Annotated in this window: 191 protein-coding genes, 6 tRNA genes and 6 pseudogenes (1 of these 203 cut by a window edge); 104 read left to right on the top strand and 99 right to left on the bottom strand. The window is 69.3% G+C overall.

Annotated elements, in window-relative coordinates; genetic code table 11:
* The 3 genes in view from ACZ3H8_RS24415 to ACZ3H8_RS24405 are tightly spaced (at most 51 nt apart) and all read left to right on the top strand, a layout consistent with a single transcriptional unit that may run on beyond the window.
* Nucleotides 1–350, top strand: the 3' portion of a protein-coding gene (locus ACZ3H8_RS24415) for an ABC transporter permease (protein WP_467405462.1). It extends 415 nt beyond the left edge of the window; only the last 350 of its 765 coding nucleotides appear in the window; its start codon lies beyond the left edge, outside the window; its stop codon occupies nt 348–350.
* A gap of 26 nt (nt 351–376) precedes the next feature.
* Nucleotides 377–1,336, top strand: a complete 960-nt coding sequence (locus ACZ3H8_RS24410; RefSeq protein WP_467405459.1) for an ABC transporter ATP-binding protein — start codon at nt 377–379, stop codon at nt 1,334–1,336.
* A gap of 51 nt (nt 1,337–1,387) precedes the next feature.
* Entirely contained in the window at nt 1,388–2,068 is a 681-nt protein-coding gene (locus ACZ3H8_RS24405; protein WP_467405157.1) for a DUF1707 SHOCT-like domain-containing protein, read from the top strand.
* 126 nt (nt 2,069–2,194) lie between these two features.
* Here ACZ3H8_RS24405 and ACZ3H8_RS24400 read toward each other — a convergent pair whose 3' ends face one another.
* Entirely contained in the window at nt 2,195–3,439 is a 1,245-nt protein-coding gene (locus ACZ3H8_RS24400) for an SGNH/GDSL hydrolase family protein (protein ID WP_467405155.1), read from the bottom strand.
* 100 nt (nt 3,440–3,539) lie between these two features.
* Between ACZ3H8_RS24400 and ACZ3H8_RS24395 the strand changes: the two genes are divergently transcribed.
* Nucleotides 3,540–4,964, top strand: coding sequence for a DUF445 domain-containing protein (locus tag ACZ3H8_RS24395; protein ID WP_467405154.1), 1,425 nt, complete (start codon nt 3,540–3,542; stop codon nt 4,962–4,964).
* 77 nt (nt 4,965–5,041) lie between these two features.
* Here ACZ3H8_RS24395 and ACZ3H8_RS24390 read toward each other — a convergent pair whose 3' ends face one another.
* Complete coding sequence (locus ACZ3H8_RS24390; protein WP_467405151.1) at nt 5,042–6,010, bottom strand: CHRD domain-containing protein; 969 nt, start codon at nt 6,008–6,010, stop codon at nt 5,042–5,044.
* A 172-nt stretch (nt 6,011–6,182) separates the two neighbouring features.
* Here ACZ3H8_RS24390 and ACZ3H8_RS24385 point away from each other — a divergent pair, with 172 nt between their 5' ends.
* Entirely contained in the window at nt 6,183–6,677 is a 495-nt protein-coding gene (locus tag ACZ3H8_RS24385) for a COG4315 family predicted lipoprotein (RefSeq protein ID WP_467405150.1), read from the top strand.
* A gap of 196 nt (nt 6,678–6,873) precedes the next feature.
* On the opposite strand, the gene ACZ3H8_RS24380 is transcribed toward ACZ3H8_RS24385, so the two are convergent.
* The 5 genes from ACZ3H8_RS24380 to ACZ3H8_RS24360 all read right to left on the bottom strand — a co-directional run bounded on the left by ACZ3H8_RS24380 (nt 6,874) and on the right by ACZ3H8_RS24360 (nt 12,292).
* On the bottom strand, nt 6,874–9,195 hold the full coding sequence (locus ACZ3H8_RS24380; RefSeq protein WP_467405147.1) for an ATP-binding protein: 2,322 nt from the start codon (nt 9,193–9,195) through the stop codon (nt 6,874–6,876).
* A gap of 306 nt (nt 9,196–9,501) precedes the next feature.
* Nucleotides 9,502–10,571, bottom strand: a protein-coding gene (locus ACZ3H8_RS24375) for an IS630 family transposase (RefSeq protein ID WP_467405145.1) whose coding sequence is annotated in 2 segments (ribosomal slippage) — nt 9,502–10,085 and nt 10,085–10,571 — 1,071 coding nt in all. Because the reading frame shifts where the segments join, the coding sequence is not laid out codon by codon here.
* A gap of 56 nt (nt 10,572–10,627) precedes the next feature.
* Nucleotides 10,628–11,077, bottom strand: coding sequence for a DUF6879 family protein (locus tag ACZ3H8_RS24370; protein WP_467405142.1), 450 nt, complete (start codon nt 11,075–11,077; stop codon nt 10,628–10,630).
* The gene (locus ACZ3H8_RS24365; protein WP_467405140.1) at nt 11,070–11,339 is read right to left on the bottom strand and encodes a hypothetical protein; all 270 of its coding nucleotides are present in this window, start codon (nt 11,337–11,339) and stop codon (nt 11,070–11,072) included. Before ACZ3H8_RS24365 ends, ACZ3H8_RS24370 begins: the two co-directional genes overlap by 8 nt.
* Before the next feature lie 440 nt (nt 11,340–11,779).
* The gene (locus tag ACZ3H8_RS24360; protein ID WP_467405138.1) at nt 11,780–12,292 is read right to left on the bottom strand and encodes a hypothetical protein; all 513 of its coding nucleotides are present in this window, start codon (nt 12,290–12,292) and stop codon (nt 11,780–11,782) included.
* A gap of 35 nt (nt 12,293–12,327) precedes the next feature.
* Between ACZ3H8_RS24360 and ACZ3H8_RS24355 the strand changes: the two are divergent.
* Together ACZ3H8_RS24355 and ACZ3H8_RS24350 are read left to right on the top strand one after the other, a co-directional pair.
* Nucleotides 12,328–12,531 (top strand): annotated as a pseudogene (locus ACZ3H8_RS24355) (transcriptional regulator); the annotation flags it as partial.
* 195 nt (nt 12,532–12,726) lie between these two features.
* A pseudogene (locus tag ACZ3H8_RS24350) lies at nt 12,727–13,237 on the top strand (DUF6879 family protein); the annotation flags it as partial.
* Nucleotides 13,238–13,323: 86 nt separating this feature from the next.
* On the opposite strand, the gene ACZ3H8_RS24345 reads toward ACZ3H8_RS24350, so the two are convergent.
* A complete protein-coding gene (locus ACZ3H8_RS24345) occupies nt 13,324–13,533 on the bottom strand; it encodes a DUF397 domain-containing protein (RefSeq protein WP_467405136.1) in 210 nt (69 codons plus the stop codon).
* Complete coding sequence (locus ACZ3H8_RS24340) at nt 13,533–14,378, bottom strand: helix-turn-helix domain-containing protein (RefSeq protein WP_467405135.1); 846 nt, start codon at nt 14,376–14,378, stop codon at nt 13,533–13,535. The genes ACZ3H8_RS24345 and ACZ3H8_RS24340 overlap by 1 nt, the downstream gene beginning before the upstream one ends.
* 216 nt (nt 14,379–14,594) lie before the next feature.
* Here ACZ3H8_RS24340 and ACZ3H8_RS24335 point away from each other — a divergent pair, with 216 nt between their 5' ends.
* Entirely contained in the window at nt 14,595–15,233 is a 639-nt protein-coding gene (locus tag ACZ3H8_RS24335) for an ATP-binding protein (protein WP_467405132.1), read from the top strand.
* Nucleotides 15,234–15,252: 19 nt separating this feature from the next.
* Here the strand turns inward: ACZ3H8_RS24335 and ACZ3H8_RS24330 are convergent, their stop codons facing one another.
* Nucleotides 15,253–16,059: a hypothetical protein gene (locus ACZ3H8_RS24330; RefSeq protein WP_467405130.1), complete on the bottom strand. Its 807-nt coding sequence runs from the start codon at nt 16,057–16,059 to the stop codon at nt 15,253–15,255.
* Between the two features lie 232 nt (nt 16,060–16,291).
* On the opposite strand from ACZ3H8_RS24330, the gene ACZ3H8_RS24325 reads away from it, so the two are divergent.
* The 4 genes from ACZ3H8_RS24325 (at nt 16,292) to ACZ3H8_RS24310 (ending at nt 21,074) form a co-directional block, all read left to right on the top strand.
* Nucleotides 16,292–16,975 carry an HNH endonuclease gene (locus ACZ3H8_RS24325; protein WP_467405128.1) on the top strand — a complete coding sequence of 228 codons (684 nt, stop codon included), beginning with the start codon at nt 16,292–16,294 and terminating at the stop codon, nt 16,973–16,975.
* 91 nt (nt 16,976–17,066) lie between these two features.
* The gene (locus ACZ3H8_RS24320; protein WP_467405126.1) at nt 17,067–18,497 is read left to right on the top strand and encodes a ParB N-terminal domain-containing protein; all 1,431 of its coding nucleotides are present in this window, start codon (nt 17,067–17,069) and stop codon (nt 18,495–18,497) included.
* 140 nt (nt 18,498–18,637) lie between these two features.
* Entirely contained in the window at nt 18,638–20,320 is a 1,683-nt protein-coding gene (locus tag ACZ3H8_RS24315) for a DEAD/DEAH box helicase (protein ID WP_467405457.1), read from the top strand.
* Nucleotides 20,301–21,074: a protein NO VEIN domain-containing protein gene (locus ACZ3H8_RS24310; RefSeq protein WP_467405125.1), complete on the top strand. Its 774-nt coding sequence runs from the start codon at nt 20,301–20,303 to the stop codon at nt 21,072–21,074. Before ACZ3H8_RS24315 ends, ACZ3H8_RS24310 begins: the two co-directional genes overlap by 20 nt.
* On the opposite strand, the gene ACZ3H8_RS24305 is transcribed toward ACZ3H8_RS24310, so the two are convergent.
* Nucleotides 20,963–22,045: a DNA cytosine methyltransferase gene (locus tag ACZ3H8_RS24305; RefSeq protein ID WP_467405123.1), complete on the bottom strand. Its 1,083-nt coding sequence runs from the start codon at nt 22,043–22,045 to the stop codon at nt 20,963–20,965. The genes ACZ3H8_RS24310 and ACZ3H8_RS24305 overlap by 112 nt on opposite strands.
* A gap of 138 nt (nt 22,046–22,183) precedes the next feature.
* On the opposite strand from ACZ3H8_RS24305, the gene ACZ3H8_RS24300 reads away from it, so the two are divergent.
* Together ACZ3H8_RS24300 and ACZ3H8_RS24295 are read left to right on the top strand one after the other, a co-directional pair.
* The gene (locus ACZ3H8_RS24300) at nt 22,184–22,891 is read left to right on the top strand and encodes an HNH endonuclease (protein WP_467405121.1); all 708 of its coding nucleotides are present in this window, start codon (nt 22,184–22,186) and stop codon (nt 22,889–22,891) included.
* 94 nt (nt 22,892–22,985) lie between these two features.
* Nucleotides 22,986–24,308 (top strand): DNA cytosine methyltransferase, encoded by a 1,323-nt coding sequence (locus ACZ3H8_RS24295; protein WP_467405120.1) that lies wholly within the window; start codon nt 22,986–22,988, stop codon nt 24,306–24,308.
* Here ACZ3H8_RS24295 and ACZ3H8_RS24290 read toward each other — a convergent pair.
* The 3 genes from ACZ3H8_RS24290 to ACZ3H8_RS24280 form a co-directional block, all read right to left on the bottom strand.
* Entirely contained in the window at nt 24,243–24,695 is a 453-nt protein-coding gene (locus ACZ3H8_RS24290; RefSeq protein WP_467405118.1) for a very short patch repair endonuclease, read from the bottom strand. The two genes, ACZ3H8_RS24295 and ACZ3H8_RS24290, sit on opposite strands and share 66 nt — an antisense overlap.
* Before the next feature lie 4 nt (nt 24,696–24,699).
* The gene (locus ACZ3H8_RS24285; RefSeq protein WP_467405116.1) at nt 24,700–25,650 is read right to left on the bottom strand and encodes a NaeI family type II restriction endonuclease; all 951 of its coding nucleotides are present in this window, start codon (nt 25,648–25,650) and stop codon (nt 24,700–24,702) included.
* Nucleotides 25,651–25,832: 182 nt separating this feature from the next.
* A complete protein-coding gene (locus tag ACZ3H8_RS24280; RefSeq protein ID WP_467405113.1) occupies nt 25,833–26,846 on the bottom strand; it encodes an SEC-C metal-binding domain-containing protein in 1,014 nt (337 codons plus the stop codon).
* 90 nt (nt 26,847–26,936) lie between these two features.
* Between ACZ3H8_RS24280 and ACZ3H8_RS24275 the strand changes: the two genes are divergently transcribed.
* From ACZ3H8_RS24275 to ACZ3H8_RS24260, 4 genes are all read left to right on the top strand, one after another.
* The gene (locus tag ACZ3H8_RS24275) at nt 26,937–27,740 is read left to right on the top strand and encodes a class E sortase (protein WP_467405111.1); all 804 of its coding nucleotides are present in this window, start codon (nt 26,937–26,939) and stop codon (nt 27,738–27,740) included.
* A gap of 51 nt (nt 27,741–27,791) precedes the next feature.
* Complete coding sequence (locus tag ACZ3H8_RS24270) at nt 27,792–28,106, top strand: DUF6412 domain-containing protein (protein ID WP_467405108.1); 315 nt, start codon at nt 27,792–27,794, stop codon at nt 28,104–28,106.
* A gap of 89 nt (nt 28,107–28,195) precedes the next feature.
* A complete protein-coding gene (locus ACZ3H8_RS24265) occupies nt 28,196–28,930 on the top strand; it encodes a YidC/Oxa1 family membrane protein insertase (RefSeq protein ID WP_467405107.1) in 735 nt (244 codons plus the stop codon).
* A 126-nt stretch (nt 28,931–29,056) separates the two neighbouring features.
* Entirely contained in the window at nt 29,057–29,917 is an 861-nt protein-coding gene (locus ACZ3H8_RS24260; RefSeq protein WP_467405104.1) for a fumarylacetoacetate hydrolase family protein, read from the top strand.
* Between the two features lie 155 nt (nt 29,918–30,072).
* Here ACZ3H8_RS24260 and ACZ3H8_RS24255 read toward each other — a convergent pair whose 3' ends face one another.
* Nucleotides 30,073–30,579: a heme-degrading domain-containing protein gene (locus ACZ3H8_RS24255; protein ID WP_467405102.1), complete on the bottom strand. Its 507-nt coding sequence runs from the start codon at nt 30,577–30,579 to the stop codon at nt 30,073–30,075.
* Nucleotides 30,576–31,700 (bottom strand): Gfo/Idh/MocA family protein, encoded by a 1,125-nt coding sequence (locus ACZ3H8_RS24250; RefSeq protein WP_467405100.1) that lies wholly within the window; start codon nt 31,698–31,700, stop codon nt 30,576–30,578. The genes ACZ3H8_RS24255 and ACZ3H8_RS24250 overlap by 4 nt, the downstream gene beginning before the upstream one ends.
* Before the next feature lie 55 nt (nt 31,701–31,755).
* Here ACZ3H8_RS24250 and ACZ3H8_RS24245 point away from each other — a divergent pair, with 55 nt between their 5' ends.
* From ACZ3H8_RS24245 to ACZ3H8_RS24220, 6 genes are all read left to right on the top strand, one after another.
* Nucleotides 31,756–32,865, top strand: coding sequence for an ROK family transcriptional regulator (locus ACZ3H8_RS24245; protein WP_467405097.1), 1,110 nt, complete (start codon nt 31,756–31,758; stop codon nt 32,863–32,865).
* Nucleotides 32,866–32,994: 129 nt separating this feature from the next.
* Nucleotides 32,995–34,035, top strand: coding sequence for a hypothetical protein (locus tag ACZ3H8_RS24240; RefSeq protein ID WP_467405096.1), 1,041 nt, complete (start codon nt 32,995–32,997; stop codon nt 34,033–34,035).
* Between the two features lie 302 nt (nt 34,036–34,337).
* Nucleotides 34,338–35,117, top strand: a complete 780-nt coding sequence (locus tag ACZ3H8_RS24235; RefSeq protein WP_467405093.1) for an HAD-IIA family hydrolase — start codon at nt 34,338–34,340, stop codon at nt 35,115–35,117.
* Nucleotides 35,118–35,210: 93 nt separating this feature from the next.
* Complete coding sequence (locus tag ACZ3H8_RS24230; protein ID WP_467405092.1) at nt 35,211–36,092, top strand: hypothetical protein; 882 nt, start codon at nt 35,211–35,213, stop codon at nt 36,090–36,092.
* 1 nt (nt 36,093) lies between these two features.
* Nucleotides 36,094–36,762, top strand: a complete 669-nt coding sequence (locus ACZ3H8_RS24225) for a class F sortase (protein ID WP_467405090.1) — start codon at nt 36,094–36,096, stop codon at nt 36,760–36,762.
* A 416-nt stretch (nt 36,763–37,178) separates the two neighbouring features.
* Complete coding sequence (locus ACZ3H8_RS24220; protein ID WP_467405088.1) at nt 37,179–38,186, top strand: glycoside hydrolase family 6 protein; 1,008 nt, start codon at nt 37,179–37,181, stop codon at nt 38,184–38,186.
* Nucleotides 38,187–38,312: 126 nt separating this feature from the next.
* Here ACZ3H8_RS24220 and glxA read toward each other — a convergent pair whose 3' ends face one another.
* The 3 genes from glxA to ACZ3H8_RS24205 form a co-directional block, all read right to left on the bottom strand.
* Nucleotides 38,313–40,253, bottom strand: coding sequence for a radical copper oxidase GlxA (gene glxA / locus ACZ3H8_RS24215; protein WP_467405086.1), 1,941 nt, complete (start codon nt 40,251–40,253; stop codon nt 38,313–38,315).
* A complete protein-coding gene (locus ACZ3H8_RS24210; RefSeq protein WP_467405083.1) occupies nt 40,250–42,190 on the bottom strand; it encodes a glycosyltransferase family 2 protein in 1,941 nt (646 codons plus the stop codon). The genes glxA and ACZ3H8_RS24210 overlap by 4 nt, the downstream gene beginning before the upstream one ends.
* Before the next feature lie 393 nt (nt 42,191–42,583).
* Nucleotides 42,584–42,657 (bottom strand) — tRNA-Lys (locus ACZ3H8_RS24205).
* A 150-nt stretch (nt 42,658–42,807) separates the two neighbouring features.
* Here ACZ3H8_RS24205 and ACZ3H8_RS24200 point away from each other — a divergent pair.
* The 5 genes from ACZ3H8_RS24200 (at nt 42,808) to ACZ3H8_RS24180 (ending at nt 48,450) form a co-directional block, all read left to right on the top strand.
* Nucleotides 42,808–44,319, top strand: a complete 1,512-nt coding sequence (locus tag ACZ3H8_RS24200) for a peptidoglycan-binding protein (protein WP_467405081.1) — start codon at nt 42,808–42,810, stop codon at nt 44,317–44,319.
* A gap of 105 nt (nt 44,320–44,424) precedes the next feature.
* Complete coding sequence (locus tag ACZ3H8_RS24195; RefSeq protein WP_467405078.1) at nt 44,425–45,600, top strand: SPFH domain-containing protein; 1,176 nt, start codon at nt 44,425–44,427, stop codon at nt 45,598–45,600.
* A gap of 132 nt (nt 45,601–45,732) precedes the next feature.
* Nucleotides 45,733–46,320, top strand: a complete 588-nt coding sequence (locus ACZ3H8_RS24190; protein ID WP_467405077.1) for a lytic polysaccharide monooxygenase auxiliary activity family 9 protein — start codon at nt 45,733–45,735, stop codon at nt 46,318–46,320.
* A gap of 220 nt (nt 46,321–46,540) precedes the next feature.
* Nucleotides 46,541–47,818 (top strand): sensor histidine kinase, encoded by a 1,278-nt coding sequence (locus ACZ3H8_RS24185; protein ID WP_467405074.1) that lies wholly within the window; start codon nt 46,541–46,543, stop codon nt 47,816–47,818.
* On the top strand, nt 47,776–48,450 hold the full coding sequence (locus ACZ3H8_RS24180; RefSeq protein ID WP_467405073.1) for a response regulator: 675 nt from the start codon (nt 47,776–47,778) through the stop codon (nt 48,448–48,450). Before ACZ3H8_RS24185 ends, ACZ3H8_RS24180 begins: the two co-directional genes overlap by 43 nt.
* 91 nt (nt 48,451–48,541) lie before the next feature.
* Here the strand turns inward: ACZ3H8_RS24180 and ACZ3H8_RS24175 are convergent.
* From ACZ3H8_RS24175 to ehuB, 6 genes are all read right to left on the bottom strand, one after another.
* Nucleotides 48,542–48,615 (bottom strand) — tRNA-Lys (locus tag ACZ3H8_RS24175).
* Between the two features lie 61 nt (nt 48,616–48,676).
* Nucleotides 48,677–49,435 carry an IclR family transcriptional regulator gene (locus tag ACZ3H8_RS24170; RefSeq protein WP_467405071.1) on the bottom strand — a complete coding sequence of 253 codons (759 nt, stop codon included), beginning with the start codon at nt 49,433–49,435 and terminating at the stop codon, nt 48,677–48,679.
* 167 nt (nt 49,436–49,602) lie between these two features.
* On the bottom strand, nt 49,603–50,343 hold the full coding sequence (ehuA, locus tag ACZ3H8_RS24165; RefSeq protein WP_467405454.1) for an ectoine/hydroxyectoine ABC transporter ATP-binding protein EhuA: 741 nt from the start codon (nt 50,341–50,343) through the stop codon (nt 49,603–49,605).
* Between the two features lie 25 nt (nt 50,344–50,368).
* Nucleotides 50,369–51,019, bottom strand: a complete 651-nt coding sequence (ehuD, locus tag ACZ3H8_RS24160; RefSeq protein ID WP_467405069.1) for an ectoine/hydroxyectoine ABC transporter permease subunit EhuD — start codon at nt 51,017–51,019, stop codon at nt 50,369–50,371.
* On the bottom strand, nt 51,016–51,690 hold the full coding sequence (gene ehuC, locus ACZ3H8_RS24155; protein WP_398989911.1) for an ectoine/hydroxyectoine ABC transporter permease subunit EhuC: 675 nt from the start codon (nt 51,688–51,690) through the stop codon (nt 51,016–51,018). The genes ehuD and ehuC overlap by 4 nt, the downstream gene beginning before the upstream one ends.
* Nucleotides 51,687–52,568: an ectoine/hydroxyectoine ABC transporter substrate-binding protein EhuB gene (gene ehuB / locus ACZ3H8_RS24150; RefSeq protein ID WP_467405067.1), complete on the bottom strand. Its 882-nt coding sequence runs from the start codon at nt 52,566–52,568 to the stop codon at nt 51,687–51,689. Before ehuB ends, ehuC begins: the two co-directional genes overlap by 4 nt.
* 42 nt (nt 52,569–52,610) lie before the next feature.
* Here ehuB and ACZ3H8_RS24145 point away from each other — a divergent pair, with 42 nt between their 5' ends.
* Nucleotides 52,611–53,111, top strand: coding sequence for a DUF3830 family protein (locus ACZ3H8_RS24145; RefSeq protein WP_467405065.1), 501 nt, complete (start codon nt 52,611–52,613; stop codon nt 53,109–53,111).
* A 67-nt stretch (nt 53,112–53,178) separates the two neighbouring features.
* Here ACZ3H8_RS24145 and ACZ3H8_RS24140 read toward each other — a convergent pair whose 3' ends face one another.
* Both ACZ3H8_RS24140 and ACZ3H8_RS24135 read right to left on the bottom strand, forming a co-directional pair.
* Nucleotides 53,179–54,585, bottom strand: a complete 1,407-nt coding sequence (locus tag ACZ3H8_RS24140; RefSeq protein ID WP_467405451.1) for an amidase — start codon at nt 54,583–54,585, stop codon at nt 53,179–53,181.
* On the bottom strand, nt 54,578–55,531 hold the full coding sequence (locus tag ACZ3H8_RS24135) for a D-2-hydroxyacid dehydrogenase (RefSeq protein WP_467405063.1): 954 nt from the start codon (nt 55,529–55,531) through the stop codon (nt 54,578–54,580). The genes ACZ3H8_RS24140 and ACZ3H8_RS24135 overlap by 8 nt, the downstream gene beginning before the upstream one ends.
* Before the next feature lie 96 nt (nt 55,532–55,627).
* On the opposite strand from ACZ3H8_RS24135, the gene ACZ3H8_RS24130 reads away from it, so the two are divergent.
* The 4 genes from ACZ3H8_RS24130 (at nt 55,628) to ACZ3H8_RS24115 (ending at nt 60,309) form a co-directional block, all read left to right on the top strand.
* Nucleotides 55,628–56,425: a maleate cis-trans isomerase family protein gene (locus tag ACZ3H8_RS24130; RefSeq protein WP_467405060.1), complete on the top strand. Its 798-nt coding sequence runs from the start codon at nt 55,628–55,630 to the stop codon at nt 56,423–56,425.
* Entirely contained in the window at nt 56,422–57,147 is a 726-nt protein-coding gene (locus tag ACZ3H8_RS24125) for a maleate cis-trans isomerase family protein (RefSeq protein ID WP_467405058.1), read from the top strand. The genes ACZ3H8_RS24130 and ACZ3H8_RS24125 overlap by 4 nt, the downstream gene beginning before the upstream one ends.
* Before the next feature lie 71 nt (nt 57,148–57,218).
* Nucleotides 57,219–58,322 carry an LLM class flavin-dependent oxidoreductase gene (locus tag ACZ3H8_RS24120; RefSeq protein WP_467405056.1) on the top strand — a complete coding sequence of 368 codons (1,104 nt, stop codon included), beginning with the start codon at nt 57,219–57,221 and terminating at the stop codon, nt 58,320–58,322.
* A 271-nt stretch (nt 58,323–58,593) separates the two neighbouring features.
* Nucleotides 58,594–60,309, top strand: coding sequence for a glycosyl hydrolase family 18 protein (locus tag ACZ3H8_RS24115; protein ID WP_467405053.1), 1,716 nt, complete (start codon nt 58,594–58,596; stop codon nt 60,307–60,309).
* Nucleotides 60,310–60,430: 121 nt separating this feature from the next.
* Here the strand turns inward: ACZ3H8_RS24115 and ACZ3H8_RS24110 are convergent, their stop codons facing one another.
* The gene (locus tag ACZ3H8_RS24110; protein WP_467405050.1) at nt 60,431–62,248 is read right to left on the bottom strand and encodes a putative bifunctional diguanylate cyclase/phosphodiesterase; all 1,818 of its coding nucleotides are present in this window, start codon (nt 62,246–62,248) and stop codon (nt 60,431–60,433) included.
* Between the two features lie 385 nt (nt 62,249–62,633).
* Between ACZ3H8_RS24110 and ACZ3H8_RS24105 the strand changes: the two genes are divergently transcribed.
* Complete coding sequence (locus ACZ3H8_RS24105; RefSeq protein WP_467405449.1) at nt 62,634–63,890, top strand: M6 family metalloprotease domain-containing protein; 1,257 nt, start codon at nt 62,634–62,636, stop codon at nt 63,888–63,890.
* A 115-nt stretch (nt 63,891–64,005) separates the two neighbouring features.
* Here ACZ3H8_RS24105 and ACZ3H8_RS24100 read toward each other — a convergent pair.
* The 7 genes from ACZ3H8_RS24100 to ACZ3H8_RS24070 form a co-directional block, all read right to left on the bottom strand.
* Nucleotides 64,006–64,079: transfer RNA gene (locus ACZ3H8_RS24100), tRNA-Lys, on the bottom strand.
* A complete protein-coding gene (locus tag ACZ3H8_RS24095; RefSeq protein ID WP_467405048.1) occupies nt 64,070–64,729 on the bottom strand; it encodes a bifunctional DNA primase/polymerase in 660 nt (219 codons plus the stop codon). Before ACZ3H8_RS24095 ends, ACZ3H8_RS24100 begins: the two co-directional genes overlap by 10 nt.
* 128 nt (nt 64,730–64,857) lie before the next feature.
* Complete coding sequence (locus tag ACZ3H8_RS24090; RefSeq protein WP_398989921.1) at nt 64,858–65,196, bottom strand: hypothetical protein; 339 nt, start codon at nt 65,194–65,196, stop codon at nt 64,858–64,860.
* A 113-nt stretch (nt 65,197–65,309) separates the two neighbouring features.
* Nucleotides 65,310–66,647 carry an AAA family ATPase gene (locus ACZ3H8_RS24085; protein ID WP_467405045.1) on the bottom strand — a complete coding sequence of 446 codons (1,338 nt, stop codon included), beginning with the start codon at nt 66,645–66,647 and terminating at the stop codon, nt 65,310–65,312.
* Nucleotides 66,644–68,257, bottom strand: coding sequence for a hypothetical protein (locus ACZ3H8_RS24080; RefSeq protein WP_467405043.1), 1,614 nt, complete (start codon nt 68,255–68,257; stop codon nt 66,644–66,646). The genes ACZ3H8_RS24085 and ACZ3H8_RS24080 overlap by 4 nt, the downstream gene beginning before the upstream one ends.
* Complete coding sequence (locus ACZ3H8_RS24075) at nt 68,248–69,381, bottom strand: hypothetical protein (protein ID WP_398989924.1); 1,134 nt, start codon at nt 69,379–69,381, stop codon at nt 68,248–68,250. Before ACZ3H8_RS24075 ends, ACZ3H8_RS24080 begins: the two co-directional genes overlap by 10 nt.
* Nucleotides 69,311–70,189: a phosphatase PAP2 family protein gene (locus ACZ3H8_RS24070; RefSeq protein WP_467405041.1), complete on the bottom strand. Its 879-nt coding sequence runs from the start codon at nt 70,187–70,189 to the stop codon at nt 69,311–69,313. Before ACZ3H8_RS24070 ends, ACZ3H8_RS24075 begins: the two co-directional genes overlap by 71 nt.
* A gap of 186 nt (nt 70,190–70,375) precedes the next feature.
* On the opposite strand from ACZ3H8_RS24070, the gene ACZ3H8_RS24065 reads away from it, so the two are divergent.
* Nucleotides 70,376–70,972, top strand: coding sequence for a histidine phosphatase family protein (locus tag ACZ3H8_RS24065; RefSeq protein ID WP_467405039.1), 597 nt, complete (start codon nt 70,376–70,378; stop codon nt 70,970–70,972).
* A gap of 25 nt (nt 70,973–70,997) precedes the next feature.
* On the opposite strand, the gene ACZ3H8_RS24060 is transcribed toward ACZ3H8_RS24065, so the two are convergent.
* Nucleotides 70,998–72,380: a tetratricopeptide repeat protein gene (locus tag ACZ3H8_RS24060; protein WP_467405038.1), complete on the bottom strand. Its 1,383-nt coding sequence runs from the start codon at nt 72,378–72,380 to the stop codon at nt 70,998–71,000.
* Between the two features lie 240 nt (nt 72,381–72,620).
* Here ACZ3H8_RS24060 and ACZ3H8_RS24055 point away from each other — a divergent pair, with 240 nt between their 5' ends.
* On the top strand, nt 72,621–73,085 hold the full coding sequence (locus ACZ3H8_RS24055) for a hypothetical protein (protein ID WP_467405446.1): 465 nt from the start codon (nt 72,621–72,623) through the stop codon (nt 73,083–73,085).
* 47 nt (nt 73,086–73,132) lie between these two features.
* Nucleotides 73,133–74,008 (top strand): spermidine synthase, encoded by an 876-nt coding sequence (locus tag ACZ3H8_RS24050; protein WP_467405035.1) that lies wholly within the window; start codon nt 73,133–73,135, stop codon nt 74,006–74,008.
* 42 nt (nt 74,009–74,050) lie between these two features.
* Here the strand turns inward: ACZ3H8_RS24050 and ACZ3H8_RS24045 are convergent, their stop codons facing one another.
* On the bottom strand, nt 74,051–74,593 hold the full coding sequence (locus tag ACZ3H8_RS24045; protein WP_467405033.1) for a hypothetical protein: 543 nt from the start codon (nt 74,591–74,593) through the stop codon (nt 74,051–74,053).
* 69 nt (nt 74,594–74,662) lie between these two features.
* Between ACZ3H8_RS24045 and ACZ3H8_RS24040 the strand changes: the two genes are divergently transcribed.
* The 3 genes from ACZ3H8_RS24040 (at nt 74,663) to ACZ3H8_RS24030 (ending at nt 78,474) form a co-directional block, all read left to right on the top strand.
* On the top strand, nt 74,663–75,361 hold the full coding sequence (locus ACZ3H8_RS24040; RefSeq protein ID WP_398989931.1) for a response regulator transcription factor: 699 nt from the start codon (nt 74,663–74,665) through the stop codon (nt 75,359–75,361).
* A 13-nt stretch (nt 75,362–75,374) separates the two neighbouring features.
* On the top strand, nt 75,375–76,775 hold the full coding sequence (locus ACZ3H8_RS24035; RefSeq protein WP_467405030.1) for a sensor histidine kinase: 1,401 nt from the start codon (nt 75,375–75,377) through the stop codon (nt 76,773–76,775).
* 208 nt (nt 76,776–76,983) lie between these two features.
* Nucleotides 76,984–78,474 (top strand): cellulose binding domain-containing protein, encoded by a 1,491-nt coding sequence (locus ACZ3H8_RS24030; RefSeq protein WP_467405029.1) that lies wholly within the window; start codon nt 76,984–76,986, stop codon nt 78,472–78,474.
* 77 nt (nt 78,475–78,551) lie between these two features.
* Here ACZ3H8_RS24030 and ACZ3H8_RS24025 read toward each other — a convergent pair.
* Nucleotides 78,552–78,713: pseudogene (locus ACZ3H8_RS24025) on the bottom strand (S41 family peptidase); the annotation flags it as partial.
* Between the two features lie 180 nt (nt 78,714–78,893).
* Between ACZ3H8_RS24025 and ACZ3H8_RS24020 the strand changes: the two are divergent.
* Nucleotides 78,894–79,346: an HAD family hydrolase gene (locus ACZ3H8_RS24020; protein ID WP_467405027.1), complete on the top strand. Its 453-nt coding sequence runs from the start codon at nt 78,894–78,896 to the stop codon at nt 79,344–79,346.
* Here ACZ3H8_RS24020 and ACZ3H8_RS24015 read toward each other — a convergent pair.
* The 4 genes from ACZ3H8_RS24015 to ACZ3H8_RS24000 all read right to left on the bottom strand — a co-directional run bounded on the left by ACZ3H8_RS24015 (nt 79,336) and on the right by ACZ3H8_RS24000 (nt 84,071).
* Nucleotides 79,336–80,757, bottom strand: a complete 1,422-nt coding sequence (locus ACZ3H8_RS24015; protein WP_467405025.1) for a GH1 family beta-glucosidase — start codon at nt 80,755–80,757, stop codon at nt 79,336–79,338. The two genes, ACZ3H8_RS24020 and ACZ3H8_RS24015, sit on opposite strands and share 11 nt — an antisense overlap.
* Nucleotides 80,758–80,830: 73 nt before the next feature.
* On the bottom strand, nt 80,831–81,739 hold the full coding sequence (locus ACZ3H8_RS24010; RefSeq protein ID WP_467405023.1) for a carbohydrate ABC transporter permease: 909 nt from the start codon (nt 81,737–81,739) through the stop codon (nt 80,831–80,833).
* An 11-nt stretch (nt 81,740–81,750) separates the two neighbouring features.
* The gene (locus ACZ3H8_RS24005) at nt 81,751–82,752 is read right to left on the bottom strand and encodes a carbohydrate ABC transporter permease (RefSeq protein WP_467405020.1); all 1,002 of its coding nucleotides are present in this window, start codon (nt 82,750–82,752) and stop codon (nt 81,751–81,753) included.
* 5 nt (nt 82,753–82,757) lie between these two features.
* Nucleotides 82,758–84,071, bottom strand: a complete 1,314-nt coding sequence (locus ACZ3H8_RS24000) for an ABC transporter substrate-binding protein (protein ID WP_467405019.1) — start codon at nt 84,069–84,071, stop codon at nt 82,758–82,760.
* 224 nt (nt 84,072–84,295) lie between these two features.
* Between ACZ3H8_RS24000 and ACZ3H8_RS23995 the strand changes: the two genes are divergently transcribed.
* On the top strand, nt 84,296–85,345 hold the full coding sequence (locus ACZ3H8_RS23995; RefSeq protein ID WP_467405016.1) for a LacI family DNA-binding transcriptional regulator: 1,050 nt from the start codon (nt 84,296–84,298) through the stop codon (nt 85,343–85,345).
* A gap of 85 nt (nt 85,346–85,430) precedes the next feature.
* Here ACZ3H8_RS23995 and ACZ3H8_RS23990 read toward each other — a convergent pair.
* From ACZ3H8_RS23990 to ACZ3H8_RS23975, 4 genes are all read right to left on the bottom strand, one after another.
* Nucleotides 85,431–85,503: transfer RNA gene (locus ACZ3H8_RS23990), tRNA-His, on the bottom strand.
* 92 nt (nt 85,504–85,595) lie between these two features.
* Nucleotides 85,596–86,198 carry an oligoribonuclease gene (gene orn / locus ACZ3H8_RS23985; RefSeq protein WP_389185216.1) on the bottom strand — a complete coding sequence of 201 codons (603 nt, stop codon included), beginning with the start codon at nt 86,196–86,198 and terminating at the stop codon, nt 85,596–85,598.
* A gap of 45 nt (nt 86,199–86,243) precedes the next feature.
* Nucleotides 86,244–87,461: a GlxA family transcriptional regulator gene (locus tag ACZ3H8_RS23980; RefSeq protein WP_467405012.1), complete on the bottom strand. Its 1,218-nt coding sequence runs from the start codon at nt 87,459–87,461 to the stop codon at nt 86,244–86,246.
* 386 nt (nt 87,462–87,847) lie between these two features.
* Nucleotides 87,848–88,216 carry a hypothetical protein gene (locus tag ACZ3H8_RS23975; protein ID WP_467405010.1) on the bottom strand — a complete coding sequence of 123 codons (369 nt, stop codon included), beginning with the start codon at nt 88,214–88,216 and terminating at the stop codon, nt 87,848–87,850.
* Between the two features lie 445 nt (nt 88,217–88,661).
* On the opposite strand from ACZ3H8_RS23975, the gene ACZ3H8_RS23970 reads away from it, so the two are divergent.
* Both ACZ3H8_RS23970 and ACZ3H8_RS23965 read left to right on the top strand, forming a co-directional pair.
* Nucleotides 88,662–89,183, top strand: a complete 522-nt coding sequence (locus ACZ3H8_RS23970; RefSeq protein WP_215088845.1) for a universal stress protein — start codon at nt 88,662–88,664, stop codon at nt 89,181–89,183.
* 262 nt (nt 89,184–89,445) lie between these two features.
* Nucleotides 89,446–90,021, top strand: a complete 576-nt coding sequence (locus ACZ3H8_RS23965; RefSeq protein ID WP_398989945.1) for an acetate uptake transporter — start codon at nt 89,446–89,448, stop codon at nt 90,019–90,021.
* 148 nt (nt 90,022–90,169) lie between these two features.
* Here ACZ3H8_RS23965 and glmS read toward each other — a convergent pair whose 3' ends face one another.
* The 3 genes from glmS to ACZ3H8_RS23950 form a co-directional block, all read right to left on the bottom strand.
* Nucleotides 90,170–91,987, bottom strand: a complete 1,818-nt coding sequence (glmS, locus tag ACZ3H8_RS23960) for a glutamine--fructose-6-phosphate transaminase (isomerizing) (RefSeq protein ID WP_307663339.1) — start codon at nt 91,985–91,987, stop codon at nt 90,170–90,172.
* Between the two features lie 84 nt (nt 91,988–92,071).
* On the bottom strand, nt 92,072–92,350 hold the full coding sequence (locus ACZ3H8_RS23955) for a hypothetical protein (protein WP_356220337.1): 279 nt from the start codon (nt 92,348–92,350) through the stop codon (nt 92,072–92,074).
* Nucleotides 92,351–92,416: 66 nt separating this feature from the next.
* The gene (locus ACZ3H8_RS23950; RefSeq protein WP_467405006.1) at nt 92,417–93,298 is read right to left on the bottom strand and encodes a DUF4429 domain-containing protein; all 882 of its coding nucleotides are present in this window, start codon (nt 93,296–93,298) and stop codon (nt 92,417–92,419) included.
* A 153-nt stretch (nt 93,299–93,451) separates the two neighbouring features.
* Here ACZ3H8_RS23950 and ACZ3H8_RS23945 point away from each other — a divergent pair, with 153 nt between their 5' ends.
* Nucleotides 93,452–95,083, top strand: a complete 1,632-nt coding sequence (locus ACZ3H8_RS23945; protein WP_467405003.1) for a beta-N-acetylhexosaminidase — start codon at nt 93,452–93,454, stop codon at nt 95,081–95,083.
* A gap of 484 nt (nt 95,084–95,567) precedes the next feature.
* On the opposite strand, the gene ACZ3H8_RS23940 is transcribed toward ACZ3H8_RS23945, so the two are convergent.
* From ACZ3H8_RS23940 to ACZ3H8_RS23915, 6 genes are all read right to left on the bottom strand, one after another.
* Complete coding sequence (locus ACZ3H8_RS23940) at nt 95,568–96,464, bottom strand: siderophore-interacting protein (protein ID WP_467405001.1); 897 nt, start codon at nt 96,462–96,464, stop codon at nt 95,568–95,570.
* A gap of 2 nt (nt 96,465–96,466) precedes the next feature.
* Nucleotides 96,467–97,492 (bottom strand): ABC transporter substrate-binding protein, encoded by a 1,026-nt coding sequence (locus tag ACZ3H8_RS23935; protein ID WP_467404999.1) that lies wholly within the window; start codon nt 97,490–97,492, stop codon nt 96,467–96,469.
* Nucleotides 97,493–97,614: 122 nt separating this feature from the next.
* Nucleotides 97,615–98,775 carry an acyl-CoA dehydrogenase family protein gene (locus tag ACZ3H8_RS23930; protein ID WP_467404996.1) on the bottom strand — a complete coding sequence of 387 codons (1,161 nt, stop codon included), beginning with the start codon at nt 98,773–98,775 and terminating at the stop codon, nt 97,615–97,617.
* Nucleotides 98,776–98,777: 2 nt separating this feature from the next.
* Nucleotides 98,778–99,719 (bottom strand): hydroxymethylglutaryl-CoA lyase, encoded by a 942-nt coding sequence (locus tag ACZ3H8_RS23925; RefSeq protein ID WP_467404995.1) that lies wholly within the window; start codon nt 99,717–99,719, stop codon nt 98,778–98,780.
* Nucleotides 99,716–101,662, bottom strand: a complete 1,947-nt coding sequence (locus tag ACZ3H8_RS23920) for an acetyl/propionyl/methylcrotonyl-CoA carboxylase subunit alpha (RefSeq protein ID WP_467404992.1) — start codon at nt 101,660–101,662, stop codon at nt 99,716–99,718. The genes ACZ3H8_RS23925 and ACZ3H8_RS23920 overlap by 4 nt, the downstream gene beginning before the upstream one ends.
* A gap of 14 nt (nt 101,663–101,676) precedes the next feature.
* Complete coding sequence (locus tag ACZ3H8_RS23915; protein ID WP_467404991.1) at nt 101,677–103,293, bottom strand: carboxyl transferase domain-containing protein; 1,617 nt, start codon at nt 103,291–103,293, stop codon at nt 101,677–101,679.
* A 108-nt stretch (nt 103,294–103,401) separates the two neighbouring features.
* Between ACZ3H8_RS23915 and ACZ3H8_RS23910 the strand changes: the two genes are divergently transcribed.
* Both ACZ3H8_RS23910 and ACZ3H8_RS23905 read left to right on the top strand, forming a co-directional pair.
* Nucleotides 103,402–103,995 carry an SACE_7040 family transcriptional regulator gene (locus ACZ3H8_RS23910; protein WP_467404989.1) on the top strand — a complete coding sequence of 198 codons (594 nt, stop codon included), beginning with the start codon at nt 103,402–103,404 and terminating at the stop codon, nt 103,993–103,995.
* Between the two features lie 90 nt (nt 103,996–104,085).
* Nucleotides 104,086–104,874, top strand: a complete 789-nt coding sequence (locus tag ACZ3H8_RS23905; RefSeq protein WP_467404987.1) for a phosphatase — start codon at nt 104,086–104,088, stop codon at nt 104,872–104,874.
* Nucleotides 104,875–104,925: 51 nt separating this feature from the next.
* On the opposite strand, the gene tesB is transcribed toward ACZ3H8_RS23905, so the two are convergent.
* From tesB to ACZ3H8_RS23890, 3 genes are all read right to left on the bottom strand, one after another.
* Nucleotides 104,926–105,801: an acyl-CoA thioesterase II gene (tesB, locus tag ACZ3H8_RS23900; protein ID WP_467404985.1), complete on the bottom strand. Its 876-nt coding sequence runs from the start codon at nt 105,799–105,801 to the stop codon at nt 104,926–104,928.
* 9 nt (nt 105,802–105,810) lie between these two features.
* The gene (locus tag ACZ3H8_RS23895) at nt 105,811–106,968 is read right to left on the bottom strand and encodes an acyl-CoA dehydrogenase family protein (RefSeq protein ID WP_467404984.1); all 1,158 of its coding nucleotides are present in this window, start codon (nt 106,966–106,968) and stop codon (nt 105,811–105,813) included.
* 162 nt (nt 106,969–107,130) lie between these two features.
* On the bottom strand, nt 107,131–108,600 hold the full coding sequence (locus tag ACZ3H8_RS23890) for a PucR family transcriptional regulator (RefSeq protein WP_467404981.1): 1,470 nt from the start codon (nt 108,598–108,600) through the stop codon (nt 107,131–107,133).
* A gap of 122 nt (nt 108,601–108,722) precedes the next feature.
* Here ACZ3H8_RS23890 and ACZ3H8_RS23885 point away from each other — a divergent pair, with 122 nt between their 5' ends.
* Genes ACZ3H8_RS23885 through ACZ3H8_RS23875 form a run of 3 tightly spaced genes read left to right on the top strand, consistent with a single transcriptional unit; the run spans nt 108,723 to nt 112,890 of the window.
* Complete coding sequence (locus ACZ3H8_RS23885) at nt 108,723–110,195, top strand: sodium:solute symporter family protein (protein ID WP_467404980.1); 1,473 nt, start codon at nt 108,723–108,725, stop codon at nt 110,193–110,195.
* Nucleotides 110,196–110,248: 53 nt separating this feature from the next.
* Nucleotides 110,249–111,211: an agmatinase gene (gene speB, locus ACZ3H8_RS23880; RefSeq protein ID WP_307663358.1), complete on the top strand. Its 963-nt coding sequence runs from the start codon at nt 110,249–110,251 to the stop codon at nt 111,209–111,211.
* A complete protein-coding gene (locus ACZ3H8_RS23875) occupies nt 111,208–112,890 on the top strand; it encodes a thiamine pyrophosphate-binding protein (RefSeq protein WP_467404978.1) in 1,683 nt (560 codons plus the stop codon). The genes speB and ACZ3H8_RS23875 overlap by 4 nt, the downstream gene beginning before the upstream one ends.
* Before the next feature lie 614 nt (nt 112,891–113,504).
* On the opposite strand, the gene ACZ3H8_RS23870 is transcribed toward ACZ3H8_RS23875, so the two are convergent.
* Both ACZ3H8_RS23870 and ACZ3H8_RS23865 read right to left on the bottom strand, forming a co-directional pair.
* Nucleotides 113,505–114,002, bottom strand: coding sequence for a hypothetical protein (locus ACZ3H8_RS23870; protein ID WP_467404975.1), 498 nt, complete (start codon nt 114,000–114,002; stop codon nt 113,505–113,507).
* A 167-nt stretch (nt 114,003–114,169) separates the two neighbouring features.
* Nucleotides 114,170–114,577, bottom strand: a complete 408-nt coding sequence (locus ACZ3H8_RS23865; protein ID WP_467404974.1) for a RidA family protein — start codon at nt 114,575–114,577, stop codon at nt 114,170–114,172.
* A 142-nt stretch (nt 114,578–114,719) separates the two neighbouring features.
* Here ACZ3H8_RS23865 and ACZ3H8_RS23860 point away from each other — a divergent pair, with 142 nt between their 5' ends.
* The 8 genes and pseudogenes from ACZ3H8_RS23860 to ACZ3H8_RS23825 all read left to right on the top strand — a co-directional run bounded on the left by ACZ3H8_RS23860 (nt 114,720) and on the right by ACZ3H8_RS23825 (nt 124,620).
* Nucleotides 114,720–115,100, top strand: a complete 381-nt coding sequence (locus ACZ3H8_RS23860) for a winged helix-turn-helix transcriptional regulator (protein ID WP_467404972.1) — start codon at nt 114,720–114,722, stop codon at nt 115,098–115,100.
* Nucleotides 115,101–115,296: 196 nt separating this feature from the next.
* The gene (locus ACZ3H8_RS23855; RefSeq protein ID WP_467404969.1) at nt 115,297–115,554 is read left to right on the top strand and encodes a hypothetical protein; all 258 of its coding nucleotides are present in this window, start codon (nt 115,297–115,299) and stop codon (nt 115,552–115,554) included.
* Nucleotides 115,555–115,612: 58 nt separating this feature from the next.
* Nucleotides 115,613–115,801: pseudogene (locus tag ACZ3H8_RS23850) on the top strand (esterase-like activity of phytase family protein); the annotation flags it as partial.
* 92 nt (nt 115,802–115,893) lie between these two features.
* The gene (locus ACZ3H8_RS23845) at nt 115,894–116,874 is read left to right on the top strand and encodes a serine hydrolase (protein WP_467404968.1); all 981 of its coding nucleotides are present in this window, start codon (nt 115,894–115,896) and stop codon (nt 116,872–116,874) included.
* Nucleotides 116,875–116,960: 86 nt separating this feature from the next.
* Nucleotides 116,961–120,710 (top strand): ABC transporter ATP-binding protein, encoded by a 3,750-nt coding sequence (locus tag ACZ3H8_RS23840; protein ID WP_467404965.1) that lies wholly within the window; start codon nt 116,961–116,963, stop codon nt 120,708–120,710.
* A gap of 213 nt (nt 120,711–120,923) precedes the next feature.
* On the top strand, nt 120,924–122,534 hold the full coding sequence (locus tag ACZ3H8_RS23835) for a hypothetical protein (protein ID WP_467404962.1): 1,611 nt from the start codon (nt 120,924–120,926) through the stop codon (nt 122,532–122,534).
* 172 nt (nt 122,535–122,706) lie between these two features.
* The gene (locus tag ACZ3H8_RS23830) at nt 122,707–123,078 is read left to right on the top strand and encodes a hypothetical protein (RefSeq protein ID WP_467404961.1); all 372 of its coding nucleotides are present in this window, start codon (nt 122,707–122,709) and stop codon (nt 123,076–123,078) included.
* A gap of 108 nt (nt 123,079–123,186) precedes the next feature.
* Nucleotides 123,187–124,620: a S28 family serine protease gene (locus ACZ3H8_RS23825; protein WP_467404958.1), complete on the top strand. Its 1,434-nt coding sequence runs from the start codon at nt 123,187–123,189 to the stop codon at nt 124,618–124,620.
* Nucleotides 124,621–124,666: 46 nt separating this feature from the next.
* On the opposite strand, the gene ACZ3H8_RS23820 is transcribed toward ACZ3H8_RS23825, so the two are convergent.
* The 3 genes from ACZ3H8_RS23820 to ACZ3H8_RS23810 all read right to left on the bottom strand — a co-directional run bounded on the left by ACZ3H8_RS23820 (nt 124,667) and on the right by ACZ3H8_RS23810 (nt 128,496).
* A complete protein-coding gene (locus ACZ3H8_RS23820; RefSeq protein ID WP_467404957.1) occupies nt 124,667–125,368 on the bottom strand; it encodes a hypothetical protein in 702 nt (233 codons plus the stop codon).
* Between the two features lie 135 nt (nt 125,369–125,503).
* Nucleotides 125,504–127,321, bottom strand: coding sequence for a glycoside hydrolase family 3 protein (locus ACZ3H8_RS23815; protein WP_467404956.1), 1,818 nt, complete (start codon nt 127,319–127,321; stop codon nt 125,504–125,506).
* A gap of 275 nt (nt 127,322–127,596) precedes the next feature.
* On the bottom strand, nt 127,597–128,496 hold the full coding sequence (locus ACZ3H8_RS23810) for a LysR family transcriptional regulator (protein WP_467404953.1): 900 nt from the start codon (nt 128,494–128,496) through the stop codon (nt 127,597–127,599).
* A 101-nt stretch (nt 128,497–128,597) separates the two neighbouring features.
* Here ACZ3H8_RS23810 and ACZ3H8_RS23805 point away from each other — a divergent pair, with 101 nt between their 5' ends.
* Nucleotides 128,598–129,554, top strand: a complete 957-nt coding sequence (locus tag ACZ3H8_RS23805) for an EamA family transporter (protein WP_467404952.1) — start codon at nt 128,598–128,600, stop codon at nt 129,552–129,554.
* On the opposite strand, the pseudogene ACZ3H8_RS23800 reads toward ACZ3H8_RS23805, so the two are convergent.
* Together ACZ3H8_RS23800 and ACZ3H8_RS23795 are read right to left on the bottom strand one after the other, a co-directional pair.
* A pseudogene (locus ACZ3H8_RS23800) lies at nt 129,442–130,218 on the bottom strand (sugar phosphate isomerase/epimerase family protein); the annotation flags it as partial. The gene ACZ3H8_RS23805 and the pseudogene ACZ3H8_RS23800 overlap by 113 nt on opposite strands.
* Nucleotides 130,215–131,150 (bottom strand): bifunctional helix-turn-helix transcriptional regulator/GNAT family N-acetyltransferase, encoded by a 936-nt coding sequence (locus ACZ3H8_RS23795; protein WP_467404949.1) that lies wholly within the window; start codon nt 131,148–131,150, stop codon nt 130,215–130,217. The gene ACZ3H8_RS23795 and the pseudogene ACZ3H8_RS23800, both read right to left, overlap by 4 nt.
* Nucleotides 131,151–131,477: 327 nt before the next feature.
* Here ACZ3H8_RS23795 and ACZ3H8_RS23790 point away from each other — a divergent pair, with 327 nt between their 5' ends.
* Nucleotides 131,478–133,520 (top strand): TerD family protein, encoded by a 2,043-nt coding sequence (locus tag ACZ3H8_RS23790; RefSeq protein WP_467405444.1) that lies wholly within the window; start codon nt 131,478–131,480, stop codon nt 133,518–133,520.
* Between the two features lie 336 nt (nt 133,521–133,856).
* Here the strand turns inward: ACZ3H8_RS23790 and ACZ3H8_RS23785 are convergent, their stop codons facing one another.
* The gene (locus ACZ3H8_RS23785; protein ID WP_467404947.1) at nt 133,857–134,921 is read right to left on the bottom strand and encodes a LacI family DNA-binding transcriptional regulator; all 1,065 of its coding nucleotides are present in this window, start codon (nt 134,919–134,921) and stop codon (nt 133,857–133,859) included.
* Between the two features lie 156 nt (nt 134,922–135,077).
* Here ACZ3H8_RS23785 and ACZ3H8_RS23780 point away from each other — a divergent pair, with 156 nt between their 5' ends.
* The 5 genes from ACZ3H8_RS23780 (at nt 135,078) to ACZ3H8_RS23760 (ending at nt 142,250) form a co-directional block, all read left to right on the top strand.
* Complete coding sequence (locus ACZ3H8_RS23780) at nt 135,078–136,229, top strand: Gfo/Idh/MocA family protein (RefSeq protein ID WP_467404945.1); 1,152 nt, start codon at nt 135,078–135,080, stop codon at nt 136,227–136,229.
* Nucleotides 136,226–137,368 (top strand): dihydrodipicolinate synthase family protein, encoded by a 1,143-nt coding sequence (locus ACZ3H8_RS23775; protein WP_467404943.1) that lies wholly within the window; start codon nt 136,226–136,228, stop codon nt 137,366–137,368. The genes ACZ3H8_RS23780 and ACZ3H8_RS23775 overlap by 4 nt, the downstream gene beginning before the upstream one ends.
* 38 nt (nt 137,369–137,406) lie before the next feature.
* Complete coding sequence (locus tag ACZ3H8_RS23770; protein ID WP_467405442.1) at nt 137,407–138,204, top strand: sugar phosphate isomerase/epimerase family protein; 798 nt, start codon at nt 137,407–137,409, stop codon at nt 138,202–138,204.
* 319 nt (nt 138,205–138,523) lie between these two features.
* On the top strand, nt 138,524–140,731 hold the full coding sequence (recD2, locus tag ACZ3H8_RS23765; RefSeq protein WP_467404941.1) for an SF1B family DNA helicase RecD2: 2,208 nt from the start codon (nt 138,524–138,526) through the stop codon (nt 140,729–140,731).
* Between the two features lie 229 nt (nt 140,732–140,960).
* Nucleotides 140,961–142,250: a citrate synthase gene (locus ACZ3H8_RS23760; protein WP_467404938.1), complete on the top strand. Its 1,290-nt coding sequence runs from the start codon at nt 140,961–140,963 to the stop codon at nt 142,248–142,250.
* A gap of 405 nt (nt 142,251–142,655) precedes the next feature.
* On the opposite strand, the gene ACZ3H8_RS23755 is transcribed toward ACZ3H8_RS23760, so the two are convergent.
* From ACZ3H8_RS23755 to ACZ3H8_RS23745, 3 genes are all read right to left on the bottom strand, one after another.
* Nucleotides 142,656–144,869 (bottom strand): heavy metal translocating P-type ATPase, encoded by a 2,214-nt coding sequence (locus ACZ3H8_RS23755; protein ID WP_467405441.1) that lies wholly within the window; start codon nt 144,867–144,869, stop codon nt 142,656–142,658.
* A 214-nt stretch (nt 144,870–145,083) separates the two neighbouring features.
* A complete protein-coding gene (locus ACZ3H8_RS23750) occupies nt 145,084–145,395 on the bottom strand; it encodes a heavy-metal-associated domain-containing protein (protein ID WP_467404936.1) in 312 nt (103 codons plus the stop codon).
* 119 nt (nt 145,396–145,514) lie between these two features.
* Nucleotides 145,515–146,366 (bottom strand): TetR family transcriptional regulator, encoded by an 852-nt coding sequence (locus ACZ3H8_RS23745; RefSeq protein ID WP_467404935.1) that lies wholly within the window; start codon nt 146,364–146,366, stop codon nt 145,515–145,517.
* A gap of 164 nt (nt 146,367–146,530) precedes the next feature.
* On the opposite strand from ACZ3H8_RS23745, the gene ACZ3H8_RS23740 reads away from it, so the two are divergent.
* Nucleotides 146,531–148,885: an MMPL family transporter gene (locus ACZ3H8_RS23740; RefSeq protein WP_467404932.1), complete on the top strand. Its 2,355-nt coding sequence runs from the start codon at nt 146,531–146,533 to the stop codon at nt 148,883–148,885.
* A gap of 44 nt (nt 148,886–148,929) precedes the next feature.
* Here the strand turns inward: ACZ3H8_RS23740 and ACZ3H8_RS23735 are convergent, their stop codons facing one another.
* Together ACZ3H8_RS23735 and ACZ3H8_RS23730 are read right to left on the bottom strand one after the other, a co-directional pair.
* Nucleotides 148,930–149,127 (bottom strand): helix-turn-helix transcriptional regulator, encoded by a 198-nt coding sequence (locus ACZ3H8_RS23735; protein WP_467404930.1) that lies wholly within the window; start codon nt 149,125–149,127, stop codon nt 148,930–148,932.
* 214 nt (nt 149,128–149,341) lie between these two features.
* Nucleotides 149,342–150,253 carry a sugar phosphate isomerase/epimerase family protein gene (locus ACZ3H8_RS23730; RefSeq protein ID WP_467404927.1) on the bottom strand — a complete coding sequence of 304 codons (912 nt, stop codon included), beginning with the start codon at nt 150,251–150,253 and terminating at the stop codon, nt 149,342–149,344.
* A gap of 129 nt (nt 150,254–150,382) precedes the next feature.
* On the opposite strand from ACZ3H8_RS23730, the gene iolC reads away from it, so the two are divergent.
* The 6 genes from iolC to ACZ3H8_RS23700 all read left to right on the top strand — a co-directional run bounded on the left by iolC (nt 150,383) and on the right by ACZ3H8_RS23700 (nt 158,029).
* Entirely contained in the window at nt 150,383–151,516 is a 1,134-nt protein-coding gene (gene iolC / locus ACZ3H8_RS23725; protein ID WP_467404925.1) for a 5-dehydro-2-deoxygluconokinase, read from the top strand.
* The gene (locus tag ACZ3H8_RS23720) at nt 151,513–152,397 is read left to right on the top strand and encodes a Cgl0159 family (beta/alpha)8-fold protein (RefSeq protein WP_307663403.1); all 885 of its coding nucleotides are present in this window, start codon (nt 151,513–151,515) and stop codon (nt 152,395–152,397) included. The genes iolC and ACZ3H8_RS23720 overlap by 4 nt, the downstream gene beginning before the upstream one ends.
* Nucleotides 152,398–152,413: 16 nt before the next feature.
* Nucleotides 152,414–153,304: a 5-deoxy-glucuronate isomerase gene (gene iolB / locus ACZ3H8_RS23715; protein ID WP_467404922.1), complete on the top strand. Its 891-nt coding sequence runs from the start codon at nt 152,414–152,416 to the stop codon at nt 153,302–153,304.
* Nucleotides 153,301–155,235, top strand: a complete 1,935-nt coding sequence (gene iolD, locus ACZ3H8_RS23710; protein ID WP_467404921.1) for a 3D-(3,5/4)-trihydroxycyclohexane-1,2-dione acylhydrolase (decyclizing) — start codon at nt 153,301–153,303, stop codon at nt 155,233–155,235. Before iolB ends, iolD begins: the two co-directional genes overlap by 4 nt.
* Nucleotides 155,236–155,261: 26 nt before the next feature.
* Entirely contained in the window at nt 155,262–156,761 is a 1,500-nt protein-coding gene (mmsA, locus tag ACZ3H8_RS23705; RefSeq protein ID WP_467404918.1) for a CoA-acylating methylmalonate-semialdehyde dehydrogenase, read from the top strand.
* A 494-nt stretch (nt 156,762–157,255) separates the two neighbouring features.
* Nucleotides 157,256–158,029 carry a DUF2637 domain-containing protein gene (locus ACZ3H8_RS23700; RefSeq protein WP_307663407.1) on the top strand — a complete coding sequence of 258 codons (774 nt, stop codon included), beginning with the start codon at nt 157,256–157,258 and terminating at the stop codon, nt 158,027–158,029.
* A 142-nt stretch (nt 158,030–158,171) separates the two neighbouring features.
* Here the strand turns inward: ACZ3H8_RS23700 and ACZ3H8_RS23695 are convergent, their stop codons facing one another.
* Nucleotides 158,172–159,359, bottom strand: a complete 1,188-nt coding sequence (locus ACZ3H8_RS23695; protein WP_467404916.1) for a S8 family peptidase — start codon at nt 159,357–159,359, stop codon at nt 158,172–158,174.
* A 192-nt stretch (nt 159,360–159,551) separates the two neighbouring features.
* A complete protein-coding gene (locus tag ACZ3H8_RS23690) occupies nt 159,552–159,968 on the bottom strand; it encodes a GNAT family N-acetyltransferase (protein ID WP_467404913.1) in 417 nt (138 codons plus the stop codon).
* Between the two features lie 145 nt (nt 159,969–160,113).
* On the opposite strand from ACZ3H8_RS23690, the gene ACZ3H8_RS23685 reads away from it, so the two are divergent.
* Together ACZ3H8_RS23685 and ACZ3H8_RS23680 are read left to right on the top strand one after the other, a co-directional pair.
* Nucleotides 160,114–162,879: an alpha/beta fold hydrolase gene (locus ACZ3H8_RS23685; protein ID WP_467404911.1), complete on the top strand. Its 2,766-nt coding sequence runs from the start codon at nt 160,114–160,116 to the stop codon at nt 162,877–162,879.
* On the top strand, nt 162,876–163,733 hold the full coding sequence (locus tag ACZ3H8_RS23680) for an ABC transporter permease (protein ID WP_307663411.1): 858 nt from the start codon (nt 162,876–162,878) through the stop codon (nt 163,731–163,733). The genes ACZ3H8_RS23685 and ACZ3H8_RS23680 overlap by 4 nt, the downstream gene beginning before the upstream one ends.
* Nucleotides 163,734–163,764: 31 nt before the next feature.
* Here the strand turns inward: ACZ3H8_RS23680 and ACZ3H8_RS23675 are convergent, their stop codons facing one another.
* On the bottom strand, nt 163,765–164,367 hold the full coding sequence (locus ACZ3H8_RS23675) for a DNA-binding response regulator (protein WP_467404908.1): 603 nt from the start codon (nt 164,365–164,367) through the stop codon (nt 163,765–163,767).
* A gap of 378 nt (nt 164,368–164,745) precedes the next feature.
* On the opposite strand from ACZ3H8_RS23675, the gene ACZ3H8_RS23670 reads away from it, so the two are divergent.
* Nucleotides 164,746–166,365 carry a vWA domain-containing protein gene (locus tag ACZ3H8_RS23670; protein ID WP_467404906.1) on the top strand — a complete coding sequence of 540 codons (1,620 nt, stop codon included), beginning with the start codon at nt 164,746–164,748 and terminating at the stop codon, nt 166,363–166,365.
* 67 nt (nt 166,366–166,432) lie between these two features.
* Complete coding sequence (locus ACZ3H8_RS23665) at nt 166,433–166,906, top strand: anthrone oxygenase family protein (protein ID WP_467404903.1); 474 nt, start codon at nt 166,433–166,435, stop codon at nt 166,904–166,906.
* A gap of 165 nt (nt 166,907–167,071) precedes the next feature.
* On the opposite strand, the gene ACZ3H8_RS23660 is transcribed toward ACZ3H8_RS23665, so the two are convergent.
* The 7 genes and pseudogenes from ACZ3H8_RS23660 to ACZ3H8_RS23630 form a co-directional block, all read right to left on the bottom strand.
* Nucleotides 167,072–168,196 (bottom strand): S1 family peptidase, encoded by a 1,125-nt coding sequence (locus ACZ3H8_RS23660; RefSeq protein WP_467405439.1) that lies wholly within the window; start codon nt 168,194–168,196, stop codon nt 167,072–167,074.
* Between the two features lie 189 nt (nt 168,197–168,385).
* Nucleotides 168,386–169,289, bottom strand: a pseudogene (locus tag ACZ3H8_RS23655) (hypothetical protein); the annotation flags it as partial.
* 407 nt (nt 169,290–169,696) lie between these two features.
* Nucleotides 169,697–170,770 (bottom strand): polyprenyl synthetase family protein, encoded by a 1,074-nt coding sequence (locus ACZ3H8_RS23650; RefSeq protein ID WP_467404901.1) that lies wholly within the window; start codon nt 170,768–170,770, stop codon nt 169,697–169,699.
* 8 nt (nt 170,771–170,778) lie between these two features.
* A complete protein-coding gene (locus ACZ3H8_RS23645; RefSeq protein ID WP_467404898.1) occupies nt 170,779–171,843 on the bottom strand; it encodes a tetratricopeptide repeat protein in 1,065 nt (354 codons plus the stop codon).
* A 799-nt stretch (nt 171,844–172,642) separates the two neighbouring features.
* Entirely contained in the window at nt 172,643–173,095 is a 453-nt protein-coding gene (locus ACZ3H8_RS23640; protein ID WP_467404896.1) for a hypothetical protein, read from the bottom strand.
* 273 nt (nt 173,096–173,368) lie between these two features.
* Nucleotides 173,369–173,758: a TraR/DksA family transcriptional regulator gene (locus ACZ3H8_RS23635; protein WP_467404893.1), complete on the bottom strand. Its 390-nt coding sequence runs from the start codon at nt 173,756–173,758 to the stop codon at nt 173,369–173,371.
* A gap of 721 nt (nt 173,759–174,479) precedes the next feature.
* On the bottom strand, nt 174,480–175,412 hold the full coding sequence (locus ACZ3H8_RS23630) for a hypothetical protein (RefSeq protein ID WP_467404890.1): 933 nt from the start codon (nt 175,410–175,412) through the stop codon (nt 174,480–174,482).
* A gap of 191 nt (nt 175,413–175,603) precedes the next feature.
* Here ACZ3H8_RS23630 and ACZ3H8_RS23625 point away from each other — a divergent pair, with 191 nt between their 5' ends.
* Entirely contained in the window at nt 175,604–175,981 is a 378-nt protein-coding gene (locus ACZ3H8_RS23625) for a VOC family protein (RefSeq protein WP_467404889.1), read from the top strand.
* 1,111 nt (nt 175,982–177,092) lie between these two features.
* Nucleotides 177,093–180,302, top strand: a complete 3,210-nt coding sequence (locus ACZ3H8_RS23620; protein WP_467404887.1) for an NACHT domain-containing protein — start codon at nt 177,093–177,095, stop codon at nt 180,300–180,302.
* A gap of 253 nt (nt 180,303–180,555) precedes the next feature.
* Here the strand turns inward: ACZ3H8_RS23620 and ACZ3H8_RS23615 are convergent, their stop codons facing one another.
* Together ACZ3H8_RS23615 and ACZ3H8_RS23610 are read right to left on the bottom strand one after the other, a co-directional pair.
* Complete coding sequence (locus ACZ3H8_RS23615; RefSeq protein ID WP_467404886.1) at nt 180,556–181,689, bottom strand: XRE family transcriptional regulator; 1,134 nt, start codon at nt 181,687–181,689, stop codon at nt 180,556–180,558.
* Nucleotides 181,690–181,977: 288 nt separating this feature from the next.
* Complete coding sequence (locus ACZ3H8_RS23610) at nt 181,978–182,331, bottom strand: winged helix-turn-helix domain-containing protein (RefSeq protein WP_389561269.1); 354 nt, start codon at nt 182,329–182,331, stop codon at nt 181,978–181,980.
* 160 nt (nt 182,332–182,491) lie between these two features.
* Here ACZ3H8_RS23610 and ACZ3H8_RS23605 point away from each other — a divergent pair, with 160 nt between their 5' ends.
* The 13 genes from ACZ3H8_RS23605 (at nt 182,492) to ACZ3H8_RS23545 (ending at nt 192,998) form a co-directional block, all read left to right on the top strand.
* Nucleotides 182,492–182,752 carry a hypothetical protein gene (locus tag ACZ3H8_RS23605; RefSeq protein WP_389561268.1) on the top strand — a complete coding sequence of 87 codons (261 nt, stop codon included), beginning with the start codon at nt 182,492–182,494 and terminating at the stop codon, nt 182,750–182,752.
* Nucleotides 182,752–183,285: a WhiB family transcriptional regulator gene (locus ACZ3H8_RS23600; protein WP_467404884.1), complete on the top strand. Its 534-nt coding sequence runs from the start codon at nt 182,752–182,754 to the stop codon at nt 183,283–183,285. The genes ACZ3H8_RS23605 and ACZ3H8_RS23600 overlap by 1 nt, the downstream gene beginning before the upstream one ends.
* Nucleotides 183,282–184,313: a DUF2637 domain-containing protein gene (locus tag ACZ3H8_RS23595; RefSeq protein ID WP_467404883.1), complete on the top strand. Its 1,032-nt coding sequence runs from the start codon at nt 183,282–183,284 to the stop codon at nt 184,311–184,313. The genes ACZ3H8_RS23600 and ACZ3H8_RS23595 overlap by 4 nt, the downstream gene beginning before the upstream one ends.
* 244 nt (nt 184,314–184,557) lie before the next feature.
* Nucleotides 184,558–186,678, top strand: a complete 2,121-nt coding sequence (locus tag ACZ3H8_RS23590; protein ID WP_467405438.1) for a cell division protein FtsK — start codon at nt 184,558–184,560, stop codon at nt 186,676–186,678.
* 140 nt (nt 186,679–186,818) lie between these two features.
* Nucleotides 186,819–187,091, top strand: a complete 273-nt coding sequence (locus tag ACZ3H8_RS23585) for a hypothetical protein (RefSeq protein ID WP_467404880.1) — start codon at nt 186,819–186,821, stop codon at nt 187,089–187,091.
* Nucleotides 187,092–187,096: 5 nt separating this feature from the next.
* Nucleotides 187,097–187,285, top strand: coding sequence for a hypothetical protein (locus ACZ3H8_RS23580; protein ID WP_467404879.1), 189 nt, complete (start codon nt 187,097–187,099; stop codon nt 187,283–187,285).
* 11 nt (nt 187,286–187,296) lie between these two features.
* Nucleotides 187,297–187,917: a hypothetical protein gene (locus ACZ3H8_RS23575; RefSeq protein ID WP_467404877.1), complete on the top strand. Its 621-nt coding sequence runs from the start codon at nt 187,297–187,299 to the stop codon at nt 187,915–187,917.
* Between the two features lie 4 nt (nt 187,918–187,921).
* Nucleotides 187,922–188,059, top strand: a complete 138-nt coding sequence (locus ACZ3H8_RS23570) for a hypothetical protein (protein WP_467404876.1) — start codon at nt 187,922–187,924, stop codon at nt 188,057–188,059.
* Nucleotides 188,060–188,079: 20 nt separating this feature from the next.
* Nucleotides 188,080–188,637 (top strand): hypothetical protein, encoded by a 558-nt coding sequence (locus ACZ3H8_RS23565; RefSeq protein ID WP_467404873.1) that lies wholly within the window; start codon nt 188,080–188,082, stop codon nt 188,635–188,637.
* 88 nt (nt 188,638–188,725) lie between these two features.
* Nucleotides 188,726–189,571: a bifunctional DNA primase/polymerase gene (locus ACZ3H8_RS23560; RefSeq protein ID WP_467404872.1), complete on the top strand. Its 846-nt coding sequence runs from the start codon at nt 188,726–188,728 to the stop codon at nt 189,569–189,571.
* Complete coding sequence (locus ACZ3H8_RS23555; RefSeq protein WP_467404869.1) at nt 189,568–191,235, top strand: ATP-binding protein; 1,668 nt, start codon at nt 189,568–189,570, stop codon at nt 191,233–191,235. The genes ACZ3H8_RS23560 and ACZ3H8_RS23555 overlap by 4 nt, the downstream gene beginning before the upstream one ends.
* A gap of 171 nt (nt 191,236–191,406) precedes the next feature.
* Nucleotides 191,407–191,610: a helix-turn-helix transcriptional regulator gene (locus ACZ3H8_RS23550; protein ID WP_467404868.1), complete on the top strand. Its 204-nt coding sequence runs from the start codon at nt 191,407–191,409 to the stop codon at nt 191,608–191,610.
* Nucleotides 191,610–192,998 (top strand): tyrosine-type recombinase/integrase, encoded by a 1,389-nt coding sequence (locus tag ACZ3H8_RS23545; RefSeq protein WP_467404865.1) that lies wholly within the window; start codon nt 191,610–191,612, stop codon nt 192,996–192,998. Before ACZ3H8_RS23550 ends, ACZ3H8_RS23545 begins: the two co-directional genes overlap by 1 nt.
* A 201-nt stretch (nt 192,999–193,199) precedes the next feature.
* On the opposite strand, the gene ACZ3H8_RS23540 is transcribed toward ACZ3H8_RS23545, so the two are convergent.
* A tRNA-Arg gene (locus ACZ3H8_RS23540) sits at nt 193,200–193,272 on the bottom strand.
* Between the two features lie 317 nt (nt 193,273–193,589).
* Between ACZ3H8_RS23540 and ACZ3H8_RS23535 the strand changes: the two genes are divergently transcribed.
* From ACZ3H8_RS23535 to ACZ3H8_RS23515, 5 genes are all read left to right on the top strand, one after another.
* A complete protein-coding gene (locus ACZ3H8_RS23535) occupies nt 193,590–195,191 on the top strand; it encodes a dynamin family protein (RefSeq protein WP_467404862.1) in 1,602 nt (533 codons plus the stop codon).
* A gap of 5 nt (nt 195,192–195,196) precedes the next feature.
* Nucleotides 195,197–197,014: a YfjP family GTPase gene (locus ACZ3H8_RS23530; RefSeq protein WP_467404860.1), complete on the top strand. Its 1,818-nt coding sequence runs from the start codon at nt 195,197–195,199 to the stop codon at nt 197,012–197,014.
* 119 nt (nt 197,015–197,133) lie between these two features.
* Nucleotides 197,134–197,559, top strand: coding sequence for a single-stranded DNA-binding protein (locus ACZ3H8_RS23525; RefSeq protein ID WP_467404858.1), 426 nt, complete (start codon nt 197,134–197,136; stop codon nt 197,557–197,559).
* A gap of 346 nt (nt 197,560–197,905) precedes the next feature.
* The gene (locus ACZ3H8_RS23520) at nt 197,906–199,252 is read left to right on the top strand and encodes a Cys-Gln thioester bond-forming surface protein (RefSeq protein ID WP_467404857.1); all 1,347 of its coding nucleotides are present in this window, start codon (nt 197,906–197,908) and stop codon (nt 199,250–199,252) included.
* A 364-nt stretch (nt 199,253–199,616) separates the two neighbouring features.
* The gene (locus ACZ3H8_RS23515) at nt 199,617–200,078 is read left to right on the top strand and encodes a hypothetical protein (RefSeq protein ID WP_467404855.1); all 462 of its coding nucleotides are present in this window, start codon (nt 199,617–199,619) and stop codon (nt 200,076–200,078) included.
* A gap of 120 nt (nt 200,079–200,198) precedes the next feature.
* Here the strand turns inward: ACZ3H8_RS23515 and ACZ3H8_RS23510 are convergent.
* A tRNA-Ser gene (locus tag ACZ3H8_RS23510) sits at nt 200,199–200,291 on the bottom strand.
* Between the two features lie 76 nt (nt 200,292–200,367).
* Here ACZ3H8_RS23510 and ACZ3H8_RS23505 point away from each other — a divergent pair.
* The 5 genes from ACZ3H8_RS23505 (at nt 200,368) to ACZ3H8_RS23485 (ending at nt 204,689) form a co-directional block, all read left to right on the top strand.
* On the top strand, nt 200,368–200,748 hold the full coding sequence (locus ACZ3H8_RS23505) for a hypothetical protein (protein WP_467404852.1): 381 nt from the start codon (nt 200,368–200,370) through the stop codon (nt 200,746–200,748).
* A gap of 369 nt (nt 200,749–201,117) precedes the next feature.
* Nucleotides 201,118–201,618: a DUF6083 domain-containing protein gene (locus ACZ3H8_RS23500; RefSeq protein ID WP_467405436.1), complete on the top strand. Its 501-nt coding sequence runs from the start codon at nt 201,118–201,120 to the stop codon at nt 201,616–201,618.
* Nucleotides 201,619–201,867: 249 nt separating this feature from the next.
* Complete coding sequence (gene ettA / locus ACZ3H8_RS23495; RefSeq protein WP_467404851.1) at nt 201,868–203,532, top strand: energy-dependent translational throttle protein EttA; 1,665 nt, start codon at nt 201,868–201,870, stop codon at nt 203,530–203,532.
* Between the two features lie 9 nt (nt 203,533–203,541).
* On the top strand, nt 203,542–204,027 hold the full coding sequence (locus ACZ3H8_RS23490; RefSeq protein ID WP_467404849.1) for an acyl-CoA thioesterase: 486 nt from the start codon (nt 203,542–203,544) through the stop codon (nt 204,025–204,027).
* On the top strand, nt 204,024–204,689 hold the full coding sequence (locus tag ACZ3H8_RS23485) for a DUF8010 domain-containing protein (RefSeq protein ID WP_467404847.1): 666 nt from the start codon (nt 204,024–204,026) through the stop codon (nt 204,687–204,689). Before ACZ3H8_RS23490 ends, ACZ3H8_RS23485 begins: the two co-directional genes overlap by 4 nt.
* Before the next feature lie 51 nt (nt 204,690–204,740).
* Here ACZ3H8_RS23485 and ACZ3H8_RS23480 read toward each other — a convergent pair whose 3' ends face one another.
* The gene (locus ACZ3H8_RS23480) at nt 204,741–205,145 is read right to left on the bottom strand and encodes a globin (protein WP_467404845.1); all 405 of its coding nucleotides are present in this window, start codon (nt 205,143–205,145) and stop codon (nt 204,741–204,743) included.
* A 99-nt stretch (nt 205,146–205,244) separates the two neighbouring features.
* Here ACZ3H8_RS23480 and ACZ3H8_RS23475 point away from each other — a divergent pair, with 99 nt between their 5' ends.
* On the top strand, nt 205,245–206,231 hold the full coding sequence (locus ACZ3H8_RS23475) for a methyltransferase domain-containing protein (RefSeq protein ID WP_467404844.1): 987 nt from the start codon (nt 205,245–205,247) through the stop codon (nt 206,229–206,231).
* A gap of 51 nt (nt 206,232–206,282) precedes the next feature.
* Here ACZ3H8_RS23475 and ACZ3H8_RS23470 read toward each other — a convergent pair whose 3' ends face one another.
* The 13 genes from ACZ3H8_RS23470 to ACZ3H8_RS23410 all read right to left on the bottom strand — a co-directional run bounded on the left by ACZ3H8_RS23470 (nt 206,283) and on the right by ACZ3H8_RS23410 (nt 224,097).
* Entirely contained in the window at nt 206,283–207,521 is a 1,239-nt protein-coding gene (locus ACZ3H8_RS23470) for an FHA domain-containing protein (protein WP_467404841.1), read from the bottom strand.
* Nucleotides 207,522–207,595: 74 nt separating this feature from the next.
* Nucleotides 207,596–208,954 (bottom strand): vWA domain-containing protein, encoded by a 1,359-nt coding sequence (locus ACZ3H8_RS23465; protein ID WP_467404840.1) that lies wholly within the window; start codon nt 208,952–208,954, stop codon nt 207,596–207,598.
* Nucleotides 208,955–209,065: 111 nt separating this feature from the next.
* Nucleotides 209,066–210,448: a PP2C family serine/threonine-protein phosphatase gene (locus tag ACZ3H8_RS23460; RefSeq protein WP_467404838.1), complete on the bottom strand. Its 1,383-nt coding sequence runs from the start codon at nt 210,446–210,448 to the stop codon at nt 209,066–209,068.
* Between the two features lie 3 nt (nt 210,449–210,451).
* Entirely contained in the window at nt 210,452–213,103 is a 2,652-nt protein-coding gene (locus tag ACZ3H8_RS23455) for a serine/threonine-protein kinase (protein ID WP_467405434.1), read from the bottom strand.
* A gap of 50 nt (nt 213,104–213,153) precedes the next feature.
* On the bottom strand, nt 213,154–214,494 hold the full coding sequence (locus tag ACZ3H8_RS23450) for a hypothetical protein (protein WP_467404836.1): 1,341 nt from the start codon (nt 214,492–214,494) through the stop codon (nt 213,154–213,156).
* An 87-nt stretch (nt 214,495–214,581) separates the two neighbouring features.
* Nucleotides 214,582–215,592 carry a glutamate ABC transporter substrate-binding protein gene (locus ACZ3H8_RS23445; RefSeq protein ID WP_467404833.1) on the bottom strand — a complete coding sequence of 337 codons (1,011 nt, stop codon included), beginning with the start codon at nt 215,590–215,592 and terminating at the stop codon, nt 214,582–214,584.
* 11 nt (nt 215,593–215,603) lie between these two features.
* The gene (locus ACZ3H8_RS23440; RefSeq protein WP_467404832.1) at nt 215,604–216,995 is read right to left on the bottom strand and encodes a hypothetical protein; all 1,392 of its coding nucleotides are present in this window, start codon (nt 216,993–216,995) and stop codon (nt 215,604–215,606) included.
* 362 nt (nt 216,996–217,357) lie between these two features.
* A complete protein-coding gene (locus ACZ3H8_RS23435) occupies nt 217,358–218,368 on the bottom strand; it encodes an N-acetylglucosamine kinase (RefSeq protein ID WP_467404829.1) in 1,011 nt (336 codons plus the stop codon).
* Nucleotides 218,365–219,630, bottom strand: a complete 1,266-nt coding sequence (locus tag ACZ3H8_RS23430) for a 6-phospho-beta-glucosidase (protein WP_467404828.1) — start codon at nt 219,628–219,630, stop codon at nt 218,365–218,367. Before ACZ3H8_RS23430 ends, ACZ3H8_RS23435 begins: the two co-directional genes overlap by 4 nt.
* Before the next feature lie 7 nt (nt 219,631–219,637).
* Nucleotides 219,638–220,546: a carbohydrate ABC transporter permease gene (locus ACZ3H8_RS23425; RefSeq protein ID WP_467404826.1), complete on the bottom strand. Its 909-nt coding sequence runs from the start codon at nt 220,544–220,546 to the stop codon at nt 219,638–219,640.
* A gap of 5 nt (nt 220,547–220,551) precedes the next feature.
* Nucleotides 220,552–221,493, bottom strand: a complete 942-nt coding sequence (locus ACZ3H8_RS23420) for a carbohydrate ABC transporter permease (protein WP_467404824.1) — start codon at nt 221,491–221,493, stop codon at nt 220,552–220,554.
* Nucleotides 221,494–221,497: 4 nt separating this feature from the next.
* On the bottom strand, nt 221,498–222,835 hold the full coding sequence (locus ACZ3H8_RS23415; RefSeq protein WP_467404821.1) for an ABC transporter substrate-binding protein: 1,338 nt from the start codon (nt 222,833–222,835) through the stop codon (nt 221,498–221,500).
* 101 nt (nt 222,836–222,936) lie between these two features.
* On the bottom strand, nt 222,937–224,097 hold the full coding sequence (locus ACZ3H8_RS23410) for an ROK family transcriptional regulator (protein WP_467404818.1): 1,161 nt from the start codon (nt 224,095–224,097) through the stop codon (nt 222,937–222,939).
* A 364-nt stretch (nt 224,098–224,461) separates the two neighbouring features.
* On the opposite strand from ACZ3H8_RS23410, the gene ACZ3H8_RS23405 reads away from it, so the two are divergent.
* Nucleotides 224,462–226,621, top strand: coding sequence for a LamG-like jellyroll fold domain-containing protein (locus ACZ3H8_RS23405; RefSeq protein ID WP_467404815.1), 2,160 nt, complete (start codon nt 224,462–224,464; stop codon nt 226,619–226,621).
* Nucleotides 226,622–226,654 lie beyond the last annotated feature (33 nt).

Below are 226,654 nucleotides of genomic sequence, written 5' to 3'. Positions count from 1 at the left end.
TGCTCAGCGGGGCGGCGATCTTCTCGGCGCTGTACGTGGCGGGGGCGGCGTTCCAGTTCTGGGCGCAGGACGCCTCCGAGGTGCAGAACTCCTTCACGTACGGCGGGAACACGCTGCTCCAGTACCCGCCGACGCTCTTCGCGAAGGACCTGGTGCGCGGGGTGACCTTCGTGGTGCCGCTGGCCTTCGTCAACTGGCTGCCCGCGCTGTATGTGCTGGGACGGCCCTACCCGCTGGACCTGCCGCCGTGGCTCGCCTTCCTGCCGCCCGTGGTCGCCGCGGTCTGCTGCTGGCTGGCCGCCCTCGCCTGGCGCGTCGGCCTTCGTTCGTACCGGAGCACAGGGAGCTGAGGGTGGATCTCGCCGAGGGGGACTTCATGGACTTCATCGAACTCGACGGCGTCGAGAAGGTCTTCGACGTACGACGGAAAACCGGCCGGCTGCGCCGCGAGAAGCAGCAGGTGCGGGCCGTCGACGGGATCAGCTTCCGGGTGCCGCGCGGCGAGATGGTCGGCTACATCGGCCCGAACGGCGCCGGGAAGTCCACCACCATCAAGATGCTGACGGGCATTCTGACCCCGAGCGGCGGGCGGCTGCGGGTCGCGGGCATCGACCCGTCCCGGGAGCGTACGAGGCTGGCGCAGCGGATCGGCGTGGTCTTCGGGCAGCGTACGACCCTGTGGTGGGATCTGCCGCTGAAGGACTCGTACCGCCTGGTGCACCGGATGTACCGGATCCCCGACAAGCGGTTTCGCGAGAATCTCGATCGCTGTGTCGAACTCCTGGACCTGGCCGAGCTGTTGGACGTGCCGGTGCGCCAGCTCTCGCTCGGGCAGCGGATGCGCGGCGACATCGCGGCGGCGCTGCTGCACGACCCCGAGGTGCTGTATCTGGACGAGCCGACCATCGGCCTCGATGTGATCTCCAAGGCGAGGGTCCGGGACTTCCTGCGGGACCTGAACGCCGAGCGGGCCACGACGGTGCTGCTCACGACGCACGATCTGACCGACATCGAGCAGCTGTGCAAGCGCGTGATGGTGATCGACCACGGGCGGCTGATGTACGACGGGGCGCTCGCCGGGCTCCATGAGGTGGGGGAGAGCGAGCGGACGCTGGTGGTGGACCTGGAGCGCGAGCTGCCGCCGATCGTCCTCGACTCCGCTCGTACGGTGAAGGTCGAGGGCCCCCGCCAGTGGCTGGCCTTCCCGGCCTCCCAGTCGGCGGCGCCGCTGGTGGCCGCGCTGGCCGACACATATCCGCTGGTGGACCTGTCGGTGCGGGAGCCGGACATCGAGGCGGTGATCGCGAAAATGTACGCGGAGAGGTCGGGGCTTTAGCGCAGAGACCGGGGCTGTAAGCGTGGCGCGGGCTTGACTAGGCTGCTGACCATGACGAGCGAACTCCCTGAAATGCGCGCTTCGGACTCCGAGCGCGAAAGGGTGGCCGAGCGGCTGCGCGATGCGGTGGCGGAGGGGCGGCTCGACATGGAGGAGTTCGAGCAGCGTCTCGACGCGGCCTACAGGGCGCGTACGCACGGCGACTTGGAGCCACTGGTCAGCGATCTTCCCGCGGCGGGCACGGTGTTGGCGTCACCGGCGGTCGCCGCCGGATCGGGCAGCTGGGCCGCGCGCGTCGGCGGCCCGGCCACCTCGAAGGGGGCCTTCGCGTTCTGGGGCGGCTTCGTACGCAAGGGCACCTGGACGGTGGCCCGTAGGTTCACCAGCTTCACGATGATGGGCGGCGGCGAACTCGACCTGCGGGAAGCCCGTTTCGAGGACCGGGTGACCGTGATCCGCTGCATCGCGATCATGGGCGGGGTCAATATCGTCGTGCCGCCCGACCTGAACGTCGAGGTCAACGGCATCGGCTTCATGGGCGGCTTCGGCGAACAGGGCGAGGGCAGACCGGACCCGGCGGCGCCGCGCCTGATCGTCTCCGGCTTCGCGCTGATGGGCGGCGTGGGCGTGGAACGCAAGCGCACCCGGGCGGAGAAGCAGCGGCTCAAGGCGGAGCGCGAAGAGGAGAAGCGGGGGCGGCTGGAGAAGGGCGACCGCAAGGAGCTCGACTGAGCGGGGAGTGTGCCGTCGTCCGGGGTGAGTGCCTGCGGGGGTGTGCCGGGCCGCTCCGGGAGTGCCTGCAAGGGTGAGCCCGGGCCCGCTCCGGGAGTGCCGGCTGGGGGCGGCGCGAGCCCGCCGTCACAGCCGCGCCGGGTCCACCGCCTTGGCCATCCGCGCGTAACCGGCGTCGCTCGGGTGGAGATGGTCGCCCGAGTCGTAGCGCGGGCGCAGCCGGTTCGGTGCGTACGGATCGCGCAGTGTCCGGTCGAAATCGACGACCGCGTCGAAGATCCCACCCGCGCGGACGATCGCGTTGACCTGGTCGCGTACGGACTCGACGGCGGGCGTGCAGCGGCGGTGTCCGCCGCAGGGCAGCAGCGTCGCGCCGATGACGCGCAGGCCGCGTTCGTGTGCCCGGTGGGCGAGTTCGGCGAACCCGGTCGTGATCGTGTCGGCGGTGGGGGTACGCGGGGAGTGCAGCAGGTCGTTGATGCCGATTGCGACGATCACGGTCCTGGCCCCGGACCGGGCGAGTACATCGCGGTCGAAGCGGGCGAGGGTGCTGGGGCCGCGGCCTTCGGCGAGCAGGCGGTTGCCGCTGATGCCCTGGTTGAGGACGCCGTAGTGGCTCGCGCCCCGGCGGGCCAGCCGGTCGGCGAGGACGTCCGGCCAGCGGCGGTTGGCGTCGGCGGTGGAGGTGACCCCGTCGGTGATCGAGTCGCCGACGACGACCACCGCGCCGCGTGCGTCCCGGGTCAGCACGTCGACGGCGGTGAGGTGATGCCAGGCGCGGGTCCTGCCGGTGTACGCGTCCCCGCTGACGTCCTGCGTACGGTCGCCGTCCGCGACGTACGACGTCTGGCGCGCGCGTGGGTGGATGGTGACGGGCCCGTCGGCGGCATGCACCGTGACCAGCAGATCACTGTCGTGCGGGATCTCCAGCACGACGGGGTCGCTGACCCACTGGCCGCCGGCCGCGATTGTGACGGCTTCGGCGCCCTGGAACGTCACGCGGCGCAGGGTGGCGGGCACGGCGGCGGGGCCGCGGCCCGCGCGGACGGCGAGCGAGACGTGGGCTATCTCGAGCGGGCGGCGGCCGAGGAGGTTGGAGAGGGTGAGCCGGGCGGCGACGCCGCCGATGCTGGTGTGGACGACATTGCGTATGGAGCGGCCGGTGGTGGTGCGAGCCGTGCCGGTTGTGGTGGCTGCGGCCTCGACGGGGGCGGCGGACCAGGTGCCGACCCAGACGGCGGGCGCGGCGGCGGGCGTACGGACGGCTGTCCGGCCCTGTGCGGCCCCGACTCCGAGGTATATCGCGCCGCAAATGAGGACCACGACGGCGGTGAGGGCAGCGAGGGTCGCGTACCCACGGCGTTTGTGCATGAGCACATCATGCGACATGTCGTGGGAACTCGATGTGCGCCCCGGGAGTACCTGAGGTAGGGACTATTGCGTACGGGACGCGCGCGGATGGGTGGAGCGGATGGAACGTACAGGACCGGAACGTACAGAACGGGAATGGACAGGGCCGGAAGGGGCGGGATCGGAACGGCCGGCGCAGGCAGAGGGCGGCCGCGCCGACGCGAACCCGTCTGCCCAGGACCGGTCTGCCGGCGACGCGGTGCGCGCACGTACGCCCCTCCCCTCCTTCGCGTTCACCGAGGCGGACGCCGACAAGATGCGCGGCGTCCGCAGGATGAAGGCGACGGCGACCGGCGCGCTGCTGTTCGTCGCGCTGATCTTCGTCCTCGCCACCTGGGGCAAGAACGCCGGACTGGGCGGCTGGACCGGCTATGTCGCGGCCGCCGCGGAGGCGGGCATGGTCGGCGCACTGGCCGACTGGTTCGCGGTCACGGCGCTGTTCCGCTACCCCCTGGGCCTGCCCATCCCGCACACCGCGATCATCCCGAACAAGAAGGACCAGCTCGGCGCGACGCTCGGCTCCTTCGTCGGTGAGAACTTCCTCTCCGGCGATGTCGTCCGCGCCAGGCTGCACGCCCTCGGCATCGGCGGCCGCCTCGGCGCCTGGCTTGCCGAGCCCGCCCACGCCGACCGGGTCACCGCCGAGCTGTCCACGGCACTGCGCGGCGCGCTGACGGTGCTGCGCGACTCCGATGTCCAGGCCGTCGTCGGCGAGGCGATCACGCGCCGCGCGGACAGCGCGGAGATCGCCCCCGGAATAGGCAAAACCCTGGACAAGGTCGTCGCCGACGGCGCCCACCACCGCGCGGTCGACCTGATCTGCGCCCGCGCGGCCGACTGGCTGGTGCTCCACGGGGACTCGGTGATGGTCGCGGTCGAGGGCGGGGCGCCGGGCTGGACCCCGCGGTTCGTGGACAAGAAGGTCGGCGAGCGCGTCTACAAGGAGCTGCTGCGCTTCGTCACCGAGATGCGCGACATGCCGGCCCACCCGGCGCGCGGCGCGATCGACCGCTTCCTGACGGACTTCGCGGCGGACCTCCAGTCGGACACGGACACCCGGGCGCGGGTGGAGCGTATGAAGTCGGATCTGTTGTCCCGTTCGGAGGTGCAGGACGTGATCGCCTCGGCCTGGTCCTCCGTACGCACCATGATCATCTCGGCGGCCGAGGACGACCGGAGCGAACTGCGGCTGCGCGCCCGCGCCTCGCTGCTGTCGCTGGGCTCGCGGCTGGCGACGGACAGCCGGCTGCAGGCGAAGGTGGAGGGGTGGCTGGAGGACGCGGCGGTGTACGTGGTGACCACGTACCGCGCCGAGATCACCTCGCTGATCTCGGAGACGGTCGCGAGCTGGGACGCGGAGCACACCTCGCGCAAGATCGAGGCGCACATTGGCCGGGATCTGCAGTTCATCCGTATCAACGGCACGGTGGTCGGCGCGCTGGCCGGCCTGCTGATCTACACGGTGGCACACGCGCTGGGCGCGTGACCGGTCCCTGCGGTACGGTCACGCGCCCAGCCACCTGGGGGAGGTGTCGTTGAATACGTACGGCGAGCCGTACGCGTTCAGCGGAAGAGCTGCCCGCGGACGGCCCCGTCGGGGAACTCGGCGGTGTGGATGTTGGAGTAGTAGTTCTGCGGGTTGGCGCGGACGCGCTTGACCACGTCGGGGTTCTGCCCCGCCAGCTTCCCGGAGACGGCGAAGATCCCGTCCGGCACGGGCCGGTTGAAGAAATCGAAGACGACATCGCCGTTCTTGCCGAACGCGCCCTTGTGGAGGTGGCCCTTGGAGGGGCTCTTGATGTTGACCCAGGCGAAGGAGTAGTCGACGTTCGTACCCTTCGGGTGCAGGAACGTCACGGCGTGCCCGTCCGGGTCGCCCACCTTGGAGGTGTCGTTCTTCGGGACCTCCTGGTCGCCGTTGGACAGCGCCCGCAGCTTCCCGCCCTTGATGATGTCGAGCGGGTTGATGTTCTTGTGGAGCGGCTTGAGCTGCCCTCGTACGGCTCCGCCCGGGAACTCCGCGCTGTGCAGGTTCACATAGAAGCCGGACGGGTTGGTACGGATGCTCTTGGCCAGCTTGGCGTCGGTGATGGCCACCTGACCGGCCGCCGAGTGAACGGTGTCGGGCATCGCGGTCCCGAAGAGCGGGACCTTGACGCCGCCGTTCTTCCCGGCGACGCCCTCGTGGATGTGCCCGAGGCTGGGCACGAAGCCCTTCCACTGGAGGGCGAAGGTGACACGGTCGCCCTTCACCTTGACGAGTGCGACGGCCTTGCCGTCGGGATCGTTGACGGCGGGCCCGCCGGGGACGGCGACCTCGTTGGCGCCCGAGAGCTGGGCGGCGAAGGTGACGGCGTGCCCGCTGGAGGCCTTGGTGAAGGTGGTGGCGGCGTTGCCGCCCGCGGCTGATCCCTGTCCGCTGCTGTGCCCGTCCCCATGACCGCTGTGACTGCCGTGGGCGAGGGCCGGAGTAACACCCGCAACACCAAGCACAATTGCGGCGGCGGTAACAGCAACATAACGCTTCTGCATTGTTTTGATCCTCCCGTTGAGGCCGGCTCCGTACTGGGCCGGTCGCGATGAAGTACGCGGCCCGCAGTCGACTCGTTCAATAGAAAATTTCTTGAATTCACTTGAACCCCGGTTCAGTTGCCGCCGTACCACTCGATGTACCCATCACCCACACCACACCGGGGGAACAATCATGCGCAGCACCCGTAGGACACCTCTGCTCGCCGCACCGCTGGCGCTGCTGACTCTGGCCGCCTGCGGAGGCTCGACCGAGGACTCCAAGGACGGCGGCAAGGACGCCGCGGGGAAGCCGGGGGCGAAGCCCGCGGCGACTGTGTCCGTCAGGGCGGCGGACTCGCCCCTCGGCAAGATCCTCGTCGACGATTCGGGCCGTACGCTGTACGGATTCACCAAGGACAAGCCCGGCGCCAGTAAGTGCGACGCCGACTGCATCGCGGTCTGGCCGGCCCTCACCTCCGCGAAGGACGTGAAGGCGGGCACGGGGACCGACGCCGCCCTGCTGAAGGAGACGAAGCTCGGCGAGGGCGCGGAACAGGCGGTGTACGGGGACTGGCCGCTGTACTACTACGTGGGCGACGCGACGGCGGGGGACGTCAACGGGCAGGGGCTGGACGGGGAGTGGTTCGTGATCGCGGCGGACGGCAAGCTCATCAAGAAGACGGCGTGACTTCCGTGCGCATTGCGGAATTCATCAGTCCTTCATAAAAGCGGGACCTGATCCATCGGATTCAATTCCGTATTTGCTCCTCCTGCTCCCGCTCCTGATCCTGCTCCACGAAACCTGCGGCGGCCGTAACCACTCCACGGCCGCCGCAGTCATGCCCATTTCCGTTACTCGCAGCCGACGTCAGTCGCCCGGGTGCTCAGCTCGCCCGCGCCAGTTGGCGTTCGACGCGGTCGCGCGTGGCCGCCGCCCGCGGGTCGTCGTAGTCGGCAAGGAGCCTCAGCGCCTCCGTCCAGTGCCGAAGGGCCGCCTCCGGCTCCTCGCTGAGCATGGCCGTGCCCAGGCCGTCCAGAGCCACGGCTTCGTGCCAGGCGTCGCCGAGTTCGTGATGGGCGGCGGCGGCCTGACGGTGAAAGTCCGCCGCCTCTGTGTGTCGGTCGAGCCGTCGGTATGTCTCGCCCACCCCGTGCCAGGCCAGCGCCTCCCGGCTTCGGTCTCCGAGGCGTCGGTGAAGGGCGGCGGACCGCTGGTAGGAGGTCAACGCGTCGGCGAACTGGCCACCTGCCTGCTGGGCGTTGCCCAAGGTGATGAGCCAGTAGCCCTCCAGCCGGTGGTTGCGCAGGCTGAGGGCGATGTCCAGCGCGTCGTGAGCCGATCCCATCGCCTTCTCCGCTGCTCCCCGCTCGCACTCGAGGTCGCTCTTGAGGCGCAGGATGTTGCCCTCGCCCCGCTGGTCGTTCAGCGAGCGGTGTGCCGTCAGGGCCTGACGGATGACGGCTGCGGCCTCCGGCAGGCGTCCGGCGCGGTAGTGGGTGGTGGCGAGGTTGGACAGTGTTGTGGCCTCCATATGAGCGGAGTTCTGCTCCTGAAAGATGGCCATGGCCCGCTCGAAGTGGAGCGCGGCGTTATCCAGTTGCCTCCTGCGGAGGTGGACCAGTCCGATCAGGTTGAGCGACTCCGCCTCACCGAGCCGGTCACCCAGCTCGGGCCAGATCCTCGAAGCACCGCGGTGACATTCAAGACTCTCGGTGAGGCGATTGATGCGGGTGTAACCCATGCCGAGGTCGGTGAGCAGCAGGGCCTCCGCGCCCCGGTCACCCATCCGGCGTGCCGCTGCCAGGCCGATGCGGCCCACGGCCGGCCAGTCGGCGACCGGAGCGGAGGGGGGCTGCGTGTTCCACAGGACGGCGGACAACTGCCATGCGAGTCGGTCGTGTCCGGCGTTGGCGATCCGGGCAGCTTGCAGCATGTTGGTGTGCTCACGCTCGGACCAGTCCACGGCGGCGTCATAGTCGGGGAAGAGCAGCGGTTGCACACCTTCCACCGGCAGGGTGAGCGCAAGGTGGGCTTCGGCTGGGTTGATCCAGGTCTGGGCAGCATCGGCGGTGTGCAAGTACCAGTCCAGCACGCGGTGCAGCGCAGCTTCCCGTTCCTTGAGAGGCTCCTCGTGCTGCGCCTGGTCGGTGGCGTAGGCGCGAAGAAGGTCGTGGAACTGGTAGCGGTCCGGTGCGATCTGCTCCACCAGGTGGGCGCCGACGAGGGAGTCCAGCAGTTGCCGGGTCCGGCCGGCGGTCAGCCCGGCAAGGGCGGCGGCGGCATGAAGGCCGAACTCGGGGCCGGGATGGAGGCCGAGCAGACGGAACAAACGGGCGGCCTGGTCGGGTAGAGCGCGGTAGGACCACGCAAACACCGTGCGGACGGCCTCGGCTTCCTCGTCATCTCCCGTGCTGAGGGCATCCCACAAGGAGGATTCGTCCCGCAGGTCGGCGATCAGGTCGTCCAGCCGCATGTGAGGGTGACTGGCGGCGCGTTCGGCAGCGATGCGTAAGGCCAACGGCAGCCGGGCGCACAGCCGGGCCAGCTCAGTGAGTTTTTCCAGGTCGTCCTCCGGCCGGTATCCGGCGGTGACGGCGCGTAGCAGGGCGACGGCCTCCGGCTGGGGCAGCGTGCCCAGCGTCAGCCGACGTGCCCCGTCACGAACGGCAAGGCCGGAAAGACGGCTCCGGCTGGTGACGACGGTCAGACAGCCCGCGCTGCCGGGTAACAACGGACGGACCTGCCCCACCGTGGCCGCGTTGTCCAGAACGACCAGTACCTGACGGTCGGCCAGCAAGGAGCGGTACAGCGCGGCAGCGGCGTCGAGATCCTGCGGTACGGAACGGGTACGGACGCCGAGAGCGGTCAGGAAACGGTGCAGGGTCTCGTGGGCGGTGACCGGCTCCCCCGGGTCGTAGCCACGCAAATTGACGTAGAGCTGCCCGTCCGGAAAGCGGTTCTGTACCTGATGCGCCCAGCGCAGCGCGAGCGATGTCTTTCCTGCACCGGCGGTTCCGGCTATGACGCACACCGAGATGACGAGCGGGTCACCCTCTTCGTCGGCCAGGACAGCGTTGAGCTGGTCCAGTTCGTCGGTGCGGTTGACGAATCCGCGTACGTCGGCCGGTAGTTGGCGTGGAGTGGGGCTTGTGGAGCTGTCCCCATCCGGTGTGCCGTGCTCGTGGAAGTGGACTCCCCCGCTCACGTTTCCGGCCTGTACGACGTCACGAGAGGAGCCCGACAGCTCGTTGTGCGACCTGCCGGGGCGCTCCTGGTCTCCGCTGGGCTCTCTGATGGCCTACTCCGCCTTTGCCTTCGGCGGGGGAAGGTGTGCCACCTGGCGGTCGAAGTAGCTGACCACGTCTTCACCTGCCGCATAGAGCTGCTTGATGTAGCTTTCCCAGCGCCCGATGAGCTTGGTGTCGGTGTAGCGGACCGCGCCGTCCGAGACTCCCGAATCGGTATAGAGGACCTGGTAGAGAGTGCGGCTAGAGATCTTTAATGACTGGGGTTACGGCGGTTGGAGGTCGAGCCCGGTCTTGGCCATGAGGCCCTCGATGAGACCGGGTCGGTACTGCATCCGTTTGAGCCGCGTCTTCACCAGCGCGGTGAGCTGGTCGAGGCTGTGTTTGGTGAGGTTGGCCAGTGACCTCTTCAGGTGCGACCACACGCCCTCGACAGGGTTGAGTTCGGGAGCGTACGGCGGCAGCTGGTAGACGGTGAGCCATAATCGGGCGGCAATCAGCTCCTGCATGGTGCGGCTGACGTGCGTGTTCAAGTTGTCCCACACCAGGACGACGGGGCCGCCGAGCTGCTGGTGTGCGGCATCCAGCAGGCGGGCGTAGTCGGTTTCGGTGAAGCCCTTGCGGCGGCCCTTGGCGGGGCCGCGGTCGAGGTGGATGCGGTAGATCAGCCGGGGCCGGCGGCCGGCTTTGGTACAGATCAGCGCGGCCATCGACACGCGTTTGGTGCCTGCGGCGGTGACCCGCACGACGGGTGTGTGGCCACGGCGGCCCCAGGTGCGGCCTTTGGGCGGCCTCAGGCCCTGGCCTGCCTCGTCCTCGAAGCAGACCCAGGCGCCCAAGTCCGCCGCCCTCTTTTTATGACGGGCCACTGCTCGTCCTTCCAGGCGGCGATCTTCGACTCATCCCGCTCGGTGGCTTTGCGGGCCGGGATCTGCACGCTCCAGCCGATGCGATGCAGTAGCAGGTCGAGCCCGGCCAGGGTGTACTCCACACCGAACCGGCGGCGCACGACCTCGGCGATCCGGGCCAGCGTCCAGCACTGGTCGCTCCAGCCGCACGCGGCCGGACCGGCTTCCAACACCGCCTCCAAAGCACGCAGTTGACCAGCATCGAGCTTGCAGCGGGCGCCGCCGGCGCCCTTGGAGACCAGGGCCTGCCGACCACCCGAAGCCAGGGCCCGACGCCAGCGGTTCGCCGACATCCGAGTCACCCTGAACCGCCGGGCCACCTCTCCGTCACTGGCCCCTGCCTCGATCAAGTCAGCGGCTGCGAACCGGACTTGTTCGCGCCGAGCCCGCTCCTCAGCCGTCAGCCCCCCGCCATCGGGATACCTCATCCCTCCGGCATAGCGCGGCCCACGCCAACCGTCACGACCCCACGTAACCCGCACCGTTAAAGATCTCTAGCGAGAATGACCACTTCCGGCAGCCGGCCGGCGTTCTCCGAAGCTGCGACCATGTCCGCACCGACGACACGGACTCTCTCCCCGCATTCGGCGCGCTGTCGCAGTGAGTGCAATTGCCATTGCAGATAGGGCGTCAGCGGCTCTTCCACCACACGCACACGGTGAAAGAACGAACCACGGCTTTCGTCCTCGCGATAGGACGCGAGCAGGTCATCGCGCCTTTCTTCAAGGAGCCGCAGCGACTCCTCCCAGTCGCCCCGGCGAAGCGCGTCCCGGCTGGCACTTCCCTGCTCCTCGAAGTGCTGCCGTCGCTCGAACTTCCAGGAGTCCCGGTCACGGATCTCCGCATCACGCTGCCGAAAGTCCCGCTTGTAGATCTCTCGGATGAGCCTCTCGCCCTGCTCAGCGGGTAGGGCAGGGGCGCGAAGATCAAACATCTGCAATGTCCGCCTTCGCGGCGCTGAGCATGTTCCCGGGGATGACGACCAGCCGCTCACCCGGGGCAAGAGATACACCCTTCGGCAGGCGAGGGCTGTAGACGTCCGTGAGGTCGCTGCCGATCACAGCAATGTCACCATTGTCGAGTTGCCAGATGTCCGGACACTCGTCTTTGCCGTCTGAATTGCCCAGTTCCTCGGCCGACTTTCCCAGTCGCCTTTCAAATAAGGCGGACGGGTCGGCTTCCCAGGCACGGGCCATGTCTGTCTCCACTCGGTTGGGTTGTGGGTGAAGCTGATACGCAGTGTATGTGCCGTAGTTACCCAGAGCAATGGAGGCTGACTCGTTCGCGCCATCGCCGGGACGGCGAGGGCGAGGTCACCTGGGGTCCGTCTTCAAACGGATCTTGCCCGGAGCAGGAACGACGCCAAGCTGACCGCTGCTTCGTAGGAGGTGGCGGTCTGGCGCGGTGGCCGGCCACCTGGCCTGCCGCGGTTGTGCCGGTGTTGCTGCTGGTCGTTCTTCTCCGGACGTGTTCGCCGAAGGGGGCCGATGTGCCAGGCGCGGCCAGTCAAACCGCCACAGCCCAGGCGACGTTGTGGCCCTGACCCCGAACGGGGTCAGGGCCACAACGTGGTGGAGGCAGCGACGGGTGTGGGCGGGGAGTTGTACGAGCGGGTGTGCTCTTTAGGGCGGATCAGTCACCCGATCGCGAGAGGCGGTGGGAGATCGCCGTGGCTCGGCCGGGCGCGCTCACCCGTTACTGGCAGCACCGGGCTGCGGACGTCGCTCTGGCCGGGCAGTACTGACCGTCGGTCGGGCTTGCTGTTGTCGTGCTTCTTGCAGAAGGTGGCAGTGGAGGGCAGGTAGGTGTCGTCGCCGGCGAAGGTGGCGGTGTAGCAGGTGGCCTTGTCCTGCTTGCCGGGGACCTTGCAGGTGGCTTTGCCTTGGTCGTCGGTGGTGTCGGTGCTCAGCAGGATGGCGTTGGTGAAGGCGATGTCCTTGCCTTCCAGCGGCTCGCCCTCGGCGGTCAGCGTGAGGCCGTCCCCGCCCTCGGGGTGGTCCTTGTCCTTCTCCTTCTTCCTCGCCTTCAGCGTCAGCTTGGTCGGGGTCCGCTCTGTAGTGACGGTCCCGATCGCCACACCCTCGGGGAGGCCGCCGACGGGGATGGGGTCCCCGATGACGGTGTTGGTGGCGGTGTCGATCACTGACACGCTGTTCGCACCGGCGAGGGTGACGTAGACGCGGGTCGCGGCGGCTTTGGCCGCAGGAGACGTTCCATATGTACGACGACACCCTTGTGTCGGTGGAGCTGCTGTCCGCGCAGGTGAACATCACGCAGCCGAGCGAGATCGCCCTGTACCTGAAGGCGTTCGAGGAGCTGCGGACCTTGGCCGTGTACGGGCAGGCGGCACGGGCGCTGATCGTGAAAGCAATCGACGCCCTGAACTGACCCCAGACACGCCTAGGTGAGGCGTCCCTCGCGCCGGGCGTCCACGAATTCCCCCAGGCGGCCGGTCGGAGGTCGAGTTGCGACACGAGACCGGTGCGTCAAGAACACCGGGCCGGGACACGACAAAGGGATCCCCGCCCACGAGTCAGTGATCCGTACCCCGCCCGCCTGGTACCCATGCGAGAGAGGCCTCTGATGCCGCAGAACGAGCTGCGCTTTAACGACCTGCTGGAAGCGGTGCAGCACTCCGCTGTCCACTTGGAAATGAGCGACGTGTACGGAGTCGGCGACGAGGCCGACGACTTCACCCAGTGGCAAGAGACCGGGCGGCGAGACGGCGACCCCGGCTCAGCCTACTGGGCACCCTGGGTCGACCTGATCTCCCGGGCGAAGGGTCGCGGTGTCGCCGTGCGACGGGCGCGCATCGTGTCCGAGCCGGTCACCGACTACATCCGATACGAGCACGCCGGGACTCACGTCAACGTGTATGCCGGAGAGCAGGTGCGTTGGCTGCCGCGCCGGCGGGCAGGCGATCTGCTGCTTCCCGGCTGCGACCTGTGGATCTCCGATGGGGCGCAGGTGCTGTTCAACCACTTCACCGGCCAAGGAGATTGGGCGTCACCGCCCCTCGAACTGCGTACCGAGCCCGGCATCGTCAAGCAGTGCGTGGCTTCCTTTCGAGGCGGTATGGGACCGAGCCATCCCCGCTTCCCCTGCTATACGAGACTTGATCCATTCAGCCAATTGCATGTCACGCCGGTGCATCGAGGTGGGGCCGCAGTCAGCGGCCGATCAGACGAGGCGGTCGCCCCGCAGCGCGTCCAAAAAGCTGGCCCAGGTGTTGGGGCCGAATGCGAGCCGGGGCCCTAGGGGATTCTTGCTGTCCCGTACTGCAGCGCCGTTCACGATCGCTGCCGCCTCGACGCACTCGCTGGTGTTAGCCCCGCTGTACGAGGACTTAAACCAGGCGTGGGCCGGTATCTCAGGGGTGCGGCTCTGCATCACATCTCCTCACGGACACGCTCGATCATGGCTGATGAGGCAGCCATATCCAACGCTTGTGCGCGGAGGTAGTCGAACGCAAGTCGGTATCGATCCAGTTCTTCCTCTTTTTCTATGAAGAGCGAGCCCAGGTGAATGTCGACGTAGACGACATCCAGGCTGGGCTCCGCGCCCCCGAGGATCACGAAGCTGCCCATCGCCGCCGAGTGGGCACCCTTGGAGAAAGGCAGCACCTGGAGCGTGATGTCCGGGGACTCGTTGGCCTGGAGCAGATGGGTGAGCTGCTCCCTCATGACGTCGCGCGAACCGACCACGCGGCGGATCACCGACTCGTCGAGGATGGCCCAGAGGTGCAAGGGCTTGGCCCGGGTGAGGATCTCCTGGCGCTTCATCCGGATGTCAACGAGGCGCTCGATCTCTTTGGGCAGCAACCGCATCTCGGAGGCATGCTGCACGGCCTCCGTGTAGCTGCGGGTCTGCAAGAGCCCGGGTACGTAGAGGCAGTTGAAGTGATCCTCGCGTACGGCCTCGTCTTCGAGGGTGAGCAGGAGGTTCATCGTCTCCGGGATGGAGTCGGCGAACGAGCTCCACCACCCCTGCTGCTTCGCGTCCTTGGCGAGTGCGACAACCGCCTTACGTTCGGCTTCGCTCGCGTCGTACTCACGGCAGAGCGCGTCCACGATGGGCCACTTCACTGGCCCTTCTTGTGTCTCGTACCGGCTGACGGTGGCCTTCGAGACCCCGACGAGACGACCGGCCTCCTCCAAGGTCATGCCCTTCCGGGCGCGCAGCTTGCGCATCGTCACGCCGAGCTGACGGCGCCGGGTTGTAGCCCTCGCGGACATGGCAGAGAGACCTTCCGTTTCGTACTGGCCAGCCCTGTGGCCGCCAGCAAGGCTATGCAGACGTGAAGTTGAGGAACCACCAGGTTCACTCGATCGATTCCAGTGAGAAGTTTCATGGTGAGACTTCTCGATGCCATACTCCACGTGCATCGCTACGCAGCGCAGCCGTACGGACGCGGTGGGCGCAGGGTTGCTGTGGCGCAGAAGGGAGTGGCCATGTGCGGCAACGAAGTCGCTATTACTCGATCTCGGCTTCGCTTTGTTCTGCCCTTCGTGGCGGAACCAGCTGAACTCCACGTACTCAGAACCGCCGTGCGAGAGCAGCTCGCTCACTGGGGATTCCAAGCGCTTGAAGACGAGGTGCAACTTGCGGTCACGGAGCTCGCGGCGAACGTCATCAAGCATGTAGGTGCAGGGGCGGCGGCAACCCTCGTCATGGAGCACAGCGAGGCAAGGCTTCGGGTAGAGCTCCATGACAAGAGCAGTGCGGTGCCGACGTTGAGGGATCCGGACTGCGAAGGCGAATTCGGCCGGGGCCTGCATCTGCTGGAAGCCCTGGCAGCGGAATGGGGCACCGCTGTCACGGCGGCCGGCAAGGGCGTGTGGTGTGAGATCGCGCTCGGCTCTGTTCCGCGCCTTCGCCAACTGCGCCGTGCGGTCGCGGCGCTGGAGCACTACCGGGGTGAGGCCGGCCCTGTGGGAATGCGCCAGGCCCGAAACCTGGTGATCCTCGAGGACGCGGCCACGGACCTCATTGCCGACCTCCTGCACTGGGTCGCCGCTCAAGGCGGCGACCCAGACGAACTCCTGGACCGAGCGCTGATGCACTACGAGGCCGAAGCGGAGGCGGCGTGATGCTGTGCGGTTCCAGTGCTCATCCAGTGCCACGGGTGGCGGCGGCCAGGATGAGGGCGGCATCTTCATGCCGGCCGGCCCGGTGCAATGCTGCTGTGATGTCCAGGACGGCCTGTTTGTCGGCTCGTTCACCAGCATTGACGAGTACGGTCTCCGCGGCCTCCGCCAGGCCTGCAGAACGGCAGGAGGCGACGACATCCAGGACATCGCCCGCGGAGAATGACATTCCAGCCCTCCAGAGCATGAGGTCCGCGTCGCGCTTCCTGCCCTCGGCGAGGTAGCGAGTTACTACCCCGAGTTCCGTCCAGACGACTTCGGCAGCCTCTGCAGGGTGCCGGTCCCCCGCCTGCGGGGGGACCGGCACCCTCATCTGTGCCGCCAGCACTTGATGCTCGAGCCGACGGGCATGCCGACGGAGGCGGAGTTGCCGCCGACCGTGCCGACTCTGGACAGTACGAGAGGCCGGCTCACCGACCTCCCCGGGTGTGGGCGGGTAGCCGACACGGCAACAGAGGCAGTGCTTCTCGAGCGCATCGAGGCGCATCTTCTGCAAGGGATCAAGGGCATACGGCAGTTGGAGGCACAGGGAGGCGGCAGCATCCTTCTCTACGACCTTGTAAAAGTCTCGAAGCAGGTGTTTCTCCGGGATGCGGCCAGCGTTGAGGTGGTTCGAGAGAGTGGTTGCCGCCAGGTGCGCGTCGCGGGCTATCTCGTGCTGGGTACGCGGACTGCACTCCCGGAGTTGACGCATTGCTGCCACCAGCGCCTGGTGGGCGGCGGAGATGCCACTTGGAAGCTCTTTCCACTTCCTGGGATAGGGCGTCACAAACGGGCTCCGTTCCTCTGGAGGGGGAAGCGAGTAAGCCCCAATTCTGCTGCATGGCCTGCACTCTGAGGGAGCGTCGGATGTTTTCCGTTCCCCCTCGAAATCGTGCTGAGGCTGGCGCAACGGGTCGTCACAGTTGAAGAGTGGAGGTTGTTCGTAGCGGCAGCTGGTTGGGGGGCTCACCCAGCTCCAGTACGGGCTTCCGTGTACCTGACGTTAGGGGGAACCTGTGATGGCTCTGCCGTCTTGGACAGATGGACAGTTCGGCACCATGAAGCGCGCCGCGCTGTGGCTGGTGTCGGTGGTGGGGGAGGGCAACGTCTTCACGAAGGAGGACGTCAAGACGGCGTTTCCAGGGATCAGTCAGGCCGATCGCCGGGTGCGTGACTTGCGTGATTACGGATGGCAGATCGACACGCACAGGGAAGACGCCTCACTGGGGCAGCACGAGCAGCGGTTCGTCGCGCAGGGTCAGCCGGTCTGGGAGCCGGGGAAGGCCACTAAGACCAGTACTGCGATCACTGATACCCAGCGGCGGAAGGTGCTGGCCAATGACGGCAACCGCTGCAGGTCTTGCGGGATCGCTCCCGGACAGGTCTACGCCGGCTCGTTTGAATCGGCGCAGATCGACATCGCCCGGCGCCAGGTGAAGCAGCCTGGCGGCAGCAGCAAGTTGGAACTCGTAGCCGAGTGCAATCGCTGTCGTGTCGGCGGCCGTGGACTGGACGCCGACCTTGAGGCCGTACTTGCGGGCATCGCCAAGCTCGGAGGGCTGGAGCGGAAGATGCTCACCGAGTGGGTTGCCGCGGACGAGCGGGAGTTTGGCGCGGTAGAGCGCCTCTGGGCCGACTTCCGCACGTTGCCGGCGGAGGCCAGGGACCAGGTCCGCGGCGACCTTGGATTGCCGCCCGCCTGAGTCGCATCCGCAAGAAACGCTGGGGCTGCCAGCGTCGGCGACCCCACCGCACACACCGCTACGCCGCTGCAATTGGAAGGGAACAAACACCGTGAGCAAGGATCTCGGAGACTTCGGTCGGCCGCCGCTCGCTGTTGAGAACCAGGATCTGGTGGAGCAGCGCCTCCTGGAGGCGGCTGCGGGTACGGGGCTCCAAGAAACCCTGACAGTTGAGTGGCGCACGAATCCGCTGGTAGTACAGGTCATCGACGTGCCGGTCGAGTCGCTCTACTACAACCCTGGTACGCACCGCATCCGTGCTCAGCGCAGCTTTGACCCGGTCCGCGACCGGCTGCTGGATGAGGACCCCTGGAGCGAGGAGAGCCAGGACTACCTGCAGTACCTGCTCCAGGCCGAGCCCTCTGATCCGGCCAAGCGTGACAAGGACTTTGAGGAGCTCAAGACGAGTCTCAAGGACTTCAAGCAGAACGAGGCCGGGTTGATCACGCGCGACGGCGTACTCGTCAACGGCAACACCCGTGCGGCAGCACTGCGCGAGCTTGGTGTCCCGAACATCCGGGTGGGTGTGCTGCCGGAGTCCTGCACTTGGGCGGACGTCAACAAAGTCGAACTCTCCCTCCAGTTGAGGCATGACACCCGCCGCCCGTACTCGTACATCAACCGGCTGCTAACCATCGATGAGCAGGTAGGGGCCGGCCGGTCCCTGCGTGACGTTGCGAGGGATTTCCGCATTCGGAAGGAGACTGCGGAACAGGACCTCTGGGTTTTGGCCTGTCTTCGTGACCTGAGGGAAAGGTCCATCACCGCCGAGGCGGAGCTGCGCCTGCTGGACTTCGAGGACGCCCAGGAGAAGCTCCGCGAAGTGCACCGCGCCTACGGCAAGGAGTCCAAGGCAAACAAGGAGAAGGCCGAGCTGCTCAAGGAAAACCGCCTGGCGGCTATCGTGATGGATTTCTCCAAGACCGACGTGCGCCTCATCGAAGCCGACTTCCGGACGCGGTATCTGGAGCACAGGCTGCCGGAGGAACTCAAAGCCGCTCCCGCTGCCACGGCTCCCGCAGAGCGCAGGATTCCCGGGATCAACCGGCCCGTGAGGGCCGAGGTGCCCCAAGTAGCCGCTGCCCGGGCCTTCACGGACACACTCCTTCGGGCTAAGGCCGTTATTCGCGCAGGCGACAAGGTCCCGGCAGCCGAAGCTGAGAAGGCCGCCGCTGTGTTCACTCAGGCGCACCGGACTGTAGAGGACGCGCTGGAGCCGGCTGGCAAGGATGCCCGGGTGCGCAAGCGCAAGCAGGCGGCACCCGACCGGCTCAACGATGCTTGCAAGGACATTGAGCAGTGCATCACCGACATGGCGCTGGCCCAGGCGTCGCGCAGCCTTGATGAGGAGGCTCTCGATGAGGCGGTGCTCAAGCTGAAGGCCACAATGCGCAAGCTCGCTCTGGCGGCTGCCCAGAGCATCGAAGTGCCCGGTGACGGTGTCGCGTGGCTGCTGGATGCCGTGCGTCAGGAGGAGGCGTGACCGAGACAGAACCGTCCCTGCGGATCGGCTTCGACGTATCGCGGACTAAGGCTGTGCTGCGGGTGGGTGAGCAGTACCGCCGTGAGCTGACCAGGCTGGCTGCCCGCTTTCCCGCGGGTGGCCAGCGCGGCCCCCTTGCTATGGAGCTGACCCTCGATGACTTCCTGGTGGGCATTGACGTCCTCGCTGACTGGCCACACCCGGATTCCGTTGCGTGGGAGGACGAACTAGCTGCGCTGGTCGGGGGAGTTCTTGACGATGCCGACTTGGCCGAGCAGCGGCTCCAGGAACCTGGCGGCGGGACTGCCTGGGACGGTAGCGCGGTGGAAGCGGCGCTGGGATCCGAATGGTGCGCGGATCTCACTGAATTCCAGCGGCGCGACATCACACGGCTGCTGTCATTGCAGCACGGCGCCAACTTCAGCGTCCCTGGCGCTGGGAAGACGCGCGTCGGTCTCGCGGTATACGCGGCTATGCGGGAGCGTAAGGAGGTCCGGCGGCTGCTAGTCGTGAGCCCTAAGTCCGCTTATGAGTCCTGGCTGTTCGAAAGCGGGCAGTGTTTCGAGAGGCCTCCTATCACCACGGTCATGGGGAAGAGCCCCGACCCCAGGGCAGAGATCCTGATCGTGAACTACGAGAGGCTGGACAAGTCTCTTGCCGCGCTTGCCTCTTGGCTTCGGGCCATGCCCTCCATGGTGATCCTCGACGAGGCACACCGCATGAAGCTCGGGGCTCAGGGGATCTACGGAAGTGCCTGCATGGCCCTCGGACCGCTCAGTCGCCGTCGGCTCATCCTGACTGGAACGCCGGCACCGAACGGGGCACGGGACTTGGAGAACCTGCTTTCGTTCGTGTGGCCGGGGCACGGCCGCCGGGTGGTGACTCAGGCCGTCGCAGGAGGCGATCTCGCGCACGCCAGCTCAGTGCTCCGTCCCCTGTTCACCAGGACGACCAAGAACGAGCTGGGACTTCCACCGTTCGAGACCCGCATCAGGCGCCTGAAGATGCCCGATCTGCACCGCGAGGTGTACGACGCCCTCGTAGGGCGTTTTACTGCCCGGGCTGAGGCTTCGCGCGCTGACTTCGATGCCCTCGGCAAGGCGATGCTGCGCCTGCTCATGGCGGCCACGAGCCCGGCGCTGCTCGTTGAGGGAGGAAGCCGCTATGAGCCCCTGACGTACCAGGTGCCGCCGCTCGAAGTCCCCGAGGACGAATCGCTGTATTCGCTGATGCGGAACCTGCCACGGCACGAGCTCTCCCCGAAGTACAAGGAAACGCTGAAGATCGTCTCAGAGAACGCCGCGATGGGCCGCAAGACCCTGGTCTGGACGACCTTCGTACGTAGCATCACCACGATGGAGAACATGTTCGCGGCGTATCAGCCTGCTGTGGTGCACGGCGGTACACCCGACCGCGAGGAGCAGATCCGCCGCTTCCGCGAAGACCCCGGCTGCCAGGTGCTGCTGTCTAACCCGGCGACCCTTGGCGAGGGCATCAGCCTGCACCACGTATGCCATGACGCGGTCTACGTGGACCGTGACTTCATGGCGGGTCGCTTTCTCCAGAGCCTGGACCGAATTCACCGGTTGGGTCTTGCGCCCGGTACGGAGACCCGGGTCACGGTCCTCGCGGTCGAGGGGACCATTGACGATGTGGTGGCAATGCGGCTCGAAGCGAAGCTGGAATTCATGGGACGAATACTGGACGACCCATCCGTCCAGCAGCTGGCTGACCTTGAGGACGAGCCCTCCGTTGCGGCTGGCATGGATATGGCTGATGTTCGCGCGCTGCTGAGGCACGTCGATGCCGTCGCTGCCCAGTGAGGCCACCCGCCGTGCGGCGCTGCGCTGGCTGGCACAGCTCCGCGTGGCGGGTGTTCCCCGGACACAGGTGCTCTTCACCCACCACCCCCGCTATGCGGACCTCACGCCGTCCCAGTACGCCGAGGGCCTTGCCTGGCTGAGGAAGACGGGCATGGTGACAGCGGCCGGTCGTCCAGTCGTGGCAATCAGCGAGACTGAGCTGCGGGGCACGGGGGCGCCCTCTGCCATTCCCCACGTCGTGTGGAGCCGCGCTGCTGAGGAAGCGAGAAGAAAGGTTGGGGCAGTCGGCGAGCAGGCGCTCCTCGGACTGCTCTTCCGGGGCGGGTTATTGCGGGTCAGACATGTGGCAGCACTCTCGGACGCGTACGGATACGACATCGAGGCGGCCCTGTCCGGCTCAGAATTCGCGCATCTGGAGGTCAAGTCCACGACCGACCCGACCCGGCTGCTGGTCCATCTCACGCGTCACGAGTACGAGGTTATGCTGACGGATGCCGAGTGGAGCATGGCTGCCGTCCTCGTTGGCGCTGACGGCAGCGCATTGAACGTGGCCACCGTCAGCCGACGGTGGCTTCACGCGGCTGTCCCGGAAGACCGGACCAGGAACGGCAGCTGGGAATCTGCGCGTCTTGCCGTTCCGGCTCAGGCCATCACGCCGGGACTCTCAACGGAGGCTGGCTGGAAGCTCCTGCCGGATAGTTCGCTTCCGAGCCACCCGGTGTGGGGGATGCAGACCTCTGGGGTACTGGTCTGAGTCAGTGCGCTGGCAACGCTGCGGCCAACGGCCTCTGCAACCGGCGGTGGGAACGCGTTTCCCACCTGCCGATAAGCCGAAGTCTTGCGGCCGGTGAATGCCCAGTCTGGAGGGAAGCCCTGAAGCAGCGCTATCTGGGCCACGGTGAGCCTTACCGGCAGCAGTGCTCCGGGCAGGGGCGGAGCGTCGGCGACGCTGGATCCGTTGACGCCGAGTTGGGCCCAGGCCTGCCGGGCGCGGGAAGGGCCAAGGTCGGGACCGCCGTGCTTTCGGGAGCCACCGCAGAGAGTGGGCGCGATGCGCCTCGCGGAGTCCGCCCACTCGCGGGCCTGTTCCCAGCCTCGCGAAGCCATGGACTCGAAGAGGACGCTGCCCACTGAAGGCGCGGTATCTGGGCAGGACGTCGGCTCTGGCCACTTGAAGCCAGTGAATGAGGCCGGCCGCATGGCAACGAGGACCGAGCGTGGCCGGAGTTGAGGCACCCCGAAGTCGCAGGCGCGCAGCAGGCGCCAGCTGGTGGCGTAGCCGAGATCCTCTAACTGGCGCAGAATAGCCGTGCGGTAGCCGTCGAATTTCTTCTGCAGGATCCCTTTGACGTTTTCGATCAGGACGGCATGCGGTAGCAGCCCGGCGGCGAGCGCCAAGATGACGGGAAACAGGTCTCGCTCGTCGTCCGCGCCGAGCTGCCTGCCTGCGAGGGAGAACGGCGGGCAGGGAACACCCGCAGCGAGTAGGGCGACGCTCCGGTCAGCATGGCTGAGATCGGGCACAGGGAGATCCCGGGCGTCCGCATGCAGGACATTCCAATGGGGACGGTTCATGCGCAGGGTGGTCGCGGCGTCCGCATCCACTTCGACGAGTGCGGTGTGCTCGAAACCGGCACGCTCCAGCCCGAGTGCCTGCCCTCCGGCGCCGGCACAGATTTCGATACATGTGAGCGCTGGATTCGGTGTCTTCGGCTGTTTCTGCATCGTGCTCCCTCCTGATGTGTCGTGCTGTGGTCGATACAATCCGAGAGCTTGCCGCCACTTGCCGCGGCAAGTGGCGGCAACGTAGAGTCGTCCCGCGAACGAGGTACAGACTCGGGCGAGTGTTTGATAAGGGGAGCTATGTCTGACCAGGGGCTGGACTGGCGTAATACGGGACTCGGGGCCAGGGTTCGGGTTGCTCTGTGGCTGCGTGACGAAGTCGGGGAAGGCGGTGTCTTTTCGAAGCAGAAGCTGCGCGCTGCCATTCAGGGTGCTGAGCAGGTGGACCGGCGGATGCGGGACCTTCGGCCGGCCGGATGGGACATCAGGACCTATCGGGACAAACCGAGTCTGCAGCCTGACCAGCTCTACCTGGAGAAGATCGGGCTCCCAGTCTGGGAGAAGGATCACCGCGCTGCCGGGCTTCGCCAGGTAAGCGCCAAGACCCGCCGCTTCGTCTACGAGCGGGACGGCCACATGTGCAGGCGGTGTGGCGTGGCGGCTGCGGAGGCATACCCGGACGAGCCTGGTTCGCACGCCCGGCTCACGCTCGGGCATGTCAATCCGCACAGGTCGGGAAGTGGTGCCACTTCCGAAGACTTGATCACCGAGTGCGCCCGTTGCAATGAGACAGTGCGCCACCTCACGGGTGTTCAGATGGGCAAGGGGCAGGTATGGGACCGGGTGAAGGAGCTCCCTGTTCGGCACAAGAGGGATCTGCTGGCCTGGATGACCGCCGATGTCCGGCCGTTGAGCCCAGCCGAGCAGGCTTGGGGCATGTACCGGCAGCTCCCGGCCGCTGTAAGGGATCAGCTCAAACGGGATCTGCGGAAACTGCTGGAGGGCTGACACGGATCTGGTGTGATGTGGCGCGCACCATGAGGTCTGTCAGCGCTAGATGCGACACTTGCGTGTCTGTAATCAGCCGCACCAGGAGGAGTCGATGGGTCCCAGCGATCACACGCTGACCTCGATCGAGATTTGCGCGGGGGCCGGGGGGCAGGCCATCGGCCTTCACCAGGCAGGGTTCAAGCACCTTGCGCTTGTTGAAGTTGACAAACATGCTGCGAGGACTCTGCAGTACAACATTGATGAACGGGACGGGTGGGAGTGGGAGCGGAAGTATTGTGACGTAATCACCGGCGATGTTAATTTCTTCAAGCCCATTCCCTCTGAGGAAAGCAAGGGGAGTGAGATCGAAGGGATTCCTTATCTTGGGCTGGAGAAGGCACTTGAGTTCTTGGAGAAGCCGCTAGAGGCTGGTGATCTCGATCTGCTGGCTGGTGGAGTTCCGTGCCCTCCCTTCTCGCATGCTGGTAAGCAGCTGGGTAAGGATGACGACCGTGACCTTTTTCCCAGGATGCTGGAACTTGTGCAGGAACTCCAGCCTAGAGCAGTGATGATCGAAAATGTCCGAGGAATCAAAGACGCAAAATTTGATGACTACCGTGAGTATGTTGAGGCGCGTCTGCAAGGTGGGAAAGCCAAGAGGCCGGAGGATGGCGTAGAGGAAGTCTTTGCCGGGGCTGGTTACAGGGTCTGCAACTGGGATGTTCTCGAAGCTAGCGATTTCGGGGTCCCTCAGCTCCGCCCGCGGGCGATCCTTGTAGCCATCCGCAAGGATGTGCTGGGGGATCTTGAGCTGGAATGGCCCAAGGGTACCGGGAACCCTCCGAGCGTCTTCAAAGAGCTCAAAGAGACGATGGAGGAGCGGTATAAGCCATTCCTGATGATGGGTGGCGAATTGGCGCAGAAGGCACAGCGTAGCTGGGAGCGGTGGCGTACGAAGGCTTCGAGGGCGGCTCTTGGGAAGAATGACGGAATCGCTCCCACCTTGGTGGGCGGGTCCAAGAAGCATGGCGGAGCGGACCTCGGACCGAGTCGGGCCAAGGCCGCCTGGCTGGACCTGGGCGTTTCTGGCATGGGGGTTGCCAATGACCGTGAAGCGTGCCTAAAGAAAGAAAGCTACGAGCGCGATCTATTCGGAAAAAATGGCCCCATGCTGACGGTTCAGCAGGCGGCAATTATTCAAGGGTTTCCGAAGGAATGGGAATTCGATGGAGGGAAGACGGCGCAGTACCGCCAGGTAGGGAACGCGTTCCCGCCTCCCGTTGCTAGGGCGGTGGGCGATGCGGTCGCTAAGGTTCTGCGGGCCGCGCGCGAACGTGATGGGCAGGGCCACAGTGTGTCCGGCGATTCTCTACCCGAGCAGAAGTCGGCGCCGCTTCCTGACCATGTCAATGATCGTCAGGGCGCAGGCGTCTGAACTCTGGTGCTCCCAGAAGCGAAGGACTAGCCAGCCGGCCTGGACGAGGCGTTGATCAGTATCGCGGTCACGGGCCATGTTCCGGGCCACCTTGTCTGACCAGTACCCAGGGTTCGTCTTCGGTGGGACGTAATGCTCTGGGCAGCCGTGCCAGTAGCAGCCATCAATAAAGACGGCGACCTTTGCCGGGCGGAAGACCATGTCCGCCGTTCGGCGAAGGTCGGGCAGCGGTTTCGCGGCGACTCGATAGCGAAGCCCTTGCGCGTGCACAAGCTGGCGGATGAGCCGTTCCGGCTTGGTATCCCGACTGCGGATCGCCTGCATGTTGCGGCGCCGCTCGGCTGACGACGCCCAGGAACCTGGCGGGGGTGACCATGACTCGTGCACCCGTTTACTCTGCCCGCTTGTTGGTGGGGTTGGGAAGTCGAGGGCCTTCCTCGGGGAGATCAGAGGGCGACGCCAGAACCCAATGCCGCCCGTCCAACGTGACCTGCGGCTGATCGGAATGGTGAGGCTGAGCTTCGACCACCCGGAAGCTGATTAGCTCGCCGCTGCGAGGAACCGTGAGCCCGAGCGACCTCACTACATTTGTGTGCTCCGTGTAATGTCCGGCAATGAGAACTCCACACCGCCGAAGTACCGTTCGTGCCCTTCCTTCACCTTCCCGAACTCGTGCCATGCAGTCACTTTGTTGGGCCAGGGTGCTGACAACGGAGCGCTTTGCTATCTTCTCCTGATAATGCCAGAAGAATCTGTTAACTCGATGCTGGCCAGACGCGCCTTTGGGGAAGATGTCCTCCTTGGCTGCATCGGAAAGGTTTAGCAACACATTCTCGGGCAGACGGCCATCATGGATAAGCCAGTCGATGTGCTTCTTCCCGGCAGCAGAAACCTTGCGTTTCTTGTCTTTATTCTTCCCGTTTCTTAGGTGCTCGGAATCTGTTCGCAGCAGGCCAATGGAAAACCTCGAGGAAAAGTCGTCAGCTTTTACGAGCAGGCAGATATGGCCGACTGCCTCGCTCGGGATTTCCCAATCGCTGTAAATGGTAAATTTGCAATCGACGTCATGGCTGGCGATGCTGTAGTCTAGTTTATTGCCGTATGGAAATTCGAATGCGCCTCTAAGGACGTTCTCGACCTTGGTTCCCAGGTAAGATTTCTCGGTCTTTGAAAGATCTTTGATGCTAAAGTGTCCTGTCCGCTGACCGTCGAGGACTTCATCGATGGCATCACGCAGCGATTCGCCGACGACCATTTCGAGGTTCTTTCTGCCGCGAAACCACTTCGCTACATCCTCCACGGCCTCGTCTGAAGCCGTCTCATTCACGTCCTGCTGAGTCATGTATTTCGGCTCGCTTGCTGCTTGGTCGGGGGCGGCTGGATATGGCTGTAACGCGTGAATTTTCGCTTATGGTGGAAGACCCCTGTCAGCTGAGTAACTCGCGGGCCGCGGCGGGATGAGCGTGAAGTTGCTGATTGCCTGTGGTGGTCAACCCTCCTGCCGCGGCCGCTTCGGCGCAGGGCTCACGGCTGGTAGGGCCCCCCGTGGCAATCCCTGTACGCCACCCCCGACCCGCACCAGCAAGCCGCCCCCTTCGCCGGCGGCCACGCCACCGCCCGGCCCCTTGCCGCCAGCGTCGTCGCGTACTGCGGGAGCAGGTCCGCGTTCGCCGGGGATGACTGTTCCGAGGCCGCGAACGCCTCGTACGACGGGACCGTCCCCGTCACGATGCCCAGATTCCCCGTGCCCGCGGAGGACAGGTCCCGCAGCGACGCCTCGAGGTCCGTCAGGTGGGCCGTGTGCGTCGGGTATTCCGATTCCAACTCCGGGTAGCCCGCGAGGAGTTCGTTCAGTTCGGACTCCGGCCAGTGGAGCACCGCCACCGGGAACGGGCGGGACAGCGCCGAGCGGTACGAGCCCAGTTCGGAGCGGAGGCGGGCGATTTCGGCCTGGAGTTCTGCCGGGTTGTCGGAGCCGAGGGACCACAGGCGTTTCGGGTCGTGGAGTTCGTCCAGGGAGATGTTCGACGCGTGGCCCCGGTCGGCCAGGGCGTCCCACTCGTCGTGGGGCAGGCCCAGCAGGCGGCGGACGCGGTGGCGGCCAGTGAGGAGGGACTGGATGTTGTACGCGACGGGCTCGTCGTTGCCTGCGGGGAGGAGCAGGGTGATCGCTGTCGTAAAGCAGTCGTGGGACGCCTCGAGCTCGTCGTGGGACTCCAGCGTCTCGGCGATGATCTCCCACGGCGCGGCGTCCGCCGGGGCCGCCGTGCGGATGCCGTTGATCAGGGCGCGAGCCTCTGCCTCGTGGCCGTACTCCCAGAGATTCGCCGCCTGGAGGGCCTTGATCAGCAGGGGATGCTCGGGGTTGGCCGCGAGCATGCGGTCGTAGAGAGTCGAGGCGCGTTCGCGGTCGCCTGCCAGCTCCAGATGGGCCACGGCTTGGAGGAGCAGCGGCTCATGGTCCGCGGGGTACTGCTCCGCGGTACGCAGCAGGCGCTCGGCTTCGGTGATGTGATCGGCAGGCGTGTCGGGGCGCATGGTGGACACCGTACTGCTGTACGGGGGTTCGGCGGGATGAGCCGATTCACGGGTCTGGTGACTTGGGGGATCAGCACCTATCGTGCCGCCGTGCGAGAGCGGGAGCGGATACCGGTCGTGGTGCAGGGGCGCAGCTCGCGGCGGCGGGCCACGCTCGCCCATGGGCTCTGGGCCGGGGCCGAAGTCACCGTCACCCTCGGGGTCGTCGTACTCCTCCTCGTCGTGCATCAGCTGTGGTGGACCAACCGGCAGGCCCGGGAGGGCGCCGAGCACAAGGTCCAGGCCCTGGAGCGGGAGTGGGAGGACCCCGCCCGCGATACGGGCGATACGGGGGAGGACGTTCCGCAGGGCACGGGAGACGCCGTCGACGAGACCGCGGCAGGCGAAGCCGCCGAGCCCCCCGTCCGTGATCAACCCGCCTCGCGGAGAACCGCGCCCCGCTGGGACCAGGCCTACGCCGTCCTCCGCATACCCCGCCTCGGCGTCGTCGCTCCCGTCGCGCAGGGCATTGGTAAAAGGGGCGTCCTTGATAAGGGGTATATCGGTCATTATCCGCAGACCGCGCAGCCCGGTGAGGCCGGGAACTTCGCCGTCGCCGGGCATCGCAATACGCACGGCGAGCCCTTCCGGTACATCAACCGGCTGCGCGGCGGCGACGAGATCAAGGTCGAGACGCGCGACGGGGTCTATGTGTATGTGGTCGACCAGGGGGTGTCGCAGACCTCGCCCCGGGACACCGGAGTGATCGCGCGCGTGCCGCGCAGCATCGTGAAGCCGGGCGCCGGGTACAGCGAGCCCGGGTACTACCTCACACTCACCACCTGCACGCCCGAGTACAGCTCCAAGTACCGGCTTGTCGTATGGGGGACGTTGAAGTCGATGAGCCCGCGCTAGGCTGAGGTTCGACACAGCGAGGAAAGCAGCGAAGGAAAGCGAGGGGGGACCATGGTCGGTCGTATGACGCGGCTGCTCCGGCCCGCCGCGTTGCTGCTGCTTCTCCTCGAGGTCCTGCTCATCGACGGCGGCAGCCTCACCGCCGCGGTCGCGCTCGCCGCGACCGCCACCGCTGCCGCCGGTTCCGCGCTCGTCGTCTGCGCCGTGATCAGCGCGCGCTGCGCACCCGCCGTGCCGCGCACCCGGGTTCGCACCGCCATCCGCGACCGTGAGCAGCGCACCGCCTTCCTGCCGCAGCGCGATCCCGATGCGAAGGGCCGGACCAGGCCCCGAGCGCCGGGTCGTGCCCTTCCGACGGCCGCGTAGGGGCACCCACTCGCACCACACACCCCTCGCGGGTCGTCATGCCGCCATGTCCTCATCCCGGCACGACGAGACCCTCGGAGGGCTCATCCATGTCCGTTTTCGCCAGCTTGGTCGCGCACCTCGCCGACCTGCTCCAGCCGCTGTTCCACGCATCCGCCACCGCCGCCGCGATCGTCGTCTTCACCGCGCTCGTACGGCTGGCCGTCCATCCCCTGTCGCGGGCGGCAGCCCGCGGCCAGAAGGCCAAGGCGAGGCTCTCGCCGCAGATTGCCGAGCTGCGCAAGAAGCACGCCAAGAACCCGGACCGTATGCAGCAGGCGCTCATGGAGCTGCACGCGAAGGAGAAGGTCTCGCCCTTCTCCGGCTGCCTGCCGAGCCTGCTTCAGGTGCCCGCGTTCTTCCTGATGTACCACCTGTTCTCGAGCGGACAGATCGGCGGCGAGTCGAACGGCCTGCTCACACACACCCTCTTCGCCGCGCCGCTCGGGGACAGGTGGACCGACGCGCTCGCGCACGGCGGGGTTTTCGGGGGCGCGGGGCTGGTGTACGCCGCGCTGTTCGTGATCGTCGCGGCCGTGGCGACGTACAACTACCGGTGTACGAAGCAGCAGATGGCGGGCGCGACCATGGACCAGCAGGTCCCCGGTATGGGGGCGATGACGAAGGTCATGCCCTTGCTCTCCTTCGCGACCCTCCTCACCGTGGCATGGGTGCCGCTCGCCGCCGCGCTCTATGTCGTCACCAGCACCACTTGGACGGCGGTCGAGCGGGCGTTCCTGTACCGGGACATGCCGGTCGCGGGTGCGCTTGCTACCGCGGCGTAAAGGTCCAGGTTGTGAACGGGGTCTTGCAGGGTTGTCCGATGTCTTGGAGGATCAGCCAACCCTCAGATCCCTCGATGGCCGCTACCCGTCGCCCGGGCTCACAATCTCGACCAGGGGAGACAGACCATGAAGCTGCTACGTGTCGGTACACCGGGCGCCGAGCGACCCGCCCTGCTGGACCAGGACGGGACGACCCTGCGCGACCTGTCGGGCCTTGTCACGGACATCGACGGGGAGCTGCTCGCCGACGCGTCCGCCCTCGCCCGGATACGGGCCGCGGCGGACGCGGGCGAGCTGCCCGTGCTGGACGCCGATGGTCTCCGTACGGGAGCGCCGGTCGCCCGGATCGGCAAGGTCGTGTGCATCGGGCTGAACTACCACGATCACGCGGCGGAGACGGGTGCCAAGGCCCCGGCCGAGCCGGTCGTCTTCTTCAAGGCCGCCGACACGGTGGTCGGGCCGAACGACACCGTGCTGGTGCCGCGCCGCAGCCGCAAGACCGACTGGGAGGTCGAGCTCGCGGTCGTGATCGGGCGTACGGCCCGCTATGTGGAGGACGACGAGGACCCGCTGTCGTACGTCGCCGGGTACGCGGTCGCGCACGACGTCTCGGAGCGTGAGTTCCAGATCGAGCGCGGCGGCACCTGGGACAAGGGCAAGAACTGCGAGACGTTCAACCCGCTGGGCCCGTGGCTGGTGACGGCGGACGAGGTCCCGGACCCGCAGGCGCTGAGCCTGAAGCTGTGGGTCAACGGCGAGCTGAAGCAGAACGGTACGACCGCGGACCAGATCTTCTCGGTGGCGGAGGTCGTGCGGTACGTCAGCCAGTTCATGACGCTGTACCCCGGGGACGTCATCAACACCGGGACGCCGGCCGGGGTGGCGCTGGGGCAGCCGGAGCCGAAGCCGTTCCTGCGGGCCGGGGATGTCGTGGAGCTGGAGATCGAGGGTCTGGGCCGCCAGCGCCAGGAGCTCAAGGACGCGTAGGCAAGGACGCGTGGGCAAGGACGCGTAGGCATAACCCGCGGCTGCGGGCGGGGGAGTCCGCAGCCGCGGGTCGGGGAAGGGCCGCGGAGGTACGGGGGATGTCCCCGCGGCCCTGGTCTGTGGGTGTTGAGCGAGCCGAAGCTCGCCCGCCGCCGTCACGTCGCGATGAACCGCTCCAACGCCTCGACCACCATCGCGTGGTCCTCCGCCTGGGGCAGGCCCGAGACCGTGACGGTACCGACGACGCCCACGCCGGCGACCGAGATCGGGAACGATCCGCCGTGGGCCGCGTACAGATCCGGGTCCAGGCGCGAGGACTCCTCGAACGTCGTGCCCTTCGCGCGGTGGCGGGCGCCGACCAGGAACGAACTCTCGCCGTACCGCTCGACGACCCGGCGCTTGCGGTCGATCCACGCGTCGTTGTCCGCGCTCGACCCCGGCAGCGCGCAGTGGAAGAGCTGCTGCGCCCCGCGGCGGATGTCGATGGCGACCGGCGCCTGTCGCAGATAGCCCATCTCGACCAGCATGCTGCCGAGCGCCCAGGCGTCGTCGTTCGTGAACCGCCGCACCGTCAGCCTGCGTTCCTGGGCGACCAACTCGTCGACGGTGAGCGGCGCGGGCGTGGGTGCGGGCCCGGGCGTCGCGGGCTTGGGCGCGGTCATGCGGAGACCTCCACCGTGACGCCCTCGCGGGCGGAGCGGCGCGCGGCTTCCAGGACGTCCAGCGCTGCCGCCGCTTCGTGGGCGGTGACCGGCGGGGGCGTACCGTCGCGCAGGGCCGTGGCGATTCCCGAGTAGTACGCCGGGTAGTCGCCGGGGACCGTCTCGACCGGGCTGCCTTCCCCTCGGGCTTCGCCCTGGGGAGACCCCATGCCGGTCTGCGGGGACTCGCCCGCGCCGATCCGGCCCCACAGCGACTTGGGCTCGACGCCCCAGCTCTTGCCCGGCGTCGGGCGCTTGCCGTCGCGCAGGTCGGCCTCCTGCGGGTCCAGCCCGTACTTCACATATCCGGCCGTCGAGCCCAGCACCCGCAAGCGCGGGCCGAGCTGCGCGGTCGTGGCACTCACGTACAGGTGCGAGCGCACTCCGTTCGCGTGCGTGAGCGCGATGAAGGTGTCGTCGTCGGTCTGGGCGCCCGGGCGGCGTACGTCCGCCTCGGCGTAGACCCGCACGACCGGGCCGAACAGGGTCAGCGCCTGGTCGACGACATGGCTGCCCAGGTCGTACAGCAGACCACCGATCTCGTCCGGGTCGCCGGACTCGCGCCAGCCGCCCTTGAGCTGCGGACGCCACCGCTCGAAGCGGGACTCGAAGCGCTGTACGTCACCGAGCTCGCCGTCCGAGATCAGCTGCTGGAGAGTGAGGAAGTCGTTGTCCCAGCGGCGGTTCTGGAAGACCGAGAGCAGCAGACCGCGCTCCTCGGCGAGGGCGGCGAGCTCGCGCGCCTCGGCGGGGGTGCCGGCGATCGGCTTGTCCACGACGACCGGGAGGCCGGCCTTGAGCGCGGCGGTGGCGAGCGGGACGTGCGTCTTGTTGGGGGAGGCGAGGACGATGAGGTCGAGCTCGCCCGCGCGCTTCCACAGCTCGTCGGGCGAGGCCGCGAAGCGCATGTCGTCGCCGAACTCGGCGCGGGCCTGCTCCCGCCGCTCCGGGTTCGAGGTGACGATCGTGTCGAGGGCGAGGCCCTCGGTGGCGGCGATCAGCGGGGCATGGAAGACGGAGCCCGCCAGGCCGTAGCCGACGAGTCCGACGCGGAGAGGGCTGCGGGTGTCGGTGCCAGTCATGGTTCCACTTAAACAACGGTGTTGCCAAAGTGCAAGCGCAGGGGACAATGGGTCCGTGAACAGGACCGTCAATGGAGCGAATCTGCCTGTGCTGCGCAGCCACAACGCGGCACTGGTGCTCGATCTGCTGCGTACGGCCGGGGAGGGCGGCATCAGCCGGATCGAACTGGCCGAGCGCACCGGGCTCACTCCGCAGGCGGTCAGCAAGATCACCGCGCGCCTGCGTGAGGGTGGCCTGGTGGTGGACGCGGGCCGCCGCGCGTCGACCGGAGGCAAGCCGCGCACGCTGCTGCGCCTGGTCCCGTCGGCGGGGCACGCGATGGGCCTGCACCTGGACCGCGACGAGCTGACGACGGTCCTGCTGGACCTGTCGGGAACGCTGGTCGCGGCGCGTACGGTGCCGCTGGACCTGGGGGCGGGGGCGGAGGCGGTCCTGGAGGCTGCGGCGGCGGAGATCGAGGCGGTCCTGGCGACGACGGCGACGGCGGAGGCCGAGGCGGTCCCGTCGGCCGGGCGCGTGCTCGGTGTCGGGGTTGCCATGCCCGGGCCGCTCGACCACTGGGCCGGCGTGCCCCGTCGCGTCACCGGGTTTCCCGAGTGGGACGGGTTCCCGCTCCGGGACGCTCTCGGTGCGCGGCTCGGATTGCCCGTCGTGCTCGACAAGGACACCAACGCCGCTGCCCTCGGACTCGCCCTGCGTGGGCCCGGGGACTCGTTCGCGTATCTCCATCTCGGTACGGGGCTGGGCGCGGGCCTCGTACTCGGCGGGGCGCTCTACCGGGGCGCGCGCACCGGGGCGGGGGAGTTCGGACATCAGGTCATCCAGCTCGACGGACCCGAGTGCGGCTGCGGCAGGAGTGGCTGTATCGAGGCGCTCTGCCTCGCCGCCGTCGGGCGTGGCGACATCGACCGGGCCGCGGGTGTTCTCGGGATCGGCGCCGCGAACCTCGTCGAGCTGCTCGACATCGACCGGGTGCTGCTCGGCGGCCGGGCCGTGACCGCGGCGGCCGAGCCGTTCGTACGGGGAGTCGGCGAGCGCGTCCGCGTCCCCGTGGCCCTCGCCGAAGGCGGCGCACACGTCGTCGCGGAGGGCGCCGCGCAGCTGGTGCTCGCGCCCCTGTTCGGCCGCGCAGAGGCGTCACCTGCCGGACCGAAAATACGCTGATAGGGCGGAGTTGCGCGGCTGTTCGGCCCTAAGGAGAGCCGGAGCCGTGTCCCCACGCGCGCGCGGGGGGAAGGTTTTGGGGCACGGCCGGGCGATCCCCCAGCCGTAGGCGATCAGCAAAGGCCCCTCATGCGACTGCGCTATGCCCTCACCGTCGGCGTCACCGCAGCCGCCATCGCGCCCGCGGCGCTCACCGCCGCGACCGCGACAGCGGCGACGCCGGCGACGGCAGTGACGGCAGCCGCTCCCGTGGCCGCGCGCCCCGTGGCCGCGCGCCCCGCGGCCGACACGGCGCTCACCAGCTCGACGGCGACGGCCGCGATGACTGGGACGGCGGCGATCACTGGGACGGCCGCGCTCACCGGGACGGCGGCGGCTTTCATGACCGGGGGCCTGGCCGCGCGCCCCGGCGCCGACGCCATCGCCGCGCCCGCGGCCACACCGCCGGCCCCGCCCACGGACAAGCCCGGTGAGTCGCCCGCCGCCACCGCCCTCCCCACCCAGCAGGAGAACCGCCCCGCCGACCGGCAGCCCACCTGCGGAAAGGCAGCCGACCCCGACTTCCCCATCGACACCCGCGTCCACGGCGGCGCGTCCGTCCACCGCCCCGGCGGCGGCTTCGAGCCCTGGTCCGTCGACCTCGCGAACACCACCGGCGAGGCCTGCCAGAACATCCACCCCGTGATCATCTTCACCGGACGCGACCCCGGTCTCACCCCGGCCCGGATCACGCTGGAGTTCTACGACGACGAGGCCGCCCTCTGGCGCCCCGTCGTCCTCGAGACGACCGCCGAGGGCGAGGTCGTCGGCGTACTCGACGGCGAGGGCCGTTTCCCCGGCTTCGCCGTCCCGGCCCGCAAGTCGGTCACCGCCAAGGTCCGGTTCCGGCTCGCCACCGATGCCCCGCCCAACGAGGTCACGGTCAACGCCGCGGTCGTCCAGCGGCAGGGCGACGACGGCGACTGGGTCGGGGAGTCCGGCGACTACCGATTCGCCGTCCTCGGCGGCGACGGCTCCGGCATCGACGCCGGCGTCACCCGGGACGAGCTCGCAGCCACCGGCCCCGGCACCGGCTCCCTGCTCCTGCTCGGCGCCGCCTTCGGCGCGGTCCTGCTGGGCACCGGGGCCCTGGTGCTCGCGTCCCGGTGGCGGCGCAAGGGTCAACGCTGATCGTTCACGTACATCTGCGAACATCCCCTGGTGCAACGGGGGCTGAGGGCCGCCCGCGGGCGGTTCTGCTGGGGGTCCGGGGGTTATCCCCCGGGAGATGCAGGACGGTGCACCTGGGCAACCGGAACTGAGGGCGGACTCGAACTTCGCGACGCGTCTGGTCAGTTCAGGTCCATGCCGAACCCGTCCGGTCATCGACGGGGTCAAGGTCAGCCCAGCCTGACTAGGCTGGGGACGCCGGAGACCCACAGGGCCGTGCCTCCGGCGTCCACAGCACACTGCGTATGGCAGGAGTCCGTCTGATGGCAGAGCGCAAGCCGATCGAATCCTGGCTCACCGACATGGATGGTGTCCTGATCCACGAGGGCGTGCCGATCCCGGGCGCCGATGCTTTCATCAAGAGGCTGCGGGAGACCGGGAAGCCGTTCTTGGTGCTGACCAACAACTCCATCTACACGGCGCGCGACCTGCACGCACGGCTGGCCCGGATGGGCCTGGACGTGCCCGTGGAGAACATCTGGACCTCGGCGCTGGCCACCGCGCAGTTCCTGGACGACCAGCGTCCCGGCGGCACGGCGTACGTCATCGGTGAGGCGGGTCTGACCACCGCCCTGCACGACATCGGCTATGTCCTGACCGACCACGACCCCGACTATGTGGTGCTCGGCGAGACCCGTACGTACAGCTTCGAGGCGCTCACCAAGGCGATCCGGCTGATCAACGCCGGGGCCCGGTTCATCTGCACCAACCCGGACGAGACCGGCCCCTCCGCCGAGGGCCCGCTGCCCGCCACCGGCGCGGTCGCGGCGCTGATCACCAAGGCGACCGGCAAGGACCCGTACTTCGCGGGCAAGCCGAACCCGCTGATGATGCGGACCGGGCTGAACGCCATCGGCGCGCACTCCGAGACCAGCGCGATGATCGGCGACCGGATGGACACCGACGTGCTGGCCGGACTGGAAGCGGGTATGGAGACCTTCCTGGTGCTCACCGGGCTCACCACCCCCGCGGCCGTCGACCGGTATCCCTTCCGGCCTTCCAAGGTCGTCGACTCGATCGCGGATCTCGTCGACCGCATCTGAGCACGTCAGAGGGCTCAATCGGACTACTGAGCCGCTCCTGCGGATGCGAAAACGGCCCGGACGCGTGAATCTTTCCGTATCAGGAGGTTCACGATGCGTTCAGGTTTGGTTACTTTCCGTGCCGCAGGAGTGGCTGCCGTGCTCGTCCTGGCGCCGGCCGCCGCGGCCGCGTACGCCGCCGATTCCGTGAAGGTCACGGTCGTCCCGTCCAAGGTCGCCCCCGGCGGCGAGGTGGAGGTCCTCGTCTCCGGTTGCCAGGGCATGACCGGAGCTGCCAGGTCCCAGGGGTTCGTCGCGTACGCCGCGCTCGCAAGCCGCAATGGTGCGGGCACCCAGCTGTTCGGCGAGACGACCGTGAAATCCTCCGTGGAGCCCGGCACGTACGACATCGGCGTCACCTGCGACGGTCGTGAGCACCCGGTATCGGCCCGCGTCCAGGTCGTCTACAACCAGCCGACAGAGCAGCCGAACGAGCCGGCCAAGCGGGCGGACCATCAGACGGAGCGGCCGCACGAGCCGACGAAGCGGGCGGACGAGCCGACCAAGCGGGCGGACGAGTCGACCAAGCGGCGGGACGAGCCGACCAAGCGTGCAGAGGAGTCGACCAAGCGGCGGGACGAGTCGACCAAGCGGCCGGAAGAGTCGACCAAGCGGGGGGACGAGTCGACCAAGCGGCCGGAAGAGTCGACCAAGCGGGGGGACCATCCGACGGAGCAGTCGTACGAGCCCACGGAGGAGTCGGACGAGGAGGACTCGTACGAGGAGGAGTCGTACGAGCCGACCGACGACTCGACGCCCTTCGCCCCGGTTCGCGCGGGCGGCGGCGGCACCGCCCTCGCGGCCGAAGGCCCGCCGGACCCGGCCGAGGCCGGCCCCGGCATCCCGCACACCGTGATCGGCCTGGTGCTCGCGGGCGCGGCAGCGGTCGCCGTGGCTTTCCGCAGCTCACGGCGGCGCCGATCGGATTCGGACTGACATGTCCTCCGCCGATCGCCCGGCCGGGAACGGCCGGCTGCTCACCGGAGTGGCCTGGGCGGTACTCCTGCTCGGGCTCTGGCTCTGGGGCCGTGAGATGACCGGCGGCCTCGGCGGAAGCTCCGCGCCCACCACCGGCGACGTTGCCGCGGTCGGCCGGCCGCTGGGCGTGCCGCTGCCACCCGCCCACGACCCGCTGGCCCCGGCCAGGCCGGACCAGGTGGCCATTCCGTCGATAGGGATCAGCGCCCCGGTCGTCCCGCGCGGCCTGGACGTCACAGGCGCCGTGGATCCGCCGCCGTACGCCATGCCGCACACGGTCGGCTGGTACGACAGCGGTACGCAGCCGGGCGCGGCGGGCACGGCGCTGCTCGTCGGCCATGTCGACACCGAGACGAAACCGGCCGTCTTCTACGGTCTGAGCTCGGCCCGGCCGGGCGAGAAAGTCCGGGTCACCAGGGCCGACGGCTCGGTCGCGGAGTTCACCATCGACGACGTCCAGGTGGTCGACCAGGACCGGTTCGACGCGCAGAAGGTCTACGGCCCGCGCAAGGACGGGCGCGCGGAGCTGCGGCTGATCACCTGCGGCGGCACCTTCGACCGCGAGACCCGCGCGTACACCGCCAACGTGGTCGTCTCTGCCTACCTGACCGGGGTCACCAAGGGTTAGGGGAGTCCTCCGCCGCCGGACGGGCGCTGTCTGCAACCTGGCTCGGCCGACGACATACTCCCCCCGGAGCCGTCGGCCGAGCCGGGTCCTCAACCGCGGGTGCTCGGGCTGCGGGAGAAGCCCGGCGCCGGCGCGGGAGGTGCGGGAAGGTCCGGTTGCGGTCCCGCCAGCGGCCGGGGCGGTTTGCCGGACACTCTAGGGCCGCGAACGGGCCCGGCCTAGAGGCTGAATGACGCCATGTCGCGAAGTCTTCGCCTCCCCCGTGCGCCCCGTGCGCCCCGTGCCCCCGTTCCCGTCCTCTCCCGTCCGCCGCGTTGTCACAGCCTGTCCACGGTGCTCCGGCGGGGCTCGTGACCCTCCGCCGGGGTGTGCCACGATGGATTCGACCTGACTTGTCCGGCCGCAAGGGGGAGTGGATGTACGGTAGTTGGTCCGGCCGACGTGCCAGGGCGGGGGCGGTCGCGGCGGGGGCGGTGCTGTTGCTCGCCGGCTGTTCCTCCGACGACGGCAACGACAGGAGACCGGCGGTGAGCCAGCAGCCCAAGGGGAACGATCCGTACTGGGTCAACCCCGACGGCAACGCCGCCAAGCAGGTCGCCGCCTACCGCAAGGACGGCGACGACAAGAACGCCGAGCTGATCAAGAAGATCGCCGATCAGCCGGTCGGCGAGTGGATCGGCCCGGACAACCCCGGGGCCGAGGCCAAGGGCTACACCGAGGCGGCCGCCAAAGCCGACCGGGACGCGCTGCTGGTGCTCTACAACATCCCGCACCGCGACTGCGGACAGTTCTCCAAGGGCGGCGCGGCCGACGGCAACGCCTACCGCGCTTGGGTCGACCAGGTCGCGACGGGCATCGGCGACCGGCGGGCCACGGTGATCCTGGAGCCGGACGCGGTCCTGCATCTGGTGGACTCCTGTACGCCGCAGGAGTTCCACGAGGAGCGGTTCGACCTGCTCAAGGGCGCTGTGGAGCGGCTGAAGCAGCAGCCGAACACCAAGGTGTACCTGGACGCGGGCAACGCCGGCTGGTCCCAGCCCGACGCGCTCTTCGACCCGCTCCAGCGGGCGGGCATCGACAAGGCGGACGGCTTCGCCGTCAATGTCTCCAACTTCTATCCGACCGCAGCGAGCAAGGAGTTCGGCCAGAAGCTCTCCGCGAAGGTCGGCGGCAAGCACTTCGTCATCGACACAAGCCGCAACGGCAACGGCGCGTACACCGGCGGCGATCCTAAGGAGAACTGGTGCAATCCGCCGGGCCGCGCGCTCGGCGAGGCGCCGACCACCGACACGGGCGACCCGCGGGTCGACGCGTATCTGTGGGTGAAGCGCCCGGGGGAGTCGGACGGGGACTGCAGGGGTGGGCCCAAGGCGGGGGAGTGGTGGCCGGAGTATGCGCTCGGCCTGGCCCGCGCGACGAACTAGGCGGCGCGGGCCCCTTCCCGTAACCGGGGCTCCGCCCCGGACCCCGCGCCTCAAACGCCGGCGAGGCTGATTTCGGGGCTCCGCCCGGGGCCGAAGGCCGTACGGGGGTCTGGGGCGGAGCCCCAGTTATGGGACCTCGACCCACACGCCCTCGGACGGCGTCCCCTTCTCGTCCGTCACAAAGAGCATGTACCACCCGGACGGCACCAGCGCCCGGTTCCTGGGCACGGTGACCCGGATGCCGTCCGCCGTCCTCTTCATGCCGAGCGCGATGGAGCGCTGATCGACATCGGTGACATGCGTGACAGCGCTCGGCCGCATCAGCTTGGCCGACTTCACCGGGCCGCCCGTCTTCACCTTGAACTCGCCGCTCTCTCCGCGCTCGATCGACTTCGGGCCGCCGCTCACCTCGGGCCTCGAGCCCCGGTAGCGATACGGCGGGGTGTAGATCTCGATGCGCTGCTCGAAGACGCCCGGCTTGGTGTTGGCCTTGTCCGCGAACAGCGAGTCCGAACCGAAGATCATGACGCGGCCGTCCGGGAGCAGCACCGAGCCCGAGTGGTAGTTGCGCCCCACCTGGGGGTCGGCAACCCGCTTGTACGTACCGGACTTCGGGTCGTACGTACGCGCCTGGAGGACATTGGAGCCGCCGCGCCCCCGGTAGTCCGACGAGCCCCCGGTGACCAGGACGGAGTCGTCCGGCAGCAGCGAAGCGCTCGGATAGCGGGTGCCCTTCTCCAGCGAAGCGCCGTCTGTGAAGCGGGCGTTGTTCTCCCTGAGGTCCACCAGACGGGACTTCTCGCTGGACTTCTCGGACTCGCCGACCCCGCCGCCGCCGATGACCATGAACCGCTGGTCCTGGGCGGGCGGCAGCATGACCGTCGCGGAGGTCTCCATCCTGTCGGGGTCGCTCAGGCCGGGGATCTTGTCGAACTCGTTCGTTGCCAGGTCCCAGACGCCCGGCTCACGGCCCACGTCGGCCGGTCCGTATCCGGCGTTGGAGCCGGAGTAGAAGAGCTTGCCGTTGTCCATCAGGAAGATCGCCGGGTAGGTGGGGAACTTCCTGATGATCCCGGTGTACTTCCAGGTCCTGGTCTTCGGGTCGTAGATCTCGTCCTTGCCGGGGACGATCTGCCCGATCTCGTCGAGACCGGAGAGCGAGAGGACCTTGCCGTCCTTCAGGGTGGTCAGCGTGGGGTACCAGCGGGCCTCGTTCATCGGGTCGACGGTGATGTACTTCTCCGCCACCGGGTCGAACTCGTAGGCCTCCTTGATGCCCTGGAAGTCCTTCTTGTCGAGCGCGAGCTTCTGCGCGATGCCGTAGACATTGCGGGCGTCGGAGCCCCTCAGGCCCTGCACCCGGTAGTTGTCCTCGGTGCCGGTCTCGTAGTCCTTGCCCGACGCCTCGGCCTCGACATAGATCCGGCCGAGCCCCGCCTCGGTCCGCAGGAACCTGCCGGTGTTCTTGTCGAAGATCTTCTTCGCCTTCTCCACCAGGACGGGGTCCCTGGAGACGAAGGTCTTGCCGTTCTCCTTGCCGGTGAACCTGGTGCCCGCGGGCAGTGTCTTGGGCTTGTCCGGGTCCTCGTTGTGGACGATCATCAGTCCGCCGGCCTTGGTCACATCGCCCTTGAGCTTCTCGTACCGCTTTGTGCCGCCCGCGACCAGCAGCTTCCCGTCGGGCAGCTGGGTGTGCCCGGCGCAGAACATGTCCTTGGGTGTGGGGATCTTCTTGAACTCATCGGTCTCCGGGTCCCACAGCACCGACTCGAACTTCTTCGCGTCGAAGTTCTTCTGGTTGTTGCCCGAGCCGGCGATCAGCAGCACTTTGCCGGTGTGCAGCAGGGCCGCGTGGATGGTGTTGATGCGGTACTCGGAGGGGACGTCAAGATGGTCCCAATGGCCGTTCTCGGCCTTGTAGTCCGGCTGGTTGATCTTGAAGTCGTGGTACTGCTCCGAGCCGAACCGCCACAGCGCGGGCCCGTTGAACGCGGCCAGCGTCACCACAACCGCCGCACCTGTCGCCATGCGGCGGGCGCGGCCGCGGCTTGGAGGGTAGTAGTTCACTTCTCACGTCCCCCAATGGCGATCTGCATGGTCTGATCGGCAGCGGCGGTCTGTTCGGCAGCGGCGCCCTGCCGCTGCTGCGGCACATGGGCCTGAGGGTGCCCGGCCGGCGGCTGCCCGCCGTCCTCCCGCTTGCCGCGCTTCTTCTTCTCCGCGCGGATGCCGTGCCGCCAGGCGACGATGGGCGCCGCCGTGATCAGCAGCGCCAGCGTGGCCCAGATGATCATCGCCGGATGGTCGTGCCCGAAGTAGAAGGAGGAGCCGAGCGATCCGCCGAAGACGAGGATGAAGAAGAGATGGATCCGGAAGGTGCCGAAGAGCGTGTCCGGACTGGACGAGTCGCCCTTGGGGGTCACGACGAACGAGCTCTTGCGGCGCAGTACGGCGTCCATCAGCGAGCGTGCGTAGACCGGCGCGGAGAGCGCGGACATCATCATGCCCGCGAGTCCACCGGAGCCCTCGGGCTCGTGCGGCGAGACATTGTGGCGGCGGTTCCAGATGTAGAGGCCGATCTGGAGGGCCGAGGCATTGCCGTACAGCATCATCCAGATCACCGGGTCGATCTGCACACCCGAGGCGCCCACGCCCAGGAACAGCGCACAACTCAGCGCCGCCAGAATCCAGTTGAGGGCGGACATCGGGTAGAAGATGATCATCATCGTGTAGTTGAAGAGCTTGCCCGCGGGCAGCGAGTAGAAGCCCTTCCAGTACTGCTTGAGGATCGTCTCGTACGTACCGCGGGACCAGCGCAGCTGCTGGGTGAAGAAGTCCGTCCAGGCGGTCGGGCCCTCGCCGACGGCGAGCACGTCCGGGGTGTAGACCGAGCGCCATCTGTTGCCGGACTCGGGGTTGCGGGCGCGGTGCATCTCGAACCCCGTGGCCATGTCCTCGGTGATCGAGTCGTACAGGCCGCCGATCTGCTTGATCGCCTTGATCCGTACGGCGTTGGAGGTGCCGACGAACATGGGCGCGCCGTAGCGGTTGCCCGCGCGCTGGATCAGGGCGTGGAAGAGGAACTGCTGCGACTCGGCGGCCTTGGTGACGAACGTGTCGTAATTGCCGTACACCTGCGGCCCGATGACGAAGCCGACGTCCGGGTCGCGGAAGTAACCGAGCATCCGCTCCAGATAGTTGGGCAGCGGGACATGATCGGTGTCGACGGAGGCGAAGAAGTCGTAGTCGTCGCCGTGCGCCTGGAGCCAGGCGTTGTAGTTGCCGTGCTTGGTCCTGGCCCGGTGCGCGCCCTTGGCCTGGTTCCAGTGCGGGACGCCCTTGCGGGAGAAGTGGTGGACGCCGAGGCGTGCGCAGACCGCCTTGACGTCGGGGTCGTCGCCCTCGTCGAGCAGCCAGACGTGCATCAGCCCGCGGTGGCGGAGCCTGACGGCCGCCTCCAGGGTCTTGGTCACCATCTCCAGGGGCTCCTTGCCCGGTACGAAGGAGGTGAGGAAGGCGACCCTGGTGCCGGGCTCGGGCACCACCGGGACGGGGTCACGCGCGACCAGCGTCGCGTGCGCGTTGGACAGGACGTTCATCGTGCGGAAGAGCTCGATCAGGCCGATCGAGACGAGCATGACGATGTCGAGGACGAGCAGCGTGTCGTTCTTGAGGTTCGGATCGCGCTCGGTCCAGTGCTGAGGCTGCATCAGCCAGGCGAACAGGCCCAGTGACACCAGCGGCGCCGCGCAGAGCAGCAGAGCGGCCTGAATGCGGTGCGGCTCCTGCGAGAGCAGCGAGCGGTACTGCACGGTGTACGGCTTCGCCGGGTCGGGCTTGGTGAGGGGTCCGGCGAGCCGGCTGTAGTGCTCGTAGTCGTACCGGGACAGCGCCTTCTTGGGGCGCAGCCGGTGGCCGCCGGTGCGCAGATGCGCGGGTATCCGGAGCTGAACCGTTCGGGAAGGGTCGTTGGGCTGCCGGGCGCCGCGTGGTGTCGACGTCATGAGTCATCCCCCCGCACGCATGCTGGCTGCGTGTTATGTGGTCGGTCGGTCCGTCCCGAGCGCGGTCCCCCTGGACCCGCGGCCCTGGACGCATCAGTGGCGGGCCACCATCCCTACAGACACAAAGCAGTCACCTGCCGGTTGCAGCGATTCCCGTTGCGTCCAAAACACCCCCAACTACGCTTAACGGATGCCCTATTGGTGGCATTGGCCCCCAACAGGTTCTCCGACCCCCGCTGTGACCGCAAGGGTGGAAAAGGGGGCGTAATCGGTCAAACAAGCGATTTACGCGACTCTTGCCGAAGGGGTGTACGGGAGTGCGGGGGTGGGCGGAAATGGCCGCGGGAACGACCGAGGCCCCCTCACCTGTGATGAGGGGGCCTCGACTCTGCGTGCGCCGCCAGGGACTCGAACCCCGGACCCGCTGATTAAGAGTCAGCTGCTCTAACCAACTGAGCTAGCGGCGCCTGCTGACCTGGAGAACTTTACCGGACGGGGAGAAGTGCTCCTGACCATTATCTGATCGTTCCGGCCTGTCGGATCCTCTTTTACTACCTTCATACCGTCAAAATATGCCGAGAAGGGACAGTTTGGACATTACTGCGGAGGGTTTACGTATGACCGTGCCGGTATTCGAGGAGTTCGAGCCCGCTGCCGACTGCGACTGCGCCGGGTGCGCCCAGCAGCGACGGGCTCTTGCCGCCGGAGGCCACCCGACGGCGCACGGCTGCCGCCGTGCGCTCGTCCTGTTCACCGCGGCGGGCGTGGTGCTCGGCGGCGGGGGAACGAGCGCGGCGGCCGCGGCCGACTTCCCGGCGGGGCACGCGCGCCCGCACGCCATTGCCGACGCGGCCCCCGCCGCGCCGAAGGCCGCATCGACGGCCGCACCGAAGGCCGCGCACACTGCCGCTTCCGGGGCCGGGGCCGCACCCGCGCGCACTGCCGCCGACCCGGAGCCCGCCACCGAGCAGGGCGGCTCCGGGCCGCTGCACGGCGGGACGCTTGGCGGTCCCGCGGGCACGCAGGGCACCGCGCCCGCCAAGCTGCGCAAGATGACCCGGGCCCAGATCATCAACCGCGCCAAGCGATGGCTGACCGCCAAGGTCCCGTACAGCATGGAGAAGTACTGGTCCGACGGGTACCGCCAGGACTGCTCGGGCTATGTCTCGATGGTCTGGAATCTGGCCGGCAACGAGTGGACCGGCAGCCTCGCGTCATTCGCCCACAGGATCACGCGCGAGCAGCTGCAGCCCGGTGACATCCTGCTCTTCCACAACCCGGACAATCCGACCAGGGGTTCGCACGTCACGATCTTCGGCGGTTGGACCGACTACACGCACACCTACTACATCGCGTACGAACAGACGAAGCCGCACACCCGCAGGCAGTCCACGCCCATGGGGTACTGGACCAACGCCGACCGGTATGTGCCCTACCGCTACAAGGGCCTCGCCGCGACTTCTTCCGACACCGACACCGACACCGACACGGACACCGCGACCGCCACCAGCACCGCGACCGCGACCGCCACCGCGACCGCCACCGCCACCGCCACCGCGAGCGGGGCCGCCGCCGTGAGCGGGGCGACGTCCGCCGACGCCTATCCGGGCCTGACCGCCTTCGGCCCCGGGGCGAGCAACACCTACATCACCCAGCTCGCCGAGATGCTCGCCGGGCGCGGCGGCAAGCACTTCTACCCCAACGGGCCCGGGACGCAGTGGGGCGAGTCGGACCGGATGGCCACCCAGGCTTTCCAGCTCGCCCAGGGCTGGGCGGGCAGGGACGCGGACGGCCTGCCGGGACCTGAGACCTGGCGGCGGCTGGCGAGCAAGCAGGGCAGGAACATCCCGGCCGTGGGCGCGGGCGGCCCCGGCGCCACGAGGACGGCGGCGCCGAAGTACCCGGGGCGAGAGTTCTTCAGGCCCGGCCAGTCCAACGCGTACGTCACCCAGCTCGGCCGGCAGCTGGTGAAGCGCGGCTTCGGCAAGTACTACACATCGAGCCCCGAACCGCGGTGGAGCGAGGAGGACCGGCGCAATGTCGAGGCCTTCCAGCGGGCCCAGGGCTGGCGCGGCGGCGCGGCCAATGGCATTCCCGGGCCCGAGACCTGGCGACGGCTCTTCACCTGAGCCCCAGGGGGCGCTGTCATCGACAGCGGCTCCGCCACGGGGCGGACCCCCGCCGAAAAGCAGGTCGGCGGGTCTGAACAGACCACTCTTGCGAGGTGAATCGCAGTGAACCCAACTACGTCGGAACCGGAGGGCGGCGCGCCGCCCGACAGCCCGCGGCGCACCCCGGTCATCGCCCAGGAGGTGACGACCGAGATCCCGGTGCACCTCCTCTTCCGTGACGACGACACCCAGCAGATCGACCTGCGCTCCGCCATGGTGGCGCGGCGGCAGGGAACCGGCGAGCAGCCGAAGGTCAAGGTCGGCAGACCCGCGCCGCCGCCCCCCGTCCCGCAGCGGTCCGCGCCGCCGGTCGACCCCGACCTGGCCGAGCGGGCAGCGCCCGCGCTGCCCGGCTGGACCGGGGCGGTCGCCGGGGCGTGCTCGCTCGCCGGGATCGGCGCGCTGCTGTGGGGTTCCGGGGCGCTGCCCGGCCGGGTGACCAGGCTGCTCGGGCTGACCTCGTACCCGTACCACGGCATCGGGTTCGGCGTGTGGTGCCTGCTCGCGCTCGGCGTGCTGCTGGCGCTCTTCGCCCTCGGCGGGCTCGGGCGCGCACAGGTCGGATACGCCTGGGTGCTCACCCTCTTCGGCGACTACGGCGGGACTGTGCGGCGTACGGGACTGGTGTGGATGAGCCCGCTGGTGCTGCGCCGCCGGGTCGATGTACGGCTGCGGCACTGGCGCAGCAATCCGATGCCCGCGGTCGACGCGAACGGCACCGCGCTGCGCGTCGTCGTGCTCGTGGTGTGGCGGGTCGAGGACACCGCGCTGGCGGCGCTCGGCGTCGAGGACCACGAGCGCTATCTGACCGAGCAGGTCGAGTCGGCGGTGGCGCGGGTGCTCTCGCAGCTGCCGGTCGACGTGCTTCACGAGGACGCTCCCTCTGCCTCCGCCGAAGGGACCCCCACGCTGCGCAACGCCGAGGCGGTCGGCGACGCGCTGACCCGGATGCTGTCGGCGGAGTGCGTGCCGGCGGGGATCGAGGTCTTCTCGGCGCAGCCGACGGGGATCGAGTACGCGCCGGAGGTGGCGGCCGCGATGCAGCGCCGGCGGATCGCGGCGATCGACGCCAAGCACCGGGACAGCGTGCTCACTTCGGTGGTGGACGCGGTGGACGACACGGTGAACAGGCTGACCGCGCGCGGGCTCGTCGAGCTCGACGCCTATGAGCGCAACGCTCTGGTCAAGGACCTCACCGTCGCCTTCTACAACGGGCGCTCCGGGGCAGGGGAGGGTTAGCGATTGGTCTGGACATGATGAACGCACGTCAATACATTGGGACTTGGTCTAGACCGGAACAAGCACTCTCGTACAACACGCACGCGTGCGGCACGGCTCACAGAACACCCCCACGTTCTCCTGGAGCGAAGCATGCGCAAGAAGATAAGTGCGGCCGTGCTCGGCCTCGTCGTGGCGGGCACCACCGTGCTCGCCAGCGGCAGCGCCAGCAGCCACGGCTACACCGAGTCCCCCATCAGCCGCCAGAAGCTCTGTGCCAACGGTACGGTCACCAACTGCGGCCCCATCCAATGGGAACCGCAGAGCGTCGAGGGCCCCAAGGGGTTCCCGGGCGCGGGTCCCGCAGACGGAAGGATCTGCGCGGGCGGCCTCGGCCAGTTCGCGCAGCTCGACGATCCGCGCGGCGGGGCATGGCCCACCACCAAGGTCTCGTCCGGCCAGAACTACACGTTCCGCTGGCGGTTCACCGCCAGGCACCGGACGACCGACTTCAAGTACTTCATCACCAAGAGCGGGTGGAACTCCAACCAGCCGCTGACCAGGGCGGCGCTCGAGTCGCAGCCGTTCCTGACCGTCCCCTACGGCGGCAACCAGCCGCCGGAAACCCTCTCTCACTCCGGTAATCTCCCGCAGCGCTCGGGGAGGCATCTGATCCTGGCGGTGTGGACCGTGCACGACACGGGGAACGCCTTCTACGCCTGCTCGGACGTTCAGTTCTGACAGCTAGTCAGTTACCGTGCGGCTCCCGCGCGGCGGCTTTGGCCGGGGCCGCCGTGGCGGGCATCGACCCGCCCCGGCGCGGGACCGAGCCGGCCCGCGACATCCTGCACACCGACTGGCGGGTGCCCCCGGGCGCGGCCCAGGTGTAGGGCTGGGCATACCCCCCGTCCGCCCGCAGGGACCGTGGTCGTGGGCGCGCGTCGGCGCCTACCGTTGGCGCATGACCGCCGCCCACAGCCCCTGGCAGGCCCTGACCAGGGGCGACTTTCTGCGCAGTGCCTGGCCCTGGCGTTCGGGCACGTATCTGGTGACCAGCGCGCTCACCGGCGTTCCGGCTCTTCTCGCGCTCGTCGTGCTTGTGGCGTTCTCGCTCGTCCTCGTCGGGCTGCCGCTGCTGATCCTCGCGGGCGTCGCCCTCGCCGTCGTCGAGCGGCGCAGGCTGCGGATCGTCGACGCCGGGCCCGCGCCCAGCCCGCACCGCACCCCCGCCGAACCCGGTCTCAGCGCCTGGCTGCGGCTGCGGCTCAGTGAGCAGGCGACCTGGCGGGAGCTCGCGTACGGGCTCCTGCACGCGCTCGTCCTGTGGCCGCTCGACCTGGTCGCCGTCCTCGTCGCCATCGGGCTGCCCGCCGCGATGGCCGCCGCGCCCGTGCAGCTGGCGCTCGACGGGGAGGAGGCGCGGGTCGCCAAGGCCTTCCTTGTCACGTCGTACCCGCAGGCGTTCGCGGCGGCCGCGGCCGGGCTCGTACTCCTCGCCGTACTCCTCCATCCGCTCGCCGCGCTGGCCGGAGCACGGGCCCAGCTCACCCGGCTGCTGCTCGCGCCCCGCGAGGGCGAGCTGTGCGACCGGCTGAGCGAGGTGACCCGGTCCAGGGCCCGGCTGGTCGCTGCATTCGAGGCCGAACGGCGGCGTATCGAAAGGGACTTGCACGACGGCGCGCAGCAGCGGCTCGTCGCCCTGACGATGACTCTCGGGCTCGCCCGCCTCGACGCGCCCGCCGGGCCGCTCGCCGACCGCATCGCGGCCGCGCACGACGAGGCCGGTCAGGTCCTCACCGAGCTGCGCCGGCTCATCCACGGCATCCATCCGCAGGTGCTCGCCGACTACGGGCTCGGCCCCGCGCTCGCCGACGCCGCCGACCGCTCGGCCCTGCCTGTGGACGCCGACGTCGAGCTGCCGCGGCTCGACCAGTCCGTCGAGACCGCGGCGTACTTCGCGGTCTGCGAGGCACTCGCCAACGCTGCCAAGCACAGCGGCGCGGACCGGGCGCGGCTCACCGCCCGCCGGCTGCGCGGGGTTCTGGAGATCGAAGTGCGGGACGACGGCCGGGGCGGCGCGACCGCGGCGAAGGGCAGCGGGCTTGTCGGCCTCGCCGACCGTATCGCCGTCCTCGATGGCACACTGACGATCACCAGCCCGCCGGGCGGGCCGACCGTGCTGCGTGTGGAGATCCCGTGCGAACCGAGAGAGAGCGAACCGACCGCCCCCTGCGAGTAGTTCTGGCCGAGGACAGCGTCCTCCTGCGCGAGGGCCTGATCGGCCTGCTGGCCCGGTTCGGCCACGAGACCGTCGCGGCGGTCGGCGACGCGGACGCACTGCGGGACGCGGTCACGGAGCACGACCCGGACATCGTGGTCACCGACGTCCGCATGCCGCCCGGCTTCCAGGACGAGGGCCTGCGCGCCGCCCTCGCCCTGCGCGCCGAGCGCCCGGCGCTGCCCCTGCTGGTGCTCAGCCAGTACGTCCAGCGCTCGTACGCCGCCGAACTGCTCGACGCGGGCGACGGCACCGGCGTCGGCTACCTCCTCAAGGACCGGGTCGGCCAGATCGAGGAGTTCCTGGACGCGATCGCCCGGGTCGCCGCGGGCGGCACGGTCGTCGACCCCGAAGTCGTACGGCAGCTGCTGCGCCGCCGCCGCGACCCGCTCGCCGCGCTCACCCCGCGCGAGCGAGAGGTCCTCGCCCTGGTGGCGGAGGGCCGGTCGAACGCGGCGATCGCCCGTGCGCTCGTGGTCACCGAGGCGGCCGTCGGCAAACACATCGGCAACATCCTCGGCAAACTCGACCTGCCGCCCGCCGAGGACACCCACCGCAGGGTGCTCGCGGTGCTGGCCTTCCTCCGCGCCTAGGGTGCCTCCGCGCCCAGGGTGCGAGGAGGCGGTCCGGGCGACTGGGCGCACGAAAAAGCCCCTCGCTCTCGCGAGGGGCTTTTCCCGTCTGTGCGCCGCCAGGGACTCGAACCCCGGACCCGCTGATTAAGAGTCAGCTGCTCTAACCAACTGAGCTAGCGGCGCCTGCTGACTCAAAAATACTACCTGGTCCGCAGGGGTGCTCGTGACCCCCGCCGCCGCCCGGCTAGATCGCCAGCGACAGCACCACCGGCGCCGCCTTGCGGTTCAGCGTTTCCGCCGCCGCGCGCAGCCGGTGGGCATGCTCGATCGGGAGCGAGAGCGCCAGGCACCCCACCGCCGAGCCCGCCGTCAGCGGGACCGCGGCGCAGACCGTGCCCACCGCGTACTCCTGGAGGTCCAGGATCGGGACCGTCGGGGGCTGGCTGTCCAGTTTCGAGAAGAGCAGCTTCTCGCTGGTGATCGTCCGCGATGTAAGTCGGGCGATCTTGTGGCGCGAGAGATGATCGCGGCGGCCGTTGACGTCCAGCTGGGTCAGCAGGCATTTGCCGACCGCGCTCGCGTGCGCGGCCGAGCGGAAGTCGACCCACTCGTTGACCTTGGGAGCGCGTGGACCGTCGGCGTACTGCGTGATCTTGACCTCGCCGTCGATGTACCGGCTGATGTAGACCGCAGCCCCGACCGAGTCCCGCAGCTCGGTGAGCGTCTCCTGGATCTTCGCCTCCAGCGCCTGCTGGCGGGTGACCCCTGAGCCGAGGAGTATCAGGGAGTCGCCGATCGCATAGGCGCCGTCCGTGACCTGCTCCACATACCCCTCGCGGCGGAGCATCGCCAGCATGGGGGCCAGGTGGCCGGTCGGCAGACCTGTCTCGCGTGCGATCTGGACGTCGGTGACACCGCCACCGTGCTTCGAGACCGTCTCCAGGACGCGCAAGACGTATTGCACCGAGTGGAACGGCGCGGTCGGCTCGGGCTTCAGCGCCACGGTTTCCCCCTAGCAGGTTGTGACCGCAAGCTTTCGTACCACGATAGCGGCCAAGAGCCGTTTCGGGGGCGGCTGTTGGCGAGTTTCATGCTGTGCCCCAGCCTCATGGGCTGGGGCTCAGCACCCTGGCATATGCCAATGTCACACCTATTTATCGGAGTGAATGGTCAGAGCACCGCGCCGAGAAACTCGCGGGTACGATCATGCTCCGGCTCCGAGAAGATTTTTTCCGGCGATCCGGACTCGATGACCTTTCCGGCGTCGAACATCAGCACCTCGTCCGAGATGTCCCGGGCGAAATTCATCTCGTGCGTCACGCACAGCATGGTGATGTCGGTGGAGCGGGCGATGTCCCGCAGCACGTCCAGCACACCCGCGACCAGCTCAGGGTCGAGCGCCGATGTGACCTCGTCGAGGAGCAGCACCTGCGGCCGCATCGCCAGCGCCCGCGCGATCGCCACCCGCTGCTGCTGGCCGCCCGACAGCTGGTTCGGCTTCGCGTCGCAGCGGTCGCCGAGGCCCACCAGGTCGAGCAGCTCCTTCGCGCGCTCCTCCGCCTCGTCCTTGGACATGCCGAGCACCCGCACCGGCGCCTCGGTGATGTTCCGCAGGGCGGTCATGTTCGGGAACAGGTTGAACTGCTGGAAGACCATGCCGATTTGTTTGCGCGCCTCGCGGCGCTCCTTCTCGGCGGCTGGAAACAGCCGGTTCCCGTTCACCTGGATCGTGCCCTCTTCGGGCGATTCCAGAGTCATGAGCAGCCGCAGGATCGTGGTCTTGCCGGAGCCGGACGGGCCGATCAGCGTCACATGCTTTCCGGGCTGTACCGAGAAACAGAGGTTGTCCAGCACGGTGTTGTCGCCGAAGCGCTTCGTCACATTCTCGAAGCGGATCAGTTCCTTGGACATGTCGGGAGAGGTGTCGGGGCGGGTGTCAGCGGACAAGGCGGCGCTCCAGGGTTCGTACGAGAAGAGAAGCCGGGTAGGCGATGAGAATGAAGGCGATGCCGATCACGGTCAGCGGCTCGGTGTACTGGAACGTCGACGCGCTCTCCAGCCGCGACTGCTGCAGCATCTCCAGTACGCCGATCGCGGCGAGAAGCGGTGTGTCCTTCAGCATCGCGATGACGTAGTTGCCCAGCGCCGGCGTGATGCGCCGGATCGCCTGCGGCAGGATCACCGCGAACCAGGTGCGGTGGGCGGGCAGGCTCAGCGCCGTCGCCGCCTCCCACTGACCGGCCGGCACGGCGTCGATGCCGGCCCGGTAGACCTGTGCGGTGTACGTCGAGTAGTGCACCCCGATCGCGATCGTGCCGGTGGTCAGCGCAGAGAACTGCACGCCCCACTCCGGCAGTACGAAGAAGAGGAAGAAGAGCTGCACCAGCAGCGGCGTGGTGCGGATGAACTCCGTGACGAGGTTCACCGGCCACCGTATGAAACGGGTCGGCGCCCTGAATCCGATCGCCCAGACCAGGCCGAGCGTGAAGGAGATCAGCGAGCCGAGCACCAGGATCTGCAGCGTGATGAGCACGCCGTCCCAGAAGCGCGGCATGAAGTCCGCGACCGCGGACCAGTCCCAGTTCACTTCGCGCCACCTCCGGAGACCGCGACGCCGATATTGCTCTTGGTCTTCTTCTCGAGAGCTTTCATGGAGCGTGTGATGCCGAACGCGAGCACGAAGTAGATGACCAGGCTGATGGTGTAGATCTGCGCGCTCTCCTGCGTCGCGAGCCGCACCAGGTACGCCGCGAAGGAGACGTCGCCCACGCCCAGCAGCGACACCAGCGCCGTGCCCTTGAGCAGCTCGACCAGCAGATTGCAGAACGGCGGGAGCATCTCCGGTACCGCCTGCGGCAGCAGGATCAGCCGCATCCGCTGCCACGGTGTGAAGCTGAGCGCGACCCCCGCTTCACGCTGGGCCGGAGCCACCGAGTTCAGCGCACCGCGCACGATCTCCGCGCCGTACGCACCGTAGGACAGGCCCAGTGCCAGCACTGCCGCCCACATCGGGACCAGCTGCCAGCCCAGCAGCGGCGGCAGCACGAAGAACAGCCAGAACATCAGGATCAGCGCGGACGTGCCGCGGAAGATCTCGGTGTAGAAGCCCGCCAGGAAGCGGACGAAGCGCGAGCGGTGGGTGCGGGCCATGCCGACCGCGAAGGCGACGACGCCGGCCAGCGCCGCGCTGTACACCAGCAGTTGGACGGTGATCCAGATGCCCGGGAGCACCCAGTTCTGCCAGAGTCCGGCTGTCATCGGCACAGCTCCTTGGCAGTGAGCGTGGTCATCTCGTTCTTGGTGAAGCCGAACGGCCGCAGTATGCGGAAGAGTTCGCCGCTCTTCTTCATCTTGTGGATCTCGACGTTGAAGGCGTCGCGCAGCTCGGTGTCGGTGGGGCGGAAGGCGAAGCCGCCGCCGTCGATCTTCTTCTCGCCGTCGACGACGGCCGCGAACGGCTCGGTCGCCTCCGCCTTCCGGCTCTTCTTGACCACCTCGCGGGTGGTCAGCGCGGTGCCCGCGAAGAGGTCGACCCGGCCCGACTCGACCGCGTTCAGCCCCGCCACCTGGTCCTGGAGGATAACGATGTCCTTCTCCGGGAAGCCGGCGGCGACGGCGTATTCGATCTCCGCATAGCCGGTGCCGGTGGCGAACTTCGCCTTCGCCTTCACCACGTCCTCGTAGGTGTGCAGATTCTTGGGATTGCCCTTGCGTACGATGAAAGCATCGAGCATCTGGTACTCGGGGTCGGCGAAGATGACCTGCTCGCAGCGCTCCTTGTTGATGTACATCCCGGCCGAGACGACATCGAACTGCTCGGAGTTCAGCCCGGGTATGAGAGAGGCGAAGTCGGTGGCGACCGGCTGGACGTTGTCGATGCCCAGCCGCTTGAAGATCACCCGGGCCAGCTCTGGAGCCTCACCGGTGAACTCGCCCTGGTCGTCTACATAGCCGTAGGGCACCTCGCCCGCGATGCCCAGGCGCACCGTGCGCTGGGACTTGAGCCGGGCCAGGGCATCACCCGACGGCACCCGGCTGCAGCCGGCCGCGCCCGCGGCGCCGAGCGCGCCGGCGGCAGCGGTGCCAAGCAGCACTGTGCGTCTGCGAATCGATCCTGTCAGTGGTGTTCGAGCCATGGCCGCGCGGCTACCCGCGTCCACGCGGGGTATGCGTACGAAATGGCCGACCGATACATGACCGTTGCCCTTGAGAAGCGCGGTGTGCGGTGCACCGCGAAACTCCTCACCGAGAAGGCCCCGCTGACCTGCGCGGCCGTGTGGGACGCGCTGCCGCTCTCCGGGGACGTCTACCACGCGAAGTATGCCCGTAATGAGATCTATGCACTTTTTCCGGCGTTCGCGGAGCAGGAACCGCCGCTGGAGAACCCGACGGTGACCCCCATTCCGGGTGATCTATGCTATTTCACCTTCTCGGACGTGCAGTTGGGCACGGCGTCGTACGGGTACGGCGAGCAGGCCGCCCATCACGGCCGGACCACTGTCGTCGACCTCGCCCTCTTCTACGAGCGCAACAACCTGCTGCTCAACGGCGACACCGGCTGGGTACCCGGCATCGTCTGGGGCACCGTGGTCGACGGCCTCGACCGGATGGCCGAGGCCTGCCAGGACCTGTGGCGGGCGGGCGCGCTGGGGGAGTCGCTGTCGTTCCGCCGAGCGTAGGAGCTGGGGCTCCGCCCCAGACCCCGCGCCTCAAACGCCGGCGGGGCTTATTTTGCGAAGCCCCGGCTTACCGGGTCGCGAGCGTAGGCGGGGGGATCGCCGCCGCGCCCGACTCGTAGAGCGCGTGCGCGGCCCGCAGTACCAGCGCGTCCGCGTGGCGCGCGCCGATCAGCTGGACGCCGACCGGCAGCCCGTCCTCGTCCACCCCGCACGGCACCGTCGCGGCGGGCTGCTGGGTCAAGTTGAAGGGGTATGTGAACGGCGTCCACCCCGTCCAGCGGCGGTGCCCCGAGTGTGCCGGGGCCTCCACCCCCGCCTCGAACGCGGTGATCGGCAGGGTCGGGGTGACCAGCAGGTCGTACGACGTGTGGAAGCGGCCCATCCGCCGGCCGAGATCCATCCGGACGTCGACAGCCGCCAGATACTCCAGCGCACTGTGCCGCGCCCCGGCCTCGGCGATCTCCCGCAGCCCCGGGTCCAGTGCCTCGCGCTGCCGGGGCCCGAGATGCTGCAGCACCCGGGCCGCGCCGCTGAACCACAGGGTGTGGAAGGCCTCCACCGGGTCGGCGATGTCGGGGTCGCACTCCTCGATGTACGCACCGAGGCCCGCCAGCGCCGCTACCGCCCGCCGTACCGCGGACGCGACGGCCGGGCGCACCGCCACCTGTCCGCCGAAGGACGGCGAATAGGCGATCCGCAGCCTCTTCACCCCGTCCGCGAGGGTGCCGCGGACGCCGTCCGCGGGGCCCAGGTGCGACCAGTCCCGCCAGTCCTCGCCGCTGATCACATCGAGTATCAGCGCGGCGTCCGCGGCGTCCTTCGTCATCGGGCCCGCGTGCGAGAGCGTCCCGAACGGGCTCGACGGATACAGCGGCACGCGTCCGTACGTCGGCTTCATCCCGAAGATCCCGCAGAAGGACGCGGGGATGCGGACCGAGCCGCCGCCGTCCGTGCCGATCGACAGCGGACCCGCGCCGAGCGCCACCGCCACCGCGCTGCCGCCGCTGGAGCCGCCCGCCGTGCGAGTGATGTCGTACGGATTGCCCGTCACCCCGTGCCGCGGTGAGTCGGTGACGCCCTTCCAGCCGAACTCGGGGGTCGTCGTCTTGCCGAGGAAGACCGCGCCGTGCGCGCGCAGCCGCCCCACTGACGGCGCGTCCTCGTCCCAACTCCCTTCCGCGGAAACGGACATGGAGCCGCGCAGGGTCGGGCCGCCGCGCTGCAGCAGCAGGTCCTTCACGGTGACCGGCACCCCGTCGAGCAGCCCCTGCGGCTCTCCTCTGCGCCACCGCCCGGCGGACGCCTCGGCCTCGGTCAGTGCCTGCTCGGCATCCACCCGGACGAAGGCGTTCACCAGGGGCTGCACCACTTCGATCCTCTCCAGCGCGGCGCGGGTCGCGTCGACGGGGGAGAAGTCGCCCTTCTCGTAGCCGGTGAGCAGTTGGCGTGCGGTGAGGTCAGTCAGCTCAGACATCATGCATGGGGACGTACCCACGTTTCTTGTCGACAACGTGCGGGAACGGCTTTCCGGCCTCCCACAGTTCGTACAACTCCACGAACTGTTCGCCGAGCCGGTCGCGCCAGCCGACCGTGTCGCCGCTCATGTGCGGGGAGACGATCAGCCCGGGCACGTCCCACAGCGGGCTGTCGGGCGCGAGCGGCTCGGAGCTGAAGACATCGAGGGCCGCGCCCGCGATCCACCTTTTGTTGAGCGCGGCAACGAGATCGTCCTCGACGACCAGCGGGCCGCGCCCCACATTGATGAACCGGGCCGAGGGCTGCATCAGACCGAAGCGCCGCGCGTCGAACATCCCGCGCGTCGCATCGGTGAGCGGCGCGGCGCACACCACCCAGTCGGCGCGCGCGAGCAGCGGATCGAGGTCCTGAGCGCCATGGATCCCGGGCCGCTCGGTGCGGCCCACGACCGCCACGGTGACGCCGAGGGCCTCCAGCGTGCCGGCCACGGTCCGGCCGATCGGGCCCGCGCCCACCACCGCCGCCCGGGTGCCCGCCACCCGCAGGCCCTCGCGGTGGCGCCAGCGCCGCTGCCGCTGGAGCTCCAGGGTGCCGGGCAGGTCCTTCGCCATGGCAAGGACCAGACCGGCGACGTACTCGGCGATCGGCTCCTCGAAGACCCCCCGGGCATTGGTGACCACCGTGTCGGAAGCGATCAGCTCGGGGCAGAGCAGCCGGTCGACCCCCGCGCTCGGGGTGTGCACCCAGCGCGGGCGCGGCCCCTCGCCCGGCCAGGCGGCACGTACCGCCTCGGAGAGGAAGTCCCACACCAGCAGGACGTCTGCGTACGGGAGTCGGGCGGCGAGCGTCTGCTCGTCGGCGTACTGGACGTGGACCCGTCCGGTCAGCCGCCCGAGACGGGGCGGCGGGTCTGCTGCCAGCACGAGAAGAGTGGGTTCGGACATCAAGCGGAAGCCGTTTCGTAACGTCTGACATGTACGGATTGACCACGCTCGCACCCGAACCTACCGTCGTCAACAACACGTATTAGGGGGCCTGCGATGGATGTCTCCTTCCTCGGTGGACCACAGCCCCAGCGCGGTGTCGGGGTGGTCGCTCCGTTCGATTTCGCGCTGGACCGTGAGCTGTGGCGCTGGGTCCCCGACGATGTATCGCTGCGCCTGACCCGTACGCCCTATGTGCCCGTCGAGGTCTCCCTCGACCTCGCCCGTCTGGTGAGCGAGCACGAGACGCTGCGCGAGGCGGTCCAGGCGCTGACCGTGTCCGAGCCCGAGGTGGTCGCGTACGCCTGCACGTCGGGCAGTTTCGTCGGCGGTCTCGCCGGTGAGCGGGCCATGTGCGAGGCGATGAGATCGGCGGGGGAAGTCGACTCGCTGACCACCTCCGGCGCCCTGCTGGAAGCACTCGAGGAGCTGGGCGCCGGCCGTATCGCCCTGGTCACGCCCTATACGGAGTCGGTGACCCAGGCACTGGAGGTGTATCTGGGAGAAGCTGGGGTAACGGTCACGGGCCGCGCCTTTCTGGGACTGACCCGGCACATCTGGAAGGTGTCGTACCGGTCGGTGGTGGACATGGCGCGGCAGGCGGTGGTGGGCGCGGCCGACGCGCTCTTCATCAGCTGCACCAACCTGCCGACGTACGACGCGATCCCGCAGCTGGAGGCCGAACTGAGGATGCCGGTGCTCTCCGCGAACCAGGTGACGATGTGGGCCGCGCTGCGCCGGATCGGGGTGCACGCGGTCGGTCCGTACCAGGCGCTCCTGCTGGACCCCGAGCCGACAGCTGAGCAGACGACCGCGCCGGCGACCGAGCCCGAAGAACAGGAAGGCTGGACATGACGACAGTCGGACTTCTCTACCCCGGGCACTCCGCCGAGGACGACTACCCCCGGTTCGAGGTGCTGCTCGACAGCGACATCAGACTGCCCGTCGTCCACACTGACATCGGCGAGGACGCCCACCGCGTCGACGCGCTGCTGCGGATGGGCTCGGCGGAGCGGCTCGCCGCGGGTGTGGAGGAGCTCCGGCTGGAGGGCGCGGAGTCGGTGGTGTGGGCGTGCACCAGCGGAAGCTTCGTCTACGGCTGGGAGGGCGCGCGCGAGCAGATCCGCTCGCTGGCGCTGGCCGCGGGGCTGCCGGCGTCGAGCACGTCGTTCGCCTTCGCGCATGCGGTACGGGCGCTGGGCGCAGTGCGCGTCGCGGTCGCCGCGACCTACCCGCAGGACGTCACGGCCCTCTTCACCGCCTTCCTCAAGGCGTCCGGGGCCGAGGTGGTCTCCGACCGGGCGAGCGGGATCGTCACCGCGGCCGAGGTCGGCACCTGGGGCCGGGACGAGGTGCTGGAACTGGCCAGGGCGGGCGACCACCCCGACGCGGAGGTGGTGCTGCTGCCGGACACGGCCCTGCACACCGCGGCGTACCTCCCCGACCTGGAGGACCTGCTCGGTAAGCCGGTCCTCACGGCGAACCAGGTGACGGTGTGGGAGGGGCTGCGGCTGGCGGGGCGCAAGGCGTGGGTGTTCGGGCCGAAGCTCGGCACGCTGTTCGCGAAGCCGGAATGAATCCCGACTGAAGTGACCGGGCGGGAATAAAGCGGAGAGGCCCTCCTGTTAGCTCGTGCTGTACGTACTTCATGCGCAGGAGGGCTGCACCGGTGGACGACGCGATTCAGGGTGACGCGATTCGAGGCACGGCGAACGGAACGGCCCCAGTGCCCCTGTCTGTACTGGACCTGGTGACGGTCGGCGTCGGTCGCACCGCTACCGACGCCCTGCGTACCAGCGTGGACATCGCGCGGCTGGCCGAGAGCCGTGGCTTCAACCGCCACTGGGTCGCCGAGCACCACTCGATGCCGGGCGTCGCCTCCTCGTCCCCGGCCGTGATCCTCGCCCACCTCGCCGCCCACACCGAGCGCATCCGCCTCGGCTCGGGCGGCGTGATGCTCCCGAACCACGCGCCGCTTGTCATCGCCGAGCAGTTCGGCACGCTGGAGGCGCTCGCGCCGGGCCGCGTCGACCTGGGCCTCGGGCGGGCGCCCGGCACCGACGGCCCGACCGCCGCGGCCCTGCGGCGGGCCGATGGGCTGAACGAGGGCGCCGACGACTTTCCGCAGCAACTCGCCGAGCTGACCCGCTTCCTGGACGACGACTTCCCGGACGGGCATCCGTACTCCCGCATACACGCGGTGCCAGGACCGGTCCAGGGCCCCTCCGCCCGCCCGCCGATCTGGCTGCTCGGCTCCTCCGGCTTCAGCGCCCGGCTGGCCGGAGTGCTCGGACTGCCCTTCGCCTTCGCCCACCACTTCTCGGCGCACAACACCATCCCGGCGCTCGACCTGTACCGCGAGTCCTTCCGGCCGTCCGCGGTGCTGGACGCCCCGTACGCGCTGATCGGTGTCTCGGCCCTTGCCTCGGACGACGAGAAGGAGGCCCGCCGCCAGGTCCTGACCGGCGCCCTGTCCATGGTCCGGCTGCGCACCGGCCGTCCCGGGCTGATCCCCACGCCCGATGAGGCGGCGGCGTACGAATTCAGCCCCATGGAGCGGGAGTTCGTGGACAGCTGGTTGACGAACGTCGTCCACGGCACTGCGGACGAGGTGCGGACGGGACTTGACGACCTCCAGAAGCGCACCGGCGCGGACGAGTTGATGATCACGGCGAATGCGCACGGCGGGGATGCGCGGCTGCGCTCCTACGAACTGATCGCGGACGCCTACGACTTGCCGGGGGCCGAGTAAAACCTGGGTTTCGCGGGCGGAGTGGTTCACTGCTGAACTGTCCGTCCCCGGGCCCTTAATAGGGCCTTAAACCGCTCGTCACCGTTGGTGGCGAGCGGTTCTGCGTGCGGGGTGTGGGTGTCTGACAAGCGATTTCTCGCCAAAATTGGTCTAGTCCTCGATTTGGTTCAGACCATTGACGCGGCGGTGGCCTGATCGCTATCTCTTCTCCAACTCGCGTTCCCATTCCTGTCCCAGGTCCCGTTCCGTACATCCCCCCGGAGGCTGTCCCGTGCGCTCCCGCAGACCCTTGCTCGCGGCCCTGACGACCGCGGCCCTTGCCGCAGGCGTCCTGGCCGGTTTGGTAGGCCCAGGCACCGCCGACGAGGCGGCCGGCGACGACGTCACGACCGCCGCCGCGTCCACCGGCGGGGTGAAGATCGCGTACTACGACCAGTGGAGCGTGTACGGCAACGCCTTCTACCCCAAGCATCTGGACACCCGGGGCATCGCGGCCAAGCTCGACGTCCTCAACTACTCGTTCGGCAACATCCACCCGACCGAACTGACCTGTTTCGAGGCGAACAAGGCCGCGGGCGACGACGCCAATCCCAACGCCGGTGACGGCGCGGGCGATTCGTACGCCGACTACCAGAAGTCCTTCGCGGCGGCGGACAGCGTCGACGGCGTCGCCGACACCTGGAACCAGCCGATCGTGGGGGTCTTCAACCAGTTCAGGGAGCTGAAGGCCAAGCACCCCAAGCTGAAGATCAATATTTCGCTGGGCGGCTGGACGTACTCCAAGTACTTCCACGACGCGGCCAAGACGGACGCGAGCCGCAAGAAGCTGGTCGCCTCCTGCGTCAAGCAGTACATCGCGGGCGACCTGCCGGTCGAGGGCGGCTACGGCGGCCCCGGCACCGCCGCCGGGATCTTCGACGGCATCGACATCGACTGGGAGTACCCGGGCTCGGAGGGCGGCCACCTCGGCAATCACTACGGACCCGAGGACAAGGCCAACTTCACTCTCCTGCTTGCGGAGTTCCGCAAGCAGCTGGACGAGTACGGCGCGGCGCACGGCGGCAAGAAGTACCTGCTGACGTCGGCGCTCCCGGCCGGCCAGGACAAGATCAAGCACATCGAGACGGACAAGATCGGCGCGTACCTCGACTACGCGAACATCATGACGTACGACATGCACGGCGCCTGGGACGCGGACGGCCCGACGTACCACCAGTCGCCGTTGTACTCGCCGGCCTCCGACCCGACGGACCCCATCGCGCCCGGCACACAGAAGTACTCGATCGACAACGCCATCGACTCCTGGCTCGACGGGAACGCGGCGTACGGCATCGCGGGCGGCTTCCCGGCGAACAAACTGACGCTGGGGTACGAGTTCTACTACCGCGGCTGGAAGGGCGTCCCGGCCGGCGCGAAGAACGGCCTCGCGCAGTCCGCGACCGGCGCATCGGGCGCACGACCGGTGAGTCAGCAGGCGGGCATCGCGCACTACAAGGAGCTCGGCGGGGTCGTCGACAACGCGGCGACGACGTTCTGGGACGACGAGGCCAAGGCGGCGTACTTCTACAAGGACGGGGAGTTCTTCACCGGCCTCGACAAGCGCGCGATCCAGGCGCGGGCGGACTATGGGCACAGCCGGGGCCTGGCGGGCGCGATGATGTACTCGCTGCTCGGCCTGGACGCGAACGCGACGCTGTTCAACGACATCGTGACGGCGGTCGGCGGCTCCCCGAACCCGGACCCGTCGGACCCGACCCCGTCCCCGTCGGACCCGACCCCGTCGCCCTCCAGCCCGACCCCGACTCCGTCCCCCTCCGACCCGCCGGCGGGCTGCACGGCCGCGGCCTGGTCCAGCACCCCGGCGTACACCGGCGGCGCGCAGGTCTCCCACAAGGGCCACCTCTGGAAGGCGAAGTGGTGGACCCAGGGCGAAGAGCCGGGCACGACGGGCGAATGGGGCGTCTGGCAGGACTTGGGCGCCTGCTGAGCCGCTGACCCCCGACCCCCCACAGGCCGCCGCCCCCGCCCGGAACGTCCTTCCGGCCGGGGGCGGTCGGCTCCCACCCGGTCGCCCGGATCCGGCGTCGGACCGGGCGTCAGACCTGGCGTCAGACGGACAACGCTCCGACGCCGATCAGCTCGGCGATCTGCTCCGGCGCCACCGCCCGCGAGTAGAGCCAGCCCTGGCCCGTGTCACAGCCGATCCGCCGCAGCCGCGACGCCTGACCAGCCGTTTCGACGCATTCCGCCGTAACCGTCAGGCCCAGCCGGTGCGCCAGTTGCACCATCGCCTCGACGATCGTCTCGTCCGCCGGGTTCGGATGCGCCTCGTCCTGGAAGCCGCGGACAAACGATCCGTCGAGCTTCAGTACGGATACCGGCAGCCGGCTCAGATACGCGAGGTTCGAGTACCCCGTCCCGAAGTCGTCGATCGCGATCTGCACGCCCATGTCGCTGAGCGCATGCAACGCCTGGAGCGGGCGGCCCGCCGAGCCCATCACCGCCGATTCCGTCAGCTCCAGTTGCAGCAGATGCGGCGCGAGTCCCGTCTCCGCCAGGATCCCCGCCACGTCCGCCACCAGGTCGGAGTCCCAGACCTGGCGTACGGCGACATTGACGCTGACGAACAGCGGCGGCGCGTCCGGGTGGTCCTTCTGCCACTGGCGGGCCTGGAGGCACGCTGTACGCAGCACCCACCGCCCGAGCTGGACGATCGAGCCGTCCTCCTCCGCGATGCCGATGAACCGATTCGGCGCGAGCGTGCCGAACTGCGGGTGGTTCCAGCGCACCAGCGCCTCCACGCCCCGCGTCACCCCGTCCGCCATCCCCACCAGCGGCTGGTACTCCAGCGTGAACTCCCCGCGCTCCACGGCCGGGCGGAGCGTCGAGGACAGCGCCTGACGGGTCATCCGGTGTGCGTTGCGCTCGGGGTCGAACAGCGTCCAGCGGGCCTTGCCGTCCGCCTTCGCCCAGTACAGCGTCGTGTCCGCGGCCTGCATCAGCCCGGTGGCATTCGTCCCGGACACCGTCCGTTCCACCACCCCGATCGACGCCGAGACCGAAACACGCTGCCCGGCCAGGTCGAACGGCTGCTGCAGCGCGGCCAGTACGGACTTGGCGAGATCGGCGAGCTGCTCCGTACCGGTGGATTCCTCGACCAGGATCGCGAACTCGTCGCCGCCGAGCCGCGCCACCAGGTGCCCGCCGCTGCACGTGTATCCGTAGCTGTCCGCGCACTCGGTGAGCCGCGAGGCGACCGCGGCCAGCAGCCGGTCGCCGAGCCGGTGCCCGAGGGTGTCGTTGACCGCCTTGAAGCCGTCGAGGTCGAGATAGCAGAGGCCGATCCGGCCGGTCGAGCCGTGGTCGTACGCCGATGACTCGAGCGCCGCCGACAATCGCTCGAAGAACAGTGTGCGGTTGGGCAGTCGGGTCACCGGGTCGTGCATCTGGAGATGGCGCAGCCGGGCGTGCAGCTCGCGCCGGTCGCTGATGTCCGCGATGGAGAGCAGCACATTGCGGCTGTCGGGCACCGGCGCGACGGTCACCTCCGCCCACAGCGTGCGCCCGTCGGGGTGCTTGAGGCGGCGCGCACAGCGGAACCGGGACCGGCGGCCGCGCAGCACTTCGCGGTACGCGTGCCAGGTGCGGCGGTCCGATGCGAGGTCGACGAGGTCCGCCGCGAACTGTTCCTGCAGGGTCTCGGGTTCGGTGCCCAGCAGCGCGGCGAGGGCCGCGTTGGCGGTGACGACGACGCCCTCGTGGTCGACGACCGCCATCGCGAGGTGCGCGGCGTTGAACGCGGCCCGGTAGTCGCGCAGTTCGGCGGTGGTCCGGCCGAAGCGGTTACGCTCTGTGATCGACAGCCCGGTTTTGCTGGGGTCGGCGGCGACTCCCGCGGGCCCTGTTCCTTCGGAGGTTCCGCTCACCGCTCGCTCCCGCAGTGCAGTCGTGTCGTACAGGGTCGTACCGATGTGATCAGCAAGAAATCCGGCAAGAAGCCCGGCGGCAAGGGGAAGAAGCCGGGAAAGTCTGCCGATCATAGAGGCTGGCCCATGGGCCGTTCCAGCTACGCCGCTGCGAGACGGCTCATTCACGGCCTTCGGTCGATCGTTTCTGCACAGGTCTGAGTCGGGGTCGATCCGTGCTGACCGAATGTGACGTTCCGTGAGCCATCGGAGTGTCGTCGGGTCTCGGGTCGGTGTCGAGCCGGTGTCGGGTCGGTCACCCGGGTGGGGCAGCGGAACAGGGCGTACTGCCAAAAACCGTCACAAGGTGGTTGAGGTGTCGCCCATTCCGCAGCCGGAGGTCCACGTGGAGGGTCAGCAGTCGTCCGAGGGAACACCCGAGGGAGTGGAACCCGTGCGCCTGCGGAGCGCCGCTGCTGCCCTCACTTCCCTCGTGGCGCTCGCCGCCACTTCGCTCGTGGCCGGCCCCGCGGTGGCCAAGACGGCGGGTGGGCCCTGCGCGCTGACCCGCACGGCCGCGCACCACTCCCTGGGCGTGGACACGTGGAACACCGACTATCCGCGCCCGGCCCGGCAACTGGACGCGGTGATGATCTTCCTGTCGTTCCCGGACTCCGTCCCGCTGAACGCGCCGCGCGAGCTCGCGGCCGACCACTTCCCGGCCACCAGCACATTCTTCGCGCGTGCCTCGTACGGGAAGTTCGTGCTGCGCCCGCACTCGCAGCGCGAGTGGGTGGCGATGCCGAAGGCCTCGACGGCGTACGGGATAAGCCGTGACTGGGAGCCCGGGCAGCGCGCCGGGTATCTGCGCGACGCGATCAACGCGGCCGACCCGACCGTCGACTTCTCCCGCTACGACATCGTCTATCTGGTCGCCGACCCGGACGCGCCCGGCGTCGACTCCGACGCGACGAAGGTCGTGAACTTCGACGAGCCCCTGCACGCCGACGGCACCGACGTCGACCGGGTCGTCACCGTCTTCGAGCGCCACCCGCCGGACCGCAATGTGCTGGCCCACGAGACCGGGCATGTCTTCGACCTGCCTGACCTCTACCACCGGCCGACGGACGGCAAGGGCGACTGGGACACGTACGTCGGGGACTGGGATGTGATGGGCAGCCAGTTCGGTCTTGCCCCGGATCTCTTCGGCTGGCACAAGTGGAAGCTGGGCTGGCTGGACAAGCGGGCCGTGCGGTGTGTGACCAAGGCCGAGTGGATCACTCTGGAGCCGATCTCGGCCGCGCCGGCCCCGGGCGGGAGCCTTGGCACGCGGCTCGCGGTCGTCCGGACCGGCGTGGACACGGCGCTCGCGATCGAGGTGCGCGGATCGACGGGCAACGACGAGTCGACCTGCAGGGAGGGGGTGCTGCTGTACCGCGTGCAGGCCGAGACGGCTTCGGGTGGCGGCCCGGCGGAGGTCGTCGACACCCACCCGGACAGCTCGGCGTGCTGGGACACGTCGGTGTACCCGCCGCTGGCGGATGCGCCGCTGGGGGTCGGCGAGACGTTCACGATGCCGGGGGTGCCGGGGGGACGGACGAGGGTGGAGGTGGCGGACCGTACGCGGTCGGGCGCGTGGACAGTCAAGATCACCACGACGTAGCGGTGCGTCCGGGGGGCTGCGGTGCGGGGGTGGGGCGCGGGGTCCGGTCGTCCGGGTCCCGGCGTCCGGGCGTACGAAAAAGCCCCTCGCTCTCGCGAGGGGCTTTCTCCGTCTGTGCGCCGCCAGGGACTCGAACCCCGGACCCGCTGATTAAGAGTCAGCTGCTCTAACCAACTGAGCTAGCGGCGCCTGCTGACGTCGTAGACCTTAGCATCCTGATCGGCGCCAGGAAAAATCGATATACGGACGCTGGGAGCCGAGGCCGCGCGGACCGCCCGCACGCACGCCCAGAGCACCACCTCGGGCCCCGGCAGCCACGGGTGCCGGGTGTCGGGGGCCACCAGCCAGCGCGGGCCGCCCGTCGCGGCGTGGCCCTTGGCCAGCGGCGGAACGGTGACTGCGTCGCCGGTGCCGTGGCAGAGCACCGGCGGTACGGAGTCGCCGCACTCCTCCCAGCCGAGCAGGGACGGCAGGCGGTGCGCGGTGCCGGGGGCGGCGAAGAGCAGCATCCGGCCGCGGTGCATGGCGACGGGGCCGGATCCCGGCCCCTCCTCCCAGAGCCGGTCGAGCATGCGGCGGCCGAAGATCGTGGGCACGTTCACGACGTCGAAAACGGAGCCGCAGGGGAGTACGGCGGGGGCGTACGGGTGGGTCTCCCAGAGGGCCAGCATCGAGCGCGGATGGCCGACGGCTGAGACGAGCCAGCTCGCGCCGGGCGATGTGACCTGGGCAACCTGGTGCCTGCCCTCCTCCCGCAGGAGGGCCAAGGTGTGGGTCCGGCGCTCGTCGTCACCGGAGCCGGGGGCCGGCAGAGAGTCGTCTTGCAGCCATGCACTCATGGAACAAGACCTACCCGGAGTGACCGTTCCGTTTCTGAGAGTTGGCGGAAACGGAGACAGGGCCGGTCGGGGAGGCGTATCTTGCGCCCCGGCATATGCCATGCGCGATGTTGAGGCGAGGCGGGGGGCTAGGGCGTGGTGTTGCGGAGCAGGCCGCGGCCGAACTCGATCATCTTCTTCGCGTAGTCCTCGGTCCACTCCGCCCGCTCGGCGATGTCCGCGGGGGTCAGCCGGTCGAACCGGCGCGGGTCGGCGAGCTGGGCGGCGGCGAGCGCCTGGTACTCCACGGCGCGGTCGGTGGCCGCGCGGAACGCCAGGGCCAGTTCGGTCGACCGCGCCAGCAGCTCCCGCGGGTCCTCTATCGACTCCAGGTCGAAGAAGTGCTCGGGGTCGGCGGCAGCCTCCGACGGCTCGAAGAGCAGCGGGGCCGGTCGCAGCTTCCGCTCGCTCCGCTCGGGTTCCGCCATGTGGTTCTCCTCCTCGCCCAGGTGCGAGCCCCTTTCCGGGCCGCCCTCCGTTGACCTTGTGTCCATCGCATACCCATCGCCGCCTTCCATTGTCGCGGCGAATGCAAGTGTGCCTACGGCTGCCAGCTCACCCGGTGTTCCGCCAGGTGTGCCAGGACCGCGTGGTTGGCCTCCCAGCCATCCGGAAACTTGACCGTGACGCCCAGCTGGACCGGCTCCGTCGACGGGTGCTCGTCCAGCAGATCGGTGACGCCCGCGCGGCACACCACGATGCACGCGTGCCGGTGGCGGGAGGCCAGCACGCACAGCCTGCCCGTCTCCAGATGGAACGCGGTCGCGTCCGGGCGGCCCGAGAGCGGGTGGAGGACGACCGTGACGTCGAACTCACGGCCCTGGAGGCGGTTCGCCGTGTCCACGGTGACGTCCGCGACGCCCAGCTCGGCGAGCGCCGCCCGCACCGCAGCCGCCTGGTCGCGGTGGGCCGTGCCGACGGCGATCCGGTCGGCGGTGACCGGGACGGGTTCCGTGGACCGCTCGCTGGTCGCCGCGCCCCCGCGGTCCAGCAGCCGGCGTACGACCAGGGCCACCGCCCGTACCGCCTCGGGGTCGGTACGGGGCGTGTGGCGGGCGGGCAGCTCCAGCAGGCCCCAGCCCGACTCGGCCGCCTCGTCGAGCACCCGGTCGGGGCCCGAGCCGTCCGACGGCACCCCGAAGGCGAGCCGCCGGTCGCCGGGGCCGGTACCGCTGCGGAAGGGGGTGTACGGGTAGAACGCGTCGGAGACGAGCGGCGCGGCGGAGGCCGGGAGCCGCCAGGAGACGGGCAGCCGGTGCTGCGGCAGCTCAGGATTGTGGGCCAGCAGGGTGGAGACGGCGCTCGCGGAGGGGTCGTACGACAGCCCGGCCCACTGGTCAGCGCCGACGATCGAGAACGGGTCCAGCTGACCGGGGTCGCCCACGAACAGCGCGCGCTCGAAGAGCCCGGCGACGGCGAGCAGCGCGTCGGAGCGCATCTGGTAGGCCTCGTCGACGATGGCGTGCCGCCAGGGCTCGACGCCTTGGACATGCGCCCACTTCGCGGCGGTCGAAATGACGATCTCCAGCCCGGCGAGGTCACCGGCCTTGGCGGACTTGCGGACGTTGTCCAGCTCGTCGAGGGCCTTGTCGTACGGATCGGGCTCATTGCTGTGCAGTCGCCCGACCGCCAGCGCGGGCTCCTTCTCGGCGAGCCGGACGACGAGGTCGTCGACCTGGGCGTTGGTCTGCGCGATGACCATCAACGGCCGCCCGGCGGCGGCCAGTTCCCGCGCGGCGTGCACCACGAGCGTGGACTTCCCGGCCCCGGGCGGCGAGTCCACGACGACACCGCGGTGGGAGCCGTGCAGCGTGTCGTCGAGGATCGCGTCCGTGGCCCGGGCAGCCTCGACGGACGGCTCGAAGCCTGGCCGGGTCACAGCACGTCCTCCGGGGTCACAGGGTCCGGGCTCTGGGCCGACGTGCCCGGGGGCCCGCCGTGGGTCCACGGGGTTTCCTCCGGGGGCGGAAGCTTGGGGCCGCCCCGATGGTCGTGTTCGAACAGGGTCCACGCGATCCGGTCGCCCTTCCCCGGGACCGAGCCCTCCGCCGGGTCCTTGGCGCGGCCCATGCGGTCCGTCAGCCGCAGCACCAGCGTCCCCTCCGCGTCGTACCGTACGAACTCCGCCGTCTGCGGCTTGCCCGCCAGCGAGCGGTACACCTTCGCCCGCTCGGCGAGCTGCGGGCGGTCGTCCGTGCGGACTGTGAGCAGCGGACGCGGGCTCGGGCGCTTCGAGTCCGACCAGGCCATCACGACCTCCGTCACCTCGCTCAGGAACGCCTCGCCCGCCAGCCTGCGCCCCGCAAGCACCAGCGGGTCGTCCAGCGCCTCCTGGGCCTCCAGCTGCGCCTGGGCCGTCTCGCGGGAGGCGAGCTTCTGCGCGGCCGTCACCGCGTCGTCGCGGCGCGGCTGCGGCGGCTCGCCCGCCCGTACGCGATCGCGGTGCGCGGTGAACGACCAGCGGTCCCGAGTCCAGCGGTCCGCCGCCCTGGAGCCCTCCGGCAGCTCACGCAACAGCTCCAGGCTGCGCCACACCGCGTGCCACGTGGGCAGCAGCTGGGTCAGCACGAGCCGGCGGATCTCCCGCTCGGCGACACTCAGTTCACCCAGCCTCGCATCCGCCGCCGCGCCGTCCTCCGCCGCGCCCAGCGCCTGCCGCGCCCGGTCGTAGCGCTCCACGGCCGGAGCCAGCAGCCTGTTGTCGAAGGCCGGGTCGGTGGCCGGCCCGGCCGGCGGGCAGAGCAGCTGCCCGTCCCGGCCCCGCGCCAGCTCGGCCCGCAGCGCGGCATCCGCGCCGGACTCACCCTCCGGTGGATCGATCCAGGCGAGCAGCGCCCCCAGATGCTGGTCCTCCAGCGAGGACTGACCGGTCGCCCAGTGCCGGTTCAGCAGATCGGTCGCGGCGAGGAGCAGCGAGGAGCCGGGCACCCGGGCCCGTTCGCCGTAGTGCGTGAGCCAGCGGCCGAGCAGCGGCACCCGCGGCGGCGCGGGGTAGGGCGCGTCGGGGTCCTCCTCCGCCGTACGCCGAAACCGCATCGACCGGCCGAGCAGCCGTACGAAGTCGATGCCGGCCCGCCCCGGCACGATCAACTGCGGGGCGTCCGCGCACAGTTCGGCCTCCACCTTGACCCTCTTGCCGGTCTCCGCATCCGTCTCTCCCCCAGCCTTCGGCCGGGAGGTGCCCCCACGCTCGACGAGCTCGATGTCGTCGGCGTACGCATCCAGATGCGGCAGCACCGCGTCGGCCAGCTCCGCGAGGAACGTGAAGCGCAGATCGCGGTCGCGTGGCTGCGCCACGACCAGCAGCCGGGGCTCCTGCGGATCGGTGCCGACCAGCGCGCCCAGCGGCGCCCCCGCCTCACCCGCCGTGGTGAGCGGCACGAAGACCAGCGGCCGATCGGACAGATGCCGGTGCCGCACGGTCGCCAACGGCCGCGCCCGCCCGGACTCCACGGCCTCCAGCCGGGCAAGCGTGGAGATCAGCGACATCCGGCCGCCTCCAGTGCCTCGGCCCGCAGCGCCGCCGCCCTGCGCAGGGCGGCGACCGCCGGATCGTCCGGATCGCCCGCGGCCCCCCGCGCCGCCGCCAGGACGTCGCCGATCGTCGTCAGCCCGCCCAGCTCGCCGCGCACCCCACGGCCCAGCGCTTCGACCGCGCCCGAATCGCGGGCCCGGTCACGGCAGTGGAAGGCCAGCTCGCACGCGGCCAGGCACTCGGGGGCGTACGCCGCGGACACCGACTCGACCGCCGCCGTCAGCTCCTCAGCCGGCCGCTCCAGGTCGAAGGTCGTGCCCTCGGGCAGCGCCGCGGCGATGTCCTCGATCCGGGTCAGCCGGGCCAGCTGGCGGCGGGTGACCGACAACTGCTTACGGACGTCGACGACGGACCCGGTCGGCAGATTGGAGAAGTCCTTGGGGCAGACCAGCAGCACCGAGTGCGCCACCTCCGCGCCCTCCGTCAGCGCGGCGACCCTCTCCAGCGCCAGCACATACACCGCGGCCTGGCGCGCGGCCGCGCCCACCTTCGCCGCGTCCGCCGACGCGTCGATCATCGGGAAGGACTTGATCTCGACGACCGTCCACCGCCCGTCCGGGTGGACGACCACCGCGTCCGGCTCCAGATAGGCGGGGGAGCCCGCGACCTCCAGCGCCAGCAGGGGATGGTCGAGCAGCGTCCACACCCCGTCCTGGGCACCGGCCGCGGTCGCCTCACGCAGCGCCAGCGCCGTACGCGCGGCCCGGCCCTCGGGACCGGCCGCCGACAGATCGGGCACCCGGACCTCGGCCGGGGCGTCCACGCCCAGCAGCCGCATCAGTTCCGTACCGCCGTCGGCCTTGACCCTGGCCTCGAAGGCATTGCCGCGCATGAACGCGAACTGCGACTGCCCGAACGCCGCAGGGGACCCCAGCGCGGAGGCGAGCGCCGCCTTGTCCACCCCGGCGCCGTCCAGCAGAGCGCGCCGCTTGCAGCCGGGATTCGCGGCGAGGGCGGCCAGCGCGCGGGCGTCGAGCGGATGCGGCTGGGCGGCGGGGCCGCGCAGCTCAGCGAGCCGCTGCCGGAGTGCTGTCGTCGGCGCCTGCGGAGGTGGTCCGCTGTCCAGGGATTCGCTCACCCGCGGAAGTCTCGCATCCGGCACTGACAATCGGGGACTTCGAGCCGGAAGGAGCGGACAGGACACGTGTGCGCACCCGGTCGGCGAGGCGCATCGCGGGCCGCGTCAGCAGTGCGCCGACGCCCATCACGGCGGCGCCGGCGACCGCGTCCAGGAAGTAGTGGTTCGCCGTGCCCATCACCACGATGGTGGTGAGAAGCGGGTAGGCGACGCCGAGGACCTTCATCAGCGGCGTGCGTCCGTGCCGCCACAGCATCACGCCGCACCACAGCGCCCAGCCGACGTGCAGACTCGGCATCGCCGCGTACTGATTGGTCATCGCGCCCAGGCCGCGCGGCGCGCTCGCCTCGCCGCCCCACCAGCCGTACGAGCTGTACTGCGCCATCGTGTCGACGAACCCCTGACCGGCGTCGAGCAGCCGCGGCGGGCAGGTCGGCAGCAGGGTGAAGCCGACGAGGCCGAGCAGCGTGGAGAGCATCAGCCAGGTGCGGGCGGCGTGGTAGCGGGCGGGGCGGCGGCGGAAGAGCCAGACGAGGATGGCCGGAGTGACCAGATAGTGCAGCGAGGCATACGCGAAGTCGGCGGGTATGCCGAGGGCGGGGGTCTGGCTGAAGAGGCGGTTGAGCGGGTGCTCGGCGTTGAGGAGGAGGGCCTTCTCGGCCCGGAGTATCGCCATGCCGTGGTCGACCGCGGTCGACACATCGCCGCGGGCGAGCAGCCGGCCCGCCGAGTAGGCGGCGTAGACCACTGCGATCAGCGTCAGTTCGGTCCACCAGCGGGGCCGATGGCGGGGCGCGGTGTACGGCATCCGAACGTTTCTCCAGTTTGTGTTCAGGCGGCCATCGGCCACCGTTCGACCGTACGGTGTACAGGGCGACGCTCCGTCGGCGGGTCCCGGCCTGTAGAGGGACGCTGAGATCGACTTGGAGGTTGCCCCGCGTTCAGGTGCGCGATGATGGAAAGCCACCCGATGTGAACCTCAGGGAGACCCCGCATGGCACCGCGCATCCTGCTCGCCCGGCACGGCCAGACGGAATGGTCACTGCTCGGCAAGCACACCGGCAGGACGGACATCCCCCTGCTCGAAGAGGGCAGGCGCGGGGCGAAACTGCTGGGAGAGCGGCTGCACCGGGCGCCGTGGTCGGGCCTGGAGGGCGTCGAGGTCCGTACGAGCCCGCTGGTGCGGGCGGCGGAGACGTGCGCGCTGGCGGGGTTCGGTGACCGGGCGACCGGATGGGACGCCCTGATGGAGTGGGACTACGGGGCGTACGAGGGCCTGGCCCCGGCGGACATCCATGCGGACCGCCCGGACTGGTTCATCTGGCGCGACGGCGTCCCGGACGGCGAGACCCTGTCGGAGCTCGGCGCGCGGGCGGACGAGGTCGTGGAGTGGGCGCGCTCGGCGGACCGCGACGTGCTGGTCTTCGCGCACGGCCACATCCTGCGGGTGCTGGGGGCGCGGTGGCTGGGCATGGACCCGTCGTTCGCGGCGCGGATCAAGCTGGACCCGACGAGTCTGTCGGTGCTCGGGTGGGCGTACGGTGCACCGGCGGTGGAGCGCTGGAACGACACGGGCCATCTGGAGGGGTGAGTTTCCCGCCGGGGGGGCGCCCGCATCACGCCCTTCGCAGCGACTCCCCGTGCCGCTCCAGGAACGAACCCACACCCCCCGTCCTCCGCTTCGGCAGCAGCACCCTCGCCGTGTCCGACAGCATCGACTGGATGCGTGACGACTGGACCTCCGCCAGCAGGTCCAGCACCTGGTGGCCCGCCTCCGCCGCCTCGTCCGGGGCTCCGGCGCGAGCCAGGTCCGCCGCCAGTTGGGCCCGGTACAGGGCCAGGTTGCGGGTGAAGCGGCTGTCCTGGAGCGTCGCCGCCCGGAGGGCGTGGCGGGCGGCCCGGGGCCAGTCGCGGAGGGCCGACCAGCACTGCGCCTGCAGCGCTTCCAGTTCCGGTTCGCCGAAGAAGGACATCCACTCCGGATCCGCCTCCGCCGGGCCCCGGTCGAAGTACGCGTACGCCCGCCCCAGGGACTTCTCGCAGCCCGTACGGTCCCCGAGCCCCGCCCAGCCGCCGGCCTCCCGAAGCGAGAGCAGGGACAGCAGTCGCGGCGAGGCCAGGTGCCGTGCCGCCCGCTGGCCCGCCTGGGCCGCGCGGACCGCCTCCCGGTGGCGGCCCCCGTCCCGCGCCAGGAAGGACGTGTTGCAGAACGCGTGCGCCTCCAGCGCCGGATCGCCCGCCACCCGAGCCGTCGCCAGCGCCTCCGCGTAGTGCGAGCGCGCATCGTCGAACCGGCCCGAGTCGTGCGCCAGCCAGCCCACCGAGATGGCGAGTTCGCCCGCCCCCGCGTGCAGCCGGTCCGCCGTCGAGGGGCGCGCGGCCGTGCCCGCGTCGAGCAGTGCGTACGCCGCCCGCAGCGGCTGCGCGGCCCGCTTGTAGAGCCCGTCCGCGCCGTGCCTGTCGTCGAGCAGTCGGATCCGGCGTACCGCGTGCTCGACGGCGTTCACCTCCGCCTCGCCGACGCGTCGCTGTGCGGGCACAAGGCCGGGACCGGGACCGAGCCCGAGAGACGCGGCCGCCACGGTGGCGGAGCCGCTCGTCATGAATGCGCGACGCAGCACGTCGCTCTCCTCGTCGATGTCGCTGTCACTGTTGCCGTCAAAAAGGTCGAGGGGGCTGAGGGAAGGTTCGGGCGGCCGCCCCCGGCCGCCGCCCCGCACCTGTTCCCGCGCCGCGAACCCCAGGTCCGCCAGCGTCAGACCGGGGAACATGTGCAGGAACACCCGCTCGTACGCATAGTTGGGACAGCGGATCTCGCCTGCCTCGACACGCCCGATATAGCGGGCGTCGCACGAGACCTGCTCGCCGATCTCTCGAGCCGCCTTGCGCACACTCGCCGCGAACTCCCCCGGCGAGCGCTGCCCCCGCAGCCGGCGGAAGGCGAAGTTGGGAACCGCCCGGTTGGGAACTGCCCGTGATGCCTGTGACGATGACGCCATGGCCGAGCCCTCTCTTGGTGCAGCCGTGTTCCGGCGGAGCAAGAACGTACCTGCTGTGATGGACCGCACACACAGGGTTTAGCTACAAAAGGGATATCTCTCCCTTGATCTGCCATGAACTGCCATCCTTTGCGGCGGCGAGCCGCCGTAGCCCTTGACGCGAACGGGCGTTGAACCATCCGGAGGCGCGGTACGTGTCTCCACTCGAGCGAGGAGGGGATCCCCTTGTTGGAGATCGGCATGGAGACCAGCGCCAACGGCGGCTCACGCACGACTGCGACGACTGCTCGCCACAGGCCGACCCCGGACAGCAGCGCACCGCCCGGCGACGACGCGGAGCCCTGCGATCTGGTGACCGTCCCCGCCAGGCAGGGGCTCGAGGCCGTCGACATCCTGCGCCGCGGCGCCGTACCGGCCGTCGGCCCGGTGCTCCACGACGGCACCTGCGACACCCTCGGCTTCCTGGTGCCGCCCGGCACCGCGGACGGCTGGGACATGCCGGGCAGCGCCTGTACGCAGACGTCGGGACGCGGGCTGCGGATCCCTGCCGAACCTCCGGTCACCGGCACCGGCACCGGTGCCGACACTGGCGCCGACTGGTTACTGCCGCCGGACGGCGCCGGCCCGGTCACCGACCCGGTGGTGCTGCGCGAGGCGCTCGGCGAGGCGGCCCGCCTCATCGAGGCCGCCGACAACTGTTGCTGAGCCCCGGTCGCTGAGCCCCCCATCCGTACTGCGCCGATAATGGGCTGGTGGCAAAGAGCAAGCGGCGCAGCCGTACGGGCGGGGCAGGCAGCCCCGAACCCGTCGTCGAGCAGGTCGACGGCGGGCTCGCCGAGCTGATACCCGACCGCGAGCGGCCGCGCGGCTGGACGCTGCTCCTCGACGGCGCCCCGCAGTCCCATGTCGACCTCGACGACCCGGTTCATCTCTCCTTCGAGTACCAGCGCCGCCTCGGCCATGTCGCCGATCTCGCCGCCCCGCCCGGCCGCCCCCTCCAGGTCGTGCATCTCGGTGGCGGGGCCTTCACTCTCGCCCGCTACATCGCGGCGACCCGCCCCCGATCCACCCAGCAGATCATCGAGTTGGACGCCTTGCTGGTCCAACTGGTCCGCAAACAGCTCCCGTTGGACCCCGGCGCACGTATACGCGTCCGGTCGGCCGACGCCCGCGCCGGGCTCGGCAAGGTCCCGGACGACTGGGCGGACCTGGTGATCGCCGACGTCTTCAGCGGAGCCCGCACCCCCGCGCATCTGACCAGTACGGAATTCCTCGCCGAGGTCCGCAGGGTCCTGAAGCCGGGCGGGCACTACGCCGCCAACCTCGCCGACGGGCCGCCGCTCGCCCATCTGCGCGCCCAGGTCGCCACCGCCGCCGCCGTCTTCCCCGAGCTCGCGCTCGCCGCCGACCCGACGGTGCTGCGCGGCCGCCGCTTCGGCAATGCGGTGCTGCTCGCGTCCGACGTTCCGCTGCCCGTCGCCGAGCTGACCCGCCGCGTCGCGAGCGACCCGCACCCCGGCCGGGTCGAACACGGCAGGGCGCTCACCGACTTCACGGGCGGCGCGGCCGCGGTCACCGACGCGAGCGCGAAGCCTTCCCCCGTACCGCCGCCGGCGACGTTCCGTTAGCGCGGTGACCGGGACCCGGCGCTTGAGGACGGAACAGACAACCTAGCGGTCGTCGAACTCGACCATCGGCGGGTGGCCGTTCCAGGTGCAGAAGACCGAGACCTCGCGGCCGTCCTTGGTGAAAGTCACCCGGATCCACGTCGGTTGCTTCCAGACCTGCATCTGCCAGGCGGCGTCCGGCGTCGCAGAGACCAGCTCCGCCGACGACTCGCCGATGTCGAAGACGACCCGGCCGCCGTCGACCGTGTAGCCCTTCACATTCCCGGGCGGCGTCGCCGAGGCCGGCGGCGGCGACGGCTTGGTCTTGCTCGGCTTTCCGGCCGACGGAGTGGCCGACGGCTTGCGGGTCTTGTCCGCACTGCCCGGCTTGGACGGCGTCGGACTCGGCGACCGCTGCGTTGACGATGCCTGCGGCTTCGCGCCCTGCGTGGTGGCGCCGTCCGCGGTGATGGGCAGCGCGCGCGGCCGGTCGTAGGCGGTCCCGGACATGACCGTGTGGACGCCCCACCAGGACAGCGTGACCGCTGCGCCGGTGGACAGCGACCACGCCATGGCATGTACGAGTCCTCGATGCATCGGGGCCATACTGCACCACGCTCCCCACAACTGTCCCTAGAGGGACCGGCGTCCTCCGGATGGCGTACGGTGCCGCCCATGGCAAGTGTGCTCGTGGTCGAGGACGACCAGTTCGTGCGCTCCGCCCTCATACGGCACTTGACCGAGGCCTCCCACACCGTACGGAGCGTCGGCACGGCCCTCGAGGCGCTGCGCGAGGTGGCCCATTTCCGCTTCGACTTGGTCATCCTGGATCTCGGCCTGCCCGATCTGGACGGGTCCGAGGCGCTGAAGATGCTGCGCGGAATCACCGACGTACCAGTGATCATCGCGACCGCGCGGGACGACGAGGCGGAGATCGTCCGCCTGCTGAACGACGGCGCCGACGACTACCTCATCAAGCCCTTCTCGGTGGAGCACCTGTCCGCGCGGATGGCGGCCGTCCTGCGCCGCTCGCGCGCCGCCGGGGATGCCCCGCCCTCGGGTGTCATCCAGGTCGGCGGGCTCTCCATCGACCCGCTGCGCCGCCAGGCCGAGCTGGACGGGGCGGCACTCGACCTGACCCGCCGGGAGTTCGACCTGCTGGCGTTCCTGGCCGGGCGGCCCGGCGTCGTCGTACCGCGCAAGGAGCTGCTCGCCGAGGTCTGGCAGCTGAGTTACGGCGACGACCAGACCATCGACGTCCATCTGTCCTGGCTGCGACGGAAATTGGGCGAAACGGCCGCCCGGCCCCGCTATCTGCACACCCTCCGCGGCGTCGGCGTGAAGCTGGAGCCGCCGAACGGACGCATGCCATGAATGGACACATGTCATGAGATGGGCGCTGGTCAAGGTCTCGCTGGCGGTCACCGCCATGGTTGTGGTCGCCTTCGCGATACCCCTCGGGCTCGTCATCAAGGAGATGGCCAGGGACCGGGCCTTCTCCAACGCCGAGCGGCAGGCCGCCGCCATCGGCCCCACGCTCTCCATCACCGCCGACCGCGATCCGCTGGAGCGGGCGGTGATGTCCACCCAGGCCGGATCGGCCGGGCGGATGGCCGTGCACATCCCGGCCTCCGGCGAGCCGGGCAGCCAGCCGGTGAACATCGGCACCCGCCGGGCGACCCAGAAGGACCTGGCGACCACGCAGCGGCTCGGCCGCGCCTCCATCACCGAGGTGACCGGCGGCTCCGCGCTCCTTCAGCCCACCGCGATCAGCACCGGACAGATCGCCGTCGTCGAGGTGTTCGTACCGGAGGGCGAGGTCTCCAACGGCGTGGACACCGCCTGGCTGGTGCTCGCCGGTGTCGGCATCGCGCTGATCGTCGGCTCGGTCGCGGTCGCCGACCGGCTCGGCATCCGCATGGTGCAGCCCGCCCAGCGCCTCGCGGGCGCGGCGCACGACCTGGGCGAGGGCAAGCTCGGGGCGCGCGTCCCCGAGGAGGGGCCGACCGAACTGCGTTCCGCCGCGATCGCCTTCAACTCCATGGCCGACCAGGTGGTCCAGCTCCTCGCCAATGAGCGCGAGCTGGCCGCCGACCTCTCGCACCGGCTGCGTACGCCGCTCACCGTGCTGCGCCTCAACGCCGCCTCCCTCGGCGACGGACCCGCCGCCGACCAGACCAGGGCCGCGGTCGAGCAGCTGGAGTGCGAGGTCGACACGATCATCCGCACGGCGCGCGAGGCCAAGCCGCAGACCGCGTCGCCCGGCCCGGGCGCGGGTTGCGACGCCTCCGAGGTTGTCCGGGAGCGGATGGACTTCTGGTCGGCGCTGGCGGAGGACGAGGGCCGCAAGGTGCGGGTCGCGGGCGTCGACCGTCCCGTACGCATCCCGGTCGCGCGCCCCGAACTGGCGGCCGCGCTCGACGCGTTGCTCGGCAATGTCTTCCGGCACACCCCGGAGGGCACGGCCTTCTCGGTCGACGTACACAACGGCGGGGACGCGGTCATCGTGCTGGTGTCGGACGCGGGCCCGGGCATCGCAGACCCGGAGGCGGCGATGGCCCGCGGCAACAGCGGGGGCAGGGACGGCTCGACGGGGCTCGGCCTGGACATCGTGCGCAGGGTGGCGGAGTCGACGGGCGGGGACGTACGGATAGGCAGCTCGGTGCTCGGCGGCACGGAGGTACGGATCTGGATCGGGCTCGACCCGCGCGAGGGGCTGCCGGGGGAGCGGAGGCGGGGCCACCGGGGAACGGTCAGACGCCGCAAGGCCGTCCGCCTGATGAAGTGACCGTTTGTCCTCAATTTCCCCCAGACTTCGTCCGGGGGGACCCCACGGGCTTGGTTGCAAGTGGTCTCGACCATTAATCCGTTCCGATGCCCTCCTTAAGGGCGTCCTAAGAAGCTCAACCCCCGCCCCGAACGGGTCATTTGTCCGTTTCCGGGCCGCTAGCGTGCTGCCACACCCCCACCCCCCGTAACGCAGAGGCAGGCACGCAATGGGCAGCAGTACGCACCGGCGCAGGGCGAGCGCGAAGACCAAGGCGGTCGGCGCGGTCGTCGCCGCCGCCGTCATCGGCGGCGCGGCGTTCGCCCTCACGGGCACCGCGCAGGCCGCAGCCGTAGGCGCCGCGTACACCAAGACGAGTTCCTGGACCGGTGGTTACACCGGCCAGTACGTCATCACCAATGCCACCGACAAGGCGCAGTCGGACTGGACGCTCGAGTTCGATCTGCCCGAGGGCACCACGATCGGCTCGCTGTGGAACGGCGAGCACACCGTGAACGGGCAGCACATCACCGTGAAGCCCGCGAGCTGGAACAAGGAGCTCGCCCCCGGCAAGTCGGTGACCGTCGGCTTCGTCACCTCCGCGAGCGGTACGGCGACCGTCGCCGACCCGACCTCCTGTCTCATCAACAAGGTCAAGTGCTCTGTCGACGAGGGCGCGACGCCGCAGCCGAGCGGCCGCCCCACCGAGCAGCCCACACCCACCAAGACCCCGAGCCCGACGGCGAGCGCCACGCCCACGCAGAAGCCGACCCCCACCCCCACCCCGACGCCCACCCCCACCCCCACCGAGACGTCCGGCGGCGGCACGGGCGCCGGCTTCGCGCCGTACATCGACACCTCGCTCTACCCGGCGTACGACCTGCTGGACACCGTCACGAAGACCGGGGTCAAGGAGTTCAACCTCGCCTTCATCACCTCCGGCGGCAGCTGCGCCCCGCTCTGGGGCGGCGTCACCGACCTCGCCAGCGACAAGGTCGCGGCCCAGATAGGCGCGCTGCGCGCCAAGGGCGGCGACGTCCGGGTCTCCTTCGGCGGCGCGGCCGGCCACGAGCTGGCGCTGAACTGCTCCTCCGCCGACGACCTGGCGAAGGCGTACGGCAAGGTCATCGACGAGTACAAGCTCACCAAGGTCGACTTCGACATCGAGGGCGCGGCCCTGCCGGACACCGCCGCCAACTCCCGCCGCTCGCAGGCGATCGCGCAGCTCCAGAAGTCCCACCCGGGCCTCGACGTCTCCTTCACCCTGCCCGTCATGCCCGAGGGGCTGACCCAGCCCGGCGTGGATCTGATCGCCGATGCCAAGAAGAACGGCGTGAAGGTCGACGCGGTCAACATCATGGCGATGGACTACGGACCGGCCTACAGCGGTGACATGGGTCAATACGCCATCCAGGCGGCGACCGCTACCCAGGGCCAGATCAAGGGCGTGCTCGGGCTGTCGGACGCGGCCGCCTGGAAGGCCGTCGCCGTCACCCCGATGATCGGCGTCAACGACGTCGTGACCGAGATCTTCAAGGTCGACGACGCCACGCAGCTGGTCGACTTCGCCAAGTCCAAGGGCCTGGGCTGGCTGGCCATGTGGTCCTCGACCCGCGACAAGCAGTGCGCGGGCGGCGAGAAGCCCGCCGCGGATGCGACGTGCAGCTCGATCCTCCAGGAGCCGCTGGCCTTCACGAAGGCGTTCTCCGCCTACAAGTAGGTCCCACCAAGCCGCCACCCCCCGGCGGCGCGTCCCGGCCGGACTGCCCCCCACCCGGCCGGGACGCGCGTTTTTGTTCACCGGCGGCCGAGTACGGCGACCGCCCGGTCGAAGGCCGAGTCGCGGCCCTGGGCGAACTCCTCGTCCGTGAAGACCGGTTCACGCAGATGCGGCGGGATGCCCGGACCGTCGAAGGTCACTCCCGTACGGGTCAGGAACTCCTCGTTCGGCAGCATGCTGCCCGCCCGCGCGCTCGGCGGCGACGCCCTTGACGCAGCTGACGCCGGTGACCCGTCGATCTCGTACCACCACGATCGGCTCGACGCGTCTTCGGGAACATCCCGCTGTCCGGCCAGTCAGGGGTGGGGAAACCCCCACGGCCATTGAGTGGTGCAAGCCGTCAGTCCGTACTGAAGGGCATGAAGGACACGGTTGCCCCCATCACTCCCATCACTCCCATCACCGCCAAAATCCGCCAAGCGCCGCGCAGGGCCGCGTTCTTCGATGTGAGCGGCACGCTGGTGCGGCAGGCCCTGTGGAACGAGCCCGGCCTCGCCGCGTATCTGCGGCACGCGGTGGCGGGCGATCTGATGGTGCTGGTCTCCAGCTCCCCGCTGCCCGTGGTGGCCCCGCTGGCGGCGCGGCTCGGCGCGGACGAGATGCTGACCTGCATGCGGGGCCACGGCAAGGGGTACGCGGCGCGCACGCTGATGCGGGAGTACGGTTTCGACCCGGCGGACTGCCACGCGTATGCGGACGAGGCGGCCGACCTCGCCCTGCTGACCGAGGTCGGCAACCCGGTGGTCGTGGGCGATGACCCGGTGCTGCTGAGTCACGCCCGACGGGGTACGTGGCCGGTGCTCAGCGAGTGAGGTCGCCGGCCGGCGGCTCGGGGAGTACCCCGGACCGGGCCAGCGCCGCGTACCAGTGCGCGCTCGACTTGGGCGTACGGGCCAGCGTCTCGTAGTCCACGTACACCGCGCCGAAGCGCTTGCCGTAGCCGTAGGACCACTCGAAGTTGTCCATCAGGGACCAGAGGAAGTATCCGCGCACATCCGCACCGTCGGCGATCGCGCGGTGAACGGCGGAGAGATGGCCGTGCAGATAGCGGATGCGGTCGGGATCGTGGACCGAGCCGTCCGCCGCGGGCTTGTCGACGTACGCCGCGCCGTTCTCGGTGATCATCAGCGGCAGGCCCGGGGCCTCGCGGGTGTAGTGCAGCAGCAGGTCGTAAAGACCGGTCGGGTCGATGGACCAGCCCATCTCCGTGCGCTCGCCCGGCGGCTGGTGGAAGGAGACCGAGTCCGCGCCCGGCCAGGGGGAGTGCTCGCTGGCGCCGTGGCCGTCGCTGCGCTCGGGGCGATTGTCAGTGGCAGCCGATACAACTGCAGGTGCGTAGTAATTCAGTCCGAGCGAGTCCAGGGGGTGCTTGATGACGGCCAGATCGTCGCCGTGGACGAACGACCAGTCGGTCAGGGCCGCGGTGTCCGCGAAGAGGTCCTGCGGATATGTGCCCTTGAGCATCGGGTCCGCGAAGACGCGGTTCGCGAGCGCGTCGATACGGCGGCGCGCGTCCAGGTCCGCGGGGCTCTGGCTGCTCGCTCTGACCACGCTCGGGTTGAGGCTGACGGAGAGCTGGGCGCCCGCGGGCAGGGCGGAGCGCAGCGCCTGGGCGGCCAGGCCGTGGCCGAGGTTGAGGTGGTGGGCGGCGCGCAGCGCGGCGACCGGGGCGGTGCGGCCAGGCGCGTGGACTCCGGAGCCGTACCCGAGAAAGGCGCTGCACCAGGGCTCGTTGAGGGTGGTCCACATATCGACGCGGTCGCCGAGCGCGTCCGCGACGATACGGGCGTAGTCGGCGAAGCGGTGCGCGGTGTCCCGCTCGGGCCAGCCGCCCGCCGTCTCCAGCTCCTGGGGCAGATCCCAGTGGTAGAGGGTGAGCACCGGACGGATGCCGTGGGCGAGCAGATCGTCGACAAGGCCACGGTAGAAGTCGAGGCCGCGCCGGCCGGCGGGGCCGCGGCCGGTGGGCTGCACCCGGGACCAGGAGACGGAGAAGCGGTACGCGTTGACGCCGAGGCCCGCCATCAGCGCGACGTCCTCTGCGCGGCGGTGGAAGTGGCCGACCGCCGTGTCCCCGGTGTCACCGCCCTCCACCTTGCCGGGCGTATGGCTGAAGGTGTCCCAGATCGACGGCGTGCGGCCGCCCTCCCGTACCGCGCCCTCGATCTGGTACGCGGCGGTCGCGGTGCCCCACAGGAAGGCCGGCGGAAAGGTCATGGACATCGGTGAGCTCCCAACATGTGCGTAGGGATGTATGCATAGGAACGAATGCATAGGTACGGGAATGTGGGAGGTGTCAGCCCTTGACCGCGCCCTGCATGATGCCGCCGACGATGTGCTTGCCGAAGACGACGAAGGCGATCAGCAGCGGCAGGGTGCCAAGCAGCGCGCCCGCCATGATCACCGACTGGTCGGGGATATAGCCGCGGCCGAGCCCGGTCAGCGCCACCTGCACGGTGGGGTTGCCGTTCTGGGTCAGCGCGATGATCGGCCAGAAGAAGTCGTTCCAGGCCATGACGAAGGTCAGCATTCCGAGCACCGCCATCGCGGGCCGCGCCGCGGGGAAGACGACGTGCCACACCACGCGCCAGCTGCTCGCGCCGTCCACCCGCGCCGCCTCGATCAGCTCGGTGGGCAGCGCCTCGATCAGGTACTGCCGCATGAAGAACACCCCGAAGGCGCTGACCAGGGTGGGCAGGATGACGGACTGCAGCTGGTCGGTCCAGGAGAGCTCGGCGATCAGCATGTACAGCGGTACGACGCTGAGCTGTGGCGGCACCATCATCGTGCCGATCACCAGCAGGAGCAGGAGGTTCTTGAAGCGGAAGCGGAGTTTGGCGAAGGCGAAGCCGGCGAGGGTCGAGAAGAGCACCGTCCCGGCCGCGATCGACCCGGCGACGATCGTGGTGTTGAGCAGGGCGGTGCCCATATTGGCGTCGGTCCAGGCGATCTCGAGATTCTTGAAGAGATTGCTGCCGAACCAGAAGGGCGGGGGAGTCTGCGCGAGCCGGGAGCTGTTGCGGGAGGCGGCGACTGCCGTCCACACCAGTGGAAAGAGGGAACCGACCGTGAACACGATCAGCACGGCATAGGCGATCCGGCCGCCGTGCAGCTGACGTCCGGCGCGGTTGGCGCCTCGGGTGCCTCCGGCACCTCCGGTGCGGCCTGTGTCTCCGGCGCGCTTGGCGCTGAGCAGTGCCGTCATCGTCCTACCCCCTACGCGCTCTTGCTCAGCCGGCGGGCAACCAGCCAGTTCACCGCGCCGATCACCAGCAGGATCAGGAACATCGACCAGGCGATCGCAGAGGCCCGGCCGAGGTGGAGATTCACCCAGCCCTGCTCGTACAGATAGAGCCCGAGCGTCTGGAACTGATGGTCGGCGCCGCCGGTCGCGCCCGCGCTGCCGTTGAACAGCAGGGGCTCGCCGAACAGTTGGGTCGCGCCGATCGTCGAGACCACACAGGTGAACAGGATCGTGTGCCGCAGCGAGGGGACGGTGACATGGATGAACTGCTGCAGGCGCGAGGCCCCGTCGAGCGCGGCCGACTCGTACAGATCGTTCGGGATGGCCTGCATCGCGGCCAGATAAATCAGCGCGTTGTACCCCGTCCACCGCCAGATCACGATCGTGGAGACGGCCAGCTGGGAGGTCCATTCGCCGTTCTGCCAGTCGATGTTGTCGATGCCGACCAGTCCGAGCGCCCAGTTGATCATTCCGTAGTCGCGTCCGAAGAGGAGGACGAAGACAAGGGTCGCGGCGGCCACTGAGGTGGCGTACGGAGTCAGCGCGGCCACCCGGAAGAACATCGAGCCGCGCAGCCGGTAGTTCAGCAGATGCGCGATGCCCAGCGCGATGAGCAGCTGCGGCACGGTGGAGATCAGGCTGATGGTGACGGTGTTCTTCAGAGCGTTCCAGAAGAACTCGTCCTCAAGCAGGCGGGAGAAGTTGCGCAGACCCACCCACTCCATGTCGGTGGGCGCTGTCAGCTCCACCCGGTGCAGCGAGGCCCAGCCGGTGTAGAGCAGCGGAAAGAGCCCGAAGGCCAGGAAGAACACGAAGAACGGCGCCACAAAGGCGTACGGACTCCACTTGACGTCCAGCCGGTAGCGGCGGCTGCGCCGGGCCCGGCGGCGCTCATCGGCCGCGCCGTCGGACCGGTCGCGTGGGGCCGCGCCCTCCTCCTGGGAGGGCGCGGCGGCCGGTGCGTCACTTGCCATACCGGTCACTGGTCCAGCGCGTTGTCGATCGCCTTCACGGCCGCGTCCCACCCCTGCTGGGAGGACCGGCCCTTCTGGTCGACCTGGAGCATGCCGATGTCCGCCAGGTTCTGCGCGATGATCAGGTCCTTCGGCCCGATGATCTGGACCGGCACTCCCTCGGCGGCCTTCGAGAAGATCTGTCCGATGGGCGCGCCGGCGAAGTAGGCGTGCTTGGCGCCGGAGACCTCGGGCAGGGAGTACGCGGCCTTGGCGCTCGGGAAGCTGCCGCGCTCGGCGAAGAGCTTCGCCTGCTGCTCGGGCGCGGTCAGCCAGGCCGCGAGCCTTGCCGCCTCGTCCTTGTTCTTGCCCGCATCGGGGACGGTCAGGAAGGAGCCGCCCCAGTTGCTGGGCTTGGGCGCCGCGGCCACGTCCCACTTGTCCTTGCCCGCGGCCCCGCCCTTGTCCTGGATATAGCCGAGCATCCAGGCCGGGCAGGAGACGGTAGCGAACGTGCCGTTCGCGAAGCCCTGGTCCCAGGCCGGGGTGAACTGCTGGAACTTACCGGTCAGACCCTCCGTCGCGAACTGGGCCGCGATGTCCCAGGCTTCCTTCACGGCCGGGTTGGTCTTGTAGACGATCTTGCCGTCCTTGTCGTAGAAGCGGTTCTCGTTGCTGCCGGTTATCGCCGCCATCACTCCGGACGCGGAGTCCACGAACGCCGTCCCCTTCGGCGCCTTCGCCTTGAACTGCTTGCCCGTGTCGAGGTACTTGTTCCAGTCACCCGCCCACAGCTTGCCGACCGCCTCCCGGTCGGTGGGCAGCCCGGCCTTGGCGAAGAGGTCCTTGCGATAGCAGATGCCCTGCGGACCGATGTCGGTGCCGAGCGCGATCGTCTTGCCGTCCTTGGCGGTGGCCTGCGCCCACTTCCAGGGCAGAAACGCGTCCCTCTGGACCCCCTCGGTCTTGCCCAGGTCGACCAGCTTGCCCGCCTGCGTCGCGGTTATCTCGGCGATGTTGTTGACCTCGACGGCCTGGATGTCGGCGAGACCGCTGCTGCTGCCCAGATGCGTCAGCAGCTGCGGGTAGTAGTTCTCGTTCCGCTCGATCGAGGTCTGCTTGATCTCGATGTTCTTGTTGAGCTTCATGTACTCGTCGTAGAGGCCGGCCTCCTTGAGACCGAAGGCGCCGAAGACCCCTACCGTGAGGGTGGTCTTGCCCTTGCCTCCACCGCCGCCGCTCGACGCACTGCCGGTGGGTTCGTCGCTGTCCGCGGCACAGCCGGCCAGCAGACCGGCGCCGAGCGCGGCGACGACCGCGAGGATTACTGCCCTGCGCATTGCGTCCTCCTTGTGCCCTGACGTGCCGACCCCCCGGCCAACTGGCGTGCAGCGCAGTGCCGTTGATGCTCCGCGGCTCGGGCGGGGAACGTGCGGGTTGTGTATGAGTCAGGTACGGTGGGAGCGCTCCCATATGTGATGTGTTGAAGGGTCGCCGCTCCCTGAGGGGGTGTCAAGGCACCCGGCGCGTTATGTTCTCGGACGGGAAGCCTGGGGAGGCGGACATGGTGTCTCGGACAATCCGTACGCGCAACGGAGGGCGGGGCACGGGCAGACCCACCCTCGAAGAGGTCGCCGCACGCGCCGGTGTCGGACGTGGCACGGTCTCCCGCGTGATCAACGGCTCTCCGCGGGTCAGCGACCGCACCCGCGCCGTCGTCGAGGCCGCCGTCGCCGAACTCGGATACGTACCCAACCGCGCGGCCCGCGCGCTCGCCGCCAACCGCACCGACGCGATCGCCCTCGTCGTCCCGGAGCCCGAGGACCGGTTCTTCGCCGAGCCGTACTTCTCCGACATGGTGCGCGGTGTCGGCGCGGCCCTCGCCGACACCGAGATGCAGCTGCTGCTGACCCTGGCCGGCAGCGACCGCGAGCGCCGCAGGCTCGCGCAGTATCTGGCGGCCCACCGCGTCGACGGCGTCCTGCTGGTCTCCGTGCACGCCGACGACCCGATCCCCGACATGCTGGAGGACCTCTCGATTCCGGCCGTGATCAGCGGCCGCCGGTCGGCCGCCGAGACGCTGGCCGCGGTCGACTCCGACAACTTCGAGGGCGCCCGCAGCGCGGTCGCGCATCTCATGGCCCGCGGCCGCCGTGCGATAGCGACGATCACCGGACGCCTGGATGTGTACGGCGCCCAGTGCCGCCTGGACGGCTACCGCGCGGCTCTCGCGGCGGCGGGCCTGGCTCCCGACGCCCGGCTGACGGCCCCCGCCGACTTCACGGAGGAGGGCGGCCGCCGCGCGATGCGGGAGCTGCTTGAGCGCCGCCCGGAGCTGGACGCGGTCTTCGCCGCCTCCGACGTGATGGCGGCGGGCGCCCGCCAGGTCCTGCGCGAGGCGGGCCGCCGGATCCCGGACGACGTGGCGCTGGTCGGCTTCGACGACTCGGCGGTGGCCCGCCACATGGACCCGGCGCTGACCAGCGTGCGCCAGCCGATCGAGGAGATGGGCCGCACGATGGCCGAGGTGCTGCTTCAGGAAATAGAGGGGCGCACGGGCGAGCGGCCGCAGATCGTGCTCCCGACGGAGCTCGTCGTACGCGAGTCGTCGTAGCAGGTCCACAGGTCCACAGATCCATGGGCCCCGCGGAAAAGAATCAAGGGCCCCGGTCCGAAGACCGGGGCCCTTGATCATTCAGGGTGAGTAACGGGACTCGAACCCGCGACATCCTGGACCACAACCAGGTGCTCTACCATCTGAGCTATACCCACCACGACCGGTCTCTTTCCGGACCGGCCGAGAAAAAGTGTACAGGGTCGGGGAGGGTGCTCGCGCCCGGGTTTACGCCCCCTTCGCGCGGCGGCTACTGCGCAGGCAGGACGTGCTTCGCCGCGATCGCCTTCGCGGTCTCCGAGTCGGGTCCGGGCTGCGGCACGAAGACCGCCTCGCGGTAGTAGCGCAGCTCCGCGATGGATTCACGGATGTCCGCCAGCGCCCGGTGGTTGCCGTTCTTCTCCGGACTGTTGAAGTACGCCCTCGGGTACCAGCGGCGGGCCAGTTCCTTGACCGAGGAGACATCGACGATCCGGTAGTGGAGGTAGTCCTCCAGCGTCGGCATGTCGCGCAGCAGGAAGCCGCGGTCGGTGCCGACCGAGTTTCCGCACAGCGGGGCCCTGCCGGGCTCCTTCACGTGCTGGCGTACGTACGCCAGGACCTGCTCCTCGGCGGCGGCGAGCGTGGTGCCGCCCGCCAGCTCGTCGAGGAGGCCCGAGGCGGTGTGCATCTGCCGCACCACCTCGGGCATCGTCTCCAGCGCCGCGTCCGGCGGGCGGATCACGATGTCCACCCCTTCGCCGAGCACGTTCAGTTCCGAGTCGGTGACCAGTGCGGCCACCTCGATGAGTGCGTCGTCCGTCAACGAGAGCCCGGTCATCTCGCAGTCGATCCACACCATGCGATCGTTCATGCGTCCTACCTTAGGCCGACCGGCGATCGGGGGACGCCGGTCGGCCTAAGGCGCACTGCGCTGGCCGGGCAGGCTCGGACGGCTGTGACCTGTCGCGTACGCCTCGGAAGGAGGTTTTCCCAGCTCCGGCGGAGCGGCCGAGGTGGCCGCGGGTCCCGAGGCTCCCGCCGCCGCGGCGGCCCGTCTGGCCTGGGCGGTGGCCTGTGCCGGGACGACCGCCTCCACCACCGCGGGCGGGGCGGAGTCGTTCTGCGGGCGGCGGACCCGGTAGGCGGCCCGGTACGCGGCCGGGGACGAGCCGAGCTGACGCCGGAAGTGGCCACGCAGCGCCACCGGCGAGCGGAAGCCGCAACGGCCCGCGACCTCGTCGACCGAGTAGTCGGAGGTCTCGAGCAGCCGCTGGGCCTGCAGCACCCGCTGGGTGATCAGCCACTGCAGCGGCGCGCTGCCGGTCAGCGAACGGAATCGCCGGTCGAAGGTGCGCCGGCTCATGTACGCCCGGGCCGCCAGGGTCTCCACATCGAACTGTTCGTGGAGATGCTCCAGCGCCCACGAGACGACCTCGGCCAGCGGGTCCGACCCGATTTCCTCTGGTAAAGACCTGTCCAGATAGCGCTCCTGCCCGCCACTGCGGCGCGGTGGCACGACCAGCCTGCGGGCCAGTGCCCCGGCGGCCTCGGTGCCGTGGTCGGTGCGCACGATGTGCAGGCAGAGATCGATTCCGGCCGCTGTCCCCGCGGAGGTGAGCACATCGCCGTCGTCGACGAACAGCTCGCGCGGATCGACATGGACGGACGGATACCGCTTGGCCAGCGTCGGTGCGTACATCCAGTGGGTGGTGGCCGGGCGGCCGTCCAGCAGACCGGCCGCTGCGAGCACGAACGCGCCGGTGCACAGTCCGACGATCCGGGCCCCCTCCTCATGCGCCCGGCGCAGCGCGTCGAGCGCCTCGGGCGGTGGCGGTGAGGTGATCGACCGCCAGGCCGGTACGACGACGGTGCCCGCTCTGCCGATGGCCTCCAGGCCGTACGGCGCGGTCAGTTCGAGCCCGCCGGTGGTCCGCAGCGGGCCTTCCTCGCCACCGCAGACGAGCAGGCGATAGCGGGGAACTCCGGCGTCCTGACGGTCAATTCCGAACACCGAGAGCGGGATGGAACTTTCAAAGATGGGGCCGCCGCTGAACAGCAGCACCGCGACGACCTCCCGGCGCCGGCGCCCGGAGAGCTTCCGTGCTGCCTCCGGTGCGGCGGAGTCCTGACTCATGACGCTAAGCCCCCCTCAGTGTTCGCGTCTCCCCGTTCGTTTCGGGCCTTTCGCTCCTGCACGTTTCCCCTCGGTTTCGCACGAGTCCCGAGCCTTCGATACTCAAGATCGAATCTACTGTGTCCCGTGGCGCCGACGTGACAAGTTCGGCATGCCCCGCTATGTCGACAAGGCAACTTGGCGCGAAGCATTCGATCACGAAGCGTTCCACTCGGCGGCTCCGCAGGGAAGTGCGCCTCGCACGCATGGCCCGTCCGCGTAGGGTGCGAGCGCCATGAATGGTCCTTTCTTCCCTGGTGGCAAGGGGGTTGGCAGGCCATTTCACCAAGGGAAGGCCAGTGGCGCGAAGTTGGCTGAAAACATACGGGTGCGGGTGTGCGAATGCGTCAGTCGCCGGGCGCACTTCCCGCGCCGCGCCGAGAGCCCCGGTGCGCCCCGGAAGCGGTCCGCGTGCGCCGGCCGCGGGGCTGCGGCGACTCGGCGGCCGGGGCACGGGGCGCACTGCGTTCGGACTGGCGCAACAGCACCCGGCAGGCGGCCGTCACGGCGGCGAGGCCCAGGGCAGCGGCGGCCGCCCCGCCAACGGACGTCCCGTACACGACCAGCACGACAGGGACGACCACACAGCTGAAGGCCGCCCAGCGCACCACGTCGCTCGCCGAATCGGACGAGGGGCGCGGGGCGGCCTCAACGCGCTGTCCGTGCTGCGGGGCCGGGGAGGGGTCGGGGGCCGGGGCGGACGGGCGTGCGGGCACAAAGGCTCCCTGGAGGCGGCGGGGTGACCGAGGTGCAACGAGGAGCGGAGCCTTCCGGTCACTGGCGCGGACATCAACGGCCGGATCAACGGCCGGATCAACGGCCGGATCAACGGCCGGATCAACGGCCGGATCAGCAACCGGATCAACGGCCGGATCGGTGGACGGCCGACGGATGGCCGACGGCCGGTCGACGGCCGGCCCAGTGGACGGCCGGCGCAGACTGCTGTAGACGCCAAGCGGCATTGCCATCCGGGGCAGGCTCGGGCATGCTCCCTGGAACGCCGCGTACGGGCAGCAGCTCTGGGCAGGAGAGGAGTGTCGCCGTACCCTTGGGGTATGGGCCAGGGAAGATGATTCCCGGACACAGCTCCGCCGCGATGCCAACCGACGCACCCTCCCTGAGACGATCCCTCACAAGAGGACCTTCTTCGCCGAGACACCGATGGCCGGTCACGAAATTCCCGAACCCGCGGACCGCAAGCAGGTAGCCGACCCCCTGTCGGACCTGCAAGCGGCGGAAGAAACATGTCATTCCTGCGATCCAGCCTTCCGGCACGGAGTCGTGGTCGGCTTCGACGGCTCGACCTCCAGTGAGCGGGCGCTCGCGTACGCCATCGGCATGGCCAGAAGGTCGGGTTCCGGCCTGATCATCGTCCACGTCGCCAACCGGCTGCCGACCACCGTCTGGGCGGGCTGCGAGCCCCCGGTCTTCGTGGACGTCCCCGATCACCGCACCGAGGTGCTCGGCCTGGAGCTGGCCTGCGCGGACTACCTCACCGAGGTGCCCTGGATCCTGGTCGAGCGCGGCGGCGACATCTGCCACGAGCTGGAGGAGGTCGGCCGGGAGTATTCGGCCGACGCGATCGTGGTCGGCTCGACGCACGGCATCGTCGGACGCATCTTCGGCTCGGTGGCCGGGCGGCTCGCCCGGCGCGCGCAGCGCCCGGTCGTAGTGATCCCGTAGCGCGATCCCGTAGCACGATCCAGTGACGCACCGTGACGTACAGTAACGCGCGGTGGTCTGCTCGTCATTGATCGTCGTAACTCGGCGTACGCCTTGTCGTGTCCATTCCGTAATCCCGGCGTCAGCCCAGGTGAGGCAGCGTCAACTCCCTTCCTCGGCATGGAAATCTACCCGTCCGTACAGGTGGATTGTGCGCTTGTGAAGGGTACATAGCGGTCGCTGGGATGCAGCACAACTGCACAGGACACGAAGGGAGCCCGCCGTGGACAACGAAGTCTCTGCGGGAAGCGCTACTCCATCGACACAGACTCTCGGCCACCTCGCACTCGGACTGACCCTGCTGGCGTTCGGCGTGGGCAACACAGGCGTGATCGACAATGTGGCGGCGGCAGACGCGGCCGGTCTTGCGACCTGGGTCGGCGGCGTCGCACTGTTCATCGTCGGGCTGCTCGAATTCCGCGCGGGCAACGCCGGTACGGGCACGGCGTTCTCGGGCCTCGGCGCCTTCTGGTTCACCTGGGGGACCGGGGTCGGCGCCGAAGTCACCGGTGAGGCGGCAGGCCTCTTCATGTTGCTCTGGGCGCTGCTCGCGCTGACCCTGACGGCCGCGTCCGCGGGCAGCGGACTGTTCGGACAGGGCGTGTACGGGCTGCTGTTCGTCTCGCTGCTGCTGCTCGGCATAGCGTCGTTCGCCGAGAACGACGGTCTCGCCAAGGCGGGCGGCTGGATCGGCGCGGTCGCGGGTCTCGCCGCCTGGTACGGCGCGACGGCCGCACTCGCCAAGTGGCCGACCTTCTCCGGACGTGCTGCCGGCCGTGGAGTGACGGCCACCGGCTGAGGCAGCCACAAGCCGGCGTGCTGGGCTGCGCCGGCTGACGAAAGGGCGGTCCCCCCGCGCGTAAAGGTGGCAACGCACGGGGGGACCGCCCTTGTCTGTATCGGCTGTACGGCCCTGTAGGGGCTGTACGGGGCCGTACAGGGCCGAACTACTCGACCGTGACGGACTTCGCCAGGTTGCGCGGCTTGTCGATGTCCCGGCCCATGGCCAGCGCCGTGTGGTACGCGAAGAGCTGGAGCGGGATGCCCATCAGAATCGGGTCCAGCTCGTTCTCGTTCTTCGGCACGACGATCGTGTGGTCGGCCTTCTCCTGCTCGCGGTGCGCCACCGCGAGGATCTTGCCGCTGCGGGCCTTGATCTCCTCCAGGGCCGCGCGGTTCTTCTCCAGCAGCTCGTCGTCCGGGACGATCGCTACCGTCGGCAGCGCCGGCTCGATCAGGGCCAGCGGGCCGTGCTTGAGCTCGGACGCCGGGTAGGCCTCGGCGTGGATGTAGGAGATCTCCTTGAGCTTCAGCGAGGCCTCGAGCGCCACCGGGTAGCCGCGCACCCGGCCGATGAACATCATCGACTTGGCGCCCGCGTACTCCTCGGCCAGCTTCTTGATCTCGGCCTCGTTCTCGAGGATCTCGGTGATCTGCCCGGGCAGCTTGCGCAGGCCCTCGATGATCCGCTTGCCGTCGGAGACCGACAGGTCGCGGATCCGGCCCAGGTGCAGCGCGAGCAGCGCGAAGGCGACCACCGTGTTGGTGAAGCACTTGGTGGAGACGACGCAGACCTCGGGGCCTGCGTGCACGTACACGCCGCCGTCGGCCTCGCGGGCGATCGCGGAACCCACCACGTTGACCACGCCGAGGACGCGGGCGCCCTTGCGCTTGAGCTCCTGGACGGCGGCGAGTACGTCGTACGTCTCACCCGACTGGGAGACCGCGATGTAGAGGGTGTCGGGGTCCACGACCGGGTTGCGGTAGCGGAACTCGGAGGCCGGCTCGGCGTCCGCGGGGATGCGGGCCAGGCCCTCGATCAGCGAGGCGCCGATCATGCCCGCGTGGTACGAGGTGCCGCAGCCGAGGATCTTCACACGGCGGATGCCGCGGGCCTCGCGGGCGTCCAGGTTCAGACCGCCCAGGTGCACCGTGGAGAACTTCTCGTCGATGCGGCCGCGCAGGACGCGGTCCACCGCGTCGGGCTGCTCCGAGACCTCCTTGTGCATGTACGTGTCGTGGCCGCCCATATCGTAGGAGGCGGCCTCCCACTCGACGGTCTCGGGGGTGGCGGTGGTGCGCGTGCCCGAGGTCGTGTAGGTGCGGAAGTCGTCGGCCTTCAGCGTGGCCATCTCGCCGTCGTCGAGGGTGACGACCTGGCGGGTGTGGGAGATCAGTGCGGCGACGTCGGAGGCGACAAACATCTCCTTCTCGCCGATGCCGAGGACGACCGGGGAGCCGTTGCGGGCCACGACGATGCGGTCGCTGAAGTCGGCGTGCATGACGGCGATGCCGTAGGTGCCCTCGACGACCTTGAGCGCCTCGCGGACCTTCTCCTCGAGCTTCTCGGCCTGGGAGCGGGCGATCAGGTGGGTGAGCACCTCGGTGTCGGTCTCGGAGGCGAAGACGACGCCGTCCGCTTCCAGCTTCGCGCGCAGCTCGGCGGCGTTGTCGACGATGCCGTTGTGGACGACCGCGACCTTGTTCTCGGGGTCGAGGTGCGGGTGCGAGTTGATGTCGCTCGGGGCGCCGTGGGTGGCCCAGCGGGTGTGGGCGATGCCGGTGGTGCCGGCGAAGCGCTTGGGGATCCGGGCCTCCAGGTCACGGACCCGGCCCTTGGCCTTGACCATCTTCAGTCCGGCGGCCTTGGGGCTCGTGATCACGATGCCCGCGGAGTCGTAACCCCGGTACTCCAGCCGCTGCAGGCCTTCGAGCAGCAGCGGTGCCACATCACGCTTGCCGATGTATCCGACAATTCCACACATAGAGTTCTTACCCCTCCATAGATCAGGTGTGTGCTCGTCCCCCTGGGCTGTCTGGCCGCCCGGCCGATCGGGCCGGTCGGCCGGTCAGCCGTATACGATGCGGCGCAGCTGGCGGAGCGAGAGCTCCGGCGGCGCCACCGCGCGGTGCGGCAGTTCGGCCGCGATCCGCTCGAAGATCTCCGTGTTCGCCAGGCCACCGGACTGCAGCTCGCGGTGGCGGCGGCGGACGAATTCGTCGGTCTTCTCGTCGAAGTACGCCAGCACGTCGAGCACCACCCGGCCCGCCTCACCGCGCTGGAGCGCGGTGCTGCGCACCAGATGGTCGATGAGGTCGTCGTGTGACGAGGGGCGGCGGTCGAGCACCCGTAGATATTGCGGGGTCACCTGCCGCATTTGCAAGAATCCTGCCCGATTGCGGGCAGGAAGAGCTCACATTCGCTTCAATACGGCCTGTTTCGCGGTGGTGAACTCCTCGGGCGTCAGTATTCCGGCCTGATGCAGCTCGCCCAGCTCGCGCAGTCGGCGCAGCAGCGCGTCATGATCGCTGCCGCCGGGCGCGGGGACGGCGTCGGCAGGCTCGGCCTGGGCGGGACGGGCGACGGGGGAGGGGGCGTACGGATGGGGCATACGGGCCACCACGGCGGCCCCGACCAGCGCCATCAGCGGGTCCTTGCGGAAGCCCCACAGCTCCACGGCGTGCGGGTCGTACTTGGGCGGGGCTTTCGTCGGGGCCTTGGACACGGCGAAGCGGAGGTAGCCGTTCTCCAGCCCGGCCGACGGCAGCCACTCCACCGACTCCACGTCCTGAACCGTAAGGGTGCGCGCGCCGCCGGATGACTTGGACTCCTCGGTCTTCCAGTTCCACTCCAGCCGGATCCGCTCCCCGTCGAAGGTGGCGGTGCCGTCGCCCGCGCCCACGGTGATCGGCAGGGCGGGGCCGGGCAGCAGATAGCTGTCGACCGGGCCTGTCTCCACCTGTTCCAGCAGCAGCGCGTTGCGCACCTCGTCGACGAAGTACTCGGCGACGCCGGTGCGGTCGTTGTCCACAGTCAGCCGGTAGGGGTCGGAGCTGTCCTCCAGCTTGCCGCCGGTGATCTGCAGGAGCGGGTCGGCGCCGTTGCGCAGGCGCAGCCGCAGCCGTCCGGACTTCTTGCCCGGCTCGAAGGAGATTCCGGCGAGCGCCCCCAGCGGTACGGCGATCTCGCCGAGGGTCTTGCGCAGCAGGCTCACGCTCTTGTCGCTGCCGGGCACGATGCGCACCGTGTCCCCGTCGAAGGTCCAGGTGCCGTCCTTCTGGATGATTTCCGCCATGCCGGGATTCTCGCACCGGGGATGGCGTACGTGGGCTCGCCCAGGGGGAGTTGGTGAGGGGCCGGCCCAGGGGCGTGGTCTACACCTTGACCGGAGTTGGGGCGCGCGGTACGCATGATGACTGCCGTTCGGTTGCTCAGCACCACAGTTGCGATGCCCGTCGAAGGGACCCAGCCTGTGAGACAGCCCAGAACGTTCCCCCGTCTTTTCGGCTCGCTGCTGCTCGTCGCGGCAGCGGGCATCGCCGGCATCGGCGCCGGCCCGGCCCCCGCTCCGGCCGCCCCCGAGGTCCGGCCGCTCGGCCAGATCGTCCCCGCACCCGCTTCCGTACGCCCGGGCGGGTCCGCGTACACCCTCACGCCATGGACCCGGATCGGGGTCGACGGCGACTCCCGCGAGGCCCGCCGGATCGGCACGTATCTCGCCCAACTGCTGCGGCCGTCGACCGGCTACGCCCTGCCCGTCACCGACGACCGCGGCCCCGGCGGTATCCGGCTGCGGCTGAGCGCCGGGGACCGCTCCCTGGGCGAAGAGGGCTACCGGCTGGAGTCCACGCGCGGCGCGCTCACCCTCACCGCCCGCAAGCCCGCCGGGCTCTTCCACGCCGTGCAAACGCTGCGCCAGCTGCTGCCCGCCTCGGTGGAGAAGGACACCCGGCAGCGCGGCCCGTGGAAGGTCGCGGGCGGCACGATCACCGACAGCCCGCGCTACGGCTACCGGGGCGCGATGCTCGACGTCTCTCGGCACTTCTTCACCGTCGACCAAGTCAAGCTCTATATCGACCAGTTGGCGCTCTACAAGATCAACAAGCTGCATCTGCATCTCTCCGACGACCAGGGCTGGCGGATCGCCATCGACTCCTGGCCGCGGCTGGCGGCGTACGGCGGCTCGACCCAGGTCGGCGGCGGCCCCGGCGGCCACTACACCAAGGCCCAGTACAAGGAGATCCTCGGCTACGCGGCCTCGCGCTATCTGGAGGTCGTCCCCGAGATCGACATGCCGGGGCACACCAACGCCGCCCTCGCCTCGTACGCCGAGCTGAACTGCTCCGGCATCGCACCTCCCCTCTACACCGGGACGGACGTCGGCTTCAGCTCGCTGTGCGTGCCGAAGGCTTTGACGTACGACTTCGTGGACGACGTCATCCGCGAGCTGGCCGCGCTCACCCCCGGCAAGTACCTTCACATCGGTGGCGACGAGGCGCACTCCACCAGCCACGCGGACTATGTGGCGTTCATGGACAAGGTGCAGCCGATCGTCGCCAAGTACGGGAAGACGGTGGTCGGTTGGCACCAGCTGACCGGCGCGACCCCGGCGAAGGGGGCGCTCGCGCAGTACTGGGGTCTGGACAGCACCAGCGCCGCGGAGAAGGCACAGGTCGCGAAGGCCGCGCAGAACGGCACCGGGTTGATTCTGTCGCCCGCGGACCGGATCTACCTCGACATGAAGTACAACAAGGACACCCCGCTGGGGCTGGCCTGGGCCGGGTATGTGGAGGTACGGCGGTCCTACGACTGGGACCCGGCGGCGTATCTGCCGGGCGCGCCGGCGTCGGCGGTGGCGGGGGTCGAGGCGCCGCTGTGGTCGGAGACGATCTCGACGAGCGACCACATCGAGTTCATGGCGTTCCCGCGGGTGGTGGGGGTGGCGGAGCTGGGCTGGTCGCCTGCGTCGACGCATGACTGGGAGGCGTACAGGGTGCGGCTGGGGGCGCAGGGGCCGAGGATGGCGGCGCTCGGGATCGACTTCTACCGCAGCCCGCAGGTGCCCTGGCCTTCGGGCTGAGGCGTCCGGGCGCACCGCCCTGGGCTCCGCCCCGGACTCCGCTCCTCAAAGGCCGGAGGGGCTGGAAAATCCAGCCTGTCCGGCGATTGAGGACAACGCCCGAAGGGCGTACCGGGGTCCGGGGCGAAGCCCCAGTTACGGGAAGGGGCGGGTAGGGGAAAAGGCCCCGCCCAAGAGACGGGCGCGCCGGTGAGGGACCGTATTCACCGGCGCGCCCGCCCGCTCAGTGGGCGAACCGCGCGCTCGGGTTCTCCAGCGCGCCGACCCGGTTCAGGCACGACAGCGCGAACTCGTCCGCGAACATGTCGTACTCCTCGTCCAGCCGCTCCTCCGTGACCAGCGTGGCCGCGAGGAGGCGGAAGAAGCAGTCGAGGACGTCCGTGAAGACGGAGAGCAGATCGCCCGCAGGACCGTGCCGTCCTCGCCGATGACCAGGATGACTCTGACCCTCGCCCCCCTCGGGGCGCGACTGTTGTGGCCCTGTTCACATGGCAGTGGCCTTTTCGGCCTCGGTGGCGTCGTCGGCCTCGTCCACCGCGCCGGTCTCGGCCTCCTCGCGGAGGCCGTCCTCGCTCACCCCGCGCTTCCAGTAGCCGACGAATGTGACACGGCGGCGGTCGAGTTCGCGCTCGCGCACCAGATGGCGGCGGAGCGCCTTCACGCTGCCCGACTCGCCCGCGATCCAGGCGTACCCGGTGCCCTCGGGCAACTCGGCAGCGCTGACCGCCGCCAGGGCGGACGGCGCGCCCTCCTCCCGTACCAGCCAGGTGATCCGGGCATCCGCCGCGGTCCGGAGGTCCTGGCGGTCCTCGGTGTGCTGCACCTCCAGCCAGACCCGGGCCTTCATCCCGGCCGGCAGCCACTCAAGGATCGCGGCGGCGGCCGGCAGGGCCGTCTCGTCGGCCCAGATCAGCACCCAGTCGGTGCCCTCGGGCGGCCGGCAGCGTACGGCGGTGTTGTCGGCGACGGCCGGGCCGAGCACCATCACGCGGTGCCCGGGTGCGGCCTGGCCCGCCCAGCGGCAGGCGGGACCGCCGTCCTCGTGCAGTGCGAAGTCGATGTCCACCTCGCCTGGCTCGCCCGGCAGTTGGCGCTGCTCGCGCACGGTGTACGAGCGCATCACGGCCCGTACGTCGTCGGGCAGCGCTCGCCAGGCGGCGAAGATCGCGCTGCCGTCACCGGCGTCGACGGGCACGACCGGTGCCTCCTGGCCCGGGTGCGGCAGGAACAGCGACAGGGACTGGTCGCGGCCCCCGGCGGTGAAGTGCTTGAGGTCCTCGCCCCCGAAGGTGACGCGGACCATGGACGGACCGAGCCGCCTGGTCCGTACAACCTCCAGGTCGAAGAAGCGGAACGGGGCGATCTCGGCCGTCGTCGTCATGGTCAGGCAACCTTCTTCGCGGTCTCGATGGCCTTGGCCAGGTCCTCGAGGACCGGCGCGCACTTGTCGTAGGAGTAGATCGGCTCGGTGACGCGCGGGATGACCTGTCCGGCCTTGACGGCGGGCAGCTTGCCCCAGGTCGGCTTCTTGGTCAGCGAGTCGGGCTGGAGGGTCCCGGTGCGGTTGTCCAGGATGATGATGTCGGCGCCGTACTTGCCGGCGTTCTCCCAGCTGAGCTCCTCTAAGAAGCCCTGCGCGTTCGGCTTCGGCTCCACGAACTTCACGCCCAGCTCCTGGAAGTACAGGGTGTCGGCGGACGTCTTCGGGACGGAGACGTAGAAGAGTTCCTGGCTGCCGGAGCCGATCAGGACCTTGATGTTCGGCTTGGCCTTGGCGGCCGCGCGCAGCCGGGCCGCGGCCTTCTCGAAGCGGGCCTTGGCGTCGGCGGCCTTCTTGCCCTTGACGTCGCCGCCGAGGGACTCGGCGAGCTCGGCGTGGCGCTCCAGGGCCTTGGCCATCGTGGTCTCGGCCGCCCACAGCAGAACGCTGGGGGCCAGCTTCATGATCTTGTCCTTGGACTGCGGCGGGACGTACCACGGGTCGTTCTTGGCCCACATATTGGTGATCAGCAGCTCGGGGGCGAGAGCCGCGTACTGCTCGATGTTGAACTCGCCGTAGACATTGCCGACAATCTTGACCTTGCTGATGTCGAGGTCGCCGGCCTGGACGTCGGGCTTGCCGTCCTTGGTCTTGGTCGGGCCGAAGACGCCCTTGACCTCGACGCCGTAGTCATGGAGAGCGGCGGCGGTGCCGGTGAAGGCGACGATGTTCTTCGGCACGGACTTCAGCTCGACCGTCCTACCGCGGTCGTCCTGGAACTTCCAGGGACCGGACTTCTCGGCGCCCTTGCCCGCGCCGCCCTTGTCGTCGCTCTTGCTGCAGGCGGCCAGTGCGACGCCGAGCCCGAGGGCGCTGCCCGCGGTGAGCAGGCCGCGACGGGTGAGATGGGAAGCTCGGGCGTTGGGCATGATGGTGTCCGCTTTCGTACGTGCCGGGTCGGCCACTGGGCAGTTCGAGGGTAGGTTAGCCTAACCTCACCTCTTGCTCAGGGGGTGCTTCCCCCGGCCGTGCGGACGGCGGGGCCCGTGTGTCAGGCGGGCAGGCCCAACTCCCGTGCGATGAGCATCCGTTGCACCTCGCTCGTGCCCTCGCCGATTTCCAGGATCTTGGAGTCGCGCCACATCCTGGCCACCGGGTACTCGTTCATAAAGCCGTAGCCGCCGTGGATCTGGGTGGCCTCGCGGGCGTTGTCCACCGCGATCGTCGAGGAGTACAGCTTGGCCAGCGCCGCCTCCTTCTTGAACGGCTCGCCCCGCACCAGCCGGGACGCCGCGTCGCGCCAGCCGACCCGGGCCATGTGGGCACGCATCTCCATGTCGGCGATCTTGAACTGGATGGCCTGGTTGGCGCCGATCGGCCGCCCGAAGGCGTGCCGCTCCCGCGCGTACTTCACGGACTCGTCCACACAGCCCTGAGCGAGGCCCGTGGCGAGCGCGGAGATGGCGATCCGGCCTTCGTCGAGGATGCGCAGGAACTGGGCGTAGCCGCGGCCCTCTTCGCCGAGCAGATTGGCGAGCGGCACCCGGACGTCGTCGAAGGACAGCTCCCGCGTGTCCGAGGCGTTCCACCCGACCTTGGAGTACGGGGCCGCGACCGTGAAGCCCGGGGTGCCGGACGGAACGATGATCGAGGAGATCCGCGGCTTCCCCCCGTCGGTGCGGCCGGTGACCGCGGTGACCGTCACCAGGCCCGTGATGTCCGTACCGGAATTGGTGATGAAGCACTTGGAGCCGTTGATGACCCACTCGTCGCCGTCCCGCACGGCCGTGGTGCGGGTGCCTCCGGCGTCCGAGCCCGCGCCCGGCTCGGTCAGGCCGAACGCGCCGAGGATCTCGCCGGAGCACAGGCGGGGGAGCCACTGCCGCTTCTGCTCCTCGGTACCGAACAGGTGCAGGGGCATCGCGCCGAGCGAGACGCCCGCCTCGAGGGTGATCGCGACGGACGAGTCGACGCGGGCCAGCTCCTCCAGGGCGATGCCGAGGGCGAGATAGTCGCCGCCCATGCCGCCGTACTCCTCGGGGAAGGGCAGTCCGAACAGGCCCATGCGGCCCATCTCGCGGACGATTTCGTACGGGAACTCATGACGCTCGTAGAAGTCGCCGATCTTGGGCGCCACGACGTCGTGCGCGAACGCCTCGACGGTACGGCGGAGTTCCTCGTGTTCGGCGGAGAGCCGGTGGTCGAGCGACATTGCTACGACTCCTTGTGGGAGAGGGCACGAACGGTGCGGGAGGGGCTCGGTCGCCCCAGTTGTCCGGCCAGCCAGACGCTGGTGGCGGTGAGCCGGCCGAGGTCGACCCCGGTTTCGATGCCGAGGCCGTTGAGCATCCACACGAGGTCCTCGGTGGCGAGATTTCCGGTCGCGCTCTTCGCGTACGGGCAGCCGCCGAGGCCGCCCGCGGAGGCGTCCACGGTGGTCACACCGTGCTGCAGCGCGGCGAGGGTGTTGGAGAGGGCCTGCCCGTACGTGTCGTGGAAGTGCACGCCGATCGCGGAGGTGGGCACGCCCTCCTCGTTGAGCTCGGCAAGCAGGCTCTGCACATGGCCGGGAGTGGCCACGCCGATGGTGTCGCCCAGGCTCAGCTCGTCGCAGCCGAGGTCCATGAGCCGCTTGGCGACCTGGACGACCTGGTGGACGGGGACAGGCCCCTCCCACGGGTCGCCGAAGCACATCGAGAGATAGCCGCGCACATGGATCCTGTCGGCGCGGGCCTTGGCGAAGACCGGCTCGAACATGGCGAGCGACTCGTCGATCGTGCGGTTGAGGTTGCGCTTCGCGAAGGTCTCGGTCGCGCTTCCGAACACGGCGATACGGCGCGCGCCGAGTGCCATGGCGCGGTCAAGTCCGCGGGCGTTCGGCACGAGGACGGGCAGGCCGACGCCTCTGATGTCGCCGAGCAGGGGGAACAGCTGCTCGGCGTCGGCCAGTTGGGGCACCCAGTCGGGGTGCACAAAGCTGGTCGCCTCGACGGTGGTCAGTCCGGCGTCGGCCAGCCGGTGGATGAACTCAGCCTTGATCTCGGTCGGTACGACCGCCTTCTCATTCTGCAAACCATCGCGCGGGCCCACTTCGTGGATGCGCACCCGGGGCGGCAGGTCCTGCGACGGAAACTCCATCGGCAGTCGGCCGGTCATCGCTCGTCCTCCTCGTACGGGGTGACCACGGCCAGCACCTGGTCCATGGCGACGGTGGAGCCCGCGGTCACATCGAGCTCGGTGACGGTGCCGGCGTGCGGGGCGGAGATGACGTGCTCCATTTTCATCGCCTCGACGACCAGCAGACTCTGGCCGGCGGCGACTTCGTCCCCGACGGCGACCTTGACGACCGTGACCGTCCCGGGCATGGGCGCGGCCAGCGTGTCGGCCCCGGCGTGCGCGGCGCCGGTGAGGGAGGCGGCGACGGGGTCGTGGGCCTGGACGTGCCAGGAGTCACCGTTCCGGCCGAGCCAGTCGCCGGCCCGCCAGAAGGTGTGGACCACGCCGTCGAGGGTGACCGAGACCCGGTCGGCCTCGACACGGTGGCTGCTGCGGTCCCGTACCTCATAGGCCACCGGGTCGAGTCCCGGCACACGGAACCAGTGGGTTACCGGGGCAGGCCGGCCGCCCATGCGCCAGCCGCTCGGCACGGAGAAGGGGTCGGTCCAGCCCGCGCTCCGCTGCGGAGTCAGCTCGGCGAGCCGGACCGCGGCCGCGGCTTCGTAGACCCCGTCCGGGATCCCGGACGGCACGAGTCCGTCCGCCTCGCGCTCCACCAGGCCCGTGTCCAGGTCGCCCGAGACGACGGACGGGTGGGTCAGCAGGCGGCGCAGGAAGCCCGCGTTCGTCGGGACGCCGAGGGTGACCGTGTCGGCGAGGGCCGCGCGCAGGCGGCGCAGGGCCGTCGCGCGGTCCGGGCCGTGGGCGATGACCTTCGACAGCATCGGGTCGTACAGGCTGCCGACCTCCGTGCCCTCGCTGAGGCCGGAGTCGGTGCGCACTCCGTCGCCCTGCGGTTCGCGCAGGGCGAGCACCGTGCCGCCCGAGGGCAGGAAGCCGCGGGCAGGGTCCTCCGCGCAGATACGGGCCTCGATCGCATGGCCGGTGAGTGTGATGTCCCGCTGGGCGAAGGGCAGTTGCTCGCCCGCCGCGACCCGCAGCTGCCACTCCACCAGGTCCAGGCCGGTGATCAGTTCCGTCACCGGGTGCTCGACCTGGAGGCGGGTGTTCATCTCCATGAAGAAGTACGAGGCGGGGTCATTGCCCGGGACGATGAACTCCACCGTGCCCGCGCCCCGGTAGCCGCACGAACGCGCCGCCTGCACGGCCGCCTCGCCCATCGCGGCGCGGGTTTCCGGGTCGAGCAGGACGCTCGGCGCCTCCTCGATGATCTTCTGGTGGCGGCGCTGGAGCGAGCACTCGCGCTCGCCGAGGTGGACCACATTGCCGTGGCCGTCCGCCAGGACCTGGATCTCGATGTGCCGGGGGCGGTCGATCCACCGCTCCACAAGGAGGGTGTCGTCGCCGAACGAGGCACGCGCCTCTCTGCGGGCCGCCGCGATCTCCTCCAGGAGCACCGACTCGACCCGGGTCAGGCGCATGCCCTTGCCGCCGCCGCCCGCCGAGGGCTTCAGCAGCACCGGCATGCCGATCTCCCGGGCAGCGGCGGCCAGTTGGTCGTCCGTCAGTCCGGAGCCGGACGAGCCAGGCACCACCGGGACGCCCGCCGCCTGCACGGTCTCCTTCGCGCGGATCTTGTCGCCCATCAGCGAGATCGCCGAGGCGGGCGGCCCGATGAAGACCAGGCCCGCGTCGGCACAGGCCTGCGCGAAGCCCGCGTTCTCCGCGAGGAAGCCGTAGCCGGGGTGGACGGCCTCGGCGCCGGTACGGGCCGCGGCCTCCAGCAGGCGCTCGACGCAGAGGTAGCTCTCGGCCGCGGGTGCGGGGCCGATACGGACCGCGGTGTCCGCCTCCCGTACATGCCTCGCGTCCGCGTCCGCGTCGCTGAAGACGGCGACCGAGCGGACGCCCAAGGCGCGCAGCGTACGAATGACCCGGACCGCGATCTCGCCCCGGTTGGCGACAAGAACTGTGCTGAACATCGTCATGGTCCGTCTCACATCCGGAAGACGCCGAAGGCGGGGTCGGTCAGCGGGGCATTGGCGCAGGCCGTGAGCGCGAGGCCCAGCACCTGCCGGGTCTCCAGGGGGTCGATCACGCCGTCGTCCCACAGCCTGGCCGTCGCGTAATAAGCATTGCCCTGTTGCTCGTACTGCGCTCGGATCGGCTCCTTGAAGGCCTCTTCCTCGGCGGCCGGCCACTGCTCGCCGCGGCCCTCCAGCTGGTCCCGCTTCACCGTGGCCAGCACCGACGCCGCCTGCTCGCCGCCCATCACGGAGATCTTGGCGTTGGGCCACATCCACAGGAAGCGCGGGGAGTACGCCCGGCCGCACATCGAGTAGTTCCCCGCGCCGTACGAGCCGCCGACGACGACCGTCAGCTTCGGCACGCGTGTGCAGGCCACCGCCGTGACCATCTTCGCGCCGTGCTTGGCGATGCCGCCCGCCTCGTAGTCCCGGCCGACCATGAAGCCCGAGATGTTCTGCAGGAAGAGCAGGGGGATACCGCGCTGGTCGCACAGCTCGATGAAGTGCGCGCCCTTCTGGGCGGACTCGGAGAACAGGATGCCGTTGTTGGCGACGATGCCGACCGGGTGGCCGTGGATCCGGGCGAAGCCGGTGATCAGTGTCGTGCCGAACTCCGACTTGAACTCCGCGAACCGGGAGCCGTCCACGATCCGGGCGATCACTTCGCGTACGTCGTAGGGGGTACGGGAGTCCACCGGCACCGCGCCGTACAGCCCGGCGGGGTCCACCTTCGGCTCCTCGGCCGGCTGGACCGACCAGGGGAGCGGGCGGCGCTCGGGGAGCGTCGCCACGATGTTCCGTACGATCCGCAGCGCGTGGGCGTCGTCCTCGGCGAGATGGTCGGTGACGCCGGAGATCCGGGAGTGGACCTCGCCGCCGCCCAGCTCCTCCGCCGTGACGACCTCGCCGGTCGCGGCCTTCACCAGGGGCGGGCCGCCGAGGAAGATCGTGCCCTGATTGCGCACGATGACGGCCTCGTCGCTCATCGCCGGGACGTATGCCCCGCCGGCCGTGCAGGAGCCGAGGACCGCCGCGATCTGCGGGATGCCGGCGCCGGACATCCGGGCCTGGTTGTAGAAGATCCGCCCGAAGTGCTCGCGGTCGGGGAAGACCTCGTCCTGCATGGGGAGGAAGGCGCCGCCGGAGTCGACGAGATACACGCAGGGCAGGCGGTTCTCCAGCGCCACCTCCTGGGCGCGCAGGTGCTTCTTGACCGTCATCGGGTAGTACGTGCCGCCCTTGACGGTGGCGTCATTGGCGACGACGACCACCTCGCGGCCGCTGACCCGGCCGATCCCGGCGATCACTCCGGCGGCCGGGGCCTCGCCGTCGTACATCCCCTCCGCGGCGAGCGGGGCGAGCTCCAGGAAGGGCGAGCCCGGGTCGAGGAGGGTGTCCACGCGGTCGCGCGGCAGCAGCTTCCCGCGGGCGGTGTGGCGGGCCCGGGCCTTTTCGCCGCCGCCGAGGCGGGCCGCGGCCAGCTTGACGCGCAGGGCGTCGGCCAGCTCCTGGTGCGCCGCCTCGTTGGCCTGCCAGGCCGGTGAGGCGGGGTCCGCCGCGCTCGCCAGCACGGGTGCCTGCTCCATCGTCGTGCGCCCCCTTGCCGTACGCCTTCGTACGAGAAAAAGTTAATGAGCGTTAACGTGTTTCCTTCAGGTTAACGACCGCTAACAGCGTTGTCTAGAATCAATGTCATGACCACCAGGACCGATGCCCCGACGCGCCGCGAACAGATCCTCAAGGCGGCCGCGCGCCTGTTCGCCGAGCGCGGCTTCCACGGCGTCGGCGTCGACGAGATAGGGGCGGCCGTCGGCATCAGCGGACCCGGCCTGTACCGCCACTTCCCCGGCAAGGACGCGATGCTCGCGGAGCTGCTGGTGGGCATCAGCGAACGCCTGCTGAGCGGCGGCCGGCTCCGCGTCGAGGAGGCGCCGGCCGACCCCGAGTTGCTGCTCGCCTCGCTCATCGACGGGCACATCGACTTCGCGCTCGACGACCGTCCGCTGATCACGCTCCACGACCGCGAGCTGGACCGGCTGCGCGACACCGACCGCAAGCTGGTGCGGCAGTTGCAGCGGCAGTACGTCGAGCTGTGGGTCACGGCGGTCCGTGAACTCCACCCGGACGTAGCGGAGTCGGAGGCCAGAGCGGCGGTCCACGCGGTGTTCGGCCTGCTCAACTCCACGCCGCACCTGGGCTCGTACGGCGGCGGCCTGCCGGGCCGCGCGGCGACGGAGACACTGCTGCGGCGCTTGGCACACGGGGCGTTCGCGTCACTGGCGGGCTGAGGACCTGGGGTTCTGCCCAGTCGCCCGCCGCTGTCGTCCAACGTTCGGGACGCAGGGCGCCGCGGGCGTTGCGGACGGCACAATGGGCTCATGCCGATACCCAGCCGTGCCGCCCTTGTCGACCACCTCGTCCGCACACGTATCGCCGGCGACGTCGCCACCCCACGCGACAACAATCTCTCCCACTACCGCAAGCTCGCCAACGGCGACCGTCACTTCTGGCTCGGCCTGGAGCTCGGCGACCGGTGGACCGATGAGCAGGATGTGCTCGCCGTGATGGCCGAGCGGTGCGGTGTCAACGACGATCCCCAGCACCGGGCCGGGCAGGACACCATCGACCCCGAGCTGACCGTCGATGCCCTGGACCGGCTGGCCGCCCGGCTGCGCAAGGCCGCCGCCGGGCAGGAGCGGGTGCTGTTCGCGACCGGGCATCCCGGCGGGCTGCTGGATGTCCACAGACAGACCGCCGACGCGCTGCGGGCCGCCGGGTGCGAGATCGTACGGATTCCGGGCGGGCTCACCGCCGACGAGGGCATGGTGTTCCAGTTCGCGGACATCGCGATGCTGGAGCGCGGCGCGACCCTGTGGCACACGCACTCCCCGGCGCCCATGGCCGCGATCCTGGACGCGCTCGAGCGGGAGGGCCGCCCGCAGCCCGATCTGGTGGTGGCGGACCACGGCTGGGCCGGGTGCGCGGGACAGCGGGGTCTGGACTCCGCCGGGTACGCGGACTGCAACGACCCCGCGCTCTTCATCGGGGAGGCGGAGGGAACCCTCCAGGTGGTGGTGCCCCTGGACGACCACGTCACCGATCCCCGCTTCTACGACCCGATGGCCGAGTACCTGCTGGACGCGGCGGGGCTGACGTCCCAGGGCTGACGCCCGACGGCTGACGGCGGAGCGGCGCACACGCCCGCCGCCTGACCGTCCTCAGGCGCGGGGTACGCGAACGACGCCCTCCTGGATGACGGTGATCGCCAGCCGCCCGTCCTGCGTGTAGATCCGCGCCTGGCCCAGACCCCGGCCGCCGGACGCCGACGGTGACTCCTGGTCGTAGAGCAGCCACTCGTCCGCCCTGAAGGGGCGGTGGAACCACATCGCGTGGTCGAGCGACGCGCCCACCACATCGCCGACCGCCCAGCCCCCGCGGCCGTGCGCGAGCAGCACCGAGTCGAGCAGCGTCATGTCGGAGACGTACGTGGCGAGGCAGACGTGCAGCAGCGGGTCGTCGGCGAGCTTGCCGTTCGCCCGGAACCAGACCTGCGAGCGCGGCTCGCGCGCCTCGCCGACCGTTCCGTACGGCGGGGCGTCGACGTACCGGAGATCGACCGCCGCCCGTGCCTCCAGGAAACGGTCGACCACGCCCGGATCGACGAAGCGGTCCGCGTAGCGCGGCAGCATCTCGGCCGCCGTCGGCAGCGTCTCCGGGTCCGGCGCGGTCGGCATCTCCGCCTGGTGCTCCAGCCCCTCCTCGTACGTCTGGAACGACGCCGAGAGATGGAAGATCGGCTGCCCGTGCTGCACGGCCACCACCCGGCGTGTGGTGAAGGAGCGGCCGTCGCGGATCCGGTCGACCGTGTAGACGATCGGCGCGCCCGGGTCGCCCATGCGCAGGAAGTACGAGTGCAGGGAGTGGGCCGTGCGGCCGTCGGGCACGGTGCGGCCCGCGGCGACGAGAGCCTGGGCCGCGACCTGCCCGCCGAAGACGCGCGGGACCACCGCGGACCGGGACCGGCCGCGGAAGATGTTCTGCTCGATCTGCTCCAGGTCGAGCAGATCGAGCAGGTCGTCGAGCGCTTGGTTCACGGACGGAACCTACAGGCCCATCGACTTGGCGATGATGGACTTCATGACCTCGCTGGTGCCGCCGTAGATGCGGTTGACGCGGTTGTCGGCGTACAGGCGGGCGATCGGGTACTCGTTCATGTAGCCGTAACCGCCGTGCAGCTGGAGGCACTTGTCGATGACGCGGTGCGCCACCTCGGTGCAGAACAGCTTCGCGGACGCGGCCTCCGCGGCGGACAGCTCGCCCGCGTCCAGGGCCTCCAGGGTACGGTCGGCCACGGCCTCGGCGGCGTCCACCTCGGCCTGGCAGGCGGCCAGTTCGAACTTGGTGTTCTGGAAGGAGGCGACCGGCTTGCCGAAGACCGTGCGGTCCTGCACGTACTGCTGGGCGAACCGGACGGCGGCCTTGGCCTGCGCGTACGCGCCGAACGCGATGCCCCAGCGCTCGGAGGGCAGGTTCTGGCCGAGGTAGTAGAAGCCCTTGTTCTCCTCGCCGAGCAGGTCCTCGACCGGTACCTTCACGTCGACGAAGGCCAGCTCGGCGGTGTCGGAGGTGCGCAGGCCGAGCTTGTCCAGCTTGCGGCCGACCGAGTAGCCCTCCGACTTGGTGTCCACCGCGAACAGCGAGATGCCGAAGCGGCGGTCGTCCTCACGCGGGGCGGAGGTGCGGGCGCACACGATCACGCGGTCGGCGTGCACACCACCGGTGATGAAGGTCTTGGCGCCGTTGAGGACGTAGTGCGTGCCGTCCTCCGAGAGCTTGGCCGTGGTCTTCATGCCCGCGACGTCGGAGCCGGTGCCCGGCTCGGTCATCGCCAGGGCCCACATCGCCTCGCCGGTGACGAACTTCTCGAGGTAGCGCTTCTTCTGCTCGTCGGTGGCGAGCAGCTTGATGTACGGCAGGGCGAGCAGCACATGGACGCCGGAGCCGCCGAAGTTGACGCCCGCGCGGGAGGTCTCCTCGTAGAGCACGGCCTCGAACTTGTGCGTGTCCAGGCCCGCGCCGCCGAATTCCTCGGGGACGTTGATGCCGAAGACGCCCAGCTCACCGAGCTTGTAGTAGAAGTCGCGGGGCGCCTGGCCGGCCGCGAACCACTCGTCGTAGACGGGGACGACCTCGGCCTCGATGAAGGCGCGGATGGTCTCGCGGAACGCCTCGTGGTCCTCGTTGAAAACGGTACGGCGCACGGGGACGCCCCCCTTCCCTTTGCGGCTGAACCGCCACCGCTCCCGGCAGAGGTGGTTCAGCGCCATCGTGGTTGCTCAATTGATGGTGCAACTAAGCGCTTGCTCAGACAAAGTTACCCGGCGGTCACCGGGGCTGTCCAGGGTGGGGGACGGTCGTACGCGTCACAGCGAGCGCAGCGCGAACCAGAGCTCCATGCGTACGTCCGCGTCGTCCAGGTCCTCGTCGAGCAGGGTCGCGCAGCGGGCGATGCGCTGGCGGACGGTGTTGCGGTGGATTTCCATCGCCGCGGCGGTGCGGTCCCAACTGCCGTGCAGCGAAAGCCAGTTGCGCAGGGTGTCGAGCAGAGCTGGAGAGTCCGCGAGCGGGGCGAGACGCAGCCGGGCGTGGGCGGCCGCCTCCTCGGGGGCCAGCAGCGCCGCGAGCGAGGTGCCGCGGTGCCTGACCAGGTCAGTGTGGGTGGCGGCGGCCCGGTGCACGGCCCTGGCGGCCTGGGTGTCGGCGGCGGCGAGCTCTTCTGGGAGGACGGGGGCGCTCACGCCGAGCACCCAGCCGGGCTGCGGGGTGACCTCGCGGTCGGCCGGCAGCAGGATCCGTACGGTCCCGTCGTCGGCCGGGTCGACGAGCGCGCTGCCGAGCGCGGCGCCGAGCGCGGACGCGGCGAAGGGGGTGCCGCTCCCGCCGCGTGCGTGGACGACGGTCCACCGCTCGGCCCCCAGCAGCGCCGCGGCCTCTGCGGCCCCCGCCCCGAGCAGCAGCCGTACGAGCGCGGCGCTGCGCCCGCTGCTGTCGGCGCCCTGGTGGGGCGCGGTGAGCAGCGAGAGGAGGACGACGGCGACTCCGGCGACGGTGTGGTCGCCGGCCTCGCGCACGGGGGTGGCGAGCCCGAGGACGAGCCCCTGGTGCCCGCCGAGGGCATAGGCGGCGAGCTGCGCGCCGGGAATGGCGTCACTGGCGGACGCGGGCACGGGCCCTGCCTGCCCCGCGTCGTCCCTCGGCGTTCCCGGCAGCGGTTTCACCACCCGCGCCAGCCGCCTCAGCGCCGCCTCCGCGTCCGGGCTCGGCGCGCGGCCCGACGACGAGAGTTCCGTTCCGTCCGGGGCCAGCAGCGACGCCTGGCCGCCCAGGCGGGACGCCAGCTGGTGCAGGACCGCGGGGACCGGGTCCGGGCGGGCCGCCGCCGCGGCGAGGCCCTGCTGGGCCTGGGTCACCCGGCGCAGTTCCCGGTGGCGCGCCTCCGCCATCAGGCGCCACACCGCACGCGCCACCGCCGTGAAAGTCGTCTTCGGCGGCACTTCGAGCAGCGGCAGCCCATGCCGGTCGCACGCCTCGATCAGCGCCTGAGGCACCGTGTCGTACACCGGCGCCACTCCGAAGCCCAGCGCCGCCGCCCCCGCCTGCACGATGCGCGAGACGTACATGTCGGGGTCCTTGAGCAGTACCCCCGCACTCAGCAGCAGCTCGCCGCCGAGCAGATACGGATAGGGGTCCGCCATCTCGGACGTGTGCACCATGTGCACCGCCGCGCCCGCCTCCACCGGCCCGGCGATCTGCCGCAGACCGAGTTCCTCGCGGGCGAGCAGCGCGGCGAGAGGGATCGGTGGGGTCGGTGGGGCTGCTGTGATCTCCGGCATGGACAGTCCATCCATAGGCGGCGTCAAGAATGGATGAAACGTACACTTCAGCGATGCTTTCCGGCCACCTACCGTCGTCGCACAAGACCTGAGGACCCGGGGGACGAGACGAAAGGAAGCCGATGGCTGTCGACTATGCAGTAATCGTCGTTTACCTGGCCGGCATGCTCGGCATGGGCTGGTGGGGCATGCGCCGCGCCAAGTCCAAGAGCGAGTTCCTGGTGGCGGGCCGCCGGCTCGGCCCCTGGATGTACTCCGGCACCATGGCCGCCATCGTTCTCGGCGGCGCCTCCACCATCGGCGGCGTGGGCCTCGGCTACAAGTACGGCCTCTCCGGCGCCTGGATGGTCTTCGCCATCGGCCTCGGGCTGCTCGCGCTGAGCATCTTCTTCTCCGCGCGCATCGCCCGCCTCAAGGTCTACACCGTCTCCGAGATGCTCGACCTGCGCTACGGCGGCAAGGCCGGCATCATCACCGGCGTCGTGATGTGGGCGTACACCCTGATGCTCGCGGTCACCTCGACCATCGCGTACGCCACGATCTTCGACGTCCTCTTCGACATGAACCGCACCGTCGCGATCATCCTCGGCGGCTCGATCGTCGTCGCGTACTCCGCGCTCGGCGGCATGTGGTCGATCACCCTCACCGACATGGTGCAGTTCGTCGTCAAGACCGTCGGCGTACTGCTGCTCCTGCTGCCCATCGCGGTCGTCAAGGCGGGCGGCTTCGCCCAGATGAAGGCCCAGCTGCCGAACGAGTACTTCGCGCCGCTCGGCATCGGCGGCGAGACGATCTTCACGTACGTCCTGATCTACACCTTCGGCATGCTGATCGGTCAGGACATCTGGCAGCGCGTCTTCACCGCCCGCACCGACAAGGTCGCCCGCTGGGGCGGCACCGTCGCCGGCACCTACTGTCTCGTCTACGCCCTGGCCGGCGCGGTCATCGGCACCGCGGCCAAGGTGCTCTACCCGAAGCTGGGCAACGCGGACGACGCCTTCGCCACCATCGTCAAGGACGAACTCCCCATGGGCGTACGCGGCCTGGTGCTCGCCGCCGCGCTCGCCGCGGTGATGTCCACCTCCTCCGGCGCGCTCATCGCCTGCGCCACCGTCGCCAACAACGACATCTGGTCGCGGTTGCGCGGCGTGGTCTCGGCGCGTGGCGACGATCCGCACGACGAGGTCAAGGGCAACCGCGCCTTCATCCTCATCATGGGCGTCGCCGTCATCTGCATCGCCATCGCTCTGAACAACGTCATCGAGGCGCTGACCGTCGCGTACAACCTCCTCGTCGCCGGTCTGCTGGTGCCCATCCTCGGCGGTCTGCTGTGGAAGCGCGGCACGGTCTACGGAGCGCTCGCCGGAGTCGTCGTCGGCGGCGGGGCCGTGATTGCCTTGATGGCGAAGTACTCGATCCTCGCGACCGAGCCCATTTACTACGGCCTGCTGGCCTCGTTCGCCGCGTACGTGATCGTCAGCCTGTGCACCCAGCCGACGGACGAGGCGATCCTGGCGAACTGGCGCGAGCGGCTGGCCGGCCGCCCGGGCGCCGAGGCTGAGGCCCCGGCCGAGCCCGCCGCTGTCCCCAGCTAGCGCCCACAGCTAGAGTCAAACCGCAACGAAGCGTAGGAAAGAAGGCAATTCACATGAGCAGCACCGAGCAACCGCGCGGCCCGATCGACTCGTCCCGTATCCCGCGGTACGCCGGACCCGCCACGTTCGCCCGGCTGCCCCGGCTCGACGAGGTCGGCCGCGCCGATGTCGCCGTGGTCGGTGTTCCCTTCGACTCCGGGGTCTCCTACCGGCCCGGCGCGCGCTTCGGCGGTAACGCGATCCGCGAGGCGTCGAGGCTCCTGCGCCCGTACAACCCGGCGCAGGACGCCTCGCCCTTCGCTCTCGCGCAGGTCGCGGACGCGGGTGACATCTCCGCGAACCCGTTCAACATCAACGAGGCCGTCGAGACGATCGAGGCCGCGGCCGACGACCTGCTGGGCACCGGCGCGCGGCTGATGACGCTCGGCGGCGACCACACCATCGCGCTGCCGCTGCTGCGCTCGGTCGCCAAGAAGCACGGCCCGGTCGCCCTGCTCCACTTCGACGCGCACCTGGACACCTGGGACACGTACTTCGGCGCGGAGTACACCCACGGCACGCCGTTCCGCCGGGCCGTCGAGGAGGGCATCCTCGATACCGAGGCGCTCTCGCACGTCGGTATCCGCGGTCCCCTGTACGGCAAGCAGGACCTGACCGACGACGAGAAGATGGGCTTCGGCATCGTCACCTCCTCCGACGTCTACCGCCGGGGCGCCGACGAGGTCGCCGACCAGTTGCGTCAGCGCATCGGTGACCGCCCGCTCTACATCTCCATCGACATCGACTGCCTCGACCCGGCCCACGCCCCGGGCACCGGCACGCCCGAGGCGGGGGGCATGACCTCCCGCGAGCTGCTGGAGATCCTGCGCGGTCTGGCCTCCTGCAACCTCGTGTCGGCGGATGTCGTCGAGGTCGCGCCCGCGTACGACCATGCCGAGATCACCTCGGTCGCGGCGTCCCACACGGCGTACGAGCTGACCACGATCATGTCCCGCCAGATCGCGGAGACCCGATGACCCACGATCACGACCTGGTCCTGCGGCCGACCGAGGCGCAGACCGCGGCCGCGCTGAACCCGCCGCCCGGCCGCAACGGGGGTGACCTCGTGGTCGAGACGCTCCAGGGCCTGGGCGCGACGACGGTCTTCGGCCTGCCCGGCCAGCACGCGCTGGGCATGTTCGACGCGCTGCGCCGCTCCTCGCTCTCGTACGTCGGACTGCGCGTCGAGAACAACGCGGGCTTCGCCGCCGACGCGTACGGCCGTCTGACGGGTGAAGTGGCCCCGCTGCTGCTCTCTACCGGCCCGGGTGCGCTGATGTCGCTGGCCGCGCTCCAGGAGTCGGCGGCGGCTTCGGCGCCCGTGCTGGCGATCGGCAGTCAGGTGCCGACGGCCGGTCTTGGCGGCGGCCGCCACGGCTATCTTCACGAACTGCGCGACCAGCAGGCGTCGTTCCGCGACATCGTGAAGTCCGTGCACATCGTGCGTACGGCTTCGCAGATCCCCTCGGCGATCGCGGCGGCGTGGAAGTCGGCGCTGACGGCTCCGCACGGCCCGGTGTGGGTGGAGATCCCCCAGGACGTTCTTCTGGCGAAGACGACGCTGCCGGTCGTCACGGCGATGGACGCGACCCCGGACGAGGTCGTGCCGCGCCCCGAACTGACCGCGGTGGCAGCCGACTTGCTGTCTCGCGCCTCCCGCCCGGCGATCATCGCGGGCGGCGGAGTCGTACGCTCCGACGCGTCCGGCAAGCTCCTCGCGCTCGCGGAGAAGCTGGACGCCCCGGTCGTCACGACCTTCGGCGGCAAGGGCGCGTTCCCCTGGGAGCACCCGCTGTCACTCCAGTCCTGGCTGGAGGACCGCCACACCACGGACTTCCTCGAGTCGGCGGACGTCCTGCTCGTGGTCGGCTCCGGCCTGGGCGAACTCTCCTCGAACTACCACACGTTCGCGCCGCGCGGCCGGGTCATCCAGATCGAGGCGGACGCGGGCAAGCTGGAGTCCAATCACCCGGGCCTCGGCATCCACGCGGACGCGCGCCTGGCGCTGTCCGCGCTGCTGGAGACGGTGGAGGAGCGCGAGGACCGGGCGGCGGCGGAGCGTGTCCGTACGGTCCTGACGCAGGTCCGCGAACGAATCGCGTCCCAGGACCTCCCCCTGGAACAGCAGGTGCTGGCGTCCGTACGCGAGGCCCTGCCGGACAGCTCGCCCAGCTTCTGGGACATGACGATCCTGGCCTACTGGGCCTGGTCCGCCTTCGACGCCCGCCACCCGAACACGATGCACTCGGCCCAGGGCGCGGGCGGCCTCGGCTACGGCTACCCGGCGGCGCTGGGCGCCGCGGCCGCCGACCGCAGCCGTCCTGTCCTGGCGGTCTCCGGCGACGGCGGCGCGATGTACTCGATCGCGGAACTGGCCACGGCGCGCCAGTACGACCTCCCGGTCACCTGGCTGATCGTGGACGACGGCGGCTACGGCATCCTGCGCGAGTACATGAAGGACGCCTTCGGCGAGCCGACGGCGACGGAACTGTCCCGCCCGGACTTTGTGGCGCTGGCGGAGTCCTTCGGAGTGCCTGCGGTCCGTACGACCCCGGAGTCCCTGACGGAAGACCTGGGCAAGGCGCTCACGGAGCCGGGCCCGTCGGTGGTCGTGCTCCCCGCTGTCCTGCGGATGTTCGCCCCGACGCACGCCTGAGCCGTCCCTCTGATCCCTGGCCCCGCTGCCCCATCCCCCGAGGCAGCGGGGCCAGGCCATGTCTGAACGGCCGGGGAACGTGGACAGTTACGAGGACCTGGGGGACGCGGCTTGAGCGAACTCGTGCCCGAGGGCGCGATCGAGTGGCCCTACCCGCCCAAGCACGAGACGGTTCTTGTCAGGCAGAGTGGGGTTTCAACAGTGCTTCGAGCGAGGCCCCGGCGATGCAGCACCGAAATCCGGTGTCGTCGTCGAGCATGGTCGACGAGGCGTCATTGAACGATGAGGGCCTTGATCAGAACCCTGGTGCCCATGGTACCGGGGTCATCGTCGTGCCCACGCTCGACGAGCCCCTGATGGTTGGAGTCAAGCCAGCACACAGGGAAGGGACTTGAGACAGATGCAGGACCCGGAAGACGCGGGTTTCGAGAGCCAGCCGTTCGACCCTGACGACGTGGTGTGGGTGCGTGGGGTGGACTATGTGGCGGGCTGGCGGGCTGGCGGGCTGGCGGGACGCCGCGGATGCTGGCGCGGAGTTGGCGGGTGCCCTGACGGCGGCTGGCTTCGATACGGTGGGGCTCAAGTGGCAGGCAGGCGTGACCGCGAGGCTGCGGTCACGTGCCGCGGCGCTGCCCGTGGACGGCCTTCATGAGGTCCTCGATGGCGGACTGGGTGTCGCGGTCACGCGCGTCGTCGATCGCTTCGAGAGCGGCGGCCGCGGCCTCACGAATGTGGTGGGGCAGCCCGTCGGCGGCCGTGAGTTGGTAGGCGGCCTTACGGCGCGCCGTGCGCTCGGCTGGGTCTACTGCGTCGGGGCCGGACAGCGGGAAGACGGATGCCCTGTACGCGGATATCCCCAGCACCATCATGTCCGCGATTCCATCGGCGTACCCGAGTGCGGCGGCCTTCCCCTGTCCTTCCCGAATGGTTGCGATCATTCGACGGCGGGACAGGACCGTGGCCAGGGCGCCGCCGCCTCCCAGGGAAAGGGCGCAGGTGACGGCGAGGAACGGCCCGTCCCAGACGAAGCCGGTGAGTGCTCCGAGGCCCGCGACCGCGATGGTCCATCCGGCCGCTGTCCGGGAGCTCATTTGCTCCGGTGTGGTGTCCATGGTGGGAGTGTCCCAGCCGGTACAGACAGCACCGGTGCGGGGTGGACCGCCGGCCTCAAATCTCGGGCCCATGGCCTCCCACCTCGATATCTCGCTGCCTTTCGTGCCCGGCCCTCGTGCCGCGGCGGCCGCCGGGGCCGGGCAGCCCCGGGGCGAAGAGCGCCTGTTCAGTCGATGGCGGCGGTGGCTTCGATCTCGACCAGGTGCTCGGGTACGTCCAGTGCCGCAACGCCCAGCAGCGAGGCAGGGGGTGTCGCGGTGACACCCAGCTTCGCGGCCGCCCGACCGAGCCCCTCCATGAGCAGGGGCATCTTGTCGGGGGTCCAGTCGACGACGTAGACGGTCAGTTTCGCCACGTCGTCGAAGGACCCGCCGACCCCGGCCAGGGCGGTGCCGACGTTGAGGTAGCACTGCTCGACCTGAGCGGCGAGGTCGCCTTCGCCGACCGTGACCCCGTCGACGTTCCAGGCGACCTGGCCGGCGATGAAGACCAGCTTCGACCCGGTCGCGATCGACACCTGCCGGTAGGCGTCGATTTCCGGCAATCCGTTGGGGTTTACCAGGGTGATGGCCATGCTGCCTGCCTCCTTGTCATGAGAGCGCGTGGGCTCGCTTCCACCCAGCCACGACGCATCTGCTCTCTTGTGGTTACTCAGGAACCGTAGGAGAGTGGCCGCTGACATGGAAGAACGCACTTTTCAGTGACTGGGGAACCTTATGGTGACCAAGCAGTTCACGGGCTCGCCCGACGAAGCGGACCTGAGGCGCGCGGACTCTCTGGCGCGGGAGATCTTCTCGGACGTCGCCAACAAGTGGGCGCTCCTGATCATCGAGGCTCTGGGGGAGCGCACCCTGCGCTTCGGCGAGCTGCGGAACGAGATCGAGGGCATCAGCCACAAGATGCTCACCCAGAACCTGCGCATGCTGGAGCGCAACGGCCTGGTCGAGCGGACGGTGCACCCCGTCGTGCCGCCGCGGGTCGAGTACACCCTCACCGAGCCGGGCCATGCCCTGCGGGTGACGATCGACGGACTGTGCGACTGGACCCACCAGTACCTCGGTCACATCGAGGCCTCTCGCCGCCGCTTCGACGCCTGACGGGTTGATCAGCGGCGGACACCGCACCGGCCTCTGGGCCGTGTCGTTTGGATCATCGCCTCCACCGGCTGCGGCACCGCCGCGTGGTCGACAGAAGCAACCCGTCCGGGTGTGCGGCGGTCTTACCGAGCGTCGTGCTCAGAGGATCAGCCTCTGTCGACTCGTACTGGTAAACCGACTGGAGAGGGCGCACTCCATGGTGCTGGATCCCAACTTCTGCCTGGACGTTCCGGAGGGTTTCGACGACTCGGACGCTGAGACCGGGGTGCATCCCATCGCCAGGAAGCTGTTCCCCGCCACAACTGCCGCGGAAGCCTTCAGGAAAGCCCATGAGTGGGTGCGGGAACAAAGAGTCCGCCTGTCAGACGTGTCGTGGGATTTCTTCCACGACGAGGACGAGCCCTACATGCTGAGCATCTATTTCACGTTCGAGCTGGATCCCGAAGACGCCTGATCCACCTCGCAGCCGACGTGCCTGCAGGAGCGTCCGCGGTGGCGGCCGGCCGCAGCGCCCCTCCCTCGGCGCGCCCGCCAAGCAGCCCCAGCCCAATCCCCTCCTCGACAACATCGAGGCCCTGGCCGTCACTTCGCACGGCCCCGGCGGCCGGCTCCGGCTCCTGCTCGCCGGCGACGACAACCAGAACGCCTCCCAGATCACCAGGCTGTACCGGCTGACGGTTCGGCTCCCGTACAACCACTGACGCCGTACAACTTTTCGGCCACTCGTGAGTCATGTGGAGCGGGTGCGCTGAAAAAGCGCACGCCCTTCAGCACAAGGGGACGGAAAGCCTCCATGACTCACCACCGAATAACGGGCCGCAGGACGGGCCGCGTATCCCGGCGCGCCCGTGCCGCCGCCGCGGCCCTCGCCGCGGGTGTGCTCGTGCCGCTGGCCGCGGGCGCGACGCCCGCGGCCGCGGCGACGCCGACGGTCAGCTGCACCTCCGGCAAGTCGGGACTCGCCGCCAAGCTGACCCAGGACATCACCGCCTCGCTCGCGGGCCGCGCCTCCACCACCGCCGTCGCCGTGCGCGACAACACCACGAACACCACCTGCGGGCTGCGGATCGGCGACCGTTACGACTCCGCCAGCGTCGTCAAGGTCACCGTCCTGACGACGCTCCTGTGGGACGCGCAGAAGACCGGTCGTCAGCTGACCGACCGCGAGAAGCAGCTTGCCTCCGACATGATCACCAAGTCGGACAACGCCGCCACCAGCGCGCTGTGGAAGCAGCTCGGCGTCACCAAGATCCAGGGCTTCCTCAACGTCGCCAAGATGTCCCGCACCATCCCCGGCTCGGGCGGCTACTGGGGCCTCACCCAGATCAGCGCCGGCGACCAGATGCTGCTGCTGAATCTGCTGGCCCTGAAGAACACCGTTCTCACCGACGCCTCGCGCGGCTACACCCTCGGCCTGATGTACAAGGTTGTGCCCTCGCAGCGCTGGGGCGTCTCGGCCGGCGCCCCGAGCACCGCCCGCATCCAGATCAAGAACGGCTGGCTCTCGCGGGCCACGCACGGCTGGCGCGTACACAGCATCGGCGCCTTCACCAGCGGCGGTCACAGCTACACGATCTCCGTGCTGACGCACGACAACAGCTCCATGCAGTACGGCGTCGACACCATCCAGAGGGTCGCCCGCGCGGTCCACAAGGACCTGGCCCCCGCGGCCACCGCGACGGCCGAGGTCTTCGCGCCGCCCGCCGTCCCGCAGGAGGCCCTGCCGGGCACCCCGGAGACGGCCCCGAGGGATGCGGTCCCCGCCACCCGCTGATCCACCGAATTGTTGCGGCGGGATGAAATCCGCTGCTCGCCGCGTTGGTGCCTTCCGGTAGACCAGATCAAAACGGGAGGCACCACGTGGCGTCGGCAGAGCAGTCGGCAGATCAGGGGTGGGCGCGGCGGCTGTCCGGATATGCCTGGAGGTACCGGCGCAACGTCATACTCGCGCTCGGCTCCTCGCTGGTCGGCATGGCCGTCATGGCGCTCGTCCCCCTGATCATCAAGGTCGTCATCGACGACGTCATCGCCGACCGGACGAGCTCTCTCGCCCTCTGGACCGGCCTGCTGATCGCCGCCGCCCTCGTCGTCTACGTCCTCACCTACATCCGCCGCTACTACGGCGGCCGCCTCGCGCTCGACGTCCAGCACGACCTCCGTACCGAGATGTACGGGACCATCACCCGCCTCGACGGACGCCGCCAGGACGAACTGTCCACCGGACAGGTCGTCGGCCGCGCCACCAGCGACCTTCAGCTCATCCAGGGCCTGCTCTTCATGCTCCCGATGACGATCGGGAACATCCTGCTCTTCCTCATCTCCCTGGTGATCATGGCGTGGCTGTCGCTGCCGCTCACCCTGATCGCGATCGCCGTCGCCCCCGCCCTCTGGTTCATCGCCAAGCACAGCCGCACCCGGCTGCACCCCGCCACCTGGTACGCGCAGAGCCAGGCCGCCGCCGTCGCGGGCGTCGTCGACGGCGCCGTCTCCGGCGTACGCGTCGTCAAGGGCTTCGGGCAGGAGGACCAGGAGACCGGCAAGCTGCGCGAGGTGAGCCGGAAGCTCTTCGCGGGGCGGCTGCGCACCATCAAGCTCAATGCGAAGTACACCCCCGCCCTCCAGGCCGTCCCCGCGCTCGGACAGGTCGCGATGCTGGCGCTCGGCGGCTGGCTCGCCACCCGCGGCCAGATCACGCTGGGCACGTTCGTCGCCTTCTCCAGCTATCTCGCGCAGCTCGTCGGCCCGGTCCGGATGCTCGCCGTGGTGCTGACCGTCGGACAGCAGGCGCGGGCCGGCGTGGAACGCGTACTGGAGCTGATCGACACCGAGCCGACCATGAAGGACGGCACGAAGGAGCTCCCGGCAAACGCCCCCGCCACCGTCGAGTTCGACGACGTGACCTTCGGCTACGACGAGGAGCGCCCCGTCCTCGACGGCTTCTCACTGGAGATCAGGCCCGGCGAGACCGTCGCCGTCGTCGGCTCCTCCGGCAGCGGCAAGTCCACCGTCTCGCTGCTGCTGCCCCGCTTCTACGACGTGACGCACGGCGCGCTCCTGGTCGGCGGTCACGATGTGCGCGAGCTGACCCTCGACTCGCTGCGCGCGGCCATCGGGCTCGTGCCGGAGGACAGCTTCCTCTTCTCCGACACGGTGCGCGCGAACATCGCCTACGGAAAGCCGGACGCCACCCAGGAAGAGATCGAGACCGCGGCGCGCGCCGCGCAGGCCGACCGCTTCATCGCCGAGCTGCCCGGCGGCTACGACACCAAGGTCGGCGAGCACGGCCTCACCCTCTCCGGCGGCCAGCGCCAGCGCATCGCGCTCGCCCGCGCGATCCTCACCGACCCCCGGCTGCTCCTCCTCGACGACGCCACATCGGCCGTCGACGCACGCGTCGAGCACGAGATCCACGAGGCGCTCAGATCGGTCATGGCCGGGCGTACGACCCTGCTGATCGCCCACCGCCGCTCCACCCTCGGCCTCGCCGACCGCATCGCCGTGCTGGACGGCGGACGGCTCGCCGACATCGGCACGCACGAGGAGCTGACGCGCCGCTCGGCCCTGTACCGGCGGCTGCTGACCGACCCCGACGAGCTCGGCGGCGTATCGCCGGGGCACACACCGCTGCCGGCCGCGGAACCGGAAGAGGACCACTCCGTACGGGACGAGCTGGACGCCGAGTTCGACGCCGAGCGCGGCCTCACGCCCAGGCTGTGGGAGCGCGAGGAAAACGTCGAGTCATCGTCCCCCGTAGCCTCCGGCACGGGAGGTACCCCCATCCCCGGCGCGACGCCCGAACTGCTCGCCCAGGTCGAGGCGCTGCCCCCGGCCGACGGCACCCCCGCCGTCGACGAGGCCCGCGCCGTGCTCCCCGAGCACGAGTACGGGCTGCGCCGCCTGCTGCGCGGCTTCGGCCTGCCGCTGCTGGTCAGCCTGCTGCTGGTGGCCGTCGACGCCGGCATGGGCCTGCTGCTTCCCATACTGATCAGGCACGGCATCGACGAGGGCGTCAGCCGGATGGCGCTCGGCGCGGTGTGGGCGGCTTCCGCGCTCGCGCTGGTGACCGTCGTCGTGCAGTGGGCCGCGCAGATCGGCGAGACCCGGATGACGGGCCGCACCGGCGAGCGGATCCTCTACTCCCTGCGCCTGAAGATCTTCGCGCAGCTCCAGCGGCTCGGACTCGACTACTACGAGCGCGAGTTGACCGGCCGGATCATGACGCGGATGACGACGGACGTGGACGCCCTGTCCACGTTCCTGCAGACCGGCCTGGTCACCGCGTTCGTCTCGGTGGTGACCTTCTTCGGCATCATGGTCGCCCTGCTCGTCATCGACGTACAGCTGGCGCTGGTGGTCTTCGCGACCCTGCCGGTACTGATCTTCGGCACCCACTTCTTCCGCAAGCAGAGCGTGAAGGCGTACGAACTGGCCCGTGAGCGCATCAGCGTCGTCAACGGCGACCTCCAGGAGTCCGTGTCCGGACTGCGGATCGTCCAGGCGTTCCGGCGCGAGCGCGACGGCGCGGACCGGTTCGCCGCCCGCAGCGACAGCTACCGCCAGGCGCGGGTCCGTGGCCAGTGGCTGATCTCGGTCTACTTCCCCTTCGTCCAGCTGCTGTCCTCGGTGGCCGCGGCGGCCGTGATGATCGTCGGCGCCGGCCGGATCGAAGCGGGCACCCTGACCGCCGGCGCGCTCGTCGCGTATCTGCTGTACATCGATCTGTTCTTCGCGCCGGTGCAGCAGCTGTCCCAGGTCTTCGACGGCTACCAGCAGGCGACGGTGTCGCTCAGGCGCATCCAGGAACTGCTCCAGGAGCCGACGTCGACCGCCGCCGCGAAGGAGCCCGTCGATGTGCTGTCGCTGCACGGCGAGATCGCCTTCGAGGACGTGAACTTCGCCTACGGCGACGAGGAAGACGCCCTCACCGGCATCGATCTGCGCATCCCGGCCGGTCAGACGGTCGCATTCGTCGGCGAGACCGGTGCGGGCAAGTCGACGCTGGTCAAGCTGGTCGCGCGGTTCTACGACCCGACGAGCGGCCGGGTCACCGCCGACGGCGCCGATCTGCGCGAGCTGGATCTGACGGCGTACCGGCACCGGCTCGGCGTCGTCCCGCAGGAGGCGTACCTCTTCGCGGGCACGGTCCGGGACGCCATCGCCTACGGCCGCCCCGGCGCGAGCGACGCCGAGGTGGAGGCCGCAGCCCGGGCCGTCGGCGCGCACGACATGATCGCGACCCTCGACGGCGGCTACCTCCACGAGGTCTCCGAGCGCGGCCGCAACCTCTCAGCGGGCCAGCGCCAGTTGATCGCCCTGGCCCGCGCCGAGCTCGTCGACCCGGACATCCTGTTGCTCGACGAGGCGACCGCGGCCCTCGACCTGGCCACCGAGGCCCAGGTCAACCAGGCCACGGACCGCCTCACCGGCCGCCGCACCACGCTGGTCGTCGCCCACCGCCTGACGACGGCGGCGCGCGCGGACAGGGTGATCGTGATGGACGGCGGCCGGGTCGCGGAGGACGGCACCCACGAGGAACTGCTTGCGCTGGGCGGCACGTACGCGACACTGTGGCGGACCTTCATAGGGGAGGACGAGCCCGCCACCGTGTGAGGGTCGCGATGTTGTGGCGGACCTTCATGTGGGGAGGACGAGCCCGCGCCGGTGTGACCCGGCTCGCCTGCCTGAACCTCACGGACGGCGCCTCGCGCACCGGACAGTTGGCCGACTGCCGCGACACGCCTTCCGCGCCCGCCAGCAGGAGCCGAATGCCTGATAAACCAGGATCAATCTGACGGCGGCTCGGATCCGGTGAAGGGCAGGCACGTGAACACCCCCAAGATCGATGACGCTTCGGCGCCGCCAACCATGTCCTCCGCCGTGGGCTGGCGACAGCGCTCCCACGACCTCGCCACCCCCCGCCCGGCCCCCGTCCCTCCCTCCTCCGAACCCGTCCGCTCGCGCGCCGACGCCGTCGCGCGAGCAGTCGTACAGTCCGCGGTGCTGCTGCTGACCGTGCTTCTGCTGCTGCTGATCCAGCGACTGCCGTGGAACGGCGACCTCGGCCTCCACGCCGCGACGATCGAGCGGCTGCGCGCCGATCTGCTCCACCCGGGCAGCCCGCAGGTCGATGCCGACACCGACAGTCCGTACTACTCACCGTGGACCGTGCTGCTCGCCCTGGTGGCCAAGGCGACCGGAGAGAACGCCTTCACGGTGCTGCGGATCGCGGCCCTGATCACGCTCCCTCTGCTGCTCACCGGTATCCGGCAGTTCACCCGGACGCTCAGCACACGCCGGCTCGCGCCGGCGCTGGCCGTGCTCTGCCTGCTGCTGCTCTGGGGGCCGCCGCTGCTCGCGTGGAGCGGTTTCCTGGAGCTCGGCTCGCTCGCGCTCGTCATCTCGTACCCGAGCACCTTTGTCGTCGCGCTCTCCTTCCACTTCTGGGCGCTGCTCACCAAGGCCCTGCGCACGGCGGCGTCTTGGAAGGCCTTCCTCGGGCTCGGCCTGATGTGGGCTGTGATCATGCTCAGCCACCAGTTCTCGGGGGTCGTCGCGACCTTGGGGGCTCTGGCCGTGCTGCTCTCCGCACGGCCGTGGCCGGCCAAGGAGACCTGGCTGCGGCTGGGATGGGGCATCGTGCTCGGCGTCGCTGTGATCGCCGTGTGGCCGTACTACTCGTTCTTCTCGCTGTTCGCCTTCGACGGGCTGGAGGAGATCCACCACTCGCTGTACAGCGATATGCCGGCACGCTTCGGCCTCGCCCTCATCGGGGTCGTCGCCCTGCTGTTCCGGTGGCGGCGGGACAAGCGCGACCCGCTGGTGATCCTCTTCGCGCTGGGCACGCTGTTGGTCGCGGCCGGCGGCCTCACCGGGCACTGGTCGTGGGGCAGGGCACTGCCCGCGGCGATCATCCCCGCGCAGTTGGCCATCGCCCTCGCGATCGCGGAAGCCGGGAGCAGGTTCGCCCGCAATGCCCTCGCGGCGGTCACAGGCGCCGCGTTGCTGTTCGGGGCATGGACCCAGTCCACCGCCCTCGGTTATGTCTTCATCGGTGAAGCACTGCCCAAGGCCGTACAGGAGAAGTCCTGGCCGTCCTGGCAGGGCCGCGAGTGGGTGGCTCGGGCGGTGAAGCGCGGCGACACCGTCATGACGACGTACCGCACCAGTCTGGTGCTTCCGGCGTACGGCATCTACACCGTCGCCCCCGGCTTCGACGACATCTTCCTGCCGGACCAGAAGGAGCGGCACGCCGCCGTTGAGCGCTTCTTCGCGCGCGACACGTCACGCGAGGACCAGCTCGACATCCTGCACCGCTACAACGCGAAGTGGCTCCTGCGGTGGGACGTCGAGGGCGGTCCGCCCTCGAAGGACCCGGCGCTGCGTCTGGTCGACATCGGGCCCGACGGCCAGATGCTGTACAAGGTGGTGGGCTGACCGGGCGCTGATATTGCCTGTGAGGAGCCCTCCACCGTGTGACGGATTCGTGAGCGTCGCAACCGTTCGGCCCCCGCCTGCGTCGTACGCATGTACGGAGCTGTGACAAGGGGGCGCGAGAGTGTTCGGTGGGGCGGGGAACAAACAACTAGGTCGACGACTCGGGCGGCGGATGCTCGCGCAGGGCCTCGCCGTGCTCATGGCTGTGGCCGCCCTCACCCTGGCAGGCCCGGGCACACAGCGCGCCGACGCTGTCGTCTCCGTCTGCAGCGGGCGGCCGCTGAAGACCGTCAAGTTCGCCACCGGTGAGCTGCGCGTCTACAAGAAGCGGCAGTACGCCTGCGCCGTCACTGTCTCCAACACGCCTGGCACCCGGCGCGCCATGTCCGTCTCCCTCCAGGCGCGCGGCGGCCACCCCGCCGGGGACAAAGGCACCTTCACCCGTCACGCCGGCCCCGTCACCGTCCACGCCCTCAACCGTTGCGTACGGGCCACCGGCGCCGTCTCCGGCGTCGCGCGCTCGACCGGCTGGATCCTCTGCTGACCGAGCTCCGCGCCCACTTGACGAAGACCCGTGCCAACTGGGGCTGGCGGGCCGGGCATTGCCCCCGCTAGGTTCACCGCGACCGCTGGTGAATCAAGGGGAGGGTGAATGCGCAAGGCGCTCAGATGGCTGTTGTCGCTCGTGGTGCTCATTGGCACCGTGAGCGCGGCCGGCGCGACGGCCGGTGCGGCTACCGCCGCAGAGCCGACGACCGGCACGGACATCAAGGACCGGATCCTCGCGATACCGGGGATCAGTCTCATCGAGGAGAAGCCGTACCCGGGTTACCGCTTCTTCGTTCTCAACTACACGCAGCCGGTCGACCACCGGCACCCGGGCAAGGGCTCCTTCAAGCAGCGGATCACCCTGCTGCACAAGGACACCAACCGCCCCACCGTCTTCTTCACCTCCGGCTACAACGTGAGCACCACGCCGCGCCGCAGTGAGCCGACGGCGATCATCGACGGCAACCAGGTCTCCCTGGAGTATCGGTTCTTCACCCCGTCTCGGCCCGATCCCGCCAACTGGTCCAAGCTGGACATATGGCAGGCAGCCAGCGATCAGCACCGCGTTTTCACGGCGCTGAAGAAGATCTACGCCAAGAAGTGGCTCTCCACCGGCGGCTCCAAGGGCGGCATGACCGCCACCTACTTCGAGCGCTTCTACCCCCGGGACATGGACGGCGTCGTCGCGTACGTCGCCCCCAACGACGTGGTGAACAAGGAGGACTCGGCGTACGACCGGTTCCTCGAGAAGGTCGGCACCAAGGAGTGCCGGGACAAGCTGAACGCGGTCCAGCGCGAGGCTCTCGTGCGCCGCGCGCCGCTGGAGGCCAAGTACCAGGAGGCCGCGACCACCGAGGGCTACACCTTCAAGACCATCGGCAGCCTCGACAAGGCGTACGAGGCCGTGGTCCTCGACTACACCTGGGCGTTCTGGCAGTACAGCCTGCTCGCCGACTGCGAGTCGATCCCGGCCGCCGCGACCGCCACCGACCAGGAGATCTACGACTCCATCGACGCGATCTCCGGCTTCTCCTTCTACACGGACCAGGGCCTGGGCACGTACACGCCGTACTACTACCAGGCAGGCACCGAGCTCGGCTCGCCCGACATCAAGCAGCCGCACCTGGACGGGCTGAGCCGGTACGGGTACCAGCCGCCGCGGAACTTCGTGCCGCGTGACATCCCCATGCGCTTCAAGCCGTGGGTGATGAACGACGTCGACAAGTGGGTCCGGCACAACGCCCACCAGATGATGTTCGTCTACGGCGAGAACGACCCGTGGGGCGCCGAGCCGTTCCGGGTCGGCAAGGGCAGCCGCGACAGCTATGTGTACGTCGCGCCCGGCGGAAACCACTCGTCCAACGTCGCCGGCCTGGTGCCGGACCAGAAGGCGAAGGCCACCGCCGCGATCCTGAAGTGGGCGGGCGTCGCCACGGCCGCCGTCCAGCAGGACGCCGAGAAGGCGAAGCCGCTGACGAAGTACGACGCGAAGCTCGACAAGCGGGACATCGAGCGGGAGCCGGCCCTGCGGCCGTAACCCATCGCACGGAAGTGAGTGGGCTGTGCCCGCCGTTGAGTGATCCTCATACACGGCGGGCGCAGCCCACCGGCTTGTCACCGCCCAGCCGCACATAGAGCGCCGTCGACGGCGGGCACTGCGCCCTGCTCCGCACCGCCGACGCCACCTCGAACTCCGGTGCCCGCGCGCCCGATCCGTCGCAGGCCGTCTCCTTCACCTGCCGCTTGCTCGCGCTGTACACGCAGTCGCCGACGACGGTGTGCGGGCCGCCGCCCTCGCCCGGGTCGCCCGGATGCGGAGGCTCCAGATTGCGCATACAGGCGTATCCACGGCCCACCTCCCCGTCGCCGTCCTCGTCGGCCGCCGGACGGCTCTCGGAGATGTGCAGCACGAAGTCGGTGGCCGCGGGGCAGGCGGGGCCGCTCGCGGGCCGCCCCTCGTCTGCGCCTCCGCTTCCGCCCTCGTCTCCGCCCCCGTTTCCGCCCTCGTACCGGCCTTCGTGGCGGGCGATCACCCGGGCCGCCGCCTTCTCGCCGGCGCAGGGCACTTCCTGGACGTTGCGGCCGCGTGAGCCGCAGTCGCCGGCGCCGAGGAAGACCAGGCCGTACCCGGAGGGCATGGCGGTGGGGCTCACGGCGCTGCCGCCTGCCGCTGTGGCGCGTCCCGTCGCCTGCTGGCAGCCGGCGGAGAGCGCCGAGGCCAGCGTGACTGCCAGTACCAGAACCAGGGCGCTCACCGCCCCCGCGGACCGCCGCTGTGTGCCCATCCGGACCCCCCGAGCCCCGGCCCCCCGGCCGGTTTGGTCCAGCGTGGCCCGCCGAGGCGGGCACACGCCAGACGCGCGGAGTGTTTCGGGACAATTGGGGGGAGTGCGCCGGTGGCGCGGGACGGGTCGGTTACGTCAGTCGAACGACAGACCGTGGCCGATGGGATACAGCACCTGGGCCGGATCGTCCGCCCGCTGCACGGGGACGGGCAGCCGTCCCTCGGGCTCGGCACGGCCCGCGATCACCCGTGCCGCGGCGCGCAGTTCGACATCGGTCCAGGAGTATGCGGCGAGCGCCGCCCGTACGCCGTCGAGCCGTGCGATGTCGTACGGATTGCGGATGGCGAGCGCGACGACGGGCACCCCCGTCGCGGTGAGCCGTGCCACCAGGGTGCGCTGAGGGCTGGTCGCCGAGACGTTGTACGTGCCGACGATCACCGCGTCCTTGCCGCCCGCCGCCGCCACCGCTTCCTCGATCTTCGCCGCGGTGGGGGTGATGCCGGTGGACAGCGCGGTCGCGGCGAAGCCCAGTTCGGTGAAGGCCTTCGCCAGTACGGCGGTCGGCGGTCCGGTCGTCCCGGTCGGCGAGGCCGGGTCGGCGCCGACCACCAGGAGCTGCGGCTGCGCGCGCCGGCTCAGCGGCAGCAGCCCGCCCTCGTTGACCAGCAACGTCGTCGTCCGCTCCGCGATCCGGTCGGCGGCGGCGAGATGCGCGCCGACGCCGACGGTGCGATCGAGACGCCGGTGGGAGACGAACGGGTCGCGGAACAGGCCCAGTCGCTCCTTGAGGCAGAGGATGCGCAGGATCGATTCGTCGATGCGTGCCACGCTGATCTCGCCGCTCTTGACGGCGCTGAGCACGCCGTTCCAGGCGACGGCCAGGTCCGGCGGGTTGAGCAGCTGGTCCACGCCCGCCTTCAGCGCGAGCACCGGCACCCGGTGGTCTCCGTACTTGTCGCGCACGCCCTGCATATTGAGCGCGTCGGTGACGACCACCCCGTTGTAGCCGAGTTCCTCGCGCAGGATGCCGGTGAGGATGGGGCGCGACAGCGTGGCCGGGTCATTGCTCGGGTCCAGGGCCGGGAACTGGATGTGCGCCGTCATGATCGAGTCGATGCCGGCGGCGATCGCGGCCCGGAACGGCGGGGCGTCGATCTCCTCCCACTGCTGACGGGTGTGCGTAATGACGGGGATGCCGGTGTGACTGTCCACGGTGGTGTCGCCGTGCCCCGGGAAGTGCTTGGAGGTCGCCGCGATGCCCGCGCCCTGGTAACCCTTGACCTGCGCGGCGACCAGGCGGGCGACCGCCTCCGGGTCGGCGCCGAAGGACCGTACGCCGATGACCGGGTTGGCGGGATTGACGTTGACGTCGGCGACCGGGGCGTAGTTCTGCAGGATGCCCATCGCGGCCAGTTCGGCCCCGGCGATCTGCGCGGCGCTGCGGGCGTCGGGCCGTGACCCGCCCGCCCCCAGCGCCATCGCGCCCGGCACGAGCGTGGCGGGCTTGCCGACCCGGGTGACGATGCCGTGCTCCTGATCGGTGGAGATCAGGAGCGGCACAGGGGTGGACTGGGCGAGACCGGCGCGCTGGATGCCGTTGGACAGATCGGCGATCTGGTGCGGATCGCGGGTGTTGTGCGCCCAGGAGAAGTAGATGATCCCGCCGACGTGGTATGCGGCGACCAGCTCGGCGGCCGTGCGGACGCCCATCTCCTTGAGGTTGAGATCGATGTCGGCCTGGTCGGGGGCGGTGGCGGAGTGCCCGTACACCCGCATCACGAAGAGCTGGCCGACCTTCTCCTCCAGGCTCATCCGGGAGATCAGCCGTTTGAGACGGTCGCGGTGGGAGGGGTGGGCGAGGGCGGGGGATGCGGTGGCTACGACGCCGGCCGCGACGGCGGTCGCGGCGGTCGCGGTGAGGAGGGTGCGTCTGGAGAGGCTCCGGTCGTGCATGGGTGCTCCTTCCGGCCTTGCTCGACAAGGGAGTTGAAGGAAACTTCCAAGGATTCACGGATAGCCGGAAAGTTACTGCCAGGTCAAGGGTGTGGCAACAGAAAGCACGCGCGGCACGCGAAAGGTCACCCGGACGCGGTGGCGGGTGACGGTGCCGGGCACGGTGGCGGCCCGGACGCAGTGGCGGTCCCGGGCGTGGGCGGCCCGGACGCGGTGGCGGTCTCGGGCGTGGGCGGCCCGGACGCGGACCCGCACCCCCGCATCCGCCCCGCGGCTTACGCGCCCGGCCAGCGGCGTTGGAGCGATTCCACCGTCGCCGTGATCGCGGGGCGGCGCGCCGCGCCCGTGCGCCACAGCGCGTACAGCCGTCGCTTCGGCACCGGATCCAGGGCGAGAGCCACCACCCCGGCAGGCAGCGGGCCGCGGCCGAGCCGCGGGATCAAGGCGATGCCGAGCCCGGCCGCGACCAGTGCGAGCTGGGTGTGGTACTCCTCGGCCTGGTGGGCGAGATCGGGCTCGCAGCCCGCCGCGCGCAGCGTACGGACCAGCCAGTCGTGGCAGACCGTGCCCGGCGGCTGGCAGATCCACCGCTGCCCCGCCAGATCCTCGCGGCGCACGGACACACGCGACGCCAGCGGATGCCCCTCCGGCACCAGGAGATCGCACAGGTCGTCGCCGATGACGGCCTGTTCCACGCCCTCGGGAGCGGGCAGCGGCGCGATGTCCCAGTCGTGCGCCAGAGCCAGGTCGATCATCCCGCGGGCCACCAGGTCGATGGAGAGATGCGGGTCGACCTCCGTCATCCGGGCGTCGAGCCCCGGATGCCTGCGGCCGAGTTCGGCGAGCACGCCGGGCAGCAGTCCGCGGGCCGCCGAGGCGAATGCGCCGATGGTGAGCCGGCCGGTCGGCTGCCCCCTGCGCTCCTCCAGGGTGGTCTCGGCGCGCTCGACGATGGCGAGCAACTCCTGTGCGGTGGCGGCAAGATGACGCGCCTCTTCGGTGAGCGCGACGCCCCGTCCCCGCCGTTCGAGCAGGGTCGTACGCGTCTCCCGTTCCAGCTTGGTGATCTGCTGTGACACAGCGGACGGGGTGTACCCGAGGGCGATGGCAGCGGCGGCCACGGAACCGTGGACGGAGACCGCGTGCAGTGCGCGCAGTCGCCCCAGATCGAGCATGGCCGACCTCCATTTCTGCGGGCATTCGTAAGCAACGCTCAATTCCACCATGAAGAAATCCGCGCTGGTGCTACATGGTCGGGGCCGGTGATCCTCTGTGCATGCGTCCCGTACACATCGCACTCGCCGTCCTGGTCGCCGCGGTCTGGGGAGTGAACTTCGTCGTCATCGAGCTCGGGCTCGGCCACTTCCCGCCGCTGCTCTTCTCCGCCCTGCGCTTCTTGGTGGCCGCGCTGCCCGCGGTCTTCTTCGTGGGCCGCCCAAAAGTCGCCTGGAAGTGGGTGATCGGCGTCGGACTGGCGCTGGGTGTCGCGAAGTTCGGGCTGTTGTTCATCGGCATGGACCGCGGGATGCCGGCCGGGCTGTCCTCGCTCGTCGTGCAGATCCAGGCGGTATTCACGGCACTGTTCGCCGCTGTAGTCCTCAGCGAACGGCCGGGGAGGGTACGGGTCCTGGGCATGGCGGTCGCCCTGTGCGGCATCGCCCTCGCCGCGGTCGACGAAGGGACCTCGGGCCCCGTCCTCGCCTTCCTGCTCGTCATCGCGGCCGCGGCCTGCTGGGGCGTGTCCAATGTGCTGACCCGCAAGGCGTCCCCGCCGGACGCACTGAACTTCATGATCTGGGTCTCGACCGTCCCCGTACTGCCGCTGCTCGCGCTTTCCCTGCTCTTCGAAGGCCCGCAGGCCGATCTGGAAGCGCTGCGCGCCCTGGACTGGAGCGGCGCCGGCGCGATCGTCTATGTCGCCTGGGGCGCGACGGTCTTCGGCTTCGGCGCCTGGGGCTTCCTGCTGCGCCGCTACCCCGCCTCCGCCGTCGCCCCCTTCTCACTGCTCGTGCCGGTCTTCGGCATGTCGTCGGCGGCGCTGCTGCTGGACGAGTCGGTGAGCCCGCTGCGCTGGGGCGCGGCAGTGCTGCTGGTCGGCGGGGTGGCGCTCACCTCACTGTCGCGAGCAGGCGCTCCAGGTGCTCCCGTGCCGGAACCAGCAGCCCCGGCAGGTCAGCTGCCTCCGGATGCCAGCGCTTCTCGTACTCCCAGCACAGCCACGTCTCCTCGGTGAGTGTCGCCAGGCACTCGGCCAGCGGCAGTACGCCCGCGCCGAGCGGCAGTGGCGCGAGGTCGTCGCGCGATGCGACGTCCTTGACCTGGACATAGCCGAGGAAGGGAGCGAGCGCCGCATGTGCCGCCGCCGGTTCCTCGTGGTCGAGCCACGGGTGCACCACGTCCCAGATCGCGCCCGCGTGCTTGTGGCCGACGGGGCCCAGGATGCGGGAGATATCGGCGCCGGTACGGTGCGAGTCGTGGGTCTCCAGCAGGATCCGTACGCCGAGTCCGGCCGCTGTCTCGGCGGCGGCTCCGAGCCGGCGGGCGGCCGTGGCCTCCGCCTCGGCCCGGTCCTGGTCGCCCCCGCCGGGGAAGACGCGTACATTCGGCGCGCCCAAGTCCTTCGCCAGCCGCAGGAGTTCGTCGAGTTCCTCGTACACCGGTGCGTCGTCACCGGGAGCCGCGACGCCGGTGTACCCGCACACGGTGAGAATCTCCACGCCCGCCCGTTCGAACTCCGCCGCCACAGCGGACCGTTCCCGCGTTCCGATCCCCGGATGCACCGGCTCCTCGGGGTCGGCGCGCAGCTCGACCCCCTGATAGCCGGTGTCCACGGCGAGCGCGACCACATCCGCGACGGGCATGCCCGGCACACCGAGCGTCGAGAAGGCGAACCTCATTTGACCGTTCCTTCCTGCAGGGGCAGCCGCCAGTCCTGGCCGACCAGATCCGCTCCGTACGAGCGGTGCGGCTTCTCGGCGACGAGGGTGAACCCGGCCCGCTGATAGATCCGGCGGGCCCCGGTCAGTACGTCATTGGTCCACAGCACCAGTTCTCGGTACCCCACATCGCGCGCGAAATCCACGACAGTGCTCACGAGTCGGTCGCCGAGTCCGTGACCGCGCGCCTCCGGTTCGACGAGCAGGAGCCGCAGCCGCGCGGTCGCCGGGGCGTCGTCCCGTACGCACATCACCGACCCGACCGGCCGCCCGTCCAGCTCGGCGATCCACACCCGCTCCAGATGGGGGTCGTGGTCCTGTGCGAAGTCCGCGACGATCCGGGCGACGAGCCCTTCGAAGTCGGCGTTCCAGCCGTACTCGGCGGCGTACAGCGCACCGTGCCGCTGCACGACCCACCCCAGATCGCCGGGCCCGGGCTCACGCACCACCGGTCCTTCGCGGTGCGCAGTCCGGGACCGGGAGAGGATCTCGCGCACGGTCCGCATCGCCTCGACCAGCCGCGGCCGCTCGTCCGTCGCCACCCTGTCCAGCAGCGCCCCGACGGCCTCCCGCGACCGCTCGTCCAGCAGTGCGGCGGCCTCGCGCCCGCGGGGAGTGAGGGTGATCCGCTGCCGCCGCGGATCCACCTCGGACGGCGCCCGCCCGACCAGCCCGTCCCGCTCGAACTTGGCGAGCAGCCTGCTCAGGTACCCGGCGTCGAGGGAGAGTTCGGCGCGCAGGTCGGCGGCGTCGGTACGGGGGCTGTGGGCGAGTTCGTACAGGACGCGCGACTCGGTGAGGGTGTACGGGGTGTAGAGGTGCTTGCTGTAGTCGAGCGCGCCGATGAGGTTGGTGTAGAAGCGGTTGAACGCGCGGATTTCATGGATCGGCATGAGCTACTCCGGGCTGGTCACTCCGGGCTGCTTACTCGGGCTCTACCCTTGACTGAGTCAACGGTATTCCGGGGTTCGGGCCCCGGCAAGGGCTGCGGTGCTGCCCGCCCGGCCCCACCGCGAGACGAACCCAGTAGGCCGTCCGGGCTGCCCGACGGTCAGAAGGATCGCCGTTCCTCGTCCGATTCAGTCTTCACGACATCTCCTCATACGTCGGCTATGAGCGCTACGGTTCTCTTCGTCGCACCACGTGCGTACTACGTCACAGATCGACATGTTGTGGCTGCTTGGGCCTGCCCTGAGGCGGCCGCACGTCTGGGGGACTGCATGCTCGAAATGGCCAAGGGCTCCAATGCCGGCCTGACAGCCCTGAGCGATGACACCGGATCGGTGATCGTGAGTCTGCGCTGGAGCAGCGCGACGGGCGATGGGGACGCGGATGTGTCCGTACTGCTGTTGGACGACAACGGCAAGGTGCGCAGCGACGCCGACTTCTTCTTCTACAACAACCCCGCGGCAGCCGACGGCAGCGTGCAGCTTCTGGGCAAGACACCGACGGACAGTGGCAGCGAAGACCGCATCAGCCTCGACCTGACCGCAGTGCCCCCGAATGTTGAACGCATTGTTGTGGCGGCCAGTCAGTACGGCGGTTCCTGCTTCGGTGAACTGGACGACCTGCGGGTGACGCTCGCCGATCGCAGCGGCGAGACGCTGCTCGGATTCTCCATCGCCGACGCCGGTCTCGAGAGCGCATTCATCTTCGGTGAGCTCTACCGGAGGGGCGAGGAGTGGAAGTTCCGGGCAATCGGCCAAGGCTACGAGACCGGTCTGGCGGGTCTGGCCACGGACTTCGGTATCGATATCGATGACGAGAGTCATGACGATGCCGTAGAGGAAGCCGCGGTGGAGCAGGCACCGAAGGCCGATGAGCCGCGGCCACCGGCCGTCCTGCCACCGGCGGCGATCCCCGATCAGGCAGTACGCGAGGCGCAGCCGGTCGGGGTGGAGCCGACGGCAAAGCGCGCCCGCGGCCCTCGCACAGCCAAGAAGAAGGTCACGCTCCCCAAGGTGGCGAAGAAGTCCCTCGCCGAGAACGAGTCGTGGAGGCAGGCACGGCTCTTCCCCGCACCGTCGCTCAAGAGTGACAAGGAGCGCGAGCTACGGGCCACTTCAGTACTGCTCTCGGTGATGGCCGAAGTGCCAGAGTTGGGGCGTCGGCTCACCGCCGCGTTCGGCGCACCGGCCGGCCGTATGCAGACCTTCACCGAGGTCACGCTGCCGCACGGAGACACCCCTAAGCGCCCGGACGGTGTGATCCGTGTGGAGCGCGCGGGCAAGCTGTGGACCGCTTTGGTCGAGACGAAGACCAATGGAAACCCGCTCAAGCCGGATCAGGTTCAGAACTACATGGACATAGCCGCCCGCCGCGGCTACGAGGCCGTCATCACGCTCTCCAACGACGTTGCCCTGGAAGGCAGTCCCCTGGTGGACGTCAAGACCGACGGGCGGCGCAGGAACAAGGTCGCCCTGTGGCACCTGTCCTGGGCCGAAGTGGCCCACCAAGCACAGATGCTGATCCGTCACGAAGGTGTCGGCAATGCCGCCCACGCTTGGCTCCTGCAGGAATTGCTGCAATATCTCCAGCACGAGAACTCCGGCTGCCACGGTTTTCAGAACATGGGACCGGCCTGGGTGCCGGTACGGAACGGCATCGACACGGAAACTCTCTGCCAGGGCGACCGGCATGCCGTGGAGGTCGTCGAGAGCTGGGAACGGCTCATCCGCCAGGTCTGCCTGCGCCTGGGCGGCGAACTCGGCCAGAAAGCCCTGCCGGTACAGCGCGCCAAGCGTGGCACCGATCCGCACTCCCGGCGCGCCGTACTCGCCGACCGCCTGTGCGACGAAGGCCGCCTGACCGCTGAGCTGCGCATCGACGGTACGCCAGGCGTTCTCGGGATCACCGCCGATCTGCGGACCGCCAGACTTCGCACATCCATCGAAATCCAGGCCCCGGACGGGAGTTACCCCCTCACCTCGGCCAAGCGCCTGATCCGACTGCTGGCAGAAGCACCGGCGGATCTCCACGTCGAGACCATCGTCGAGGGCGGCCATGGCCCGCGCGGCACCCTGGAACGGCTACGGCCCGAACCGGCCGACATGCTGCCCAAGGATGGCGCCCGAATGACCGGTTTCCGGCTGTCGTTGTTCAAGGGCATGGGTGCCACTCGCGGCAGCGCCGAATCCGGATTCATCCGCAGCGTCGATGAGTCCGTGGACCGGTTCTACGCAAGCGTGGTCGCTCAGCTGGGCCCGTTCGAACGTCGCCCGGCAAGCCGATCGCAAGCCACGGAACCAGCTGCCGTCGGCTGACCCCGAGTTGCGGAACTGCTACCGGAGCGAGACCTCCGCGGCGTGCCGAGTGGCGACTGGCACTGGCGTGCCGAGGAGTTGGCTGGAAGTCGGCGCAGGCTGGCCTGCGCACCAGTTCCGGCACCGATGATGATCCGTTGAGATGAAATACTCCCTCTCCGGCAAGGAGCCGGATCCAGCTGCTCTGCGGAGAGGAGAAGCGATGCCGGGAGCCTGGCGGAACGCTGGGGCTGCTGCCCACGACGCCACGGCATCGGCAAGTCCGTCTGGGCGGAACTGAAGATGGGGTGATCCTGGCTCGCGCCCGTAGCCGCCCCTGCCGGAAATCGCCCCGCCTCAACCCTTCCGCGGCGGCGCCGTCGACGCCCGTGCCATCAGCTCCGCGGCGATCGTCGCGATCCCCCCGGGCGGCGGGGCCTCGTTGCCCATCGCCAGGCGGCCCGCCCGTGCGCCCGCCTCGTACAGCGGAAGCCGGACCGTCGTCAGCGCCGGGACCGCGTCCACCGAGAAGGGGAGGTCGTCGAAGCCCGCCACCGAGATGTCCTCGGGGATGCGCAGCCCCTGGTCGCGCAGTGCCGCGCACGCGCCCAGCGCGACCGTGTCGTTCGCGGCCACGATCGCCGTCAAGTCCGGGTCACGGCGCAGGAGTTCGAGCGTCGCATCGTAGCCGGAGCGGCGCGCGTATGGGCCGTGCACCGTCACGTGTGACTGGTCCTCGTCGATCCCCGCCGCGGCCAGCGCCGCCCGGTGGCCCTCCAGCCGGTGCCGGGTCGTCGTGCGCTCCGGCGGGCCCGCGACGTAACCGATCCGGCAGTGTCCGAGCGCCAGCAGATGCTCGGTGAGCCGCCGCCCGCCGCCCCGGTTGTCGAAGGCGAGCGCGGCGACGATCGCCTCGCTGCCCGGCAGCGGGGGCCGGCCGCACAGCACCACCCGCGTCCCCGCGTCCGCGAGCCTCGCCAGCTTGGCGGCCATCGCGGCGATATGGTCCGGGTCCTCCAGCGCACCGCCGGTCAGGACGACGGCCGCGGCCCGCTGCCGCTGGAGCAGGGTGAGATAGGTGAGTTCGCGCTCCGGCGAGCCGCCGGTGTTGCAGACGACGGCCAGCTTCTCGCCGCCCGCCCGCCCTGAGCCCTCCTGCCCGCCGATCTCCATCTGCGCCGCCCCGGCCATGATCCCGAAGAAAGGGTCGGCGATGTCGTTGACGAGGATGCCGACCAGGTCGGAGGTGGCCGCGGCGAGTGAGCTCGCGGGCCCGTTCAGTACGTAGTCGAGCTCGTCGACCGCCCTCAGCACCCGATCCCGCGTCGACGCCGCGACCGGGTAGTTGCCGTTGAGCACACGGGAGACGGTGGCCGGGGACACCCGGGCGCGCGCCGCCACATCCGCCAGGGTGACTGTCATCGCTTTCCTCCACGGGAGATGGAACAGGGCCCTTGTCCGGGCCACTGTCGGCAGGCTAGCGTCATACCGCCTAGAAAGCGCTTGCTACCGCCGTATCGAGGGAACACGGCCGTGATGAGGGAACAAGAAGCATCGAGGGCACATGGAGGCACCTTCGTGACACGCAGGACTGTGCGGATCGCCATGAACGGCGTCACGGGTCGGATGGGGTACCGCCAGCACCTGGTGCGCTCCCTCCTCGCGATCCGCGAACAGGGCGGCCTCGACCTCGGGTGCGGCGAGGTCCTGTGGCCCGAGCCCGTCCTCGTCGGCCGCCGTGAGCACGCGCTGCGCGAGATCGCGGAGCGGCACGGCCTCGCGCACATCTCCACCGACCTCGACGCCGTGCTCGCCGACGACAGCATCGACATCTACTTCGACGCGCAGGTCACCTCCGCCCGCGTCGACGCGATCAGGCAAGCCATCGCCGCCGGCAAGCACGTCTACACCGAGAAGCCGACCGCGACCGACCTCGCCGAAGCGCTGGAGCTCGCCCGCCTCGCCGAGTCCGCCGGCATCAAGCACGGAGTCGTCCAGGACAAGATCTTCCTGCCGGGCCTGCTGAAGCTGAAGCGCCTCGTCGTCGGCGGCTTCTTCGGCCAGATCCTGTCCGTGCGCGGGGAGTTCGGCTACTGGGTCTTCGAGGGCCACTGGCAGGAGGCACAGCGCCCGAGCTGGAACTACCGCGCCGAGGACGGCGGCGGCATCGTCGTCGACATGTTCCCGCACTGGGAGTACGTACTGCACGAGCTGTTCGGCCGGGTCATGTCCGTCACCGCGCAGGCCGCCACGCACATCCCGCAGCGCTGGGACGAGCGGGGCAAGCCGTACGCCGCGACCGCCGACGACGCCGCGTACGGCATCTTCCAGCTGGAGGGCGGCGCCGTCGCCCAGATCAACTCCTCCTGGGCGGTACGGGTAATGCGCGACGAACTCGTGGAGTTCCAGGTCGACGGCACCCACGGCTCGGCGGTCGCGGGCCTGCGCCGCTGCCGCGCCCAGCACCGCTCCGCCACCCCCAAGCCGGTGTGGAACCCGGATCTGCCCGCCACCGAGCCCTTCCGTGACCAGTGGCAGGAGGTGCCGGACAACGGGGAGTTCGAGAACGGCTTCAAGACGCAGTGGGAGCTGTTCCTGCGCCATGTCGCGCTCGGCGAGCCGTACCACTGGGACCTGCTGGCGGGCGCGCGCGGCGTGCAGCTCGCCGAGCTGGGGCTGAGGTCCTCGGCCGAGGGCCGGCGCCTAGAGGTGCCGGAGCTGTCGCTGTGACGATCAGGCTCCCGCACGGGGTGTACGAACCCCGCACCGAACCGGCCGTGTTCGCCGGCGGGGCCGCACTCGCCTCTCGTACGGTCTTCTCCGCGGCGCATGTCGTTGCCGACCCGTACGCCGACGCGAGCCCCGACTCGCCCGCCGTCGTCGACTGGGACGCCACGCTCGCCTTCCGCCGCCATCTGTGGTCGCACGGCCTCGGCGTCGCGGAGGCGATGGACACGGCGCAGCGCGGGATGGGTCTGGACTGGGCGGGCGCGGCAGAGCTGATCCGGCGCTCGGCGGCGGAGGCGAAGGCCGTGGGCGGCCGGATCGCGTGCGGGGTGGGCACGGACCAACTCGGTTCCGGCGGCGGTTCGCTGACGCAAGTGCGCGCGGCGTACGAGGAACAACTGGCGCTCGTCGAGGACAGCGGCGCGCAGGCGATCCTGATGGCGTCGCGCGCACTGGTCTCGGCGGCCCGGACGTCCGACGACTACCTCTCCGTCTACTCCCACCTCCTGCGGCAGGCGAGCGAACCGGTGATTCTGCACTGGCTGGGCCCGATGTTCGACCCGGCGCTGGAGGGTTACTGGGGTTCGTCCGATCTCGACGCGGCCACGTCGGTCCTGCTCGACGTCGTCGCCGCCCACCCCGACAAGGTCGACGGCATCAAGATCTCGCTGCTTGACGCGCAGCGCGAGGTCGACCTTCGCCGTCGCCTCCCTCAGGGAGTCCGCTGCTACACCGGCGACGACTTCAACTACCCGGAACTGATCGCGGGCGACGAGCGGGGCTTCAGCCACGCGCTGCTCGGGATCTTCGACCCGCTCGGCCCGCTGGCCGCTGAGGCGGTGCGGATCCTCGACACCGGCGATGTCGCCGGGTTCCGCAAACTCCTCGACCCGACGGTCGAGCTGTCCCGCCATCTGTTCGAGGCGCCGACCCGCTTCTACAAGACGGGCGTGGTGCTGCTCGCCTGGCTGGCAGGGCACCAGTCGCACTTCACGATGGTGGGCGGCCTGCAGTCGGCCCGCTCGCTGCCGCACATGTGCCGGGCGTACGAACTGGCCGACGGCCTCGGCCTGTTCCCCGACCCGGGGCTGGCCGAGACGCGTATGAAGTCCTTGCTGACGATGTACGGAGTCGCCCAGTGACCGATTCAGCCGACCTGACCCGCTTCAGCATCAACCAGATGACGGTGAAGCAGCTCACCCTCCACGAACTCACCGAGGCATGCGTACGCATGGGCGTCTCGGGGGTGGGCCTGTGGCGCGAACCGGTCCGGGCGTACGGAGTCGAGGCGGCGGCGAAGCTCGTACGCGACGCCGGGCTGGCGGTCACCAGCCTGTGCCGGGGCGGCTTCTTCACCGCGATCGACCCGGGGGAGCGGGCCCGCGCGCTGGCCGACAACCGCACGGCGATCGACGAAGCGGCGGCGCTCGGCACGGACACCCTGGTCCTGGTCTCTGGCGGCCTCCCTGCGGGCAGCCGCGACCTGCCGGGCGCGCGGGAGCGCATCGCGGACGCGCTGTCGGTACTGGCTCCCTACGCGGGAGAACGGGGCGTGCGGCTGGCGATCGAGCCGCTCCACCCGATGTACGCGGCGGACCGGTGCGTGGTGTCGACGCTGACGCAGGCGCTCGACCTCGCCGAACGCTTCCCGGCGGCGGAGGTCGGCGTGGTGGTGGACACGTACCACATCTGGTGGGACGAGGCGGCGCCGGCCGCGGTGGCGAGGGCGGGCGCGGCGGGCCGTATTCACGCGTTCCAACTGGCGGACTGGACGACGCCGTTGCCGGCGGGGGTGCTGAACGGGCGGGGCCAGCTCGGGGACGGTGCGATCGACATGCGCGAGTGGAGGAAACGGGTGGAGGCGGCGGGGTACGGGGGCGCGATCGAGGTGGAGCTGTTCAACGAGGGGCTGTGGGCGCGGGACGGGGAGGAGGTCCTGGGGGAGGTGCTGACGCGGTACGAGGAGTTCGCGGCGTAGCCGTTTTGTTGTGGCCTCTTGTTGTGGTCTCAGGAGGGCGCGTGGATTCCGCAAAAACAACTGTCCGCTGTCGTGCAACCCTTTCCGCGTGACGAGGGTCGTACCTGTCATCAAGGCTCCCGGGGAGGGATCTGGGGGGATCTGGGGAGCCCTTGACGGAGGGGAACAGGAGGGGCCCGGTCGTCGGACCGGGCCCCCTCGACCGTTCCGGGCCACCCGCAGGCCACAGGCCTCCCCGACGCACGGCCCAGCGGACAGCCCGGCGCAGAGTTGTCCCCAGGCCACCCGCACTGTCGGACCCCGGCGGTAGCGTCGGATCATGTCCAATCTCGCAGTGGTCGAAGGGGTCCTCGAACGGATCACATACGCCAACGAGGAGACCGGCTACACCGTCGCCCGCGTCGACACCGGCCGCGGCGGAGCCGATCTCCTCACAGTGGTCGGCTCGCTGCTCGGCGCGCAGCCGGGCGAGTCCCTGCGTATGGAGGGCCGCTGGGGCTCCCACGCCCAGTACGGCAAGCAGTTCACGGTGGAGAACTACACCACGGTCCTGCCTGCCACGATCCAGGGCATACGCCGCTATCTCGGCTCGGGCCTGATCAAGGGCATCGGCCCCAGAATCGCCGAGCGCATCGTCGAGCACTTCGGGACCGACACCCTCGACATCATCGAGCAGCAGCCGAAGAAGCTCATCGAGGTCCCCGGACTCGGCCCGAAGCGGACGAAGTTGATCGGCGTCGCCTGGGAGGAGCAGAAGGCCATCAAGGAGGTCATGATCTTCCTCCAGGGCGTCGGCGTCTCGACCTCCATCGCGGTGCGCATCTACAAGAAGTACGGCGACGCCTCGATCTCGGTCGTGAAGAACCAGCCGTACCGCCTGGCCGCCGACGTCTGGGGCATCGGCTTCCTCACAGCCGACAGGATCGCCCAGGCCGTCGGCATACCGCACGACAGTCCGGAGCGGGTCAAGGCGGGCCTGCAGTACGCCCTGTCGCAGTCCAGCGACCAGGGGCACTGCTTCCTGCCCGAGGAGCGGCTGATCGCGGACGCGGTGAAGCTGCTCCAGGTCGACACCGGCCTTGTCATCGAGTGCCTCGCCGAACTCGCCGGCGAGGAGGAGGGCGTCGTACGGGAACAGGTCCCGGCCCCGGACGGAGGAGACCCCCTGACCGCCGTCTATCTGGTGCCCTTCCACCGCGCCGAAATCTCGCTCGCCGCCCAGCTGAACAGACTGCTGCGGACCGAGCAGGACCGGATGCCGGCCTTCCAGGACGTCGTGTGGGACAAGGAGCTGGCGTGGCTGGCGGAGCGTACGGGCGCGGAGTTGGCGCCCGAGCAGGAGCAGGCGGTCAAGCTGGCCCTCACCCGCAAGGTCGCCGTGCTGACCGGCGGCCCCGGCTGCGGCAAGTCGTTCACGGTCCGCTCCATCGTGGAGCTGGCCCGCGCCAAGAAGGCGAAGGTCGTGCTCGCTGCCCCCACCGGGCGCGCGGCCAAGCGGCTCGCCGAGCTCACCGGCGCGGAGGCGTCCACCGTGCACCGGCTGCTGGAGCTGAGGCCCGGCGGCGACGCGGCGTACGACCGGGACAGACCGCTGGAGGCGGACCTCGTGGTGGTCGACGAGGCGTCCATGCTCGATCTGCTGCTGGCCAACAAGCTGGTCAAGGCGGTCGCCCCCGGAGCGCATCTGCTGCTGGTGGGGGACGTGGACCAGCTGCCGAGCGTCGGCGCCGGCGAGGTGCTGCGCGATCTGCTCGCGGACGGCGGCCCGGTGCCGAATGTCCGGCTGACCCGCATCTTCCGGCAGGCGCAGCAGTCCGGCGTCGTCACCAACGCCCACCGCATCAACTCCGGCGTACAGCCCATCACTTCCGGGCTCTCCGACTTCTTTCTCTTCGTGGAGGAGGAGACGGAGGACGCGGGAAAGCTCACGGTGGACGTGGCGGCCCGCCGGATTCCCGCCAAGTTCGGCTTGGACCCGCGGCGCGATGTGCAGGTGCTGGCGCCCATGCACCGCGGCCCGGCCGGCGCAGGCACCCTCAACGGCCTGCTGCAGCAGGCGATTACGCCCGCTCGGCCCGACCTCCCCGAGAAGCGATTCGGCGGCCGGGTCTTCCGCGTCGGCGACAAGGTCACCCAGATTCGCAACAATTACGAGAAAGGCAAGAACGGCGTCTTCAACGGCACGGTCGGCGTGGTCACCTCGCTCCAGCTGGACGATCAGCGGCTGACGGTGCTGACGGACGAGGACGAGGAGGTTCCGTATGACTTCGACGAGCTCGACGAGCTGGCACACGCGTACGCCGTCACCATCCACCGCTCGCAGGGCAGCGAATACCCCGCAGTGGTGATCCCGGTCACCACCGGGGCCTGGATGATGCTCCAGCGGAACCTCCTCTACACGGCGGTGACCCGGGCCAAGAAGCTCGTCGTGCTGGTCGGCTCCCGTAAGGCGATAGGACAGGCAGTGCGCACTGTTTCCGCGGGTAGACGCTTCACCGCGGTGGACCACCGGCTGGCCGGCGGCTGACACTGAGGGCTCCGCCGCCCGGGGGAAGCCCCCCGGCCCCGCAGGGTGGGAAACGCCACCCCGGCTTCCGGAACCTGGGCGAACGGGGCAAGATGAGCAGGTTGGCGGCACTGAGTGCCGCCGATAGGCCCAATGGTCGACCCCGAGTGCACTCTCCTCAGCCAAATGGGGGATGGTAGAGACAGTCAGGGCACCTCGAAGAAGAGGCACTACGTCGGTGAGGGATGACGTGAGCGACAACTCTGTAGTACTGCGGTACGCGGACGGTGAATACACCTACCCGGTGGTCGACAGCACCGTCGGTGACAAGGGCTTCGACATCGGGAAGCTCCGAGCCCAGACCGGTCTGGTGACCCTGGACAGTGGATACGGCAATACCGCCGCCTATAAATCCGCGGTCACCTACCTCGACGGCGAGAAGGGCATCCTGCGCTACCGCGGCTACCCCATCGAACAGCTGGCCGAACGCTCCACCTTCCTCGAGGTGGCGTACCTGCTGATCAACGGCGAGCTTCCGACGGTCGACGAGCTTTCCAGCTTCCGGGGTGAGATCACCCAGCACACGCTGCTGCACGAGGACGTCAAGCGGTTCTACGGCGGATTCCCGCGCGACGCGCACCCGATGGCGATGCTGTCCTCCGTGGTCAGCGCACTGTCGACGTTCTACCAGGACAGCCATAACCCGTTCGACGAGAAGCAGCGCCACCTCTCCACGGTCCGGCTGCTTGCCAAGCTGCCGACGATCGCGGCGTATGCGTACAAGAAGTCGATCGGCCACCCCTTCGTCTACCCGCGCAACGACCTCGGGTACGTGGAGAACTTCCTGCGGATGACTTTCTCGGTCCCCGCCCAGGAGTACGACCTGGACCCGGTCGTGGTCGCCGCGCTCGACAAGCTGCTGATCCTGCATGCGGACCACGAGCAGAACTGCTCGACCTCCACCGTGCGTCTGGTCGGCTCCTCGCAGGCGAACATGTTCGCCTCGATCTCCGCCGGTATCAGCGCCCTGTGGGGCCCGCTGCACGGTGGCGCCAACCAGTCGGTCCTGGAGATGCTCGAGGGCATCCAGGCCAACGGCGGCGACGTCGACTCCTTCATCCGCAAGGTGAAGAACAAGGAGGACGGCGTCCGTCTGATGGGCTTCGGCCACCGCGTCTACAAGAGCTTCGACCCGCGGGCGAAGATCATCAAGGCTGCGGCGCACGATGTCCTCTCGGCGCTCGGCAAGTCCGACGAGCTGCTCGACATCGCGCTGAAGCTGGAGGAGCACGCGCTCTCCGACGACTACTTCGTCTCGCGAAACCTCTACCCGAACGTGGACTTCTACACGGGCCTGATCTACCGGGCCATGGGCTTCCCGACCGAGATGTTCACCGTGCTCTTCGCGATCGGCCGACTGCCCGGCTGGATTGCCCAGTGGCACGAGATGATCAAGGAGCCGGGTTCCCGCATCGGCCGTCCGCGCCAGATCTACACCGGCGAGGTCTTGCGCGACTTCGTCCCGGTCGAGGCCCGCTGACACCAGGACTCCGGCACATGGGGCGCGTCCGCGCCTCGTAACCGGTCCTGTCGCAGGTACAGACAGCGGAAAGCGCCCCGCTGCCGATCCCCCCACGGGTCGGCGGGCGGGGCGCTTCCCATATCCCCGGAGCGGATTCCCCCCACGGGATCCGGCCGGGCGTCTGCTGGCTGCAGAAGCTCCTCACGCGGTCTGCCGGGGTACGTACGCACGGGAGGGCCGCTCAAAGCTCCCCGGGCACGTGCCCCGGCCAACGCTTGCCTGGGACGTCCCCCAAGACATCCCATGAACGTCCCCCAAGACGTTCTCGGCATCGCCAATTTAGACTCGCGAGGAGCCTGAATGGTTACCCCTAAATATCTGTGATCTAGGTCTCTTTGTGAAGGTCTTGTGCCCCACTTGTAGTCACCTGAAGGAGCGCAGACGCAGGCTGTTGGCTACCACAAATACGGACGAAAAGGCCATGGCGAAACCGGCGATCATGGGGTTGAGCAGGCCTGATGCCGCAAGGGGCAGTGCGGCGACGTTGTAGCCGAAAGCCCAGAAAATATTGCCCTTGATTGACGTCAGTGTCCGACGGGCGAGACGGATCGCGTCGGCCGCAGCCCTCAGGTCCCCCCGTACGAGCGTCAGGTCACCGGCCTCTATGGCCGCGTCCGTGCCAGTGCCCATCGCCAGGCCCAGGTCGGCGGTGGCCAGAGCGGCCGCGTCATTGACCCCGTCACCCACCATGGCGACGCTGCGGCCCTGCGCCTGGAGACGCCTGACCACATCCACCTTCTCCTCGGGCATGACCTCGGCATACACCTCGTCAATGCCGACCTCGGCAGCGACCGCATCGGCGACCGCCCTGCTGTCGCCGGTCAGCAGCACCGGGGTGAGACCGAGGCCGCGCAGCAGTGTCACCGCCTCGGCGCTGGTGTCCTTGACCGCGTCGGCGACGGTGAGCACACCGAGCGCCTTGCCGTCCCGGGCGGCGAAGACGGCGGTACGTCCCTCCGCCGCGGCGGCCTTCAGCTCGGGGGGCAGCTCCACCCCGGCGTTCTCGAGCAGCTGCGCGCGCCCGACCAGCACCTGGTGTCCGTCGACGACGCCTCGTACGCCGAGGCCCGGGACGTTCTCGAAAGCCGTCGGCACGGGCAGGGTGCCGACGCGCTCCTCGGCTCCCGCTGCGACAGCGCGGGCGATGGGATGCTCCGACGCGTGCTCCAATGCGCCCGCGAAGCGCAGCAGTGCATCCTCATCGGCGGTTTCGGAGACGTACACGCCCTGAAGGCTCATCCGGCCCGTGGTGACCGTGCCCGTCTTGTCCAGGACGACGGTGTCGACCCGGCGGGTCGACTCGAGCACCTCGGGGCCCTTGATGAGGATGCCGAGCTGGGCGCCGCGGCCGGTGCCGACCATGAGGGCGGTCGGCGTCGCCAGGCCGAGGGCGCAGGGGCAGGCGATGATCAGTACGGCGACGGCGGCGGTGAAGGCCGCGGTCGCGTCCGAGGTGGTCAGCAGCCAGCCGGCCAGGGTGCCGAGGGCGATCACCAGGACGACGGGTACGAAGACGGCCGAGATCCGGTCGGCGAGGCGCTGCACGTCGGCCTTGCCGTTCTGGGCGTCCTCGACCAGCCGGGCGGTCCGGGCGAGTTGGGTGTCCGCGCCGACCCGGGTGGCCTCGACGACGAGACGGCCGGCGGTGTTGACGCAGCCGCCGGTGACCGGGTCGCCCGCGGCCACATCCAGCGGCACCGACTCGCCGGTCAGCATCGAGGCATCGACGGCGGAGGCGCCATCGACGACCGTGCCGTCGGTGGCGATCTTCTCTCCGGGGCGTACGACGAACCGGTCGCCGACCGCGAGCCGGCCGACTGGAATCCGTACCTCCGTACCGTCGCGCAGCACGGCGACGTCCTTGGCGCCCAGCTCCATCAGGGCGCGCAGGGCCGCGCCCGCCTTCCGCTTGGAGCGGGCCTCCAGATAGCGGCCGAGGAGGAGGAAGGCAGTGACGCCCGCGGCGACTTCGAGATAGATCGTCGAGGAGGCGTCGGTGCGCGAGACGGTGAGGTCGAAGCCGTGCCGCATGCCGGGCATGCCGGCGTGGCCGAGGAACAGCGCCCAGAGCGACCAGCCGAAGGCGGCGAGCGTGCCGACGGAGATGAGGGTGTCCATGGTGGCCGCGCCGTGCCGGAGATTGGTCCAGGCGGCCCGGTGGAAGGGGAGCGCGCCCCAGACGACGACGGGGGCGGCGAGGGTGAAGGAGAGCCACTGCCAGTTGTCGAACTGGAGGGCGGGGATCATCGCCATGAGGACGACGGGTATCGCGAGCAGGGCTGAGACGGTGAGGCGCTGACGGAGGGCGGCGGACTCCGGGGCGACGTGTGCCGCGGGGGCCGCGGGAGCCGCGTCGGAGGTCGCGCCGGGAGCGGGGTCCGGCAGCTCCGGCGCAGGCGGCGGGGGCCGCTCGGCCGTGTAGCCGGTCTTGACGACGGTGGCGATGAGGTCGGCGATCTCAAGCCCGTGCGGGTAGGAGACCTTCGCCTTCTCGGTCGCGTAGTTGACCGTGGCGCTGACGCCGTCCATGCGGTTGAGCTTCTTCTCGACGCGGGCGGCGCAGGAGGCGCAGGTCATCCCGCCGATGGTGAGCTCGACCTGGGAGGTTTCCACGTTCAGGACTCCATCTCCACAACTGGCGTGGCGGGGCCGTGCATGACCAGCATCGGACTGTGGTCGGGCACGGCCCTGCGGGAGGGCTTTGCAGAAGCGGGCGCGGTGCCCGGTGCTGGGCGAGCGGTGCCCGGTGCTGGGTGCGCGGTGCCCGGTGCTGGGCGTCCGGTGCCCGGTCTCAGGCTTGGCCGACGAGTTCGTATCCGGCCTCGTCCACGGCCTCGCGCACGGCCGTCTCGTCGAGCGGGCCGTCGGAGACCACCGTCACCTGGCCGCTTGCGGCGACCGCCTTCACGGAAGTGACGCCCGGCAGCTCGGAGAGCTCGCCGGCGACCGCGCCCTCGCAGTGGCCGCAGGTCATACCGGTGACCTGGTAGACCGTGGTGACGCCACCGATCCGGACGTCGGCCGCGCCGTCGTGACAGGAGCCGGCGGACGAGCAGCAGGAGCCGGTCGCCTGGGCGGTCTCGGTCTTCGTCTCGGCGGTCATGGCGTTCTCCTCTTCGAGGGTGCAACACGTACTGGGTACACGTACGAGGTCATGGTGTCGGAGAGACGGGGGAATGCCGTAGCTCTGCGACGCTCACCAGACTATACCCCTAGGGGGTATTAATGCGACCCTGGCGACGCGTCTCGCCGCTCCGTCGTGGCGAGCACGGCTTCGCCGACGATCGGGTTCAGATACCCGAACATGACCTTCTTGACCTCCGTGATGTACGCCTGCCGCTCCTCGCCCTCGTGGGTGAGGACCAGATCCAGGCCGGCCTTGAAGATGGCGAAGATCGTGGCGGCGGTGCGGGAGAGCTCGGCGGGCCGGGCGTCGGGGAGGTAGCCCGCGATGATCTCCTCGATCCGGGTGAGCAGCCCCGCGTGCAGGGCGTTGAACTCCTGGGTGATCTGGCCGGGGATGTCGGGGCCGTGCATCAGGACGGCGAAGGCCGGGTTCTCGTGGTTGAACGCGAAGAGTGGATCGAGGACCGCGTCGAGCAGCTCGTCGAGCGGGAGGTTGAGGTTGGCGGCGGTCAGGGCCGCGCCGTGGGACTCGCGCCACTGATCGAGGAGCCGGCCGCCGAGCTCGACGGCGATGGCCTCTTTGTTCGGGAAGAACTGGTAGAGCGTGCCCGGGGAGACGCCGGCCTCGCGGGCGATGGCGTTGGTGCTGGCGGCGGTGTAGCCGCTGCTGCAGAAGACGTTCGCGGCGGCTTCGAGGAGCTGGGCGATACGGCGCTCGCCGCGGGCCTGACGGCGGCGCGGCTTGGCGGCCCTGGAGGCTGTCCCGGGGGCTTTGGCGGCCCCGGAGGTGCTGCTGCTCCCGGAGGTGCTGCCGGTCCCGGGGGTCCTGCCGGTCCCGGGGGTCCTGCTGGTCCCTGTGGTCGAGGCCGGTCCGGAAGTTCCCTCGGCCGCGGCGGCCGCACCGGTGGCAGTCGTCGCGGCGGGCTCCGGCGTCGTGGGCTGCGGCACGTGAAATCCCCAGCTTTCCTGGTGCGGTTGACAAACGCGAGTGGGCGCTCGCATTCTTGGTTAATGCGAGCGATAGCTCGTGTTTGCCAGTCTATGGCAATGGTCGACTCATGCTGCCTGCCGGGAAGCCTGCGCATGGGCCACGGTGAAGGGGACACCGCACCATGTCTGAAGTCAACAGCCCGCCGCCGGTCGGGGGATGGACCCGCTTCGTCACCGCGCGGCCGCGGCTCTCCCTGCTGACCGCCCTGGTGCTCACCGCACTCGCCGTGTTCGCCGGCAGCGGGGTCGCCGAGCGCATGGGCAGCGGCGGCTGGGAGGACCCGGCTGCCGAGTCGACGTATGCGACGGCCGCGCTGGAGCGGGAGTTCCCCGCATCGCAGCCGAATCTGCTGCTGCTCGTGGACAGCGGGCGGGCGAGCGTGGACACCCCGGCGGTCGCAGCCGAGGGGCGGCGGCTGGCGGAGCGCCTCGCCGCAGAGAAGGATGTCACGGGTGTCGGTTCGTACTGGCAGACCGGCTCACCCGCGCTGCGCGCCGAGGACGGCCGGCAGGCGCTGATAGCGGCCCGGATCGAGGGCGACGAGAAGGCCAGGGCCGAGGTGCTGGAGCGGATCGCGCCCGACTTCAGGGGTGCGCACGGCCCGGTGGAGGTCTCGATCGGCGGCCCCGTCGCCGTGCAGCACGAGATGACGACGATCATCCAGGAGGACCTGCTGCGGGCCGAGCTGATCGCCCTGCCGGTGACGCTGGTGCTGCTGGTGATGGTCTTCGGCAGCGCGATCGCGGCACTGCTCCCGCTGGGCGTCGGCATTGTCGCCATCCTGGGGACGAATGCCGTGCTGCGCGGCATCACCGAGTTCGCCGATGTCTCGGTGTTCGCGCAGAACCTCACCACGGCGCTGGGCCTCGGACTCGCCATCGACTACGCCCTGTTCATCGTGCGCAGATTCCGGGAGGAGCTGGCGGCGGGGGCCGAGGTGCGGGAGGCGGTCGGTATCACCCTGCGCACCGCGGGCCGCACGGTTCTCTTCTCCGCTCTGACCGTGGCCGTGTCGCTGGCGGCGATGCTGGTCTTCCCCCAGTACTTCCTGCGCTCCTTCGCCTACGCCGGGATCGCGGTTGTGCTGCTTGCCGCGGCCGCCGCGCTGATCCTGCTGCCGGCCGCCCTGATGCTCCTGGGCCACCGGGTCAATGCGCTGGATCTGCGCCGCCTCTTCCGGCGTGGCCGGGGCAAGGGCGGCGCATCGTCCGAAGAGGCGGGTGCGGACAGGGAAGCGGCCGGCGCCGGGTGGGCCAGGGTCGCGGCCCTGGTGATGCGCCGGGCTCCGCTCTTCGCCTTCGCCACCGTCTCCGGTCTGGTGCTGCTCGGACTGCCCTTCCTGGGCGTCAAGTTCGGCACCCCTGACGATCGCCAGCTGCCGTCGACCGCCGAGTCCCATGTGGTCCAGCAGCAGATACGGGACGGCTTCCCCGGCAGCCCGGCCGGCGGCCTCGCGGTGGTCGCCCAGGAGGCGGACTCCGGCGAAGCCGCGACGACGCCCGCCGCGTACGCCGAATACCGCGACCGCATCGCCGCCCTTCCGGGGGTGCTGCGGGTCGACGGTCCCGTTACCTCCGGCGGAACCGCCTACTTCACAGTGCAGCCCAAGGGCGAGGCGGTGGGGGAGGAGGCGCAGCAGCTCGTCCATGAACTGCGCGACGTCCCGGCCCCGTTCGAGACCTCGGTGACGGGCAGGGCCGCGGTGCTGGAGGACTCCAAGGCCGCCATCGCCGACCGGCTGCCGCCGGCGCTCGCCATCATCGCAGTGGCGACCCTGCTGCTGGTCTTCCTGCTCACCGGCAGTGTGCTGATCCCGATCCAGGCGGTCGTGCTCAACGCCCTGAGTCTGACGGCAATGTTCGGCGCGGTCGTCTGGGTCTTCCAGGACGGCAACCTCTCCGGGCTGCTCGCCTTCACCTCCACCGGTGACATAGAGACGACGCTGCCCGTGCTGATGTTCTGCATCGCCTTCGGGCTCTCCATGGACTACGGCGTCTTTCTGCTCTCCCGCATCAAGGAGGAGTACGACCGCACCCACGACCATGAGCACGCGGTGAGATTCGGCCTCCAGCGCACCGGCGGGCTGATCACCGCGGCGGCCGTGATCCTCGCGGTCGTGATGGTGGGCATAGGCACCTCACGGGTGACCAACACGAAGATGCTCGGTCTCGGAATCGCGCTGGCAGTGCTGATGGACGCCATGGTGGTCCGCAGCCTGCTCGTCCCCTCGGTGATGAAGCTGATGGGCGCCTCGACCTGGTGGGCGCCCGGCCCGCTGCGCCGGTTCCATCAGCGATTCGGGCTGAGCGAGGGGGAGATATCGCAGCCCGCGCCACCGCGGCCGGACTCGGAGTTGGACTCCCAACCGGAGCCGGAGCCGGAGTCGAAGCCGAAGCGGGACCCGGGCTCAGAGCCGGACTCGGAGCTGAAGCCGGACCCGGACCCGGACGGGGCGCGGGACAGCGTCAGAGCCTGATACCGCGGCGGACCGCTCACTCCAGGGCTCGCCCCGCGCGGTGCTCAGTCCCTGCGGCTCCTGTTCCCGGGGCGATTGGCCACCCAGATGCGGATCGTGTCCGCGTACCAGTAGGGCTTTCCCGCCTCCACATGGTCGGGCGGCGGGAGAAGGCCGTGCTTGCGATAGGAGCGGACCGTGTCCGGCTGCACCCGGATGTGCGCGGCGATGTCCTTGTAGGACCAGAGTTTTCTGTCCGTCATCTGTGTGGCACCTCCGTGCGTGCGCGGCAGCGGCGGCGCGGGGGGCCGTCGGGGGAGCTGCAGCGCGGACGCTGGCGATCACTGAGCTGTACCCGTTGAACGACTGCGAGGGGAGCGAGGCGAGGGGCTGTTGATCGACTGTGACGGAAGACTCGCAAAACGGGGACATGCGTAATGAGGCGGCAACAACCCGCACGGAAGTGGCGTGTTCGCGTCAGGCGCCACAAGAGCGCAGGAAACCGCGGGTCCGCCGGGCGATCGGGAAGGGCTTGTCCGGCGGGCAGGGGTACATGTCCTGCTCGACGATGGCGAAGAGTTCGACGTCCAGCGCCTGGGCCGCGGCCAGTACGGGCTCCAGCGCGGGTACCCCGGCCGGCGGTTCGCACATCACGCCCCGGCCGACCGCAGGACCGAACGGCACCTCGTCCGCGACGACTTCGGCAAGGATCTCCGGGTCCACCTGCTTGAGATGGAGGTAGCCGATCCGCTCCCCGTAGGTCTCGATCAGCTTGACGCTGTCGCCGCCGCAGTAGGCGTAGTGCCCGGTGTCCAGACACAGGGAGACCAGTTCGGGATCGGTGGCGTCGAGGAACCGGCTGACGTTCTCCTCGCTGTCGATATGGGTGTCCGCGTGCGGATGGACGACGATCTTCAGTCCGTACCGCTCGCGCACCTCGCGGCCCAGCCGTTCGGTCTGGGCGGTGACATCGCGCCACTGCGCGGGGGTGAGGGTGCGGTCCTCCAGCACCTGGCCCGTTTTGTCGTCGCGCCAGAAGGAGGGGATGACGACCAGATGCTCCGCGCCCATGGCCCGGGTCAGCGCTGCGATGTCGGAGACGTGCGCCCAGGTCTTGTCCCAGACGGCCGGCCCGTGGTGCAGCCCGGTGAAGACCGTTCCCGCCGAGACCTTCAGGCCACGCCGGGCGGTCTCCTCGGTGAGGCGTTCGGGGTCGCTCGGGAGATAGCCGTACGGGCCGAGCTCGATCCATTCGTAACCGGCACTCGCGACCTCGTCGAGGAAGCGTTGCCAGGGAACCTGCTGAGGGTCGTCGGGGAACCACACCCCCCAGGAGTCGGGGGCCGAGCCGACCCGGATGCGGTTCAGGGAGGGGACGGATGAGGTCATGCGGACGAGCTTTCCGGCCGCTGTGGAAGGGTGTCAAGCCTTCGTCCGAATGTAAGGACAAAATGTTGACAGGGTTCAGGAAGGAGCACTACACCTGGGGACAGCCGGCGTCGAACCGAAGGGACGCGCATGCCTCAGCCGTACGACGTGATCACGATGGGCCGGATCGGGGTGGACCTGTATCCGCTGCGGACCGGGGTCCCGTTGGCGCAGGTCGACACGTTCGGGAAGTTCCTTGGCGGCTCGGCCACGAATGTCGCGGTCGGGGCGGCCAGGCTCGGCCGGCGGACGGCGGTGATCACCCGCACCGGCCAGGACGCCTTCGGGGACTATCTCCACCAGGCGCTGGGGGAGTTCGGGGTCGACGACCGCTGGGTGACCGCGGTCGCCGCCTATCCGACCCCGGTCACCTTCTGCGAGATCTTCCCGCCGGACGACTTCCCGCTCTACTTCTACCGGCAGCCGAAGGCCCCCGACCTCGAGATCCATGAGCACGAGCTGGACCTCGCGGAAATCCGCGCGGCGCGCGTCTTCTGGATGACCGGGACCGGCCTGTGCGCGGAGCCGAGCCGTACGGCGACGCTGGCCGCGCTCGCCCACCGGGACCGGTCCGGCATCACCGTCTTCGACCTCGACTGGCGGCCGATGTTCTGGGGGGACCCGGCCGAGGCGCGGCCGTACTACGCCGAGGCGCTGGCGCACGCCACCGTCGCCGTCGGCAATCTGGAGGAGTGTGAGATCGCCACCGGCGAGCGCGAGCCGTACGCCGCGGCCCGCGCGCTCCTGGCCGCCGGGGTCGAGCTCGCCGTCGTCAAGCAGGGCCCCAAAGGTGTCCTCGCCGTACACCGGGACGGGACGCAGGCCGAGGTGCCGCCCGTCCCCGTCGAGGTGGTCAACGGGCTTGGTGCCGGGGACGCGTTCGGCGGGGCGCTGTGCCACGGGCTGCTCTCCGGGTGGGAGTTGGAACGCATCATGCGGTACGCCAACGCCGCCGGAGCCATCGTCGCGGCCCGCCTCGCCTGCTCCACCGCGATGCCGTACGCCGCCGAGGTCGACCAGGTCCTGACCGGCGGCCCGGTCCCGCCGCCCCCGACCCCGCCGCCCGCCGCACCGTCCCCGACCCCGCCGCCCGCCGCACCGCCCCCGTCCGCCGCGTCGTCCCCGACCCCGTCGCCCAGCGTGCCGTCCCCGCCGTCCCCGGTCCCGATACCCGCCGCGCCGTACCGGCCCGGCGACACACCCCCGCCCGGAGCCGCTTCGTGAGCCGCGTCGACATCGCCGAGCTCGTCGGGATCCGCACCCGCCATCCCGAGGCCGTCGCCGAGGCCGCCACCCGGCGGCGCAGGCGACCCCGGCTCATCGGCGACAGCGGGCGCCTGATGATCATTGCCGCCGACCACCCCGCCCGCGGCGCCCTCGCCGTCGGGGACCGCCGCTTCGCCATGGCCAACCGGCTCGATCTGCTCGAACGGCTCTGCCTGGCCCTCTCCCGTCCCGGCGTCGACGGCGTCCTCGCCACCGCCGACATCCTCGACGACCTGCTCCTCCTCGGCGCCCTCGATGACAAGGTCGTCATGGGTTCGATGAACCGCGGGGGCCTCGCGGGCGCCGCGTTCGAGCTCGACGACCGGTTCACCGGACACCGCGCCCAGGACCTGGACCGGCTCGGATTCGACGCGGGCAAGCTGCTGCTCCGTATCGACTACCAGGACCCCGCCTCCCTCGACACGCTGCACTCCACCGCCCGCGCCGTCGACGAGATGGCTGCGCGTCAGCTTCCCGTATTCATAGAGCCGTTCATCTGTCACCGGATCGACGGCCTGCTCCGCAACGATCTCAGCGCCGAAGCAGTCACCCGGTCGATCGCCATCGCGTCCGGGCTTGCCGGCACCTCCGCGTACTCCTGGCTGAAGGTCCCCGTAACCGACGACCCCGACGACATGGCGGCCGTGATGGAGACCTCGACCCTGCCCGCGGTCCTTCTCGGAGGCGAGATCGGCGACGACCAGCACGGTGCATACGAGAAATGGCGTGGTGCGCTGCAACTGCCCACCGTGCAGGGACTCGTGGTGGGACGCTCGCTGCTCTATCCGGTCGACGGAGACGTTGCCGGGGCGGTCGATACGGCCGTCGGACTGCTGTAGGGGGTACGGAGAAGTCATGAGCGACCACGACGACCAGAAGCAGTACGTACCGGCGGGAAGCGCGGTGAGCGGTCCCTACGCCCTCCGGGTCGACCCCGAGCAGGCCGGCTGGGGTTACTCCAGCCTCCGTGTACTGGAGCTGGAGCCCGGCGGCTCACACTCCCTCGCCGCCGGGGAAAGTGAGTGGATCGTGCTGCCGCTCACCGGCGGTTGCACGGTGCAGACGCAAGGCGAGATCTTTGAACTGCAGGGCAGAGAAAGCGTGTTCGGCGGAGTGACGGACTTCGCCTACGTACCGCGCGATGCCCATGCACAGATCGCCTCCGGTGCGGGAGGCCGCTTCGCCCTGGCAGGAGCGAAGTGCGAGCGACGACTCCCCGCTCGCTACGGCCCCGCGCCGGAGGTACCGGTCGAGCTCCGCGGCTCGGGCAACTGCTCGCGCCAGGTCAACAATTTCGCGGCCGCGGACACCTTCGCCTGCGACAAGCTGATCGCGGTCGAGGTGCTCACCCCTGGCGGCAACTGGTCCTCGTACCCGCCGCACAAGCACGACGAGCACCGCCCGGGCGTCGAGTCCGAGCTCGAGGAGATCTACTACTTCGAGATCGACCGCGGCGGCATGGGCTACCACCGGGTCTCCCCGTCCCGGCCCGGCGGTACGGACGTCCTCGCCGAAGTCCGCAGCGGCGACGCCGTCCTGATCCCCGACGGCTGGCACGGTCCGTCCATCGCCGCGCCCGGCCGCGACATGTACTACCTGAACGTCATGGCCGGCCCGGGCGACAAGCGCGAGTGGCTGATCTGCGACCACCCGGACCACGGCTGGATCCGCGACACCTGGCCGACGCAGCCCGTCGACCCCCGACTGCCTCTGTACGAAGCCGACGCCAAGGAAGGCCCCCGATGAGCAGTACGCGTCGACTCACCGTCGCCCAGGCCCTCGTCGCCTTCCTGGCCCGCCAGTACACCGAGCGCGACGGTCGCCGGCACCGCCTGATCAACGCCACCTGGGGCATCTTCGGCCACGGCAATGTCGCCGGACTCGGCCAGGCGCTCCTCGAGTCCGGCGCGTCCGCCACGCCTGCCACGTCCAGCACGTCCGCCATGTCCGCCACACCCGCCACCGGCATGCCGTACTTCCAGGGACGCAACGAACAGGCCATGGTGCATGCCGCCGTCGGCTACGCCCGCCAGTCCCGCCGCCTCTCCGCCCATGCCGTCACCACCTCCATCGGCCCCGGCGCGACCAATCTCGTCACCGGCGCCGCGCTCGCCACCATCAACCGGCTGCCCGTCCTGCTGCTGCCCGGGGACGTGTTCGCGACCCGCCCCGCCGACCCGGTCCTCCAGCAGCTCGAACTCCCGTACGCAGGCGATGTGTCGGTCAACGACGCGCTGCGCCCGGTCTCCCGCTACTTCGACCGCGTCACCCGTCCCGAGGCGCTGATCCCGGCCGCCCTTCAGGCCATGCGTGTGCTCGCCGACCCCGCCGCCACCGGCGCGGTCACACTCGCGCTGCCGCAGGACGTGCAGGCCGAGGCGTACGACTGGCCGGAGGAGTTCTTCGCCGAGCGCGTCTGGCAGGTGCGCCGACCCCGGCCCGACCTGGACGCGCTCGACGCCGCGCGCCGTGCGCTGACCGCGGCCCGCCGCCCCCTGATCGTCGTGGGCGGCGGCGTCCACCACAGCGAGGCCGAGGAAGCCCTGCGGTCCTTCGCCGACGCGACCGGTATTCCGGTCGCCTCCACCCAGGCGGGCAAGGGCTCGCTGCCCCACGACCACCCCTGCGACGTCGGCGGCATCGGCCACACCGGCACTGCCACGGCCGACGAACTGGCTCGTACCGCAGATCTGGTGATCGGCGTCGGCACTCGCTGGTCCGACTTCACCACCGCCTCCGCGACCCTCTTCCAGAACCCGGCCGTCCGGTTCCTGAACATCAACATCACCGCCTTCGACGCCCACAAGATGTCCGGACTCTCACTCGTCGCGGATGCCCGCACCGCCCTGGAGGAGCTGGCCGGCGCGCTGGGCACGCGCTTCCACGTGGAGCCCGCGTACGAGACGGAGTACGCCGACGACAAGGAGCGCTGGGAGCACCGCGTCGACGCCGCGTACGAGGCCGAGGACCTGGACACCCGCCCCACCCAGCCCCAGGTGCTCGGCGTACTGGACACGCTGGTCACCGGCGACGACATCGTGATCAACGCCGCGGGCTCGCTCCCGGGCGACCTGCACAAGCTGTGGCGGGCCCGTTCCGCCGACCAGTACCACGTCGAGTACGGCTACTCCTGCATGGGATACGAGATCCCCGCGGCCATCGGCGTGGGGATGGCCGCGCCCGGACGGCCCGTCTGGGCGCTCGTCGGCGACGGTACGTATCTGATGAACCCCACCGAAATCGTCACCGCAGTCCAGGAGAACATCCCGATCAAAGTGGTGATCCTTCAGAACCACGGGTACGCCTCCATCGGAGGCCTCTCCGAGTCGGTGGGTGCGGAGCGCTTCGGCACCGCCTACCGCCACCGGGCCGACGACGGTACGTACACCGGCGCCCCGCTCCCCGTCGACCTGGCCGCCAACGCCGCCTCGCTGGGGATGCGCGTGATCCGCGCCAAGACGGTGCGTGACCTGCGCGAAGCCCTCGCCGAGGCGCGGGCGGCAGACGTTCCCACAGGTGTCTACGTCGAGACCGAAACGGCAGACACTGTGTCGGGCGCGCCTCCCGCGCAGGCGTGGTGGGATGTTCCGGTGGCCGAGACCGCGACCCGGCCGTCGGCGGTCAAGGCCCGGGAGGAGTACGACCGGCAGGTCGCAGCCCGACGCCGCCATCTGTGACGCCGCCATCTGTGAAGGAGCACGAAATGAAGACCGTCAACCACTGGATCGGTGGCAAGACCGTCGAGGGCGCGTCCGGCAACTGGGGCCCGGTCACCGACCCGGCGACCGGCGCCGTCACCACCCAGGTCGCGCTGGCCTCGACCGAGGAGGTCGACGCGGCCGTCACGGCGGCGAAGGAGGCGTACGCCACCTGGGGCACGTCCTCGCTCGCGCAGCGCACCAGCATCCTTTTCCGCTATCGCGCGCTCCTCGACGCGCACCGCGACGAGATCGCCGCGCTGATCACTGCCGAGCACGGCAAGGTCCACTCCGACGCGCTCGGCGAGGTCGCCCGCGGCCTGGAGATCGTGGAGCTGGCCTGCGGCATCACCACCCAGCTCAAGGGTGAACTGTCCACCCAGGTCTCCAACCGGGTCGACGTGTCCGCGATCCGCCAGCCGATCGGCGTCGTCGCGGGCATCACGCCGTTCAACTTCCCGGCGATGGTCCCGATGTGGATGTTCCCGCTGGCCATCGCCTGCGGCAACACCTTCGTACTGAAGCCGAGCGAGAAGGACCCGTCGGCGTCCAACCTCCTCGCGGAGCTGGCCGCCGAGGCAGGCCTGCCCAACGGCGTGCTCAATGTCGTCCACGGCGACAAGGTCGCGGTCGACGCGCTGCTCGCCCACCCGGACGTCGCCGCGGTCTCCTTCGTCGGCTCCACCCCGATCGCCCGCTACATCCACACCACCGCCTCCGCCAACCACAAGCGCGTCCAGGCGCTCGGCGGCGCGAAGAACCACATGCTGGTCCTCCCGGACGCGGACCTGGACGCGGCCGCTGACGCTGCGGTCTCCGCTGCGTACGGCTCCGCGGGTGAGCGCTGCATGGCGATCTCCGCGGTCGTCGCGGTCAGCTCCATCGCCGACGAGCTGGTCCAGAAGATCCGCGAGCGCGCCGAGAAGATCAAGATCGGCCCCGGCAACGACCCGGAGTCCGAGATGGGCCCGCTGATCACCAAGGCCCACCGCGACAAGGTCGCCTCCTATGTCACGGGCGCGGCGGCCCAGGGCGCGGAGGTCGTCCTGGACGGCACCGGCTACACGGTCGACGGCTTCGAGGACGGTCACTGGATCGGCCTGTCGCTCCTGGACCGCGTCTCGACCGACTCGGACGCCTACCGCGACGAGATCTTCGGCCCGGTGCTGTGCGTGCTGCGCGCGGAGACGTACGAGGACGGCGTGGCCCTGATCAACGCGTCCCCGTTCGGCAACGGCACCGCCATCTTCACCCGCGACGGCGGCGCGGCCCGCCGCTTCCAGCTGGAGATCGAGGCCGGCATGGTCGGCGTGAACGTCCCGATCCCGGTCCCGGTGGGCTACCACTCCTTCGGCGGCTGGAAGGACTCGCTCTTCGGCGACCACCACATCTACGGCAACGACGGCGTGCACTTCTACACCCGCGGCAAGGTCGTCACCACCCGCTGGCCGGACCCCTCGGACGCCCCGGTGGGCGTGGACCTGGGCTTCCCCCGCAACCACTGACCGCCAACAGGCACCTGGCCCGTACGGAACGTTCATCCGTACGGGCCGGTCCTGTTTCATGGATGCTCACCCAACTCGCTGAAAAGAGAACGCAGTTCACCCGCGGCGCGCCGAGGCAGGGCCTCGCCGACTGGGAGAGCAGATTTCCTCTAATTCCTATTTATTTGTCATCCAGGTGGCCGACAGCGGGCGGGGCGCGGTTGTCGTTGAGAGGTCTGTGAAAACGCCTATCGCACAGCCCCAATTGCTCAACTCGCATTCCGAGGGATCGCTCCTGCGGCCCATGAACACCAGCGCAGAAGGTGCCGCCGCCCTGGTCCGGCCGTGGAACCCGGAACTGGCGGACTTCATGGCGGCCATGGAGCAGATCGAGGCCGATTACGCCCGTCGCTCCCCGGCGTGACCGCCGCGCGTGCGCTCGCACGCTACAGCTGCGGCCCGCTGCGGGAGCGGCCTCAGCCTCTACCTCCTCCATCGTCCACGGCAGGAACCACATGCATGACAGATATGACCAGTTCGGCACGTACGGTGTTGCCGCTGAGCAATACGGCGAGGCGTACGCCACCCTCCCCGGCCAGTGGGACGGCTACCCTTCCGCGTTCGTGCAGGAACCAATCTCCGCCCCGGACCTAGATGTTCTGCAGGGGCGCTGGGAACCGGACGTCGAACTGACGCAGCTGCTGCAGGAAGCCCCCGAACCCCTGGACCTGCCGAAGCCGGTCATGGAACTGCGGCCCCCGACCATCGGCCCGTCCTGTCACCGCCGGCGCCCGATGCACAAGGTGAAGACGAGAGCGTGGACGCTCACTCGCAACCAGTCCCTCAGCTACGCCATCGCGGCGGTGAGCACGGTCATCATTGCCATGGTGAGCGTCCTCGGGGGCCTGTTCACCCACGACATCCTGCGACAGGTCGCTGTCCCCGGTGGCGCCCACGGCCTGGCGCCCTGGTGGCCGATGCTGGTGTACGGACCGTGGATGGTCGCATCCCTCTCGATCCTGCGCGCCGCGCTGCACCGCCGCAGCGCTCCGCACTCCTGGGCCTTCGCCGTGCTCTTCTGCGGAGTCGCCGTTCTTACGTGCATTGCCGAGGCGCCCAGGACCGTCAGCGGAGCGGCTGTCGCCGGTCTCCCCGCCCTCGCGTCCATGGTCTGCTTCCATCAGCTCGTACGCCACATCACCCTCACCCGACCGGCACACGACCGGGCAGGCGGCTGGTGCAAAGGCGCGCGCCCTTGCATGGGTCATGAGCATTCGGAGTCGCAGTAGGCGAAGCCGGCAAGCAGGATGCTGCCCGAGGAGCGCCCGTACCCGGCTGGGAAGGCGCTCCTCGGGCATTTGCTCGGCCGGAAGAACGGGTCTGCCGGTAGAGCGGGTCTGCCGGAAGAGCGGGTCTGCCGGAAGAGCGGGTCTAGAAAAGCGAGTACAGCAGTTTGTTCGGTGACCCGGTCCGCGGGTCCTGGACCTTGCCGCTCGTCGCGTTGTTCACCAGTGCGTCCCGGACCTGCGCCGGGGTAGCGGTGGCGTGCGTCGACAGATAGAGCGCGGCGACGCCCGCCGTGTGCGGGGTGGCCATCGACGTGCCCGAGATCGTGTTCGTCGCCGTGTCGTTGTCCTTCCACGCCGAGGTGATGTTCACGCCCGGCGCGAACAGATCGAGGCACGTCCCGTAGTTCGAGAACGACGCCCGCCGGTCGGAACTGTCCGTGGCGCCGACCGTGATCGCCTCGGGGACGCGGGCCGGCGAGTAGTTACAGGCGTTCGCCGGCAGGCCGAGGATGATGCCGTTGCCCGCGGCGATCGCGTAGCTGACGCCCGAGGCGATGGACTTCTTCACCGCGTTGTCCAGCGACGTGTTCGCGCTGCCGCCCAGGCTCATGTTCGCCACGGCCGGCTTCTTGGCGTTGGCAGTCACCCAGTCGACGCCGGCGATGACCCCCGCCGTCGTGCCGGAGCCGCTGCAGTCCAGCACCCGTACGGCGATGAGTCTGACGCCCTTGGCGACGCCGTATGTCTTGCCGCCGACCGTGCCCGCGACATGCGTGCCGTGGCCCTGGCAGTCCTGGCCGTTCTGGCCGCCGCCCACCGTGTCCGTGCCGACGCTCGCGCGGCCGCCGAACTCGCTGTGGGACGTGCGGATCCCGGTGTCGATGATGTACGCGTTCACATTCGACGCGGATGTGCTGTATGTGTACGACTTCGACAGCGGAAGATTCCGCTGGTCGACGCGGTCGAGGCCCCAGGTCGCGTTGGCCTGGGTCTCGTTGAGGCGGACCGTGGAGTTCTGCTCGACGTACGCCACACGCGGATCGGCGGCAAGCTCTGCCGCCTTCGCGCGGGACATCGTCGTGGAGAAGCCCTCGAGGACGCTGCGGTAGGTGTGCTTCGGCGTGACGCCCAGATCGGCGGCGTGCGTCGAGCCGTCCTTCAGGACGACAATCCAGCTGTTCTGTATGGCAGTTGCAGTGGGAGCGAGACGGAGATCGCCGATGGTCGCGCTCTGCGCGGTGGGGGAGGCGGCGAACTGGAGACCGGCCGCAAGGGCGACTGCGGGTATCAGCGCCCCATAGCGGCGGGCAGTGCTTCTCATCTCGTGCACCTGACCTTTCGTTGACCGGAGGACGGGCAAGTACGGTCGTGCATGGTGTCAGGAGGTGCATATGCGCTGACCAGGGTCTCGTGACGTGACCTGCAACACAAGAGAGCGGAATGTGTAAGACATGGCGGGACGCCGGATTGTGAACACTCATCAGGTCGAGTGGAAACGTTGCGGAATGTCGCATTCCGGAGGCTATGCCTGAAGGAAGTCCCAGGTGAGCATCGCGAACACGCCGTCGTCCTTCGCCCCCGCCGAGCGGTACGTCGCGAGCGCCGGGTCGTTGTCCGCATCCACGCCGACCCACATGTCGTAGCAGCCCCGCTCCCGCGCCACCTTGAGCAACGCCTCGACCAGCGCCCTTCCGATGCCGCGCCTGCGGTACGCCTCGTCCACCGACAGCTCGTACAGGCACATCTCCGAGCCCTTGTCGGGATGGAGCATCTCGATGCCCGAGACCATCCCGGCCGGTGCCCCTTCCACATACGCGATCAGCATCAGATGCCCGGGGGCGGCCAGGAAGCGCTCGGCCCACTCCGCACGCGCCGGGCCGTCGTACAGGTGCTCGGCCGCGGTGAGCTCGGCCACGGTCGTCGCGCGCCGGATGTCCATACGGATCCCTTTCCTGGCCCCTTCCCTACGGGGGTGCGTACCGCGTCTGGTGTAGGGCGACCGTACTCCGTACTACTTGCGGAGGCTCATGAGTTCCGCCTGGCGGCAGCCGAGACGGCACAGGGGATCCGCTTAGGGTTCAACCATGCAGATCCGACTTCCCCGGCCGCGCGGCCGATGGCTCGCAGGCGTGGCCGCCTTCGCCGTCCTCGCCGGCGCGGGCACCTGGACCGCGGTCGCCGACGACGGTGCACCGGCCGTGCACCGTGAGGACCGGGTGCAGGAAATGCCCGGGGCGAAGATCGACACCTCCTACTTCACGACGGGCGGCACTGAGCGCCGGCCCGCCGTGCTCATCGGGCACGGCTTCGGCGGCAGCAAGGACGATGTCCGCGCCCAGGCCGAGAAGCTGGCCCGCGACGGATACGCCGTGCTGACCTGGTCCGCCCGCGGCCACGGCACGTCCACCGGGCAGATCGGGCTCAACGATCCCGCATTCGAGGTCAAGGACGTCTCCCGGCTGATCGACTGGCTGGCCAAACGGCCCGAGGTGCGGCTGGACGCGGACGGCGATCCGCGCGTCGGCATCACCGGCTCCTCCTACGGCGGGGCGATCTCGCTGCTCGCCGCCGGACACGACAAGCGCGTCGACGCGATCGCCCCCCAGATCACCTACTGGAACCTGGCCGACGCCCTCTTCCCGAACGGCGTCTTCAAGAAGCTCTGGGCCGGAATCTTCTTCTCCACCGGCTCCGCGGCCGGCACGGACGGAGCCGCCCCCGCCGACGCCCCCGCGGGAGACGCCCCGGCCGGTCCCGCGACTGCCGGCGACGCGGCCACAGCCGCCGGAGCGGCCAAGGCCGATGCGGCCGCGGGCCCCGCGAACCCGGGCGGCTGCGGGCGCTTCCAGCCAGCGCTGTGCGGCATGTACGAGCGCGTCGCCGTTGCCGGAAAGCCCGACGCCGCAGCCCGTACGCTCCTCGAAAGCCGCAGTCCCTCCGCCGTCGGCGACCGCATCAAGGTGCCCGCGCTCATCGTGCAGGGCCAGGCCGACTCCCTCTTCCCGCTCTCGCACGCCGACGCCATGGCCAAGCGGATCAGCGCCAATGGCGCACCCGTCTCGGTCGACTGGATCGCCGGCGGGCACGACGGCGGCGACCGGGAGACCGGCCGAGTCGAGGGCCGCATCGGCGACTGGTTCGACCGGTATCTGGGGCAGGACAAGGGCGCGGGCACCGGACCCGCATTCCGCGTCAGCCGCACCGGAGGCGTCGACTCCACCGACGGCGAAGCCCTGCTGCGCGGCGCGACCGGCGACAGCTACCCGGGTCTCGCGAGCGGCGCACAGCCGGTCCCGCTCACCGGCCGCGAGCAGCGCTTCGTCAACCCGGCCGGCGCGGGCCCGCCCGCCATCTCCGCCGTCCCGGGCCTCGGCGGCGGACTCGGCCGGCTCTCCTCTCTCGGTCTCGGCCTCTCGCTCGACTTCCCCGGCCAGTTCGCACGCTTCGACTCCGCGCCGCTGGCTCGGTCGCTGCGGATCACGGGCTCGCCGACCGTCCGGGTCAAGGTCGCCTCCAGCAGCGGCGACGCCGTCCTGTTCGGGAAGGTGTACGACGTCGGGCCCGACGGCCGCCAACAGGTGCTGCCCTCCCAGCTCGTCGCGCCGGTCCGAGTCGAGAACGCCAAGCGGGGCAAGGACGTCACACTGACCCTGCCCGCCGTGGACCACGACGTCGACGCCGGACACCGGCTGCGTCTTGTCCTCTCGGCGACGGACCTCGGCTATGCCTCGCCGGCGGCCCCCGCCACGTACACCGTCTCCCTCCTGGATGCGGGCGCGCTCGCCGTGCCCAGCGCGCCCGCCGTGAAGACCCAGGCCGCGGGACTGCCCTGGTGGACCTGGGCGCTCCCGGCCGCGGGTGCACTGATCGCGGCGGCGCTGCTGCTCACCGCCCGGCGCCGGGCCCTCGCCCCGGCACCCGACCCCGAGCGTGCCGAAGTGCCCCTGGAGATCACCGGCTTGACCAAGCGGTACGCCAAGTCCGCGGACCGGTATGCCGTACGGGAGCTGTCCTTCCGTGTCGAGAAGGGGCAGGTCCTCGGCCTTCTCGGACCCAACGGCGCGGGCAAGACCACCACCCTTCGCATGCTGATGGGGCTCATCCGGCCCGACGAGGGCGAGATCCGCGTCTTCGGCCACGCCATCCGGCCGGGCGCGCCCGTGCTCTCCCGGGTCGGCGCGTTCGTCGAGGGCGCCGGCTTCCTGCCGCATCTGTCGGGCCGCGACAACCTGGAGCTGTACTGGCGGGCCACCGGCCGGCCCGCGAGCGATGCGCACATCGAGGAGGCCCTGGAGATCGCGGGTCTCGGCGACGCCCTCGCCCGCGCCGTACGCACCTACTCGCAGGGCATGCGGCAGCGACTGGCCATCGCCCAGGCCATGCTCGGCATGCCGGATCTGCTGATCCTCGACGAGCCGACGAACGGACTCGACCCGCCCCAGATCCGCGAAATGCGGGACGTGATGATCCGGTACGCGGCCGGGGGCCGGACCGTCATCGTCTCCAGTCACCTCCTCTCCGAGGTCGAGCAGTCCTGCACCCATCTGGTGGTCATGGACCGCGGCCGGCTGGTGCAGGCGGGACCGGTCGCTGAGATCACCGGAGAGAGCGACACGCTGCTCGTCACCACCGCGGAGGAGGTGCCGGAGCCGGTGGTCGAGAAGATCGCCGCGCTGCCGGGGATCGGTTCGGCGGCCCGTACGGACGAAGGACTGCTCGTACGGCTCGACGGGGCCACCGCCACCGGGATGATCGGCGAACTCGTGCGGCTGGACGTGCCGTTGACGGGCGTCGGTCCGCACCGCCGCCTGGAGGATGCCTTCCTCAACCTGATCGGAGGATCCGCATGAGCACGCTGGTCGATTCGGCCCCGGGCTACCGGGCACGGCACACCCTGCCGCTGCGTGTCGAGGCGGTACGGCAGCTGAAGCGCAGGCGGACGCTGGTGATGGCCGGGGTGCTGGCCGCGCTGCCCCTCATTCTGATCGCCGCCTTCGCGATCGGCGGCACCCCGGACGGCGGGGAGAACGGCCGGATCACTCTGATCGACACGGCCACCGCGTCGGGCGCGAACTTCGCCGCCACCTGTCTGTTCGTCTCTGCGGGCTTCCTGCTGGTGGTGCCCGTGGCCCTCTTCCACGGAGACACCGTGGCCTCGGAGGCCAACTGGTCCTCGCTGCGCTATCTGCTGGCAGCCCCCGTCCCGCGCACCCGGCTGCTGTGGTCCAAGCTGGCGGTGGCGCTCGGCTTCAGCGCGGCAGCCATGGTGCTTTTGCCGCTGGTGGCCCTGGCGGCGGGCACCGCGGCATACGGCTGGGGACCGCTGAAGCTGCCCACGGGCGGCTCCCTGGCAGCCGGTGACACGGTGTCGCGGCTGGCGCTGGTCGTGGCGTTCATCTTCTTCTCCCAACTGGTCACCGCAGGGCTTGCGTTCTGGCTGTCCACCAAGACCGACGCCCCGCTGGGCGCGGTCGGTGGAGCGGTCGGACTGACGATCATCGGCAATGTGCTGGATGCGGTCACGGCGCTCGGGTCGTGGCGTGATGTGCTGCCCGCGCACTGGCAGTTCGCATGGATCGACGCGCTGCAGCCGCAGCTGGAGTGGAACGGCATGGTGAAGGGCGCGGCCGTCTCGGTGACATACGCCCTGGTGCTGTTCGCGCTCGCCTTCAGGAACTTCTCCCGCAAGGACATCGTGTCGTAGCCGCCGGCGGAGGCTACTTGCGTAGGGCTCGCTACACCCAGCCCCGACGAGCCGCTTCCGCTCCCGCCCGGAAACGGCTCGTCGTGCCGAGGTCGGTGAGCAGTTCACCGACGCGGCGGCTGTACGTACGCCCGGACATGCCGAGGCGGGTCGCCGCCGTCTCGTCCGTGAGCCCGGCGAGCAGGGTGAGGAGCACCGGCTGCAGATGGGCCGGCACGGCGCCGGGCACGGTGTGCCGGGTCAGATTGTCACCGGTGTCCCACCAGGCGCGGTGCGTGCGCACCAGGGCCTGGACGACGACGGGGTCGCGGATCAACAGCACGCCGTTGAAGTGCAGTTCCAGATCGAGAGGAACGGCAGCGACCGACCGGTCGGCGACAACCATTTTGAACGGGATGGAGTCCGTCACCCGGGTCGCGCCGGGGCAGAGCCACGGCTGCGCAAGATGGGTCAGCCCGTGCCGGGGCGCGATCCGTCTGACCTCCGCGGTCTGTTCGGCGGCCGTACGAACACAGGCGCCGCCGAATTCCAGGAACGGCTCCGGGATGCCGTGACCCAGCGCGCTCGCCGGGTCGTCGAAGCTGAGGAGCTCATGGCGCGCCGAGCGGACCAGCCCTGTCAGGGCCGCTCTCACCTGAGTCACTCCCTGAACCGGCTGCCCCGGCGCTTCGCGCAGGACAGACCGAGAGACCCCCCGACCGAGCACGGAGCCCGGGGCCACCCCCACTGCCATGACAGATCATCCCCCGCCCTTCACACACGCCACACGGCCCGTCCCCTCGGATCCGTATGCCACTCCATGTACAACCACGATTGCACATGGTGACAAGTTGCGGTCCGCGGCTGGCGAGTCATTGCCATTCCTTTCGGTTCCGGGAACGGATCCGCAACGGTTTCGGGCAACTCCCGCCCGTCGTTGCCGCATTGAGATTCATCCGCAACTCCTTCGACTGCTCCCCGGGGCCGTCTCGGACGTCACATTCACAAGTGCTGACGACCCAGGGGAGCCCAGATGAAGCTCAGCGCACGGACGTACAGGGGAGTGCTGGCCGCGGTGCTGGCCGGCGGCATGCTGCTGACCGCCGGCTGCGGCGGTGGCGGCGGCGGCCATGCCGACCGGACCTCCCAGGGCGGCGCCAAGGAGAGGGCGAACGACGGCGCGAGGCCCGATCCCGCGCCGATAGCGCCGGACGGGGGAGGAGGCGCGCCCGCCACGGGAGTGGACGGCGGGGCTGACGGGGCGCGGGAGGGCGACGCGTTCCGGGAGTCCGAACGGGCCCCCGACTATCTGTCGACCTTCGCGCTCGACGTGGACACCGCCTCGTACGGCTATGCCCGCCGCACCCTCGCCGACGGGCGGCGGCCGGAGCCCGGGCAGATCAGGCCCGAGGAGTTCATCAACAGCTTCCGGCAGGACTACCCGCGGCCGAAGGGCGACGGCTTCTCTGTGACGGTCGACGGGGCGCGGCCCGGCAGCGCGGAGGGCGAGATCCGCGGCCAGGGCAATGACGGAGCGGGCGGCGGTGACTGGTCGTTGGTGCGCGTGGGCCTCTCCACCCGCCCCTCCGACCGCAAGGGTGAACGGCCGCCGGCCGCCCTCACGTTCGTCATCGACATCTCCGGCTCCATGGCGGAGCCGGGCCGGCTCGACCTGGTCAAGGAGTCGCTGGGCATCCTCACCGACGAGCTGCGCGACGACGACTCGATCGCGCTGGTCACCTTCAGCGACGAGGCCAGGACGCGGCTCCCGATGACCAGGGTCGACGACAACCGCGACCGTATCCACAAGGTGATCGACAGCCTGGAGCCCACGGACTCCACCAATGTCGAGGCGGGCGTGCGGCAGGGCTACGACGAGGCGGTCGAGGGCCGTCGCCGCGGGGCCACCAACCGCGTCGTCCTCCTCTCCGACGCGCTCGCCAACACCGGCGAGACCGAGGCCGACGCGATCCTCGACCGGATCGACGACGCCCGCCGCACGTACGGCATCACGCTCTTCGGCGTGGGCGTCGGCAGTGAGTACGGCGATGCGCTGATGGAGCGGCTCGCCGACAAGGGCGACGGGCACACCACGTATGTCTCCACCAGCGAGCAGGCCAGGAAGGTGTTCTGCGACCAGCTGCCCACGCATGTCGAACTGCGCGCACGGGACGCCAAGGCGCAGGTGGCCTTCGACCCGAAGACCGTCCAGCAGTTCCGGCTCATCGGATACGAGAACCGCGCGGTCGAGGACGAGGACTTCCGCAACGACACGGTGGACGGCGGCGAGGTCGGCCCGGGCCATACGGTGACGGCGCTGTATGCCGTACGGCTCAGGGAAGGCGCGAGCGGCCACGTCGCGACGGCGACCGTCCGCTGGCTCGACCCGAGGACGCGGGCGCCGCACGAGCAGACGGGCTCGGTCGAGACGGACGCGGTGGACGGCGCGCTGTGGGACGAGGGCTCGAAGCGGCTCCAAGTCACCGCGGTCGCGGCGTACTTCGCTGAATCACTGAGGGGCGGCTCGATGCCCGGGGCACCGGGGCCGGGCGAACTGGCGGGCCGGGCGAGGAAGCTGGCGGGCTCGACGGAGGACGGCGCGGTGCGTGAGCTGGCGGAGGCGATCGCTCAGGCGCAGGGGGTACGGGACTGAGGGGAGGGGGGACGGGCGGCGCGGCGCGGCGCCGCGTCACCCGTCCCCTCGCGTCATGATGTGCGCCATGGCCACCCTTCTCCTCGCCCTCGCCATCATCTTCACGGGGCTGTACGCGGGCTTCATGCTGACCTTCCGGATCTCGGTGATGCCCGCGCTCGCCCGGCTGTCGGACGACCAGTTCCTGCCGGCCATGCGCCGTATCAACGAGGTCGTACCGCGCCCCGTCTTCCTTCTCCTCTTCCTCGGGATCATCGCGTTCCCCGCCGCGGCACTCGCCGTGCCCGTCGACGGGCGCACGGACACCCAGCGATGGCTGATCGTTGCGGGCCTGGTGTGCGCGGTCATCAACCATCTGATCACCATCGTCGGCAACATCCCGCTGAACAACGCCCTCGCCGCGGCGGAGAACACCTCCCCGGCCGCCCCCGACAGCGAGGTCCGCGCGGCCTTCGAGCCCCGTTGGAACCTCCTTCACCTGATCCGCACCCTGTTCACGCTCGCGTCGTTCGCCCTGCTGGTCGGCGCCGCGCTGCAGTGACCGTGAACAGGCCGGGGGAAACCGGACCTGGCTGCTCTGAATCACCCGCAGAGTCGCCCGGCCGACCCGCTGACGTCTTACCGGTCCGTGGGCTTGACCAGGCCGGGCGGTGACCTGGTCAAGCCCCCCGAGAACCCTCGTCCGTCAAGAGCTCTCAGCCGCGCGTCAGGCCGTGTGCAGCGTCAGCCCGTACCGCCAGAGGATCTCGTTCACGGGCTGGATCCAGATTTGGCCGCCGCTGCTGCAGTTGCCCCAGCCGCCGGAGGTCACGCCCTGTGCCTGGTCGCCGCTGATGAACGAGCCCCCGGAGTCACCGGGTTCGGCGCAGACGTTGGTCCTGGTCATCTGATGGACCGCGCCCTGGCTGTAGTTGACGGTCTCGTTCTTGCCCAGCACCGTGCCGCAGTGCCAGTGGGTGGTGGACCCGGAGCGGCAGATCGAGGCGCCCACCGGGGCCTCCGCCGAGCCGCGTACGAGCTGGTCGGGGACGGTGCCCCAGCCCAGCACCACCGGGACGGTCCACCAGCCGTGGCCGATGCCGACGTACGCGTAGTCGTCACCGGGGAAGGACGAGCCCTGGAAGGTGCCCATGCCGGAGCCGTCCCAGCCGCGGACGAAGTCGCCGGGCCTGCCGCAGTGCCCGGCCGTGACGAAGCCGCCGTGGACCGAGAAGCCGATGGAGCAGCGGACGTTGCCCGTGTAGTACGGGTCGCCGCCCACGGTTCCTGCGGCGAACGTGGCCGGCGCCTGGTCCATGGCCGCCTCGACCCGCACCGGCCCGGCCCGGCGGGCGCGGTCGACGAAGGCCCGGACATCGGCGTCGCCGCGGCGGGATGCGACGACGTCGACGACGACCTGGTTGGCCCGCGGGTCGACGTGCCAGCCGCTCACCCCGCGCGGCGCGCCTTGCGCGGACTGCGCCGCCTGCCGGTCGATGTGCTCCTTGGCCGCGTCCAGCTCCTTTGCACTGTGCTGTACGAGCCGGACCGCCGCTCCTGTCTCCCGTACGGCCGTAGCACTGCCGCGAGTGGTGACGGCGACAGTCAGCCTGCCGGTGGTCGCGTCGAACCAGGAGCCGCCGTACGCGGCGCCCGCGGCGCGTTCCGCCTTGCCCTGGAGGGCGGTTGCTGCCCGCTCCTGCGCGAGCCGCTCGCGTGCCTGCGGCTCGGTGAGGCCCAAGTCCCGCTGCATGGCGGTCAGCAGACCGGCCGAGAGCCGGGGCTCGGGGGCCGCGGCGGCGGGGGTGAGCGACGCCCCGCCCCACGCGCCGAGGACGAGCAGCGCGGTCATGCCGATGCGTAATCCGAAGGTGCGTCTCACTGATGTGCGTATCACTGTGGTGAACCCTTCCGTCGTTTCCTGTGGGTTGATGGCGAGTCAGTCTTTCGAGAGCGCTCTCAGAACGCTGCGCGACGCACCCCGTAGAGGCTGCCCGTAGAGGCTGTTAGACCCCCAGCAGGGACGGTGGAGGCTCCATCAGAGGAACCTCCAGAGGTGGTCGGCGGTGCCGTTGTCGTCGAACTGCACCACCTGGGCGCTGTTGGCCGTCGACATCCCCTCCACGCCCAGGGCTTTGCCGCTGTGCTTGTTGAGCACGCGACGGAAGGGAGGCTCCGGGATCCAGGCCCTGCCCTCCGGTGCCGTGGACGGGCGTGGTGGCGTGCGTGAACGGATTGCCGGAGAGGGGTCCTTCGTCACGGGCCAAGGTCGGCGAAGTGCCTGTGGTCAGCCCGTAGTTCCAGGGGCCAGTGGCGTGCACGGCGTACCCGGGGAAGGCGTCGGTGCCTCCGTAGCGGACATAGTCCTCGCCGATGCGCAGCGAGTAGGTCAGTGGGCCGAGGTGGACGCTGACCGCGTCCCGGTTGGCCGCCCAGGTGCGCAGGTTCGTACGCTGCGGCAGCCGCAGCCTGACCACGTCGCCGTCGGCCCATGTGCGGTCGACGCGCACGAAGGCCGGACCGTCCTGCGCCGACAGCGTCTCGCCGTTGACCGTGAGCCCGTGGCCCCGGCGCCAGCCGGGGATCCGCAGATGGAGTGGGAAACGTACCGGCTCCGGCGTCGACCGGGTCAGCGTGACCGTGTCGCCGAAGGGGTGGTCGGTGTCCTCGGTGAAGGTCACCGTGGTGCCGCCGGCTTTGCTGCCGCCCCTCGCGCGGACCCTCGCGCGGACCTTCGTGCCGACCGTCGCACGGACCTCGCTGGCGGCGTACATGGCGGTGGCCCGCCCCCCGTCCGGCGTGCCCAGCCACAGCTCCTCGGTGAAGTACGGCCAGCCCATGCCGTAGTTGTGCGGGCAGCAGCGGTACTGGTCCACGCCCGGCTGGTACGACTGCATGGCGAAGCCGTTCTGGAACTGGCCCTGCGTCTTGGCAACCGTCTGGAGGAAGTGGCGTCGCTTGAGCGGCATGGGGGGCGCTCCTGCCGTTGACCTCGGGGGGACGGGGGCTTGGGCTTGCGCGTATACGCCGATGAGCCGTCTACAACGTTGAAGGGAGGGGCAGTTGGCATGACAGCACAGGCCTCGACCTCTGTCCAGGTGCATGACAAATCTGGGGTGGGCGCGGGCGGTTCTTCCCGCGTCTGCGGAGAAGGGCCGGCCGACGAGCGCGGTTACCGCCGTCTTCACCGCGACAGCGTCCGCGTTCGCCGCCCCCTCACCCGATGGGTGGTCACCCCGGCCGAGAGACCGCCGGCCGAACCGGTAGCCAAGAGGCCGGGGAGGTCATCTCCCGGATTTCCGCCAAGGGCGGACCGACTGACGGTTGGTCGGAGCTTTCCGGACGGCAGCCCTCACATTCTTCGCGTGATGAGAAAGGGAAGCAGCGTGAGGATTTCGCCGACAGCCGTCGGCGCCAGCGGGACGCTGTGCAAGCACGCGGAAGCCATGTCAAGGTGGCGTTTGGCCTCGTCCAGGGTGGCGGAGCGCCCGCCGGCTTCCTCGATGAGTTCGGCGGCGTGGCGGACGGTGACCTCGTCCAGCGCAGACGGAGATTCCAGGAGCGCGGTGAGGCTCCGGGCGGCAGGGCCGTTCGTGGTCAGCGCGGCGAGGACGGGGAAGGTCTTCTTTCTCCGGCGCAGATCACTGTGAACAGGTTTGCCGGTGACTTCGGGGTCTCCCCACACACCGAGCAGGTCGTCGACCGCCTGGAATGCCACGCCGAGGTGCTGCCCTGCCTGGGCGAGGGCGGTGACGGTGGACGACGGAGCTCCGGCGAGTACGGCGCCCAGGGCGGCGGCGCAGCTCAGGAGGGCACCGGTCTTGTGGTCCGCCATGGACCGATATTCGTGCAGCTGCACGGCATGCGGGCCTGTCCAGGGTCGGGCTTCGAAGAGCAGGTCCTCCGCCTGACCGTGTACCAGATTGTTCAATGCCTCGGACAACTTCCGTATCGCAGCGCCACTGTTGGCGTTCTGCGATGTGGCCAGCGTTTCCAGGGCGAGGGCGAACAGCGCGTCTCCTGCGAGAACCGCAGGCCCTGTGCCGTACGCCTTCCATACGGTCTCCCGCTGTCGACGCGTTTCGTCGCCGTCCATGATGTCGTCGTGCAGGAGCGAGAAGGTGTGGATCAGCTCCACGGCCACCGCGCCGGCGACGGCGCTCTCGCCGGGCGCGCCTGCGGCTTCGGCGCAGAGCACGGTGAGGGCCTGGCGCACGCCTTTGCCATGAGCACCGGATCCGGGCTTGCCGCCCACTTCGCACCAGCCCAGGGAGAACGCGGCCATCTCGCGCGGCCAGGGGTGGAGGCGTTCAATGGCTGCGGCCAGGGCCGGCCGCACGAGTTCCCGGCAGCGGCTGAGGATCTGCGGTGCGGTCAGGTGCGGTGCCGTCGGCTGCGGTGCCGCCTGCACGTCGCTGGTTGCCATCGGCAGGGTCATCGCAGACCGCCCCCCTTGCCCATCCCGGAGGGCATGGGCGGTATTCCGAGGTCGGCCCGGGCCTTGTCGGCCATGTCGCGGGCATGGTGCAGACCGATCCGGTCGAGGTCGAAGCGCAACTCGTCCAGATCCGCGGCCGTCTCCGCCTGGTCCCGCCCTAGATGGGCAAGTGTTTTGACCAGCCCCAGCCGGGCCAGTGCCTCGCCACGCGGCTCGCTGATGGCGCGGAACTCCGCCAAGGTCTGTTCGTACGCCTGCTGAGCCTCTTCGTAACGGCGGGCGCGGAAGAGCACGTTGCCGCGCATCTTGTGGTTGTAGGCCAGAGCACTGGTCAAGTGCATCTCCTGGCAGATGAGTTCGGCATCGGAGAGCAGATCCAGGGCGCGATCCGGCTCGTCGTCCCGTGCGGACACGATGTCGGCGATGCCACGCAGTGCCCAGGCCCGGCCCCGCCTGTCGTCTGCCTTCTCGGCTATCTCAGCCGCTTCCTCGAACATCGCGAGTGCGGTGTCGTACGAGCCGGTGTTCCGGTGTATCTGTGCGATGCCCTCCAGCGCCCACACCGTGTGCCGGGCCTCGCCGCGGCGCCGGGCCTCGGCGAGCAACTGCTCGTGAAGGGTGCGGACGGCCTCGTAGTCACCCTGGATCCGGCCGGTCTCCGCCATCCCGGCGAGCGAGTAGCCCCGGGCTACGACGTCACCACCGCGCTCGCCCATTTCGGCGGCGAGCCCGAGCAGGCGGCGGGCCAGAGCCAGGGCGCCCCGCTGACGGGCGAGCGTGCCGCCGCTCCACAGCGCCCATGCCATCGCCCCAAGGTCACCGACCGAGCGCGCGGTGCGGTAACTCGCCTTCCAGGCGCGATCGGCCTCCGCGACGTGACCCAGGCGGCGATGTGCTTCCGCGACGGCAAGCCCGGACCGCGCGACCTCCTGCTGGGAACCCGAGAGCTTGGCCTTCCGCAACTGCTCGGTCCCCTTGGCCAGTACGTCGGCCAAGGAGGAGTTCACCGACATTGATTGGAGGGCGCCTTGATATTCGGCGGCGAAGGCCTTGCTGTACATGGGTGCCTTTCTGCTTTCCGGGCTCTGGCCAGAGGTCATGCGAGTTCGTGAGCGAACAGGTCAGAAGGGGGGTGGTCGTTGCAGAGGACTTGGTGAGGCAGCGACTATACACAGCATCTATACATGCAGTGTATAGATGACTGGTACGGGAGGCGGAAACCCCTGCCGACACCCCCGCTTCGCTGCCTGCGGGGGTCTGAAGGGTGCCTGCAGATACCCGCTCCGACACTTGCCGTTGATCAAGACGTCGATCGTGCTCTTTGCGTTGCTTCTCAATGCGAACGGGAAGGTTCCGCACGACGAATCGCCCGCACCCCGGCTATGAGGAGCCATCGGGCATGTTCGGGACCGAACGCCCGATGGGGGTGCATGCCACTCCTGTCGCGCCGGCTCGACCAAGGCCGGTGGTGACGCTCGCCGTTGGGGCCGGGCTTGTGGGAGGTGTGCTCACTGCCGTCGGGCAGAACCTCCTTGCGGGCAGTGGCGGCTGGTTCATGCTGGTCAACTCGGCCGCGCCCTCGCCTCGGCGGGTTCGAGGTGGAGCCGGGGGCGCTGCCGGGGGTTCGAGGCGCCGCGGCGGCGCGCTATCAAGTTCCCCCTGCGCGCCTACTGCCAAATTCCGGAGACTAGCCCAAAAGTGGACATGTCACCCGCGGCTCGATACGGTCGAATTGCTGGCGCCCCTGCCAGGGGCGCGCCAAGCAGAGCAGCTGGCGCCACGGCAGAATGCAACGGTCGCAATGGCGCCTCACTCTTGCTCGTGGAGCATTCCAGCCTGCTCCACTGCGGCATCGCAATCTCACCCGACCAAGACGAGCGCCGTCTGCGCACACCTCTCACCGGGAAATGGGACAACTATGCGCGCGACACGATATCTCGCACTAGCCCTAAGCCCCATGGTCGCAGCGGCAACCCTGACACTCGCGCCAGCGGTGATGGCGCAGGGAGTGGCTGCCAACCATCCTTCAGTGACCTCGGAGCAGGATGAGGCGCTGACGGCGGGAAGTGCGCAGCTCGCGCTGACAAAGACGCCGACGCCGACGCCCACGAAGACGACGAAGAAGCCGACGTCGACGAAGAAGCCGTCGAAGAAGGCGACGTCGACGAAGAAGCCGTCGAAGAAGGCGACATCGACGAAGAAGCCGTCGAAGAAGGCGACATCGACGAAGAAGCCGTCGAAGAAGCCGACGAAGACGCAGACGACGAAGAAGCCGACATCGACGAAGACGCCGACATCGACGAAGACGCCCACGCCGTACTAGAAGACGTGCGCCGAGCGGATCACCGACCAGGTCCTGAGCCTTACGAAACGCTTCCCAAGGAGTGCGAGGGCCCCGGGCGGGAATGCCGGGAGGTGTAGCTGCGACCTGCCTTGCGCCTACATCACGAAGTGGCTCAACGACGGAGCGCCGCCGACACAGGCTGCGGGACAAGCGGCAGGTCCGGTCCTGCGAGCGGGTTGCCCGGGGGCGTATCTCGGACCTGAAGGCGGTCATCGCGGCGGGTGGCCCTACGCCCGCCCCAGTCAGCGGGGGCGGGCCGCGGCACAGCGTACGCAGGTGCTCGCCGCCGGGCGCACCTCCAGACGTTCCGCCGGGATCGGCTCGCCGCACTCCTCGCACCGCCCGTAGTCGCCTTGCTCCAGCCGTTCCAGCGCCCGATCCAGATCGGCCAGGTGGTCGCGCGCCTGTGCCAGCAACGCGGCGACATGGGCCCGCTCAAAGGCAGTGCTCGACCCCTCCGGGTCGTGCTCGTCGTCGATCGCCACCAGGGCATTCGCCTCGACGATCCCGTCGAAGTCACGGCTCAATGCCGCGATCTGCGCGCTGGTGCCGGCACGTTCGGCCGCCAGCCGCTCGCGGACGGACTCACGCTCGATCGGGGGGAAATCGGCATCCTTGGACGAATCGCTCACCGATATGACAACGTCAGCACTCGGGTTCGCATTCCGCGCACCCCGTGCCTTGGGTGCCGAAAACCCTGTCCATGGCCTGTGACGTGCGGGTTCTCACGAGTGGCCGCGGGTCGCTGAATAGGTGTGTCAGACCGGTCGATCGTGCCGCTGCGACTGCCTGGTGACTTCCACCGAATCGCTCGCCGGGACCTATGGGCGTCGGCTTCGGCACACGCGCCGGAAGGGAATTGAGACTCCAGGCCTGGAACGAGCGGTGCAGCTCCTCGGTCGGCATGATCAACCGGTGCGCCTCGGCCAGGTCAGAGCTGCCGACGGGGCATGGGTCTTCATGCTCTTCCTCACCGAGGACGGCTCCGCGCTCGTGGCATGCACCGGCGTACGGCAGAACGGTGAGGGATCACCGCTTCAGGAGCGAGGTTGGGCCGCGTGCTTGCTGACTGGCGCGCTCCCTGCCCCGGCCGGTGCTGGCCTGAGCAGCCGTCAGACACCCGGATTCCCCGTGGCTTCCCGCCCCTTCTGGCACGCCCGTGGCACGGACTGTTCCTCTCGACGCAAACCACCGGCGGGGCGGTTGCTGAGGTCTGCCGGGCTGGTCGCCTGGGCGCGGTAGCGGTCGTCTTCGGTCATAAGTGGCGGATGCTTTTGCGCGCCGGAGATGGCGGCCGTACGCCCACCTGGACGGACGGCCGCCGAAGCCTGCCGGGACCGGGGTCCTGGAGCCCTAGTTGGCCAGCCAGTCCGTGAGGGTCACGGGACGGTCGGTGAGCACGCGGAGGTTCCCGCCGTCGGCGGCGTCGAGGACATAGACGCCGCTTGTGCCGGTGAAGTCGTCGACGGCGGTGAAGGCGATCCGGTTGCCGTCGGGGGAGAAGACCGGGTTCTGGATGCTGGAGAGGGGCATCGGCCACTGCGGCTCGGTGGCGGAGCCGGTCGCCACGTCCGTGATGCGCAGACCGTGCCCGGTGGAGTGGACGACGCGCTGCCCGTCGGGGGACCAATCGGCGGGTGTCGACAATGCCTGGTGGTCGGTTGTGACGGCGCGGACCTCGCGGGTGGCCAGGTCCAGGATGTAGACGTCGGAGCCGTACTCCCAGCCGTTAGGCGTCTCGTACGAGATGGCCTTCAGGAAGGCGATGCTTCGGCCGTCCGGGGAGAACGTGCCGCGGCTGCCGGAGGTGAGCACCTCAGCACCGGTGCCGTCCGTGGCGATCCACTCCAGGCCGCGTGGGCTGTCGTAGACGATCCGCTTACCGCTCGGGGACCAGTCAGGGTGTCCGACGTACGGCGCGGTGGCGTCTTCGGGCTGGACGCCCTCGGCCAGGACGCGCCGGTCGCTGCCGTCGGCGTCGGCGGTCACCAGGTCGCGGGCATACATGCAGCCCTCGTCCTGCGGTATGCACGTGTCCCGGCGTTGGATGTACGCCACCCGGGAGCCCTTGGGCGAGAGGACCCCGTCCTCCGCGGCCTGGGCGAACGTGGTGGTGACGGAGCCGGTCGCCGGGTCCAGCGCGACGGTGGCGGGCGACCCCGCAGAGTAGTCCGTGGCGGTGATCCGGCCCGCCTCCACTGTTCCCCTCGCGCCGGCGGTCCCCGCCAGTGACAGGCTCGTCGCAACCGCGAGCCCGACTGTCAACGCAGCGTGTGTGAAGCGCACATGCGCTCCTTCCTTGATTCCGTGGACCGGCCGTACCGGTCCCGCTGAAGACAGCGCAAACCGATCAAGAAATGTCACGCGATGTGGACTACCGGCGGGCGGTTGCTGAGTTCTGCTGGGCTGGTCAGTCGTGGCCCTGGGGCAGATGATGATGTCGGCTGCCCAGACCCGAAGGAGCAAAGGAGCATCGGATGGCGATCGAAAGCGTCTCTCCCTACCTGCGGTACGACGACGCAGATGCCGCGCTGGACTGGATGGAGCGGGTCTTGGGCTTTACCGGCGCGGTCCGCTGGCGCGACGACTCGGGGCGGACGTTCGAGGCCGACATCTATGCCGGTCCGGCGAAGATCGGGGTCAGCGGCGGCGGCACGAGCGACGACGGGAAGAACGCCATCCTCATCGTGCACGTCGACGACGTCGAAGCACATTTTGAGCGGGTTCGAGCCGCAGCCGACACCGAGGTAGCTCCGCCGGTGGACCAGCCCTATGGGCCGCGGACCTTCACCATCACTGATCCCTGGGGATACCAGTGGAACTTCTGGCAGGGCGAGGCCACCCCACCCGAGTGATCAGCAAACTATGCGATCGAGCCAGACGCGAGCGGGAGAGGCGTGCCCGGCCTCGGCGGAGCCCTGATGACTGAGTCAAGGCGTGCTGAATACACGAGCGCGGGGTGGGGGTTGAGGAAGCCCTATCCGTGCGCGTGAGCGTGTTCAGGCGATCCAAGTAGTCGCGGCCCGCTGATTCCTTGGCGGAGTCGCGATTGACGATCGCGGCACTTCCTGGCTGACCATGAGGAGCGAAGGCAGCGACTGCCGGTCGCTCTTGCCCACCCATTCTGGGCGGGCAACAGCGTCCCAGTCCCGCTCTCCGCGCACGTACGCCCGCTGCATCTGTGGACAGCTCAAGGATCACCAGAAGCACATCCAGGCCGGAGGAGACCTCCCCGACCTGCTCCAAGGGAACTGAGCCGCCCCGCAGAACTTCGACACGTTTTCGGCAGAGCGAATCGCAGAAACCCGGTACCAGCCGGACGCCGCTGGCCCCACTCCGTGATCACTCGGGGTGGGTCCGCTGCTTACGCCCCGGCTACGCCAGTCTCGCTACACTGCCCTGACCTGCAAAAAAGCCCTCCGCGGGGGAGGGCCGTACACCGGTCGGGAAGAGCGCCCCCGGCAGGACTCGAACCTGCGGCCAAGCGCTTAGAAGAGGCTGGCCCTGAATGGCTCAACCGCCGCCGTGACCTGCGACTTAGCGGGGCACGCTGCGTCCGTCGCCAACGACTTCCCCGTCCATCCACCGGAAGGCAACGTTCCACAGCCTGCATTGGATGCGAGGGACCCGGCCGCAGACGAGGCGCACCATGGTGGGGTTGCCGGCGCTGAACGATTGCAGAGGTTGAGTTCAAGGGCCGTCATCGTCCCTGGACGTGAACCGTGTTGGTACTACGGTGGGTCAGCGTGCTGAGCAACCCGCTGACCTCGCTTCATGCCTGACCCTATGTCTTAAGGACATTGGGCTCCAGCACCCCTCTCCTAGATTTGGTTCGGCGGGCCACAGTCACCTGACGCATGGTCAACCTCCCTTCGCCAACAGTGCAGAAGAGTCCATTGCCCACCCCGTGCTGTCCGGCTGCCGCTACCCTCGATGCGAGAGTCCCGGGCTGTGGAGGGTGACTAGGTGATCGAGGTTGCGGCGGGAAAAATCGCGGGTGCGGCCGTCGGCGCTGGGGTAGCGCCGCTGGCGAAAGGCCTAATTCCCGGCCAAGGTGCGGCAATTACTACCGGACCCTTTCTCTCGCGCATACGTCTAAAACAGCCTCGGAGTGTAGAGTCAGCCGACCTCAAAAAACTTACCCTTCATGTATCTAGTCATATCAAGGACTTTGTAGCGCGTGAATTCTCTGGTCTTTCCGAGGATGAGAAGTCTGCCACCATTCTGCAGACCGTAGCCGCTTTTGAGCGCGTCAGAGTCACCGTTTGGGACTGCGATTGCGATCCAGAGGTATATGGGCAGGAAGTGATTAGGGCATCCGCAACTGAACTTAAGCGGGTCGGGCTTTCTGAGGCTGGGGAGTCCCTCCTCATTTTCCTCGTCCATCAAATTTCTCTGCAAGTAGTGCAATTTATCACCACGTGGCCGAGCTTTGCGTCCAGAGTCGAACTGGAGCAGCTGAAACGACTTCGACAGATCATCTCGACCGTTGAGAAGATCCACAGCAAGATGGGGCCAACTCTGCTCGCGGAAGATCTCGACTTCGAAAGGAGATATGCCGATCTAGTAGTTGAAAGCCTTGATGATCTGGAGATATTTGGGGTCGATCTGAGGGAACGGTCGAATCGCTCCTACAGCCTTTCTGCTGCTTATATCACGTTGAGTATGTCATCGAGCAGTTCGCAATTTTCTGGCTCTGAAGTTGAATGTAGGTCTGGTGCGTTTGACGATGGCCTCGAACCGAATTCTCCGGTGAATGATGACATGCAATCGGCCAACCCGCGCACAGGTATGGGTATGCCGGCAGAGTCCGCAATTGCTCCGCACAAGCGAATCTTGCTGAGGGGGGACGCGGGCTCCGGAAAGACGACATTGCTACAGTGGCTATCGGTTAATTCAGCAAAACGTAGCCTGGGCGGCGATCTTTTTGACTGGAATACGCTTATTCCATTCGTGTTGCCACTGCGGCGCTTTGCCGAGTTTCCGCTTCCTAAGCCAAGCGAATTTTTTCCCGAAGTGGGGACTCATCTCGCGGAGGAGATGCCGCAGAACTGGGTAAACCGCATGCTTACCTCGGGCAGGGCCCTGGTTCTGATCGATGGCGTGGATGAGCTTCCCGAAGAACGACGCGAATATGTACGCCGCTGGTTGCGGCAGCTACTCCGCACGTATCCTCATGCACGTTATTTGGTAACTTCCCGCCCAGCTGCCGCTGAGGCCGATTGGCTTGCGCAAGACGGATTCTCGGTTCTCGATATGCTCCCGATGAATCAGGATGATGTCGCGAACTTCATTCGCCACTGGCATGACGCGGCCAAGGGTAACGAAATAGGCGTGACAGAGATAGAGAGTCTGAACCAAGGGCAAGATGAACTGATTCGTTCAGTGAGAGAGAATAGGCAGCTTCGCCGACTGGCTTCCAACCCGCTACTCTGCGCCCTCCTGTGTACTCTGAATCGGGACAGAAACTCCCAGCTCCCAAAGGATAGGATGGAGCTCTACAGAGCGGCACTGGATATGCTGCTCCTGCGGCGGGACCGAGAGAGGCGAATTAACTATCCTGAACCACCGCAGCTTGGGGATTCCCAAAAGAAGTCCATTCTGGGCAGCTTCGCGCATTGGCTCATGCGGAACGGTCTTAGCGACGCCTCGCAGTCGCAGGCCATCAGGCAGATCGAACTCTCACTCGAGTCGATGGTTTCGGTAGAAAGCTCTCCGCAGAAGGTCTTCGACTATCTATTGATTCGGAGTGGATGCCTAAGGCGTCCAGTCGCGGATCGTGTGGATTTTGTGCACAGAACGTTTCAAGAATATCTGGCAGCTGCCCGAATTATGGAAGTGGACGACCTTCAGAGTCTGGTGGATCACGCGCACCTGGATCAGTGGCATGAAGTCGTCGTCATGGCGGTCGGCCATGCGAGACCTAGGGAGCGGTCGCAAATCCTAAGCCGGCTTCTGGACCGCGGAGATAGGGAACCAGAGCACAAGAACCGCCTGCACTTGCTTGCCGCAGCATGCCTCGAAACGGCTGGCGAGTGTGATCCGAAGGTCTTCAGGCGGGTGCAAGACTGCACGGCAAAATTGATCCCGCCCCGCCGTATGATTGACGCAAAGGAGCTCGCGGCGGCGGGGGAAATAATGATTCCCCTAATTCCTCCAGGGAAACTTTCTGCTCCTGAAGCTGCTGCCACGATTCGAATGGCCACTCTATTGGGTGGAGAGGCGGCTCTCTCGCTGGTATCGAGATTTGCCCGCGATGACAGAATCACGGTGCGTCGAGAGCTTGAGCGTGGTTGGCAATTCTTTGATCATATGGAGTACGCTAAAAACGTTTTGGGGAGAAATCCGGAAGCGTGGCAAAAGATTGGCATCCACCTGCCGAGTTTCCTGCCGTCATTGCAGTTCCTTACTCGCTTGCAGTACCTAACAGTATTTTGCCCGGTGGAAAATATAGACTGGCTGCCAGTATCCGATAGCCTCTCGATTCTGAATATGGCCCGGCCGACTGCTGACTTCTCGTGTGAGACTCTCGCGCGATGCCCGAATCTTACTGGGCTCAGGGCCATAGTTGGGGAACTTCGCGATACCTGGGATGGCCTGAGTTCTCTTAAGTCGCTGGAAGGCTTGACTCTACGGTACCTGTCGAGCGAGCAATGGAGGACAATATCTCTTCCGAAGATTCCGACTTTGCGTGCCTTGAACATTCAAGGCGCACGCCAGGAAGTGGATATATGGTCCCTTGGTGACTCCGTCCCGAATCTTGAGCACGCTACGCTGAGTATAAAGATGCATAACCCAGATTGTCTGGATCGTTTCCTCGGGCTCGAATACTTGGCAATGGCCATTGTGGACTCGCGGCACCTGAAAGCTATCGCGAAACTGCCGAACCTCAAAAGGACCTCTTTCGCCATCAAACATTCGCAGTTGTCAGAGTTGGCGGCACTTGCAGCGTCGACCTCGATTATGGAAATCAATGTTTCTATCATGGGTTTCACGCAACAGCGGCATCAATTCGATCTCCGCCCATTCTTGGGTCGAAGTGATCTTCTATTTATGTTCAGATCGAATGTCTCGTCCCTTTCGTTTATCGGGACAGATGACAGGCGCGTGACTTTTGAAGAATTTGATCGGGGTCGCCATGGTGCGGTTTACAGGGTGTCTATCAAATCAGAATGAAATAAAGTCAAAAATCTGCATCCGTGAGTCCTGATCTAAAACTTGTGTCGGGGAGGCCTATAGCGATCGCGGAAGACTGCGGCCAGTTCCGCGGCGCGCGGAACAGATCACCTCTGACGCACTGGAGCTAGCACTACCGGCTTTGGTCACTGCCAACTGTCACTGCCGGTTCTTCTGTTGTGCCCAGGCTGGCTATCGGTCGGCTCAGGGAACGCTGAACCAGTTCGCGGCGAGCCAAGCGAGGCGCCTTGATTTAGGAAGGCAAACCCTCGCCTGGAAGGAAACCGGGCTTCGCTCGCCCCAATTCGTTGAGGTGGCTGAGATAGTCCTGAGCTGCGGGCTCCCTGCTGTATCGGTCTCGTACGACGGCTGCGAGTTCGCGGCTGGTCATGATGAGAGAGGGCACCGACTGTCGGTCGCCGTGAAGCGCGCGTTCGCCGTGGATGAGTGCCTGTTCGAGGTCGCCCTCGCGCGCCGCGGTGACGCCCAAGGTGACCCTGGCCTCCGCGTTGCGCATGGGGGAGCGCTCCGTGCCGTCGAAGTCCGTACCGGCGCGTAGGACTTCATCGGCGAGGGTGCGGGCGAGCTTGTCCTCGCCGACCAGGCGGTAGCAATCCATCGCGTAGAAGTCGAACTTGGCGGGGTCGACGACGAAGTGGTTGTCGAGGTTCTCCGGGTGGGGGAGGCCTTCGAGGAGGCGTCGGCCCTTGTCGAGGGCGACCTCGACCTGGCGGCGGTCACCGAGGCGAGCCCATGCCTTCGCTTCTTGGGCAGCGAGCTGCACGGCAACGGAGTGGTTGGCGGCCGTCTCCGCGCCAGCCTGGGCAGCGGCGACCACGCCGCGGTAGTCGCCGGTCGTCAGTGCGAACCAAGCCCGCATCTCGTGCGCCCAACCCGCGATCTCTGCATGGTCTGACTCTGTAGCTAAAGAGAGCGCAGCCCGCCGGGTGGACTCTGCCGCGTGGCGGTCGCCGGAGTCGTACTCGACGCAGCCGACCAGGAGAGCGAGCCAGCCAGAGAGGGCGAGCACTTCGCGGTGCTGGGCGAGGGTGAGGCTCTTCGAGTGGAGGTCGACGACGCGGCGGAGCCACTGCCGGCCCTCAATGAGGAGCTGATCGCTCGGCATGAACGGGTACTCGGAGCACAGCCGGTCCGTCGTGATCCGCAGCGCATCGAGGGTGGCGCCGTCGACGTCGGAGCGGTTCAGACGGCTGACAATCTCCAGGGTCTCCATGCCGCTCGCGGCGAGGATCTCGCGGTCGCCGTCGCGCCGGCTGGGGGCGGGGAAGAGCGCGTGCGTGACTGTGCCGAACACTGCCGCGATGATCGGCCGGTAGAACTCGCTGGGTAGGGAGCCGGACTCCCAGCGCTTCCATTGGCGGATCATGCTCTCGTCCGCAGGTAGCTCAGTCGGAGCGTGGGCCCGCAGCGCTCGCACTGCATCACGTTGTGACCAGTCGCGTGCCGCTCGCTCGGCTGTGATGCGCCGTGCCCATGCGGGCCTGTCGTCGCTCATTCGCCCTCCCTCGGGTGCCGTGCTGCGAGTCTGCTCCGTGGGGCGGGGGGACAGACAAGAGGACAGTTCGGGGACAGCTCGGTGTCCCCTTGCCTCAGCCGGTGCCCCCTCTCCTGTCACTTATTTCAGTGTGGCCCTTCCCTGCATGGTGTCCCCAGTTCAAGCACCACCGGAAGCGGCACGCTCTTCGAGCTCCGCCACTCGCTCGGTCAACGCCTGAATCTGGGAGCGGATTTCCTTGATGTCGTCGACAACATCCGGCTTAGCGCCGGCACCGTCGTCCTCGTTCGCAGCGACGAAGTACCCGCGGTTGCCCGCGGAAAAGATGCGCCCCTCAGCCACGAGGACGCGTAGAGCCTTGTTGAGGGTCTCCCCGGCGATACCGAACTCTTCCGCGAGTCGTCGGCTGGGCGGCAGTTTGCCGTCCCGGTACCGGCCGTCGTCGATGCGTCTGCGCAGCTCATCGGCGGCCTGCACGGACTTGGGCCTGGGGTCGTTCGCGGCGAGGCTCATGCCTCCGAGGGTATCGACCTAGGGCGCTCTGCAACGCACTGCCGCAAAGCCTTGTGATCTAGTGCGCACTAGTGCAATCTAGTTCCAGCGCGGTCGTCTCCGGCCAAAGAGAACCCGGCCGCGGCATCGAGTCCTGTCCCGATCAAGCGCAGGAGCACTGATGAAGTCATTCATTGCTGGTCATGTGGCCTTATCGGCCCATGACTTCGCCGAGTTGTCGCTCGGCTTAGACGTTGAGCTGTTCGCAGGCTCACCCGGTGAAACGCGCCCGGAACGGCGCGTTCGGCTGGCGGTCGCTCGGGAAGCTCTCGCCGAACTTGTCGAAGCGGGGGAGTCGGACGAGCTCACGGCGGGCGTTGCCGCGCTGGCGCAGTCGCTGCTGCGCGGCCGTCAGGCGCGGTGTGTGAAGGCGGTGGCCTGATGAGTGGGCTGATCGCCGGTACGCGCAATGGGCATCTGACGGGCCGGACGCCTGGCGCCTGGGAGCTTGGATTCGAGCTGGCTCCGGATCCGGGGCTCGCGGCCGCGCTGTGCAAGGGCATCGAGCCTGAGCTGTTCTTCCCCGAGCGTGGCGACCGGCCTACGGCGGCCCTGGCGCGGGAGATCTGCGCACAGTGCCCGGTGGTGGAAGCCTGCCTGACCGATGCCCTCGCGAGCGAGGGCAGTGCCGGTCACGCCAACCGCTTCGGGATCCGCGGCGGCAAGAGCCCGGAGGAGCGACACGCGATCTACCTGGGCACTCGAAGGCCGGCTCTGGTCGATGACGCGAGCGAGTCGGCCCCGGCCCTACGGCAGATCAAGCCGAAGCGGGAGCCCGCCAAGTGCGGTACTCGAGGCGGCTATCAGCGACACCTGCGACAGAACGAGAAGCCGTGCGACCCGTGCCGGTTCGCCAACACTGAAGCTGACCGTCGTCTGCGCTCCACAGGTTCGACCAAGGGGGCGGCGGCATGACGCGCCACGAGGTGCCGGCACTGGCGAAGCCGGAGAAGGTTCTGCTCGGCGCGGTCGCCGTGACGGCGGCCGCAGTCGGTGTACTGGGACTGGCATCGTCGTTCGAGGCGGTATCGGCGGCAGGCGCGCGCTGGGGCTTCGCCACACCGTGGATGCTGCCGGTCGGCATCGACATCGCTATCCCGGTGTTCACCGCGGCCAACCTGTTGCTGATCCGGGTCAACATGCCCTTGGTGTGGGTGCGGTTCGTTCCGTGGGTGCTGACGCTGGTGACGTGCTGGCTGAACGTCGCGGCCGGGCACTCACTGTCCGCGAAGGTCGCGCACGGCACGATGCCGCTGCTGTGGGTCATGCTCTCCGAGATCGCCGCGCATGTGTATGCGGTCCGGATCGGTGCGGCGACCGGTCGTCGGATGGAGAAGATCCGGCGCTCGCGCTGGCTGCTGGCCTTCCCCTCCACCTTCGCGCTGTGGCGCCGGATGACGCTGTGGGAGATCACCTCGTACACGGACGCGCTGACCCGCGAGCGTGAGCGTCAACTCGCCCGCGCGGACCTGCGCGACCGACACGGCCGACGGTGGCGCTCCGAGACGTCGCGACGCACCCGCGTCTTGCTCAAGCTCGGTGAGCTCGCCCCCGCCGACGCCCCGGCCGAGGAGCTTGCGGCAGAGCCGGTGAGCCTGGAGAAGCCGCAGGCCGAACCGAACAACCCCCCGGCCGCGCCCAAGCCGGTCAAGTCCGAGTCCAAGCCGCGCGTGAAGCACGTCGCGGCGGCCCGCACGGCGGCCGCGCACACCGCGCGCGGCAGCGATCCCGAAGAGCAGGGCGAGGCCCGCGCGTGGGTCTCGGAGCGGCTGCGCGCGGGTCATGAGGTCGCGTGGCGCGAGCTGGCCAAGGAGTCGGGGCGGGGGGAGACCTGGTGCCGCGCGCGGATCCGCGAGGCCAAGGACTTGGTCACTGCCGGAGCAGCGCACGCCGCGCCTGTGGAGCGGCAGGGCCTGCACCTGGTGCCCGTCGGGAGCGAGTGAGCCTCACCGGCACCCGTTGCCGCGTCCGACCTTGCTCGGCATGTGCGTGATCCGCGCCCACCCCGAAGAACAACGCGCCGCTTGACCCGTACAGCTTCCGCTCAGTGGGGCCCGGACGGTCGGCCGTCCAAAGCGCCGTTCGGGCCCCTTCCAACTCCACATGAGGAGCAGACCTACCGTGTCTGAGATTCACGTCAATGGCCAGTCGGGAGAGCCTGAGCGCGAGGGCGCTGAGGTCTTCGACATCACTACCAAGCGCCCCGCCGTCCCGGCACCCGCGCCGCCCGTCGAGGCGGAGCCCGCGCCGCCTGCCCCGCCTGTCGAGGGTGAGGAGTTGGAGGAGGGTGAGGCTCCGCCCGTACGGCCGGTGGACTCGCCCACGCTGCCCTCGCCGGGGGTGACGACGTACAAGCGTCGGCCGATCGTGCCGAGTTGGCTGCGCTCGAAGCCGGGGTTCGTGTCCACGGTTCAGCGGGCGACGGGCAATGCCCTGTACGCCACCGCCTATCACGGCGTTCGCACTCCCTGGTACGCGTTGCAGCTCGGGATGCTCGCGCCGCGCGGCACAGCCCGCCTGGTGCGCGAGACGAGCCAGTGGGTGTGGGATGCCGAAGGAGCCCCGCTGCGCGCGTACGAGGTGCGGCAGGAGAACACGGCCGAATACCTCAAGCTGTCCCGCCAGCGTGACGGACGCGTGCGGCTGCGGGTGCTGATGGCCACGGTCGGGATCGTGTTCGGCGCCGCTGTGGCGCTGACCCTGTACGTGATGGCGCCCGGCTGGCTGGCGGTGTTCGCGTCGGCCGCGGTGCTGGTGGCAGGGTTCCGGGGTGCTCCGCAGGATCAGCCGGTGATCGGCCCGGCGGTGCTCAAGACCGAGCTGCAAAAGCTCACCGGCCCGATCGTGCTCCGCGCTTTGGACAACATCGGCAACGCGAAGCTGTCGGCCGCCATCAAGAAGGGCGGCGACATGAACGGCATGCGGTTCACTAGCGAGATCACCCGCGACGGCCCCGGATACCGCGCCGATGTGGACCTTCCGTGGGGTGTCACCCCGGAAGACATCATGGAAGAGCGCAAGCCGCTCGCGTCCGGCCTGCGCCGCAAGGTGGGCTGCGTGTGGCCCGCACCGGACCCGACCGAGCACGAGGGCAGGCTGATCCTTTGGGTGGGCGATAAGCCCATGAACGAGACCACGAAGCCCGCATGGCCGCTGCTCAAGAGCGGCATCGTGGACCTGTTCAAGCCCGTGGTGTTCGGCAATGACCAGCGCATGAGCGACGTGTCCGTGACGCTCATGTTCGCCTCCGTGGTGGTCGGCTCGATCCCACGGATGGGCAAGACGTTCCTGATGCGGCTGTTCCTGCTCATCGCCGCACTGGACCCGCGCGCTGCGCTGTACGCGTTCGACTTCAAGGGCACCGGCGACTTCGGCTCCTTGCAGCCGGTCTGCCACCGCTACCGGTCCGGGGATGACGACGACGACATCCTCTATGTCCTCGAATCGCTGCGTGAGCTGCGCGAAGAGATGAGGCGGCGGGCGAAGGTCATCCGGTCTCTGCCGACCTCGCGCTGCCCGGAGTCGAAGGTCACCCCGGAGCTGTCCAGTGACAAGAGCCTGGGGCTGCATCCGATCGTGGCGGGGTTCGACGAGTGCCAGATCCCCTTCGAGCACGAGAAGTACGGGGCGGAAATCGAAGACATCTGCACTGACCTGGGCAAGCGCGGCCCGGCGCTCGGGATCGTGACCCTGTTCGGCACGCAGCGCCCGGACGCGAAGTCGCTGCCCACCGGCATCTCTTCGAACGCCATCCTGCGGTTCTGCCTGAAGGTCATGGGCCAGCCCGCCAACGACATGGTGCTGGGCACCTCGATGTACAAGGCCGGATTCCGGGCCACGATGTTCTCCCGCTCCGACAAGGGCATCTGCTGGATGTCCGGCGAGGGCGACGACCCGCGCATCGTCGCTTCCGCGTTCGTGGACGCGGTCGGCTCCGAGCAGGTGGTGGCCCGGGCCCGGGTGATGCGCGAGGAGTACGGCAACGTCACCGGCCACGCTATCGGCCAGCAGCCCGAGAGCGGTGAAGTCGCCTTCGACCTGCTCGCCGACATCCTGCGCGTCGTGCCCGCCGATGAGGACAAGGTGTGGAACGAGAAGGTCGCCGCCCGCCTCGCCACCCTGCGGCCGGATATCTACGGCGGCTGGAAGGCCGAGACCGTCGCGAAGAACCTGCGGCCGCATGGGATCACCGTCCAGGACGTGTGGGGCAGCACGAGTGCCGGCAAGGGCACCACACGGCGCGGCATCGCCCGCGCCGACATCACCAAAGCCGTCACCGAGCGTGACAGTAGGCGGTCCGGGGGCTGACTCGGAGCGGTGCTAGACCTAGCAGCCACCGCTGCTAGGTCTAGCACCCCCGCTAGCACCCCAAACCGGCTCTGATCAGCAACCTCGCACCTAGCACCCCACCTGCACAAACACCGGAAACCCCGCCTGGAAGGCACTCCATGGCCCTTCTCCTCCTCGCTGGAGCCTGCCTACTCGCCATCACTCTGTGTTACGTGAGTCTGTGTGCGGCCAGCCCGTTCGGCAACTGCCGCAAGTGCCGCGGCTTCGGCTACCAGCTCACCACCGACCGCAAGGGACGCCCCAAGCGCGGCAAGCACTGCCGCCGCTGCGACGGCATCGGCAAGCGCATACGCGTCGGACGGCACCTGTTCAACCTCTGGTCCGAGATCTACCGCAAAGGCACCGCCAACCACCCCACCGCGAAGGGATAACCGCCGTGGCCATCACCGTCTCGCTCGTCGCCCTGTTCGGGCTGGTCCTGTTCTTCCTGCTCCGCTCCAAGACCCTCGGCTACGGCTCCGCCTTCATCGCCATGATGTTCGGCTTCCACCTCTCCGCCACCGGAGCCTCCAAGCCCATGAACGACCTCACCACCGCCGTCATCGACGCCGTCAGCAAGCTGTAGAGGGGCCCGTGATGAACGAACCCATCGTCGCCCGCCACTGGCTCGCCCTCGCCGCCCCCAAAGCGGCCCCGGCGCTGGCCACCTCCACGGTGCTCATCCTCGGCAGGATCTGGAACGCCAACGGCGCAGAACACTCCGTCGGCAACGCCGTGTTGATGGTCGTGCTCGCCACCGGAGCCGCGACCGCCGGCGCTTTCGCGTCGGCCGGTTGTGCCGGTGACCCTGTCATCGCCGGGACCGCGTTCGCCGCCTCCGGAGGGCTCGCCCTCGCAGGCGTCGCCGGATACGCCGATGGCCTCTCGCTGCCGCTGCTGCTGTGGGTCCTTGCCACCGCCGTCACGTACGGCATCGCGGCCCGCTACTGGCGCACCGACCGCCGCGACACCCTCGCCCACCACCGGCACACCGCCGAGCGGCGCGAGGAACACGGCCACATCGAACGCGTCGAAGCCCTGCGCGCCGGGGCACAGATCGAGGTCGCCCGCGAGGGCGCGGCGTACGCCACCGCACTCGCGCAGGCCCTCATTCACCGCGAGGCGCTGCCCGGTTTCGACCCCGCCCAACTCACCCGCGCAGGACTGCCCGAACTCCCCGCCACCGCCCACACCTTCGAGATCACCAAGGAGAGCTGACCTCGTGAACGAGTACGACGACGAGTTCGTCGAGTGCGAGCTGTGTGCCCCCACCGACGACAGCGAGCCCTACCCCTACGCCCACTGCTGCCAGTGCGGCGACACCGGCGCGGGCGACGTGCCCGAGTGCACCTGCGAGTAGTCCCGGAGAGGAAGCCCACGATGACGAACACCAACCCGAAGGACTTGGCGACCCAGGCCGCTGAGGCGATCCGCAACCTCAACCACGCCACCCAGAGCGCCAAAGGCGCGCTGACCTACCCCGGTGACGCGTACAAGACCGTCGCGTCCCTCAAGCTCCTCACCCAGCGACTGCCGCAGAGCTTCGACCAGCTCTACGACTTCCTGGGGACGCTCGCCAAGTCCGGAGCGGTCACCGCGGACTACGGCGCACCTGGCGACCACATCAACGAAGCCCGCTCCGCCCTCGCCTCCGCCACGCTCATTGCACAGAACCTCACCGAGCACCTGGACCGCGCCCACAGCGCGCTCGCCCCACTCGGCTACGACATCGGCACCGACGAAGCCGAAGGCGCTGGCTCCGATGCATCCGACGTCGCGACAGAGGCCGCGCTCCGCCTGCTGGACGTAGACCGCGCTGTCAACGACGCGTGGGGCGGTCACAGCGACGGTGCGTACCCGCCAGACAACCCGGAGAGCAGCAGCGACCCCCGCGGCTACGTCCGCCAGGAGTACGCCCTCTGGGCCAAGCGACAGTAGGCACGCCCGTGGGCGGGTGTCTCCGGCCAAGGAAACCCACCCGCCCACGGTCTCCGTGTCCCGATCAAAGAAACAGGAGACCATCAGAATGCCCCAGTACGAACCGGGCGGACACCTCAGGGCTGCGCTTGAAGCTGCGGCCCGCGGCTGGCACGTCTTCCCCCTCACCCCCGGCGACAAGACACCAGCGGTGCGCGACTGGGAGTCTCAGGCCACCAGGGAGCCCGTGCAGATCACTCGCTGGTGGCGAGGCCGCCGGTACAACATCGGCATCGCTGCCGGCCCCTCCGGGCTGGTCGTCGTCGACCTCGACACCCCCAACGACGCTGCCGACACCCCGCCGCGTGAGTGGGCGCTCCCCGGCATCGTCGATGGCACCGACGTGTTTGCTGCCCTCTGCGAGCGGCGCCACCAGGACTTTCCCGGCGATACCTTCACCGTGCGCACCCGCAGCGGTGGCACTCACCTGTACTTCGCCGCACCCGAGGGCGTTCGGCTCGGCAATACCGTGAAGAAGCACGGGTGGAAGGTCGACACCCGGGCTGCCGGGGGGTACGTCGTCGCAGCGGGCAGCATCGTCGAAGGCCGCCTGTACGAGATCGTCCACGACACGACGCCCGTCACCCTTCCCGACTGGCTCACCAAACTGTTCACCGCGAGTCCCGCCGCAGCCTCGCCCCGGCCGTCAGCACTCGCCCCAGTCGCAGGCCGCCGGGCACTCGGTCTCGTACGTACCGTGCTGGACGCGGGCGAGGGAGAGCGCAACAACCGCCTGTTTTGGGCTGCCCTGCGCGCCTACGAACACGGCGGTGAGGCGGTGGACAGCATCATTGCCGCCCTTGTCGACGCGGCTCTGACTGTGGGCCTTCCTGAACGAGAGGCCCGCGACACCGTCGCCTCCGCCGCACGCAGGGTCCGAGGCGGGCAGCGATGAATACCGAGACGAAAGCCCGGGAACTGCTGACCGCCAATGGCGTCGACCCGGATGAGAAAGCGAGCGGCAAGGGGCCGTCGCAGGCGTCCCAATTGGTCGCCCTCGCCCGGCAGCGCTTCGACGTCTTCATGTCCGATGACGGCCGCCCCTATGCCGTCCCCAAAGGCGGACCGAACATCGCCCTACCGCTGCGCGGCAAGGCCGGCCTGCGCTCCCAGCTCGCCCGCATCTATACCGACGCCACCGGCGGCAACGTTCCCTCACAGTCCGCTCTTGCCGACGCGATGACCGTCCTCGAAGGAGTCGCCGCAATTGCCGACCCGTGCACGCCGCAGTTGCGCACCGCACGCCACGAGGACCGCATCGTCGTCGACCTCGCGACCCCCGATGGTCGCTGCGTTCTCATCGGCCCGGATGGATGGGAGCGAAGTCCGCGCTCCCCGGTTCTCTTCCGCCGCTCTGGTGCGATGAAGATTCTGCCCGCCCCGATCCGAGACGGCGACGGACTGGCCAGGCTGCGCGCTCTGATGAACACCAGCGACGAGGGATTCCATCTGCTCACCGCCTGGTTGGTCGCGTCATTCATCCCGGACCTGCCGCACCCGATCCTGACCTTTCGAGGCGAGCAAGGAACCGGAAAATCCAAGGGTGCCGCAATGGTCATTGGCATCGTCGACCCGTCCGGAGCGCCGAAACGTACCGCACCGCGGGACGTGAAGTCCTGGGCGACTCAGGCTTTCAACTCATGGGCGCTGTGCATCGACAACGTCTCGTACATCCCGGACTGGTTCTCCGACGCCCTGTGCCGCGCGGTCACCGGTGACGGCATCGTCGACCGCGCCCTGTATACGGATGACGACGTCGTCGTGTTGGAGTTCCGGCGCGTTCTCGCAATGACCACCATCGACGCGGGAGCTCTCGCAGGCGACCTCGCGGAGCGACTCCTGACCATCGAGCTGCACACAATCCCGGACCGAAACCGGCGCGAAGAAGCCGAGTTGGACCACGCCTACCGCGACGCGCACCCCGCCATCCTCGCCTCGCTCTTCGACCTCCTGTCCAAGGTCCTGCGTGCACTCCCCGAAGTGGAGCTCACCCACCGGCCGCGCATGGCCGACTTCGCCCGCGTCCTGGCGGCCGTCGACCACGTAACCGGATGGGACACACAGGGCAGTTACCGGGCAACCGCAGCCGACGCGGTCGCCGACGTCCTCGAAGGCGAGCCCTTCGCCCGAGCCATCGTCGACCTCGTCCGGACCGCCGGCCCCGCAGGGCTCTGCATGTCCGCAGCCGACATCCTCGGCAAGGTCGCCACTCCGGAAAGGCTGCCCCGCAAGTGGCCCAAGGACCCCACGCGCGCAGGCGGGCAACTCAAGCGCCTCGCGCCAGCTCTGCGCGCTATCGGCATCGACGTCGACGACACACAGCGTGAACCCGACGGTAACCGCTCCCGCCTCTACCGACTCACCCCAGTAGAGAGAAGCTGCATTCCAGCACCCGCAGCACCCGCAGCACCCGGAATGCATTCTGACCAGCACGAACGTCCGGGTGCTCAGGTTGGATCCAGCACCCGCACAGCACCCGCCAGCACCCCGCAGCACCCGATTCCGGGTGCTGCGGGGTGCTGCGGTATCGCCAGCACCCGGGAGCCGCACCCTGGCTGAACAGCAGGAGTTCCCCACTCCGGGTGCTGCGGGCGCTCCGGGCGCTGCAATGCAGGCCATCTCTGGTCCGTCCGCCCTATGCGAAGGATGCCGCACCCCTCTCGACCCCATCCTCGTAACGCAGGGTGACACAACGCATCCCGGATGCGAGCCGAGCGAGGGGACCGCGTCGTGACACCTGCCGCGGCGAAAGCGCGGGACGAGAAGCTCACCCTCGCCGAGATCTGCAAGGACCTGAAGATCTCACGCTCCACCTTCTACGACTGGCGCTCGAAGGGCCGCGCCCCAAGGTGCATCAAGCTCCCCAACGGCGACATCCGTATCCGCCGAGGCGACTACGAGAACTGGCTTGACGATCGTGAGGAGAGCGCCTGATGGACACCACTTACAACGTCAAGTTCTGGAAGACATCGATCTACAAGGGCAGGCGCAAGACCTCCCACACCGTGCGGTGGGAACTCGATGGAAGAGAGTGGAGGGCGCCATTTGGGACTCGTGCTCTCGCGGATGCCTTCCGCTCCGAACTCGTCAGCGCTGCCCGCCGGGGCGAGGCATTCAGCCTGACTTCTGGCCGTCCGGTGTCACACCAGACTGGTGCGAGCGCGGTCAACTGGTACAACTTCGCAGTCCAGTTCACGGACGCCAAATGGGTCCGCACTTCTGGGAACAACCGCAAGAACGTGGCAAAGGCGATGATGACGACCACCATCGCGCTCCTGCGTACGCAGCCGACCGGCTTCAAGCCGATCGATGTCCGCACGGCGCTGCGCGAGTGGGCCTTCAACACAAAGCAGCGCGACACTGCTCCGCCCGACGTCGCAACCATCCTCAAGTGGGTCGAGCGAAACACCCTCTCGATGGCTGCCTGGGAAGACCCCCGCAAGGCTGAAGAGGTGCTGAACGCCCTGGCCACGAGGCTGGATGGCCAAGCTGCCGCTGCATCGTCAGTAAAGCGAAATCGACGGATCCTGAACGTCGCCATGGAGTACGCGGTGAAGCACCAGATCCTGCGCAGCAATCCGCTGCCAAAAGGGAGAGGCACTTCACCCAAGACATCCTCGGCGGTCGATAAGAGGTGTCTGCTCAACCCGGCGCAGGCTGGGGGATTGCTTGGGTGGGTCTGGCGTCGCCCCCGTGGCGGCCGGCGCCTACATGCGTTCTTCGCGACCCTCTATTACGCCGGTCCGCGGCCGGAAGAGGCGGTGGCGATGCACGTACGCGACGCTCTGCTGCCGGACGAGGCCGCGGACGACCAGTGGGGCGAATTGCTGCTCCACACCTCGCAACCCGAGGTCGGCAAGCAATGGACCGACACGGGCAAGGTCCATGAGGAGCGCGGGCTGAAGGGTCGCGCGGCTGACGACACCCGGACTGTGCCCTGCCGACCCGCCTTGTCGAAGATCTTGCGCGAGCACATCAAGGCGGAGAGGCTGCGGCCCGGCGATCTGCTGTTCCCAGGGGAGAAGGGCGGGATACTGGCAGGTTCAGTCTTCCGCCGGGCCTGGCGCTCTGCCCGGCAGCAGGTGCTCACCCCGGATGAGTACGCGTCGCCGCTCGGCAAGAGGGTGTACGACCTGCGGCACACGTGCCTGACGAACTGGTTGAACAACGGGGTGCCGCCGGCACAGGTGGCCGAGTGGGCAGGCAACAGCGTGCCCGTGTTGCTTGCCACGTACGCCCGGTGCATCTCGGGTCAGCTCAAGGATCTTCAGAAGCGCATCGAGGCGGGGGAGTCCTTGCCAGACCTGCACGGCGGGAGCTGACGCAGCACCGGGAAACTTCCCCGCGTATTCTCCGGGGCCACCCGCAGAAACCCGGTATCAGCCGGACGCCGCCGGACCCTCCCCGCGATGGCCAGGGGAGGGTCCGGCGCTTACGCGTCTTCTACCCGTGGCCCGCTATGGTGCCTCTGACCAGCAAAAAGACCCTCCGGGGTGGAGGGTCTGTCGGTAGTGCGGGCTGTGCGCCCCCGGCAGGACTCGAACCTGCGGCCAAGCGCTTAGAAGGCGCCTGCTCTATCCACTGAGCTACGGGGGCCGGATCGTGGCCTCGGTGGCCTGGAGCCCCTGGTGGGTCGTCCGTGAACCTTGCCGGGGACAAGGATAGGGCTCCGATCGCCTTGACCCGGTTGCTTCACCTGCGTGGCACGATGTGGAGGTTCGGTGAAGCGAACCGATAATCGCAGGCAGGTGCGATTCCTGCAGCGCTTTTGACGTCTCGCGTCTCGGGTGTTGTGCACTCGTTATGCCTGCGCCCCACTCGTCCCGTCTGTCCCGTCTGTCCGACCGGCGCGCAGAGAGGTCCATACGCTTCAAAAAGCCGCCAAAATTGGGCATTCTTCGCATGTGGTGACCTTGGATGCACGGCCTCAGCTGATCGACGCACTATCCGCCCTCCGCGACCGTGTCGCCGCCGTGCGTCTTCCTCTTCCCCTTCCCGGTGCCCCGCGCGCCCGGCAGACGCGCGCAGAGCTTCTTGCGCAGCTCGATGATTATCTCGTGCCCCGGCTCAAGGAGCCCGAAGCGCCGCTGCTCGTGGTAGTCGGCGGATCCACCGGGGCCGGGAAGTCGACTCTCGTCAACTCGCTGGTGGGGCGGCGGGTCAGCGAGGCGGGGGTGCTGCGGCCCACCACGCGTACGCCGGTGCTCGTGTGCCACCCCGACGATCATCACTGGTTCGCGGGGATGCGGGTGCTGCCGCAGCTGACGCGCGTATGGCACCCGCATCAGGACGAGGCCGAGGGGGCGGAGGTCGGCGGACGGGAGGGGGAGGAGGAGAGCTCCCTGCGGATCGAGACAGCCGTCACCCTGCCCCGCGGGCTCGCGCTCCTCGACGCACCCGACATCGACTCGCTCGTCGTCGAGAACCGGCTGCTGGCCGCCGAGTTGATCTGCGCCGCCGATGTGTGGGTGTTGGTGACGACGGCATCGCGGTACGCGGACGCCGTGCCGTGGCATCTGCTGCGTACGGCCAAGGAGTACAACGCCACGCTGGTGACCGTGCTCGACCGGGTGCCGCACCAGGTGATCACTGATGTCTCGCGGCAGTACGCGGCGCTGCTGACCAAGGCCGGTCTCGGGGAGGTGCCGCGGTTCACCATCCCGGAGCTGCCCGAGTCGGCGGGCGCCGGCCGTGGGCTGCTGCCCACCACCGCCGTGGCTCCCCTCTACGCCTGGCTGGCCCACCGGGCGCAGGACCCGGCAGCCAGACAGCAGACCTTGGGGCGTACGGCGGCGGGCGTGATCGACTCGCTCAACGCGCGGATGCCCGAGCTCGCGGCGGCGGTGGCGGGGCAGTACGCGGCGGCCGTACGGCTCACGGGCGCGGTAGAGGAGGCGTACGAGAACGAGCGCGAGCGGGTACGCAAGCAGCTCCGGGGCGGGGCGGTGCTCGCCGGGGACGCGCGGACCCGCTGGCGTGGCTATCCGCGCGACAGCTCCGCGGGCGAGCTGCTGGACTCGCTGGTCGGCAGCCTGTCCGCGCTGCTGCAGTGCGCCGTCGCCGCCGCCGACGAGCGCGTCCAGGAGGCGTGGCGGCGCGAGCCGGCCGCGCGGGCGGTTGTCGTCCAGGGACGGCTGGATCTGGAGACGGCCGAGCGGATCGGGATCGCCGTACGCCGCTGGCGGCGGGAGTTGGAGGAGCTCGCCGAGGAGGAGGTGCGCCGGCTGGAGATGAGTGTGTCACCCGACCCCGAGGCGGTGGCCGCACTGGTCGCGGCCGCGCTGCTCGGCGGGCGGCGGGCCCGCGGCGCGGGGGAGCGGCTCGCCGAACGAATCGGGGCGCAGGGCGCGCTGAAGCTGCGCGACAAGGGCGGCGAGCTGATGGCGACGTACATCGACGGCGTACTGCACAGCGAACGAGACCGTCGCCTCGCACCCCTCGACGCACTCGAAGTGACCCCTGAGCCGCAGGCCGAGCTGATCGCCGCGCTTTCCGTACTGCAGAAGGAGAGGTGACGGCGGTGACCGCCATCACGGACGAACGCGCTGACGACGAGAACACCGACGACGAGAACGAGGACGGCGGCCGCTGGGACGACGGGCTGATCGCCCGGCGCGCGGACGGCTGGGACGATGCGGGGGAGGACGGGACGGACTCCGAGGAGGACCCGTGGGGCGAGGTGCATGTGCCGATCGGCGGGCCGTACGTAGGGCCGCTGCGGGTACGCCTGGACGCCCTGCGCGAACTGATCGGCCTCTCGCGGACCCGGCTGGACGGGAAGACCCTCGCCGAGGCGGGACGCGTCCTGGACGAGGCCGCAGCCCGGCAGCGGCTCTCCTCGCGGCACACCGTCGTCGCCATCGCAGGCGCGACGGGCAGCGGGAAGTCGACGCTCTTCAACGCGCTCGCCGAAGTGCCGCTCTCGGAGACCGGGCTGCGCAGACCCACCACCGCGGCGCCGATCGCCTGCACCTGGTCGGAGGGCGCGGCCGGGCTGCTGGACCGGCTCGCCATCCCGCCACGGCTACGGCGAAGGCCCCTGGCGGGCGGCGACGAGGAGCTGTACGGGCTGGTGCTGGTCGATCTGCCCGACCATGACTCGGCCCTGGTCAGACACCGGGAGCAGGTGGACCGGGTCGTGGCACTGGTGGACGCGGTGATCTGGGTCGTCGACCCGGAGAAGTACGCGGACGCCGCCCTGCACGAGCGGTATCTGCGGCCGCTCGCCGGGCATGCGGAGATCACGTTCGTGGTGCTCAACCAGATCGACCGGCTGCCTGGCGAGGCCGCCGACCAGGTGCTCGACGATCTGCGCCGGCTCCTCGACGAGGACGGCATGGCCCTTGGCGAACACGGCGAGCCGGGCGCCACCGTGCTCGCGCTCTCCGCCCTGACCGGGGAAGGCGTCGGCGAACTGCGCGAGCTGATCGGGAAGTTCGTACAGGACCGCAATGCCGCAGCGCGCCGGCTGTCCGCCGATGTCGACGCGGCGGCGGCGAAACTCCGTTCGGTGTACCTCGCCGACGGGCACACCGGCCTCCATGAACGCTCGCGCGAGGACTTCGCGGCCCGGCTGGCGGAGGCGATCGGCGCGAACGCGGCCGGTGAGGCGGCGGAGCGCGAGTGGCGCAGGAACGCCAGCCGGGCGTGCGGGACGCCGTGGCTGCGGCTGTGGCGCTGGTACGAACGCATGCGTACGCAGGGGAGCGGGCTGCCGGAGCCCGCGGCTCCGGTCGAGGACGAGCTCACGGCACGGCAGCGGGTCGAGCAGGCGGTGCGTACGGTCGCGGACGAGGCGGCCGCGGGGCTGCCCGCGCCGTGGGCGCAGGCGGTGCGCGAGGCGGCGGTGCGCGGGGCCGATGGGCTGCCGGAGGCGCTGGACGAACTGGCCGTGCGCGAGGCGGCGGCGACGAACGGGCGGCCGCTGCGTCCCGCGTGGTGGCCGGCCGCGGTGCTGGCGCAGGCGTCGATGACGCTGGTTCAGATCTTCGGGGGACTGTGGCTGGTGGGCCAGATCGTCGGTGTACTGAAGCCGGGGCTGCTGCCGCCGGTGTTGCTGATGCTCGCCGGGATCGTGGGCGGGCCGCTGGTGGAGTGGGCGTGCGCGGCGGCTGTACGGGGGCCGGCGCGGCGGTACGGGCAGGACGCGCAGCGGCGGCTGCGGGAGGCGGCGTCCGGGTGCGGGCGGGCGAAGGTGCTCGACCCGATCGCCGGGGAGCTCATGCGCTACCGGGAGGTGCGCGAGCAGTACGCGACCGTGTCGGGGAAGGCGGGGGCCGGCAGGGCCGGTGGCGGTTCGGGGATTGGCGGGGGCGGGACGGTCCGGCTTCTGGGGTGACGGGGTTTTCCACAAAAGCCGGGTGGTCCACAGGCGTCGGCGGGATCTTCCCGTCCGGTCCAGCATGGAGATCGGTCAGGACAGACCGGGCCAGGCAACCGGACGGGGAGGTGGCCGTCGTGAACGACACGATGGTGACGGTGGTGGGCAATGTCGCCACGAATGTGGAGTACCGGGAATCGGCGGCCGGGGGGATGGCGCGATTCCGTTTCGCGGTGACACCGAGGCGGTACGACCGGCAGAGCGGAAGCTGGACCGACGGGCACACCAGCTTCTACACGGTCTTCGCCTGGCGGTCACTCGCCATAAATCTGGCCGGGTCGGTCTCCGTCGGTGAACCTCTTCTCGTCCATGGGCGGTTGAAGGTGCGCGAGGAGGAGCGGGACGGGCAGCGGAGGACGTCAGTCGAGATCGACGCGGTGGCGGTGGGACACGATCTGACGCGCGGGACAGCGGCATTCCGGCGGGTGGTGAAGGCGGAGCCGAATCTGACGCACCGTCCCACGCCCGAGGAGGTGCCGGCGATGGCGACGCCCGTGGGCTGACCTGGAGTTGGGTGGATTTGTCGATTCAGAAACGGGGTGACGGCCGTGTTCGGAAGAGCGTCGATGACGTTCGTCGATAACGATTCTGAGTCGGAATGGTTGTCTGACGGTATGACGGGGGACTGGGGTGCGCGGCGTCCATAGGATTCCCGCGTACTCACGGGGCACTTGAGTCTGCAGGCGAGGCACTCCCCCCACGCGTCACACGCGCACGTGATTCGACGTGAACACGTGCTCGTACGCGAACTAAGGACCTCGCTCGGAGGGGAATTCTGTGTTTGCTTTGTTCTCTGCGTCAGTTGGACGCAGGCGGGGCGCTGTTCGTCGTCTTACAGCCGCGGCTTTGATGTCGGGCCTGATCGCGAGCGGCTCCATAGCCGGCGCGGGTGCGGCAGCCGCCGACGACGGTGTCCAGCACCAGGGTGGCGCGGTCGCCACTCTCGATGGGCTGAAGACCTTTGACCGTGCCGTGCTCCACGCGGACGGCAAGAATCGCGAAATACCCGCCGGGCTCTTCGAGATGACTGTCGACGGCGGCGGTCGGCTGAAGACGTACTGCATCGACATCCACAACCCGACCCAGGACCAGGCGAAGTACCTGGAGACCCCCTGGAACCAGACGTCGCTGGGCGGCAACGAGAACGCGGGCAAGATCCGCTGGATCCTGCAGCACTCCTACCCCCAGGTCGACGATCTGGGCGCGCTGGCCAAGGACGCGGACAGCGGCCCGCTCTCCGAGCGCACCGCGGCGGCCGGCACCCAGGTCGCCATCTGGCGCTATTCGGACAAGGCGGACGTCGAGGCGCTCGACCCCGCGGCGGAGAAGCTCGCGGACTGGCTGGAGAAGCAGGCCCAGGACGTGGCGGAGCCGAAGGCCTCGCTCAGCCTGGAGCCGAACGCAGTCTCGGGCAAGGCGGGCGGGCGGCTCGGTCCCGTGACGGTCCGCACGGACGCCGGGCAGGTCTCCGTGACCCCGCCGGCCGACGCGGCCGCCAGTGGGATCAAGATCACCGACGCGGCCGGCAAGCCCGTCACCTCCGCCGTCGATGGCACTCAGCTGTACTTCGACGTGCCGGCCGGTGCCGCGGACGGTTCGGCGACGCTGACCGCGCAGGCGACCACCTCTGTGCCGGTGGGCCGGGCGTTCGCCGGAGTGACCAAGAGCCAGACCCAGATCCTGGCCGGTTCCAGCGAGTCCACGGTCACCGCGAACGCGACGGCCACCTGGGCCAAGGCGGGCGCGATACCGGCGCTCTCGGCGAAGAAGAACTGCGCCAAGGGCGGCGTGGACATCACCGCGGAGAACAAGGGCGACGCTCCGTTCACCTTCGAGCTGGCGGGCCTGAAGCACACGATCCCGGCCGGGGAGTCCAAGACGGTCACCGTTCCGGTCGCCGAGGACCAGGCGTACGACTTCACCATCACCGGGCCCGACGGCTTCAAGAAGAACTTCAAGGGTGTGCTGGACTGCAAGACCACCGGCACCCCGAGCCCGGGCACGGACACCCCCTCGTCCCAGCCCAGCCCGGCCTCGGCCGGCGGCACGTCCTCGGGTTCCGGGGGCGGCGACCTCGCCGAGACGGGCAGCTCCAGCGCCACCCCGATGATCGCGGGCGTCGCGATCGCGCTCGTCGTGATCGGCGGCGGCGCGGTCTTCTTCCTCCGCAGGAAGAGGGCGACGGCCGGCGAGTAGTGACCACGCGTAAGTGTGGAGTGACACTGCGCTGACGACGGCCCCGGTGCGAAGCGCGCACCGGGGCCGTCGCGTTGAGCCGGCGCGTCGAGCAGGGGGAAGGCAGTGAAGGAAGCCGGTCGGAAGGCATGCGGTCCGAAGGAAGCCGGCTCAACTCCACCAGCACGGCCCCGCCACCTGGACGCCAGGAACCACGCCCGCTCCACGGTGTGTGGGTCGACGGCAGACGGGATGGAAGCTGGGGTGAGTGGTGGGTTGAGGATGGCCGACGCCGCCCCGCCTGCACAACTCCGCCGCGACCTGTCTCGCTGTGGGCGGTCACCAGGCGGTGCAAGTACCTTTGACCACCGGCCGAAGGAGAATCGTGAAGTACGCAGTCGTGGAGGAGCAGGGGCAAGGCACCTACTGGCATGACCCCAGCCCCTATATCGCCAAGCTGTCCGAGATCCTTCCGGCGCTGCCTCCTGGGGCACGAGCCTTTGCTTCGCACTCCGAGCACTACGACTTCTCGGCACCACGCTGCGTGAAGGATCTGAGACCCCAAGAGCTGCCTTCAGCTGCTGATTGCCTGGGTCAGTACGAGCTTCGGTTCACCTGGTCAGGGGGTGAGAGCGACGTGCTCACCATCCGCTACAGGGGTGTCAGCAGCGTTCAAATCACGTCTGACGACGGTGGTCCTGTCGAGCTGTCCGACTACAACACCGTGCGCCTGGACGAAGTCCTCCCGCACGAGGCCGGATGCAGCCATGAGCTGAGGCTGACGACCGGAACCGTGCGGATCGAGTGCGCGGACCTCACAGCGAGCTGGGCGCCGATCAGCAGCTAACCGGGCGTGCCCCTTCCGTGCCCGATCGAGCGGGTAACCCCGGGGAACAACGGTCACTCATGGGCAGAGACCACAGAAACGGCCCCTGACCGATTTTCCTGGTCAAGAGCCGTTCACGTGCGGTGGGTATGGGATTTGAACCCACGGTGACATCGCTGCCACGACGGTTTTCAAGATCGTCGACAGTGTTGACTCGGCCATCAAGACTCCACCGACCTTGCAGATGTCTTCCCGTGGCAACGTCCCCTCCCCCCTGTCGTCACGTAGGGCGTATGAGATGTTGCGGTCGGTGATCAGTGGAGGTGAAGCTGAGCGGGATGCACCGGATCTCAGCGAGCGCGGACTGAACCGCGCTGGTCGCGGTGCGCGAGGAGAGCGTGCGATGCGGATGATGATGAAGGCCCGCATGGACACCCAGATGTCGAATCAGGTGACGAAGGGCGGAACGATGCCCAAGTCACTGAAGTCAGCCATCGAGCAGCTGAAGCCGGAGGCCGCCTACTTCACCCCTGAGGGCGGGCGCTCCATGATTCTCGTATTCGACATGCAGGACAGCTCGCAGCTGCCCTCCATCGCAGATCCGTTCTTCCAGGAGATGGGCGCGGAGGTCACATTTGAGCCGGTCATGAACCTCGACGATTTGCAGAGGGGCCTTGCTGCCCTGAAGTAGCAGAACTGACCTCGGCGACCGCACGCTGATCAGCCGGAGAGACCTCAGCGATCGCCCGGGGTAGTTCGCCTCGAGGGGCAGCCTGACATCCCCAGCTGACATCAACGACAGCGGACAGCAGCAGCACCGAGCGGTCAGCAGCAGTGACCTTGCCCGCACTGTGGCCAGGCGTGACAGCTGCCTGATCGAACTCCTAAGCGGCGCTCGCTGCTGCGCCACGCCGCACCAGACCGAGCGGCCTTCTAGATCAACGCAGCTTCCCAAGCTGAGATTGCAGAGCCGCCCGGCTCGGGATCCACAACGGCCGCGCGCCGATGCGACCCGAACGCGCCCTTTCGACCCTGAACGTCCGTGCTCACTCTCGGACGCATGGGGGCGATTGGGGTCAACGCCGGGATCGTATGTCAACGCTGTGGTGACGACGGCGCATCGGTGAGCGAACGTGGTCGCATCAGCCTCATGGCCCTGCTCTGCGACCGCTGTTGGAAGACGCACGCCGATGAGCTTGCCATCCACGAGGGCGCCACAGACGCGCACAGGCCCGAACCTGATCAAGATGACGTGACTCCGCACGACCCACCGCGCTGCCCTCACTGCAAGGCCGAGGTCAGGCCCTATCCGACCAACTATGACCGCTGGGTCCACCTCGCTACCAAGGACTACCCGGCAAAGGACGTGCCTCCTCGCTACCGGTGGCGCCTTGTGGCCGTCCGGGCTCGTCACTCCAGCATCCCCACTGAGTTTGTAGCCGTGAGGGTCCGCGGGATCGAACCACTTCCCGGTGACCTCGTACGCCCTGCCCATCGGGCGGTGTGCCTCAGCCCGGACGCCATGGACGAAGTCGAGCAGGAGCAAGTCTCGGACTTGTAGCGAAAGCGGTCGCGTGACGCTCGGACGAGGTGTGCCTTGATGGCTTCCAGCCTCAGGCTCGGGCCGTCTGTGGGCCGTGCAAGGTGGCTCGACGACGACCAACGACGACAACCAGTGACAGTTCAACTACAAGGGTGACCTGTGAAGGGGCAGGTCAGCGGCCCCCGGCCATACGGGTTTCGTTCCCGGGGTGGCGGTCAGGCAAGATGGGGTGTATCTGCCCACCCACTTCTTGCCGGACGGTTTCTCTTGGCTGAGTACATCTACACGATGCGCAAGACGCGCAAGGCGCACGGCGACAAGGTCATCCTCGATGACGTGACGCTGAGCTTCCTGCCCGGTGCGAAGATCGGTGTGGTCGGCCCCAACGGCGCCGGTAAGTCCACCGTGCTGAAGATCATGGCCGGTCTGGAGCAGCCCTCCAACGGCGACGCCTTCCTCTCGCCCGGCTACACAGTCGGCATCCTGCTGCAGGAGCCGCCGCTGGACGAGTCGAAGACCGTGCTGGAGAATGTCCAGCTCGGCGTCGCCGAGGTCAAGGGCAAGCTCGACCGGTTCAACGAGATCGCCGAGCAGATGGCGACCGAGTACACCGACGCCCTGATGGAAGAGATGGGCAAGCTCCAGGAGGAGCTCGACCACTCCAACGCCTGGGACCTGGACGCCCAGCTCGAGCAGGCCATGGACGCGCTCGGCTGCCCGCCCGGCGACTGGCCCGTCACCAACCTCTCCGGTGGTGAGAAGCGCCGCGTCGCCCTGTGCAAGCTGCTGCTCGAAGCCCCCGACCTGCTGCTCCTCGACGAGCCCACCAACCACCTGGACGCCGAGTCCGTGCAGTGGCTGGAGGCGCATCTCGCCAAGTACGCCGGCACCGTCGTCGCGATCACCCACGACCGGTACTTCCTCGACAATGTCGCGGGCTGGATCCTGGAGCTCGACCGCGGCCGCGCGATCGGCTACGAGGGCAACTACTCCACCTACCTCGAGACCAAGCAGACGCGTCTCAAGGTCGAGGGCCAGAAGGACGCCAAGCGCGCCAAGCGGCTCAAGGAAGAGCTCGAGTGGGTCCGCTCCAACGCGAAGGGGCGGCAGGCCAAGTCCAAGGCCCGTCTGGCCCGTTACGAGGAGATGGCGGCCGAGGCCGACAAGATGCGGAAGCTGGACTTCGAGGAGATCCAGATCCCGCCGGGCCCGCGGCTCGGCAGTGTCGTCGTCGAGGTCGACAAGCTCTCCAAGGCCTTCGGTGACAAGGTCCTCATCGACGACCTCAGCTTCACGCTGCCGCGCAACGGCATCGTCGGCGTCATCGGTCCGAACGGCGCGGGCAAGACCACGCTGTTCAAGATGATCCAGGGGCTGGAGGAGCCCGACTCCGGTGAGATCAAGGTCGGCGAGACCGTCAAGATCAGTTACGTCGACCAGAGCCGCGCCAACATCGACCCCAAGAAGTCCCTGTGGGCCGTCGTCTCCGACGAGCTCGACTACATCAATGTCGGCCACGTCGAGATGCCGTCCCGCGCCTATGTCTCGGCGTTCGGCTTCAAGGGCCCGGACCAGCAGAAGCCGGCCGGTGTGCTGTCCGGCGGTGAGCGCAACCGCCTCAACCTGGCGCTGACCCTTAAGCAGGGCGGCAATCTGCTGCTCCTCGACGAGCCCACCAACGACCTCGACGTCGAGACGCTCTCCTCCCTGGAGAACGCCCTGCTCGAGTTCCCCGGTGCGGCCGTGGTCGTCTCCCACGACCGCTGGTTCCTCGACCGCGTCGCCACGCACATCCTGGCGTACGAGGGCGACTCCAAGTGGTTCTGGTTCGAGGGCAACTTCGACTCGTACGAGAAGAACAAGGTCGAGCGGCTCGGCCCGGACGCCGCCCGTCCGCACCGTGCCACGTACAAGAAGCTGACCCGGGGCTGAGGTTCACACATGGCCCGGCACATCTACCGCTGCCCCCTTCGCTGGTCGGACATGGATGCCTTCGGGCATGTCAACAACGTCGTCTTCCTGCGGTATCTGGAAGAGGCGCGCATTGACTTCATGTTCCGGCTGGCGCCGGGGGACGGTTCCCCGTCGTTCTCCGGCGGGTCTGTCGTTGCCCGGCACGAGATCGACTACAAGCGGCCGCTGGTCCACCGGCACGAGCCGGTGATCATCGAGTCATGGGTGACGAAGGTGGGCGCGGCGTCGCTGACCATCGCGTACGAGATCAAGGACGCGGAAGGGGCCTCGCAGGTGTATGTGCGGGCCTCGACCATCGTCGTGCCGTACGACCTGAGCGCGGCGCGTCCGCGCCGGATCAGTGCGGAGGAGAAGTCCTTCCTCCAGAAGTACCTCGACGACGCCAACGACGCTGACGAGATGGCTGACGAAAACGCCGACGAAAACGCCGACGAGGGTGCTCTCGCGGCATGAGCGTGCCCGTGCAGAGTCTGCACTTCGCCGACGCGGGGGAGGCTGAAGATCTCGCAGCCTTCCTCTCCCGGCTGATCCATTACGACCGCGCCGCCGCCGTCCGGCTCCAGGCCGGCGGTGGCGCGCTCGCCGTTTTCGGGCGTCCGCCCTCCTTCGAGGTGCTCGCGATCCGTACGGCAAGGCTCGGTGACCGAGTCGAACTGGATGTCACCGTCTCCGCCGGTGAGCTGCTGGAGTCCCTCGGCGGGGCGGAGTTCACCGTGCCCGCCGCCGTCACCGGGCCGCCCTGGGCCGGCCTGCTGCCGCCGCGCGGCGGCTGGCGGGAACTGCCCGGGCTGCCCGAAGTGACCGCGATGCGGGGCGCGGTGGCCGCCGCCGTGGCTGAATTCCGCACCCGGGACGAGCAGTTGCCCGCCGAGCGGCGTACGCGCGGCGAGCGGGACCGGATCGGGCGCGAGATATGGTCGCGCACCGTCGGCGGAACCGGGCTGCCGCTGCGTGCCGTGCACGCCGCCCAGTCGCTCGGCTTTCTGCGTCCCGGAGTCCCGGTCGCGCTGCTGTCCACGGGCGCGTGGCTCAGACTGCGTACGCCCTTCGGGTCGATCGCCGTACGCAAGAACGGCCTCGGCGGACTGACTGTCACCCCCACCAGGCCCGGCTGACCCGCTCGCACGCGTGCGTGACCGGGCAGATTGCCTGGGTTCCGATGCCGATCAGTCCGCGGTGTTCAGCATGGAGGCCGCGGCGTACGTGAGGTAGTTCCAGAGCGTCCGCTCGTGGTCCTCGGACAGGCCCAGCTCGTCGACGGCGGTACGCATGTGCTTCAGCCAGGCGTCGTGCGCGGCCCGGTCGACGGTGAACGGCGCGTGCCGCATCCGCAGCCGCGGGTGGCCGCGGTTGTCGCTGTAGGTGCGGGGCCCGCCCCAGTACTGGATCAGGAACAGCGTGAGCCGCTCCTCGGCCGGACCCAGGTCCTCCTCCGGGTACATCGGCCGCAGCTGCGGATCCTCGGCGACGCCCTGGTAGAAGCGGTGGACGAGGCGCCGGAAGGTCTCCTCGCCGCCGACCTGTTCGTAGAAGGTCTGCTCCTGAAGCGTGCCGCGCGGAATCTCTTTCACCTGACCATCGTCTCAGATTCACCGGCCGAGGACCGAGGCCCTAGGACCATCCACGATCGGGTGCTCGCCTCAGGCGCGGCGCCGCAGGACAGTGGATGCATGGGTGTGGATCTGGAGCAGTATGCCGAGCCGGCCGCCGAGGCGCGGCGGTCGCTGGTGCGGGTGATCGTGGCCGAGGGCGGGCTTACCGATCCGGCCTGGCGGGCGGCGTTCGAGGAGGTGCCGCGGCATCTGTTCGTGCCGTACTACTTCGTGGGCCGGGCCGGCGCGTACGAGCGTCTGTGGTGCGAGGACCCCGATCCCATGCGGCGGAACCAGTGGCTGCGAGGCGCTTACACGGACGGGCCGCTCGCCACCCGGGTGCGCGACGGCGAACTGATTTCCTCCAGCAGCCAGCCCTCGCTGATGGCCATGATGCTCGAGGAGCTGGAGGTACGGGACGGGCACACCGTCCTCGAGATCGGCGCGGGCACCGGTTTCAACGCGGCGCTGCTCGCGCACCGGCTCGGCGACGAGCTGGTGACGACTGTCGACGTGGACCCGGAGATCACCGAGTCCGCGCGCACGCATCTGGCGTCCGCGGGCTACCAACCGGCTGTGATCACCGGCGACGGGGCGCGCGGCTGCCCGCAGCGCGCGCCCTTCGACCGCATCATCGCGACCTGCACGCTGTCGTCCGTGCCGTTCGACTGGCTGCCGCAGTGCCGACCGGGCGCGCGGATCCTGGCCCCGCTCTCCACCGGGCTGATCGCGCTGCGGGTGCGCGACGACAGCCGCGGCCGGACCGCGGAGGGGCACTTCCTGCGGACATCCGCGTACTTCGTGCCGCTGCGAGGCGGCGGGCTCGCCCGGGAGGGGCACACAAGCGGGCTGCCAAGGCGCGCGGCCGAGAACGATCTCTTCCGCTTCCTGCTGACGCTGACCGCGGGCAGCCTCGATCCGCACGAGGCGCTCTCGCTGTGGGAGCGGGAGCGGCGCCCGCAGCGGGACCGGTTCGGGGTCACGGTCAGCGGACAGCACCAGTGGGCCTGGCTGGACGACCCGGAGGGGCCCTACGCCTGGCCGCTCGGGCGTCCGTCCAGCTGACTGTCCTTGCTGACTGTTTGGCGGGCGGGGCCGGCGCGTTTACGGGCGGGGCTAGCCCCGGCGGATGGTGATGGTCGTCCAGGCGCCGACGTGGACCCGGTCGCCGTCGTTCAGCGGGATCGGGACATAGGGCTGGATCGGCTCCTCGGCGCCGTTGAGCGTGGTGCCGTTGGTGGAGTTCTGGTCGACGACGGCCCAGGAGCCGTCGGGCTGCTGGACCAGCACCGCGTGCTGGTGCGAGACGCCCGGGTCCTCCGGCGGGACGGACAGGTCGATGTCGGGGGACTCGCCGGTGGAGTGCCGACGGCGGCCGATCGTGATCTGGTTGCCGCCGAGCGGGAGGTGCTGCTCGGGGGAGTACGCGGGCAGGTTGAGGCCGCTGGCGTCGGGGCCGCTGCGCTGCATCATCGCGAGGAAGTACTCACGGTCGGGCGCTATGACGGCCGTCCAGCCCGCCGGAGCCTGGGTCTGGTACTGCGGCGGCTGCTGCGGACCGGGCTGCCCCTGGGGCTGCCCCTGCTGCCCCTGCTGCGGGCCAGGCGGCGGACCGGGCTGCTGGGCGTACTGCTGCGGCATCTGCTGCTGGAACGCCTGTGGCGGCTGCGGCGCTTGGGGCTGCTGCGGCGCCTGGGGTGCCTGCGGCTGCTGCGAGGGCGGGGACAGCATCCAGTCGTCGCCGCCGCCCGTCTGCTGGGGCTGCTGCGGCACGGCCGGCGCCGACGGCTGCTGGAAGGACGGCGGGGGCGGGCCGTGCGGGCTCTGCTGTAGCTGCTGGAAGGACGGCGGGGGAGGCGGCCCCTGTTGTTGGAACGCCTGCGGAGGCTGCTGCTGCGCCGACGGGTCGTTCATCAGCGGCTCGGCAGGCCGGTTCATCTGCGAGGGCCGCGAGCTCTGGTAGTCGTACGGATCGGGCTGCTGCGGGACAGGAGGAGGCGGCGGCGCGGGCGCGGGCGCCGGCTGCGACTGGAAGCCCGGCGGGAGGTTCAGCCCGGACGGCTGCTGCTGGGACGGGGCCACCGGGGTGTACGACGTCGCCGTGTGCGTGAGGAAGTTGTACCGGCACTCCTCGCAGAACGGGGCCATGGCCTCGCGCGGGGTGCGGCACTGCGGGCAGAGCTCGGCCTGGGCGGTGGCGTTCGGGTCGCCGGGGCCCGGGTAGCCGTAGGCCGGCGGCGGGGGAGGCGGCGGCGGAACGGCACCCGCGGGAGCGCCAGGACCGGCCATGCGGTGGCCACAGACCTCGCACCAGTCGTCGGAACCCGACTGGTGTCCGTTCGGGCAGGTCGGCATGTCGGCGCTTCCCCTTCTTCTCGTCCGGCCCGAGGGCCGTTTCACTTCTGTGTTTCTGTCGGCCTTTGTGCCGGCTACTTCTTCACACGAACCGTCTTGGTGGAGCGCGTTTCGAGCGTCATCTCGTCAGCCTCCGCGACCTTCGCCTTCAGTCGCACAGTACCTGTCGCGGCATCGACGACGTCCACCACCTTCGAAAGGAGTTTCGCCGTGTCCTCGTTGCCCGAGTCCGCCGCGAGTTGCACCGCACGGCCGAGCTTCGCGGTCGCGCCGTCGTAATCACCCGACTTACGGGCGTCAAGCCCCTGTTGGATGACTTGTGCTAGTTCGGCCTGGCCTGTGTAGTGCGCGACCTGCGGGTTGATCGAGGTGGACGCCACCATGTCGTCCGTCCACACCGCCCGTACAAGACCCTGCGACAGCACCTGCGGAGCCCCGCCGTCCGCGGCCGGAATGATCAGCGAGACCCGGGCCGCCAGCATCTCCTGGCCGATCCCGGCCTCCGGGACCTGCACGCATACGTGGTAGTCGCGGGACTCGTCGCCCCAGGAGCCGGTCGGATAGTCGCCGGCCCGCGGGCTCGCTTCCGTACGCCGTCCGGTCAACTCCTCGACCGTCGGCGCCACTTGCTTGACGAACTTGATCTCCACGCCGACGGGCGTCCACAGCCGCAGCGCCACGTCCGCGACCTCCTTGCCCATCGCGTTCTCCATCATGCTGGTGAAGTCCGCGGCCAGCTCTGCCGGGTTGGCGACGATGTCCGCCGTGCCGAGCAGCGCGGAGGCGATGCCGGTGACCTCCTTGACCTCCCAGTCGGTGCCGACGCCGCGGGCGTCGCACGTGAAGCGGCCCGCGCCGGCTTCGAGGGTGGCCCGCAGATCCTCCGGCGACTCGTGCTCGTTACGGCCGTCGGTGAGCAGGATGCCGTGCCGGATGGTGACATCGGAGCTTGCGAGCAGCCGGTCGGCGAGACGGAGCCAGGTGCCGATCGCGGTGCCGCCGCCCGCGGTGAGACGCCGCAGCGCCTCTTTGGCCTGGCCGCGGGTCCGGGGATCGGCGACCGCGAGCCGGCCGTCGCCCGGATAGACCTCGTTCGCCACATGTGTGCCCGCGACCACCGCGAAGGCGACGCCGTCGCGCAGCGTGTCGATGGCGGCGGCCGTGGCATCACGGGCGTTGCGCATCTTGGTCGGCGGATAGTCCATCGAGCCGGAACAGTCGACCATGATCACAACGGCAGCACTCGGCGCCTGTCCCGGTATGTACGCAGGTGAGCGCGTAGCGCCCGCGAGCGGTGCCCCGCCGCTGGTGCCGCCTCCGGTGGAGGCGACGGTGACGATCGCGTTCACCTCGCGGCCGCCCTCCGGCAGATATTCGTTCTGATACACCTCGACGGAGAACTGCGGCACTTGTGACTTGGAGAAATTGGCCATCTGATTGGCTCCAGGCTCCACTCGGGCAGAGAAATGACAGGAAGGTCCGGCAAGCGGCAACAGGGCGGTGACAGGCGGCGACAAGCAGCCACGCGGCGGACATAAGGGGGTTCACGCCCTGTTGTAGGCCGATCCTGCCCCTTGGTGCGGCACGGCGAACGGCAGGACGGCCACTGTTACGTTGTCGTGGCCCCCGCCGTCGAGTGCGTGGCCGACCAGAACCTGCGCGCTGTGCAGCGGGCGGCCTGCCGCATCGACCGGGATCGCCTGCGCCATGTCCTCGGCGCCCTCCGCGTAGTTCCACAGGCCGTCCGTGCAGACCACGACCACGCCGGAACGGTCCGGCTTGAACGAGGCGGTGTGCGGCTCCAGTTCGTACGCATCGGCCCCGAGCCAGCCCGTGATGGCGTGGGCGCGCTCGTCGGCGTACGCCTCCGCCTCGCTCATCAGGCCTGCCGCCACCATCTGGGCGGCCCAGGAGTCGTCCTCGGTGAGCCGGGCGGGCGGGCCGCTGCGGTCGTCCGGCACCCAGTAGGCGCGGCTGTCACCGACCCAGCCGACGACCAGCAGACCGCCGGCCGCCACGGCGCCGACGATCGTGCAGGCCGGCGCGTTCTGGTGGCGGTGCGGGTCGTGCTCCATCGCCTCGCCCTCACCGGGCTCCCTGGCAAGGGAGTTGACCGCCTCGGAGGCCGCGACGATCGCCTCGTGCATGGCCTGCTGGGGGTGGGTGCCGCGTGGCAGCGTCTCGAGCAGCAGCTCATTGGCTGCGCTCGCGGCGGCCTCGGAGGCCTCGTCGGGGCGGGTCGCCGACGACACCCCGTCGCAGACGATCGCGACGACGGCGGGCGAGCCGTCGGGCAGGGCGGTGGACGACACCGCGAACGAGTCCTCGTTGCGGTGGTGGCGCAGCCCGCGGTCGCTGACGGCGGCGACCGAGCCGAGCTCCTGCTCCATGTGGTCGCGCTCGCGGGGCTGGGCGTGGCCGCAGTTCTCGCAGTACCCGTCGGTGTCGACATGGCCGGCGCGGCAGGCCACACAGAGTTTGGTGCCGGATTCGGGGGTGGTGATCGGGTCCACGGCGCGCGGGTCGGCGGCGACGGCGGTGCCCGCGTCGGGCGCGGGCAGCTCGAAGTCGCCGCTGGAGGAGGCGTTGGGCGGGGCCGTGGGCGAGACGGGTGGTGAGGCGTTCGGTGAGGCGGGCGGGGCGTCGTAGCGCACGGCGGAGGCGGGCAGCGGGCCGCCGCCCGAGTCCGTGCCCGGCAGATCTCCGGGCAGATGCGCCGACGCGGGCCTGCCCGAGCTGTCCGTCGCGGTCGCCGACGGCCACTCGACGGGCGTGCCGATGGCCATCGTCGGGTGGTCGTCCGGCGGCGCGGGCACGACGGAAAGGTCGTATCCGCACGCACCGCAGAAAAGGTCACCCGTTTCCAGCGGCTCGGCGCAGCTTGGGCATGTCGACCCGGCGGCCGGCTGGTCAATCTGCGAGGCCATCAATCACACCCACGTCCTGGGGCGGAAGCGGTTCGCCCGCTCCACCAGGTCTATCCGCTCCTCGCCACGCTGGGCGAGCCGGGCGAGCACCCGGTAGGAGCGTTCCAGCCCGAAGCGCAGGCCGCGCTCGTCCAGTTCGCTGCCAAGCAGCACGCTCTGTCCGGACGGCGGGGCTCCGGGACTACCGGAGAGTACCCAGTCGAGGGCCGTGCCGAGTACTTCTGTGGACAACTGCGCGCGGCGCACCGCGTCCAGACCGAAGTCCTTCAGGGCGTCCACCTGCGCGGCGGCCGCCGACAGGTCGTCGATCAGCGGGTCGTGCGCGGCGCGTCGCCGCAGCCTCGCCCGTACGGCAGCGACTCGCGCGGCCGTGTAGTGGATCGACGACTCCGGCACCGACTCCAGCGTCCGTACGGCTCCGGGCCGGTCGCCCGCCGCGAGCTGCACCCGGGCCAGGCCGAACGCGGCGCTGACATAGCTCGGGTCGGTCGTCCACACCAGGCGGTAGTACTCCGCGGCGTTGTCCAGCTGGCCGAGCACCTCGGCGCAGACGCCGAGCGCCAGCTTGGGCGCGGGCTCGCCGGGGAACGCGTCGTAGATCGCGTCGAAGGAGAGCGCCGCGACCTCGTTGTCCCCGGTCACCAGCGAGGTGAGGCCGCGGTACCAGACGACCCGCCAGTCGTCGGGGTGCTGGCTCTCCAGGGTTGCGAGAGCCCTGGTGGCGGAGTCGAGTTCACCCATCTCCAGGCGGGCGCGCAGCTCGCGTAGCCGGGTCTCCGGGGAGGCCGCGGACGCCGAGTGCAGCGCGGCGATGAGCTCGGCGGGCGCGGAGGCCATCAGACCGGCGAGGAAACCGGCGTTGGGGTCGCCCGGGTCGACGCGCGGCACGGGCAGGGCGAGCGAGGTTGCCCTGGAGTCGAGCACGGCGAGATGCGGGGCGAGGGCGAGGTTCGGGGGAGCGGAGGCGAGTTCGGCGGAGCGGGGCGCGGGGATCGGTGCGGCGTAGGCATTGGCCGCTCCGCCGCCCGGGTATCCGGCGCCCGGTTGCCCCGGACCGGCCCCCGGCACCGGCATGCCACCCGCGTTCCCGGCACCGCCGGCCGGATTCCCGGCGCCCCAGGGGTGCGCGGCCGGGCCGCCGACCACCGCCGGGCCGCCGCCCACAGCGGCCGAGCCGTTTGCCGCCGCGGAGCGCTTGCCGCGGCCGCGGCCCGAGGGCACCGACGTACGCCCGCCCAGCTGCGAGACGTCCTCCGTCAGTTCCGCGAACAACTGCGTGTCCGTGACCCGCAGTTCAGTTCCGAAGAGCGTCGACAGCGACGGGCGCGGGCGGCCCGTCTGGATCGCGACGACCTCTCTGAGCACCCCCGTCAGCTGCTCCGCCATCTCCTGCGCCGAGGCGAACCGACGCGCCGGATCCGGGTCCGTCGCCCGTACCAGCAGCCGGTAGAAGGACTCGTACGTCTGGAAGACCTTGATGTTCTCCGGGTCCGGCAGGGAGTCCACGAACACATTCGTGTAGCCCTGGAAGTCGAAGGTCAGCACGGCCAGCGTGCGCGCGACGGTGTACAGGTCGGAGGCGACAGAAGGGCCGACCTCGCCGACCTCCGGGGCCTGGTACCCGACCGTGCCGTAGATCGCGGACTCGTCGTCGTCCATCCTGCGGACCGCGCCCATGTCGATGAGCTTGAGCTGGTCCTGCTGCTGGATGGCGTTGTCGACCTTGAAGTCGCAGTACAGCAGGTTCCTGCTGTGCAGATGCCCGAGCGCCTCCAGAGCCTCGATGCCGTACGCACACGCCTGATCGACCGGCAGCGGATCGCGCTTGCCCGCCGGGTCGCGCCGTTCGTTGGCGATCTCCTTCAGCGATTTGCCGCCGACGTACTCCATGACGATGTAGCCGTCGAGCGAGCCGGTGCGCTGGTCGAGATGCTCCACGAAGTTGTAGATCCGGACGATGTTGGAGTGCTCGATCTCCGCGAGGAAGCGGCGCTCCGAGATCGCCGCGGCCATCGCGTCCTGGTCGCCCGTGTCCAGCAGGCCCTTGAGCACCACCCACCGGTCGGATACCGCGCGGTCCACCGCCAGATAGACCCAGCCCAGGCCGCCGTGGGCGAGGCAGCCCACCACTTCGTACTGCCCGTGCACGATGTCGCCGCCGGTGAGCTTGGGCACGAAGGAGTACGGGTGGCCGCACTTGGTGCAGAACCCTTCCGTACGCCCGGGACGCTCCCCGCGCGAACGCCCCACCGGGGCCCCGCAGTCGGAGCGCGAACAGAACCGCTTGCGCTCGGGGACCTCGGGGTTCTCCATCACCGCGGTACGCGGCTCGGGGCGCGGTACGTCCGGCACGGAGACCAGGCCCGCGCCCAGCCGGTTGCGCCCTGACGCGCCTGTGGAGCTGCCGGAGCTGCGCACCGAGACCGACCGGGACGAGGTGCTGCTCCCGGACAGCGAGCGCGAAAGCCGCCCGGACACGGAACGGCGCGACGTCGACGAGCGCGACGAGGCCCGCGACGAGCGCGAACTGCTCCGCCCGGAGCCGGAGTCCCGGCCGCCGCCCGTGATGCCGGTGGGCTGCGAGGACACCATCCCGTTGGACGCGACGACGGGCGCGAGGCCGCAGGTGTTGCAGTACAGCTCACCGCCGCCCATGTCCTCGTACGAGCCCTCACAGCCGGGACGCTGGCAGTTCTTGGTCTCGCTCACGAATCCCCCCTGCGGTCATTGAGCCCGGACGGTCCCGGCTGTCTCGGGACAAGGACTTCGGCGGCGGCCTGCTGATAACGCAGCACCGCCTGCTCGGCGACGCGCAGATCGCACGGCGCGCTCCACAGCATCCGGCGGGCCGCGTCGTACCGCTCGATCAGCAGCGGATCCTCCGCCATCCCGTGCCGGGCCACTTTCGCCTTGTACGCGTCGAGACGGCCGCGCAGCTCGGCGCGGACTGCGAGCGGGGCGGTGACGGCCGTCAAAGACTCACGGGCGCGCAGCAGTTCGTCCTCCGCCTCGCGCTCCAGGGATTCGAGCAGCGGCGAGAGCCGGTGCCACTGTGAGTGCCTGCGGTACTCGGCGGCGGTGGCGAGCCGCTCCTGCAGCGCGGTCGGCGGGCCGCTGACCGCGGGCACCTCGGAGGCGGCGATCTTGGCCAGCACCTCGCCGCGCGCTGACCGCGCCTCGGTCAGCGTACGGTCGGCGCGCGACAGCACGTCGCGCAGCCGGATCAGCCGCTCCTCGGAGTCCTGCCGGACCCGGAGCACCGCCTCGATCTCCCGGCGGATGTCTTCGAGGGCGCGCGCCGCACGGTCGTAGCGGTCGGTGTCGGGGCGGCCGCCGCCGGGTGCCGAACTGCCGAGCGCGGCCCGCCAGAAGGCGAGCGGGTCGGAGATCACCTGGGCGCGCAGCGTGGACAGTTCATGGGTGATCGACTCCAGCTCGTCGCCGGCCGGGTGCTCCCCGGGCCGTACGCCTACGGAGTGCGCGAGCGAGCGGGTGCGCTGCAGCTCGGCGGAGAGCAGATCTATCCGGGCGGGCAGCGCCGACCACACCGAGTCGGCCGTCACCACCATGTCCAGCGAGCCCGCGTACAGCTCGTTCATCCTGGCGACCAGCTCTTCGAGCGTGAACTGCTGGGAGAGCTTGGCGGGTCCGGTGATCGAGGGTGCGGTGTGGTTGGCCGAGCCGGCGATCGTGACGCTGCGGCCGCGCAGCCGGTCGGTCAGCTCCACCAGGTCCTCGCGGTTCGGCCAGCGACGCCTGGCGCGCAGCTCACGGGTGTCGTTCAGGGCGGCGGTGTACGCGTCGAAGTACTCCCACAGCAGGCTGATCGCCTGCTCGGCAGAGGCCCAGCGGTCCTTGGTGACGCCCGTCAGCTCGGCGCCTTCGAGGAGTCTGCGGCCGGCATGGTCCTGCAGGGCGAGGAGCGAGGTCTCGATCGCCTCGTGCTCCGCGCCGAGCCGCGCCAGCGTACGGTCCACCTCGTCCCGGTCCATCACCGGGCCTGGGGGTCCCCCCGCGGAGCTGGGGGAGGGTCCCGCCGCGCCCATCGATCACCTCTCTGCTCTTCCTGTGTTCCTTGCAGGACTAGTTGTTCAGCCAGTTCAGCCAGTTCAGCTCGTTCAGCGCCGACTGTCTCAGCCGGCGCGGTACTTCGGCGCCGGCGGCCCGGTTATCCCGGGGAGATCGGCCACCAGCCATTTGTTGTACGCCTCCGTCCAGGCGCCCTTGCGGTACTCGTCAAGCACCTTGTTCACCCGGCGCACCAGGTCGTCCTTGCCTAGCTTGGTGGCCACGCCGTAGTACTCGGTGGTGAAGGGCTTGCCGCCCTTGAGTTCGACCGCCGGGTCCTGCGCCGCCTGGCCGGCCGCGAGGGCGTTGTCCGTCACGATCGCGTCGACGAGGCCCTGCTGGAGCCGCACCAGGCAGTCCAGCTGGTTGGACACGGTGAGCACGTCCTCGTCCCCCGGCTGCCCGTCGTGCTTGTCCTTGAACGTGGCGCCGAAGGAGTCCTTCTCCAGCGCGTCGTACGCCGTCGAGCCCTCCGCCGTGCAGACCTTCTTCCGGGCGAGGGACTTGTCGTATCCGGTGATGGACGAGCCCTTGGAGGCGAGGACCTGCTGGCCCGCCTGGAAGTACGCGGTGGAGAAGGCGACCTGCTTGATCCGGGCGCAGTTGATCGTCATCGTGCGGACGACGATGTCCACCGTGCCGTTGTTCAGCGCGGGTATGCGCTGGTTGGTCGGGATGGCACGGAAGATGATGGCGTCCGGCTTGCCGAGGATGTCCTGGGCGATCGCCCGGGCGAGATCGATGTCGAAGCCTTCGAGGCCGCCGGTGGCCGGATTGCGGTAGCCCCAGCGGTAGCTGTTCTGGTCAACGCCGACGACTAGCTTGCCTCGCGCCACGATCGCGTCGATGTTCGGTCCGTTCGCCGCTGACGGCGACAGGGAGCGCTCCGGTTCCGTACAGCTGTCGGCCTTGGCCGGCGTCGCCGAGGCGGCGCTCTGGCCGTCCAGGCCGGAGCCGAGGGCGTCCGCGCCGCCGTGGGACAGCGGCAGCAGCGTGACGGCGGCAGTCAGCGCACAGGCAGCGGCCATCCCCGCGACGCCGCCCCAGCCGCGGAACCTGGTCCTCAGGTCCGTCATCGCTCCTCCTCTCACCGGTACTCCGAAAGCCTGCGGTTGATACCGAGCACGGCGCCCGCCGCACCCAGCACTGCCAGTGCCGCGGCGCCGACCGGCAGCCCGGTCAGCGCGCCGCGCCCGTCCTCGGCGGCGCGGGTGAACTCGCGCTGCTCATGCGCGAGCGCTGTCGCCAGCGCGTCGTCCACCTGGTCGAAGGACTGGCCGGTGGAGACCTTGGGCCCGATGACCTTGTCCAGCGCGCCTTCATAGTCACCGGCCTTGTCGGTGGTGCTGGCGCTGGCGTGCCGGACCTTCCACTCGGACACGCCCTTGACGGCGGCCTCGACGGGGCCGAGACCTTCCTTGTCGTCGGCGAGCTTCTGCGCCTCGCTCAGCCGGTCACCGAGCTTCTTCATGCCCGTGGTGTAGTCCGTTTCGTACTTGTCGCTCTTGCCGTCGTCGGTAAGCACCGCGCCACGCGCGACGAGCGTCAGGTTCTCATTCGCCCGCGCCTTCAGGGAGCTGATCCGCGCGTCGTTGAGCACCTTGAGCGACTTCTGGCCGTGCGCCTCGGCGTCGTTCAGCTCGGCGCGGGCCACCGTGTGTCCCACGGCCAGCCACAGCAGGACGACGGTGGCGGCGGCCGTGGCGGCGAGCAGGCCGTGGTTGAACACCCTGTTCGTCCGCTGGTAGTTGCGGCGCTGCGCCCACACCAGGGCAGCCAGCGCGACCACACCCACGGCGAGCGAGAAGACCGGCCAGAAGCGGGCGTTGTCGTCGTCCCGGTCGAGCCGGGCCGTCTCCGCGTCGTACAGCTTCTGGGCGGCGGGCAGCAGATCCCGGGTCATCTGCTCGTTCGCGAACCGCAGATACGCGCCGCCGAGGGGCAGGCCCTGCCGGTTGTAGGAGCGGGCCGTCTCGATCACGCCGGTGTAGCGGGGGAGCTGCTCGTTGAGAGCGGCTATCTGGCGGCCCGACTCGCTCGAACTGTCTGTGTTCGCCGCGGCCTTGATCAGCAGCCGGGAAGCGAGCGCGATGTCCTTCTGGTACCGCTCACGGGCGGCGCGGGGCTCCTCGGCGCCGGCCAGGAAGCCACTGGAGGCCGCCGTGTCCGCGTCGGCCAGCGAGCGGTAGATGGACGCGGCGTCCGCGCTCAGCGGCTGACTCCGGCTCACCACGTCGTCGGCCGCGGATGCCCGGTCGGAGATCTCGAACGCCGTCACCGCGCCGAACGCCACCACCAGTGCCGCCAGAACGGCCCCGATGATCTGCAGCCGCCCCGGCTCGGTCGTCGCCGCCGTGCGCAGCCGCTTCTTGCCCTCGGCCCAGGCGCCGTGGTGGGCGGGCGGCGTGGCCGGCGGCTGTGCCGGCGCATGCGTCGGAGCCGATTGGGGCGCGGTGCGCACAGTCGGCGGGTATGTCACGTGACCTCCCCCTCGGTCGCTGACGTCGGCCCGCCCCCGGCGGGTCGGGGGACGTCCCCCGACCAGCAGTATGGCCGCAGTGACTGACATACACAGCAGGATTGACTGGATCTTGTCCCATCGCAGCAATTCAGGACCCGTCAGGCCCCCGTCTCCCCCGCCATTCTCCCCACCATGAATACGCTTCAGTACCTTGATCGGTTCCCGTTGCAGGGATGTTGGTCAGCACGGATGTTGGTCAGCGGGGATGTTGGGCAGCACGGATGTCGGGCGGCACGGATGTCGGGCGGCACGGATGTCGGGCATGGCCAATCGCCGGACGGGCGTGACGTCAGCCCGTCCGGCGATTGGAGACGTAGCGGCTACGCGTAGTGCGCGCGCAGCCTGGCGCGGACCTCGGGCGAGGCCCCGATGTGGTCCATGCCCAGCAGGGCCGCGCCGAGCACCGGCGGTGCCGTCACCACCTCGATCACTGCTTTGGGCGCCTTGGCCGCGAGCAGCTTGCCGATGTGCTCGTCCAGCTCCGGGTGCCTGGCCGCGAGCACGCTGCCGCCCAGCAGCACCGGCGCCTCCTCGTCGAGCAGATCCAGCCGCGCCAGCGCCACCGTGGACAGGGCGACGACCTCCTCGGCCAGCCGGTGCACCACCGAGCGGGCGACCGCATCGCCCTCCGCGCTGGTGGCGAAGAGGACCGGCGTCAGCTCGTGCTTGCGCGCCGCGGGGATCCGCCCCAGGTGCAGCGCCTCGATCAGGGCGTACATGGAGTCCAGGCCGAAGTGCGCGGGCAGCGTACGGGCCAGGGCCGTCGGCTCGCCGCGTCCGTCCTCCGCCCGCGCCGCGAACCACAGCGCCTCCTCCGCGAGCCACGCGCCGCCGCCCCAGTCGCCGGAGATCCGGCCGATCGCGGGGAAGCGCGCGGTACGGCCGTCCGGCAGCATGCCGACGCAGTTGATGCCCGCGCCGCACACCACCGCGACCCCCCGTGGCTCATCCACGCCCGCCCGCAGGATGGCGAACGTGTCGTTACGCACCTCGGTCGTGAGCCCCCAGCCGCGGGCCTGCACCGCTGCCGCCAACTCCCGCTCCTCGACAGGGAGATCGGCGTTGGCCAGGCAGGCCGAGACATGCGCGACGAACGGCTCGGAGAGCACGGTGACGCCGCCCGTGGTGACGCCGCCCGTGGTGACACCGGCCGCGGTCGCGGCGGCCGCGACCGTACGGCCCAGGGCGTCGACAGCCGCCTCGATGCCGACGGCCGGCGGCTGGAACCCCCCGCCGCGGGCCTTGCCGAGGACGGTCCCGTCGGCCGCGACCACCGCGACGTCGGTCTTGCTGTTGCCGGCGTCGATGGCCAGGACGCCACGTGCGGTCATGCCCACGCGAGGTGCTCCCGGTTGTGCGCGATCAGCTTGTCTGTGAGCGGCTCGGCGTACTCGTACTGGCCGATCAGCGGATGCGACAGCAGCGCCTTGAAGACGCGGTCGCGGCCGCCGCGCAGGGCGGCCTCCAGCGCCAGGTCCTCGTACGCCGTCACATTGGCGATCAACCCCGCGTACAGCGGGTCGAGTTCGGGCACGGCGAGCGGCGTGGTGCCGCTGCCGTCGACGTGCGCCTGCACCTCGATCACGGCGTCGTCCGGCAGGAAGGACAGCGTGCCCTTGTTGTAGGTGTTCACCACCTGCACCGAGCTGCCGCCCCCGCCCAGCAGCGAGGCCGCGAGGTCCACGGCAGCCTCCGAGTAGAAGGCGCCGCCGCGCTTGGCGAGCAGCTCCGGCTTGCTGTCCAGCGCCGGGTCGCCGTACATCTTGAGCAGCTGCCTCTCCATCTGCGCGACCTCTGCGGCCCGCGACGGCTTGGTCCTCAGCTCGCGTACGACGTCGTCGTGCGCGTAGAAGTAGCGCAGGTAGTACGAGGGGACGACACCGAGCCGGTCCAGCACCTGGCGCGGCAGCCGCAGATCGTCCGCGATCGCGTCGCCGTGCTCGGCCAGTAGCTTCGGGAGCAGATCCACGCCGTCGGGCCCGCCGATACGCACACCCGTCTCCCACGTCAGGTGGTTGAGGCCCACATGGTTCAAGTGGACGTCGGACGGGGCTACTTCGAGAAGCTTCGCGAACTTGCGCTGGAAGCCGATGGCGACATTGCACAGCCCGACGGCCTTGTGCCCGGCCTGCAGCAGCGCCCGGGTCACGATGCCCACCGGGTTGGTGAAGTCGATGATCCAGGCATCAGGGTTGGTACGCCGCACCCGCTCGGCGATGTCGAGGACGACCGGGACGGTCCGCAGAGCCTTGGCGAGCCCGCCCGCCCCCGTCGTCTCCTGCCCGACGCAGCCGCACTCCAGCGGCCAGGTCTCGTCCTCGTTCCGGGCCGCCTGCCCGCCCACGCGCAGCTGCAGCAGCACCGCGTCGGCGTCCGCGACGCCCGCGTCCACGTCGGAGGTGGTGACGATCTTCCCGTCGTGACCCTGCTTGGCGAAGATCCGCCGCGCCAGGCCGCCGACCAGCTCGAGGCGGTCGGCCGCGGGGTCGATGAGCACCAGTTCACTGATCGGGAGGGTGTCCCTCAGCCGGGCGAGGCCGTCGATCAACTCAGGGGTGTAGGTGGATCCGCCACCCACGACTGCGAGCTTCATATGTGCATCAGCCCTTCACTCCGGTCAGTGTGACGCCCTCGACGAACGCCTTCTGGGCGAAGAAGAAGACGAGGATCACGGGGGCCATGACCAGGACGGTCGCGGCCATGGTCAGATTCCAGTCCGTGTGGTGCGCGCCCTTGAACGACTCCAGGCCGTAGCTCAGAGTCCACGCCGCCGGGTTCTCCGATGCGTAGATCTGCGGGCCGAAGTAGTCGTTCCAGGCGTAGAAGAACTGGAAGAGCGCGACGGCGGCGATGCCCGGCTTGGCCATCGGCAGCACCACCTTGATAAGCGTGCGGAATTCACCGCAGCCGTCGACCTTCGCCGCGTCCAGGTACTCATTGGGAACGGTGAGCAGGAACTGCCGCAGCAAGAAGATCGAGAACGCATCGCCGAAAGCCATCGGGATGATCAGCGGCCAGAGCGTGCCGGCCAGGTCCAGCTGCTTCGCCCAGAACAGATACATCGGGATGATGATCACCTGGGGCGGCAGCATCATCATCGAGATGACGAGCATCATCGACAGATTGCGGCCGCGGAAGCGGAACTTGGCGAGCGCGTAGGCCACCGGGATGGACGACACGACAGTCAGGACGGTGCCGAGACCCGCGTACAGCAGGGTGTTCTTCCACCAGGTCAGGAAGCCGGGAGTGTCCAGGACCCGGGTGTAGTTGTCCCACTCCCACGTCGCCGGGACGAGATCGCGGGTGAGCGTCTGCTGGTCGCTCATCAGCGAGGTGAGGACGACGAAGACGAACGGCAGCACGAAGAAGAGCGCGGCCGCTATGCCCAGCGAGTGCACGGCGATCCAATGCAGCAGCGCCTTGCGGCGCGCCGTGCGCCCGGCCTGGGAAGCGGCGGTCGGCGGGGCAGGCTTTCCGTGCCGGCCGGGCTTGTCGAGTACTTGAGTCATGGCGGTCACCCACCTGCCTGCATCAGGCCGCCGCGCCGTCGCATCAGAAACGCGGTGAAGACCATGGAGAGCACGAACAGAACGAGCGCGATGACAGCGGCGGAGCCGTAGTCGAAGCGCTGGAAGCCGAGGTTGTAGATGAGCTGCGGCAGCGTCAGCGTCGACTTCTCGGGGTAGCCGGGCTCGAACTGCTGCCCGCTGCCGCCGATGATTCCGGAGGCGACCTTCCCGGCCACCAGCGGCTGTGTGTAGTACTGCATCGTCTGGATCACGCCGGTGACGATGGCGAACATGACGATCGGCGAGATGTTCGGCAGGGTGACGAACCGGAAGCGCTGCCAGGCGGTCGCGCCGTCCAGCTCCGCCGCCTCGTACTGCTCCTTCGGCACATCCAGCAGCGCCGCCATGAAGATCACCATCAGGTCGCCGATGCCCCACAGGGCGAGCGCGGTGAGCGCCGGCTTGGACCAGGCGGGGTCGGTGAACCAGCCGGGGGTGGGCAGCCCGATCGAGTCGAGGATCGAATTGACCGGTCCGGTACCGGGGTTGAGCAGGAAGACGAAGGCGAGCGTCGCCGCGACCGGCGGAGCCAGATACGGCAGATAGAACAGGGTGCGGAAGACTCCCGCGCCCGTCCTGATCTTGGTGATCAGCAGCCCGACACCGAGGCCGAAGACGACCCGGCAGGTGACCATCACCAACACCAGCCACAGGGTGTTCTGCAGAGCCGGCCAGAACATCCGGTACTCGCTGAAGACGTACGTCCAGTTGTCCAGGCCGTTGAAGACGGGCGGCCGGAAGCCGTCGTACTTCATGAAGGAGAAGTAGATGGTGGAGATCAGCGGGTAGGCGAAGAAGACGCTGAAGCCGATCAGCCAGGGCGACATGAAGGCCGCGGTACGAAGCGTCGAGCGCCGACGCTTCGACCGCAGAGTGTGCGTCGTCACGGTGCTACTTCGCCTTCGCGATGTCCGTGTCGATCTGCTGGGCGGTCTTCTCCAGACCGGCCTTCAGGTCGCTCACCTTCCCCGCCTCGTACTGGTAGCCGAAGTCCTGGAAGGTGACCTGGTACGCGCCGCCGTCGACGTTGGCCGGGGTGGTGCTGGACTTCGGGTGCTGCGCGATGTCGATGAAGGTCTTGAACTCCGGGTCGATCTTCAGCTGCGGCGACTTGAGCGCCTCGATCGTGGAGGGCACGTTGTGGATGCCGTTGGCGAAGGCCACCACCGCGGCGGTGTCCGTGGTCATGTACTTCACCAGCTCCCACGCGGCGTTCTGCTTCTTGCTGGTGGAGGCGATGCCCATGATCGTGCCGGAGAGGTAGCCCTTGCCGTAGTCGGCGGCCTGGTCGTCGGCGACGGGCAGCGGCGCGGTGCCGATCTCGAACTTCACCTTCGCGTCCTTGGCCATGCCGAGCCGCCATTCGCCGTCCAGCTGCATGGCGACCTGACCGGTGTGGAAGGGGTGCTTGGCGCCCCACTCGTCACCGAAGGTGTTGCGGTACTTCTCCAGCTTGGCGAAGCCGCCCAACTTCTCGACCAGGCCCTTCTGGAAGGTCAGCATCTTCGAAAACGCCGGGTCCTTGACGATGTTGGACTTGCCGTCGGCGTCGAAGTAGGTCGGGCCCCACTGCGAGACGTAGTGCATCGGAGTCGTCTCGTAGCCGTGGTAGTTCGGCATGAAACCGAGCTGCGAGTAGCTGTCGCCCTTGGACTTGGTCAGCTTCTCTGCGACCTTCTCGAACTCGCTCCAGGTCTTCGGCGGGGTGGTGATCCCGGCCGCCTTGAACGCGCCCTTGTTGTAGTAGAGGCCGTACGCGTCATTGAGGAGCGGCAGCGAGCACTGGTTGCCGTCGAACTGGGTGTAGTCCAGCAGCGGCTTGTGGAAGACCTTGGCCGGGTCGATCTTCGACTTGTCCAGGAACGGCTTCAGATCCACGAACGCACCGGAAGCGCAGAACTTCCCGACGCTGTCGGTCGTGAACGACGAGACGACGTCCGGGGCGTTCGAACCGCCCGCCCGCAGCGCCTGGTTGATCTTGTCGTCGGTCATATTGCCGACGACCTTGACCTTGATGTTCGCGTGCTCCTTCTCGAAGCGCGCGACGTTGTCCTGGATCGCCTTGACCTCGCTGGGCGCGGACCAGCCGTGCCAGAAGGTGATGGTGGTCTTGGCGTTGGGGTCGTCGTTCGCGGCGGTGTCGCTCGACCCCGTACAGGCCGAGGCGAGGAGGGATATCGCGGCGGTCGCGGCGAGCGCGGCGGCCGTGTTCCGGGTGCGTGTGGACATGGCGGGTCTCCCTGTGGCGGGTCGAGGTGGCAGGGGTTTGCGCGGGTCTCTCAGCGGTTGCTCAGCGGTCTCGTCGGTTGCTCAGCGGTCTCGGCGGTCTCTCAGCGGGAGGTGTCGAAGATCTCGTCCCGCGTGGTGACCAGGGCGCTCTCCAACGCCCCGCGCAGGACCGGGTGTTCACGTACGGAACCGAGCACAAGGCGCGGCCTTGACGCGGCGAGTTCGGTGAGCTCCGCCTGCACGCGTTCGCGCAACGGCTCCCCGCCGGCGGTGATCACATCGCCGGACAGGACGACGAGTTCGGGGTCGAGCACGGCGACCATGGAGGCGAGACCGGTCGCAAGACCCGTCGCGTACGCGTCGAGCAGCTCGCGGTACGGACCCGAGTCGGCGCCGACCGCCCGGGAGACCAGCGCGGAGGCGACCTCGGCGTGCGGGCCGTGCCCGACGCCCTCGATCCCGAGCCCGCGGGCCAGCCGCGGCAGCGCCTGGGCACCGGCCAGTTCCTGGAAGCCGCCGCTGTTCGCCTTGGTCACCTGGCGTACGAGGGGGGTGCCGGGCACCGGCAGAAAGCCGACCTCGCCGGCGCCGCCGGTGAAGCCCCGGTGCAGCCGGCCGCCGATGACGAGGGCGGCGCCGAGGCCTTCCTCGTTCCACAGCAGCACGAAGTTCTCATGCCCGCGCGCGGCGCCGAGGCGCTGCTCGGCGACCGCGGCCAGGTTGACGTCGTTCTCGTACTCGACGAGCATCGGCAGCACGGCGGCCAGCTCGTCGAGGAGGGTGGGGGAGTGCCAGCCGGGGAGATGCGATGCGTACCGCAGCCGCCCGGTGGAGGGGTCGAAGGCGCCGGGCGTCCCGATGACCAGACGGTGCACGTCGGAGCGGGTGACCCCGGCGGCCTTCACCGCCCCGTCGAGCGCCTCGGTGACCTGCCGTACGACGCTCTCGGCGCGCCGCCCGGGGGTCTGCAGCTCGAACTCGCCGACGGTGGCGCCGGTGATGTCGGCGACGGCGGCGCGGATGCGCTGCGGGGTCACATCGAGCCCGGCGGCGAAGGCGGCGCGCGCGTTGACGGCGTACAGCTGGGCGTTGGGCCCGGGCCGCCCCTCGGTGGTACCGGTGGCGACGACGAGGCCGGCGGCCTCGAGCCGGGCGAGCAGCTGGGAGGCGGTGGGCTTGGAGAGGCCGGTCAGTTTCCCTATCTTCGTCCGGGAGAGCGGCCCGTGCTCGAGCAGCAGGTCGAGCGCGGCCCGGTCGTTCATGGCGCGCAGGACGCGCGGTGTTCCGGGGGTTCCGGGAGTACCCGGGGTACTGGGTGTGGTTCCGGCCACGACGGGGTGCACCTGCCCTTCGGCTGCCCACTTCCCCAATGCACTGTTAGGAAAGTTTCCTATTCGGTGAGAGGAAAGTAAGCCGCACGTCAGGCGGGCGTCAATGGCCAGCGCGTTCTAGGCAACCAAAGCGTTACCTGGGTTGGGCGGAAACTCGAATCGCCGGAGCCTGCGCCCGCCCTCGGCATATGTGGTCGGTCAGGACTCGCCTCGTGATCTAGGGTGCGCCGACGGACTTCACTTGGTCGTCCGTTCGGCGAAGGGCCTGGGGAGGCCCTTGGAGGGGGGATCGGTCATGCGTTTACGTAGATGGCGAGGCGCTCGTGCCTGGGGCGCGCTGGTGGGTGCCGTGCTGATGGCGGGGGTGCTTTCGACTCCGGCTTTCGGGGCGGGGGACGACACGGCCGACGACCCGGTGCCGCTGGCGCCGCGGATCACCAGTGACGGCACGTACACGGAGTGCACGGCCAATGACTGCGTCGGGCGGGGCGAGCCGGGTCTGGCCGGGGTGTTCTCGTTCCGGCCGAACGAGGCCGACATCGACCCGGAGACGGGGGCGACGGATGTCACGGGCTACCGCGTGAGGTTGATCAGCGAGTTCGGAGCCACAGTGGTCAGCGGAGCCGAGGCGTCACACGCCGTGGTCCCTCACCTTGCCGGCGAGCAGGTGCTGGAGGTGGAGGCCAAGGACCATGGTGAACGGTGGGGTCCTGCCGCGTCGTTCGTATTCAAGGTGAAGCCGGCGGCAGGCGCGGTCGGCCAGTGGCAGTTCGCCGACCGCCCGACTGGCCCGAAGGCGACCACCACCAAGGACACCGCCACCGAGGGCACTGTGCGCCACGACGCGACGCTCAAGGGTGGCGCGACCTGGTCGGAGCGGGCGAGGCGTGGCAGCGGTGACTACTCGCTCGATCTGAACAGCACGAACCCGGCCAAGCGCAAGGCATACGCGGCCACAGCCGGACCGGCAGTCGACACGAAGGATTCGTTCACGGTCTCGGCCTGGGCCTATCTCGCCGGTACGGGATCGGATCAGGTTGTGGTCTCGGCACCCGGGGCCAAGGACGCCGCATTCGAGCTGTACTACTCCGCCAAGCAGAAGAAGTGGGCCTTCGGCCGCGGTGCTCAGGATCGCGGCGACACGGCGGACATCGTCTCGTACGGCGATGCGGCGAACCCGCCGGCCCGCGTGTGGACGCATCTGGCCGGGGTGTTCGACACCAAGAGGGACACGGACAGGACGAATGACACCGTCCAGCTCTTCGTCAACGGCCGGCCCCAGGGACAGCCGGTGAATCTCTTCGCCGAGGCTGCGGCGTACCAACCGTGGACCTCCTCCAAGGGGCTTCAGATCGGCCGGACCAAGGACGACGGCTTCTACCAGCGGTACTTCCACGGCTACGTGGACGAGGCAGCTGTCTGGCAGCGAGCGCTTCGGTCGGTGGATGTAGCGGAGGTCTCGGCACTTGCGCAGGCCGGAGGCCAGGCGACCGCGCTCGTGGCGGACTGGAACGCCGGCCCGTCCACCGGCAATGAGATCAAGGATGCGAGCGGCTACGCACGGCCAGGTCTGACCCTGTCGGCCGAGGGCGCGCAGCTTCGTGCGGACGAGTCCGGGCGGAGTCAGCTGGTCTTCGACGGAGTGCAGGGGTACGCCGCGTCCAGTGGGCCGGCGGTGGATGAGACGGGTTCGTTCACGGTCTCGGCTCGCGTGCGTGTGGACAGTGCCAAGTGGGCGGCCAAACCGGCCGGCTATCGGGCGACAGTGGCCGGGCAGAGGCTTGCCGACCAGTCGTCCTGCGCGCTCGTGCTGAGCAAGTACGGACCTGAAGACGAGGCAGTTTCCGTATGGAGTTTTGAGCGGACTGCAGTGGACGCGGCGGGCAACGTGACGGAGCGGGTCAAGGTCCAGGCGGACACGTGGATGCAGCCGGAGGAGTTCGATGTCCCGATCGATGTCACCGGTGTCTTCAACGCGGTCGGGGAAAGACCGGGTGCCAGTTGGAACAGGCCTGGCAAGCTCGAGCTCTACATCGGCACCGCCGCACAGGTCAGAAACGCCTATGCGGAGCTGACGTCGCAGGGCGCGGGGGAACTGGCCGTGGGCCGCGGGGCAGATGGCGGCACCATGGGCCACTACTTCTCCGGCAGCCTGGACCGGCTGCGCTTGGCTTCAATGAAGGAGAACGGCTGGCAGGGCGACCCTATATCCGTGGCAATGATTGGTGACGACCTCTATGTCCTGGACGGTCACCACCGGGTTGCTGCGGCGAAGCGCGCAGGTATTGACGTGCCGTATCGGGTGGTTCCGGATGCCGATTTGCGTGCCAGGTATCCCGGAGGTGCCGATGACATCACAAGTGCCTGGGCCGAGGTAGGGCCGGACCGTCTAGCCTCGCGCTTTCATGAAGCGTGGTGTCCGACGGGTGGTCAGACAAACGAAAAGCGCCTCTGACCAGCAAGAATGAGGATTGTCGAGGTCCTTGTT

It is taken from the genome of Streptomyces sp. NPDC002868 (assembly GCF_055563295.1).
The sequence above is the reverse complement of the archived record's forward strand: the minus strand, read 5'-3'. Positions and strand labels throughout refer to the sequence as shown.

Excerpts from the sequence above, each read along its gene's own strand:
- ACZ3H8_RS24410 (WP_467405459.1), top strand. The coding sequence starts at position 377 with ATGGACTTCATCGAACTCGACGGCGTCGAGAAGGTCTTCGACGTACGA.
- ACZ3H8_RS24405 (WP_467405157.1), top strand. The coding sequence starts at position 1,388 with ATGACGAGCGAACTCCCTGAAATGCGCGCTTCGGACTCCGAGCGCGAA.
- ACZ3H8_RS24400 (WP_467405155.1), bottom strand. The coding sequence starts at position 3,439 with ATGCACAAACGCCGTGGGTACGCGACCCTCGCTGCCCTCACCGCCGTC.
- ACZ3H8_RS24395 (WP_467405154.1), top strand. The coding sequence starts at position 3,540 with ATGGAACGTACAGGACCGGAACGTACAGAACGGGAATGGACAGGGCCG.
- ACZ3H8_RS24390 (WP_467405151.1), bottom strand. The coding sequence starts at position 6,010 with ATGCAGAAGCGTTATGTTGCTGTTACCGCCGCCGCAATTGTGCTTGGT.
- ACZ3H8_RS24385 (WP_467405150.1), top strand. The coding sequence starts at position 6,183 with ATGCGCAGCACCCGTAGGACACCTCTGCTCGCCGCACCGCTGGCGCTG.
- ACZ3H8_RS24370 (WP_467405142.1), bottom strand. The coding sequence starts at position 11,077 with ATGTTTGATCTTCGCGCCCCTGCCCTACCCGCTGAGCAGGGCGAGAGG.
- ACZ3H8_RS24365 (WP_467405140.1), bottom strand. The coding sequence starts at position 11,339 with ATGGCCCGTGCCTGGGAAGCCGACCCGTCCGCCTTATTTGAAAGGCGA.
- ACZ3H8_RS24345 (WP_467405136.1), bottom strand. The coding sequence starts at position 13,533 with ATGCAGAGCCGCACCCCTGAGATACCGGCCCACGCCTGGTTTAAGTCC.
- ACZ3H8_RS24340 (WP_467405135.1), bottom strand. The coding sequence starts at position 14,378 with ATGTCCGCGAGGGCTACAACCCGGCGCCGTCAGCTCGGCGTGACGATG.
- ACZ3H8_RS24335 (WP_467405132.1), top strand. The coding sequence starts at position 14,595 with ATGTGCGGCAACGAAGTCGCTATTACTCGATCTCGGCTTCGCTTTGTT.
- ACZ3H8_RS24325 (WP_467405128.1), top strand. The coding sequence starts at position 16,292 with ATGGCTCTGCCGTCTTGGACAGATGGACAGTTCGGCACCATGAAGCGC.
- ACZ3H8_RS24315 (WP_467405457.1), top strand. The coding sequence starts at position 18,638 with ATGGAGCTGACCCTCGATGACTTCCTGGTGGGCATTGACGTCCTCGCT.
- ACZ3H8_RS24310 (WP_467405125.1), top strand. The coding sequence starts at position 20,301 with ATGCCGTCGCTGCCCAGTGAGGCCACCCGCCGTGCGGCGCTGCGCTGG.
- ACZ3H8_RS24305 (WP_467405123.1), bottom strand. The coding sequence starts at position 22,045 with ATGCAGAAACAGCCGAAGACACCGAATCCAGCGCTCACATGTATCGAA.
- ACZ3H8_RS24300 (WP_467405121.1), top strand. The coding sequence starts at position 22,184 with ATGTCTGACCAGGGGCTGGACTGGCGTAATACGGGACTCGGGGCCAGG.
- ACZ3H8_RS24295 (WP_467405120.1), top strand. The coding sequence starts at position 22,986 with ATGGGTCCCAGCGATCACACGCTGACCTCGATCGAGATTTGCGCGGGG.
- ACZ3H8_RS24285 (WP_467405116.1), bottom strand. The coding sequence starts at position 25,650 with ATGACTCAGCAGGACGTGAATGAGACGGCTTCAGACGAGGCCGTGGAG.
- ACZ3H8_RS24280 (WP_467405113.1), bottom strand. The coding sequence starts at position 26,846 with ATGCGCCCCGACACGCCTGCCGATCACATCACCGAAGCCGAGCGCCTG.
- ACZ3H8_RS24270 (WP_467405108.1), top strand. The coding sequence starts at position 27,792 with ATGGTCGGTCGTATGACGCGGCTGCTCCGGCCCGCCGCGTTGCTGCTG.
- ACZ3H8_RS24265 (WP_467405107.1), top strand. The coding sequence starts at position 28,196 with ATGTCCGTTTTCGCCAGCTTGGTCGCGCACCTCGCCGACCTGCTCCAG.
- ACZ3H8_RS24260 (WP_467405104.1), top strand. The coding sequence starts at position 29,057 with ATGAAGCTGCTACGTGTCGGTACACCGGGCGCCGAGCGACCCGCCCTG.
- ACZ3H8_RS24255 (WP_467405102.1), bottom strand. The coding sequence starts at position 30,579 with ATGACCGCGCCCAAGCCCGCGACGCCCGGGCCCGCACCCACGCCCGCG.
- ACZ3H8_RS24250 (WP_467405100.1), bottom strand. The coding sequence starts at position 31,700 with ATGACTGGCACCGACACCCGCAGCCCTCTCCGCGTCGGACTCGTCGGC.
- ACZ3H8_RS24240 (WP_467405096.1), top strand. The coding sequence starts at position 32,995 with ATGCGACTGCGCTATGCCCTCACCGTCGGCGTCACCGCAGCCGCCATC.
- ACZ3H8_RS24235 (WP_467405093.1), top strand. The coding sequence starts at position 34,338 with ATGGCAGAGCGCAAGCCGATCGAATCCTGGCTCACCGACATGGATGGT.
- ACZ3H8_RS24230 (WP_467405092.1), top strand. The coding sequence starts at position 35,211 with ATGCGTTCAGGTTTGGTTACTTTCCGTGCCGCAGGAGTGGCTGCCGTG.
- ACZ3H8_RS24225 (WP_467405090.1), top strand. The coding sequence starts at position 36,094 with ATGTCCTCCGCCGATCGCCCGGCCGGGAACGGCCGGCTGCTCACCGGA.
- ACZ3H8_RS24220 (WP_467405088.1), top strand. The coding sequence starts at position 37,179 with ATGTACGGTAGTTGGTCCGGCCGACGTGCCAGGGCGGGGGCGGTCGCG.
- ACZ3H8_RS24210 (WP_467405083.1), bottom strand. The coding sequence starts at position 42,190 with ATGACGTCGACACCACGCGGCGCCCGGCAGCCCAACGACCCTTCCCGA.
- ACZ3H8_RS24200 (WP_467405081.1), top strand. The coding sequence starts at position 42,808 with ATGACCGTGCCGGTATTCGAGGAGTTCGAGCCCGCTGCCGACTGCGAC.
- ACZ3H8_RS24190 (WP_467405077.1), top strand. The coding sequence starts at position 45,733 with ATGCGCAAGAAGATAAGTGCGGCCGTGCTCGGCCTCGTCGTGGCGGGC.
- ACZ3H8_RS24185 (WP_467405074.1), top strand. The coding sequence starts at position 46,541 with ATGACCGCCGCCCACAGCCCCTGGCAGGCCCTGACCAGGGGCGACTTT.
- ehuA (WP_467405454.1), bottom strand. The coding sequence starts at position 50,343 with ATGTCCAAGGAACTGATCCGCTTCGAGAATGTGACGAAGCGCTTCGGC.
- ehuC (WP_398989911.1), bottom strand. The coding sequence starts at position 51,690 with ATGACAGCCGGACTCTGGCAGAACTGGGTGCTCCCGGGCATCTGGATC.
- ehuB (WP_467405067.1), bottom strand. The coding sequence starts at position 52,568 with ATGGCTCGAACACCACTGACAGGATCGATTCGCAGACGCACAGTGCTG.
- ACZ3H8_RS24145 (WP_467405065.1), top strand. The coding sequence starts at position 52,611 with ATGGCCGACCGATACATGACCGTTGCCCTTGAGAAGCGCGGTGTGCGG.
- ACZ3H8_RS24140 (WP_467405451.1), bottom strand. The coding sequence starts at position 54,585 with ATGTCTGAGCTGACTGACCTCACCGCACGCCAACTGCTCACCGGCTAC.
- ACZ3H8_RS24135 (WP_467405063.1), bottom strand. The coding sequence starts at position 55,531 with ATGTCCGAACCCACTCTTCTCGTGCTGGCAGCAGACCCGCCGCCCCGT.
- ACZ3H8_RS24130 (WP_467405060.1), top strand. The coding sequence starts at position 55,628 with ATGGATGTCTCCTTCCTCGGTGGACCACAGCCCCAGCGCGGTGTCGGG.
- ACZ3H8_RS24125 (WP_467405058.1), top strand. The coding sequence starts at position 56,422 with ATGACGACAGTCGGACTTCTCTACCCCGGGCACTCCGCCGAGGACGAC.
- ACZ3H8_RS24120 (WP_467405056.1), top strand. The coding sequence starts at position 57,219 with ATGCGCAGGAGGGCTGCACCGGTGGACGACGCGATTCAGGGTGACGCG.
- ACZ3H8_RS24095 (WP_467405048.1), bottom strand. The coding sequence starts at position 64,729 with ATGAGTGCATGGCTGCAAGACGACTCTCTGCCGGCCCCCGGCTCCGGT.
- ACZ3H8_RS24090 (WP_398989921.1), bottom strand. The coding sequence starts at position 65,196 with ATGGCGGAACCCGAGCGGAGCGAGCGGAAGCTGCGACCGGCCCCGCTG.
- ACZ3H8_RS24080 (WP_467405043.1), bottom strand. The coding sequence starts at position 68,257 with ATGTCGCTGATCTCCACGCTTGCCCGGCTGGAGGCCGTGGAGTCCGGG.
- ACZ3H8_RS24070 (WP_467405041.1), bottom strand. The coding sequence starts at position 70,189 with ATGCCGTACACCGCGCCCCGCCATCGGCCCCGCTGGTGGACCGAACTG.
- ACZ3H8_RS24065 (WP_467405039.1), top strand. The coding sequence starts at position 70,376 with ATGGCACCGCGCATCCTGCTCGCCCGGCACGGCCAGACGGAATGGTCA.
- ACZ3H8_RS24060 (WP_467405038.1), bottom strand. The coding sequence starts at position 72,380 with ATGGCGTCATCGTCACAGGCATCACGGGCAGTTCCCAACCGGGCGGTT.
- ACZ3H8_RS24055 (WP_467405446.1), top strand. The coding sequence starts at position 72,621 with ATGGAGACCAGCGCCAACGGCGGCTCACGCACGACTGCGACGACTGCT.
- ACZ3H8_RS24045 (WP_467405033.1), bottom strand. The coding sequence starts at position 74,593 with ATGGCCCCGATGCATCGAGGACTCGTACATGCCATGGCGTGGTCGCTG.
- ACZ3H8_RS24040 (WP_398989931.1), top strand. The coding sequence starts at position 74,663 with ATGGCAAGTGTGCTCGTGGTCGAGGACGACCAGTTCGTGCGCTCCGCC.
- ACZ3H8_RS24035 (WP_467405030.1), top strand. The coding sequence starts at position 75,375 with ATGAGATGGGCGCTGGTCAAGGTCTCGCTGGCGGTCACCGCCATGGTT.
- ACZ3H8_RS24030 (WP_467405029.1), top strand. The coding sequence starts at position 76,984 with ATGGGCAGCAGTACGCACCGGCGCAGGGCGAGCGCGAAGACCAAGGCG.
- ACZ3H8_RS24020 (WP_467405027.1), top strand. The coding sequence starts at position 78,894 with ATGAAGGACACGGTTGCCCCCATCACTCCCATCACTCCCATCACCGCC.
- ACZ3H8_RS24015 (WP_467405025.1), bottom strand. The coding sequence starts at position 80,757 with ATGTCCATGACCTTTCCGCCGGCCTTCCTGTGGGGCACCGCGACCGCC.
- ACZ3H8_RS24010 (WP_467405023.1), bottom strand. The coding sequence starts at position 81,739 with ATGACGGCACTGCTCAGCGCCAAGCGCGCCGGAGACACAGGCCGCACC.
- ACZ3H8_RS24005 (WP_467405020.1), bottom strand. The coding sequence starts at position 82,752 with ATGGCAAGTGACGCACCGGCCGCCGCGCCCTCCCAGGAGGAGGGCGCG.
- ACZ3H8_RS24000 (WP_467405019.1), bottom strand. The coding sequence starts at position 84,071 with ATGCGCAGGGCAGTAATCCTCGCGGTCGTCGCCGCGCTCGGCGCCGGT.
- ACZ3H8_RS23995 (WP_467405016.1), top strand. The coding sequence starts at position 84,296 with ATGGTGTCTCGGACAATCCGTACGCGCAACGGAGGGCGGGGCACGGGC.
- orn (WP_389185216.1), bottom strand. The coding sequence starts at position 86,198 with ATGAACGATCGCATGGTGTGGATCGACTGCGAGATGACCGGGCTCTCG.
- ACZ3H8_RS23980 (WP_467405012.1), bottom strand. The coding sequence starts at position 87,461 with ATGAGTCAGGACTCCGCCGCACCGGAGGCAGCACGGAAGCTCTCCGGG.
- ACZ3H8_RS23970 (WP_215088845.1), top strand. The coding sequence starts at position 88,662 with ATGGCCGGTCACGAAATTCCCGAACCCGCGGACCGCAAGCAGGTAGCC.
- glmS (WP_307663339.1), bottom strand. The coding sequence starts at position 91,987 with ATGTGTGGAATTGTCGGATACATCGGCAAGCGTGATGTGGCACCGCTG.
- ACZ3H8_RS23950 (WP_467405006.1), bottom strand. The coding sequence starts at position 93,298 with ATGGCGGAAATCATCCAGAAGGACGGCACCTGGACCTTCGACGGGGAC.
- ACZ3H8_RS23945 (WP_467405003.1), top strand. The coding sequence starts at position 93,452 with ATGCCCGTCGAAGGGACCCAGCCTGTGAGACAGCCCAGAACGTTCCCC.
- ACZ3H8_RS23940 (WP_467405001.1), bottom strand. The coding sequence starts at position 96,464 with ATGACGACGACGGCCGAGATCGCCCCGTTCCGCTTCTTCGACCTGGAG.
- ACZ3H8_RS23935 (WP_467404999.1), bottom strand. The coding sequence starts at position 97,492 with ATGCCCAACGCCCGAGCTTCCCATCTCACCCGTCGCGGCCTGCTCACC.
- ACZ3H8_RS23930 (WP_467404996.1), bottom strand. The coding sequence starts at position 98,775 with ATGTCGCTCGACCACCGGCTCTCCGCCGAACACGAGGAACTCCGCCGT.
- ACZ3H8_RS23925 (WP_467404995.1), bottom strand. The coding sequence starts at position 99,719 with ATGACCGGCCGACTGCCGATGGAGTTTCCGTCGCAGGACCTGCCGCCC.
- ACZ3H8_RS23920 (WP_467404992.1), bottom strand. The coding sequence starts at position 101,662 with ATGTTCAGCACAGTTCTTGTCGCCAACCGGGGCGAGATCGCGGTCCGG.
- ACZ3H8_RS23915 (WP_467404991.1), bottom strand. The coding sequence starts at position 103,293 with ATGGAGCAGGCACCCGTGCTGGCGAGCGCGGCGGACCCCGCCTCACCG.
- ACZ3H8_RS23910 (WP_467404989.1), top strand. The coding sequence starts at position 103,402 with ATGACCACCAGGACCGATGCCCCGACGCGCCGCGAACAGATCCTCAAG.
- ACZ3H8_RS23905 (WP_467404987.1), top strand. The coding sequence starts at position 104,086 with ATGCCGATACCCAGCCGTGCCGCCCTTGTCGACCACCTCGTCCGCACA.
- ACZ3H8_RS23890 (WP_467404981.1), bottom strand. The coding sequence starts at position 108,600 with ATGCCGGAGATCACAGCAGCCCCACCGACCCCACCGATCCCTCTCGCC.
- ACZ3H8_RS23885 (WP_467404980.1), top strand. The coding sequence starts at position 108,723 with ATGGCTGTCGACTATGCAGTAATCGTCGTTTACCTGGCCGGCATGCTC.
- speB (WP_307663358.1), top strand. The coding sequence starts at position 110,249 with ATGAGCAGCACCGAGCAACCGCGCGGCCCGATCGACTCGTCCCGTATC.
- ACZ3H8_RS23875 (WP_467404978.1), top strand. The coding sequence starts at position 111,208 with ATGACCCACGATCACGACCTGGTCCTGCGGCCGACCGAGGCGCAGACC.
- ACZ3H8_RS23870 (WP_467404975.1), bottom strand. The coding sequence starts at position 114,002 with ATGGACACCACACCGGAGCAAATGAGCTCCCGGACAGCGGCCGGATGG.
- ACZ3H8_RS23865 (WP_467404974.1), bottom strand. The coding sequence starts at position 114,577 with ATGGCCATCACCCTGGTAAACCCCAACGGATTGCCGGAAATCGACGCC.
- ACZ3H8_RS23860 (WP_467404972.1), top strand. The coding sequence starts at position 114,720 with ATGGTGACCAAGCAGTTCACGGGCTCGCCCGACGAAGCGGACCTGAGG.
- ACZ3H8_RS23855 (WP_467404969.1), top strand. The coding sequence starts at position 115,297 with ATGGTGCTGGATCCCAACTTCTGCCTGGACGTTCCGGAGGGTTTCGAC.
- ACZ3H8_RS23845 (WP_467404968.1), top strand. The coding sequence starts at position 115,894 with ATGACTCACCACCGAATAACGGGCCGCAGGACGGGCCGCGTATCCCGG.
- ACZ3H8_RS23830 (WP_467404961.1), top strand. The coding sequence starts at position 122,707 with ATGCTCGCGCAGGGCCTCGCCGTGCTCATGGCTGTGGCCGCCCTCACC.
- ACZ3H8_RS23825 (WP_467404958.1), top strand. The coding sequence starts at position 123,187 with ATGCGCAAGGCGCTCAGATGGCTGTTGTCGCTCGTGGTGCTCATTGGC.
- ACZ3H8_RS23820 (WP_467404957.1), bottom strand. The coding sequence starts at position 125,368 with ATGGGCACACAGCGGCGGTCCGCGGGGGCGGTGAGCGCCCTGGTTCTG.
- ACZ3H8_RS23815 (WP_467404956.1), bottom strand. The coding sequence starts at position 127,321 with ATGCACGACCGGAGCCTCTCCAGACGCACCCTCCTCACCGCGACCGCC.
- ACZ3H8_RS23810 (WP_467404953.1), bottom strand. The coding sequence starts at position 128,496 with ATGCTCGATCTGGGGCGACTGCGCGCACTGCACGCGGTCTCCGTCCAC.
- ACZ3H8_RS23805 (WP_467404952.1), top strand. The coding sequence starts at position 128,598 with ATGCGTCCCGTACACATCGCACTCGCCGTCCTGGTCGCCGCGGTCTGG.
- ACZ3H8_RS23795 (WP_467404949.1), bottom strand. The coding sequence starts at position 131,150 with ATGCCGATCCATGAAATCCGCGCGTTCAACCGCTTCTACACCAACCTC.
- ACZ3H8_RS23790 (WP_467405444.1), top strand. The coding sequence starts at position 131,478 with ATGCTCGAAATGGCCAAGGGCTCCAATGCCGGCCTGACAGCCCTGAGC.
- ACZ3H8_RS23785 (WP_467404947.1), bottom strand. The coding sequence starts at position 134,921 with ATGACAGTCACCCTGGCGGATGTGGCGGCGCGCGCCCGGGTGTCCCCG.
- ACZ3H8_RS23770 (WP_467405442.1), top strand. The coding sequence starts at position 137,407 with ATGACGGTGAAGCAGCTCACCCTCCACGAACTCACCGAGGCATGCGTA.
- recD2 (WP_467404941.1), top strand. The coding sequence starts at position 138,524 with ATGTCCAATCTCGCAGTGGTCGAAGGGGTCCTCGAACGGATCACATAC.
- ACZ3H8_RS23755 (WP_467405441.1), bottom strand. The coding sequence starts at position 144,869 with ATGACCTGCGCCTCCTGCGCCGCCCGCGTCGAGAAGAAGCTCAACCGC.
- ACZ3H8_RS23750 (WP_467404936.1), bottom strand. The coding sequence starts at position 145,395 with ATGACCGCCGAGACGAAGACCGAGACCGCCCAGGCGACCGGCTCCTGC.
- ACZ3H8_RS23740 (WP_467404932.1), top strand. The coding sequence starts at position 146,531 with ATGTCTGAAGTCAACAGCCCGCCGCCGGTCGGGGGATGGACCCGCTTC.
- ACZ3H8_RS23735 (WP_467404930.1), bottom strand. The coding sequence starts at position 149,127 with ATGACGGACAGAAAACTCTGGTCCTACAAGGACATCGCCGCGCACATC.
- ACZ3H8_RS23730 (WP_467404927.1), bottom strand. The coding sequence starts at position 150,253 with ATGACCTCATCCGTCCCCTCCCTGAACCGCATCCGGGTCGGCTCGGCC.
- iolC (WP_467404925.1), top strand. The coding sequence starts at position 150,383 with ATGCCTCAGCCGTACGACGTGATCACGATGGGCCGGATCGGGGTGGAC.
- iolB (WP_467404922.1), top strand. The coding sequence starts at position 152,414 with ATGAGCGACCACGACGACCAGAAGCAGTACGTACCGGCGGGAAGCGCG.
- iolD (WP_467404921.1), top strand. The coding sequence starts at position 153,301 with ATGAGCAGTACGCGTCGACTCACCGTCGCCCAGGCCCTCGTCGCCTTC.
- mmsA (WP_467404918.1), top strand. The coding sequence starts at position 155,262 with ATGAAGACCGTCAACCACTGGATCGGTGGCAAGACCGTCGAGGGCGCG.
- ACZ3H8_RS23700 (WP_307663407.1), top strand. The coding sequence starts at position 157,256 with ATGCATGACAGATATGACCAGTTCGGCACGTACGGTGTTGCCGCTGAG.
- ACZ3H8_RS23690 (WP_467404913.1), bottom strand. The coding sequence starts at position 159,968 with ATGGACATCCGGCGCGCGACGACCGTGGCCGAGCTCACCGCGGCCGAG.
- ACZ3H8_RS23685 (WP_467404911.1), top strand. The coding sequence starts at position 160,114 with ATGCAGATCCGACTTCCCCGGCCGCGCGGCCGATGGCTCGCAGGCGTG.
- ACZ3H8_RS23680 (WP_307663411.1), top strand. The coding sequence starts at position 162,876 with ATGAGCACGCTGGTCGATTCGGCCCCGGGCTACCGGGCACGGCACACC.
- ACZ3H8_RS23670 (WP_467404906.1), top strand. The coding sequence starts at position 164,746 with ATGAAGCTCAGCGCACGGACGTACAGGGGAGTGCTGGCCGCGGTGCTG.
- ACZ3H8_RS23665 (WP_467404903.1), top strand. The coding sequence starts at position 166,433 with ATGGCCACCCTTCTCCTCGCCCTCGCCATCATCTTCACGGGGCTGTAC.
- ACZ3H8_RS23660 (WP_467405439.1), bottom strand. The coding sequence starts at position 168,196 with ATGACCGCGCTGCTCGTCCTCGGCGCGTGGGGCGGGGCGTCGCTCACC.
- ACZ3H8_RS23650 (WP_467404901.1), bottom strand. The coding sequence starts at position 170,770 with ATGGCAACCAGCGACGTGCAGGCGGCACCGCAGCCGACGGCACCGCAC.
- ACZ3H8_RS23645 (WP_467404898.1), bottom strand. The coding sequence starts at position 171,843 with ATGTACAGCAAGGCCTTCGCCGCCGAATATCAAGGCGCCCTCCAATCA.
- ACZ3H8_RS23625 (WP_467404889.1), top strand. The coding sequence starts at position 175,604 with ATGGCGATCGAAAGCGTCTCTCCCTACCTGCGGTACGACGACGCAGAT.
- ACZ3H8_RS23615 (WP_467404886.1), bottom strand. The coding sequence starts at position 181,689 with ATGATCCGCCAATGGAAGCGCTGGGAGTCCGGCTCCCTACCCAGCGAG.
- ACZ3H8_RS23610 (WP_389561269.1), bottom strand. The coding sequence starts at position 182,331 with ATGAGCCTCGCCGCGAACGACCCCAGGCCCAAGTCCGTGCAGGCCGCC.
- ACZ3H8_RS23605 (WP_389561268.1), top strand. The coding sequence starts at position 182,492 with ATGAAGTCATTCATTGCTGGTCATGTGGCCTTATCGGCCCATGACTTC.
- ACZ3H8_RS23600 (WP_467404884.1), top strand. The coding sequence starts at position 182,752 with ATGAGTGGGCTGATCGCCGGTACGCGCAATGGGCATCTGACGGGCCGG.
- ACZ3H8_RS23595 (WP_467404883.1), top strand. The coding sequence starts at position 183,282 with ATGACGCGCCACGAGGTGCCGGCACTGGCGAAGCCGGAGAAGGTTCTG.
- ACZ3H8_RS23585 (WP_467404880.1), top strand. The coding sequence starts at position 186,819 with ATGGCCCTTCTCCTCCTCGCTGGAGCCTGCCTACTCGCCATCACTCTG.
- ACZ3H8_RS23575 (WP_467404877.1), top strand. The coding sequence starts at position 187,297 with ATGAACGAACCCATCGTCGCCCGCCACTGGCTCGCCCTCGCCGCCCCC.
- ACZ3H8_RS23565 (WP_467404873.1), top strand. The coding sequence starts at position 188,080 with ATGACGAACACCAACCCGAAGGACTTGGCGACCCAGGCCGCTGAGGCG.
- ACZ3H8_RS23560 (WP_467404872.1), top strand. The coding sequence starts at position 188,726 with ATGCCCCAGTACGAACCGGGCGGACACCTCAGGGCTGCGCTTGAAGCT.
- ACZ3H8_RS23555 (WP_467404869.1), top strand. The coding sequence starts at position 189,568 with ATGAATACCGAGACGAAAGCCCGGGAACTGCTGACCGCCAATGGCGTC.
- ACZ3H8_RS23545 (WP_467404865.1), top strand. The coding sequence starts at position 191,610 with ATGGACACCACTTACAACGTCAAGTTCTGGAAGACATCGATCTACAAG.
- ACZ3H8_RS23520 (WP_467404857.1), top strand. The coding sequence starts at position 197,906 with ATGTCGGGCCTGATCGCGAGCGGCTCCATAGCCGGCGCGGGTGCGGCA.
- ACZ3H8_RS23500 (WP_467405436.1), top strand. The coding sequence starts at position 201,118 with ATGGGGGCGATTGGGGTCAACGCCGGGATCGTATGTCAACGCTGTGGT.
- ACZ3H8_RS23490 (WP_467404849.1), top strand. The coding sequence starts at position 203,542 with ATGGCCCGGCACATCTACCGCTGCCCCCTTCGCTGGTCGGACATGGAT.
- ACZ3H8_RS23485 (WP_467404847.1), top strand. The coding sequence starts at position 204,024 with ATGAGCGTGCCCGTGCAGAGTCTGCACTTCGCCGACGCGGGGGAGGCT.
- ACZ3H8_RS23475 (WP_467404844.1), top strand. The coding sequence starts at position 205,245 with ATGGGTGTGGATCTGGAGCAGTATGCCGAGCCGGCCGCCGAGGCGCGG.
- ACZ3H8_RS23470 (WP_467404841.1), bottom strand. The coding sequence starts at position 207,521 with ATGCCGACCTGCCCGAACGGACACCAGTCGGGTTCCGACGACTGGTGC.
- ACZ3H8_RS23465 (WP_467404840.1), bottom strand. The coding sequence starts at position 208,954 with ATGGCCAATTTCTCCAAGTCACAAGTGCCGCAGTTCTCCGTCGAGGTG.
- ACZ3H8_RS23460 (WP_467404838.1), bottom strand. The coding sequence starts at position 210,448 with ATGGCCTCGCAGATTGACCAGCCGGCCGCCGGGTCGACATGCCCAAGC.
- ACZ3H8_RS23455 (WP_467405434.1), bottom strand. The coding sequence starts at position 213,103 with ATGGGCGGCGGTGAGCTGTACTGCAACACCTGCGGCCTCGCGCCCGTC.
- ACZ3H8_RS23450 (WP_467404836.1), bottom strand. The coding sequence starts at position 214,494 with ATGGGCGCGGCGGGACCCTCCCCCAGCTCCGCGGGGGGACCCCCAGGC.
- ACZ3H8_RS23445 (WP_467404833.1), bottom strand. The coding sequence starts at position 215,592 with ATGACGGACCTGAGGACCAGGTTCCGCGGCTGGGGCGGCGTCGCGGGG.
- ACZ3H8_RS23435 (WP_467404829.1), bottom strand. The coding sequence starts at position 218,368 with ATGACCGCACGTGGCGTCCTGGCCATCGACGCCGGCAACAGCAAGACC.
- ACZ3H8_RS23430 (WP_467404828.1), bottom strand. The coding sequence starts at position 219,630 with ATGAAGCTCGCAGTCGTGGGTGGCGGATCCACCTACACCCCTGAGTTG.
- ACZ3H8_RS23425 (WP_467404826.1), bottom strand. The coding sequence starts at position 220,546 with ATGACTCAAGTACTCGACAAGCCCGGCCGGCACGGAAAGCCTGCCCCG.
- ACZ3H8_RS23415 (WP_467404821.1), bottom strand. The coding sequence starts at position 222,835 with ATGTCCACACGCACCCGGAACACGGCCGCCGCGCTCGCCGCGACCGCC.
- ACZ3H8_RS23410 (WP_467404818.1), bottom strand. The coding sequence starts at position 224,097 with ATGAACGACCGGGCCGCGCTCGACCTGCTGCTCGAGCACGGGCCGCTC.
- ACZ3H8_RS23405 (WP_467404815.1), top strand. The coding sequence starts at position 224,462 with ATGCGTTTACGTAGATGGCGAGGCGCTCGTGCCTGGGGCGCGCTGGTG.